Genomic DNA, 230,686 nt, shown 5'->3' with positions numbered 1-230,686 from the left:
TTCATCAAATTGCTCTTACCATTTTATTAGTTTTTGTATTCGTTCATAAAACAAATTATTATGTCTCTGATCGAATAAGAGACACGATCATAGGAGCCCTTGTCGCTATTATGATCCATATCATAATTGTTCCTCCAAATTATGTAAAAGACGCTCGTAGAACCTTAACCCAATTTGGAATAGACCTTGGACAATTATTTAAAAAGGTGGCTTATTGGGTAAACAATAACTGCGAATTCGTTGAGGGAGAAAATTTAATAGATGATACAACTAACCTGCTTCAGGAACTTCATCAGGTCGAAAAGGAATTCGAAAAAGCAGAAAAGAGTTTAAGGTTGAACCCATTTGGTAGAAATAAAAAGCAGCAGTTAAAACAAAACGAACAATTCCTTTTTCAACTGAAGCATGGGTACACCTATATTTCGGGTGTACTCACTACATTTAATGACTGGTCCGAAACGAATTCTCTACCCACAGTTGATCGGCAAAAGTGGGCTGTTCAACTACAAGTATTAGGAGAATACATCACCAAACAAGCTAATCAAAACTTAGAAAATCGGGCTATAAACAAATCGTCTTTGGATTTACTGAACCTGTCTGCGATTCCTTTACAAATCCTTATCCCACCTGAATTAGAGTCCCGTCGACATCAATTAAGTCTATATAATGATACGCTTAAATTAATTGATAAATTAAAAGCAAAATGATACTAATTCAAGTGATATAGATATCCCTTGTATAAATGAGGTGATAACTTCAGTATCCAGTTGTAGAACTATACATGCATAGTAGAAGAGGAAAAGAAGTTACCAGGGTGTGACTTCTGTTTTTATTCAATAAATAATACAATTTAGCTTTTATATTTTCCGTTCCCACGCTCATATCCATATAAAATCATGAATATGTTTTTAATACGTCGTTAAGCGTTTCAACTAGCTACAAAAAAATATAAAAATTTATATTGACAGTGGAACCATATGATTTTATAATTATCCTTAATTCAATATATTTTAATTCGAGATTTTAAATTGATGAAAAAATAGGAGGAATAAAAAATGGTGAGCATTGGTTTATTGTTAATACGTTTGGTCATTGGATTATCTTTTATGGCACATGGAACTCAGAAGTTGTTTGGCTGGTTTGGCGGCCACGGGTTAAAAGGAACGGGAGGCTGGTTTGAATCCATCGGAATGAAGCCAGGTGTTAGAATGGCTTTAATGGCTGGATTATCCGAGCTAGTAGGAGGAGCTTTATTTGCTGCAGGACTTCTTACACCGCTAGGAGCGCTTTTGATTGCAGGAACAATGGTCATGGCGATTGTGAAAGTACACGGTCCGAATGGATACTGGGCAACACAAAATGGGTATGAATACAACCTTACGCTTTTAGTTGTAGCGATCGGTATAGCAATTGCAGGACCAGGTTATTATGCGATAGACACTTTTATTTTCTAAAAGAGAAAATGGGTTGGAATAAGAAAGACGCTTTTATTTTTTAATTAATATCTCGAATTCGAGATATTTACGATAAATAGTTGTAATTATAAGAGGGATAACGAAACATATGACGAAAAATGTATCGAAGGAGATGGTAGTAATGATTAAAAAAACAGCGGGTATTCATCATATCACGGCGATTGTAGGTCATCCTCAAGAAAATGTTGATTTCTATGCGGGCGTGTTAGGATTACGCTTGGTCAAACAAACGGTAAACTTTGATGATCCAGGAACGTATCACCTTTACTTTGGGAACGAAGGCGGAAAACCTGGAACGATTATCACATTCTTCCCGTGGGCAAATGCACGACAAGGACAGATTGGTGACGGGCAAGTTGGCGTAACTTCATATGCAGTTCCAAAAGGTGCGATGGACTTTTGGGAACAGCGATTAGCTAAGTTTGGAGTTCCTGTTACAAAGATGGAGCGATTCGGAGAACAGTATTTAGAGTTTGACGACCCTCATGGTTTACATCTAGAGATTGTGGAAAGAGAAGAAGGAGAAAAGAATACGTGGCAAGCTGGTGAAATTAAACCTGATGTTGCTATTAAAGGATTCGGAGGCGCTACATTATTATCTGTTAAGCCTCATGAAACAGCCCAGTTATTAGAAAATGTAATGGGGCTAAAAAAAGTGGGGCAAGAAGGAGATTTTATACGTTTTCAATCATCAGCTGACATTGGTAATATCATTGATTTAAAATTAACAACCATTGGACGCGGGCAAATGGGCGTTGGAACGGTTCACCATATTGCATGGAGAGCGAAAGATGATGAAGATCAATTAGAATGGCAGAAATACGTAGCCGATAGCGAATACGGAGTGACGGCTGTTCGAGATCGAAATTACTTTAATGCAATTTACTTTAAAGAGCACGGAGAAATTCTATTTGAAATTGCAACAGACCCTCCAGGTTTTGCACATGATGAATCACTTGAAACCATGGGAGAAAAGCTCATGCTGCCTGAACAGTACGAAACCCATCGAGATCAAATTGAAAGAGCTTTGATTCCTTTTGAAGTGAGAGAATTAGACTAACTCTTGACGAAAGAATTCTTTTAGTAATAGTAAAGCGCTAGTTCAATCCTATATTAGGTACAAAGAAGGAATTAATTTATCTATATATAAAACTAATATCTATATTTGAAACACCATGGTAATATGAAATTAATTCCAAGTAAGGAGGTGAATAGATGGCGAAAACCATTGGTCTTATTTGTGGAAGTTTACGAAAGAATTCGTATAATAGAATGATTGCTGAGTCATTAACTACATTAGATGACTCGGCTCAATATCGCTGGATTGAAATAAGCAGCCTGCCTTTTTTTAATGAAGACTTAGAAGCTGACGGATCACCAGAGTCTGTCGCATCTTTTAGAGCTGCGATTCAAGATGTTGACGGCGTTATTATAGTTAGTCCAGAGTACAATTCAGGAATTCCAGGGGTATTAAAAAATGCCTTGGACTGGGCATCAAGACCTCGGACTTCTTCTGTTTTAAACAGAAAGCCGGTTGGTCTCATTGGAGCAACTCCAGGAGGCTTCGGTACGGCTTTTGCTCAAATGCAAACGAGAGAAGTACTGGAAGCTATGCAAGTCAACGTTTTACCATTTCAAAAAATGCTGATTTCGCAAGTTCATGAAAAAATTGATTCGCAACAAAAAGTACTAACCGATGAATCAACAAAACGTTATCTTCAGCGCTACCTACAGCAGTTCATTCATTGGATTGATCAAGCACCTGTTCCTGTTCTAGATTAAGAAAGAGAACACACCTCACGAACATTCACCTCAGAAATAGCTTTTCTTTCTATACATGTTTTACCTAACAGATCATAAATGAAATCCAAAAAACCGTTCAAATTATAGACCGCTTGTAAGTAATGGAAGAGGTACGTGTATCCTTACTTGCCTTAATTTAAGGAGGATTATAAAATGTCTGATCTTTACTCTCGCCTTTCAAAAGATGATGCTGCCGTGCTTTTAGTTGACCACCAAACGGGGCTTATTTCCGGCCTTGTACGTGACTATGGTGTTGATGAATTTAAAAACAACGTCTTGGCTCTTGGCGATACGGCTAAATTTTTTGATTTACCGGTTATTTTAACAACTAGTTTTGAAAATGGTCCCAACGGCCCGCTCATGCAAGAACTTGTTGATCTGTTTCCTGATGCGCCAAAAATAGCTCGTCCTGGACAAATTAACGCGTGGGACAACGAAGAGTTTGTTAAAGCCATTAAAGCGACTGGGAAAAAACAGCTGATTATCGCCGGGGTAGTGACAGATGTCTGCGTTGCTTTTCCTGCACTTTCTGCCATTAAAGCAGGCTACGAAGTGTTTGTTGTGACAGATGCTTCAGGGACGTTCAATAAGCAAGTAGCGGATGCAGCATTAACGCGTATGGCTCACGGGGGCGCACAGCTTATGAACTGGTTTAGCGTAGCGTGCGAGCTTCAGCGCGACTGGCGCAACGACGTTGAAGGTTTTGGCAATTTAATTTCTAGTCATCTTCCTGGTTATCAAAACTTAATGGGCAGCTATAGAGGAGCTCAGCGCGATTTCAGCAAGCAGAGTGTCTAACATAGCGGAGCTTCATTTTGCTATAGGTCGTTCTCTTTACATATAAGACATGAAAGTAGAATGGCATCTGTGGATCATTTATGTGACGGAGAAAACGTAACGACATAAGAGAAATTGTTAGATAGGTGAGCCGACTGATGAACAGCTGGCTCACCTATCTTTTACTACGCTACCTGTCATGAAGTATGCATCTCTTGTATATAAAATAAAGTACATTAACGACAGCTTGATAAATGATAGGAAGGGATGCGGAGTAGTGGAAGAAAAAAAAGTTACGTGGCTGGAGCTTTTTTATGATTTGTTGTTTGTGGCAGCCGTTGCGACTGCTACGCATGTTTTGCTTCACGTTGAACAAGGGTATATTCATGGAGAGTATTTGTTAAAGTTTGTACTGATCTTTATTCCGATATGGTGGGCGTGGACGGGACAAACGATGTTTATCAATCGATTTGGACAAGATTTTTTGCATCAGCGCATCTTTATGATTCTTCAAATGCTGTTTGTTCTTATCATGATCTCAAGCTTGTCCGTAGATTTTGACCAATATTACGTCTCTTTTCTAATTGGTTATATCGGACTAAGAGCGTTAACCGCTCTTCAGTATCTTATTGTTCAAAAATTTGAACAGAGTGAGAGAAAAAAAGTTGCTGTGTTTTTAGGAACATGTTTTGGAATTGGGATTTTCATCTCACTTCTTTCGCTCTTTTTTGATTCATGGGTCCGCTACGCCGTGTTATATACAGGAATTGCAGTGGATATGATTTTACCTATTTTAGGGCATAAGCGACTGGCGAAATTACCAACCAACACGGCTCATTTGTTAGAACGCTTTGCGTTACTAACATTAATTCTGTTTGGAGAATCCGTTGTCAGCATTCTTGCTGTGATACAGCCACAAAAAGGGGACTGGAATACCATTTTATTTTCGGTTATTTCATTTGTCCTGATCATCGCCATGTGGTGGCAGTACTTTGAGAATGTAGAAAAGAAAGTGAACAAGTCCATTCAAAGAGCGGGACAAACGATTATTTACGGACACTTACTTATCCTCATGTCTCTAAGCATGATTGCAGCATCGATCAAACTTATGTTTTTACACGAAGTTCAGTACACATTCAGCTTATATTTTGTATTCGGATCCGTGCTGCTTTACTTCATGGCAACCACTCTTGTTTTTCACCAGTATAGATTCGAAGAACATCGTTTGAAAGTGTATCATTTAGGCTTGTTTTTAGGAATTTTAGCTGTGTTTTTTATTATTAACTTACTTTTAGTCGTCCCGAGCACCCTCATCATAGGAGAGTTAGCCATCTTTTTTATTATCTACGCTAGGTTTACGACCACTTAACCAAATAAAGAACGACTATATAATGGAGGTAGCGAAATGGCAAAAATTAATGTAGGAACAGAAAATGAAGCACCTATTGAACTATACTATGAGGATCATGGGACAGGAAAGCCGGTTGTCTTAATTCACGGCTGGCCACTAAGCGGACGGTCTTGGGAATATCAAGTTCCGGCTCTTGTTGAGGCTGGATACAGAGTCATAACGTATGACCGCCGAGGATTCGGAAAGTCTTCTCAGCCATGGGACGGCTATGATTATGAAACATTCGCTGCTGATTTACATCAGTTGCTAGAACATTTGGATTTAACAAATGTGACACTAGTCGGGTTTTCAATGGGCGGCGGAGAAGTAGCTCGCTATGTAGGAACTTACGGAACTGATAGAGTAGAAAAAGCTGTATTTGCAGGAGCTGTACCACCATTTCTTTATAAGTCAGAAGATCATCCTGAAGGAGCATTAGATGATGCAGGAATTCAAGAATTTGAAAACGGCGTAAAAAATGATCGCTTAGCTTTTCTTGATAATTTTACAAAGACATTTTTTGGAGTTGAAGACGGAAATGACTTAGTCAGCGAACCATTTCGACTTTACAACCGGGATATTGCAGCAGCCGCATCGCCTAAAGGGACACTAGACTGCATAGCTGCTTTCAGCAAAACGGATTTCAGAGACGACCTAGCCAAGTTTACAATACCTACTCTTATTATTCACGGTGATGCAGACGAGATTGTTCCATTCGAATATAGCGGAAAGCGAACGCATGAAGCCATTTCTGATTCCAAGTTAGCCTTAATAAAAGGCGGTCCACACGGCTTAAATGCAACGCATGCACACGAATTTAACGAAGCGCTGCTGTCGTTTTTAAAAGACTAAGTATAAATGATTATTTTGTAGGTGAACATCTGACGTATGAATAGGAAAAAAGAAGTTACCAATATGGTTACTTCTTTTTTTGTTTTACGTGGTTAGGTATAGTAAGTGGAATTGCTTAACATCACTTTCTTTTCTTGATAGAAGATTTACCAATGTTTCTAGTATCTTTGGAAGTCTCAAAAATATATAGAATAATGACAGCTAAAAAGAACGTAATAAAAAGTCCAATATAGTGTTTTGCAGGTCCTCGTGAAACTCCTTGCGATTAAAGTCTTCCGGATCCTGAGAGGGAAGGAAGGTAGGAGATTTCATAAAGTCGGGAAATGGACTGAGAAATGAAAAATGCCCTCCATTTTCTACAACTATATGCTGAACTTTTTCCGCATCAGAAACGCTATTTAACACAAATTCCCCGTGAAAAGAAGGAGTAATCGTATCCTTTTCGCCTGTAATCATTAAAATAGGTATATTCACGTCTTCAAGGGCTCCTCTTTCCCTGAACCATCCGGTGGCTGGCGCTAAAAGAATAAGTGATTGAACACGCTTATCATGATCAACAGATAAACAATAAGGCTTTTGATCAAGAGATTCAGAAGGAAAAGAAGTGGGAACTCCACCTGCTACAGCAAGAGCCGTATATCCTCCCATTGAATGGCCAATAAGAGAAATATTATTTGATTTAATGTAGGAAGAAAATGAATGTTCCTTTAAAAACCAGTCGATTACAGTACGTATATGGGTAGGACGATTTTTTAGGTTATCTATTGTTCCAGACAGCGTATTATTCTCTCGATTATTAAACGGATGTTGAAGTACCCCTACAATAAAACCATTACGTGCTAAAAACTGAGCAATGGTTCGATAAGCAAGAGGCGTACTTCCATCGCCATGAGAAATAATGACTAAAGGAAATGGTCCATTTGAAAGTGGAGCATTTTGCGCAGCGCTTACCGTGTAAGGTCCCATCTTTTCAACTTGTTCTTCTTTATATGTAGGATACATAATAAGGAGAGGCAAGGCGTGTTCATTTGCTTGATCTTCTATATCTACGAATTGACATCCGGCATAAAATGACTGTCTTTCATGTTTTCTTATGTGCACTTATACTCCTCCTTGCTTTTAACAATCTTTATTATAACAAACTTATATATAAAATTTTTTTGATTTAGCTCTCCTGAAAAAGAGTAATTAACCTTTATTTTAACTATTCGTCGGGCTGTTTTTGTATCGATAAAGCACTTTATGATAACTAAATTTGTGCATGCACTTATATAATTAAGACAGTGATATTTATTAAGGGGGAAATAAAATGCATTGTTTAGAACCAAAAGATTATTACAAGATAAATAACATGTTAAAAGCGTCATTTAAGACTCCTACATTTGCTTTTTCTGTCGTTAATCATGTTATTCAAGGAGCTGTGTACGTAAATGATATGATGAGGCCATCATCAGGATTTCTTAGAATACGTGCAGGTGACTATTATGTATTTGGACAAGGCAATGACATGGTATTTAATAACTTTCTCTATCGTTATTTTGTTGAGAACGTGTATGGTAAGGAGAAGCGGTTTACGGTTTTTACTCCATCCACTGACTGGGAAACTTTCTTTGACGAAACTTTCAAAACGTATGTAAAGAAAATGACGCGTTCTAAGTATAGGTTTCTTCCTTCAAAAGTGCATTCTACGTACAGCCTGTCCAATCTTTATGAGTTAAAAGACTTTAACGCTGATTCTTTAATGGAAAGTGAGAATTTCAATGAATCATATATAGTGGAGTACTGGGGATCAGAGAATAATTTTCTGAAAAACGGATTAGGAGTTTGTCTTATCCATAAAGAAAATATCATCGCTGAATGTGTATCTATTTTTCATAGTGGAACAATAGCTGAAATCGATATTGTGACTAATCCTAACTATAGAGGACAAGGATTAGGAAAGATAGTTGGTCAGGCGTTTATAAATAAATGTTTAGAAAAGAATGTTATGGCTGCTTGGGATTGCGATAATAACAATAAAGCATCGAAAGTATTAGCCAATAAACTTGGGTTTTCTAATGAAGAGGATTACGCTTTATATGTATTAAAATGAAAAGAGAATGAGACATAAATGAATCAATACAATCTACAGATGAACGAATGGAATAGATGAGAGAATAGCTTGTTACACCGCGGTTGATTTCCGTGGGCTGGCGGTTACACTTCCGCTACTGCAGGTTCTCATCCATTCCATTCCTTTAGAGAGACCAAATCATTAATGATCATCCATCTATGTAACTACCTTTTAATAAAGCCATTTTTAAATAAATCGTACCATTCTTCTAGTTCTTTACCTTTTAAAACTTCTAATTTATTTAATATGTCTCTCGAAAATTCCAGTGCACCACTTCCATTAGCTGTGATTAAACAGCCATCACTAACAGATTGTTCCTCTATATAGTTTTTATCCCCCCGATAATTAGGTGCTCCTTCTTTTAGATAAGGTAACGAATTTCCTGTATGTTTATGCTGATCCAGAAATCCGTAATTCCCTAAAAAGGTAGTTGCATCACAAATTGCCGCAACGGGAATGTTATTTTCAAGACAAAAACTCACGAGTTTCTTTACCTGATGATTCTTTTCTTCTCTCCATCCAGTTCCCCCAGGAAGAAGTAACATTACAAATTCCAAGTTAAAAGAAAAGTCTTGTAAGCTGTAATCCGGAATCACAGTTAATCCTCCCATTGAAACTTTAGGATTTTTATCAATTGCAATTGTCTGAACTTGAAATCCTGTTTCTGGTTTATTTAACTCGGCGGTTACATAACTGGCTTCCCAATCAGCAAAACCATCTGTAATAAAGACCAATACTTTTTTCATTTATATGTCCTCTCTAAACCCTCATTAGAAATATAACCAAGTACATTATCAATATTCTAACTTAATGTATCATATTTTATATATTATATAAAATATAACATTATATGGATTTTTTAAATATACGTTTAAGGATATTTCTGATGACAGATAACATTTGATAAAATGTAACTATAAGGGAATAAGGGGCTTTTAAATGAAAAAAATTAAAGATTATATTATAGAAAATCCTCCATTGTATCCGGGACTATCATTCTTTATGATATTTGGAGGTCAATTTATTATTGGGTACATAAGAGAGAACGTTATTTCTCAAGCTCTTGCTTTAGTAGATAGAAGGTTAGGGAAAAGAACGCTGGAAGCTCTAAAGTACAATTCGGACGTGCACCCTTTAGTTATGCAATTTTATGAACTAAGATGTGAGGTTGAAAATATTAAGCCTAGTTAACAAAGGAAGGAGGCTACACTATGAAACCCGTAAATTTCTTTATTAAAGATATCAAAGAATTTCAATCCGCTAATAACAATCTAAAAAATATCTTCAACACAAATAAGGAATTGCCCCATCAAGTATTTAACCAAAGGTGTGATTATTACTTATTTGAAGAGTTCTACTGGGGCATGTGTGAGGAGTTTTGGCCTACTGTACAATATTTAACAAAAATCTTTAATGAAAAAGAAGTTACAGTTGCTATCTTAGATTCACATCCAACAGATTATTTTTATAAAGAGTTTGGCTATTTTAATTATTTGCAGCTTCCTACTTCTTTATCAAGTGAAGAGTATAGGAATGTCCTAGAAATTGGACCGGCGGACAGCCCTGCCGATGCTCCATACTATCATTCAGAGAAAGTTGTATGGTTTTCTTCTTCTAAGAAGTGGGCGATATGGGGAGAGCGGAGCTTAGATATATATGTCATAGGTTTTAATGAATCTGTTTTGTTAGACCATTTAATGAAATCACCATCTAAATGGTCGCATTTAAATGAAGATGTTGAAGATTTAATTGGCTTAAATTTTAGAAATATGACGCTTCCTCAAGATTTTAAAGACAGTTTATCAAAAAACTATGCTCATGATAGAGATAGTGGATCAGTACTATATTAATCTGTAAAAGGGATCAAACTCTCTATAACTATAAAAAATCCTTTGCTTCCAGAGCAGAGGTTTTTTTTAGGTGAATACGTTATTCTACGTGAGTGTTGATCTACGATAACGAAGATTTAATTACCTCTATAACATTCTTTTTTGTCTGACTCAAGTAACTTCTTTTTTCAGAAGAAATTAACAGCCCTATAGGCATCTCAGGGTCAAACCCTTGTACTTTAAACGGGATATTAGTTGGTTTTAAGCTGGTTCCTCTAGGGATAATCCCAACTGTATCTCCAAACATCATTTCTGGAATGAGGTGCAGGGCACTGCAGTTGTAGACTTGTTTAAAGGCTAAATTATTCTCGGATAAAAAGTGGTTGACGGATTGATAGTAATAGCAGCTATTTTCTCCTATTAAAATGGGATAGTGAATAATATCGGCTATTTCAACTGATTTTTGCTGTAGCAGCGGATGGTTAGGCGTATTCACAATAAATTCGATTTGTTCTTTACCAAGCGGAGTAAAAGTAAAGCCGGAAAGGTTCGTATTCTGTCCGCAAACAGCCAAATCCAGCTTATCTTGACGTAATAGTTCTGATAAAAGTGCCGTGTTTCCAATGGTAAAATCGCAGTGTATGTAAGGCTTTTCGTCATTTAAATAGCTTAATACAGCAGACATCAGATTTTGAGCAATCGATTCTGATAATCCGATTTTGATTATTCCTTTTTCCTCTTTGCTTATACGCTGCGCTTGAGAGATTGAATACTCCCAGTGCTTCAACAAGCTATCTACTTCTTCTACAAATAGTGTACCTTCCTTTGTTAATTTTGCTTCCCAGCCTCGTTCAAATAAAAGAAATCCAAGATCTTTTTCTAACTTTTTAATATGAACGGTGACGGTAGATTGAGCGTAGTTTAGTTTTTTTGCTGCAAGCGAAAACGTTCCTTCTGTCACAATTGCTTTAAACGTCGTTAATTCTTTAATTTCCACTTTCTAACCCCATCTCTATCGGTTTTTCCGATAATTATTAGACTTATTTTCAATTATACAAATGAAGAGTATGGAAGTACACTGAATATAGAAAGGAAGATGATAGATGCCATTTGTTAACGTTTATTATCCAGAATGTCAATTAAACGATAAGGAACTAAAAGAAGTAAGCAATTGTATTCATCAGTCTTTAATCCAACATTTTTACATCCCAAAAGACGATTATTTTCAACTGTTTTTACCATATCCATCTCAGCATTTTTTCTATGACTCACAGTACCTCTTAGAAAATGGAGAAAAAAGAACAAATCAAATGCTTTATATCTCCATTACATGTGGGCAGGGGAGAACGATTCAGCAGAAAAAGAAGCTGTATCAATCTATTGCAGAGGAGCTTTCCACTCACTTGAATATTTCTACAAACAATATTTTTATTACATTAAACGAGACACCTCTTGAAAACTGGTCATTTGGGCAAGGAATTGCACAAATGGTGAATCCAAAGGAGGAAAAATAAACATGAATAACCGTATTGAGTCCAAGCTGCTGGAAGAAATGAGAGATCTGGCTCCTGAATTTGTGAAGTATGGAGAAAATATCTTATTTGGAGAAGTGTGGAGAGACCCGACTTTAACATCAAAAGAAAGAAGTTTGAGTACACTTTCTGCTTTGATCAGCATTGGAAACACCGAACAGATGCCTTTTCATATGCAGTTGGCAAAAAAGAATGGAGTGACTGAAAAAGAAATGATTGCACTAATAACCCATATGGCTTTTTACGTGGGGTGGCCAAAGGCATCTGCAGCATTAAATTTAGCAGCAAAGCAATAATAAAAAATCAAAATTACGTTGAAAAATAAGGTAGGACGGTTAACCAGTAGCGGCATAGAAAGTGGAAAGACTACTTCCTATGATTCTTAGATTTTTGTATTATTTAGGTGTTTATGCTAAGTTATGGACATCCTTCTGTTATGTTAGAAAGGAGTGAATTCATATCTTAAAAATAGCAATTGCTTCAATCATTGCAGGTGTTTTGTTTAGTCTTTGTACAAAATTAGTGATGTATATAAGATGGTCAAAGCTGTTTGTAAAGACTAATGAAGATACTCATAAACCAATTAACTTTGTTCTTCAGGGGGCTTTATTTGCCGTTATTATGTTCATTATGTTTTTAATCGTAAAGCCTTTTACATAGGAATAATGCTATAGCTGGAGTAATCAATTACTAATCTTTCATATTTAGGAATAGGTTTTGTAGCTATTTTTCTATCTGCATTTTTGGTGAAGACGTTTGTTGCCAATGATACGCTATCTACTATTTTTTCAGTTTTGATTGCTGGTGTAGGAGCAGCAGCTATTTCTCACTTTCGCAGAAAATATAAGGAAAAATGAATTTAAACAGGGGCTGCAGTTAGTGTGGGGCTTAAAGCAACAATGCTTCATTTCATGTGACGGACTGGTAAAGAAATAGAAAAAGCTCCCTTTCATAAGGGAGCTTTAAAAGATTTTACTTAATCCATTGAAATTCTTTTAAAGGCCAATAAGCTAATTTGGCTTTTCCTACGATTTTGTCTACGGAGATTGTTCCTACTTTAGGTGATCTGCTATCTAAGCTGTACATTCTATTATCTCCCATGACAAATAATTGACCCTTTGGAACGGTTTTGCTGCCTGTATAATCTTTAAGTTTAAAATCCTCAGTTAATGGGCCTGTTGCTATTTCTTTTTTATATTGGTCTAGATAAGGCTCTTCATATTTTTTACCGTTTATATATAGCGTGTCATTGCGATATTCTATATGATCACCAGGTAAACCAATTACTCTTTTAATATAGTCTTTTTCCTTTGTAGCATGAAAAACGATAATATCAAATCTTTTTATATTATTTACTTTATTTTTACCTACTTCATTAAGAATAATGTGTTCACTGTCTTTTAAAGTCGGCATCATCGATTCACCGTCTACTACTATAGGTGTGAATAGGTACTCTCTTACCACAAAAGCAAGAATACAGGCAATAATAATGGATTTAATCCACGAAAAAATCTCTTTCTGTTTCAATTTAAAACTCCTCTACAACCGTAATACATGTTTAAAATTATAACACAATATATAGAAATGAACCTTTAATTTAACAATTGAAGATTTTATATGCTAGTTACGATAATTAACGTTTTCGGAAAACACCCAAAAAACGAGCTCGTATGGAAAAAGAGTTTAGAGTAGAGCCGATTTTCTAAGATTTGGAGTTTTCTGTACATCGCTGATAGATTAAAATTTTAATCGGTAGAATCAGCTAACAAAATGTATAACTTAGGTTTTAGGGATGTGTTCTTGCAGGAAAATATAGTTTTTGTCGGAAGAATATACTATAATTCATAATGAAACAAATCTATATTAAATTCCTCTTAAAAGCTACCTTCTCTGACAATCTGAGGTGGCTTTTACGTTTGTTTTTTTTACATAAAGGGCTTTACTAATCCTAGATGTAAAATTAAGTTTGCTATTTAAAAGGAGTATGACTATGAGCAAGTATGATGAAAAAGATTTTGAAAAAATTGCGCTCCAAATGCAGAAGCAAGTCAAAGAAGATCCAAACAACGTACAGCTAAGAAATGAGCTAGCTATCGTTTTTATGGAAATAAATCAGTATGAGGATGCTTTTTTTCAACTACAAACTGCTGCTGAAATAAAACCTTCTGTTCAAACCCTTTATAATTTAGGCTATTTTTATTTTGCAGAAGGCAAACCAATTATAGAAGACATAGGATCAGGAAGTTTTGAAGAAGATGCAGAAGAGGAAGAAATGTCTTATACATGGGAAATAGCAGATAAAGAAGCATTTGATATAGTAGAAGATTTATTGAAAAACAAACCAAGGCATTATTTTCCCTATAACGTAATGGGTGAAATGTATATTAAAAAAGAAAAGTATGAAGAAGCGATAGGCATATTAGAAGAAGCTATAGGCATATTAGAAGAAGCTATCACTTTAACCCCGTCACTAGAAAATCTAAATAATCTTGGGTTATGTTACTACAAAAAAGGAAGGTTACCTGAAGCAGCGGAATGTTTTCGTAAAGCGCACTTACTGCGATCTTCTAACAACTATAGTTTGTTTCCGTTCCTTAGCTACGGAATTTGTCTAGCGAATTTGGGAAGGAAATCAGAAGCAAAAGAAGCTGCAAAAGAATTACTGCTGCTGAGTGAAAAAGAGGAAGAGGAATTAGAAGCTGATATAGCAGAGATATATTATATTCTAGAGGATTACGAAGAGGTTATTAAAATCTACTCAAAGCTAGATTGGAGATTTTATTCAGAAGAATTCTTTCTGACTTATTTTTATTCGTTATGGAAGCTTTCAAAAACACAAGAAATTGAAGAACTTGCTTCTAAGACTATTCAAAGAAAAGAAAAAGACATGAAAGAAGTTCTTCAAGATCCAGAAGAGGAAGAAGAGTTTAAGATAGAATGCGAAGAAGTAACAAAAGAAGATATTGCTTTCATTAAAAATACGGTTAAAGAAGTGTATTGGGGAAAAGCTCCTGTTGTAAGGTATGAACCTACGTTGGAAACTCGCTGTTATTTGTATGGCTGCTTTAGACATACAGATGTAAACCCCAGCTATTTTTCTATATAAAATGGTACAAATTACAAATTTTTTAGAATGAATACACAAAATGATTAAGTGAAGAAGGTTTTATATGAATGAAGTTTGGATTGAAGAAGAACATTTGAACGATGATTTTTATAAAATGGTAGAGTTTAAAATAAAGCAGATGTTATAATGCGGCTATCGTTCGTACTCGAATATGCACGAATGAACCCTTATAAAAAGCAATATCAGACAAACGAGGTTGCTTTTTTATTTTCTGATACTTGTCATACAAATTTTACTTTTTATCTTCACACACAGAAAAGTTTGTGATACAATTCACATGTGAAGATATCCATAAGGATCTAACACACTCTTGAATGTAAAGTAGAAAAAGCTATTTCACTCCGATGCCAATACGATTGAAATAGCTTTTTTTGCGTTCAAATGATAGATGCGAAAAAATTGTTAGCATCATAATAGGGGAAGTTTATTTCTCGATTCTAACTAATGTTTTTTCAGGCATTTCAATAGCATCTATATCAAAATAATGGATGTTTAAAGTTAGTTCTCCTTCTCGCTCTTCATTTTCTTCTCCTATCCAACAACTATACAATTCAAAAAAATCTCCTGATTTAAGATAGTGATCCATCAATTGACACAGTGCAAGTAGTTTCTCTTTTGATTCTTTCAGTCTGCTTTTATTCATATATTCCGTAATTTCAATTCCCCAGTCACTTGATACTTCAGAAACATAAGGAGTAGTAAAATGATTTTTTTTTATGTTTAATCGATGCATTTCATCTGAAAAGCAGCTTCCAATAGTAACTACATCATCCAGTTCATCATTAATAGGTAATTCTACATTCGAACCTATATAGGTGGCTAAACTCATTTGTATGCACTCCTTTTCCCATCTGAATAATCTATTACATTTCATAGAATTAACCTGATAAAAACCTACCTAGTATGAGCAAAAAGGTTTTCCATAAATTTTATTATAGATGATCAGGTTTTATTCAAGCTTGACTATTATTCTATTTAATATAAATAGAATTTTTATTATTATTATTCAGCCTATTTTAAATAAAATAAAAAAAACACTTGATAATTTGTATGCGTTTTCATATTATAAGTAAAAAGGTAGTAACTTTTTTAAAAACGTTGTGATGTTATGAAGAGGGAGGTGATTTTAGTATCAACCTAGAGGAGATTATAAGTTTGGAAGTGAATCAAAATTGTAATCTCCTATGTGATGCATCTTTAATGTGAAGTCTTAAAATGTGTTAAACAAAGGGGGAGAACTTATGGAACAGCCATTGGTTCAAAATGTAGAACATTCAATTAATACACCTAAGAAACTAAGACTTAAAGAGAAGGTTGCTTATGGGTTAGGAGATGTAGGAAATAACTTTTTGTTAGACTTGGGTCAAATTTATTTGCTGAAGTTTTATACCGACGCGTTAGGCTTGCCTTCTGCAACAGCAGGTTTAGTGTTTTTGATTACAAAAATTTGGGATGCGTTCGCTGATATTACAGTAGGTACTTGGATTGATAATCGTAAGAAAATAGGCCCTAAAGGCAAATTTAGACCATTCTTTCTTTATGCTGCGATACCACTTGCTTTGATAACGATAGTCAGCTTTACTAATCCCGATTTTTCACTAACCGGAAAAATTATATGGGCATATGTAACGTATATGGCATTTGGAACTATTTATAGCATTTCAAATATTCCTTATGGATCAATGGTACCTGCGATGACAAAAGATCCTGTTGAAAGAGCAGAAATGGCATCATTTAGACAAGCAGGCTCAAATTTAGGCCTTCTTATTACAACTGTAGGGTTTATGCCTATTGTCTTAATGTTTAATAATGAATCTACTGGTTATTTGGTAGCTGTATCTATTTTTGCCTTTTTGGGCGTTTTATTACAAGTCTATTGTTATGCGAATGTAAAAGAAAGATATGTGCATGAAAAACCAAAAGATACAAATATAAAGCTGACTGACAGCTACAAAGGGCTTTTTAAGAATACACCTTTACTAATTCTTTGTTTAGTTAATTTGTTTACCTTTTCAGCTTTTAACGTCAAGCTTGCTGTACAAGTCTATTTTTGTCAGTATGTATTAAAAAACGTAGCAATCGTTCCTTATATGGGCTTTTTCAGTATTGGTTGTGTATTTATCGGCGTAGCAATGGTTCCTTTCATGGTCAAAAGGATTGGAAAGAAGTCTACGTACATATTAGGCTGCGCAATTTGGGCTGTAGGAGATATTTTAGCTTATGTTTTTGCAGATAATGCAGTGATTTTTATTACATTAGCCTGCTTTGCTTTCTTCGGAAGCTCATTTGTAAATAGTTTGAACTGGGCATTAGTTTCTGATGCTGTAGAATACGGTGAATGGAAAACTGGCAATAGATCGGAAGGTGTCGTGTATTCTTTCTTTACTTTCTTCCGTAAACTTTCTCAAGCGCTTGCAGGCTTTATTCCTGGTGTTGTGTTAGGGATAGTGGGTTACGTTCCAAATGCGGTGCAGAATGCAAATGTGCTACAAGGAATTAGAGGGTTAATGTTTATTTATCCAAGTACATTAGCTATTGCAACGATTATTGTAATGTTTTTCTTTTATAAACTTTCAGATGATAAATACAATAAAATCGTATTAGATCTTGCTAAGGGAAAAAATAAAATACCAATGTAAAAGATAGGTAAAATGAACGAAATGCAAAATTAATTTAACAATCTAGCAAAAAGTACTTGAAATATTGGTGGCGTTTTCATATTATGAATGCAAAGGTTATTACAAATAATAAAAAGGTTATTATCTTTCAGAGATAATAGTCACTTAACTGGAGGTATAAAGATGAAGTATTTTTTAGATAGTGCCATTTTAGAGGAAATTCGTTACGCATATGAAAATTGGGCAATTGATGGGGTTACAACAAACCCTCGTCACATTATGAATAGTGGTAAACCATTCTTAACGGTTTTAGATGAATTTGCAAGTGAGTTTAAAGGAGTCGAAAATTTCCCAATTTCAGTGGAAATTAATCCTCACTTGGATAATGCCAAGGATATGGTAGAAGAAGGGACAAAGATTGCTAAGTTATCGTCAAACTTTGTTATTAAAATTCCATGCACAGAACCTGGTTTAATTGCAGCAAAGGAATTTGAAAAAGAAGGTATTTCTACTAACGTCACTCTTGTCTTCTCGCCATCACAAGCACTTCAGCCTGCAAGAATTGGTGCTAAATTTGTATCTCCATTTGTAGGTTGGAAAGAAAATAGCGGGGACGATACAACTCAATATATTCAGGATATTGTGAATATCTATAAAAACTACGATTACAACACAGAAATCATTGTTGCTGCTTTACGTAATGGTAAACAAATTGTAGATGCGGCAAAAGCTGGTGCGCATATTGTGACTTGCGGATTTGATGTATATAAAGAAAGTTTCCAGCATGCGTTCACAGACTATGGATTAAACAAATTCCGTAATGCTTGGGATAATACAGTCACAGAAGCTCCTGTTTTAAAATAAACATATGTATTTTATAAAAGGCGCCTCTTAGAATCTTATTATCTTCTTGGAGGGGCTTTTTATATAGCAAAAGGAGAGAAGAAAACGTTGAGCAGCTTTCAATACATGAAAGACTTAAATAAACATATACCTTTTTATCATATAGAGGATAGCAAATTTAAACATTATGGAAAGGTAATAAACGAGTATGATTTCAATGAACTAGAAACATATATGGATAGTTTAACTATTCCTCAAGATCAGAATATATATGTAGCATCCATCACGGAGATGGAAAATACCATTATTAAGAACCAACTTCAAGAAGCTTTTTATGGTGATATGCCTATTCAAATTGGATATTGTAATGGTCCTAATTCAACCTTAAATGGCCTTGAGTATCATAAAAGCAGTGAAATCAACATCGCTATAACAGATATGGTTCTTTTATTAGGCAAGGTACAAGAAGTTGAAGATAACTTTTTTAATTCAAACGATGTAATCGCTTTCTTTATACCTAAAGGAACAGCAGTTGAGTTATATAGTACGACATTACATTTTGCTCCTTGCAAAGTAAATAATGAAGGATTTAAAGCAATCGTCATTTTACCTAAAGGAACAAATGATCCTTTATCAACCAATATTCAAAAAAGAACAAAAGAAGATGAGCTGTTGTTTATGAAAAATAAATGGTTAATTGCTCATTCTGAAAGAGAGCAATTAATCAATAAAGGTGCACATCCAGGTATAAAAGGAGAAAATATTAAAGTTTATCAATAGAGCGCATGAATGTTAGACAAAAGACTAAGCTCTATTAATTGATGGGAGAGATAAAAATGTCAGGTACCTTAAACGTAACTAAAGGGGTAAATGTGGAGATCTTACAAGATGGATTTGAAGTTGCTCTTAACGGCGTAGCTCTACTTCAGCATACAATACAAAAACCAATGTTATTTATTGGTTATGGAGAAGAAACGATTGAAATGTACAGAGGGAACTTTGATATTAAAGATTATGTTACTGAACGTACAGCTCTTCGGTACGCAAATGTGGAAGAAATAGAAGGCGCATATAAAATAGATTTCTCTAACTTTAAAAATGGAGATCATATGCTCTCTCTTATAGTTAAAGAAGAAGAGAATCGGCTAAAAGTAGAATACCAAAAACACGATGCGAACATTAACCGCTTTTGGTTACGAGTAGCTGCAGATAAACAAGAGAAAGTCTATGGATGCGGAGAACAACTTTCTCATTTTAATATGAGAGGGAAAAACTTTCCTTTATGGACATCTGAGCCGGGTGTAGGAAGAAACAAACAGACATATGTAACATGGCAAGCTGATGTAATTGATAAGGCTGGAGGAGACTACTATAATACCAACTTTCCTCAGCCTACATATGTATCTAGTAAAAAGTACTATTGTCATGTTGAAACAACTGCATACGCGGACTTTGACTTTCGTAATGAGACATTCCATGAACTGCAGGTTTGGGAAGTACCTAAATATATGCTGTTTGAAACGGCGGATACGTACCTTGAATTAGTTGAAAAAATTACAGGGTTATTCGGAAGACAGCCCGAGCTACCAGACTGGGTATATAACGGTGTGGTTTTAGGCATTCAAGGTGGTACAGATGTTGTTGAGCAAAAATTAGAAAAAGTTTTAGCAAAAGGTATGAAAGTATCTGGAGTATGGTGCCAAGACTGGCAGGGCAAACGTATTACCTCTTTCGGCAAACGTTTAATGTGGAATTGGAAATGGAACGAGAGTGAATATCCGGAGTTAGATAAAAAAATTGCAGAGTGGAAAGAAAATGATATTCGTTTTCTAGGTTACATTAATCCATATGTAGCCATTGAAGGTGATTTATATAAGGAAGCTGAAGATAAAGGATACTTAGCATTAAATACGGAAGGAAATACGTATTTAGTGGATTTCGGTGAATTTTATTGCGGAGTTGTTGATTTTACCAACGAAGAGGCTACTGAATGGTATAAACAAGTTATTAAAGAGAACATGATTAATTTTGGATTAGATGGATGGATGGCTGACTTTGGCGAATACTTGCCAACTGACGTTGTGCTCAAAAATGGAGTCGACGCTAAGATTATGCACAATGCTTGGCCGACAATGTGGGCAAAAGCGAACTATGAAGCAGTATCAGAAGCAGGGAAACTTGGTGAGGTTGTATACTTTATGCGTGCCGGATATACGGGCATACAAAAATACTGTACGCTTCTTTGGGGCGGAGATCAAAGTGTAGATTGGTCGCTGGATGATGGTTTAGCTTCCGTTATTCCTGCAGCTTTATCATCAGGAATGATTGGTTGCGGCTTACACCATAGTGATATTGGAGGCTATACAAGCTTACATGGCAATAAACGTTCGAAAGAGCTGCTGATGAGATGGGCAGAAATGGGAGCCTTCACGCCTATGATGAGAACACATGAAGGAAATCGTCCGGATGATTGTTTCCAGTTTGACGGTGATGAAGAAACATTAGAACATTTAGCAAGAATTTCTAATGTTTATGTAACGATGGCACCTTATATTAAATCGCTTGTAGAAGAGAATGCTCGACGAGGAATTCCTGTTCAGCGACCTTTGTTTATGCACTATGAAGAAGATGAAAAAACATATGATATTCAATACCAATATTTATTTGGTGAAGATGTACTTGTTGCGCCGGTTCATCAAGAAAACCAAACAGAGTGGGAAGTATATTTACCAGAAGATCAGTGGGTCCATGTATGGAGTGGTGAAGAGTACACAGGAGGATCGGTTACTGTTCAGGCGCCATTAGGTTATCCACCTGTATTTTACCGTAAAAAATCTATTTGGAGTGAGTTGTTTTCTAAACTAATTCACATCTAATTTAAAAGCTATTTATATAAGAAATGTAGTCAAACGGAAAAATAGTGTTGATAAAGGTAATTATGTATTTTAAAATGGTTATAACAAATAGTTTTATGACAAGGGGAACTCTATATGCAAAATACAACAGTTTTATATGTGCCTATAGGTAGAAAAACATTTGATATTGAAGCAGCTGAAATTTATCGTCAAAAAAGTATGGAGTGGCTGAAAGGTAACTGCAGTACTGTGATTGCGCCGGAGCAAATTATAACTTCAGTTGAAGAACTACAGGGGTTTCTTGATTCAGTTAAAGGGGATAAGATTGATACCGTTTTATACCAAAGCGTTACATTTGCCGATGGTGAATTTATGGTTAAGATATTGGAGTATTTTAAACAGCCTGTAATTGTTTGGTCAGTACGTGAGCCAAGTGTAGGTGGACGTTTACGTTTAAACTCGCTAACAGGTGGAAATAGCACCAGTAATGTGCTGCGCAACCACCAGCATCCGTTTGCGTTTGTATTCGGAAATCCAGATGAGAAAGCTTTGCAGGATCGTCTATCAAGACAAATTAACGTTATGCGCGTGCTAAAAGCATTAAATGAGTTAAAAATTGGGGTAGTGGGAGATTATCCACCAGGATTCTTTTTTCAGCAGCTAACGAAGAAGAATTAAAAAGCGCACTTGGCGTAACTCTTCATAAGATGGATTTACAAGAAGCGTTTAAAGAGTGTGTAAAGCTTCCAGAACAAGAATGGATAGGTGAAGTTGAGCGGGCAGAAAAGCAGGTGATTGGTCTAAATCGAAATGATGAAACCGTTACTAAATTTGCTCAATTTTCCACATATATTAAAAAGCACATTCAACGTGAAGAGTTAGATGCACTAGCTATGCGATGCTGGCCAGATTTCTTTAATGATTTAGGAGCTGCTCCGTGCTCAACGCTATCTCAGTTTACTGAGGATGGAATGGTAACATCCTGTGAGTCGGATATTCACGGATCAATCTCAATGTTTATCCTGCGTGAGTTAGCGGGTGGAAATGCACCTTACCTTGGAGATTTAGTTCACATAGACGAAGAAAAAAACTCCGTTGTTTTTTGGCACTGCGGTGCAGGGGCATATTCACTTGCCAACCCTTCTACTGGAGCAACAGCAGGGGTGCATCCTAACAGAAAAATCGGTTTTGCGATGGATTTTGGATTAAAAGCAGGAGAAGTAACGATCTTCAGGGTAAGTCATACACCTGACGGGTATCGTCTTCTAGTGATGAAAGGAAATGCATTAGATGTAGAGCAGCCTTTTACAGGTACTTCTGTAGAAGTTGAGTTAGCGACAAATGCATCAGACACACTTTATGAACTTATGCACGCGGGGTATGAACCTCATTTTGCACTAGTTTATGGTGATGTGACAGAACACCTAATTGAACTAGGACGTATGCTTAACTTAGAAACAAAGGTCTATGTATAAGAAGATTGTATTTCTCTGCTACAGTAAAAGTTAGCCAATACTATATAATAATACCAAACGCTAACTTAAAAGGAGTTTGAGAACATGAAAGATACAATAGGTTCTAATAAAAATATCGCGCTTTATCTTCAAGTAAAAGATGTCTTAATTAAACGTATACAAGAGAAAATTTGGAAACCCAATACGTTAATTCCAACAGAACAAGAATTAATGCAAGAATTTGATGTAAGCCGTACTACATTAAGACAAGCTATTTCTATGTTAGTACAGGATGGACTGTTAGAAAAAAAACAAGGCAGGGGAACAATTGTAAAGCCTCAGCCTCTGATTGGCGGCAGCTTAGGCAAGCTCAAAGGACTAGCAGAAGAAGTAGCAGAAAAAGGACTAACGCCGAACTCAAAACTCATTCGGACTGATTTTAAAAAAGATTTATATCATGAAACTTCCATGCTGGAATTGGACGCTGGAGAAGAGGTTTTAGTCATTGAACGAATTCGTTTTGCCGATGAGGTACCTATTGCGATTGAACGTTCTTGCTGGCCTATGCATATTGGGAAAATACTAGTTGAACAAGATTTAAATAGTGCAAAATTTTATGAAGTACTAGAAGAGAATGAAATCTTCTTAAAACGAGCTAAAGAGAAGGTATCTGCTATTAATGCAACGATTTATGAAGCAGATCTGTTAGGCATACGGGGCGGAGAAGCTTTACTTGAAATGACAAGAGTAAGTTACGGTTTTGATGATAAGCCACTTGAATTTACGGTAACAAAATATCGCAGTGACAAATATCATTACAATATTGAACTTACAAGATAAAATGCTAATACAATTGGGGATGTGGAGATAATGACGAGTTTAACTCAAGTCAAACAATATGGTTTATATGTAAATGGGGAATGGGAAACAACAGCAGAAAAAATGGAAGTCTTAAATAAATATACACAGCAGCCTGCAGCTGAAATCTCAGTAGCAACAAAAGACGATGTAAATAAAGCTGTGGCCAGCGCGAAAGATGCATTAAAAAACACTTTTTCACCATATGAACGCTACGAGGTATTAATGAAAGCAGCTGAGTTATTACTAAGTCGTCAAGAAGAATTTGCTGAAATTTTGGCTACTGAAGTTGGAAAGTCTATTCGTGAATCTCGCGGAGAAGTTGAGCGTGCGGCTACAACTTTACAAATTTCAGCGGAAGAGGCAAAGCGTATTCATGGAGAAGGTGTACCTGTTGAATCGGCTCAAGGCTCGGAGAATCGTATGGCTTTTACAGTAAAAGTCCCAGTTGGAGTTGTTGCAGCTATCACACCGTTTAATGTACCTATCAATCTAGTTTGTCATAAACTCGGACCTGCACTTGCAGCTGGGAATAGTGTAGTATTAAAACCTGCTGAAGTCACTCCAATTTGTGCTCTCAAGCTCGCTGAATTAATGGAAGAAGCAGGGCTGCCAAAGGGGTGCCTTCAAGTATTGACTGGAGATGGGGCAGAAATTGGTGAATGGTTATTAGAAAACCAGGATGTTAATATGTTTACTTTTACAGGAAGCCCAAGAGTAGGAGAGCTCATTCGATCTAAGGCAGGTTTGCGTAAAGTTTCACTTGAACTAGGAAATAATTCGGCTACTATCGTACATAAAGACGCTGATTTAGAAAAAGCTGCATCTTTAATTTCTCAAAAAAGCTTTAATAATGCGGGACAAGTTTGTATTTCAGTTCAACGAATTTATGTTCATACGAATATTTATACTGCATTTGTTAATAAGCTAAAAGAAAAAACAGAAAAGTTAGTAGTCGGTAATCCAATGGATGAGCAAACGGATATTGGACCTATGATTCGTCTCAAAGAAGCAGAGCGAGTGGAAGAATGGGTAAAAGAAGCGGTGGAAGAAGGGGCAAAAATTGAACTAGGAGGAAAGCGTGATGGTGCTTTCTATCTTCCTACAATTTTGACCAATGTAAATGATGATATGAAAGTTTGTCGTCAAGAAGTATTCGGGCCAGTAGTAGCTATTGATCAATATAATGAGATTGATGAAGTGATTTCAAAGGTAAATGATTCTGACTATGGGTTGCAGGCAGGCCTTTTTACGAACGACTTACAGTTTGCTATGAAGGCAGCTCGTGAAATCGAAGTAGGCGGATTAATTGTAAATGATGCTTCAGCGTATCGTGTCGATCATATGCCATATGGCGGTGTGAAAAAGAGCGGTAACGGAAAAGAAGGGCCGAAATATGCAATTGAAGAAATGACTGAAGAACGTATCATTGTTTTAAATTTATAATTTATCAGTTTAAATGAAAGACCTAGATTTTTAATTTTCTAGGTCTTTCATTTGGAAAATAACAAAGAAAAAATGACGAAGGTGAACAAACATGGAGTTCTTAACAATCCTTCTTCCTATTTTCGGGATTTTTGCACTTGGATTTATTGGACAAAAGAAAATAGGATTTGATACAAAAACGATTTCAACAATGGCACTTTATTTGATGTCTCCAGTTCTAGTGTTCAAAACATTTTACACAACCAAATTTACTATTGATTACTTATATCTTACGTTATACACATTTGCACTTTGCTTTGCATTAATTGCTGTCGTCTATATTATTGCTTATTTCCAGCGATATTCTACTTCAGAAACCTGTGGGATGATATTAGCGTCCTCATTTATGAATAATGGAAACTACGGTACTCCTGTTGTTTTATTACTCTTTGGCGTTACAGGCTTAGACTCTGCCATTATTCTAATGGTCATACAGCAACTGGTCATGTGTACAGTAGGAGTTTATTATGCCGCTAAAGGGAGTTCGCAAGGAAACGGTATAAAATCAGCCATTGACGCAGTGCGACGGATACCAATTGTATATGGGGGACTTTTAGGAGCTATATTTCAGTTTCTTCATATTCCATTAAGCAACTCTGTAAAAGAAGCGGTTGATTTAGTAGCCGGTGCAGCTATTCCTACCATCATGATCGTACTTGGAATGCAGCTAGCTAAAATATCAATTAGAAATTTAGCCAAAGCAAAAGTTTCATGGTCATTAGCTATCAAGCTTGTGATCTCACCATTTATCGCTTATATACTAACACTTCTGTTACCTGTTGATGAGATGGTTAAACAAATTATGATTATTATGGCTGCTATGCCCACAGCTGCTAATACAACTATGTACGCGCTTCAATTTAATACAGAGCCGGAGTTTGTATCAAGTGCAACGTTAATTAGTACCTCTCTAAGCCTTGCTACATTACCTATCATTTTTCTAATTGTTTTATAAAATGACACAGAAAAACGTTCCAATATATGTTGAAAAATAACTTTATTATATGACTTTAAAAGGAGTAGTCAACGTGAATTCTCCTCATAACTTAGTTTTAAAAAGATATTTAAAATTTATTTTCTATTTTAGTTTTGTGTTCTTTTTATACTTCTACTTCACCTATAGCTTTCAACACTACCTGACTAAATATTTGTTTCTTAATTGTTTATTGACAGGGATATCTTTTTTAATTCGAAATTCAAGAGGTTATACGGAAAAACTATAAAAGCATCTGTATCTGTAAAGAAAAAAGCTTATTAAAAGGATTTGTGGGTCCTTTTAGTAAGCTTTTTTATATTGCTATTTATTAACCATTTTTTCAGGAACTGTCATAAATATTTTTATTTAATTTGTAAAAATATTTTGAATTAATTATCTGTCTATGATAATATTTAAATCAGTAAATCATATATAAAATTTAAAATCACATATGTGATTCGGAAAGGGTTTCTTCATGTCAGTAAAATCAGCAGAACGTGTATTAAGAGTATTTGAATTGATTGCTCAACATCCCGAGGGATTAACAGTAAAAGAGGTTAGCGATTTACTTTCGCTTCCGCAAAGCAGTACGTTTAATCTTGTGGGAACACTTCACAATGAAGGGTATTTGAATCAGGACTCATTAAAGAGGTATAAGCTAGGGCCAAAGCTAATTCAAATTGGAACAGCGGCTATGGAATCATTAGATATTTCTTCTGAGGGAAAGCCGTATTTAAAGAAACTGATGGAGGATGTTCAGGAAACGGTTTTTATGGCCTTGCTGTCAGATGGAGAATTAGTCTATGTTGTTAAGATTGACAATAATCGCTCTATTAGAACAACAGCTCAGCCTGGTAACCGTAAGCCGCTCTATTGTACAGGATTAGGAAAAACCTTTTTAGCTTTTCTTCCTAAAGATCAGCGAGAACAGCTGCTTGAACATATAGAACTACTGCCTATTACGGATTATACAATTACAGATAAAAAAGTTCTTAATGACAATCTAGACTCTTTTATTCAAATGGGCTATGCAATTGATGATGAAGAAAATGAGGAAGGGTTATTTTGCCTTGCTGCACCTGTATTTGGAGCAAAGGGAAGCATTCAAGCTGCTATTAGTGTAGCTGGGCCTAAGGAAAGAATGCTGAAGCATAAAGACTTTATTGTAGAAAGGCTGCTTCAAACGTCAAAAAACATATCTTTTATTGCTGGATATGAAGAGGCGAAGAGATAAATGAAAAGAGGGGTAAAATGGATGTGATAAGCATGGGGGAAACAATGATTCTGTTTACCCCACACTCGAATGGAAAGATGAGATATGCTAAAGATTTTTCTTCGAAAATTGCTGGAGCAGAAAGTAATACATTAATCGCTCTGTCAAAACTAGGTTATCAAACGGGATGGGTTAGCCGATTAGGAAAAGATGAGCTAGGAGAGCGTATTCTTTCAAGTATAAAAGGAGAAGGAATAGATGTAAGACATGTGATATTTGATGATAATGCTCCTACAGGTCTTTTTTTAAAGCAAAAAACAAATGAAATGAACAGTAAAGTGTTTTATTACAGACAAGGTTCAGCAGCAAGCTTTATGAATCCGCATGATATGAATGAAGAATATATCTCGTCTGCAAAATACCTATACGTGACAGGAATTACACCTGCGCTGAGCGACTCCTGCCACGAAGCTGTTTTTCAAGCGATGAAAGCTGCTAAAAAAAATGGTGTAAAAATAGTGTTTGATCCAAATTTACGCAAGACGCTTTGGGATGAAACAGCTGCGCGTCAAACACTAACTAAAATGGCTACATATGCGGATATTGTCTTACCAGGAATGAACGAAGGTCAGTTTTTATTTGAGAAGGATAATCCTGAAGATGTTGCATCAGCGTTTCATCAATTAGGTGCAGAACTAGTTGTTATTAAGCTAGGTGAGAAAGGAGCTTATTATTCGACTAAAAATGAATCCGCTTACGTGGAAGGTTTTAAAGTTGCTAGAGTGATAGATCCAGTAGGAGCTGGTGATGGGTTCGCCGCTGGGATACTATCGGGGTTAATAGATAAATCTTCTTTAAAAGAAACGGTTAAAAGAGGGTGTGCTATAGGAGCTATGGTCGTAACCGTAGAGGGTGATATTGAAGGCTTGCCTGATAAAAAAGAGCTTTACGAATTTATGAATGCGATTACAAAAGAAGACGTTATACGATAAAAGAAAGGGGCTTACCAATGACGGATATTTTATCACATCTATTAGAGCATAAAATCGTTGCGATTATTAGAGGAGCTAAACCGCAGGATGTAGTGAAAATTGCCTCTGCGCTTAATGACGGCGGTGTAAAAAACATAGAGATTACTCTAAATTCGCCTGACGCACTTTCAGCCATTAAAGAGGTTTCTACAGAGCTGGGTGATCAAGTGTTAGTAGGAGCGGGTACAGTGCTTGACCCTGAAACAGCACGTTCAGCTATTTTAGCAGGTGCAAAGTTTATCCTTTCTCCAACTGTTAACACGGAAACGATTAAACTAACAAAAAGATACGGTGCGGTTAGTATTCCAGGTGCTTTTTCACCTACTGAAATTTTAACGGCATATGAAAATGGGGGAGATATTATAAAAGTATTCCCTGCTAGGCTGGGGGCTAGCTATATTAAAGATATTCGAGGGCCGCTTCCACATATTCCACTTCTTCCAACAGGAGGAGTGAGCTTAGACAATATTCAAGAATTTGAAGAAGCAGGTGCTGTAGGGTTTGGTATTGGAAGTTCTTTAGTTGATACAAATCGTGAAATTACTCATGCATATCTGCAGGAGCTAACACAAAAGGCTAAAGCATACGTAGCCGCAGTGAATCGTATAACGAAAGGGGAAAAAGTACATGAAAATTACTAATTATGAATTGTTCCAAGTGCCGCCACGCTGGTTATTTTTAAAAATAGAAACAGACGAAGGAATTGTCGGATGGGGAGAACCTGTTATTGAAGGAAGAGCCTCTACCGTTAAAGCTGCAGTAGATGAGCTAATGGAGTATCTTATTGGCAAAGATCCATTAAATATTGAAGATCATTGGAACGTTATGTACCGAGGCGGTTTCTATCGAGGCGGACCTATTTTAATGAGTGCCATATCAGGGATTGACCAAGCTCTGTGGGACATAAAAGGAAAATATTACGATGCTCCTGTACATCAACTATTAGGCGGAAAAGCAAGAGAGTCCATCAAAGTGTATTCGTGGATTGGGGGAGACCGGCCTTCGGATGTAGGCGAAGCAGTAAGAGAAGTTGTTTCAAAGGGATTTACAGCAGTAAAAATGAATGGAACAGAAGAGCTTCAATATGTGGATTCATATGAAAAAATTGATCAAGTAGTAGAACGTATTGCTGCTGTCAGAGAAGCAGTGGGACCTTATGTAGGAATAGGTATTGATTTTCACGGACGAGTACATAAGCCAATGGCAAAGATTTTAGCTAAAGAATTAGAGGTCTATCGTCCAATGTTTATCGAGGAGCCGGTTTTGCCCGAAAACAATGAGGCGTTAAGAGAAATTGCCAATCACGTATCCATCCCTATTGCGACAGGAGAAAGAATGTTTTCAAAATGGGAGTTTAAAAAGCTCTTAACAGACGGATACGTTGATATTATTCAGCCCGATCTATCACATGCAGGGGGAATTACAGAATGTAAGAAAATTATTTCAATGGCTGAAGCCTTTGATGTAGCAGCTGCGCCTCATTGCCCGTTAGGACCAATCGCATTAGCCGCTTGTCTTCAAGTAGATGCAACATGTCACAACGCATTTATTCAAGAGCAAAGCTTAGGCATTCACTATAACCAAGGCAGTGATTTACTAGATTATATTGTGGATAACCACGTATTTAAATACGAAGAAGGCTTCGTAAAAATTCCTGATGGACCTGGTTTAGGTATTGAGATTAACGAAGACCATGTTAGAAAAATGGCTGATATCGGCCATAATTGGCGTAATCCAGTATGGCGTCATAGAGATGGTTCTGTAGCGGAATGGTAAAGGGGAAACCATTTTAGTACGGGAGATCTGATTGACAAATGACCGTCAGTCAGATCTTTTCTTAAACTAGTCATATACAGGGGGATAAGGGAATGAAGGGGTATAGCGAAAAGCCGACTCGCGTTAGATTTCGTGTTTTAGCATTTATTTTCATAAGCGTTGTCATCAACTATATGGATCGAAGTAATATTTCTGTAGCCGCCACGGCCATGTCCAAAGATTTAAAGCTATCATCAGTAGAACTGGGTCTTATATTTTCAGCCTTTGGATGGGCTTATGCTGCTCTGCAAATACCAGGAGGGGTAATGGCTGACCGTTTTGGCGCTCGTGTCACGTATGCCTTTAGTTTAATTACTTGGTCTATTGTTACGCTGCTGCAAGGGTTTACTAAGGGATTTGTGAGTCTTTTTGGTCTGCGTTTAGCCACAGGAGCATTCGAAGCACCGGCTTTTCCTACCAATAATAAAGTAGTCACCAGCTGGTTTCCCAATCAGGAAAGAGCATCAGCTATTGCTTTTTATACTTCAGGACAGTTTGCGGGGCTAGCATTTTTAACCCCTACATTGGTGACCATTCAGCACTTTTTAGGGTGGAGAGGTCTGTTTATTACTACCGGGATTATCGGTATAGCGTGGGGCATTATATGGTATATCTTTTATCGCGATCCTTCTCAGCATAGTAAAGTAAATAAAGCAGAGCTACAGCATATTGAAGAAGGTGGAGGCTTAGTTAAAGCTGGTGATAAGAAAGGAGAAAGAGCAAAATTCGAATGGGGAAATCTTAAAGAAGCCTTTTCTCACCGGAAGCTATGGGGCATCTATTTAGGTCAGTTTGCCGTAAACTCTACTTTATGGTTCTTCCTTACCTGGTTTCCAACGTACCTTGTGGAATACAGAGGGTTAGATTTCTTAAAATCAGGCTTCCTAGCATCTGCTCCGTTTTTAGCAGCATTTGTAGGGGTATTATTAGCTGGCTTTGTATCTGACGCCTTAGTGAAAAAAGGAGTATCTTTAGGTATTGCAAGAAAAACACCTATTATCGTAGGTCTACTTTTATCAACTTCAATTATCGGAGCCAATTATGTAGATAGCACATCTCTCATTATCATGTTTATGGCTATTGCGTTTTTTGGAAATGGCCTAGCTTCTATTACATGGGTCTTTGTCTCAACGCTAGCACCTAAACATTTAGTCGGTTTGACAGGCGGAGTTTTTAACTTTATCGGAGGTTTAGCTTCTATCATCGTTCCAATTGTTATTGGTTTCTTAGCAAAAGGAGGAAACTTTGCTCCAGCGCTAGTATTCATAGCGGCATTGGCTCTCTTAGGGGCACTTTCTTATATCTTCCTTGTAGGAAAAGTGGAAAGAATTAAAGTGATTAAAGATAAATCGTTGAATCGAGATATTGTGTAAGGTTGTTTATAGCCTTATAGTTTTTACAGAAATCATTTGTGACTGGATTAAAAGAGAATTCGTAAAAGTCTTATTAAAGATAGAGCATAAATTTTGTTGGAGACCAACGAGTTTATGCTTTTTTGTTACCTATAAAGAAGAACTTCAGTCCGTACAAGAATAAGATCATTTGATTAGGTAGTAGTGATATTCATGAATACAAAAAACATGATAAAATATACAAAGTTTCTATCTTTTATTAACAGTAGTCAAAGAATAATAAGTAGAAAATGATTATTAGAGAATTGAAGGTGTATTTATGAAAAAGGTTTTAATTAGAATGCAAATCTAATACAGACGCCAAATAGCACCAACCATCTCTTACCGTAGGGATATACGTAATATCTACCACCCGTTTCTCGTTAATCGTCTGTGTAGAGAAATCTCGTTTTAACGGATTATCTAGCTGTATAACCTTTTCTAATGTAGAAACTAATGTGTTGAGAGGAGATTTGAGATTACATGTTAAGAGGAAAACTTGTTTCTAAATTAGTAGATAAAATATTGAGTTTAAAAGCAAGCCATCCCATTCGAGTAGGGATCAGTGGAATTACAGCTTCCGAAAAGACAACGCTTGCTAATGAACTCGCTGTGGAACTTCAAACTAGAAAAAAGAATGTTATTAGAACAAGCATAGATCATTTTCATAATCCCAAATGTATTCGTTACAGACAGGGAAAGGAGTCGGCTCTTGGCTATTATCAAGATGCTCATGATTATGAATCCTTTAAGCAAAAGCTTTTAATTCCTTTAGGACCAGGAGGAACCTTTCATTATCAAACAGCTTCTTTAGAGTTAGCAACAGATCAGTATGTTAAACCCGATATGCAAGTGGCGAGTAAGGACATGATTTTAATTGTAGATGGGACCTTTTTATTCAAGAAACAATTATGTGACCTATATGATTTTAAAATATTCGTTGATACTGACTTTGAGTTAGCTAGACAAAGAGGTGCTAAACGAGAAGAACAGGCTTTTGGAAGTTATGAAAAATCTGAAGCAATGTTTATTAAAAGATATCATGCAGCATCAAAAATCTATATAGATGAACATAAACCACAATTTAGAGCAGATGTGGTTATTAATAATAATAATTTAAATGATCCAAATTTTAGTTAATTAAATTCTTAAATTATTCAAATGTTTTTGGTTTTTACTTACCGTAATGTAAGTTATCGGAAATTATTTAAGGAATTAATAAGATAAATAAAAGGCAGTTAGAAATAGTTCTTAGCTACCTTTTATCTATTTGAAAATTCTGGTTGAATTATCATTATCCCTAAAAAAACAATAGAATATATTTTTTTAATAGTTTATGTCTATATACTATGTGGAAAAACCGGCAATACATATTTCTCTTTATAAACTTCTTGTTACCGAGTTTGCCCGTTCCCGTAAATAATGTATTTCGTAGTTGTTAATTCTTTTAACCCCATTGGGCCTCTAGCATGTATTTTTTGAGTACTAATACCGATCTCAGCTCCAAACCCGAACTCTTCTCCATCAGTAAAACGAGTTGATGCATTAACATACACAGCTGATGAATTCACAAGTTTTAGAAAGTGTTGAGCATGATTATAATCGTTTGTGATAATCGCTTCTGAATGGCTTGAGCTATAGTTATTAATATGTGAAATAGCTTCATCAATATCTTCTACCACTTTAATAGCTAAGATGTAGTCTAAGAATTCTTGTTTCCAGTCCTCTTCTGTTGCCAATTTTATATTTGGACAGATTTCAGCAACCCTTTCATCTCCACGTATCTCAACATTTTCTTCAATTAATGCTTGAAAGATGATTGGCAAGAATTTCTCAGCTGTATTTTTATGTATAAGCACTTTTTCAACTGCATTGCATGCAGAAGGACGAGACGTTTTTGCATTAATAATAATTGATTTCGCCATTTCAATATTACAAGATTCATCTACATAAATGTGACAGTTACCAGTACCAGTTTCGATTACTGGTACTGTTGCATTCTTCACGACGTTCTGAATTAACCCTGAACCTCCACGAGGAATAAGCACATCTACATATTCATTAAGTTGCATTAATGCTATGGCGGTTTCACGTCGAGTATCTTCAATTATTAGTTGAAGAGCGCCTGACGGTAAATTTGCATCAGAAATAGCTTTTGATAATATATTTACAATAGCTATATTAGAGTATATTGCTTCACTTCCACCTCGTAATATAGCTGCATTACCAGATTTTAAACACAATCCGGCTGCATCACAAGTTACATTTGGACGAGCTTCATAAATGATTCCTACAACTCCTAATGGCACGCTTTGCTGTCCAATTTGTAAACCATTTGGACGTACAGACATATTCTTTATTTCACCAATAGGATCTGGTAAAGTAGCGACTCGTCGTAAACCGTTTGCCATTTCCTCAATACGATTTTCATTTAGCAATAGACGATCTAACATTGTTTTTGATGTTCCATTTTCCAAAGCATTGTTTAAATCTATTTGATTTGCCTTTAAGATATCTTCCTTATATGTAAGTAAATAATCAGCCATTTTAAATAGAGCATCTTGTTTACATTTACTACTTATATTTGCTAGGATGTGGGATGCCTGTTTTGCTTGTTTTCCCTTTATCTGTAATTCAGTCAATGTGATATAGTCCCCTTTAACCAAAAATTTTTAATTTTATAATATTTATGCATGTATTCATATAAATTAAGCTTATTGTAAGAGTATATATAACTAAAATCAGTCTTACTTATTAGGATTGCTAATATAAAATTACCTATTTCCATAGGATATGAAGTAGTACATATTGGACAGGTATTAAACTCTAAAAAGAAGTTTGGGTTTATTAACTTGCTTCACTCCTTGTAAAACTTTTCCTAGAGAAAATGAATACAGATATCGTATATCGTAGTTTTTAATGAATGCCTCACCATCTTTAGCTGTGATTTTTTGATTAGAAAAAATATAACATATTCAAAATATTTTGCATACAAGTGATTTTGTAGAATCATTAGAAGCTTAGCATGTTTTCTTTTATGTATTAATTAGTACCTGTTCCTTTAATGTTACCGCGTTCAGATAGACTTGCTGCCTTTTTATATGCCTATTATTTTTTGTACTTTACAAAGATACTACCTAATTGTACAATAAAAAAAGACCAAACGGTCTTAAAATTTTCGTAAACCTTTTTTTAAACGGAGGCAAATAGATTCATGGTTAATCGCAAGGGAGAACAGACTAAAGCCCTAATCTTAGAAAAAGCATCGAAACTTTTTAATAGCCAAGGATATAGGGCATCTTCTATATCAGACATCATGCACGAGACTGGTCTTCGAAAAGGAGGGATTTATAACCATTTCGAAAATAAAGAGGAAATAATGCTGAGCGCTTTTTCCTTTTCCATTGACACGATGAGGCATCTTTTTTCTGAAGCAATGACAGGCAAACAAGGATGCATGGAACGTCTTTTTTCCATTGTTTCCGTATTCGAGGGGATTGCTGAAAAGGAATTGTTCCCTGGAGGTTGCCCGATTATGAATGCTGCCATTGAGGCGGATGACGCAGACCCATTACTTCAAGAAAAAGTCCGTGAAGCAATGGATAGCTTACTCGGAATGGTTCGTAATCTTGTTCAGGAAGGCATAAATAAGGGTGAGATTAAACAGGGAGTGGATCCCGAGTTTGTGGCGACTGTGTTTATCTCCACGTTGGAGGGGGCGCTAGCACTTAGCAAACTTTACAAGAACCAAGAGTACATGAAAAGAGCTGTGCATCATCTTAGATCGTTTCTTGATCAGACCTGTTCCTAACAGTCTAAAAAAGAAGCCGACTATGGCTTTTTTTTACCTTAAAAAAGACCGTTCGGTCTCTTTTTCTACCTATAATACTTAGAACGATTCTACGAACTCTGATAAGGGTGATGTCATAGTTGATATCACCTGATCATTGATGATCAAGAGGAAAGAAACTTTAAGTCTTGACCGTTCCGATAAGCTTTCCGTACAAGCTCTGTTAGCCTTGGTAGAAAGTTTCACAACGCTAGAACTAAAAATCAATTTTACGAATTCAGTATGGAATGCACGACTTCAAATGATTGGGCAGGGCATCAAACAGAGTAGTACTGACAGATGAGCGTTAAATTGAATGACTAAGGAGTTGAGTGCTATGAAAAAGGTGACAATAAATGATCACCCTTCTGTAAAACAATATTATGAGAAAAAGGAAACTATGCAGGGAACCGAAGGCAGGCGCATAGATACACAATGGTTGCGGAATTTATGTCTACATGCAGGAGCCGACGATGTTGGGTTCGTCTCTATTGACCGAAACGAACTTGGGGACCAACGAGAAGAGATTTTGAATTTGTTTCCTGAAGCTAGGACGCTTATTAGTTTCGTCTGCAAAATGAACCGCGAGCCCTTGCGTTCGACGGCTCGATCCATTGCAAATACGGAATTTCATCATGTTGTCGATAACGTAACGCATATCGGACATGAAATCGTGAAAAAGCTTGAAGAGCAAGGCATAAAAGCGTTGAATCCGCCAGCAGGATTCCCGATGGAACAGGAAAGCACGGGAAAAGCATGGGTCATTTCACATAAACCAATTGCGGTTGCGGCTGGACTCGGACAAATCGGCATCCATAGAAATGTCATCCATCCCAAGTTCGGCAACTTTATTTTGTTAGGTACGATCCTTACAAATGCAGATATGACTTCGGAAAGTCAGCCCATTGATTATAATCCGTGTTTAGAGTGTAAATTGTGCGTAGCTGCCTGTCCGGTAGGAGCTATTGGCGCTGATGGTCATTTTAATTTCTCCGCCTGTTATACGCATAATTATAGAGAATTTTCCGGCGGCTTCACCGACTGGGTGGAGAAGATTACCGACAGCAAAAATTCTAAAGCATACAAGGACAAAGTAAATGATACAGAAACAGCATCTATGTGGCAGAGCCTTTCTTTTGGGGCTAGCTATAAAGCAGCCTACTGTTTGTCTGTTTGTCCTGCTGGAGAAGATGTAATTGGTGAGTTTCTTGAAGATCGTAAGAAATTTTTGAAAGACGTTGTTAAACCACTGCAGGATAAAAGCGAAATGGTGTATGTAGTACCGAATTCCGACGCTGAGGATCATGTGAAAAAGCGTTTTCCACATAAACAAGTTCGACCGGTGAGCAACGGTTTACGATCGAAATCAATCAAAGCGTTTTTACAAGTGCTTCCTCATATGTTTCAGAGAAATCAAGCAAAAGATTTAGCTGCTACCTATCATTTTACATTTACTGGGGAAGAAAATGCTCAAGCAACGGTTATCATTCAGAACAAGACTCTTACTGTGGAAAAGGGACATATAGGGGATGCGGATTTCCAACTTATTGCAGACAGTCAAACATGGATTCGGCTGATGGCCAAAGAAACAGGGGTGTTATCGGCAGTCATGTCAGGTAAAATTCGCACAAAAGGACAATTAAAGCTGTTCAAGGCTTTCAGCAAGTGCTTTCCTTCATAAAAGAGGAGAAGATTTTAATAAAAAGTGGAAAATAACCTAATCATTTTGTTAGGTTCGATACATTATTTCTTTACCGATACGGTTCATAGAAAAATCTCTTAAAAAACTGCCCTCCGTGCAAAAGGAGGTAGTTTTATTAGGGTCATATAATGTATGAAATCCATATTAACAATGTCAATATACACAATGTTAATATGGATTAAAAAAAAGCATAAGTAAATGTAAGGGGAATTACTGAAATGAAAAATTTATATTTATCCTTATTAAAAACAAGGAGTGTCATTATTGGTTTAATAACTGCAATTATATTTCAAGTATTATTTAGCATTATCTGGAATACAGGATATGATCATGTTACTGACCGCATCGATCAATTTAAAATTATTATTGTAAATGAAGACTCTAAAATAGGAGCACAAATAGCAAATAATTTAGAAGAAAACTTAAAATTTAAAATTACTCAGTCTTCAGTCTTAAAAAGTGCAATGGATAAGCTAGATGATCGTAAAGTTCAAATGGTAATCTATATCCCAGAAGATTTTAGTTCTACGCTTCAAAATAATGAAAAAAAGGCGAAAATTATTTACTCTTTAAACGAATCAAATCCAAGTATGTTAAAAAGTGTAATGCAAACAGTTGAGCAAAAAGTAACTAGTACGATTAATAAAGAGTCGGTGAAGTCGGGCTTACAATTTACTTTTGAGCAAATGCATGTACCTTCTAATCAAGCTATTGGATTGTCTCAAGGACTATCAGAACGTATACATCCCGTTATTAACAATATTAATCAAGTTTCAAATTTTTCAAGATTGATGGTTCCTATGATGTTAGTAATGGCATCCTTTACAGGTTCAATGCTATTTATTATGGAAATGAACAAAGCTGCTAAAGCTTTCAAGACTTTATACAATCGTTGGCAAAGGTTTGGGGCAAGAGTTCTTTTAATTATTACGGCTACCATCCTAATTTCTACCATTGGATCTATTATGGTTTACGTAATGGGCGTACATTCTCATCAAGGGTTTATAACAATGTGGTATTTTCAAATGATATATGTACTAACATTTCTATTCCTTGCCCAGGTTCCATTTTTTATTGTGGGTGATGCAGGTGGATGGGTAAATATTGCTATGCTATCTATTCAACTGTTATCATCTGGTTCAACTATACCAAGGGAGTTATTGTCAAATTTTTACCAAACCGTAAGTAACTTTCTACCAGCAACCTATGCAGTTGACGGGATCATGAAACTGGTTACTGGAGGTCCATCCATTTCTCATGAGATAATTATGCTTTTTAGAATTTTAATGGGAATTATCATCATTACATTCATACTAGTGGCTCTACAACGGGAAAATAAAAAAGAAAAAAGTTTGAACTTAACAAATGTATAAAAATGGTTTTTATAAACTTTTAAAAACGGAAAAATATCAAAAAAGAGGTATAAACAATGAACATCCAAGTTGAACAAACTAATTTCCAGGGTGAAAAACTTGGAGTACTTGGAGTTATCGAACTTTCGTGAAGAGTGAACTATGCTTAAGCGAATGACTGATTTAAAAATAATAGTAGAGGTGGGTTACAAGATGAGCAAAACTGTATTTATTACTGGAGCATCGGGCGGGATTGGCAAAGAGTTGGCGAATCGTTTCGCCAAGGATGGATACAATATGGTGCTGGTAGCGCGAAGTGAGGGCAAACTTGCGGAACTCGCGAAGGAATATCGGGAAGCATACGATGTGCAAGTGACGGTCTATGCCAAGGATGTCTCGTTACCTGGCGTGGCAGAAGAAATTGCCTCGGATCTTAAGAAGAAAGAGATTACTGTCGACTATCTCGTCAATAATGCGGGATTTGGTTTGTATGGGGAATTTTTGGAGACGCAGTTGGAACAAGAAATGAATATGATTGATGTCAATATCAAAGCTTTAACTATTATGACGAAGTTGTTCTTGCCAGATATGGTTAAACGACGCCGAGGGGGTGTGATGAATGTGGCTTCGGTAGGAGCTTTTTATCCGGGACCTCTAATGTCAGTTTACTTCGCGACGAAGGCGTACGTGCTTTCGTTCACCGAAGCTCTGGAGAACGAACTAAGTGGCACAGGCGTTACTGTGACAGCCCTTTGTCCGGGTCCGACAGCAACCGGCTTCACTGGTCGTGCAGAATTGGGGTCTTCGAAGCTGTACAAAAGTGGCGTCATGGAGGTCGGGGAGGTGGCGGACGAAGCGTATCGCGATTTCTTACGCGGAAAGACGTTAATTATTCCAGGAGCTGTCCACCGGTTCATAACATCCCTGCCGAGATTGCTACCTCGCAAAGCGATGACTCGTTCGATTAGAGAACGTACAGCGCGAGTCGAGCGATGACCAAATGGAGGTACTAGAAAAACTAGCCACGGTCCTTCCTCGAATTATGTATAGAATCGCACGGTTTATCTAGGCTAGGTTATTCGATGCCTTCTTATTGTCAAGACATTACTACATTCAATACGTTTAGGGCATTGTTTACTAAGTTAAGATATCCAGTATTTAAAGTAGCTTTTAATTATTTTTTCTTCTTTGAATACTTTAAATCTTTCCGATTTTTATGGTAAAGGTAACTAACTGCATTCTCCTGACCACCTCAAGGAGACCAAGTCCAAACTTGTAGATAATCTTACAAAAGCAATGTTCGAAGCTACGGGTGCATGGGGTAGGAGATAACCATTATTATCAGAGAAAACAATATTCATAACGTAGGAGTAGGTACAAAATTTCTCAACGAGGCAATGCCAGCAATACTTGTAAGTAGAGATTGAATTGTATGTAAAAAAGAAGGTTAGAGGAGGAGTGTTTTTGATGTCACGAAGAGTTGTAGTCACAGGATATGGAGTCGTTTCCCCGTTAGGAAATACGGTTCAAGCGTTCTGGGAGAATATTAAAGAAGGTAAGTCAGGTATCAAAAAAATTAAGTCTGATGACTTTAATAATATTAACACCCAAATTGCAGGTTATATTACCGACTTTGATGGAGAGCAATATCTCGATAAAAAAGAAGTGGGGAAATATGACTTATTCGTACAATATGCGGTTGCTGCTGCTCAACAAGCTTTAGAACAGGCGAATCTAGATTTACAAAGTTTGAATAAGGAGCGATTAGGGGTTTATATTGGTTCCGGTATTGGGGGAATTAATACTACATTAGATAATCATAAGGCTTTAATTGAAAAAGGACCAAGAAAAATTTCTCCATTTATGGTTCCTATGATGATTAGTAATATGGCCTCGGGAATTATTTCTATAAAAACGGGTTTTAAGGGACCTAGCTTTTCACCTGTTTCTGCTTGTGCAACAGGAAATCAAGCAATTGGTGAGGCTTTTCTAAATATTCGACATGGATATTCTGATGGCATATTAGCTGGAGGGGCTGAGGCTCCTATTAATCCACTGGCTTTTGCTGGGTTCTCAAGAATGAGAGCAATGTCCACTTTTAATGATTTTCCAGAAAAGGCAAGTCGCCCATTTGACAGAGGTCGTGATGGCTTTGTCATGTCTGAAGGAGCAGGTGTTTTATTCTTGGAAGAGTATGAACACGCAAGAGAACGAGGAGCAACAATTTTAGGAGAAATCGTAGGCTATGGTTCCACAACAGATGCCTATCATATAACTTCCCCTGATTATACCGGAGCCGCAAATGCCATGAGATTGGCTTTAGACATGGGGAATATAAAATCCACTGAAGTGGATTATATAAATGCGCATGGGACAAGCACCCCTGAAGGAGATAAATCAGAGACTAAAGCAATTAAAAGTGTTTTTGGTGCTCATGCTTATAACTTAAAGGTAAGTTCCACGAAATCAATGACTGGACATCTTTTTGGGGCAGCTGGTGGGATTGAGGCTGTAATAACCCTCAGAAGTATTATGGAAGATATAGTTCCTCCTACTATTAATTATGAAACACCCGATGAGGATTGTGATTTAGATTATTCGCCAAATCATGCAACTAAGACAAAGATCAACTATGCTATTTCTAATGGTTTTGGTTTTGGCGGACATAATGCTGTGTTGCTATTTAAAAAGTTGTCGATATAGATAAAAATGTAGTAAAAGGACTAATTGATAGGTTAAATATTATTTTAACGTTTAATTCTTAACTATCTCGGGATTTATTCAAATAAAAGGAGCAGTACATTAACAATACTGCTCCTTTTGATTTAATTTATTGTCGACAAAGTTTTTGGATTTCTTCTTTTTCAATAAGAACTTATCTTTTAATCAGTACCGACAACTCACCTTCAAATACTTTTTGCTCTTTATTATAAGTAGATAATAAGACAGTAAGGATTCCCGTTTCACTTTTTTTCGTTTTTTTATCAATAACTTTGACAATAGTACGCAATTCATCGCCTGGATAAACGGGTTTTATAAATTTAATATTATTCATCTCTGTTCCAGCAATAACATCTTCCTCGTACATACCTTGTTCAATCCAAAGCTTAAATGAAAGCGCCATTGTATGTATTCCAGAAGCAATAATTCCATTAAATCTCCCTTGTTTCGCTTTTTCCTCATCTAAATGCATATATTGAGGGTCAAATTCCTTTGCAAATCTCATAATATCTTCTTTTGTTAATTTAAGGGACTTAGTTTCAAATACTTGTCCAATTGTAAACTCATCTAGCTTCATTGATACACCTCTTATTTAAAAATCAATTGTTGTACCTGTCAATATTAGTGTAGTATTACTTCCTTAGCAAGTTAAAAGAAAGATGAGCGATTTAAATACTCTATTATAATTAAAGGAGTATAACAAAGCATTAAAATAATTTCATTAGCTCAAAGAAAACCCTTAACTTTATTTCATTGAAATTTTTAGGTATGGCTATTGTGGGTATAATGGAATCTTATGTATTAGGAGAATTAACAGGAGATACTGAAACAGTAGCAAAACAAGTAGGCCAATTAGTAAAAAAAATATTTAGTCAATGACTATGTCAACATTTATATATGGTTTTGATTAAACTTTTTTAGAATTGTGGAAGTTGAGACACCTTTCCTTCTCTTGTTCTAAAAAGAGACAAGTCACCCCCAGCCTATAAAAAAGCGCATGTTCCAAGGCCATTTACATCTTACCTACTGCAGTATTAAGTGCCCAAAATGGTGATGTACGATTGTGTTTGACACACCTTTGTTAACCACGCTGTAAATTGGTCGATCATGTTAATTAACTCACGAATGTACTTGTTTTTGTGACGATCAAACTGTTTGTACGTTTCCTCCACTTTGCTAAAATCAATCCATTTCTTTAGTTTAATCATAGGAGGATTGCTACTCAAAAAATGCGCTAGTTCTTGTAGCTGATTACTGATGCGCAGCCATGTTTCTGCTTTGATTTCTGTCACTTCGGTAGGTTGATACTGTGGCACATAATTGCAAATCGTGGTGTAGAAATAAGAAAAAGCTTCATCGGCAAAATAGACCGATTCTTTATTCCAATACTTTGCATTGTACTCACCAGGCTTTACTTCTACATAATAAGCATTTTCGACTTTGTCCAGATCTGTTATCATTTCAAAAGGAGATTCCATAGCGACACCTCTTTCTTTCAGATAACGTTAGTATGCCCTTTTTAACAAAAATCTCACACGCTCTTTTAAACAAGACATGTTAGGTTTTTATTTTGTATTTTAAAAGCGTTTTACGCTCAATAAAATCAGTAATTTCTAATGGTTCTAATTTACGTGTGTGTCCATTAAATCTTGTCAAAATGTGAAACTTAATTTGTTTCGTGAAGAAGAATTAGTTAATGCAACAATAAAAAGGTGTCCTTCAGTAAGTTAGGACACCTTTTTTATATTCTGAAAACATTCATTACGTTAATTAAATAATAAAATATTTCGTAAACATCATTATTTTACTGTCTACACTTACTAACGATAAATAAGCAATTTTCCCACCAAATATTACACTTCTAAATCACAGAATATGAATTATTATTTAACAGTTCCTTCTTTTACTGCGACTTTCGTGTTTCTAAAGAAGTATACTTTTATGGACATTGTACTTGGTTCGTTAGATAGCCATAATGTAAAAGGTCAGTAATTAATCCTTTAGTTCTTCGTAAAGACTTCACGCATAAATTCATTCATAACATGCAGACATCCATAATCAACATTATATAGAAGGATTAATCATGTTTTCGGGTCTTACGATGTTATCAAACTGTTCTTCTGTTAACAAGTTCAGCTTGAGTGCTGATTCTTTTAATGTTAATTCTTCTTGATGGGCATATTTTGCTATTTTAGCTGCATTCTCATAACCAATATGAGGATTTAGAGCTGTTACAAGCATGAGAGAGTTTTCTACATTTTGTTGAATCTTTTCGATGTTTGGTTCAATTCCTACAGCACATTTATCGTGGAACGCTTGCATTGAATCGGCAAGAAGTCTTACTGATTGAAGAAAGTTGTAAATAATGACAGGCTTAAATACGTTAAGTTCAAAGTTTCCTTGACTCGCTGCGAAACCAATTGCTGCATCATTTCCCATTACTTGTGCTGCTACCATCGTCATCGCTTCACTTTGGGTAGGATTCACTTTACCTGGCATAATAGAGCTTCCAGGTTCATTTGCTGGAATAGTAATTTCTCCAATCCCACAACGAGGACCACTGGATAACCATCGAACGTCATTGGCAATTTTCATTAAATCTGCTGCAAGGGCCTTTAAAGCTCCATGTGTATAAACCATCTCATCGTGGCTCGTTAATGCATGGAATTTATTTAATGAACTTTTAAACAGTTGTCCTGTAAAATTCGTTATTTCTTCTGACACAACCTCTCCAAATTGAGGATGAGCGTTAATCCCAGTTCCTACAGCAGTACCCCCGATTGCTAAATCGCGCATCTTTTCTGTTGCTTCTATAATCATTTCTTTTGAGCGATCAAGCATATGAACCCAACCACTCATTTCTTGACCAAGGGTTAGTGGTGTTGCATCTTGAAGATGAGTGCGCCCAATTTTTATAATGTCTTGGTATTGCTTGGCTTTTTTCTCTAATGTGTTTCTAAGTTGATTAAGTGGGGGAAGCAATTGTTCATAAACAGCTAAAACACTCGCTACATGCATAGCCGTAGGAAACGTATCATTCGAGCTTTGACTACGATTAACATCGTCGTTTGGATGAATTGTAGCTTTTGCTCCCATCTCTTTCAATAAGGCTGTGGCCAAATTCGCTATAACTTCATTCATATTCATGTTACTTTGCGTTCCACTTCCTGTTTGCCACACAACAAGTGGGAAATTATCGCTGTATGCACCTTTAATTAACTCGTCACAAATCATTACAATCGCTTCAGCTTTTTCACTTTCTAAATTTCCAAGGCGATGATTTGCCTTGGCTGCACTACGTTTGAGTATGGCAAAGGCCTTTATCATACGTTCTGGTATCTTTTCAGTGCCTATCTTAAAGTTTTCTTTACTACGTTGGGTCTGCGCTCCCCAAAACTTATCTGCAGGAACCTTAATTTCACCCAGAGTATCTTTTTCTAATCTATATTCCATCTCAACTTCTCCTTTTAAACACATTAAATTTTGTTCGATTTTTATAAAAACAAAAAAATAGTTTAAATTTTTACTGACAAAGTAATACTAGCATTGATGTTTTATAATGTATAATGCATAATAAGTATATTTTTAATGTTTACATGTAATGATTATACTGAAGGAGATGAAATTTTAATGGAATGGGAACAACTTGAGTATTTTCAAACTCTTGCGCGCGTTCAACACGTAACGAAAGCTGCTGAAATTTTATCGATTAGTCAACCTGCTCTTTCACGATCTATTGTGCGACTAGAAGGCCATTTGGGAGTCCCTCTTTTCGATAGGCAAAAGCGCTCTATTAAGTTAAATAAATACGGAGAAATTTTTCTCAAGAAAGTGGATTCTATTATGAAAGACTATGAAGAAGGAAAGGAAGAGATTAATTCACTTTTAAAACCAGACCAAGGTGAAATTTCACTTGGATTCTTACATACTTTAGGAGTCACAATAGTCCCTAGTTTAATTGCAGGGTTCAAGAAACAATACCCTAACGTTCATTTTCAGTTACACCAAAACCATTCTAACTGGCTGCAGGAGAAGCTGACATCTGGTGAATTAGATCTGTGTTTACTGGCCTCTTTTCCTGTAGAATCTCCTGTGAAATGGATTGCTTTATGGGATGAAGAGCTATTTTTGTTTGTGCCTAAGGGACATAGGTTATCTACACGAGAACATGTTACGGTAGAGGAGATTGCTGAGGAGTCCTTTATTTTAATGAGAGAAGGATATGCTCTTCGGGTAACAATCGACGATATTTTTGAACAGGCAAATATCAATCCTACTATTGTATTTGAAGGTGAAGAAGCTGCTACTATTGCAGGGTTCGTCGCAGCTGGTTTAGGAGTATCTATACTCCCTGATCTTAAAGGGTTGGATCAAACTAACCTCGCAAAAATACGCATTTGTTCATCGAGTTTTCAACGTACGATTGGGGTTTCGTGGGTTGAAGGAAAATATCTATCTCCTGTTGTTGAAAACTTCAAACAGTATATTATCCAACATTTTCATCAAATCAGGTCTATAGAAGAATAAGGATTCTGGTGCGAAAATTTCAATGCACTTACAAGTAAGCTCTCAATCTTGGACACACTGATACTATTATTTTAAAAAAGGTGTGTGATCAGTATGGAAGAGAAAAACTTGTTCAAATAGAAACATTATCGGCCTGATGTTATTTTAGTAACAGTAAGGTAGTACCTACAGTACAACCTGAGTTTTCGTGATTTAGTGGAAATGCTGGAAGAGCAATGGTTATCAATCGCTCACACTACTATTATGCGCTTGGTTCATCAATATGGACCTCAATTAGAGAAAAGAGTACGGCATCATCTTAAATCAACCAATAACTCATGAAGAGTCGATGAAACCTACATCAAAATAAAAGGGCAAATAAACATTATGGTAAATAGAAATAACGAGAAATCAAAAAGACCACCCATAAAGATGGATAGGCTTTTTGAAATTTTTATTTATATTGATAAGAAATTTTCAAGTCATATGAAGTTTGTCATTTTGAGTTCAAAAAACTTAGTTAAAGGGATTTAGCCTAATTTCTTAACCATTCCTGTACGTGAAGATGTTTCAAGTGTATCAAGAAGCTTGTGACGAGCACTAACATGAGCGAAATCAAGGGTAAACAAGGAGGTCTTCAAAAGATAGTCCTGTTCTTTACTCCAATAAGCTAACAAACTTTGTTACTGATGTCTCCTGTAGATTAAAGTTAACAAATAATAATCCCACAAGAAGTATGATGTGAGCAATCAGTATCTTAGTCTTTGTTTTACAACCATTTTACCTATAACTAAAATAGGTTAGAATAAATGTATGAGGTGTTAAGAGAAAAGAGGGAAAGGAAATGAAACCAACAATATATGATGTAGCAAAGGAAGCTGGAGTATCCATTTCAACCGTTTCTAAAGTATTAAATAATACGGGGAGTATTGCAGAGAAAACCAGAAAAAAGGTTAGAGATACCATGCATGAGTTAAACTATCAACCTAGTGTCGTAGCATCTGTTAAAAAGCGTATTCAAACTATTGGGCTTCTGATACCTAATATTGCGAACCCTTTTATGGCAGAAATAGCAAGGGGTATTGAAAACCATGTTAAGAAATTTGGTTTTAGTTTGATGATTTGTAGTACGGACAATGATTTAAAAAATGAAATCGAGTATATTTCTATATTAAAGCAAAAATACATAGATGGTATTATAATTGCTACAGGATTAAAAGAGGATAAGGCTATTAAGGAGCTGCTTAAGGCCGAGATCCCGGTTGCGTTACTTTCTAGAGACGTATCTTCTCTTGCTGTGGATGCAGTATTAGTAGATGATTTTTTAGGAGGGTATGAGGCTACAGAATACCTGATAAGCTTAGGGCATAAAAGAATCGCAATGATTACTGAAGACATTAAGTTTCCGACGATAAGAGCAAGATTTGAGGGATATAAACAAGCCCTTGAGAAAGCAGGATTGTCATATGATGAAAGTTTAGTATCTCTCAATAATACTTCACTTGATGAGGGGAGACAGTCTACACGTGAACTTCTACATTTGCCTGTTCCCCCGACGGCTATCTTTGCCTCAACCGAATTTCTTGCGATTGGGGCAATACAAGGTGCGCGTGAACTTAAAATAAAAGTTCCGCATGATCTATCGATTATTGGATTTGACGACACGGTTCTTTCGACAATTTGTGATCCTCCTTTAACTACGATAGCTCAGCCTATTCGTGAAATGAGTAAGAAGGTTGTTGAACTATTGATAGAGGAGATTGAAGATTCAAAGGAGACGAAGCAACGAATTGTTTTATCTCCAAAATTAGTGGTTCGTGCATCTACTTCTCACAATAAAACGAATACATGAATGGAAATAAAATAATTAAACCTTATAGTAACTAATACCCTTATTAAAGTTTAAAGTTAGATATTTTGGTGTATAATCAATTTTCAGAAGTAAAAAAGGTTACATAGCTTCAAAGGAAGCTATGTAGCCTTTTTTTGCTATCTTCTTTTAAAAGAAGATAAACAATAATTCTTAACTCGTAAGAACATTCATATATCTTATACGATATTTATAGTAGCTCTATCTGATTCTAAATATTTTTATGTTTTGTTGTCTCAGCTAGAGATATACTAAACTACACACTACAGATCTTTACTCTTCTCTATGATCTTCATTTGACATAGGTAGAATATTGCTGTTTATTCTATATAATAAAATCCACTTTGCAAAAAGATATAGCTATTTATAGGCAATCCATTTAGCGCTTTCCTATTAACTTTATTAATTTATCGTGGTAACTACTTATTGCTTTTAAGGAAATTTTATAAGGAAAGAACTTTCCTTAATTTAAAAAATGTATGAATTTAGTTTACTAATAATTATAAAAAATACAGAACGGTTTTACTGTTTCTAATACCTTTAGGAAGAGTTTTTGGTCTAAAATTGCGTTATAAGGCATAATTTTATGTCATTGTTTAAATTTTTAAAAAATTATTGACAATAAAAAAACTAGGGGATAAACTAAATATTAAGGAAAGAGCTTTCCTTAATTGTTAGCTTACAAAGCATAAAAGGGTTGGTTGAACCCAAAATATGAAAGCGCTACAAAAAAGAAATAACAAGAAGATGGTAACTTTATTTACTCTTAAGGGGGAAGAAAGATGAAAGAAGTTAGAATTGGTCTGGTTGGTGCAGGACGCATGGGAAGTTTTCATGGAAGAACAGTGGCTCGTAAAATCTATGGGGCAAAGCTTAACGCGATTGCTGATCCAGTTTCAGGAGCTGCTGAAAGACTTGCGAAAGAACTCGGAGTGTCAAAGGCATATACAGATCCAAAGGAAATGTTTCAAGATCCACATATTGACGCAGTAGTTATTGCAGCTCCTGCCCGTTCACATGCAGATCTGGTTGTTGCTGCTGCTCATGCGGGGAAAGCAGTTTTTTGTGAAAAGCCAATGGCTATTACCCTAGAAGAAGCAGATAAAGCCATCTTGGCAGCTCAGAACGCAAACGTTCCCTTACAAGTCGGATTTAACCGTCGTTTTGCTTCAGATTTTAGAGCTGCTCATAACGATATTGCGGAAGGTAGAATCGGAACTCCACAGTTATTGAGATCTTTGACGCGTGATCCTGGATTAGGGGATCCAACTCCAATTCCAGAATGGACTATTTTTTTAGAAACGCTAATCCATGATTTTGATACATTACTCTATTTAAATCCAGGTGCAGAACCAGTTGAAGTTTATGCAGTAGCCGATGCACTTGTACGTCCAGATTTTAAAGATAAAGGTCTCCTTGACACTGCGGTTGTTAACATCCGTTTTGATAACGGAGCAATTGCGACAGCTGAAGCAAATTTCCAAGCAGTTTATGGATATGATGTTCGCGGTGAAGTATTTGGTTCAGCTGGAATGGTGACAGCTGGGGGTGTTCAACAAACAAATATGATTCGCTACACGGCAGAAGGAATAAGTAGGGATACATATCGAAGAGACACTGAATTATTACATGATGCTTACATCGCAGAACTCACTTCTTTTGTAGAATGTGTGCGTAATCAGAGTACTCCATATGTAACAGGTAACGATGCTCGCAGAGCTCTGTCAATTGCACTTGCTTGTATTGAATCTGTTAAGACAAATGCACCTGTGAAAATTAAGGAAAGTGTACAGTTGATTTAATTAAACTATCTCAATTACAAAATTATTATTTTATCCGACCTAAAAAGAAAGCGGTATCATTATGGGTTAATTCTTCTTTTTAGGCTTAGATTCCTGAAATGCAGCACTTCTAAAACAAATTAAATGTGTAAAAGGAGAATGGAAATGAAATTTTCAATTTGCAGTTGGACTTTTGGAGATATACCTTTAGAGAAGACAATGGAATTTGTTGCAAAAACCGGGTATGATGCAATAGAAATTAGAGCTGCAGTAAATGACTATAACTGGCGCGTTGTTAAACAATTAGCGAAAAATTTAGATCTAGAAATAAGCGGCTTGACAGGCGATACTGGTTGGCCAAACGAAGAACAAGATTTAGCTAATCGAAGCGAAGATAATCGAAAAAAAGCAGTCGCATACTTTGAAAGGCAAATTGAAGCTGTTAAAGAGGTAGGAGCAGAATATTTAGTTGTTTGTCCTTCGGCGGTTGGAAAAACAGCTCCAATGGGTGACGGGGGAGAGGACTGGAAATGGGCGATTGACTCTGTACAGAGACTAACGAAAAAAGCAGAGGAATTAAATATTACTCTTGTAATAGAACCTTTGAACAGATATGAGAGTTGCATTGTTAACACAGGAGCTGATGCTACAAAGTTTGTTAAAGAAGTTAATCATCCTAAAGTGAAAATGTTGCTAGATTCCTATCATATGAATATTGAAGAGCGAGATCTTGAATTTCCCTTTTTTGATGCACAGGACAACCTGCATATTCTTCATGTAGCTGATAGTAATCGAAGAGGTATGGGGCGTGGACATATCGACTTTAAACCATTTATCTCTGGAATACAGAAGATAAACTTCGATGGATATGTTGTAGTAGAAGCAACAGCCCCTGGGCCAAACCCTTTTCAAGCGAATAAGGGAGAAAATATGAATATGATTTATACGTTTGCGGAAGAAAGTTTATCGTTTTTACAAAATAACTTTAAGCCTGTGAAACAACTCTAAATAGTATTTCTTTGCTAAAAAAGATTCAACTAAAGGGGCGGATGGGTGGACCATGAATAAACAAAAAGTGTATAGGTGGGTAATTTATTGTTTTGGTGCTTTAGGTGGGCTTTTATTTGGTTATGATACAGGGGTTATTTCAGGAGCTCTTCTGTTTATAAAAAAAGACATGGGGCTAACACCTTTTCTTGAAGGGTTAGTTGTAAGTGGAGTTTTAATTGGTGCCCTTATCGGCGCAGCATTTAGTGGGCCTGTAGCCGATAAATATGGAAGAAAGAAAACCATTATTATGTTAGGTGCACTATTTACAATTGGCGCAATTGGCACAGCTATTTCTTCTAATGTACATACTTTAATTGCGTTTCGTATTGAACTGGGCATAGCAGTTGGAGGAGCTTCAGGTATTGTCCCTCTCTATTTAGCTGAAATGGCTCCAGCAAATATTCGTGGTAAGGTCTCTTCATTAAACACGATTATGAATGCTCTTGGTATTTTTATGGCCTATCTTGTAAATTACATGTTTGCAGCTTCGGAAAATTGGCATTGGATGCTCGGATTAGCTGTGATTCCTTCTGTTTTACTAATGTTAGGGATGTTCTTTATGCCTGAAAGTCCAAGGTGGCTTTGGCAGAATGTAAGTGAAAATGAAGCACGCAGAGTATTATCTCTGACAAGGTATTCACATCAAGTAGAAGAAGAAATAAGAAGTATAATGCAGATAAAGACTGAAAAAAAGGTCAATTTAAAACTACTTTTTGCACCTGGCTTACGTTCTATTTTATTTATTGGAATCGGTATTGCTGTATTTCAACAGATCATTGGAACCAATACAATTATTTACTATACACCAACGATTCTAAGTACAGCTGGATTTGGTTCCACAGCAGCGATTGCTGGAACAATAGGTATTGGAGTTTTTAACATTTTGTTTACGATTCTTGGAATGCTCCTTATTGATAAAATTGGCCGCAAGAAGCTATTGTTAATTGGAAACATCGGTATGACAATTGCGCTTGGTACACTGGGAGTTGGTATGACATGGGTTGAAGTGCCGGTGTGGCTATTACTAACCTGCCTTTCTTTGTTTATTGTTGCGTATTCAGCAAGTTGGGGTATGGTCGTATGGGTCATTCTTGGTGAAATCTTCCCTATGAATGTGCGTGGTGTAGCAATGGGGGTAGCAAGTACAGCTTTATGGCTTTCAAACATCGTCATCTCGATGTCATTCCCAGTCCTTGTAGAGGCTGTTGGGGTAGGAGTCCTATTCTTAACATATGCAGTTATTGGCGTCTTCGCTTTCCTTTTTGTCATGAAATATGTTCCCGAGACCAAAGGTCGAACACTAGAAGAAATTGAATTAGAGATAGCATTTAAAAATAAACAAGCTGTTAGCTAATATAGGTTGATTACCTACCAGAAATAGATTCAAAAATTAATAAGAGAATTTAAATTCTGAGTAAAAATAAGTCACGCTTTTTTATAAGATGTGACTTATTTTTGTATTTATATAATGTCTCTTAAAAGAAGTAGACAAAAGAAGCCATACTGAAGGCCTTTAACAAAAGCTCTTTTGCTGGTGTATGAAACTTTTTATACACCCTTGATTTTTCAACCTTTCTGAGATACCAAGCTTAAAACCCCTGGGGAAAAGTAGTTATTTTAATCACTCTAAATTAAGGATAAATGGCTTCCAGGTCTTTAAAGAGAAAACTTTTTCCTATGTAAATGTTATGAATTTATTTAAGTAGTTCCATCTTCTAAAAGCTTAACAGGCAGATATGTTTCAAGTTCTATATTGGTGAATTCGCCCTCAATCTGTTTAGATAAAATGTCAATTGCTACCTTTGCAATAGAATCAATAGGTTGTTGTATGGTCGTTAATTCGGGTAATATAGCTTTTACTGTTTCTGTTCCATCGTAACCAATCACTTTCAATTGATCAGGTATATCTTTTCCTCTTTTTCTAGATTCTGTTATAACAGCAGCCGCAATTAAATCATCACTTGCAAAAATACCGTCTACTTCTGGATGTTCATCAAAAAGCTTAGCGATTACCTCCTCTCGGCTCTTTTGAGGAGAGACTTCATATGTAATTGGTAATTTTCCGTATTCCTTCATAACATCCTCATACGCTTTTCTTCTGAAGTTTGCTGGTGTTTCCAGATCAAGTGGGCCATTAATATGAATAATATTTTCACACTGTTTATTTATTAACAATTCTGTAGCTTTTTTCCCTCCATCATAATTATCAGATCCTACAACAGGAATCTTTTCAGACAAATAATGATCAATTGCTACGATAGGCAAATTTTGTTTATGATAATCTAGAACTCCTCGGTTGTATGTTACCACAATGACCCCATCTACCTGATTTCGTATAAGCATTTCTAAGTATTTTTCCTCTTTATCCATACGGTTTAAACTGTTACAAAGCAACAATTTATAGCCTAGTGAAGTACAAATACTTTCAATATAAAAGGCTAGCTCACCGAAAAACGGGTTACTTGAATTGGGTATAATTAACCCTATTAAATTTGTTTTTTTATGAAATAAGGAACGTGCTAAATCGTTTGGAAAATAATTAATTTCCTCCATCGCTTTATAAACTTTATTCTTTGTTTTTTCACTTATGTAACCTCGATTATTTAAAACACGTGAAACTGTTGTTGATGAAACTCCTGCAACCTTTGCTACGTCATGGATATTAGGTTTCATTATCTTTCCTCCTATCCCACTAAATATCATTTGTTAATATTATATTAGGATTTTTTCTTTATTATTTAAACAAGCTTTTATATTTTTTAGTCAAATAATAATTTTTTAATTAGGTTAGGGAAATAGCTAAACATTAGATAAATACTTTATAACAATTAAAATTAATTCCTCCTTTGACAGCTTTATAATTTCCTGATTAATAAAAGTTCTGTATTTTGAAATACTTTATTGTGAGGAATGTTTTAATTAATTAAAGTTTATTGGTTACGGAATTATTGTAGAAAATATCTCTAATATGTGCAAGAATTAGGGATTAATTATTATTAGCTTACATCGAACAAACATTAACTTTTATTATGAATGAGATATTAATAATACATATATTCTAATATATTATACCTCCGTTTTAAGGTTAGGGGAGAGAAGTTTGATATTTCAAAAAAACATGTCAACCGATTGACATATGTAAACGGTTGACATAAAATACTTCTTGAAAGCGCTTTTATATATTTGTTGTGAATAAGGAGAAATAAGGGGGACTGGAACGTATGAAGAAATGGTTTTTAGTAGGTATATCTGTATTACTAATTTTTGCTGCAGCAGGTTGTGGTAAGGACAAAAGCGTAAGTAGTGACGGTAAACAAATGGTTACAATGTGGGTACATGTATCAGACGATAGTGAAGAAGGTAAGGTGTATAAAAAACGAGTAGATGCTTTTAACAAGAAGTATGCATCTAAAAATGTTAAAGCTAAAATTGAATTTATTCCACGTAGTGGGAACGGCGGAGGGTATGAGGATAAAGTGAACGCAGCGTTGACAACTGATACATTACCAGATGTTATTACGTTGGATGGTCCAAATACAGCTGCTTATGCAAAATCTGGCATCATTGCTCCACTAGATGATTACGTGAAAGATCAAGATGATTTACTACCAAGTATCAAGCAACAAGGAACATACAAAGACAAATTGTATGCGATTGGTGCGAGTGAATCGTCCGTGGGAATTTACTACAATAAAAAAATGCTAAAAGAGGCAGGCGTTGATTTAAATACGTTACCGACAGTTGATAATCCTTGGACATGGGATCAGTTCATGGCCTTATGTAAAACGTTGAAAGAAAAATATAATAAACCAGCTATTGATATGCAATTACAATCAAAAGATGAAATGTTAACGTACGCATTAACACCATTTGTATGGTCTGCAGGTGGAGAAATTATCTCAAAAGATGGTACTAAAGCAGAAGGTGTGTTTAATAAAAAGCCTAGTGTTGAGGCCATGACTTTTATTCAAACGATGTTAAAAGAAGGCTATACAACGCGTACTCCAGTTAAGCAGGCTTTCGAAACGGAAAAGTACCCAATGAAGTTTAGTGGTGTATGGACAGTAACAGATATGAAAACAAACTTCCAAAAAGTTGATTATGGTGTTATGCCTTATCCAGTATCACCAAAGACAAAGAAACTAGTTTCACCTTCAGGAAGTTGGCAGTTTGCAATGACACAGAAATCTGAAAATAAAGAATGGTCTGCTAAACTAGTAGATTGGATGACAAATAAAGATTCAAATTTAGAATTAAGTCGTACAATTGCAGCACTACCGGTTCGTTACTCTTCTGAAAAAGTACTTACAAAAGAATTTTCTGATCAAATGAATGTGTTTATGAAGCAATTAAAGAAATCAGGACACGCACGACCAGTAACACCAGCGTATCCACAAGTAACACGTGCTTTCCAACAAACAATTGATGATATCAGTTTCTATGATCAAAACAAAAACATTAAAAAAGTCTTAGATACACGTGCTACAGAAATGCAAGCAGCTATCGATAAGGCTAATCGATAAAAGCAGCTAGAAGGAGGCATTATGATTAAAACTGGATTAAAAGGAAATAAGACTGTTTACACATTCCCAGGAACAGAAAAAGAGACCAAAAATAGAGTTAAGTGGAAAGAAAATGTAGTAGCTTATACATTTTTAGGACCAGCATTATTACTTTTATTGCTGTTTCTTATTATTCCAGCTATTATGTCCGTCTACTATGCATTTACAGATTATTATCTTTTAACACCCGATATGCGTAAATTTGTAGGATTAGATAACTTTATCAATTTATTTAAGGATCCTATTTTCTTGAAAAGCCTGGCAAATACACTGAAATTTGTCGTTTGGGTAATTCCTTTACAGATAGGGGCAGCTCTTGGGCTGGCCCTCCTATTAAACAAACAACGTAAAGCTAACACATTTTTTAAAGTAGCTTACTTTAGTCCTGTGGTAATGTCGCTCGTTGTTATCTCAGTTCTTTGGCTTTATTTGTTAAATCCAAATGAAGGAATTATTAACAATGTACTCACTTATTTTGGTGTTTCAGCTCAACCGTTCTTAACGAGCCCTAAACAGGCTATGTTTACAATTGTTTTTGTTTCAGCATGGCAGGGAGCTGGGTTTCAAATGTTAATTTTTCTAGCGGGTTTGCAAAATATACCCGGAGATGTCTACGAAGCCGCACAGTTAGATGGAATGAATAAATGGCAACGGTTTATTTATATTACATTACCATTATTAAAGCCAACCTCTATTTTTATATTTATTACGACATTAATTGGTGCGTTTAAGCTATTAGTCCAACCAATGGTTATGACACAAGGGGGGCCAGTAAACTCTACGATGACGGTTGTATATTACATTTATCAAACTGGCTTTACGGATCGAATGGTTGGATATGCTAGTTCGATTGCTCTTCTATTTGGAACAATTATCGGATTAGTTACGCTAGCGCAACGGAAATTAGTGAAGGAGGAAGATGACTAATGAGACGGAAATTCGGACCTTTAACAATCTTAGAATACATTTGTTTAGTTTTGCTGGCGATATTATTTATATTTCCGTTGTTTTGGATGATTGCATCTTCAATGAAACCTGAAGCAGAAGTTTATAATAATATGGACAGTATTAAGGCTTTCCTACCTTCCTTTCATCCGTCAGATTGGTTTATATCCTATAAGCAAGTTCTGTCACGTTTTCACCTGATTGGTTATATAATAAACAGCCTGTTTTATGGTTTATGCGTAGCAGCAGGTTCTGTTATTATCAACGGGATGGCAGGTTATGCTTTCGCTAAATTGAATTTTAATGGAAAAAGAGTGCTGTTTGGTCTTTTATTGGCGCTTTTAATCGTACCACTAGAAACAATCTTAATCTCACAATTTACTATAGTTCACAAACTGGGATTAGTAGACACTCGTCTTGCTGTAATTCTGCCAGCCTTAGCAGGGGCATTCAATATCTATCTATTCCGAAACTTTTTTATGGCTATTCCAGCAGAAATTATTGAGTCAGCCAAATTGGATGGAGCAAATACCTGGCAAATATTCTTGAGAATTATGCTCCCGATGTCTAAACCGGCTGTTGCTACAGTTGGAACTTTAGCCTTTATTGGAAGTTGGAATGATTATATTTGGCCTTTAATGGTTTTAACAGACAAGTCAAAATTTCCGATTCAAGTGGCAATTACAGCCATCAATAGTACGGAGCCAGTTTACACGAATCAAGTTATGGCAGTTTTAACAATATCCACCATCCCATTAATTCTTATCTATATAGTGGCTCAGCGTTATATTTTAGAAGGGATTGGTGGTTCAGGAACAGGTATCAAATAAGAAAAAACTAGGTTATTGTGTCGAAAACAATATCTATGTATGGGTAATTTTTTTGAAAAATGTCAACCGGTTGACATAAACATATTGACTTGTGGAACCGGTTGACATAAAATGAATATGAAAGTGCTTTCAGTTTTTGTTTCAAGGATTCTATCTATCTAGTTAAAGGAGCAACAAACATGAAAAGTTCAAAAGTTCTCTATTGGAAGTTAAGTGCTTATTTTTTCTTTTTCTTTTTTACTTGGTCTTCTAGCGCCTCTTTATTTCCTATTTGGTTAAAGCAAGAATTAAATTTAAGTGGATCAGCCACAGGTTTGATTTTCTCTGTAAACGCTATCTTCGCATTGTGTATACAGCCTGTATATGGTTATATCTCCGACAAGATAGGTCTAAAGAAAAATATATTGTCTTTTATTAGTTTACTGCTTGTATTTGTAGGACCATTTTATATTTATATATATGGACCACTATTAAAATATAATGTGATTTTAGGTGCAGCTGTGGGAGCTATTTATTTAGGCGTTGGTATTTCGGCAGGTATTGGCGCTATTGAAACCTATGTTGAAAAAGTTAGCCGCAAATATAATTTCGAATACGGAAAGTCTAGAATGTGGGGTTCGTTAGGTTGGGCGTCAGCAACTTTCTTTGCAGGTCAGCTATTTAATATTAATCCAAATATCAACTTTTGGGTTGCATCTGTTTCAGCAATTATCTTAGTTGCAATTATTTTATCAGTGAAAATAGAAGTCACAAACTATGAATTGGAAAAAGCTGGATCCGTTAAATTAAAGGACGTTGGACAACTTTTTCTTTTAAAGAAGTTTTGGTTTTTGATAATGTATGTGATTGGAGTAACGTGTGTATATAGTGTGTACGATCAGCAATTTCCAATTTATTATACGTCTTTATTCGCTACTGAAGCCACGGGGAATCAGGTGTTTGGATATTTAAGTTCTTTTCAAGTATTTTTAGAGGCTGGGATGATGTTTGTTGCGCCTTTCATTGTAAACAAAATTGGACCAAAAAACGGACTATTATTAGCCGGTCTTCTAATGGCACTTCGTATTATTGGTTCGGGGCTTGTTGTAGGACCAATCGGTATTTCTTCAATGAAATTAATACATGCATTAGAATTACCCATTATGTTGATTGCTATTTTTAAATATTTTGCAGCTAACTTTGATACACGACTATCTTCCGTTTTGTATTTAGTTGGATTTCAAGCAGCCTCTCAAATAGGTGCATCTTTGTTATCGCCTTTTGCAGGTAAATTATACGACATAATAGGCTTCCGTCATACTTACCTTATTCTAGGAATAATGGTCCTTTGTTTTACGATTATTTCAATGTTCACTTTATTAAGTTCTAATAAAAGTAAAGGTTTAGAAGGAAATATAACGGACATAAAACAAGTTATATAAGGAGATGTTTGAATGTTCACAATAAACAAACTTCAACAAGCGCAAGATGCATTGGATACTGCAAAAGAAAAAGTAAATAACCGTTATAGGTTAGGTTATCATATTATGGCACCTGCCAACTGGATTAATGATCCAAATGGTTTGGTACAGTATAAAGGAGAATATCATGTATTTTATCAACATCACCCTTACGATGAAAACTGGGGTCCAATGCATTGGGGGCATGTAAAAAGTAAAGATCTTGTTCATTGGGAACACTTGCCCATTGCTCTAGCGCCTGGAGATACTTGTGATACAGATGGATGCTTTTCTGGAAGTGCAGTAGATAATGATGGGGAATTAACGTTGATCTATACAGGTCATCACTATGTAGATAAAGAAAAAGACCTATTTTATCAAAATCAAAATCTTGCTGTTAGTACCGATGGCATCACATTTCATAAGATTACAGAAAATCCAGTAATTCCTAAACCACCTACGGATAGTAGTCATCATTTCCGTGACCCTAAAGTATGGAAATACAAAGATAGTTGGTATATGGTAGTAGGAAATTCGACTAAGGAGAATGTAGGGAGAGTAATTTTATACCGTTCTCCTGATTTATGTAAGTGGTCATACGTCGGTGTATTAGCACAAGGAAACGAAAAACTTGGATTTATGTGGGAATGTCCAGATTTCTTTGAATTAGATGGAAAATACGTTCTCATGATTTCTCCACAAGGTATTGAAAAAGATGGGGATTTATACAACAATCTATTCCAGACGGGATATTTAATTGGAGATTACAATTACGAAACAAACGAGTTTATGCACGGTTCATTTAATGAGTTAGATAATGGACATGATTTTTATGCAGTTCAAACGTTATTAGATGAAAAAGGACGTCGGATTGCTATTGGTTGGATGGATATGTGGGAGTCAGATATGCCAACAAAAGAAGATGGATGGTGTGGAGCACTTACATTACCGCGTGAGGTTACCTTAGGAGAAAATGATAAAGTTCTAATGAATCCTGTGGAAGAATTAAAGTTATTGCGTGAAATTGAACATAATATACTTACCAATGCGATTTCTAATAATTATTTAATAGAGACAAGCGAAGATTTACTTGAAATAAAAGCTGTGTTTGACTTAAGCAATTGTAACGCTCAATCGGTTGGGATAAGAATTCGTGGAATTAATCAGGAAGAGACTGCATTAAAGTATTATTTAGACACACAAACACTAAAACTCGATTGTTCTAAGTCTGGTAAAGTTGAAGACGGTGTGAGAAAGACCATTCTTAGAGCAGATCAAGAGCTTTCCTTACGCATATTTATTGACCGATCCTCTATTGAAGTATTTGCAAATGAGGGACAAGCAACTATGACAAGTCGTATTTATCCAACTGAGGATAGATTAGGAATTGAGGTATTTGCAGATGTTGAGGATGTAAGGATTAAGGAATTAACATATTGGAAGTTAAAAGATATCTGGAAATAAATTATGAATGAACAAGTGTTTATACACTTGTTCATTGTTTTGGGGTGAAGATGTTGAAAAGAGTTTTTTGTATTGGTGAAACATTAATTGATTTTATTCCTGTTCAAAAAGAGAAATCTTTAAAAGAAGTTACTAGTTTTGAACGTGTGGCTGGGGGAGCTCCTATGAACGTTGCAATTGCGATTGCAAAGTACGGAGGGAATTCTGTTATGCTAACCAAAATAGCTAATGATAGCTTCGGTGATTATTTAGTAGATGTGCTTGAAGAAAATGGGGTAGATACTTCTTACATTATTCGATGTGGTGAAGGAGAGACCGGTTTGGCATTCGTATCTGTAGATAAATTGGGAGATAGGGACTTCAGTTTTTACAGAAAGAATTCAGCTGACTTATTACTCTTACCAAACGAGGTGAAAGTAGAGTGGTTTGATAAGGGAGACCTTCTTCATTTTTGTTCTGTAGATTTAGTCGAAAGTCCAATGAAACAAACTCATATAAAAGTAATAGATAGTTTTCAAAAAATCGGGGGGATTGTCAGTTTTGATCCCAATGTTCGTCTTCCCTTATGGCCTGATAAAGAAAGCTGTCGTCGAACAATTCTAGACTTTGTGCCCTTAGCAGATATCCTGAAAGTATCGGATGAAGAATTATTTTTTATAACCAATATTAAGGGAGAAAGAGAAGCTATTAACTCTCTTTTTGTTGGTAATGTAAAAGTAGTCGTTTATACAAAAGGAAAAGATGGAGCTATTATTTATTTAAAAAATGGAGAACAATTTGAGGATAAAGGATTTAAAGTAACTGTTTCAGATACAACCGGAGCAGGTGATGCATTTATAGGTGGTTTCTTATCTGAATTGCTTTCAATTGATATATCGAGCGACAATCTATGTCAAAAAGTGAGTGAACACCATCAACAATTGCTTACCTTTGCTAATGCAAGTGGGGCACTTACTGCTTCAGTAAAAGGAGCGATACACGCAGCACCTGGAAAACAACATATAATGAATTTTATTGCTACTCAAAGAGGCAGATTAGCTTAAGACAATAATTATAGATGAATTTCATATTTGTCGTCACTTAGAGTAAATAGCGAAACCTTAAAAATATATAAAATAATTTGGTGTTTACTTAACTGAACGCGAAAAGCAGGTGAAAGAAGAGGGTTAATTATTCTAAGTAAAGTCGATTAAAATATTTATTTTCAAAGTTATACGTATATGAATCTACAAATCTGGCCAAACTAATAACGTATTCCCCCTATTCCAATAAATATGAAAAACCTTTGTCTATCTATATGGACAAAGGTTTCTTTTGTATTAATCATTCAGTGGCAAAATTCATACCACTATAGTAATTTTTTCTTTTTGGTTGAATAATCAATTGAATTAGCTATTTCAATAAGAGATTGGATCGATACTTGTTTTGAAACTCTCTTATCAATACTAAGCATATACTGCCAATTATCTTTTTCGAAAACAATCATCTCGGACCCTGAATTTTCTATATAATGGGCGGGTTGTCCATCTTTAAGAAGATAGGATTTTTTTATGTGCTTATTCGTAAACTGTATTTTATGCTTACTAGGCCTAATTTCAATTGTGTAATGATTTTCCGGAATTTGATCATGAACAGATTCTAAATCAAATGAGTCGTTAATCGTACCTTTTAATCACCTACATAATATTGATTTAGATATATTGTATGAGCATGTATTAAACTAAACGATTCCTTTCAAGTAGTAAGATGTTTAGCTTAGTTACAAGATGAAAGGGCACTTTGTAAGACTGGTGATCTTAATTTTTCTGTTTTAGAATTTGAAGGGCGCACCTGTATCTTGACATTTTTCATCTCTTCCGTAATCCAATCGAACTTTCCAGCCCACGTAACGCCATCTTCTTCAGGTGTAGAATATAGTTTGAAACGCCAACTAATGTAACCTGGAATGGTTGCAAACCCTTCATATTGATCATACTCACCATAAGTAGAAGGGTGAGGAAGGTGAACAGCCATAATACTAATGTTTGTTCGAGCAAAACTGGGTGGATTCAATTGTACTTTGTAAATTAGAGCTGTTCCTTTTGCATTTTTTAAATGTTTGTCTACAGGCTCTAATATCGAACTACAAGGCATTTTACTGGCATTAGTTTGACTTGGATAAACAAGTACTACAAAAGACAAGATTATAACTAAAATAAGCTTTTTCATGTTATTTCCTCCCATTTTTTAGTTGCTATCTCCTATTAAATACATATTTATTAGGATGAAATCAAAGCGGTATTTACTTCAGGAAAACAGAAGGATAGTAACAACGTAACTGGGCAAAAATACAACAAAATATGAATATAGGGTGAGCTATATGAATAAAAGGGCAGTTCTTTTACTTCTGATACTTGGTATTTTCGCTTATGGTACAAATTACGGAACTGTATTTGCCAATTCAACAGAAGAAAGAAATCGACCTGAGAAAGCTTGTAGCGAGGAATTTGAAAAGTACCATAAAAAACTTAATGATAGGGTGCTAAAAGATATTGTTAAAAGTTATAGCTTAGATTTATCTGGGTTTCAGGAATTCACGCACAGAGAATTAGATTTAAAAGTAGGAGATAACATCAATGACCATTCTGACCAGGTCTCATTGCCCCACTAATTTGTCTTTTTTAGTTTCCATAAAACGTATTCTAGGCACCAAAAAAAGCCTTATAAATAACTATAAGACTTTTAATACTAAAGTGTTTCTAATAACTCAAGGGCCACTAAATAAAAAAGGAGCAATAACTACAGGAAATATAACAACCAAACATAAAAACAGAAGGTTTCCTGTTATTCCTATAACCCTTAACAATCCTTTTTTACCTAAAATAGTTAAAACCAATCCTAATATAGATCCACCTATCCAAATTGGGAATGCTACTTCATCAGGAACGAGATCAACACCATTTATAAAGAAAAGAATTAAAATGACGTTAATAATAAACAAAATCAATCCAATGGTACTAAAGCTCTTTTTAGTCATTATCATATCTCCTCTCTATAGAAGATATTACCATATACTTAATCTTATTTAACACTGTATACTCCATACATATTTAGTTAACATAATGTCTCTTTCCGGAACACATACAAAAAGAGAACCCTTGCGGCAGTAGGGGGGACTGACCCCCTATAGTGAGACAAATAAAAAACACCTTTAAGTTAAAAAACGGGTATATACTACCTAACAATCACTTGGAGGTGTTTTTTCTATGGGGACAAGAGTTAGTTATCCAGCAGAGGTAAAGATAAAAGCTATTGAGATGAGATTAGCTGGTGTACCTGTCAAAGAAGTGCTTTCCCAATTAAATATTCGCAGTTACACCCAATTAAAAAGGTGGATGAGATGGTATAAAAATGGAGAAATGCATCGATTTGAACAGCCTGTAGGCAAGCAATATTCATATGGAAAGGGACCTGGCTTTAAAGACGAAATATCCAAATTGAAAGCAGAAAACCGGTATTTAACACAACAGATTGAGGTCTTAAAAAAGTACAAGGAATTGGAGAGGAAGTGGTCCCAGAAATCGTAGTGAACGTAGTGGAAGAGTTAAAAGATAAGATACCAGTCTATCAAATCTGTCAGTACCTTGATATCCCTCGATCGACTTATTATCGCTGGAGGCAACAGGAACAATCAGAACGGACAAAGAAAAAGAAATGGATGGAACAACAGATTGGTAAGCAGTGTCGTAAACACAAGTTCCGATATGGCTATCGAAAAATTACAGCATTACTCAATCGAACGATGAAGATTAACCATAAATTTGTACAACGTGTCATGCAGAAATACGGTTGGCAATGTCGCGTAAAACGAAAAAAACGAAAGCAAACAGGGCAACCTTATCAGGTTACAGAGAATGTATTAAATCGTGAGTTTCAAGCTGATCGTCCTCTTCAGAAATTAGTAACTGATATAACCTACTTGCCTTTTGGACCTAAACAGTTGTATCTTTCAAGTATTCAAGATTTATTTAATGGGGAAATCATTGCGTATTCGATTGGTGATTATCAAAACGTAGAATTTGTCTTAGATACGTTAAGCCAACTTCCTTCTTTACCTAAAGGATTTACGTTGCATAGTGACCAAGGCTCTGTGTACACATCGCATCTCTATCAACAAAAAATCAAAGAAAGAGGCATTACTATGAGTATGTCCCGTAAAGGGACACCCGCAGATAATGCCTCCATTGAATCGTTTCATTCCTCGCTAAAGTCTGAAACGTTCTACCTCGACGAGTTAACATATACGACGACCACCATCGTCGAACAAATCGTCGAAAACTATATTACCTATTACAACAATGCCCGTATTCAAACGAAACTAAACAACCAGTCACCAGTACAATACCGGCAGATGGTTGTTTAAAAGGTGCTTTGATTCCTGTCTCACAAACAGGGTGCAGTCCCCTTTTTCCGGAGTATGCAGCTTTTTATACATCCTTGGTGTCACAAGGTTTCTCTTAGCGATGAAAGTCAGAAAAATGTATAAAAAGCTCACCTTTTATACATATGGTTGCACGGAAGAATATAGTATTTTTAGAAAAAATGTGCTATAATCTTTTTGAACTTGATTTAATACGTTTTATACGTGTAAACCCTGACGAAGAGCTGCCTCGCTTGCCAATGCCGAGGTAGCTTTTTCTTTTGTTAACGATAATAATTACTTTAACATCTTGCAATAGATTTGAATAATATTTTATGTTAACTACGGATGTACATCCTATGCAGCTTAAAAATAGAAAAAACTACCTAATCCTCAGAGACCAGTAGCTTTTCTGTCTTGCGTCCTATTATTTTTAAGGCGATGCATTTTTGAAAACGTCTTTAGTAGTTTGCCCTTGCTAATTTAATTTAAAAAGTGGCTGTCTTTCTTTGTATATGCGAACTGAGTAGATACCAACATAAGGTCATTTATTTAAGTACTATTTTATAACTTTCTCTCTTAAAAGATATCGAGTGACATTTAAGCATCTTCTTTAGTAAAAAGAGTACGAGCCGTTTGGATAAAGGCATCTGTTGCTTTTGATGTATCTTTAATATCTAGCAATGCTATATTAATTTCTCTGAACGTGTTCGGCTTCAACTCTCGAAAAACGACTTGTTCTGGCAGTGACAAGATATTTTTTTTCGTTGTAATGGTAATTCCTAATCCTTCTTGTACCATACTTAAGGCTGTGTCGATATAATCAACTTCAAATCGTACTTGAGGCTTCAAGTTAAATTCTTTAAATAAGTCATGGACTTGTACTTCATAACCGCCTCTTCCAAGTATGATATCTTCACCTTGTAAGTCGGGAATACCTATTGTGTCTTTCTCGTATAAAGGATGACTTGAGTGCATAATGACAATCAATTGATCTTTCATTAAGGGTACGATATCAAAATCTTTATCAGGAGGAATAATCATTCCTACATCGATGGATTTAGAACGTAACCACTCTTTCACTTGATCTACACTTCCTTCTGAAAGCTTGATTTCTAGACCGGGATACTTATCTTCCATTGTACGTATAATTTTGGGGATAAACCTCGTACAAGCAGTTGGGTAAGCTCCAATATGAACCTTTCCAATTTCTAATCCTTTTTCAGCCGCAATTAATTCATCTAATTTTTGAAATTCACACAGGATATTTCTAAAAATAACTAATATACGCTCTCCTACATCCGTAAAAAATAATCCATTCTTCTTATTTCTCTTAATTAACGTCGTTCCTAATTCTGATTCAATAGCTGCTACGGCACGACTTACCGCAGGCTGTGTCATATGTAGTTCTTCACCAGCTTTTGTAAAGCTTCCCGTTTCCGATATCTGAACAATAAGTTGAATTTGTGATTTATTCATATCAATTTTGTTATCTCCCATATAATTAATATGCATTTTATTTATGTTAAAACCTAATGTACCATAAAAGAGAATTAAACTTCAAGAAATCAACCGGAGGTAATTAGTATGATTAATCGTAATATATTGTTTCTATTTGCACTTATACTAGCTGCATTTAATCTTAGACCGGGTATAACGTCAGTTAGCCCAGTTTTACATGGAATAACGAAGGAACTAGGCATGAGTTCTACTTCAGCTAGTTTACTCACTTCTATTCCATTATTATGTTTTGGTTTTTGTTCGTTATTTGCTGGACGCTTAGCAAATCGCTATCAATCAGAGAAAGTTATCACTTTCTTTATAGCTTGTATAGGTATTGCAACGTTTCTACGTGTTTTTACAAATTCATCACTATACCTATTAGTAACGGCTTTATTAATTGGGGCAGGAATTGGTGTTGTAAGTCCTTTACTCTCTGGTTTCATCAAAAGTTACTTTCCAGAGAAGGCAGCATCGATGATAGGGATATATTCTACTTCAATGGTAGTGGGTGCATCTATTTCTATCGGGCTAACGACACCACTTCAACACTGGCTCAATCATTCATGGAAAAATGGATTAGCATTCTGGAGTATTTTTGCTTTATTCGCTATTCCTCTTTGGTTGATGGTAACAAAACAATCTCATACTCCTACAAGTAAATTTTCACAAAAGAAGAAGGCTTCCTTGCCATTGAAAAATAAAGAGGCCTGGTTATTAACTTCGTTTGTAGGACTTGTAACTCTGTTATTTTATTGTTTTGCAGCATGGCTACCAGCCATTGTAGAGGAAAAAGGGTGGACGCCAGCATTTGGTGGTCTTGCAGGTACAATAGCTATGATTGCACAGCTGCCAGCTACTCTTTTATTACCTAGTCTCCTGAGAGTACTACCCAATAAAAGATTTTGGATTACATTCTTTACCCTCACTGTAATTGTTGGTTTATCTCTTTTATGTTTTACAAACGTAACACCGATTATTGCAAGTATATGTTTAGGAATTGGTGGCGGCGGTCTTGTCTCGCTAACTTTATTGTTACCAATAGATAAGACAGCTTCACCTATAGAAGCAAGTAATTGGTCAGCAATGACTCAAGCCATTGGATATATGATTGGTGCAGTGGGTCCGTTTATAATTGGATTTCTTCATGATTATCTAGGAAGTTTCGTTCCCACATTATATCTTCTTATAATTATGGGTTTCATTGTTATCCTACTAGGTTGGAAAATCACGAAACCAGCTAAGGTTAAAGTAGAGGGGATACCTGCGAAATAAAAACTACGATTTACTTCGTGGTTTTTATTTTAGCTGTTGAAAAAGATCATCTAACAACTTTTAACGTATAGAGTACTATTTGTATGGGGAAGGGGAGGTTCGTTCTCATGAATATTTTAATCTTAGGTGCAACTGGACGAGTTGGAAGTCAAATAGTCAATCATGCCCTTCATGACGGACATCATGTTACTGTATTAGTTCGCACTCCAGAAAAGATCCAAATAACTAATGAAAAGTTAACGATTATTCAAGGGAATGGTTTAAATAAAGACGGAAATCAAAGGGCAGGTCAGTCCGTGCAGCAAAAGAACATCATAAAGTTTACACTATGCTAAAACATTCCGGCCTCGAATGGACGATTGTCTGTCCTACGTATTTGCCGGATGGAGAAAGCATAGGGAAATATCGCATAGACGATGATTTTTTGCCAGAGGGCGGAACTGAAATATCCGTATCAGATACAGCAGAATTTACATTTAGCCAGATAAAAAGTAGCGATTACATAGGATCACGTGTAGGTATCGCCTACTAATAAAGCCTTATATTTTACTATTTTTCAGAGGTGACGTTATGGACTTACATGATTTAACAGGTTATCTTATTCACCGTACAGATGTAAAACTAATGAATTATTTTAAGCAAAAGCTCAAGCCTTATGGCATGACTCCAGTGCGATGGAGCATTATTAGCGTTCTAGACACTCAAAAAGGGATAACTCAAAAAGAACTAGCAGAAGCGATTGATAAGAAACAAACAACTATCGTAGAAATGATTTATGCAATGGAGGAAAAAGGACTCATAAAAAGAACGTTCAGTGAACAGGATCGTCGCTCACATTATCTGTTTCTTACAGAAAAAGGGGAAGAACTAAAGAAGAACCTTTCGCCTTTAGTTAAAGACGCTCATCTCTTTGTTACGCGTCAATTAAGTGATGAAGAGATTGATCAACTCAAAACATTGTTAAATAAGGTATATAATACTCCTTGTTAATCAATGTTTCTTATAGATATAAACTTTTTTATTTTGATTAAAATTCCTGTATTGATATGCAGGAATTTTTTATGGTGAAATACGATTTAGAATGACTGTCGCGTGAATTGTTTCAAGTTAAAAGAAAGATAAACATGCTGGAAATTCCACTATAATCCAGAAAATCTAACGAACATTAAAATCGATTTAACAATTATAACCGCTCGTAAAAGTTAAAAAACATTTTTCGGACGTTCTATTAATCACACACATATTTAAGAACGTTTTTTCTGTATTATGGAATTAAAAACGAATATAGAAATCAGATAATTGACAATCTGCCTTACGATTTTTATTAGCTACATTAAGTGATTAATTGAGACGTTTATTATCTTTAACTTCTTTACCCAATAGATAGTCATAAAAAATTGATATTGTGTAATGTAGCAAAAGTCATTTTTTCAAATATGGATAATTGTGTAAAATGAATTACGTTTAAGACCACCTTATATACTAAGATGGTCTTTGCTATAATTATTCTTTATTTAATCAATTGCAAGTTCTTCTGCATGTTGCAGTCCTACACTATCGCTAGCAGTAGTAATGTTGTTCATGTAATTTCTCATTTCTGCTTCTGTTCTAAAGATAAAGGTAGATTGAAACATTCTTTTTTCTTTCAATGGTTCCACAAATAATTGATACTTGGATTTTTCGGGGTTTAGTGGTGTCATATGTGTTATTCTAAAATCAAAATAACCTTTTATATTATAAAGATCTAATTCTACCTCTAAAACTTTTACATGTGCACGGTTTGAATATTGAATTGTCATTCCGTCCTCTTTTAATAATTCATGGCCATTAAATTCAACGTTAAAGAATTTACAACGGAAATAAACAAACTAAATCAAATTCTAAGTAATGAGGTGAATCCCGTACAAGCACGCTTAGATGCGCTAGAAGAAGTAAGCGTTGCGATTAAGCAATATCCAAATAGGTTTGTAGGGTTTGGTTCCGTTCCGCTTTCTTATTCTCCTGGTGATGTCACCTTAAACGACTGGGTAGAGAAACTTGTCAAAGAGCAAAAGATGAAAGGTCTCGGAGAATTTACTCTTGGTACAGGTCAAATTCCATTGTTAGAACCTATATTTAAAGCAGCAAGTGACTATACACCTTTGCCTATCTGGGTACATACTTTTCATCCTTTGAACTTAAAGGATATTCAGGAGTTATTTCTTCTCACTCAAAAATATGAAAATGTGCCGGTGATATACGGGCATATGGGCGGAATTCATTGGCTACAAACGATAGAACTGATAAAAAATGCTAAAAATGCTTACTTAGATATATCTGCATTTTATACAACATACGCCTTGTCTTTGGCTATAAAAGAAATACCTGAGAGAACGTTATTTAGTTCGGACTTTCCATATGGAGATCCATATTTAAATCTACAGGCTGTTAAACGTCATACATCTAGTGGAGAAGTTGCAGACAGAGTGTTAGGTGGGAATATCTCGAATCTGCTACATCTATAAATTCAGCGTTTTTTGTTTGATGTTGTGTTGTATGGGATAACTAGAAGTGAATTTTAAAATTATTTTCTTCCTTGAAATAAAAGAGGCAGCCAAACAGAGGGCTGCCTTTTAAACAAAATTGAACAACTAGAATTACGTTTTATCATCACATATGATGAATTCCATTTGAGATATATCATATTCTGTAGTCCTTCAGTTCCTTAATTCTACTCTCGGAGATAACTTTAAAGACTCACATTATAAAATCTACTTACTTAATTTTGTTTATTGCTAACAAGAGTGACATGCGGAATTTTCCCTTTTGATTTCCTAGATGAAAGATAAACGCCAGCAAAGATAATAAGTAGTCCAACGATTACGTTTGGAGTAATTGTCTCTCCCAGTAGTAAATAACCCCATACCATGGCCGAACTGTCGCTGCTAATTCAGGGCCACCATTTTTATTGATATAAAAATAGATTAACTGACCCAATCCCGAGCCAAAACAGCCGAGACCCACAATTGCCAGAATCGGAAGTGGATGAATCAACAAATCGGATTTGAATGGTTGAGTAATCAGCATCCCAACTAAACCGATGATAGCACCTGTTAGTAAGGTAAAGGTTGTTATAGTTAGTACACTCACCTCAGACAGAAAACGTTTTGTTAACTGCCCAGCAAGCCCATAGCAGATACAAGCAACAAGCATTGTTCCAATCCCAACAAACCCTTTCCCAAAAATCTGACCAAATTGAAAATCCATAAGGACGAGTATCCCGAAAAAACCGATAAGAATACCGATCCACTGACGTCCGGTAAGTCGATAAGAAAAAAGAATAAATCCGATAAGACCTGTCCAGATTGGAGTGGTCGCATTCAGAATGGAGGCAGTCGTACTGTTTATCTCAGTTTCGCTTAAGGAAATTAATCCCCAGGCTAAACCGCAGTTAAATATACCAACAACAATCAACGCCTTCCAGGGTAGTTTCTCTTTAACTTTTCTACGCTTCCACCATAGAAAGGGGAGCAAGATGATTGCACCTGCTAGACAACGAAAAAATACAATTCCCCATATACCAGCTGAGGGAAGCAGCCACTTCATAAATACAAAAGATAAACCCCAAATTAAACTAAGCCCAATTAAGGCTCCATACAATCGAAACATAATACACCTCCTTACTTCACTTATTATGGCAAATTTTGTTGATTATTTCATTCCGAAATTTTGCTTTGTAGAACATTTTCTCATAGTTTTTTATTTTCATTATCTCAATATCTTTCTTTAGGTATATAAAGTATTTCTTTTTTAATAATAAATTCGAGATAAAATAAATCCTAACTTCCTGCCTATAATTTTCTAAATTTTAGACAATCTTGCCGCGAACCAATAACGCGTCATCTTTTTGCTCGTTCGTTTAAAGTTAGAAACAACAGCTCGAATAATTTACTGCTTATTTTTTCAGATGTATACGTTTTGTAACCATAGTAAGCAGCTAAGCCAATTATAAGTTTTATTATTTATAAGACCTTTAGTGCACATCTTTTTCTTTTTGAAAAATTCATCAACATAGTTCATTCTAATGTTCATATTCAAAGTTAGAGGTTTTTGAATAGATGCAATCCAAGAATGAACGCTTTTTTATTTGTTATTGAACTCACTCGATGTTTTAGTTTAAAAAAGGAGGGCTTTATGAATTACTCTAAACTGCTTCAATATCAAGGCTATATTTATTTAAACTCTATATTTGAACCTGAGGATAACGCGTTAATAGTAGATATTAAACGTTGCAAAATTAGTGGAAATGTAGCTGAAGAGAAAACAGGAGGAAGTACTTCTTCTTCTTATGCCTCTATTGATGTGGATTACGCACTTCCTATAATTCGACTTACATTTGATTGGTACATTGCATACTCTGTTAGAAACGAAAGTTTTACCGTAATAGAAGAGTATGAAATGTATAAAGGAAGCGCTTTTGCAGTTTATTCAAAGTCCAGGTATCTAGATTTTATTGAAGTTGGTACCATAGCTGACGATATACATCCTGGTCCGTTTAAAAATTATGGAATACATGCTTTAAATCATATAATTGATATGGTTTCAACTGAACCTCCAAGTATTTCAGTAATACAAAGAGATCGCGAACCAAAGTAAAAAAATGAGGTTAATATGTAGCATATTAACTATATTAAGAGGGTAGCAACGCTTAAGGGATCAAGAGGTGTTATAAGGCGAGGATAGCTTTGCTATATCATTTGGAATATTTAAGATATTTAGACGCGATTTAGAGGAAAGAAATACAAACCACGTATTATTAATTGAAGAGGTCTATAAACATAAGGGGTAAAAACAATGGAATTTTATGAGGCGTTAACATATGTAAATGAGAACTTTTATAAACCCAATCACTTCGTTATAGAAGCTATTCGAGAAGAAGCTCAGAATTCAGATTATGGCGCTGGTATCTTTCAGTTAAATTCAAAATCTATAAGGTTTAGGGTGGCGAAAACTACCCCTAATAAGGTAGGGCAGTTTGTATCTTTTTGGGAAAAAGATGCGGCTCGTAAAAACCAGGCCTTTTCGTATGAAAAAGCTACCGATTTATTGGTTATTAATACCTTCATTAGTACAAATAGATTTGGACAATTCATTTTTTCCAAAAGAAGTTCTTTTAAAACAAAAAATCCTTAAAACGGCTACCACAAAAGGTAAAATGGCTATTAGAGTGTATCCGATATGGGATAAACCAACTAGCAAACAAGCTATTGAGACACAAAAATGGCAATTAGAATATTTTGTTGAGACAAATGATGCGAACAATTTGCCCCGCCAAAAATTATTAAAGCTATACACCTAGAGTGGCAAGGGTTGAAGCCTTACATATGAATTAGCAAGTGCACTTTACATAGTATAAGAAGGGTCAATGCGTAACAGAGACAGAATTCATTCAGTTTTTTGATTCCTTAGGTGAACTGTTTGTTTTTATTGATGACGCGTTTGGTTTAAAGAACAAAATGAGATTAAGTGAGCTAATCGATGTTTAATTCGTGTAAAGTTAAAGTATAAAGAATGATTGTAATGTAAGAAATGTTTTTTGGAAAGAGGGATTGTATGGAACAGATAGGTTATGTATCTTTATGGATCGGTAAGTTTTCAACTAGCGAAGAGCTAGAAAAATATCTGTTGGTTGCTTATACGGAAGATGGAGATGCTATACCCTCACAATTTGAAAAGGACTTTAAAGTTGATTACTATGACGAAGATTTTAGCGAAGCTCATTATGCAAATCAGGACATGCGTAAGCTTTCGTGCTTATTGGAAGGCTGTTCGTATGATGATGTAGTAATTCCTAACTTTGTTGAAAAATATGGAGAATATTTGCCTGATGGTTTTAACAGTATGATTTTAATTTATGATTTTCAGCACAATAAAAAGAGTGATAACGAAATTAATGGTGTTAAATATTTAGGAAGTATTAGGTATGAATAGTTATGATTAAGGTGGTATTCATGTCCATTTTGCTTTACATATAAAAACAGAGAACTTTGATTCTACCATTAAAGTATTAAACGATGCTAGTATCGACCATAAGGTTATAGAAGAGGTTAATATTAATATGCAAAAAGAGAAGCGGTTGTATTTTAAGGATACTGAAGATAACGTTGTAGAATTCTACACGTTGGATATGAGGGAAGATTATAAAGAGCGAATCAAACATTGATTTGCTCTTTTTTATAAATGGCTGCTAAGAATACGCTTTATGTAAAGCGAAAAAATCCTTCACTGTACCTATATAAAAAACAATGATAGCCAAGAAATCACAAAAAAGGTTACAGGAAAAACTGTAACCTCAATATTAAACTTCTACTCTTCTAAAAGTGTCCCCAAGGAAGTTATTCAATTCAATAAACTGTTTTTCGATAGGGGTAAATTCATAATTTAGCCGGGAAATGAGATAAAAGTCAGTGTACCGATAAGGTGGTGGAACTTCTAAATAATTATGGATGTTATAACGGTTTGCTATACGCTTAGATACTAAGGAAATTCCCATGCCCATTAACGCAAATTGTACTAATGTTTCTGGATCGCCGACTTCGATCATGTCACCTTGTTCAATATGTAAGCTGGCATAAATAGTATGTAATATTGTCATGTACAAGCACTTATCTGAAAGTACCAGTACATTTTTTTGCCTTACATAGTCATCAAATGTCGTGTGTTGATCAATATCGCGACCAATGACAACCATTTCTTCTACGCCTACTTTTTTATATTTTATCTTTTGGTTGTTTAATGATCCAATTGTATAAGCTACATCGATTTGTCCAAGTAGAATTTGATTTTCGATATATTCGGTTGAGCCCGTTTTTAATGTTACTGCTAGATGTGGATAGGTGTTGTAAAGTTTGTTTAAAGCGCTTGAGAATTGAGTGCCCCCAACTGATATCATGGTGCCAATACGGAGTTTTTCATCTTGTTTCTTCATTTTATTTTCAGTTTCTTCCCAAAGAAGCAATATTTTTTTAAATTGGTGATACAATTTTTCTCCTTGCTTGGTTAATTTAACGCCTTTAGAGTTTCTAATAAACAGTTCTTGATTATAATAGCTTTCTATTTTCTTTATTTTGGCGGTCATATTAGATTGAAGATGGTTTAATTTTATTGCAGCCGCAGATATATTTCTTAATTCGGCCACTGAAACAAAAGCTTTCATATTTTCAATATCCATTCATATTCACCCTCCATCAAAAAAAGTGATATAGCCATCATATTTTAACATTTAAAATGATGATTCATTTTAATTATACTTGATTAAAAGGTAATATTTTCTACAAAATGTTGGAGGAATGTCTAATGAAGGAGAAATTGATAAAAGTAGGAATTATAGGGGGATCTTTAAATAATCAATGGGCGAGCAAAACACATATTCCAGTGCTTAAAGAAAGCCCTTTTTATCGAATAACCGCAATTGGAACATCAAAAGCAGAAACCGCCAAGGAAAGTGCGAGGGTACTTGATGCTTCCCATAGCTTTACAGACTATAAGGGATTAGCGCAATCTAAAGATGTTGATTTAGTAGTAGTTAGTGTAAAAGTTCCGTTTCATTACGAAGCTTCAATTGCTGCCATAGAGGAAAAGAAACATATTTATTGCGAGTGGCCTTTAGGTGTAGATACTAAGCAGGCTGTTAAACTGGCAAAGTTAGCGGATAAGGAGGACATTCACCATGCGATTGGGTTACAAGCAAGACAATCTCCCGAGGTGAATTATGTAAAGCAGGCTATTAACCAAGGGGAAATTGGAAGAATTATTTCCTGCACCATGCAGGTAGCGACACAAGGAAAGGGTGGAATAACAGATGAAGCAAACAGCTATATCTTAAAAAAAGAAAATGGAGCGAACCTTCTTACAATCAACGGTGGACACTCGCTTGATGTTCTGTGCTACATCTTAGGTGATTTTAAAGAGTTATCGTCAATAATCAATACGCATTATACAGAAGCTCTCATACAAGGAACAGAAGTTACGGTGCCAAAGGATACAGCGGACCAAATCTTAATACAGGGAACACTCAACGATGATATCTCGGCTTCTGTTCATATTCAAGGCGGAGTTTATCCTGCTTTTCAATTAGAGATTAGAGGAGAAAAAGGTGTCTTTCGCTTAACCCAGAATTCTTCATCCGGTCACGTACAATTTGGTAATCTCAAATTAGAGAAGGTTAAGTATCCTACTTATTTATTAAGTACTGAAAGTGTGTATGTTGAAGAGATAAATGTATTTTCAGCAAAAGATAATCACCCAAAAGATTACGTTGAAAAGGCTTATCATGTGTTAGCAAAAGATATTTTTGAACACAAAAGTCAAATTCCAAACTTCCACGATGCTGTTAAACTTCATCAACTATTAGATGCGGTTCGAACATCTGCAGAGACTGGTGAAAGGGTAGCGCTTGATAAGTAAACGAAGGCCTCTTTCTTATAAAGTTAAAATATTTATAATTTTAATAACTATCAAGTCAATTGAAGAAGGGCATTTCCTACATTTGAAGAATAGTAACACCATTAAATGAATTGAAGGTTGACTGTATGATTGCTAGAGCGACAGATTAAAAAATTGAATAGGAGTGTTCCTTGATGACAAATAGTAACATGAATCCTAAGGTTGATGAATTTTTAAGTAAAGCTAAAAAGTGGAAAGAAGAATATGAGACGTTGAGAAAGATTGTTCTTGACTGCGAGTTGACCGAAGATTTTAAATGGATGAACCCTTGTTACACGTTTGAGAAAAAAAACATTGTTTTAATACATGGATTTAAGGAATACTGTGCGCTCCTGTTTCCTAAAGGTGCTCTGTTACAAGATTCTCATGGTATTTTAATCCAACAAACGGAGAATGTACAAGGGGCGCGACAAATTCGGTTTACCAATGTGCAAGAAATAGTTGAAAAGGAAGCCATCTTGAAAGCGTATATTTATAAGGCTATTGAGGTGGAAAAAGCCGGATTAAAAGTCAAAGCTAAAAAGCCTGAAGAACTCATTATTCCTGAAGAGCTACAGCATAAATTTGATGAAATACCTGCTCTAAAAGCTGCTTTTACTACATTGACTCCAGGACGACAAAGAGCATATATTCTTTATTTTTCTGCGGCCAAACAATCTAAGACTCGAGAATCAAGGGTTGAAAAATGCATTCCGAACATTCTCAATGGAAAAGGATTAAATGATTAGTACATTTTATTTAAAACATGGCTAATATAAATTGTTAATGTATTTGAGTTGAAAATGAAATAAGGTGAAGTGAACTGACTGATTTTCCATTTGTATAAAAGTAGAGTAGATTAAAAAAATTTTCATTTGAGGAGAAAATGCTATGGAAGTTTTTGCAGAATATTTAGCGCGTATAGATAGCCCTGACCACCGTGACCGAATAGAGGAGGTTTTGGATTGGATTGCTAATACTTTCCCGAATTTGGAACCACAAATCAAATGGAATACGCCAATGTTTACTGATCATGGCACATTTATCGTCGGCTTTTCCTCAGCGAAACATCATTTGAGCGTTTCACCTGAAGAAATAGGCATTGCGCACTTTAATCATGACATTGCCCAGGCTGGATACAGCGCTACCAAAGGCCTGTTTCGAATTCTATGGACTGAGCCAGTAAACTATGAATTACTTAAAAAAATAATCGAGTTTAATATTTTAGATAAGAAAGACTGTTCAACTTTTTGGCGAAAATAAAAAGCTGATTATAAAAGGTGAGCTGATCCCCAAGTAGCTTAGAAATTACAGGATAAATTGGAAGCTGAATTAAAAAGAAAAGATGATCCAGCTTATGAATGGAGAAGAAGGAGGGTACAGAACGATGGATTTTGAAATGGTTATGAAAGAACTCGAAGCACTTGGTACGGAACGAATTAAAAAGACTTACATAAACAATGGTGCACACGATCCACTTTTTGGAGTGGCAACAGGAAAAATGAAGCCGATTGCAAAGAAAATCAAGAAAAATCAGGCTTTGGCTGAGCAGCTTTACGCTTCTGGCAATTACGATGCTATGTATTTTGCTGGTATCATTGCAGACCCAACAGAGATGACTGCGGAGGATTTTGAGCGTTGGATCGATAAAGCGTATTTTTACATGCTATCCGATTATGTAGTTGCAGTAACTTTGTCAGAAACCGATTTTGGGCAAAGTGTTGCTGATAGATGGGTGGCTAGCGATGAAGAACTTAAAATGTCGGCAGGTTGGAGTTGTTACTGCTGGCTTTTGGGTAATCGTCCTGACGATGAATTTAGCACAAGCAAGATTGCCGATATGCTTAATCAAGTGGAAAATACGATTCACGATTCTCCAGATCGAACAAAATCGGCTATGAATAATTTTGTCTATACAGTCGGTGTTTCATATTTGCCACTTCATGAGAAGGCGCTTGAAACTGCAAAGGCAGTAGGTCCAGTTGAAGTTAAGAAGGATAAGAAAAAAAGTAGTATTCTTCTTGCTTCCGAAAACATTCAAAAGGATATAGATAGAGGACGGCTTGGTTTCAAACGCAAACATGTAAGGTGTTAGCATTATTTGTAATGGAGCTACACTATCTGAAACGAGACTAACAAGCATTTAATGATAATTAGTTTACTATACGTAGGATGTTTTGTTCCTTCATAAACCATCTGTTGAAGAAGTGGCAGGGGATAAAAGCTAAAAAAATTCTTGAGAAAAGGAGAGATTAAAAATGAAAACCAAAAAGGGAAATCTAAGAATCTGTCATAAAGGACACAAATATTATAAAAGCAGTAACTGTCCGACCTGCCTAACCTGCGAGCAAGAACGCAAACCTGACAATGGATTTCTTTCAATGCTATCAGCACCAGCAAGACGAGCATTGGAAAATAACGGGATAACTTCTTTGCAGCAGGTATCAAAATTTAGTGAAAAAGAGATATTACAATTTCACGGTATGGGGCCGGCTTCTTTACCTAAACTTAGAACAGCTTTGCAGGCCAATGGGTTAGCCTTTAAAAATTAAACATTAAGGATAGTTAAAGCAAGAAATAGATCTCGATAAAGTGTACGAATACCCTGAATTTCCGGATATGGAAGGATGTTAAGAGATAAATAAGTAGTGGGAAAAAGAAGGATTGGAGATTTAAGTAATGAATAACAAACTAGATAAAGCATTAGCGTTACGAAAGAATGGAAATCACAAAGAATCTAATGAATTGCTAAGTGAATTAGTTAAGGAATTTCCAGCCGATGCTTTATATAACTATCAATGTGCTTGGAGCTTTGACATATTAGGAGAAGAAGAAAAGGCAGTGCCCTTTTACGAAAATGCCATAAAGATAGGATTACCTTCTAAGGATATGGAAGGTGCAGTATTGGGATTGGGCAGCACATATAGAGCCTTGGGGGGATATGAAAAGTCAAAAGATATATTTTTAAAAGGAATGGAATTATTCCCAGATAATCATGTAATTAAAGTGTTTTATTCCATGACTTTATACAATCTAAAAGAACATAGTAAAGCGATGGAACTGATACTGAAATGCTTAATAAATACGACAAATGACAATGAAATACTAAGTTATAAAAGAGCCTTAAATTTCTATTCAGATAAACTGGATCAGACTTGGAAGTAGCTTATAAAATTCACTGAATTTAAGTTCTTTTCCTGAAACGAGGAGAGGACTTTTTTTGTAACAATACTGGCAGACTTCCTGTGATAAAATGACTTTTAAAATTATAGATTGTGAAGAAGTACACTTAAACTATAGGGGGCGTTTGTTGAATAAGAGAGTCCTTACATATTATATATGTCTAATATGTAAGGAGCCTTATAAGAATTATATTTGAAATATGAGATCCTTTCTTTTAATCATGCGGTTTTTGTTTTGTTGAAGTACTTATGTTTGTACCACTCTTTCTTTACTAAACTCTTGTTCAATTAGCTTATCCATTAGAAAATTGTAAAAAACTTGATAATTTGTTTTAGTTAGTTTGTCCAGTTCCTGGTGAGTGATAATGTTATGTTGGATAAGTAAACCTATAGCAGCTGATATACAATTTACTTTTAAATCTTCTTCCCCAAACATATAAATCACCTTCCCTTATTTACTAAGTAACCCATTCTATATAATAGGCATACTTAAGACACGGACTTATATAAGCTCTTTTCTCAAATTATTGCTCTCGTGCTGATAGAAAATGATAATAAAATGTTCTCAACACTTTTTGATGTATACTGTTATCTTTATATACTGCGCTTTCTTTTCCTGCAAAAAAACTAAACGATTTAAATTTTCCCTTATTATGGAATGTTAAATTTATTTTTAACACTTGGGGAGGCTTTTGAACGCTCAGTATGTATTTGAATGTCAACACCAAGAACTTATGAATGCCGTCCATAAAAACGGCTTATCATGCGTTAGCAAACGATATATTTGAACATAAAAGTCAAATCCCAAACTTCCACGATGCCGTTGAATTTCATCAGCCATTGGATGCGGTTCGAACATCTGCAGAGACCAGTGAAAAAATAGTGCTTGATAAGTAAGCTGTATTTATAACAATATATATAACGTATACAATTAAAGATAAAAGAAAGCAGGACTTAAATGGCAGTTGCTATTATTTGTTGCATGATTTTAGTAGGGTTTATCTTTATCTATGGGGGATGGAAGCGTTCGTATGATGAAATTAGTTCCGCTCCTGATATATGGATAGCAGAAATCTTCTTTGATATCATCGGAAAAATATTTAAGGTTTCAGCAGAGAAACTTTTGCGTATCTCGCTTATGGTTTTCGGGACTGTTTGGTCCTTATTTTTCCTTTTTATCTTAATTACACATGCATACTAAGAGGCTGAAATAGGCTGGAAAAAAAGTATTTTAGCTCAAGTGAAAAACGAACTATTAATCAAAATATTTGATTCGTGGTTCGTTTTTTTGTTATGGGGAATATCGTTTCTTCTAGCAGTTGGTTGGAGGGCAAGGCGAAGACTCCTGCGGGAAAAGCGGAACAGATGAGACCCCGCAGGAGCGTAAGCGACGAGGAGGCTCAGCGGCCGCCCGCGGAAAGCGAAGCCTTGCATGGAAATCAACTGCGGTCTCATAAGCGATTCAGCTCATGTATCCCATTTGTTCGTCTTTAGGTTGGATTCCTTTCGTTATGTCTCAACCTCTTGTGTTATTCAATTATATTTTCACTTGCCCTGTATTTCCCTCCATACCTTCTATGTGCGAAGCACCATCACAAGTGTATTTATAATCCCATTAATGGCAGCATTAGCATATCTAAATCTCCTATATTTTTGCTGTTTTGATCTCTTATTTCTTTAAGTTTACTGCTGTTTTTAATATAGATATTTTGATTAGACAGCTCAATCCATTTTTCTTTACTCCATTTTTGAATAATTTTATTCACAGTAATACGGGAAGTCCCAACGTAGCGGGCAAAGGATGTTTGATTAAAGGGAAATTCCTCATTTTCTTTTACGAGCTTTAATAAATAATGAGCCATCTGTTGTTCAATGGGGAGGTTAAGAAACGTAATAATTTCTGCTAGCAGTCTAAATTTATAGAGAAGAGAATTTGTAAAGAGAATGACTGCTTTCGGTTCCTCCTCATATATTTTTAACGTTGCTTCATTAGTAAAATAATATAAAACGGATGGAGCTGTGGTTACGGCGGTTGTTAAATAAGGCTCTTTATTAATACCGTTTTCACCTAATAACATGCCTTCAGGTACATAATTAACCGTACGTTCTGCTCCTTTCTCAGTTAAGAGAGTAATCTTTACACTGCCTTTATCTAAATAATAAAATCCTTTACCAACTTCTCCTTGATGATAGATCGTGGTGTTTTCTTCTAATTTTATCATCTGTCCATACTTTAAAAAGGGACGCCATATGTATCGAAGGTTTACCATTTAATCACCTTTCTATAAACGTGTAGTTTGAACGTATAGAAATATTTTATATATGAAGCATTATTTCTTACTTTGATAACATGACCAAAGTGTTTATCAATGAAAGAGGTAATTTTTTAACAGATCCGGGTTCTTAATTAGAAATCTTTTATTTTTACTATCTATTAGTTTTTTTTCTTTCCATTTTTTTAACGTTTTATAAACCGTAATCCTTGTTAAACCGGTACACGTTGCTAAGTCCTTTTGTGTTAAAGGAATTTCATAGTTTTTAAAGTCATGATAGATATTTAAAAGCACAGCGGCGATTTGCTGTTCGGTAGTTAATGTATGTAAATTAATTTGTTCAGCTAAGATATGCATTTTTTGAATGATGCTTTTTGTAATAAGGTTTAGTATAGGCGGGTGATGAGTTATAAGCGTTTTGAAATCGTCATAACTAAAATAATATAGTACGGAATCTTTTACTGTAGTAGCAGTAGTGAAATGAGCTTGTTGGTCCATTGATTGGACTCCCAACAATTGACCTGGCAATACAATGTTTAACACGCGCTCTTTCCCTAATGGGGTAGAGGTATGGACTTTAATTAATCCACTCTCCAAGTAATAAAATCCTTCTCCTATGTCTCCTTGTTCATATACCACATTTTTTTGTTTCATATATTGCCTTTTTCCGTACATTAAGTAGTTTTTAAAATTATTTTCATGATTGAAGAGAATAGCCATCATACTCACTCCTTAACCAAAATATAAGATACGCCTAAAAAATTGAAAAGACAATTGTAAGATCAAGTAACACACTATAGGGTAGGGGATTTTATTTACTTTACTATAAAAAAATAAGTAAGCGCTTACAATAATGTGCGCTTTATTTGCTCTCTTTTTTAATAAGCCAGTATTTTTATAAAAACGTTAAGCTCTCTACAATATCTTAAAGCGAAAAATGCGTAAATGCAATAATATAAATTTCTTATTTAAGCTACTCCGTCTATTTCAAAAATAAAAAACTTCAAAAAAGTGTTAACGAGACTACACCCCTGAAAAAAATTAAATACTATAATTCAATTAATTACTACTAAACCTTAAGGGGATGAACAAATATGGGGATTCGTACAGGTGCTCAATATATTGATGCATTAAAATCACGCCAGCCAGAAATTTGGTTAGGGGGCAGAAAAATTACAAATGTATTTGAAGAAAAGGTGTTTCAACAGCCTATTTTAGAAATTGCGAAGTTGTACGATATGCAGCATGACCCAGCTTACCAAGAGAAAATTACTCATATTTGCGAAGAAACAGGAGAGAGAATATCAAATGCCTTCTTAATTCCTAAAAGTTACGAAGACTTAGTAGCTCGCCGAGAAGTGTTTGAAGCATTTGCAAAAGCTACCTTTGGACTGATGGGACGAACACCGGATTTCTTAAATGTTGTGGTCACTTCTTTATTTCATAATGCTAGTTTCCTAGATCATTACAATGAGCAGTGGGGCGAGAATATAAGAGATTATTACCGTTATATTCGTGATAATGACTTGTTTTTAACTCATGCTATTATCAACCCGCAGAATGACCGAAGTAAAGCCTCACATGAACAGCAAGATCTCTTTACTCATTTAGGTGCTGTAAAAGAAACACCAGATGGACTTGTTGTAAAGGGAGCTAAAATGCTAGCTACACTTTCACCTATTACCGATGAAGTTATTGTTTATTCATTCCCAGGATTTAAACCTGGAGATGAACGATACGCACTTGCTTTTGCGCTGCCAATTGATACACCGGGACTTCGAATTCTTTGCCGAGAAGCTATGCAAGACGGAACAAGATCAGTGTTTGATCATCCGCTAGCCTCTCGATTTGAAGAGATGGATGCAGTATTGATTTTTAATGATGTCTTGATTCCTTGGAACCGAGTGTTTTTATATAACAATATTGAAGCTGCCAATCTTCTTTATCCTAAAACAGGAATCGCTCAACAACCTGCACATCAATCTGGCGTAAGAGGATTAATCAAACTCCAATTTGCAACGGAAGTAGCTTGTAAAGTAGCTGATGCAATCGGTGTAGACGGATATCTAAACGTTCAAGAAAGCTTAGGGGAATTGGTACAGTCAGTAGAATCTATTAGAGCTTTGCTTCGAACATCAGAGTATGAGTATACGATTAATGAAAAAGGAGAAGCTCTTCCAAATGAAACAGCTTTAGAAACAATTCGTGGATTGCTTCCTAAAATGTACCCTCGCTCTATTGAAATCATGCAAACAATTGGTGCAGGCGGTTTGCTTATGTCTCCTACAGGAGCAGATTTTGAAAATCTTGAATTAAGAGAGGATTTAAATCGTTATTATGGAGGCCGAGAAGGAGTACCTGCTGTAGACCGTGTTCACTTATTTAAATTAGCGTGGGATCTATGTGGAGAAGCATTTGGCCAAAGGTTACTACAATACGAGCGATACTATACAGGAGATCCAATCCGTAAAAGAGCTATTTTCTACAATAGTTATAAGCGCAGCCATTCATTTGCCATGGTAGATGCTGCTTTAAATACAGAAGTTAAAAAGAAAGAAGTAACAAACAGCTGATACCCATACTCCTTTTATCTAAAAATAAACTTTGTTAATAGATACAGAGTCTAGGTTTATTACGTTCTTAATAAGGGAGGTGTAAAGATGCAAAGGTATGAGGACGGAATACTAACTTTACCAGCATCAGTAATAGCTATAGGTGCATTTGATGGCGTGCATCAAGGACATCAAGCAGTGATTAAGCAAGCTGTAACTCGAAGCAAAGCGTTAAAGGTACCTAGTATTGTTTATACATTTGATCCTCCTCCTCGCTTTCATTTTCAACAAGATCAAGTGTTAACGCCCATTGATCAAAAGGTACACCTGATAGCTGAGTTAGGAGTAGACTACGCAGTTATTATCCATTTTGATGAGTTATACGCTAAGCGCCCATCAATCGATTTTATCAGTAACTTAAAAAAGCTTAATCCATCGGAGATCATAGTAGGCAACGATTTTCGTTTCGGCCGAAATAGAGAAGGAGATATCAAACTGCTGGCAAAGCACTTTCTAGTAGATATCATCCCGCCTGTCTGTTGTTCAGAAGGAACAAGAATCTCTTCTACTAGAATTCGTCAGCTAATCCAGCAAGGTGCAATTGACCAATCAAATGATTTATTAGGCTGGTCTTTACAACAGGAATATGTATAAAAAAATGAGTGTTTGAAGCTAAGTATAAAACTTCTTTAAAAGGAGGAAAGTGAAAATGAAATTATTAGGCATATCAGGCACGATTATAGGTTCTAAAACAGGCGCTGTGGTTCAACAAGTATTGGAAGAAGCTAAATTGCAGCATCCAGACATCGAAATTGAATTTTTAGATTTACGAGATTACACTATCAAATTTTGCGATGGCCGCGATCCCTCTGCTTATTCAGAAGATACTAAAAAAGTCATTGAAATTATTTCTAGCGCTGATTTTTATGTAATTGGTTCACCTATCTTCCAAGGGTCAATAACCGGTGCTCTTAAGAATGTGTTTGATTTAATACATCCTCAGGTTTTCCGAAATAAAGTAATGGGGTTCATCGCCACAGGCGGTACTTATCAGCATTATCTGGTTATTGAAAATCAGTTAAAGCCTATTGCGGGTTACTTTCGTGCTTTTGTGGCACCGAGTTATGTATACGCTCATACCACTCACTTTAATCAAAAGAATGAGGTAGCCGATCCGGAAGTGTTAGATCGTATTAAGAATTTAGCAAATGAAGTCGTCTACATGCAGAAAAAACTAAAAGTAAGCGAGCTGGAAATCCTTAATTAATCACATTTTAAGATTTTAATATTTTCAAGTGTAATCAAACTAACTTTTATTTTTTGAAAATTAAAATTTATTAAAAGGAGATTATCTCAATGACAAATACTATTCAATCATCTAAACCATTAAATCTTTGGAAGTTTATCGAAGAGCATAAAGACCAATTAAAACCACCTGTAAACAATAAAGTGGTATGGAAAGACTCAGAATTGATGTTTATGGTTTTGGGCGGACCCAATAAACGCCGTGACTTCCACGTAGATCCTTCTGAAGAGATCTTTTATCAATTAAAAGGCGATTGCTATGTTGAAATCATTAATGAAGAAGGCAAGCGCGAAGTTGTAACGGTGAAAGAAGGCGAAGTATATTTACTTCCTCCAAACGTTCCGCATTCTCCACACCGTGTAGCGGATACAATTGGTATTGTTATCGAGCGAAACAGAAGTGAAGGAGAGTTAGAAGACTTTGTATGGTTCTGTGATGAATGTGATGCGGAGATGCATCGTGTGAAAGTTCAGCTAACCAATATTGAAATTCAAGTAAAAGAAGCCATTCAGGAGTTCAACAGCAGCTTAGAATTACGCACATGTAAAAAGTGTAATCATGTTATGGCACCGGAAGCGAGTGAATGGAAATGCGAATAGATTTTCATACACATATCATTCCGGAAAGTTTCCCTGATTTTGCTCAAAAATATGGCGGTGAACGCTGGCCCGTGCTAGAACGTACATGTACATGCGGCGCATCGATTATGGTCGGAGGGAAAAATTTCAGAGACGTAACGGACCAAGTATGGAGCCCTGAAAAACGTATAGCTGACATGGATAAAGAAGGAGTAGATATTCAAGTGTTATCTCCTATCCCTGTTACTTTCTCTTATTGGGCTCAGCCCGAACATGCATTAGAAATGGCTAAAATCCAAAATGATTTTATTGCAGAAACAGTTGCTAAGTATCCTGACCGCTTTGTTGGGTTAGGGACGGTTCCTATGCAAGACGGACCTACGGCTGTTAAAGAAATGGAACGATGCATGAATGAATTAAAACTGCATGGAATTGAAATTGGGACAAACGTCAATGGTCAAAATTTAGATCATCCATCTTTCATTGAGTTTTTTCAAATGGCTGAAAGGTGGGAAGTGCCCATTTTCATTCACCCGTGGGAAACGTTAGGCCGCGATCGAATGCCAAACCATAACTTTATGTATACCGTAGGAATGCCAAGTGAAACAGCACTAGCAGCTGCAACTCTTCTATGGAGCGGCATTATGGAGAAATTCCCTAAATTAAAAGTCTGTTTTGCACATGGAGGAGGATCTTTCCCTTATATTCTTCCTAGATTAGATAAAGGGTGGGAAGTATGGCCGCACCTTAGACTGACAACACATCCTCCTAGTTACTATGCAAAGCAATTTTATTTTGATTCGTTAAACTACGATCCGCTAAATATAAAGTACATGATTGAACGGTTTGGACATGAAAAAATCTTTATGGGGTCGGATTATCCATTTTTACTGCGTGAAGTTGTTCCGGGAAAAGTTCTGGATGAAACGCTGGATTTAACTGAACAACAAAGAGTAGATATGTTAGGTGGAAATGCCGCGAAGTTTTTAAACATTGGGCAAGAGAAAAGGGGTGACATTTATGCCAACAGTACAAACACCAGAGAATAGATTACAAGAACTTGGCTTAACGCTGTCAAAGGTTCGTCCTTCAGTAGGAAACTACGTCAGCTGTGTACGAACAGGTAATTTATTGTTTACTGCTGGCCAAGGTGTAGATCAATGTCACGGCAAGTTAGGCAAGGATTTAACAATTGAAGAGGGATATAAGGCGGCTCAGCAATCCATGCTGAATGTATTGAGTGCGGTAAGTTACGAGTTAGACGGGTTAAGCAAAGTGAAGCGTGTCGTTAAAATTCTTGGTTTTGTAAATAGTACAGAGGACTTTACAGACCAGCCTAAAGTAATGGATGGCGCTTCAGACTTACTTGTAAAAGTATTTGGGGATAAAGGGAAACACGGCCGTTCAGCTGTAGGAATGGCCCAGCTCCCGAATAACACAGCTGTAGAAATTGAAATGATTTTAGAGATTGAGGATGAGGAGGATATCCGATGAGTAAAGAGGCAGTTATTGAAAAAATGACGGTAAAAGATGCAAAGCTTTTTATTAATGGAGAATACGTAGACGCTCTATCCGGTCAAACCTTTGATACCTTTAATCCAGCAACGAATGAGAAATTAGCTTCTGTAGCTAATGGCGGCACAGAAGATGCAAAGCGCGCTATCGACGCAGCTCAACGTGCATTTGAAAGCGGTATTTGGAGCAAGATGCCTGTTGAAGAGCGCTCTGCCATCCTTTGTAAAATGGCTGACTTAATTATGGAGAAAGTAGATGAACTTGCTTATTTAGAAACGCTAGATGTAGGAAAACCTATTAAAGAAAGTCGAGAGTTTGATATTCCACGAGCAGCTCAAAACTTCCGTTTTTTTGCTGAGATGGCTAAATATATGGTGCATGAACATTACGAAAAGCATAATGTCATGTCCTATGCCAAGTATTCACCAGCGGGAGTTACAAGCCTCATTATCCCTTGGAATCTACCATTTATGCAGATGACATGGAAAGCTTCAGCCGCTTTGGCATCTGGTAATACAGTGGTTATTAAGCCCGCTTCTTATACACCGTTAAGTGCAGTAATGCTTGGTGAAATCGCTAATGAAGCTGGATTGCCTCCTGGTGTGTTGAACATTATTACGGGTCCTGGGAATACGGTAGGAACTACTATGTCTACTCACCCGCCCGTTCGGCGTATTTCATTTGTAGGGGAAAGTAATACAGGAAAAACGGTCATGCGAAATGCAGCAGAAAACCTGATTCCTGTTTCGCTAGAGCTTGGAGGCAAATCAGCCAATATTGTATTTGAAGATGCGGATTTGGATGAAGCAGTAAAAGGATCTATCGAAGCAATCTATCGAAATCAAGGAGAGATATGCTTAGCAGGTTCTCGTTTACTTGTACAAGAAAGCATTTATAAGCAGTTTCTTGAAAAGTTCACGGCGGAGGTAAGAAATATTAAAGTAGGCGATCCTCTGAGTGAAGAGACAAACATGGGAGCACTTGTATCACAAAGTCACTTAGAAACGGTCGATGGATATGTCCGAATTGGTTTGGCGGAAGGAGCTAAGCTGGCATGCGGAGGAAAAAGAGTAGAAGGTTTGGAAAAAGGAAATTTTTATGAGCCGACTGTTCTTTACGACGTAGATAACAAAATGCGTGTAGCTCAAGAAGAAATTTTTGGTCCTGTACTTGTTGTTATTCCATTTAAAACAGAAGAGGAAGCAATTCAAATTGCCAATGATTCTATTTATGGATTAGCAGGAGTCGTTTGGACAAACGATTTACGAAGAGCACAACGCGTTGCTTCTCAAGTTACTGCTGGATTACTTTGGATCAACTGCTGGTATATTCGTGATTTAAGAACGCCATTTGGTGGAGCAAAAGCAAGTGGAATTGGTCGTGAAGGCGGCCGGCACAGCTTTGAATTTTATACCGAAGCCAAAACAATTACGATGAAACTTTAACTCTATAAAAGAGGTGATTAATGGATGCGTACACTTATTAGTGAGCTTGCAGAAGAACTTTTAGAAGCAGAAAAGACGAATCAGCCAATTTCTCCTATTACAGAACGACATGCTGCTTTATCAGTAGCTGATTCTTACCATATTCAATTAGAGATTGTAAAAAGAAAGCTGGAAGAAGGAAAAAAGATTATTGGTAAAAAAGTTGGTCTAACCAGTAAAGCCATGCAAGATATGTTAGGAGTTAGTGAGCCTGATTATGGACACTTATTTGATGATATGAAAGTAACGGATAATGAAATAATCAACATTCATTCAATGGTGGCTCCAAAAATTGAAGCGGAAATTGGATTTATTCTAGAAGAAGATTTAAAAGGGCCAAACGTTACCTATTTAGATGTCTTAATGGCAACGAAATACGTGGTGCCGACCATCGAAGTCATTGATAGTCGTATTGCCGATTGGAAAATCAAATTGGTCGATACGGTTGCAGACAATGGCTCTTCTGCCAAAGTAGTGGTAGGAAATAAATATTCCACAATTGAACAATCCGATTTACGTACGACTAGTATGCTTCTCTATAAAAACAAAGAGCTCGTCGCAACAGGAGCTGGAGCAGCTGCCCTTGGACATCCGGCACATGCGGTTGCATGGCTGGCAAATAAGCTATCTGATTTCGATATTTGTTTAAAAGCCGGCGAATTAATCTTACCAGGGGCTCTATCTGCAGCAGTACCAGTTGCGAGCGGGGATACAGTAAAAGCAGAATTCGGTTCTCTTGGTTCAGTATCCGTACGTTTTGAATAATACTGGAAAGAAGGTGAAGAGTAGTGGAAAAAGTAAAAGCCGCAATTATTGGCTCAGGAAATATTGGGACCGATTTGATGTATAAGCTTCAGCGCAGCGAATTTATCGAGTTAACAGCTGTTCTTGGAATTGATCCGGATTCAGATGGTCTAAAAAGAGCGAGAGAAGCAGGATATCAAACATACAGCAATGGAATAAAAGCTCTTGCTGAAAATCCAGACCTGGCAGAGATTGTGTTTGATGCTACATCGGCTAAGGCTCACGTTAGACATGCAAAGATTTTAAAAGACTTAGGAAAAACGGTTATCGACTTAACTCCTGCTGCCAAAGGACCTTTCGTGTGTCCTCCAGTTAATCTTGGAGAAAATCTTGAATCAGAAAATGTAAATATGATTACGTGCGGCGGCCAAGCAACTATTCCTATCATTTATGCAATCAACCAAGTTGCAGATGTAACATATGGAGAAATTGTAGCTACTATTTCTAGCCTAAGTGCTGGACCAGGAACACGGGCAAATATTGATGAGTTTACTGTTACCACAAGAAAAGCTATTGAAAAAGTAGGAGGTGCAGACTGCGGAAAAGCTATTATTCTCTTAAATCCGGCTGATCCACCTATTTTAATGCGCGATACAATTTATTGTAAAGTGAAAAATATGAATAAGGAAGCTATTCAAAAGGCTATCAAGGATATGGTCAAAAAAGTACAAGAATATGCACCAGGCTATAATTTAAAGCAAGAACCGTTATTTGATAGTGATCAAGTAACAGTCTTTTTAGAGGTAACTGGAGCCGGAGATTATTTTCCTTCTTATGCTGGTAACTTAGATATTATGACGGCTGCTGCAGCGAAGGTTGCGGAAGATTATGCGCGCTATAAACTCGAAGAGAGCTTATATGGAGGAATAAAGAAAGAGAGGGCTATGACAAATGAAACGTAACAGTGATAAGCCTATTAAGATTACAGAGGTCAGCCTCCGAGATGGAAGTCACGCAGTCAAACATCAATTCACAGAAGCACAAGTAAAAAGTGTAACGAGAGCGCTGGACGATGCAGGGATGCACTATATCGAGGTTAGTCATGGAGACGGATTAGGAGGCTCGACTCTGCAATACGGAAAGTCCCTCGTTGACGAAATGAAATTAATTGAGGCTGCGGTAGAAGAAGCGAAACAAGCCACCGTTGCTGTTCTTTTAATTCCGGGAATTGGAACGGTACATGAGCTGAAGCAAGCAAATAGCCTTGGGGCAGGCTTAGTCCGAGTAGCTACCCATGTGACGGAAGCAGATGTTTCTGCTCAGCACATTGAATATGCTCGGAAACTAGGGATGGAAACTTTCGGTTTTCTGATGATGGCCCATTCAGCACCCGTAGAAAAGCTTGTGGAGCAAGCAAAGCTAATGGAAAGCTATGGGGCACAAGGAGTTTACATAACTGATTCAGCAGGAGCTCTTTTGCCTCATGAAGTTCGTGAACGTGTTAGAGCACTTCGTCAATCCCTTCAAGTTGAAGTAGGTTTTCACGCTCATAACAATCTTTCGTTAGCTGTTGCAAATACGCTTGCTGCTATTGAAGAAGGCGCCACGAGAATAGACGGAAGTGTTCGTTGTTTAGGAGCTGGAGCAGGTAATACTCAAACTGAAGCACTAATAGCCGTGTTAAACCGTTTAGGAATAGATGTCGGTATTGATCTATATAAAATAATGGATCTGGCTGAAGAAGTAGTAGGACCTATCCTGCCAGGCTCTCAAGAAATTCGAAAAGGCAGCCTCGCAATGGGTTATGCAGGCGTGTATTCTAGTTTCTTGCTTCATGCAGAGCGTGCTGCAAAGCGTTTTAATTTGGATTCACGTGATATTCTACTTGAACTTGGTAAAAGAAAAGCAGTCGGCGGGCAAGAAGATATGATTCTAGACGTGGCTGCTGAGTTAGCTCAAAGAAAGGTGGAAATGTGATAATGCCTTTAACGAAAAGTGGAAACTTAGAAATCGTTGACTATCTTTTATCTGCAGAAAGAGAAGGGTATGAAGTAACAAAAGTGACGGAACGCTACCCTGATTTGACAATTGATGAAGCTTACAGCTTGCAAAAACAATTGATTGAACGAAAAGTACAAGACGGTGTAAAACGAGTAGGTGTAAAGCTTGGTTTAACAAGTAAGGCTAAGCAGGAAATGATGGGGGTACATGAAGCGATTTATGGATACTTAACAAGCGACATGCTGGGACTTGAATGGGAACCTATAGTATTTAATCAGCTGATCCACCCAAAAGCTGAGCCTGAAATTGCTTTTTTAATGGGGGAAGACCTCTGTGGAACCAACTTAACTGAAGAAGATGTTTTAAAAGCAGTAAAATATGTTGCGCCAGCTCTTGAAATTATAGACAGCCGCTACTTGGATTTTAAATTTACTCTTCCTGATGTAGTAGCTGACAACTGTTCGTCTTCACGTTTTATTGTAGGAAGCAATTGGATAAAGCCTGACCAAGTGAATCTAGCTAATATCGGAATGGTGATGTCTAAAAACGGAGAGGTTGCTACGGTAGGCGCGGGTGCTGCCGTATTAGGACACCCTGCTAAAGCTGTCGCCTGGGCTGTTAATAAACTAGGTGAGCATAAAGAAGGGTTGGAAAAAGGGGATATCGTATTAACTGGAGCGGTATCTGAAGCAATTTCTTTTAGATCAGGTGATAGTATCCATGCACAGTTCGCTGATTTAGGCAGCGTATCATTCAGCTGCAGCTAACTAGAACTTTTTAATAATTATTTCATCTGAAACTGAAAATAAAAATAGAGACCCTTTGTTGTATAGAAAACTTTAAGGGAAGTCGATAGTATGCCGATTGTACAAGTTCACCTTTTGGAAGGAAGAGAAGAAAAAGACATTAAAAACATGTTAGTAGAAGTAACCGAAGCAATTTCTAACAGCCTTCACGTTGAAAAGGAAAGAGTAAGGATCATTGTCAACGAGGTTCCATCTTCGCACTGGGGAATTGCAGGAGTATCAAGGAAAGAAATAGATATGAATAAGAAGAAATAAGTTAAAAAATTTGATTAGCTATAATAAAAGAGCGGTATATTTATATACCGCTCTTTTTTGTATACATCGGAAACTATCTAAGGAAAAAGAATCGTTCTTTTAATAGTCGCTTTAAGTTAGTTGATTTTTTTCAGCAGCGCCCGCACAGGACTTCCATCAGCTTCAGCTAAAGGAAGGGGAGCTGCGATTAGTTCATAGTCTCCTGAAGGGATTTTATCTAGGACAACACCTTCTAAAATATGAATTTTGTGGTATGCAAGTTCATGGTGAGCCGCTAGTTCTTTACTATCGAGTGGATCTACTGAAGGCAGATCAATGCCTAGCAGGCGAATGCCAAGCTTAGCTAGGTAAGAAGCTAAGCTTGGTTCAATGTAAGGAATGGTTTCAGGGAAAACACTTCGGTCTTGCCACGCGTCTGTTCGAATCAATAAGCGTGTAACACCTTTTAAATTAACATCTGACAATTCATTTATTCCAATGCTTTTATTAGCTGGAATATGGACAACTTTTGTACGTCCAATATATAAATCTAAGTCCAAATCTATAACCTTTTTTCCATTATTGTCGAAATGAAAAGGTGCATCGATATGAGTGCCGGTATGGATACTCATTGTTATTTTTCCAACATTTACAGAACCGGTCTCTTCTTTACTCCAATTCACTTCATAAGAAAAGGGAGTATCACCAGGCCATCCTGCTGTTTTTTTGTCTAGAGGCTGTGAAATATCAATCCATTTGCTCATTCTTACTACCTCTCTATCTTTTTATAGAATATTTATAGCTTCGTTCGCAGGCTCCATAGTTCTGGGAAGAAGTGCTGATCAAGAGCTCTCTTTAAGTAATTCACTCCAGAAGATCCTCCTGTACCTTGTTTGTTTCCAATAATTCTTTCTACTGTACTCATATGACTAAATCGCCACATTTGCTGTTGATTTCCGATATCAACTAATTTTTCTGCTAATTCGTATAAGTCCCAATACTGATCAACGTTACGGTATACGGTAAGCCACGCATCCTCTACGCTGGCATTCGGTTCGTAAGGCTGTGAACAATCTCTTTGCAAGACTTCTTGATCTACCTGCAATCCGCGTTTCATAAGAGCATGAATAGCAGCATCATAGATACTAGGCTCATGAAGAGCCGTTTGCATTTTTTGATATAAATCCGCATCATGCTGGTAAACAGATAGTGTATGGACATTTTTATTTCCTAAAGCAAATTCTATTAGGCGATTTTGATAAGATTGAAAGCCGGAAGATTGACCTAATTTATCTCTAAATTCCATGTACTCTGCTGGTGTTAGAGTAGAGAGAACACTCCAAGATTGAATTAGCTGCTGCTGAATTTTTGAAACGCGTGATAACATTTTAAATGAAGGTTCCAGGTTATTAGCACGGATGCACTGAACAGCAGCTGTTACCTCATGTAGAATTAGTTTCATCCATAGTTCACTAGCTTGATGGATGACAATAAACAGCATTTCATCATGGTGATTAGAAAGTCTATGCTGACTAGATAATATTTTATCAAGGTGCAGGTAATCTCCATACGACATGGCTTTCTGAAAGTCGGTTTGAAGTTCTTTCTCTAGTTCAACTGCATTTGGTGCCTTGTTATTTGTCGTTTTCATTTTGTATCCCCCTTGTTTTTATGTAAAATAACTTGAACGTTAACGTAATTCCTCTAATTCTTCTTTTAAGCTGCTATTAGCCATATCTTCTACAAAATGATGGTTAACTTTTCTTTTCTTAGAGATAAAATAAGCAATGGATAAGAATGCTAACCAAGGAATTCCAAACTGAAGCATAATTTTAAAATCTGTAAACCAAGTGGTAATCATCAAACCGAGTAATAAGATGATTCCTAAAATCGTAAAATAGGGGAAACCAAGCATTCTTACCGGTAATTTTCTTCCGCCAGATTTCTCCCATTTTTTTCGGAAGTAGAGGTGAGAAACAAATATCATAAGCCATGTGAACATAGCTCCGAACATTGAAATACCCATCATAAAGGCATATGAAGAGCTTGGGAGCAGTCCATTAACTGCTGCCGCAAGAAAAATGCCCAGGGTTGATACAGCAAGGGCCCATAGCGGTACACCTTTTTTACTTAGTCTCCCTAAAAAAGCTGGTGCATGTTTACTTTGAGAGAGAGAGAACATCATACGTGTGGAAGCATATAACTGACTGTTCATAGCTGATAAAGCAGCCGTTAAAATAATAAAATTCATGATTCCAGAGGCAGCGGGGATATTCAGAATTTCCATTACTTTTACAAAGGGACTTTTATCAACTTGAGCTGACTTCCATGGAACAATCATTAGCATGATGCCTATAGTCAAAACGTAAAAAGTAGTTAAACGAAACACAGTTGCTTTTAAAGCCTTCGGAACGGCTATATCAGGCTCTTTTGCTTCTCCAGCTGTAACTGCAATCATTTCGGTTCCTAAGAAACTAAAGAGGGAAATAAAGACAGCTACCCACATTCCCCACCACCCGAAAGGAAGGAATCCACCATCATTTACAAAATTACCTGTACCCATATTAGGGCGTGCATCTGTTCCAAACAGAACATAGGACCCTAAAAGAATAAAGCCCACAATTGCACTAATTTTTATCATAGAAAACCAATACTCAAAAGTAGCAAACGTATTAACACTAGTTGCGTTTACATAGATTAGTATAGTAGCAAACACTAAAATCCAGACAATACCCGGAACGCTTGGAAACCAGTACTTCATATACACGGCTATTGCACTTACTTCTACTCCCACGGCGAGAACGTTGGCTATCCAATATGAATAGCGAACCAAAAATCCTGCCAGGGGATGTACATATTTTTCAGAAATTGTTCCAAACGACCCGGAAGTAGGGTGGGCCACTGTCATTTCTGCCAAACACCCCATTAAAAGTAATACAACAAAAGCTCCTAAAGCATAACTAACCAATACACTAGGTCCAGCTGTTTGAATCGCAAGTCCACTGCCTAAGAACAGTCCAGTTCCAATTGCACAGCCCATCGAAATCATCGTCAATTGACTTGTTTTTAGATTTCGTTTTAATCCCTTTTCTGCGTCATCTTTGTTTGGCAATTGAGTATTGTGGGTTTTCATATTTCATCTCCCTCATAGTTTCAAAATAATGGTTGGCTGCATATCTACGTCAAATAGCTTCCTTAAGATTTAGAAAGCGCTTACTTTTCTCGTTAAAAAAACAAGTAGTTTAGGTTTTACGCCACTACTTCACGTTCATTTTTAAATTTTTCATATTCTTTATCGTTCATAATTTTTTTCAAAGTTTGTACTACTTCCCAGACTTCTGTATAAGAAGTATAAAGAGCAACAGGAGCAAGACGAATAATATTCGGAGCGCGGAAATCTGGAATGATACCATTCTCTTTTAATGCTTTACAAATGCGCGCTGCTTCCTTATGTTCAAGACTTACATGCCCTCCGCGCTTTTTATCTTCTCTAGGGCTTCCAAGGATAAAATTGAAGTCACTCAGCTCTTTTTCCAATAAATACATTAAATAATGATTGATTTTAAGAGATTTAGCTCGAATATTATCTATACCAGCCTCAGTGAAAATTTCTAGCGATCCAATTAAAGGAGCAAGACTTAAAACGTGGGGTGTTCCAATTTGATAAGCACCGGCTGAATCAGCAGGTGTTAATGTGTGCTCCATATCAAACTGCTTTTCTTTTTTTGAACTAAACCAGCCTGCTAAACCAGGTGCTGTTCCAAAATGTTTTTTATTTACATATAAGCCCCCTACACAGCCAGGTCCACCGTTTAAGTGCTTATAATTACACCAATATGCAAAATCAACATCCCATTTACTAAATGAGTGAGGAATCGCACCGATAGAGTGGCAGCCATCAAATCCGATCAAAATTCCACGCTTGTGTGCTTCAGCCGTCAATCGTTCCATATCTAATATTTGGCCGCTGCGATAGAGTACAGTTGGTAAGATAATTAAAGCAATCTCATCGGTCATAGCCTCAATAATGTCATCTTCTTCTAAAAAACGGCCATCGCGGCTTTTTACACGTATAAGGTGAGTATCTGGACTGTATCCGTGGGTTCGCAGCTGACTTTGAAGCGCATAAATATCAGATGGGAAGGTCAATTCATCAGCTAAAATCTTTGTGCGCGTTCCTTTTGGGTTGTAGAAAGTAGCTACAAGCTGATGAAGGTTAACTGTTGTCGAACCAGTTACAATGACTTCTTCGCTGGAAGCCCCAACTAACGGCGCACTCATTTCACCTAATTTTTCGGACAAAGAGAACCATGGGTGTTTCCCTTGAGTCCATCCATCAATTCCTTGTTCTTTCCAATTATTTAACACTTCTATAAGTCTGCGTTCAGCTCTTTTAGAAAGAAGCCCCAATGAGTTTCCATCCATATATATGGAATCAGGCTTTAAATAAAATTCGTCACGAAAACTTGAAAGTGAGTCTTCTTGATCCAACTGTTTTGCATACTCTAATGTGGGTTTAAAGGTATTTAATTTCATAATTTTCCTCCTCTGCATTACTTAATATGTATCCTAGAAGAATCGTAACAAAGAATATGACACAGTGTCAATAATATAATTTTGAAAATTTAAAAAATAATTTTTGTAATAAATTCTCTTTATTTCTTTTCGTTTTGTGAAAACTTCTATATCCTAGAGAGTAAAACGGATAGGGAGGAAGGAGCCTTAATGAATGAAAATAACATTGAAGATAAACGGCATTTACGTTCAATAAAGACTCGACAAAAATTATTAGAAGCTGCAAGAGAAGTATTTATAAAAGAAGGTTTTCATAAAGCAACTATCACTCAAATAATAAAAAAGGCAAGGGTTGGGTATGGTACTGCATACGTTCATTTTGAAGGAAAAGAAGACTTTTTAGTTGTATTAATGGAGAATGTTATGGAGAAATTTTATGAAATTGCCGAGGCTGAATTTTTACCGGCATCTATAAATGAAGCAGAAGAAATGATTCATAAACAAACGAACGAGTTTTTAAAAATGGCTGAGGATGAACGAAAAATGCTGCAAGTGTTTGAGCAGGCTATTGGCATTTCTCCTCTCGTTTCAGAGAAATGGAAGAACATTCGGGAAAAGTTTATTCAACGAATTTCACAAGACATAGCCTATGCGCAGCACAATGGATTAGCACGTAAAGATGTACATAACGAGTTAGTAGCAAGAGGGTGGTTTTTCACTAATGAAATGTACCTTTGGGAAATTGTTCGTAATGAATATGAGCATCCTGTAGAACAAATTGCTAAGAACATCGCATCAATTTATATTAAAGGACTCTATTTATAATTTTGGTGCGTAAATTGAATTTGTTTGAAACAAGTATATAGTATCCCATTAATGTTCAACTTTATAAAGCTAATCCAAATAGTTGATGAATGAATTTGACTTGATTTTGGACAGAGAGTTCCAAAAAAATATTTCCTCATTACTTAACGGTTAACTAATATGAGATACTTTCTTTTTTATTTGAATTTTGTTTTCATAATAGAATTCAAATTCTCTTTAGCTTGGTGCCTCTTTTGCACATAAGTCTTCTGCACTCTATAAAAGAAACCTCAGTTCAAATTTATGACTTGAACTGAGGTTTCTTATTATCCTCGAAAGGTTAAATTTCTTTTTTATTTACTTGACGGCCACTTTTTTTCTGGCTCTGGGAACTTGTGTTGCCAGTTTGAAATTCATTACCTAATTCGACATCATTTCTTTTATCTTGCTTCTCTACTTGCTCTCTTGTCTGATTCTTTTTCTGTATCCCTTGTTTTGACATTACTTATCTCATCTCGCTTTCATCTGGTATTATTTTTAATATGTGCAACTATAAGAAAAAAACATATAAATTAAATAAATAATTTGTTAGTTGCTTCTGAATCAAATTTAGGGTGGACGGACAAGCTTTATGGGATTAATTTGATTTTGGAATAAGTGAGAATAGTATCGTAAAAAGGACGCATAATTAGTAAAACAATTACTGTTGTTTAATATGTCAGGAAATGAAGATTTTACTCATTTTTGGAGGAAGTTGTAATGGAGAAAGATCAAACTTTGAAAAATGCGATGAACGAATGGGCACGTGTAACTGAGGATCCACAAATGTTAATGACTTATGAAGTAAACCAGGAATTCCAAGTAGATGAAAAATTGACATTAAAAAAAGCTGAAAAACAAGGGGAAAAAAGAGCTATTAAGAGAGTAGCGTTAAGAATGTTACAAAAAGGTATGGATAATCAAACAATATCTGAATTAACTGAGCTTACAGAAGAAGAGATTGAACAGATTCGTAAATAACGAATGTAAACCGAGGGTAGGAAGAAATATATCCAAAACAAAATTTTATTTTATCACGATAAAAAAAGGGCTACCCCAAAATAGGAAAGAGGTAGCTTGCTCTACTCAAGCTAAAAATTGAATACATTGGTTGAGTTAAAACAACTACATTATTTTAACATGTATAAAATTTTTAGTAAAACGCTATCATTTCCAGTTTTATTAACTAATTTCCTCTGCTAAAATGGAATCATAGGGATGAAGAGAGAAGGGTAGATGAGGCATATGAGTACGAGTCTATTGCTAACTTTAGGGGTTATATTTTTGGCAACAATAGCTATAGCCATTTTAATTAAGATTCCAGAAGAAGATTAAACTGAATAATAAAATGAAAAGCTATCTCAAATTATGAACGAGATAGCTTCTTTACTACTTAATGTCTCATTTGAAAAATTAAAATTGATTTTATATAGAGGAATTAGATGCATAAAAATTAATTAAAAACAAATACTTTCACTGTCATAAATAAAAAGGAGGCTAGATAAAGGTGGATGCACAGAGAGCACAAGAAATTGCCGATTCAGTGGACATGGCCAATGTAATATATAATGGGAAAAGTATTTACATTGAGCATGTAGACCAACAAAATGGGGTAGCTACAATTCATAACCTGGATGAACCAAATAATAAGCAAAGTGTTTCTATATCTGAATTAGCAGAACAATAATTTATTCTTAAAATAAAAAAGCCGCTTTATTTAGGCTTTTTTATTTTTCTCTTATTTTTATCGATAGAGGATGAGAAGAAAAAAATCACCACATCAGAAAAGTGTTGTTAGATCAAGGATGTATAAAAATCTAACTATAATGAACTTCACTTTTAAGTGGAGGACTCAATATAATGAAACACGACTCCTTATAACTTCCATCTTTCAAAGAAATCCCTTCCCAACAACAGTAAATCAAGCAAATAAGAAAATATTGTATGAGGATTAGGAGCTTTTTTTTTTCGCTTATGTTGACTTCTGCGAAATTTTATTATAGGATAATCTATATCATCAATAAACACGTTAAATACTTATCCTACGATGTACGTTATGCCCTATTTGTTTTGAACCGTACTGTTTATTTGGGATTCCTACATTTGTTGACTGATGCCATGCCTGTCTTTGACACAGGATCGCTGGAACGTTAATATGCGGAAACCCACCTGCGAGATCGCGGGTTCACAAAACAGATTGGGAGGACGACATAGGTGGGAATCCCTTAACTATACATACCGTGCTAGACGGGGAGATGGCGGTGCCCTGTAACCTGCAATCCGCCTTAGCAGGGTTTAATTCCTAACAGAGGTATGAGTCGGGTAAGGTCTGACTTGGACAAGTGGTGTTGACAACTAGGTCCTGCACAACAGAAACCTATGAACATGGTCAGGTCCGGAAGGAAGCAGCCATAAGTAGATTCTTCTGTGTGTTGCAGCACAACCCGGTCGAGCTAACTGTACAAGTAACGCTTATTTGATCATGTCAATGACGGGTGCACGGTGTTTTTACTTAGCAATTGTTATTTAGTGTTGAGAAAACTATCTTTAATAGGTCTGGTGGCGATAGCAGAGAGGTCACACCCGTTCCCATACCGAACACGGAAGTTAAGTTCTCTAGCGCCAATGGTAGTGGGGACTTTGTCCTTGTGAGAGTAGGACGTTGTCAGGCAAAAAAAACAGCACATCATTCAATGATATGCTGTTTTTTTTGTATATTAATTTCGTTTAAATTGATTTCTACGAAATTAAATGTTATGTTTTACGTAATTCATTAGTACATGTAGGAGGATTTAGAGTGAAAAAAAATAGCCTAGAAGTTATTCCGTTGATTGATGACTTTAGCCAATGGTTAATAGAATCAGGCAAATCTGATAATACGATTAAAACCTATCGAGCAGTGCTAAACCAATTTCATGAATGGCTTCTAAGTGAAGGTAGACATTTAAATCAAATAACAAGAAATAATGTCCAAACTTATATGCTTAACCTTGAATCTAATAATAAAAGTGCGTCGACTATAGAAAAAGCTTTTGTAACAATTAGCGTTTTTGCACGCTTTCTTGAAAAACCACAAATTGTTCAAAATATTGAACGTAAACAAAAAGAGAAAAATAACGAGGTTGTACCAGAGTCATTAGAAGCAAGTGAGCGTGACCGCCTTTTATCTGAAGTAAAGCAACAGGGAAACCTTCGTGATATTGCTATTGTATATACTTTATTACATACAGGGATTCGAGTATCAGAGATTTGTGCTTTGAATCGTAAAGACGTAGAGAATAATAAATCTGACGGTTTTTTAATTATCCGTAATGCTAAAGGGTGTAAAAAGCGATTTGTTCCTCTTTCTACAGAAGCAAGGAATAGTTTAAAGAAATATATTGATTCATTTGATTCTAATCATGAAGCTTTATTTGTCTCTAATTTTAATAGAAGAATGTCTGCACGTACGGTTCAGTACATGTTAAAAAAATATAATGTAAATCCTCATAAATTACGCCACACTTTCTGTCATGAGTTAGTTAAGAAAGGGATAGATATTGCAACAGTTGCCGAATTAGCAGGCCATTCTGATGTGAATGTTACAAAACGATACCTAAAATCTTCTAAAAGAGATTTAGAAAATGCGATTACTCAAACCTTTCTATAAAAAGAGCTCTGTAACAAGAATCATGATTCTTGTTACAGAGCTTTTTTTATTTAGGTGTATGTTTCTAATTAATAATTGCAAAATTAAATATTAAAACATAAATTACATAGATGTTGAATTCTACGAAATTATAAGGTAGAATAATTTTTGTTGGTAGCGAAACAGATATGAATTATTAAATTACTAGTCCAGGTTTCATATAAAGGGGTAGTATACGAATAAACGCGACTCACTGTAAATTATTTCTATATTTATTGGTGGCATAGCTAAGTGGTAAGGTCAAAGTCTGTAATACCTTTATCACCGGTTCAAATCCGGTTGGCGCAACCATTTTTCACATGCGGATGTGGCGGAATTGGCAGACGCGCTAGACTTAGGATCTAGTGTCTTATGACGTGGGGGTTCAAGTCCCTTCATCCGCACCATTTTAGGAAGCGCCCGTAGCTCAATTGGATAGAGCGTTTGACTACGGATCAAAAGGTTAGGGGTTCGACTCCTCTCGGGCGCGCCATAAACGGGAAGCAGATCAGTTTTATAGAGCCCAAGTCTTATAAGCGTGAGGTCAGTGTCAAGCCCACTTAGGCCTACCATTATTCCACAATATTTCAGTGGGAGATCCATACAGAGAAGTACCCAAGTGGCTCAAGGGGCTCCCCTGCTAAGGGAGTAGATCGTTAACGCGATGCGAGGGTTCGAATCCCTTCTTCTCTGCCATTTTATAATTTTATCTGGTCCGTTGGCCGAGTGGTCGAGAAATTGTCCTTTTAAAAAGGTAACACGGGTTCGAATCCCGGACGGGTCATTACAAAAAAGGCAGTTTGCTGATAAAGCAAGCTGTCTTTTTATTGGATAAGAGATATTGCTTTAATCCATTATGTAAAACTAATTTAAATGTTATTAGAATGAAGATAAGAAAAGCATTTGATAATAGTGCCGATAACTAAGAGTATGTCAACAGAGATATTTAATAAATTTCAACATTGTAGAAACGCTCTAGCTATAATCCCAAATGAACCAGCCCCAACAAAAAAGCACTCACCAAAGTGAGTGCTTTTTCATTAAATAAACAATCCAACCATAATACCTGTTAAAATCGATCCCATTGTAGCCACTAACAGCATCTTCAAGCCAAATTTGGCAACGCGTGAAGCTTGTTCGCCGTTGATTGCTTGGATGGTACCAAGAACGATACCAATTGAGCTGAAGTTTGCAAATGAGATTAAGTAAGCTGATACGATACCGACCGTTTTTTCAGAAAGGTGAGGCATCATTTTTTGGAAGTCAAGCATGGCAACGAATTCGTTTGCTACTACTTTTGTTCCCATTACGCCGCCGGCTCTCATTAGTTCATCTGCCGGAATACCCATGATAAAGGCAATTGGGTAGAAGATATAGCCTAAAATGTCTTGAACAGTTAATCCGATTACGCCGTTTAATACGTAGTTCACTAATGCTAAAAGACCAACGTACGTTACAAGCATCGCTGCTACGATTAACGCAACGCGTCCGCCGTCTAGTGCTCCGTCACCGATTGCTTCAAACAGTGTGCCTTGCTTAGCAGGCGCTTTGATATCGACTTCATTTTCATCTTCCACTTTTACAGGTGCGACGATAGAAGAAACAATTAAACCAGAGAATACGTTTAGCGGAAGGGCAATTAATACGTATTCCGCCGGTATCATCTGCATGTATGCGCCTAGAATCGAACAAGAAACGGATACTAAAGATGTTGTTGTGACGATAAATAAACGGTTTGGTGTTAAACCTCCGATGTGGTTTTTTACCGCAATTAGCGCCGTTGTATCACCAAAAATCATTGCGTTCACGGCTGTGAAGCTTTCAATTTGGGGAAGTCCGGTAATTTTTGAAACAAGTCCTCCAATATATTTGATCCCAAAGGGTAAAATACGAGAGTAGTTTAAAATACTTAATAATGCTGAAACGAATACAATCATAACTAACGTTTGGATAAAGAAAATGCCTTTTCCTGCAAGATCTCCAAACACGAACGAAATTCCGTCGTTACCAAATGATAAGATCTTTGTAAATACACTCGTAATAAAGTCAAGCACCTTGCGACCAATCGATGTATTCATCATAAAAGCAGAGATAGCGAGCTGAATAACCAGCATAACTGCGATGCCTTTGTAGTTGATAAGTTTCTTGTCGTTTGACATGAGGAACGCAACTGCTAAGACAATTAAAATTCCGATAATTCCCATTAAAATTGACATTTACTTTTCTCCTTACATGTACTCTATATTTATAAAAGAGGGACGTGCATAGAAATGACTATGTAAATCGGCCTCTATTTTATATAAAAATCAGGACTTTCACGCTAGTTTTAGTAAAAATGGGCAAAATTTTTTAGGCCATTAAAAAAAATGACGTAATTGTAAAATAATATTTACTATGTGCTAATATGTAAAAAAACATGCAGAACTGACATAATAACTTATATTTCGACAGCCTCTACTATCTTAAATCATTTTGAACAAAAGAAAAAGAGGAAATGAAGATATTTTTAATATAATTGTGAAATATTTTTAAAAATTTATGATACTTCCGATTCTTGGAATTTCAGCATAAGAAGCGAAAAAGAGACAAAGTCACTTATAATACGGTATTTAAGAGAAATTTTTCCTTTTTAATGGTAGAATATTCATGAGGAATTATAAAGCAATTGTATAAAGGAGTTAACGATGAATACTATTCAAACATTTTTTTCAAAGCATCCAAAATGGTCGTATACCGGAAATTTTGTGGTAACACTAGCTTGCGTAGCGGTACTTCCATCTTTATTTATACCGACCGTTTCAGGCGTGGTACTTGGATTTATCGCAGTTACCGCTATTAATTATGCATTGGGGCTAAAGTGGAAAACGCTAAGAGAGCTAACTAGCACATCACGCAAATAAGGCTATGATTGTGGTAAACTAGTAAAAATGATAAAAGAGGTGTAAACATAATGACAGCACCCGAGAGAAAGCTGATTCATTTAGCAACCGGCATGCCTGAACAAATGGCATACAGTCCTGATAAAGAAATGCGTACAGGCATATGCAAGAAGCAAGTAGACGAAACGTTTTTAGCAAAAGAAGGGTTTCAAGGCGACGGCGTAGCGAACTTAAAGTATCACGGCGGACCGGATCGTGCGGTATGCGTGTATCCGTATGAACACTACAAAAAATGGAACGCAGAGTTTGATACGGAGCTGCCGATGTCTGCGTTTGGAGAAAATCTTGTTGTTGCAGGCATGGTTGAAAAAGACGTATGCATTGGAGACGTTTATCAAGTAGGAGACGCTGTTATTCAAGTGACGCAAGGGCGAAATCCATGTGACACGATTACAAAGCGAACGGGCGTTAAAGGGATTTTAAAACGAATGATCGAGACAAGCTATACGGGCTATCTTTGCCGCGTGCTGAAAGAAGGTACGATTACGCAAGATGCGGAAGTGAAATTGGTTGAAGCTCATCCCAACCAAGTATCCGTTTTGTTTACGCTTGATTTATATTTCCATCGTCCAAAAGATGTAGAAGGGATGAAGCGGGCTTTAGAAGTGGCTGAGCTAGCTGAAGACTGGAAGCATAAATTTCAAACGCGTATTGAAAAGGCGCTTTCCGTCGCGCAGCGATAAAAGTAAATGCCCTCTAATCGTTAGAACGTATCTAACGATTAGAGGGCATTTTTTTCTTAGAAGCGTCCGTATCCTAAGAAATGATCTTGGTAGTAAGAAACATCTAGGTCAGCTACAGCTACACCGTGTGAACCAGCATGAATCATTTGGCCGTTTCCGATGTAGATTCCCATGTGAGATGGGCCGCTTGTGTATGTGTTTTGGAAGAATACTAGATCTCCTGGTTGTGGAGACGAAATTTTTGTCGCCATGTTCCAGTAGTTTGCTACGCTTGTACGTGAAATGCTGTGACCGCTATGGTTGAACACGTATGCGATAAAGCCTGAGCAGTCAAATCCGCTTGGTGTGTTTCCTGCCCATTGGTAAGGTGATCCTACTAAACTACGTGCAACATTTACTGTGCTTCCAGAAGCCGTGCTTGTAGTTGGAGCAGGTGCTGGTGTGCTTGTTTCTTGTGCTGCAGATGCAGATGCAGATGCTGTAGAAGTAGAAGGAGTTGATGTGCTTACACCTTTTACTTGGCTTGCGCTTGGTTTACCTGATGCAATTGTTACGTAGCTTGAGCTTTTTGAAATCCATTTGTTTGGTGCAATTTCAACTAAGCCGTTTGCTTCTTTTAAAATAGCAAACTCTTGACCTTGTGTTGCAGTTCCAACGACTGGAGATGAAAAGCTAGCTCCTTGACGAATATTTAACGCACTCACGTTTACGATGACTTTTTGATTAGTAGTAGTAGTTGCTTGTTGTTGAGGTACGCTTGGCGTTACCTTTTCTTGTACGGGTGCTGGTGCAGCGCCTCCGTCATTTGCACTTGCTGAAGTTGTGCTAAATGTTAGGGCAGCGGGAACAAGTAATGCTGCTAACCCCATATTCATAACTGTACGATTTGCTTTCTTTAGCATGTTCTTTCTCCCTTTCCATAACTTGTTTTATTCACAACTGTGAGTCTATCAATCCTGACAGGAAAAGTAAACATCTAATTCCAAATTACGACATTTTGTAACATAGTTTTAATATTAAAGAGCGATATAAGTAGAATTGTCACCTTCTCTGTAATAATTCTGACAATTTATCTAGGTAGAAATGTTTAGGGAATTCATAGATTTATTAGAAAATATGTAAAGGGTATGGAATTTTTCTATTTTTATGTTAAAAAAGAGGGGGAATTAAGGAGACGGCGGCTGTTTAGCTCCTGTTTCTAGGAGATATAGTTCGATGTTAATATAGTTTACTAGCTCATTTAGTGAATAACAGGTTACAAATTTCAGCTAATGTATATAGAGAATACCAAAACTAAATAAAAAAACCGTATTCGCAACTCGAATACGGTTTTTCGTTTATTCAGCGACTTCAGTTTCATTTGCCTTTAGCTTTTCATAAAATACGCCAAGCGAAGTCGTTACATACGGAACGAGCCATAATAACCCAATGCCAAGCGTGATGATACTTAAAATTCCCCAGCCGATAAAGCTTAAAACAAGTAAAAAGTAGGTCCACTTGTAGCCGTTCATTAACCGTCTGCTTTCAGTAATAGACTGGTTGACTGAATAATCTGGGTTATCGCGGAATACGTAGTAAGCCTGTGAATAGGCAAGGCTTTTGATGATGCCAGGAATGATTAATAAAATGCTCCATAGCACGGTATAAATAATCGTTAGCAAGTAAAGTCCGAGTGTTCTAAAGTATAATCCCGCAGATGAAAACGAATCAAACACGTTTCCTACACGTACACTTTCTCCTCGCACGAGACGCAATAGTACCCAGTAGTAAGAGAAAAAGAGCGGTACGAGCAGCAGGGATACAATATTAGCTAAGGTAGACTGAGAGTATTCGGTTTCGGACCCGTTTGGAAATCCGTTGATTAAAAAGTCAATAAGTCCTGGAATACCGGCAGCAATTAGATACGTAACGAACGTAAGCAGTACGGCAAATCCCCAGCGATTTTTCAGCGCTGCGAGTGCACCTTGCTTCACTTCTTTTATTCTCATAACTTGATGTCCCCCTCTAGGTGAGTTTATACAGAGAATTTAACCTGTACATTAGTCAATATATTAGCGATTTTTGAATATATGAATGCTTGCACTAATAAGTTGTGTAAAGATTTTTTAGACGCTTGAAATTTATGGAAGTTCTTTAAAATGGAATTATAAGGATATTTTCGGTTGGAAGGAGGAATGAAAATGACGCTTGTGTATTTGCTGATTCTGGCAGTTGTCTATATCTTTCTGGATTTTTGCCTGCGAAAAAAGCTGCATACAAAGATGACAAAAAGCTATTGGAGAAGCTTTAAAGGAAGGCGTCCGCTGGTTGTCACAATTGAAATGGTGATGCTTGCTGCGTTTTTAGTGCTGATCTTTGTTATACCTCCAGCCTACACCTCCGTTTTTATGTTTCTTTTCTTTTTCCTCCTATACGTAATTTGAGGTTTCGAAGAATGGAAGTTTGAAAGAAAGCAAAAAGAGCACTACCACTCGTGGTTTGGTGCAACTTTTTTCTTATTAGGGACGTTTATATTACTGATGACAGATATGTAAAACAAAATTGAAACATAACGAAATGAAGCGCGGTTGATTTTCGTGCAAGACTTCGCTTTCCGCGGGCGGCCGGTGAGCCTCCTCGTCGCGTGCGCTCCTGCGGGGTCTCACCTGTTCCGCTTTTCCCGCAGGAGTCTTCGTCTTGCCCTTCAATCAACCATTAGAAGCACCTACTTATATGAAACAAGCCTACGTTCACCGTACCCATAAAAAAAACCGAACGAGTTTGATTCTCCATCAGAATTCAAGCTCGTTCGGATCTGCCTTCAATTAAACTACTTTTCTCACGTCCTTATTATTTTACGTAAAGTATTGAACGACCGTGCTTTTCTTCTTCTCTACTTTAACACGAGCATACGCGCCGTTAATAAGCGTGAGCTGAGGAGGGAGGTGGCCGCAGTCGATGTCATAGATAACTGGAATATGTAAGTCAGAGGCAAGGTCACGATACACATCTTCAGCGGTGTAGGAATCAACGGGTTGATTAGCGGTGCTTCTGCCAAATAAAATACCTGAGCAGTTGTCAAACCAACCCGCTAGCTTAAGCTGAAGAAGTGAACGGCGAAGGTCAGCGGTCGTCAGTTCACAGTTGTCAAAGTACCAAATGACCGGCTCAGCAGGAATGTATTTTTCTCGAAACGTTTTTACGTCTCCAAAAGGAGTTCCTACTAAGTGTCTGATTACGTCAATACATCCTCCGAGAAGACGCCCTTCGATGTGCACGTCGCTTAACTCTGTATGCTTCCAAGCGGTTTGCTCGGTTAAATGAAACACGCACGGTGACGGGTTGTCGTGCTGCCATTCTTTTTGATAGCGATCAGAAGAAACTTGAGCCACGCTTTCTCCTTTTTTAGTCGTCAGCACCTGCTGCCACATCGCAGTCGTTGGATCCCAGTACTCTCCTCGCAAGTCCACAAAGTTGGTTCCATGAGCCGTTGCAATCCCGGTATTAAGTGTAATAGCCAGCAAAAGAACGCTGGTGTCAGAATAGCCAAGCACCCATTTTGCTGTCCATTTTGTAAAGTCGAGATGTTCAAGAATTTCAATCAGCAGTTCGCCTCCCCAAGGAGGAATAATGATATCAATGTTTTCATCTTCTATCATGGCTTGAAGCTCATTCGCACGTTTTTTAGGAGAAGCGGACTTTGCTTTGTGCTGCGTCCAAACGGTTTCTCCCGGTATAACAGAAAAGCCTTTTTCCTTCATTCGTTCACACGATAAAGAAAACATGGAATGAAGAGCTTGAGGTACACCAGAAGAAGGTGCGGTTACGCCGATGGTAGGGTTAGATGTAAGAAAAGGATAGGTAATCATAGCGGCCTCCTTCAAAGGTTTTAGCTTATTTTACCAGCGAGGGAAATACGGAACAAGCTTATTTTTTATTTAAATTAGGAAGATTGATAGGTTTTGTAAAAAGAATCCGTATTAATAGATGTAAAAGCAAGCGGAAAGGAGCAATGTCATGGAAGATGACTGGATTGTTGCATGTATAACGCGAAAAAAAGAAAAAAGGATTAGAGCTGTTAATCGATCAGTACGGAGGATTAATTACCTCTATTGTTCGCAAGCATTTAGGCACGTTAAAAAGCTATGAAGAAGAATGTATAAACGACGTATTATTAGCGGTATGGCATCATATTCACCGCTTTGATTCGGAGAAAAATACGTTTGAAAATTGGGTTGCGGCTGTTGCAAAGTACAAAGCCATTGACTATCAGCGCAAATACATAAAAACGCAGCACGAAGCGCTTGGCGAAGCAGAATTTGGTGAATCACCAGAAGTTCATAACGTTCAAACAAACGATGTGGAAGAACTTTTAGGTCACTTAAATGAAGGAGACCGCGAGCTGTTCAAAGCGTATTACTTACAGGAAGTCGAGCTGAAACAAATTGCGAAAAAGCAAGAGACCACCATCAGCAATTTATATAACCGGCTGTCGCGCGGACGAAAAAAATTAAAAGCGATTTTCAAATAAGAAATAAGGAGGGACAAAGATGAAAAATCAATATGACTTATTAAATGGATCTTCTGTAGATTTTGATAAATATGAAGAAATCGAGCTAACGGCAAGCGAGAAAAAACGAATGAAAAAACGCTTAAAGCGTGACATAAAGCCGACTCGAAAAAAAGCACGTCCGCTGATCGCCGCTGCGGTACTGCTGCTTGCTGTGACGCCTGTGATGATGCAAAACGAAACGGTATGGGCATCGGCTGTGCGAATCAGTCAGCAAATTGGCCAGCAAATCGAGCTGCTTATGAACAAGCCTGAAGGCAGTTTGAGCAGCTATAAAAAAACGGTAAATGAAACGGCAACGGACCAAGGCATTCAAGTAAAAGTAAATGAACTGATGCTTGATGACGGACAGGTGCTGCTTGGGTTGACGATTAGCGCAGATGAATTTAGAAGAACTGCACTAGGGCTTAACCGAGACGCGTCAATTCGACCGGGAGAGCTGCGTGTAAAAATTGGCAATATGTTGTTTTTTAACTCCGCTTCAAGTATTAGAGAGGAACCAATCAAAAACAAAGACGGAAGCTGGAACTACTTGTACGCTTTAAAACTAACGCAAGCGGACACGAACGGAGACGGGAAAATCGATGTAGAAGGCTACAATGTGCTAGATCATATTGAACCAAATAAAAACTATCAAATCAGTGCGCAGTTCACAAGTCTAGAATTTGAAAAGAATCCTGCTCAGACGAAAAGCGGTGACCATCGAGATTCCTATGGAGAAATTAAAGGGAATTGGACCGTATACACAAGCATAAACGGCTCAAAAATTATTGCTGACACAAAAGTATATCCGTTAAATAAAGAAATTCCGATTAATGAAAAAGGAATAGAAGGCGTATTGTCTATTAAAGAAATTCGCGTATCGCCTGTTTCGATTAAAATGAACTATACGTTTACAGCTTCAAAAAGAAGCATCCGAGGCGGAACGGACGTCGGTGTCAAAATAAAAGACCAAAATGGAAGAAACCTGTCTGAAAGCGCAAGCGGAGAAGCGACAGACACCGTGATGGAAATGGACGAAGAGTACCGAAATGATAAAGACGTGACTATGCTTCGGTTTATTCCGTATGTAAGTGATAACGAAAAAGACTGGGCAAAAGACTTAACTTCAGACGCCTTTAATTTGAAGGTGAATAACAAATAACAAAATAAAAACCAGATGCCTGCTTAGCGGGCATCTGGTTTTTTATTAGATATCCATTTTATTTAACAAGCGAAGAAACGTCTGTAATTCTTCATCCGTAAAATGGCTAAGCTTTTCACCATATTCTTTAGTGAGTACTTTTTCCATTTCTTCTGCAAACGCTTTTCCTTTATCCGTAATCGATAAGTAGACAACGCGGCGGTCTTTTTGACTGCGTACGCGCGTAACAAATTCTCTTTCCATTAATCGGTCGCTGATGCACGTCATGCTGCTGTTTGAGATGTGCATATGCTCGGCAATCTCAGAAACGATATGATTCCCTTCTTTATACAGCATGTGAAGCGCTAAAAATTCATTTAAAGGAATATATGACTTTAAAGTGGGGATAACCGATAGCTGCATTTTTTTCGTTTGGTTTCGCATCGTTGAAACCACATTTTGGATAAGTTCATCTCGTGTATTCATTGAGGTTGTGTGCTCCTTTTTCCGTTCAAACAATTTCTTTTCTTTTCTATTGTACCATATTGTACATAAAGAGAAGCGGCAGGTTTTTTAGAGGGAAAAAGAGAAGTAGTACATATCTGTTGCGATAGAAAGGGGCTTGAGTGATGGAAAAGGTAATTGAGTTTAAAACAACATTGCTTCCTTTTGATGGAGCAAAGAAGCTTGTGAACGCAAATAATTCTGAAAGTGACTTATTATACAAAGAATATTATGATCTAGGAGACGGCAAGCAGATGTGCACGCTTGTGTTTGAACGCTATTTTTTCCGCACCGGCGGCAGAGGATCATTAACTATTATTTTAGAAAATGTGTCGGGGCCAAACAAAGTTAAGTGTATTCCTTCAGGAAGCGCAGAAGGGATATTGAATATTGACTGGGGAGCAAGCAAAGATTTTGTACGATGGGTAGAAAATGCACTGTCATCGTACACGTTAGAAGAACCGCAGAGATAAAGGCAAAGCTGGAGAAGGCAATAAGCTTCTTCAGCTTTGTTTTGAAGGAAATGACGATTAGAGAAATGAAAAGATGCAAAAGCTACTGTAGAAATAAGAACTTTATGTGGACAATAAGCATTTTTTCTCTTTTTACCGGATAAACGGGTATAATATGAAATTGCAGGAAGACTTCACATTTACATAACAAAGGAGAACAACATAATGAAAAAACTCAGCATCGTATTATTCGTTTTAATGATAGCTATAGTAGGCTGTTCAAAAGGAAATGATTCAAGTTCAAAAGAAGTAAAAGGAACGATTGAAGTACCGGAATCAATTCAAGCAAATGAACAAGTCAAGCTTAAAGTCCTTGTGACGCAAGGAGATAAAAAAGTGGAAAACGCAGATGACGTACAGTTTCAAGTTGAAAAAGAAGGCTATATCAATCAAGAAATGACAAAAGCACCGCACGAAGGAAAAGGTGTATACAGCACGGACTATACGTTTAAAGAAGACGGCGAATACATGATTACCGCTCACGTTACGGTAGACGGTGACATGAAAATGTTTACGAAAAAAGTAGAGGTAGGCAAGTCTAAAGAGTAAAAATTATAGTTGAAGAAGGGGCTTTAATCTAAGTAGTTCGATAGCTCAATCAAATTGTAATCAGGATCTCTAATATAAACAGAAACAATAGGGCCTACAGCACCTGTTCGTTTGACGGGTCCTTCTTCAATCTCTACATCATGTTTTTGTAAATGACTAATTACGCTCTCGATTTTTTCTTTTGTGATAAAACATAAATCAGCAGAGCCGGGAAGAGGATGCTTTGCTTTTGGCTCAAATTCATGGCCCGCTTGATGTAAGTTTATTTTTCGTTCACCAAAACGAAGGGCTATTCTTCCTTCTCCGAACGTTTCTTTTTGCATGCCTAAAATAACCGTATAAAAGTGAGTAGTTTTTTCAATGTCTTTTACCGTTAGCACAAAATGGTCTAACTTTTTAATCGTTTCCTTTCCTCCTAACAGTGTGAACTTTCTTCCTCTGAAAATAGAGTAAGTATTTGATGAGGTCTGAGAGGTTTTTCTATAAATAAGTATATCATTTGTAAAGTGGAGAATAGCCAAAGACAGCTGTATGTCTATTTTTAGTTCAAAAGAGTGTTTTATAAATAGCCTGTTTTTTAAAATATTGTGGTTTTTACATAATACATTAAAGGGTTATGGAATTTTATGTTAATATTAAGATAAAGATTGTGTTTAAATGGCAGTTATACAGAATAAGAGGTTGTTAAATTTGGTACACGAAAGTGCCATCTATTTGAGTATCTTGGGTGGGAAAGGTTGTTGATTAGATATGCTGAAAATTTAAATACATATAAGAAAGGAGACGCTCATATGTCTATGGGGATTATTTCCTTAATCACTTTTGTTATCTGGTTTGTAGCAATTCAAGAGTTTTTAACACCTGAAAAGAATCAGAGTAACCGAAAAATAATGGTGTTAACATCCGCAGGCTCCTTGCTGACGTTAGTTCTGACCATTTCACTTTTTCAAACACTATAAAAATACCTCAACCAGCAATTTTTCCTCGGCTATCAGAAGCGTAATGTAGGTAGTCCTGGGTTCTTCTGTGGGTGTATAATTTGATTTTCTGAAAAACGATGGTAGAGGGGGAGTGAGATTGTGAAGAAGAAGAAAAACTACACATTACTGTTTTATTTTCTGTTTTTATTATCAATGATAGGCGGACTAGCGTTGAAAGATACGTTTTCCTATTCAATGATGGTTGGAAGCGGAATAGGGCTCATCTTTCTTTTTTGCTCCGCTTATTCTGCAGAAAAAAAGAAAAAGAAGCTTGTGAACTGATGGTTCGCAGGCTTCTTTTTTTCATGCAGTAGGCTAGTTTTATACGACTGACTATCTTATTTATAAACGCTGGACGGGATTTTAAACGTCTGAATGCCGTTAGAATACGGGCCGTACTCATACTCACCAAATATAATGGCAATGCCGCTATTTGTGTAATAAAACTGATCTTCTTTTAAATTTACAGACTTAAATTCATTAACCCAGAACTGAGCACCTTTTTTATTACGAGCAATCATTTCATTGCGAATGTAGTTATTAACTTTATTTAGCTTATTGTTATTGTTAATAATATCTTTTAAGCTAATTTGTCGAGCTTTCAACAAATCGTAATTGTACGTATCAATCCAAGCGTTGCCGTGAGCGCCGCCAGCGTATGCATCATTCGTAATAGCAACACTTAAAATATTATCTTGGTTGTAAGGTACAGAGTATGTCATATTACGAGAATAAGGACCTGGTGCCCAGCCGTTTTTGCGGTCTTCCTTTTCTTGTTCTTTTAGCTTGTTGTGTTCTTTTTGTGCTTCTTTCGCAATGTTTAAAAACTTTCGATTATAGCTAGCTTCAAATGGTTTATTGATAAGGCCGGATACCTGGGGATAGCTAATGTTGCTTGCTAAAGATTTCTTCGTAACCGTTACTCCTAGTGCTTGAATTTTGTCACTAGGCGCTTTTTCATACTTAATACTTGATGACTTTTGAGCATAGGTACCCTTTGATACCCCATAAAGACCACCAAATTTGCTAGACTCAGAATACACGCGGAATACTTGCCCTTTTGTCACTTTTCTAGCCGCTACTAACTTGTTGTTTTTAATGTTGTAAAGATTAGTGTTCTTTAAAACGGTAACGCGTCCTATTTGCCCTTTAACCAGTTCCTGATTCCCCCACACTACTTTTGCTTCTGCAACTGTTTGCGGAGCAAGCGGTGAGAATAACAAAGCCAAACCTAAAACAACTGCGCTAACTCTTTTGAACCTTTTCATAAAAGCCCCCTAAAGTGATTTTTGTAGGTTTTAAAGCTAATCGATACTTTATTTTCAAAAAAAACCCATTCACTAGTATAGCATATTTTTACAGTTTTTTTACTTTTATCAATTCGTTTTTACTAAATTATTTTTCGACTTGATTCCTCTTATTAAATAATTAAATAAAATAGACCGGCGCACTTTATGCCTTTAGTAGAAATAAGAAAAAACACAGTGTTTTACCCTAGACTAAAAAAGTTTCCTGTGGTAAACTTTCGGTATCATGATAAGTAAAAACTGAAAATTTTAAATAAATTATGCTGACATGTTCATTTTTCTGCACCAGCAGAATACCCTATTAAAAATCAACGAGCATGTTTTTTACCTTAAAAGTTGGTCTAACGAAAAAAATATAACCTTAAGTAAAAAATGAGAAGGGACGAAAAATAGATGGCTAGTGTAAATAATTATCCATTGTCTACATTTACGACAGGTGAAACGGTGCAGCTAGAGCGAATCGAAATCGAAGGTGCCTTAAAGCGACGCTTGTTAGATTTAGGGTTTATTCCAGGAGCAATTATCAAAGTGCTTCAAAAAAGCCCCTTAGGAGATCCTGTTGCCTATCAAGTAAGTCATACAACGATTGGTCTCAGAAAAGAAGAGAGCTCAAAAATTTATGTGAAAAAAGTAGGTGACGACGGTGAGTAAGTATCATATTGCATTAGCAGGAAATCCGAATACAGGAAAAAGTACGTTGTTTAACGGGTTAACCGGTCTCAAGCAGCATACGGGAAATTGGACGGGAAAAACCGTAGCAAAAGCAGAAGGGACGTTTGAACATCACCAGCAGCTCTACACAATCGTCGATTTGCCTGGAACGTATTCACTTTATTCAAACTCAGCAGACGAAGAAGTAGCGCGTGACTATATTTTATTTGAAAGACCTGACGTTACGATTGTGGTGGTGGATGCAACTGCGATGGAACGAAATCTTAATTTAGCTCTTCAGGTAATGGAGATGACTGAAAACGTCGTGATCTGTGTGAACTTAATGGACGAAGCAAAGAAAAAAGGAATTGTGATTAACGAAAAAAAGCTGGCTGAATCGTTAGGCGTACCGGTTGTGCCTATATCAGCTCGTAATAAAAAAGGAATTACGAATTTGTTGGATGCGATTGAACAAGTCGTGCGCGGGCAGGTAAAGCTTAATCCTTACCAGGTGCAGTATACAAAAGAAATAGAAGCGTCATTAAAGGAGCTAGAACCTCAAGCCGCTTCTATTGTGGGAAATCAATTTCCTCTGCGCTGGATTGCTTTACGGGTTCTTGATGGAGACACGTCATTTTTAGAAACGATTCAGCAGCGTCAGCAGCAAGATATCAGTCACACAGAAAGGAGGAACAGCGCATATGGGAAATCCGTTAACTCCTGAAAACTCATTAGCGATGGAACAATTAACTCGCTATGCCCAGCAGGCAAAAGAAAAAGATCATCGTTCAAATATGGTCGCAAGCATTTATCAGTCGTCACAGCAAATATGTAAAAAATCAGTTGTGTACGAAGACCGCTCAAAGCTTCAGCGCACAGAAAAGCTAGATAAAGTCTTTACCTCGCCAATTTGGGGCTTTCCGATTATGCTTGGTATTTTATCGGTTATCTTTTATATCACCATAGCCGGCGCAAATGTTCCTTCTGGATTAATCGCACAAGGATTTGGCTGGGCCGAAGGGTATTTAACAGCTTTCTTTCAAGCGATGCATGCGCCAGAATGGCTGCATGGAATTCTTGTATTAGGGCTGTTTCGAGGTACAGGATGGGTCATTAGCGTGATGCTGCCTCCGATGGCCATCTTTTTCCCGGTGTTCGCGCTTTTAGAAAACTACGGCTACTTGCCTCGCGTAGCGTTTAATATGGATCGTCTGTTCAAACGGGCAGGCGCCCACGGCAAGCAGTCGCTAACGATGGCGATGGGATTTGGGTGCAACGCCGCAGCGATTATGTCGACTCGTATTATTGAATCGCCACGTGAACGTATGATGGCGATTTTAACAAATAATTTTGTTCCGTGTAACGGCAGATGGCCTACGCTGATTTTGTTAGCTTCTTTATTTATGGCAACAGGCTTTACAGGTACCGCTAAAACATTCGTAACAGCGCTTGTTGTAGTCGGAACGGTGTTATTTGGAATCGTGGTGACGCTGTTCGTATCATGGGCACTGTCTAAAACAGCGCTGCGCGGAGTTCCAACCCACTATACGCTAGAGCTTCCGCCTTACCGCAAGCCAAAATTTGTAGATACAATTGTGCGCGCGACGCTTGATAAATCGCTGTACGTGTTAAAACGCGCGATTATTGTAGCCGCACCCGCAGCGGTGTTAACGTGGGTACTGGCCAACATCTATATCGGTGATACGAGTATTTTAATGCATTTTGTTCAGTTTCTTGATCCATTTGCTAAATCGCTAGGACTAGACGGTTATATATTAGCTGCTTTTATTATTGGCTTACCGGCTAATGAAATTGTCGTACCAGTTTTACTGATGGCGTATTTATCAACGGGTTCATTAATTGAAATTGAAGATGCGACTCGACTCAAACAAATCTTCCTTGATCACCACTGGACGTGGCTAACGGCCCTTAACATGATGTTGTTTTCGCTTCTGCATTTTCCGTGCGGAACGACGCTTGTGAACATTTATAAAGAAACCAAAAATGCAAAGTGGACGTTTCTTGCTTTTGCTATTCCAACAGTGATTGCGATTGGCGTTACGTTTACGGTTGCTCAAGTGGTAAAAGCGTTTAACCTTATTTAAATATGAAATAAAAGTGCAGGGCTTTGAAAAGAGCTCTGTATTTTTTATGAGTAGTCAATGAGATAGTATAATAGGGTGAACTTGATTGCTATTTGTTAGGTTAAATGGTAATTTGTATGATGTAGATTCATTTCATGTATAAGAGAAATTAATAGACAAAACGTACAGATAGATTGCTAAAAGGGGACTGACTGTGGGGTTATTTTTCAGCAAAACAAATTCAAAAAAAGCTAATAAGTATCAAACAAGGCTATATTCTTGCTTCACCATTCTCATCATAGTGAATGTGATCAACAGCTGGTTTCTCGATTGGTTTTGGCTTTATATGACCACAAGCAGTGTTCTTATTATATTAGTGGTATTCTTGCTTAAAGCACCTAAACGCGATTCTAATGAAGAGTGGAAGCAGCAAGAAATAGACAAAGACGAGGCTTTTGAAAACAAAGTCAATCTTTTGATTCGAAATGGCCGAAGAGACGTTGATGTTATTAAATACATACGGAAAGAAAAAAATCTTGGTTTGCTTCCTGCGAAGCAGTATTTTGATCGTATTAAAGCGTCAAGTGAATAATAAAAACGACCTCTGGTAAGACGAGGTCGTTTTTAGTTACAGGAAAATGGAACCCTGCGATGTCTCATGTAAGATTAAAATAAGTCCAAAATAGCTAGGAAAAGGAGAGAAGGATATGCTCATACTTTATGATGAGCTGTACGGGAAATTTGAAGCAGACGGCGTTCTTTTAGAACTCATTCAAAGTGATCCCGTACAGCGTTTAAAAGGAATTTACCAAGGCGGGGCGAGCCGGTTTGTAAATGAAAACTGGAATACTACTCGATACGATCATTCCGTTGGTGCGCTGATGCTTGTCAACAGATTAGGAGGCTCTTTGGAAGAGCAAATAGCGGCTTTATTACATGACGTTTCACATACGGCATTTTCTCATGTGATTGACTATGTTTTGGAACAAAAAGAAGAAAATTATCATGAAATGATTTACGAACAAATTGTGACCCAGTCGTCTATTCCTCATATTTTAAAAAGCGCCGGTTTAAACTGGCGAGATATCTTACTTGATGAAAGCCAGTGGACGCTGCTCGAACAGCAAGCTCCGCACTTATGTGCTGACCGCGTGGATTATACGCTGCGGGATTTGTACGTATGTGGGGAGATTACTTTACAAGAAGTGCATGCGTTTTTGGATCAGCTTGTCGTATTCAATGGGCAAATGGCATGCAGTAATTTATCAGCGGCAGAGTGGTTTGTGGATGCTTACTACAAAGAAGTGATTGGCTTTTTTATGAATCCGCTTAATATGTTTGGAAATTATCAGCTGACGAAAATTATCAAGCTCGCTTTGCAAAAAGATATTTTATCTATAGAAGATTTTTTAAAGCAGGATGACGATGTGGTTCGGTTGCTGAAAAACGCTCGAGATAGCAGCATTGAAGGGATGTTATCTGCTCTTTTTAACAGCAAAGTACAAACAGGTACTGCTTCTTGTCACGATGTTCACCAAACGACAAAAATGCGCTGGGTTGATCCTCTTGTTGTCGTTTCAGAACAAGTCGTTCCTGTATCCAAACTATCTATTACTGCTCAAAGACTAATAGAACAATCAAAACAAAGGATAGAAAAAGGTGTATATCTCAACATTCAGGTTCCGTTATAAAGGGAATCAGTACATAAAGAAAGGGATGCATAATAATGTGCATCCCTTTCTCTCATAAGAAGTTTTATAGACCTCTAAGGAAGCCTTCTCTTTAACGAACTTCATCACGCTTCGCATTTAACTCTTTAATCGTTTCTCCTTCAACTAACACCGGCTGATAGTAGGTTTCATTTGGCAAATCTTTTTTGCCCTGCAGCTTTTTAATAATCCAATCCGCCGCGTCGTGTCCCATTTGTTCCTGCGGATGGGTTAACGTTGTTAAATTAATCGTCGCATTTTTAGCGATGTACGAATTGTCTTGACCAATAATTGACAACTTGTCCGGAATGGAAATGCCAAGCTGTCTGCATACATTTACTACTTCTAATCCGACTTCATCGTTATAGCAGACAAGAGCGGTCATTTCGTCTTGATTTTCAGTAAGAAATTCTTTTAAATTAGCATACAAATCAAGCTTTGTTTCGGTATTAAAAGACAAAATATGCTCAGGCTGAAAGCGGAGCTTTGCTTCACCAAGCGCTTTTATGTAGCCTTTCATTCGGTACTTTCCTTGAAGATCATCCATTTTTGCGATGAGCCCAATTTGCGTATGTCCTTTTGAAATTAATTCATTTGTGGCAAGGTAGCTTGACTGAACGTCGTCTAGACAAAAAAACGGAACGTCCAATTCTTCGTAATAGGCGTTAATCATTGTAAACGGAACGTCTTGTTCTTTGAATGATAAATAATACGAGATGTTTGGATTGTACAAATTGCTTTTTGTAGGCTCAACAATTAAGCCGTCTACTCCGTAGGAAAGCATCATTTCCAGCGCTTTTTTTCTTGTTCCACATCATTATTCGTGCTTGCCAGCAGCAGCGAATAATTATCTTTATTTAACCTGCTTTCAATTCCGCGAATAATAGAAGGGAAAATATAGTCGGAAATATACGTGGTAATAACGCCAATTGTTTTGTTGGTAGAAGCTCCGCTAGATTTGGATTGATACTGATTGCTCACATAGGTGCCAGATCCTTTTTCGCTTCTTAAAAATCCTTCATTCGACAGCTCTAAAATGGCTTTTCGAACCGTATGTCTGCTGACACCATACGTTTCTTGCATGACCGATTCAGTAGGGATTTGTTCGCCGATGCTGTAATCTCCTGAAAGAATTTTGCTTTTTATATCCTCAATAATCACCTGATATTTTGGCTTCATGTTTTCACTTCTTTCGTAGTTGTATACATTCAACTTTTTTTATGCGTAAAATTTGTATGGACATATTTTATCATGAACGTGAATAAATGAAAAGATTTCCTTTCTTTTTAATAAAAAGTAGAAATATTTAACAACTGGATAAGGATTTTTTAAAAGTTTAAAAAAGAAAAGATAGGATGTTTTTATTATTTGTGTGCATATATAATTTTTATATTGACAAATGTACGTACAAATAAATATACTTAAGTTGTTAACAAATTCAAACAGCGTTACATAAAACGGAAAGCGCTTCCTTGCTGCTATAGGTATTGTTATAGCTATCAGAAAGGAGATTAAACGTGAAAACAACTCAAGAAAGCATAAAACAAGCAATTGCTAAAGGGAAAACGTCCCTTGGAATTGAACTTGGATCTACTCGTATTAAAGCGGTGCTGATTGATGAAAACTTTGAAACGACCGCATCGGGCAGTTATGAATGGGAAAATCTCTTAGAAGACGGTTTTTGGACGTACAACTTACTCGATATTATTACAGGTCTGCAAAGTGCTTACCGTGAAATGAAGCAAGAAGTGGAACGAAGCTACGGGATCACCATCAGAACAGTTGGCTCCATCGGTGTTTCAGCTATGATGCACGGATATATGGCGTTTGATAAAACGGGTGAGCTGTTAGTTCCGTTTCGAACGTGGCGTAACGCGACAACAAGTACAGCAGCAAAAGAATTAACTGAACATTTCCAATTTAATATTCCTGAACGATGGAGCATTGCGCATCTTTATCAAGCAATCATCAATCAAGAAAAACATCTGCCGCGCATTGATTACATGACAACGCTAGCCGGCTATATTCACTGGCTGCTGACGGGCAGTAAGTCGCTTGGCATTGGAGATGCTTCGGGGATGTTTCCGATTGATGAACGCACGCAAAATTACAGTGAAGATATGATGAAGCAGTTTGATGACCTCATTTATCACAAAGGGTATCCGTGGCAACTATCAGATATTCTGCCTGCAGTTCATACCTCAGGCGAGCAAGCAGGTACATTAACAGCCATTGGGGCTAGCATTTTAGATCAATCAAAAAATTTGCAGCCGGGCATTCCCTTTTGTCCTCCAGAAGGAGATGCAGGGACGGGAATGGTGGCGACAAACAGCGTAAGAAAACGCACGGGAAATGTTTCAGTAGGAACGTCCGTTTTTGCGATGATTGTATTAGATAAAAAGCTTTCAAACGTTTATCCGGAAATTGATTTGGTTACCACGCCAAACGGCAGTCCAGTTGGAATGGTTCATGCGAATAACTGCTCAAGCGACTTAAATGCATGGCTCGGATTGTTTCGTGAATTTTCGGAGGCGATGGGACAAAAAGTAGAGTCGGATAAATTATTCGAAGTGATGTTAAATAAAGCGTTAGAAGCTGATCCTGATGGAGGGGGCTTGCTTAGCTACGGCTATTTCTCAGGTGAAAATATTACCGGAGTAGAAAGCGGACGTCCGTTATTTGTCCGTTCAGCAAAAAGCAATTTTAATCTAGCAAACTTTATGCGTACACATCTTTTTACAGCTTTTGGTGCTTTAAAAATAGGAATGGATCTTTTAGTCAAAGAAGAAAATGTAAAGATTCATAGCATTTTAGCGCACGGAGGATTATTTAAAACGCCGGTAGTTGGCCAGAAAATGATGGCAGCGGCAATCAACACGCCTGTTTCTGTCATGGACACAGCAGGAGAAGGAGGCGCGTGGGGAATGGCTATTCTTTCTTCTTATATGCTCAATAAAAGTGAGAATGAAAGTTTAGAAGATTTCTTGGATGATAAAGTCTTTAAAGAAGTGACCGCACAAGAAATTTATCCTGACGAACTCGATGTAAAAGGATTTGAAGCATTTATTAAAAGATATAAAAAAGGGCTAGTGATTGAAAAAGCAGCTGCAGAGCACCACAGCGAAGAACGGGAGGAGTTAGTGTGCTAGATAAATTAAAAGAAGAAGTATTTCAAGCAAACGTCGATTTGCCAAAACACGGACTGGTTAAGTACACGTGGGGAAATGTAAGTGCAGTTGACCGAGACACCGGTTTGTTTGTGATTAAACCAAGCGGCGTTACGTATGAAAAAATGACAGCCAAAGATATGGTAGTCGTTGATTTAGATGGCCGCGTGGTAGAAGGTGAGCTTAATCCGTCATCCGATACGCTGACGCATGCCGTACTCTATAAACACTACCCGCAAATCGGCGGTATTGCCCATACGCATTCAACGTGGGCGACCATTTGGGCTCAAGCAGGACTTGATGTGCAACCAATGGGAACGACTCATGCCGATACCTTCTATGGTTCCATACCGTGCGCGCGCTTTTTGACAGAAAAAGAAGTGAATGACGGATATGAAGTGGAAACGGGCAAGGTGATTATCGAAACGTTTGAAGAGCGCGGCTTAGATGTGCTAGCGGTTCCTGGTATTTTACTTCAAGGGCACGGGCCGTTTACGTGGGGAAAAGATGCCAAATCGGCGGTAATGAACAGCGTCGTACTAGATGAAGTATCCAAAATGAATTTTTTTACACAAAAATTAAACGGACTGGCTGAAGAGCTGCCGCAGCGTATATTAGACAAACATTATTTACGAAAACACGGACAAAACGCGTATTACGGGCAAGGACAGTAAAAGACTTGCATACAGAAAAGGGGATTATCATGTTAAAAACAGCTCAAAAAGAATTTTGGTTTATTGTTGGTTCACAGCATCTTTACGGAAAAGAAGCGCTAGCAGAAGTAAAAGCACACGCGCAAAGCATGACTGATGCTTTAAATGAAAGCGGTGTCTTACCTTATCCGATTGTTCTGCAAGATTTAGCTGTGAGTGCTGATACGATTACAAAGATGATGAAAGAAGTGAATTACCGAGATGAAGTTGCCGGTGTAATCACGTGGATGCATACGTTCTCGCCTGCAAAAATGTGGATTCTCGGCACCAAGCTACTACAAAAACCGCTGCTTCATTTGGCGACACAATTTAACGAAAGCATTCCTTGGGAAACGATTGATATGGACTTTATGAACTTGAATCAGTCCGCTCACGGTGATCGTGAATACGGTTTCATCAACGCGCGTTTAAACAAGCAAAATAAAATCGTAGTAGGCTACTGGGAGCGCCCCGAAGTACAGCAGCAAATTGCACAATGGATGGATGTAGCCGCTGCTTATAACGAAAGCTTCAACATTAAAGTTGCGCGTTTCGGCGACAATATGCGCAACGTCGGAGTAACGGAAGGAGACAAAATTGAAGCGCAAATTCAATTTGGCTGGACGGTTGACTACTTTGGAATCGGTGACCTTGTTCGATATGTAAATGCTGTGACCGAAGAAGAAATCAATGATTTGTTTGCTGAATATGCCGACGCGTACGAATTTGTTTACGGTGATTATTCTGTAGAAGACTGGGAGTCTAGCGTAAAAGTACAGGCAAGCTATGAAATTGCGATTAAACGTTTTCTAGATGAAGGCGGCTACAGCGCTTTTACGACTAACTTTGAAGATCTATACGGTATGAAACAGCTTCCAGGTCTAGCCGTACAGCGCTTGATGGCACAGGGCTACGGCTTTGCTGGTGAAGGAGACTGGAAGACAGCGGCGCTTGACCGCCTGCTCAAAGTAATGAGCCATAATCAGTCAACGGGCTTTATGGAAGACTACACGTATGAATTGGCTCCCGGACGTGAGTCAGTGCTTCAATCACACATGCTTGAAGTAGACCCGACGCTAGCGGTAAACAAGCCAAAACTAATCGTTTCTCCGCTAGGTATCGGTAACCGCGAAGATCCGGCTCGCTTAGTGTTTGACGGTAAACAAGGAGAAGGCGTAGTGGTTTCCATGGCTGACTTTGGCACGCATTACAAGCTGTTAATTAACGAAGTATCGGCATTTGAGCCGGAAGTTCCAGCTCCACATCTTCCGGTAGCGCGCGTGCTTTGGAACATTAAGCCGAACTTCCAAGACGGCGTTAAAGCGTGGATTGAAAACGGAGGAGGTCATCATACGGTTCTTTCATTAAATTTAACGACCGATCAAATCGTGAGCTATGCAAAGCTTGTTGATCTAGAGTACGTCATTATTAAGTAAGCATCACTACTTCCGAGGGAGCGCTGCTTCCTGGGAAGTAAAAATATAGCGCAACTTAGTAAAAGAACGCCGTTTTTAGAAATAAATGAAAGCGTTTTAAGTTTGTGTGATAGGAAGCAAAACTAAGACAATACAAAGGGGATATATAATCATGAGTAAAGTATCAAGTAAGTTTATCTTCTTCTTCGGCTCATTTGCCGGTATTTTATTCGGTTATGATATTGGGATTATTGCTGGTGCAGAAGGTCATATTCGTGAAGCGTTTCATTTAAGTCCGCTCTGGCTGGGAATTGTGGTTTCGTCGCTAATGGGTGGGGCAATTATCGGTTCTATTTTAAGCGGATTATTAGGCGATAAGTTTGGGCGAAGAAAGTTAATTTTAATTTCGTCTATCATCTTTCTTTTAGGCTCCATTGGTTCAGCGATTGCACCAGAGGAAATTACGTTAACGATTGCGCGCGTCTTTTTAGGTACAGCAGTAGGAACGGCATCTTCGTTAGTTCCTGCCTATATGTCAGAAATCGCACCTGCTAATATTCGCGGGAAGCTTTCAGGTTTAAATCAGCTAATGATTGTAATTGGATTATTATTAAGCTATATCGTAGCCTTTATTTTTGAGCCGGTTCCAAACAGCTGGCGATTAATGCTTGGCAGCGCCGGTATTTTTGCAATTGTATTATGCATCGGTATGATCAAGCTTCCAGAGTCGCCTCGTTATTTAATTAAAAATGGAATGGCAGATAAAGCGCGTGAAGTGCTGCGCACGCTTCGCCGCTCAACAGCTGAAGTGGAAGCTGAAGTGTCTGAAATTGAAAGCGTAGCTGTTCATGAACAATCAGGCATTAAACAGTTGTTTCATAAAAAGTTTCGTTTAGCATTAATAATCGGTGTCGGAATGGCAACTTTTCAGCAGATTCAAGGCTCAAACTCAATTGTTTATTATGCAACAAGCATTGCTCGTCAAGTTGGTTTAGCCCCGCAGGTAGCTGCTGGTTTTACGGTCATCGTTGGGGTAATCTTTGTCGTGACAACACTTATTTTTCTGCAGTTTGTTGATAAATTCAACCGCCGTACCATTCTTACGATTGGCGGCGCGGGTATGGCTCTTTCATTTTTTACACCGGCTATTCTAGGAGCATTAGGCGTTAATGAAGTCGTCGTGAACTGGGTTACGTTAATTGCTCTTTGCTGCTTTATCCTTTGCTATGCGTTTTCTTGGGCACCGCTTACGTGGATCATTGTAGGAGAAATTTTCCCGCTTTCTGTACGCGGAATCGGTGCTGGGATTTCATCTGCTTTTAACTGGACGGGATCGCTGGCAGTAGGGCTTGTGTTCCCAATTTTAGCTGATCAGTTTAGTTTGGGCGTTATCTTTTCAACGTTCGGGATCATTTGTATTCTTGGATTATTCTTCATACGCTTTGTAGTTGTCGAAACAAAAGGACGTAGCCTAGAGCAAATTGAAACGGACATGGCAGCTCGCTCTGGAAGAAATTCTGTAAGTCCAGTTGAGCGTAATAAATATGTTTAATTGTCGTAAATGTTTTAAATGTAAGGTGCTGAGATAAAAGTATTTTAGCTGAAGTGAAAAACGAACCACTAATCAAAGTGTTTGATTAGTGGTTCGTTTTTTTTGTTAGGGTAAACGTAGGTTTCATGTGTATAGGTCTTTCTAGCAGGTAATTGGAGGACAATACGAAGACTCCCGGGGAAAGCGAAGTCTTGTACGGAAATCAACTGCGGTGTCACAAGCGATTCAGCTCATGTATCCCATTTGCCTTTAGATTGGATTCACTTCGTTATGTCTCAACCTCTTTTGGAAAACCGTACATAACTCTTAACGAAACCTTGTAGCAGAAGGCTCAGTCAAACGTTATAATAGATAATGAATGATGGTATATTCTCTACATTTGTCATATATTTGTATTACATATGTAATTGAAGAAAAACATTCACTTGATATACTGTTTAATGACTTAACTTTATCTTAAAATTCACAGTGAAATGCCTGTTTGTACAGGCTTAGAACATACACAGCAAATGGAGGAGCAATCATGGCAAACGAAAAGATGCAAGAAGGACTTGATCGTTTTATCAAGGAAGATTTAAATGACCTTTTAGGTAGACTGTTCCCCTTAATGGACCGGGAGTGTGCCGAAGAAAAAAGAAAGCTCATCGAAACAGCGGTAGAGTACATTTATTCGTCAGGATATCACCAAGGAGCAAAAGATTTAATCGAAACACATCGAAAAGATGATTACAAATTGTTAAGGCAAAAATTAGCGTCAACGCCTCCTAAAAACTAATTTTTTTGAAATTTCTTTTGACAACATAAATTTAAGGTGTTAAGATGACTCTACATTCGAAATATTATAAATAATTAAAACTCTTATTGAGAGAGGCGGAGGGACTGGCCCTGTGAAGCCCGGCAACCATTTAACATTCTTGTTGAAAAGGTGCTACATCCTGCAAAGCGTACAGCTTTGAAAAATAAGAGAGGATTTCATAGATACTATGCCTCTCTATTCGTGATAGAGAGGCTTTTTATTTTATGTGAATATATTTTGAATGAACAATTTTATAAAAATGCATCAGGTGCTGTGTAACGAATGTACGCAGCTTAAAAGGGAAGACCGGTGAAAAGCCGGCGCGGTCCCGCCACTGTAATGGGGAGCAACTTATTAACCACTGTTTCATGTTGAAATGGGAAGGGATAAGAAGCGATGAACCTAAGTCAGGAGACCTGCCTGTTGTATGCACTTAAGCTCTACGGGATATAGAGAGGAGTGAGAAATACGTGTTGAGAAAAACAGGCTATCTCAACTTTAGTTAAGTATGCGTATCATCTCTCTTTTTATTTCGAAAAGAGAGATTTTTTAGTTTATCGATAAAAAAATATACAGGGAGTGGAAAAAATGAGCAGTGTAAAAAGTTCAAACTTAGGTTATCCAAGAATTGGTGAAAAACGAGAATGGAAAAAAGCGCTTGAGCAGTTTTGGGCAGGAAAGCTAGAGAAAGATATCTTTCTGCAGGAAATTGAAGCTCTTCATCTAGGGCATCTCAAAAAACAGCGTGATGCAGGAATTGAATTGATTCCAGTCGGCGATTTTAGCTTATACGATCACGTGTTAGATACAGCCGCTATGTTTGGTTTAGTGCCAAAGCGCTTTGAGTACGACGGAGGACCGGTATCGCTTGAAACGTATTTTGACATCGCGCGAGGAACAAAAGGTGCGGTAGCCTCTACGATGACAAAATGGTTTAACACAAATTATCACTACATCGTACCCGAGCTTGAGGAATGTACTCCTGTGCTTGTAGAAAATCGCCCGCTTCAATTTTACAAAGAAGCAAAAGAAAAGCTGAATATCAACGGCAAGCCCGTTATTCTAGGTCCAGTAACATTTGTGAAGCTGTCAAAAGGATATAAAAAAAGTGAGTTTAAAGAAGTAGTTGAACAATTTGTTCCGCTTTATGCAACTATCTTAGCGGAGCTGCAGGCAGAAGGCGTCGAGTGGGTACAGATAGATGAGCCGGTTTTATCTACAACGCTATCAAAAGAAGACCTGGCGCTTTACACAGAAGTCTATCAAGCTTTGAAAAAAGCGGCACCAAATGTAAAAGTCATTTTGCAAACGTATTTTGACAGCGTTGATCACTACAAAGAAGTTGTGTCTCTTCCTGTTGAAGGAATCGGTTTAGACTTTGTGCATGACCGAGGAGAAAATCTCACTGCGCTTAATAAATATGGTTTTCCGACTAATAAAGTGCTGGCAGCAGGAGTGATTGACGGACGAAACATTTGGCGTGAAAATTTGGACGAACAGCTTTTAACGATCAGTGAAATTGAAGAAGCCGTATCAAAAGACCGTCTAATTCTGCAGCCTTCATCAAGTTTATTACATGTTCCCGTCACGGTGAAAAATGAAGAAACGATTGATCCAGTATTGAAAAATGCCCTCTCTTTTGCAGATGAAAAGCTAAAGGAAATCACGCTTTTAACAAAAGCAGTGCAGCAAGGAAAAGCAGCAATAGAAGAAGAAATAAGCGTAAGCAAACAGGCAATTCAAGCATTAAATGGATCATCTTTTCGAAATCATCAAGACGTGCAAAAAGAGCTGAAGCAGCTGCACAGCTATAAAGCAGAGCGACAAGCGTCATTTGACGTACGTCAGCGCGTTCAACAAGAAGCTTTTCAACTGCCGCTTCTTCCAACGACAACGATTGGAAGCTTTCCGCAAACAAAAGAAGTGCGAAAAGAGCGTCTAAAATGGCGTAAAGGCGAGTTAAACGATGAAGCATATGAAGCGTACATTAACGAGGAAATAAAAAAATGGATTGAAATTCAAGAAGACATCGGCTTAGATGTACTTGTGCACGGAGAGTTTGAGCGTACGGACATGGTCGAATACTTCGGTGAGAAATTAGGAGGCTTTCAGTTTACGAAGTTTGGCTGGGTGCAATCTTACGGTTCTCGCTGCGTGAAGCCGCCGCTTATTTACGGAGATGTATCGTACGAGCAGGCGATGACGATCAAAGAAACGGTCTACGCACAGTCTCTAACAAATAAGCCGGTTAAAGGAATGCTGACGGGTCCGATTACGATTTTAAACTGGTCGTTTGTGCGTTGTGACATCCCGCGCTACGACGTGGCAAATCAAATTGCGCTTGCCCTTAGAAAAGAAGTAGAAGCACTTGAAAGTCAGGGCATTTCAATGATTCAAGTAGATGAACCGGCACTGCGTGAAGGACTGCCGTTAAAACGAGAAAACTGGGACAGCTACTTGAACGCTGCGGTGTATGCGTTCAAGCTAGCTACGGTATCGGTGCAAAACAAGACGCAAATTCACACGCATATGTGCTATTCGGAATTCGAAGAAATTATTGATGCGATTAAAGCGCTTGATGCCGACGTAATTTCTATTGAAACATCTAAAAGCCACGGTGAATTAATTTATGCATTTGAAAAACATACGTACAATCAAGGAATTGGACTTGGCGTGTATGATATTCACAGCCCGCGCGTACCGAAGCTTGAAGAGCTTCAGCGAAACATTGACCGCGCTCTGCAGGTACTTGATCCTGCATTATTTTGGATTAATCCCGACTGCGGCCTTAAAACAAGAGGAATCAACGAGACGGTTGAAGCTTTAAAAGTGATGGTTGAGTCTGCAAAACAAACCAGACAAAATTTATTACAAAACGTTTAATGATAAGAAATTAAAGACCAAGCAGTGTAACCGCTACACTGCTTGGTCTTATGGGATTTTAAAAGGCCAAAAATATCCATTGACACTTCCCGTACATTTTTGTATCTTTTTAAAGGTGTTTTTAAAATCAGGGAGGTACAACATGAGTAACAACAGCACGCAGCACGTTAAAATTGTAACAGCGGATCCATCAGCGCTAGGTCTATTCGGACTTGCCATGGTGACACTTGTTGCATCGTTTCAAAAGCTTGGGGTAACCGATGGTGTTTCATTGGTATTGCCATGGGCGATTTTTTTAGGCGGAATAGGACAGTTAATCGCGTCTATGCAAGATTTCAAACATAATAATACCTTCGGCGCAACTGCTTTTGGTGCCTTCGGGTTATTTTGGCTAGGTGTAGCTATGACATGGCTTATTCAGCTTGGAGCATTTGGGGAAGCGCTCGCAAAAGAAGCGGATCCAAAGCAGCTCGCATTTGCTTTTGTCGGCTACTTGATTTTCAGCGTCTTTATGACAGTTGGAGCAATGGGCACTCATAAAGTATTATTTATTATTTTTGTGTTAATTGATTTCTTATTCATTGGATTATCGCTAAGTACATTTGGTGTGGCATATGAATACACGCACTTACTAGCAGCAGTGTCAGAGCTATTGATTGCTCTGTTTTCATTCTATGGATCTGCAGCGGCTGTATTAAATACTCACTACGGTCGAGTTGTGCTTCCGGTGGGCAAGCCATTTGGTGCATTTATTAAATAATCAAGACGTTAATTAAAAAGCGAAGTAGGATTGAATTCTGTATGATGCAGAGGTCAATCCTTTTTTGTTTGGGCATTTTTATATATAGTAGAAAGAGAGATATATAATAGTAGCTTTTAATGAAAGGAAACGTTCCAATGATTATAAGACAAGTGGATGAAAAAGATTTAAACCAATTAATTACGTTAGAAAACAAAGGCTTTACACCTGAAGAAGCTGCCTCAAAAGATGCATTTATCACGCGGATCAAAACCATTCCTGATACGTTTATCATTGCCCAAGAAAATGAAGAAATAATCGGATATGTGAACGGTCCCGTCATTTCAGCTCCGTTTATTACGGATGATTTGTTTGAAAAAACGATTTCGAACCCTGAGACAGGCGGTTATCAAAGTATTTTGGGTATCGTTGTAAATCCCAAGCATCATCACAAAGGAATTGCCAGTATGCTGCTAAGAGAGTTTGAAAAACAAGCGCGGAACAAACAGCGCTTAACGGTTACTTTAACATGTAAAGAAGAATTGATTCCTTTTTACGAAAAAAACGGATATGTGAATCAAGGAGTAGCGGAGTCTCAGCATGCAGGCGTGCAGTGGTTTAATATGAGTAAGGAGCTTTAATGTTACTACTATGAATCGCTTGTTACACCGCTAATGATTTCCGTGCAAGGCTTCGCTTTCCGCGGGCGGCCGCTGAGCCTCCTCGTCGCTTGCGCTCCTGCGGGGTCTCACCTGTTCCGCTTTTTCCCGCAGGAGTCTTCGCCTTGCCCTCCAATCATCAGCTAGAAGCACCTACATACACGAAACCTACGTTCACCATACCCATAAAAAATTAGCACGAGGTGGATTCTTAATCAAACTCGTTCGCATTGTCCTTCAACTAACCTACTTTTGTTCCAATCTCTATTTCAGTTATGTAAAAGACTCTACTTTGTCAAACATATTTGACAGTAACAAGGAGGATAATATAAGATATGGATGTAAAAAGTTTTTTACATTTTAGAGATGAGTGATGAATGGTGGAAAATCGAATTAAAGAACTGCGTAAAATCAAACGGATGTCTCAAGACGAACTGGCAAAAGTATGCGGCGTATCGAGACAAACGATTAATGCAATTGAAAACAATAAGTATGATCCAAGCTTAACGCTGGCTTTTCAGCTGGCTGAGGAGCTGGGAGCAACAGTAGATGAGCTGTTTTTATTTCATCAATCATGATGAGTTAGTTAAAAAGAGAAGGTAATGTGAAGTAGTGATCTTACTAGTAGAAGTTTTGACATTTCTGTACTATAAGCTAAAAGCACATAAGTAAATAGTAGATCAATATTACTTCTATCACTTTATAAAAAGAGATTTACAGAGCAACGGTGGTGAAATGAATGAAAAATCGAGCTGCCGGAGTAGCTCTTACAAGTACGGGCATGTTACTGTTGATGGTAACGTTAGTACTTCCTGTTCCGGGATTAACGTATAGTTTACTTGTAGGAAGCAGCATTGTCCTAAAGGGCTGCGGAACAGGAGGAATAAAAAGGTGTATCACGTGAATGCAGCGTGATGTAGAAAAGGAGGTTCCTTTTGAAAAAAAGAACGATTATTATAGCTGCACTTTTATTTATCGTCGTATTTTATTTTACATATACCGGGAAAGCCTATCAGTTAAAAGAGGTCATAAAAGTAGATGAAGCAAACGTTACGCGTATTGAAATAGATACAGACGAAGGAAAACATGTAGTAGATGATAAAAAAGAGATAAAGCAAATCGTACATTCTTTGGCAAAAATAGAAGTAAAAAAAGCAAGGAGCTCGACCCAAAGTTTGACCAAGCTTACTGGGTAAAAATCGTCGAAAACGGAAAAGATGCGTACGGCTTAACGATTTACGATAATGACTACATAAAAGCGTTTAGCTTTGAAGATAAAAAACAGGAGACATATACGATTGTTAAAGATCAAAAAGTAGATGTTAAAAAGCTGTTTTCAACTAAATAAGCCTAAAAAGTACCGTAGGCTTTTTCAAACCTACTAAAAAAGACAGCCTGCGCTGTCTTTTTTATCGAAATAATAGATTGAAAATTACGACTATTTAAAGTGGAATTAATCCTTGCCTATATAATTAATAAATGATTGAATTAGGTCAATATCAGGGTTAACCAATAGTGCTGGAAGAAGGCCGAATGTTAATAATACAAGGACGTTTGATCCAATAAAGATGCGAAGTGCTTTTTTGATTTTCATGATATTTCCTCCCTTTTTTATATTTTCGTATAAAAAGAGAAAAAAATCAATAGAAATGTGACGAAAATGTGAACTTTTTGTCTGATAGTCCCTGATAGATTATAAAAATCCCCTCTCTATACTAGATAAAGAGGGGATATAGCAAGTCATAAAATATGTAGAAACATTAAAAGTACATGCGCAGATTCCCAATAAATCGGTAGAGGAAATAGCATGAAAAACCGATTAAGATACATCCTGCCGCAATAGAAACCCATTTAATATAAAGCTGATTCAGCACTTTTCTAGTTCCAGAGACAATCGTCATTAAGCCTAGGTCATGAATTAAAATCCCTGTTAATATTCCGGCAGCAATCAGCAGGAAATGAAAAGAATGAGAGGATTGAAGCGAATTTGTAAGCACCGTTCCAAACACGCTCAGCCAAAAAATGAGATTGCTAGGAGAAATCGCAACAAAGATCCCGTTCACATAAGAAGAGGCAAACGACTTTTTTACGTGTTCCCCAGGAGCCGTTATATCATGGTCGGCATGTCTAATGCTGTCATAGCCAATATAAAGTAAAAAAAGCGCCCCTATAAGCCACATCATAAGCTGTATAAAAGGAGCCGATAAAACAGAAGCCAGTCCAGAATAAAGAAGCACAATTAGTAATAAATCAACCGTCATTCCTCCGAGTCCAACAACCCATCCGTGAAGAAACCCGTTTTTTAAACCTTGCTTTGTCATTTCAATTGTCACCGTACCAACGGGAAGGGCAATCGAAAGACCGAGCAGCACATTTGTTAAAAATAACGTCACCAAAAACAAAACCTCTTTCAATCTCGTATCTACTATCGTTTTCCGTTTAAGTGGTCTTTCATTATATAAAAATATGTAATAAAATTCAATATTATGTATAAAAAAACATATGGTGAATATAAGAGGAGGAAAAAAGTAAATGAAATTAATTTGTGAATCGTTGAAAAAAGAAGACTATACGCAAGAACTTCCAGAAGTGAACTTTATACATCCTTTGATTCAACAATTTGATTCAACAAAAGGTACGTGAACTCAAAAGCGGCTTGCCTCATTCTTCACTAGCGTACATAAAAAAAGCATATGAGTTTGTGAGAGATGGAGTATCTCATTCCTGGGATATTCAAAGCAGAATCATCACGAAAACCGCTTCAGAGGCTTTAAAAGAAAAGGAAGGAATTTGTTACAGCAAGTGTAATCTATTAGCTGCTTTGCTGCGTGCAGAAGGGATTCCTGCAGGCTTTTGTTATCAAAGGCTGATACTCGGAGATACGTTAGACACAGGCTACTGTATTCATGCCTTAAATGCTGTCTACATCAAAAGTGAAGAGAGATGGATCCGATTAGACGCAAGAGGAAATAAACAAGGAGTGCAGGCCGACTTTTCGCTAAAAAAAGAAAAACTGGCTTTTCCGGCGAATTCTATACGGGGTGAAATTGAGTATCCGGTTATTTATACAAAACCTCATAAAAAAACAATGGACGTGTTGTCTCAGTACGAAGACTGCTTAGATATGTATTTGCACTACTTGCCTACCGAGCTATAAAAAGAGGTTGGGACAAAAGTATGTTAGTTGAAGCAAGATCAGAACGATGTACTGGTTTTTTGATAGAGAATGAAATTCGTTGGGATTTTTTATTGATAGGATAAATGTGGGTATGTATGCGGCTGCTTCTAGCTGATGATTGGAGAGCAAGACGAAGACTCCTGCGGGAAAAGCGGAAGGGGTGAGACCCCGCAGGAGCGGAAGCGACGAGGAGGCTCACCGCCCGCCCCCGGAAAGCGAAGTCTTGCATAGAAATCAACAGCGATGTCACAAGCGGTTCAGCTCGTCTCTCCAATTTGTTCGCCTTTAGATGGAATGGACATAGTTATGTCTCAACCTCTTCACCATTTTAAACGCTTTCCTGCACGGTGGCTGACGGTCTTTTAAACGCAGCAACAAACCACACAATATTCGTAATCAGCAAACCTAAACAAGAAATCATTATTCCTATAATTGAAGATAAGTTTCCTGAGAAATCTTCTAATCCGAACAAAAACAGAGCCGGCATCAGTAATAGAGTACTAGCAGCGATTAAAAGTCCGATGCTGCAAAAAGCAGCCATGACAAATTTTAAGAAATTGATTCCAAACATATAAAAAGCTAAAGGCAATAGGTATAAAAATAGAACCATGCCAAGAGATAACCACAGCCCTGTTGAGCCGAACGTATTAACGTTGGGGCCTGAATCTGCTAGAGGAGAAAGCGAACCAAGAACCAAAATGAAGCAGAAAAATAGTGCAGAAAGCAAAGTGGTGACTATCACACTATTTTTTGCTGTAGAATTACGCACTGTTTTTTAACCTCCTTTCCAATAAATAAGCATATGGATTAATTTTACAATAAAAGCTCAATTGAAACACCATTTTTTCACAAAAACCTTTGATAGGTTGGATAATAATGAAGAGAAGCCGGGTTAAGATAATACACGTGTACATATTTTTTGTGCGGACCTGGATAGTGGGTTTCGTGCCAGTATTGCGCCAGTATTGTTTGAATAGGGTGCGAATGAGGGGCTTCGCCGTAATGTCCGTAGTAGAGGCCGCTGCCTGAATAAGGAGAATACATAAAATCACCTGCCTGTTTAAATGAATGTGTTACACGGTATGTTTTTGTATTGAATAACGTTCTTGTAGAATGTAAAAAGGGCACAAATAGGTCGTTTGCTGTATAAATGCCTCATTCCAGTAAAAAAGACCTCTAAAAGCAAGAGGTTATAAGCTAAGCATCTGTATGTTCTTCACTTGGATTTCTTTGAAAATCCAAAAAACGAGTTCCTTGAAACGTCAGCATTCCTTCGTCTCCTTCTGCAAGCATGCCGTATTCGCGGCCTGAAACGACAAATTCAGAGCGGTCGGTGCTTTCAAACTGAAAGGTTACGTAGTAAGTTGTAGACGTGTGAGAGTGATGATGATCGTGAGCGTGACTGTTGTGGCGGTGGACGTTTGTCCGTTTGTCCGTAATTTTTGCTTTTACGGAGAGACGGGGAGACTGCTCATTTTTACTCCACGTGCCAATTCCTTTAAAAATAGAAAATAGAAAAATACCAATAACAATAACAAAAAATAGCATCACAAACGTAGGCATTCCGTTAAATAACGCATCGTCTGGAAAAAAAGCGCCTCCGCTTAGGTCAGCATCACCTTCAAAAACAATGTCATCTCCGGACGGATCACCTTCAAATATCATTTCATCTTCAAACATTCATATTCCCCCTTGTCTATAAATACGATTCCTGAATGGAAAAAGTTTCATCTTTGTAGTAGGCTTATGATAGGATAGCTAGTTACTATTCATACATATGAGTGAACAAGGAAAAGGAGAGATACACATGGGGAAATACAAAGTTGTTATGTCTGGAAAAACGTGGCCAAACGCTTACGAGAAGCTAGCGGAGCACTGCGATATTCAAATGTGGGAAGGAGAAGGAAAGATTCCACAGAAAACGCTGCGCGACTGGCTTCGTGATGCCGACGGCTTTTTTAATATCGGCCACATCACAGTGGACGAAGAGCTGTTAGAAGCAGCGCCGAATCTGCGCGTTATTTCTCAATCGGGAGTCGGGTATGACAGTGTAGATGTCGAAGCATGCACCAAAAAAGGGGTGCCGTTTAGTAATACGCCAGGCGTGTTAGTAGAAGCAACGGCAGACTTAACGTTTGGTCTCTTGCTGTCAGCAGCTCGCCGCATTCATGAAGGCTATGAAAAAGTGAAGCAAGGAAACTGGGAAACGGTATTTGGCGTTGATTTATTTGGAAAAACGCTTGGTATTGTCGGAATGGGCGATATCGGAAGCGCCGTTGCCAGACGAGCAAAGGCATCGGGCATGAACATCGTTTACCACAACCGAAGCCGCAAGCATGAAGCCGAAAAAGAGCTTGATGCTGTATACCTTTTATTTGAAGAGCTGCTTCACACAGCTGACTGTATCGTATGCTTAGTGCCGCTTTCAAATGAAAGCAAAGGCATGTTCGGAGAAGCGGAATTTAAAGCAATGAAAAACAGCGCGTATTTTGTGAACGCAGCGCGCGGGGGATTAGTGGATACGGAGGCACTGTACGAAGCGCTGAAAAATGAAGAAATTGCGTATGCCGCACTGGACGTAACAGACCCAGAGCCGCTTCCGGCAGATCACAAGCTGCTGAAGCTTTCAAATGTGCTAGTGACACCGCATATTGGAAGTGCTACGTACGAAACGCGCAATCGCATGGCGGATTTAGCCGTCCAGAACCTGCTTTTAGGTCTTGAAAAAAAGCCTTTAGTGACGTGTGTGAATGAAGAAGTGAATTACAAGTAAGGAGAGATTTTTTGTTAAAAGCATTACAGCTTGTTCTTTCAATTATTACTGTTGGACTGGCTCTTTACATCATGCTTACTCACAGCTACCAGCTCCTTTCGTTTTTAAATATACTTCTAGGCTTAACGATGCTAGTTTTAGGAGCAATTGAGTGGCAAAAAAGAAAGAAAACCAGCGCGTGGCTGTTGTTTTTAGTTGCGCTATTCAGCTGGTTTGTCGGTATTTACCGCCTGACTATTTAAAAACGCTTGGCATACGCCAAGCGTTTTTTTAATGTGCTTCCAGCTGTGCTTCTAACACTTTTTCAATAACGGAAGCTACTCCGTTTTCATCGTTCGTTAATGTGACGTCATCAGCGAGTGCCTTAATTTCTGCGTGTGCATTTGCCATGGCAATACCTTTTCCAGCCCTTTGCAGCATTGATACGTCGTTAAAGCTGTCTCCAATAGCAATGGCATCATGAAGAGAGCCGCCAAGCTCTTTTACCACGTATGTTAATGCGTTTCCTTTTGACGCGTCTTTATGTTCAAGTTCAAAGTTATGATCAGCCGAAGATACAAGCGTCATGTCATGCTGCTTGCTAAAATGATTCCAGCCTTTTTTTCGTTTTTCATCATCAAATGAAAAAGCTAGTATGTTATAAAGCTCAGCATTTGTATTTAAAATATCTTCATACGATGCAACAAAGGCAAATCCAGTTTGGCTGTACTGCTTAGCCGCCGCGTGATGAAGTCTTTCTTCATCCACGTTTTTATTGGCGCTTTTTACCCGGTCAATTTCAATAGCCAGCAACTCACGGCCTGAGTTTGGCGTATAAATCGCATGTTCGGCAAACACTTCATAGTAAAATTCGTTTGCATCCAGCCACTGAAGCGCTTCTTTTACGTGATGGACATCGATCGGAACTGAATGTCTGAGCTGTCCGTTCGGGTCATGAATAGTCGCTCCGTTTGCGGCAATCACCCAAAGATTTGAAAGCTCAGCTTTTTTTAAAATTTCCTGCACGTCGAAATAAGCGCGCCCTGTAGCAACCACGACTTCAACTCCGTGTTTTTGCGCTTTTTTAATGGCTTGTGCATTCATTGCGCTAATTTCGCTATTGCTATTTAAAAGAGTTCCATCTAAGTCCGTAAAAATCATCTTCATATAAAATCTCCCCCTTGACTGTATTTACTTGTTTTTGCGTGTTTTATCTTGATTATCTTACAATAAACGAAAAAACAATGATAATCAAGTGTTTTTACATTGTTTTTACAAAAGAAACAAGTATAATAAAGTAAAAAGCAGAAAGAAAACAGGTGAACCAGCAATGTTAAAACAAGAAAGACGCAAACAAATTATGAATTTGCTTGAAAAAGAAGGCCGAATTGTGGCTACGACGCTTAGCCAAACGCTGAATGTTTCAGAAGATACAATCCGCAGAGATCTGCGGGAAATGGACGCGCTTGGTCTGCTGCAGCGCGTACACGGAGGAGCACTTCCGCGCTCAACGTCTGCGGTTGATTACAAAGAGCGAAAACGTGAATTGATGGATGTTAAACATTCACTTGCCGTAGCGGCGCTTCCGTTAATTAAAGACGGGCAGGTGCTCTTGATGGACGGAAGTACAACAAATATTCAGCTCGTCAAAGCTTTTCCAAAGAATTTAAACGTTACGGTTATTACAAACAGTCCGTTAATTACCGTTGCATTAGCGGAGCATGCTTTTGTAGAAGTTGTTTCTCTTGGAGGAACGTTTCGAAAAGAATCAATGGTCACGGTAGGACAAAGCGTGGTTGATACGCTTAAACAAATTCGAGCAGATCTTTGTTTTTTAGGCGTATACGCCATTGATCCTAAAATTGGTATGAGCATTCCTTTGCTTGAAGAAATGCACATTAAAAGCCAAATGATTAAAAGTGCGAGTGAAGTAGCGGCTATTGTAACAGCTAAAAAACTCAATACATCGTCAACGTACACGTTCAGCTCAGCAAACTCCCTAGATTGGCTCATTACAGAAGAACATGTGAACGAAACCGTGTTAAATGCTTACCGCGAAATCGGCATTGAAGTAATCACAAATAAATAGTAGTTTTAGTAAGGAAGTATATGGTAATGTAGAGTAAAAAGGAGCTTGAGCGATGAGCGAACAAATAGATGTTACGCAGGAATTAGCGAAGCTTCAGCAAAGAGTCGAACACCTAGAGGAAAGAGTGGAAAAAGCAGAGTCTAAGCAAGATCCTTTGCGGTCATTATGGGAAGCCATACGATCCATTTTAATTGGACTATTCATTGTAGGACCTGTAGCGGCAATTATTCTTGGCGTTTTAGCGGCGCTAGCGGGAAAATGAAAAAGGTTGAGACCTAACTAAATCAATATAACCTACAGGCGAACATATTGGATAAATGATCTAGTATGTTCGCTTGTTACACCGCTGTTGATTTCCGTGCAATACTTCGCTTTCCGCTTCCGCGGACTAGGTGAGCCGTGCCCTCCAATCAACAGCTAGAAGCCACTACATATATGAACGTTCCCTATACTAATAAAAATCCGAACAAATTTGATTCTCAATCAAGAATCAAACTTATTCGGATTTTCCTTTGACTAAAATACTTTTGTCCCAGCCTTTTTTATTATTATTTTTCTGAATCAGAACGAAACTTCGTGCTGACAAAAATGATAATGGCTAATAAAATCACAATGGGCAGCCAAATAATTTCAAATTTATAAGCAGGCTCTGCAAGTGCGGCGATAACAGCGCCAAAGCAGTAAAGTACAAGAGGCAGCGCGCGAAGAATAGCATCGGTTGTAAACGTTTTGCGGTAGCGAGGGCTGCGCAAACGTGCCGTTACGTCTTCAAAGAAGTTAGCAAGCGTTCCCGTTAATACGGTTGTTGAAATTCCGGCTACGCCAAGCTTTCGAGCAGCCGTTGTTTGAAGTCCCATTGCTGAGCTTAATAAGAAAATAAACAAGTAAGTTAAGTGTAAAAAAGGAGAAAACGAAGATAAAAGTGCAAAAACAAGTAAAAGTAATCCTTCTATTCCAAGCGCGATCGTTACGGCTTTAGGCCAAAACGTTTTTTCTTTGTTTCCAACAAGGATTGCAGCGCCTACAACTCCTCCAATAAAACCTCCTAAAGCTGTGAGGGAATGAAAAACAGTTGTTTCAAGAGAGTTTCCGATTGCTAGCCCAAGCAGCACGATGTTTCCGGTCATGTTTGCGGTAAAGATATGGCCAAGGCTTAAGTAGCCAATCACATCGACGATACCCGCTGTGACACAAAGAACCAGCAAAATAATGTTTCGATAAATAGAATTCGTCACGGTAAGTCATCCTTTCTTTTTATACCAACCAAACAGTTTACCGTGAAGAAAAAAATCTGTCCAGAGAGTTGTCTTACAAATTTTTAAGCGTGTCCCACCCAAAAGCCACTTCAGATAGAGATGTACCCTCAATAACAACCTCAGCACGATCGATTCTTTTTCCGCCAAGCGCTTCGTAAAACTGACAGGCGCCGTTTTGTTCAAAAGCCCATGTGAGCATCGTATGTATATGTTGGTTTGCCAGCTCTTGCGCTATTTTATGCAAAAGCGCTTTTCCAATTCCTTTTCGCTGATGCTCTGCGAGTAAATACATGGCATACAGTTCTCCGGTATAGTTAGGATGCTTGCTGGTTCTTTCTTTACCATAAGAAGCGAAGCCTACGATTTGACCGTTTTCTTCTGCAACGAAAATAGAATTTGACTCCAGCTGCTTTTTCCAAAGAGGTTTTCGCTTTTCAGCGCCCAAAGAATCTAAAAAAGAATCCGGAACAAGTCCTTTATAAGTCGATTTCCAGCTCTCTACGTGTACATTCGCGATGCCTGCTTCATCGCCGATTCTGCCTTGACGTATCATATGCTCACCTCATTTTTTCTATATTTTAACATAATTTTAAAGACGTATCCCCATTTTTCCGTTTTCTTTGTATATATATAGTAGCTATTTTACATAACAAAGGAGATGATATAATGAGTAAATTATTATTAAAAGATCAGCCGTTAATCGTACTGCCGGCGCTTGCAGTTAAAGTAGGAGTAAACGGAGCGCTGTTCCTTCAGCAGCTTCACTACTGGCTTGAAAAAAGCGTAAATGTGCAGGACGGATATACGTGGGTTTATAATACAAATCAGCAGTGGCTGCAGCAGTTTCCGTTTTGGTCGCTTTCAACGATTCAACGCATCATTTCAAAACTTGAAAAAGAAGGTTTGATTATAAAAGGAAAGTACAATCGCTCTAAATTTAACAACACGGTCTGGTACCGGATTGATTATAAGAAACTAGAAGAGCTTATGCCAAGCGATGAATTTGAAGAGCTCGAAGATGTCAATTTGACAGAAGGAGAAAGTCAAATTGAAGCAGCGGAGCCAGTCACAGTGAAGGCGTCATTAACAGAGACTACAGCAGAAAATACAAATCAAATAAAAAGAGAAGAAGCCGCTCATGACGCTTATGTACAAACGTTAGAAGCCGCTTTTATTGCTAGAAGAAACCGAGGAGTGTATCCTTCAGCCAGCGATTTAAAGCATATGTACGAAGTCGCAAAAAGCGAAATACCTGTAGAAGATGCGCTCTCTGGACTGCATGAAGCATTTGATCTCTACAAGCCTAAATACAGCGGCGATACCATTCGGGCATTTGCCTATATCAAACAGCATCTTTTTCATAAGCATTATGTAACATCACAGCGTACGCTAGCGAGCCAACAGACTGGAAAGCCGCTTCCCTACGCTAATAAAAAGCGCGTTCTTCGCAAGGAATTGACGCCGGATTGGCTAAAAGAAAATGAAGAGACAGCGCCTTCAGCTCCTGCTTTTAAAGACAATGCTCACTTTGAAGAAGAAAAGAAAAAGCTTGCTGAAAGTCTTCGTGAGCTGGAGAGGGAATTAAAAAATAATTGAAAATACCCCCGGACTTTTATAAGATAAAAGATAGTAAACCTTTTGAATACGAAAGGTTTACTAGGTAAAAGAAAAGCTGGTCTTAAAGAAGGTGCGCCATAAACATGATAAAATTTTTGTTTTTGCTGTTTATGCCAACAATCTTTGTTTTTTTCGGTTTGTGGCTTATCCAAAATGTGTTGGTAACATTTGTTTGCTTTTACGGCTGGATGTTTATGATTTTATATGCGAATAATAAAATTAACTTGAAGGTAGCGCTTACAAAAAAATCTCTGTATGTGGGAACTCTGAGCGGAGTTCTATGTGCCGCTGTGATAATTGGAAGCAGCCTGTTTTTTTCTGGTAAAATCTTTCATGCAGAAGATATGCAAGCGGTTTTGCAAATATGGGGATTTAGCGGATGGAAAGTTATCATTTTAGCCGTCATTTTGATTTTTATTAACCCTTATTTAGAAGAAATGTATTGGCGAGTATATATACAGAATAAAGTGAAGAAGGATTTGTCCTTACCTGCTTCAACCATTGTTACATCAAGCTTTTATACGCTTTATCACCTGTTTATTATTCTGCCCGCTTTTGCGTTTCCTTTTAATTGGATCTCGGCTGCAGGCGTTTTTTTAGCAGGTATAATGTGGGCGTGTATAAGGGAGCGATATGGTGCCGAAGCGGCAATTATTAGTCATGCGTTGGCGGACGCGGCGATTATGATTGTATACGGATTATATGTAAGATAGTGATATTATGTCAAAAAAACATGAATCGTTATTCATTTATAACTTGTTTTCATGGTATAATAACAATAATAGTAAAATTTTATCAACACATTTGAATTGAAATAATGTATACTTGTAATACAAAGATTGAAGCGTTTACATAAATCGGAATACACATAGTTAATCTGGGTCCGATGAAAACTAAAAAAAGAGAGAGATAATTACTTGGAGGAGGAATAGAAGTATGTTTGTACCTATTGAGCGTAAAAAAGTATCTAGTCAAGTGCTTGATCAATTAAAAAAGATGATTAAAGAGAAAACGTTCCCGCCAGAGTCTCGTTTGCCGTCGGAACATGAGTTATCCAAAATGTTTGGAGTGAGCCGCGCACCAATTCGTGAAGCGCTAAGCGTTCTTTCTGCCAGCGGATTAATTGAATCACGACAAGGCGGAGGAAGCTACGTAAAACGTGTAAACTTAGTTGGCATGCTTGATCCAATGACGTTTGAAATGGTTGAAGCAGATCAAGTTCTTGAATTAATTGAAATGCGTATTATCATCGAGTCGCAGGCAGCAAGCTTAGCCGCGCTGCGCCGTACGGATGAAGAGCTGATTGAAATTAAAGAATCGTTAGAAGCGTTTAAAAAGACGGTTCATAACAGTGAAGAAATTGGACATGAAGCGGACTATCGTTTCCATCATGATATTGTAAAAGCTGCTCATAACTCATTCCTTCTTCATGCTGTAGAAGATTTAGGTCATTTGTATCGAAAAGCGCTTGCTTATTCGTTAAATAAAAGCCAAAAAGAAAATCGCAAGCAAACGGATGCCGACCATGAGCGTATTTTTGAAGCGATTAAAAATGGAGAGCCAGAAGAAGCAGCAGAAGCGGTTCGTGATCACTTAGAGCACGTTCGCCAAAAAGTAATGGTGTCTCAATAATAAAAAAACGATAGCCTCAAGGGCTATCGTTTTTTTTATTATTTCGTTCATGTGAGAAAAAAAAGATGTTGAAAACGAAAATTTACGCTTAAGCCGGTGCAAATGTGCCGGCTTAAGCGTGTAAAAGGAGAAAACATCTAATTATACTCTTTAATAATCAGAAAATACAGTATTGTTAATAATTTTACGACGTGGTATTTTATTAACAAATGTTACTTTTATTTACATATTAGTGTTAGTAAATCTAACATTAAGAGGAAGAGGAGGGATAAGATGCTTTCATCAAGCGTCGGGTATTTGATTTTACTGATTTTTGGAGGAGGCTTTACGGCCGTTACAATTATGATGCAGCGCCGTCAAGGAAAGGAAATGACGGCTGAGCAGTATAGTACAGCCGGAAGAAATGTAGGCGTTGGGCTGGCGAGTGCATCCATTATTGCTGCATGGACATGGGCCGCTACGTTAATGATGTCTTCTTCCACAGGGTATCAGTACGGCATTAGCGGACCGTATTGGTACGCAGCGGGAGCAAGTATTCAAATTTTGCTGTTTGCCATTGTCGCGATTAACCTGAAGAAAAAAGCGCCGAACGCTCATACGTTTTTAGAATTTATTGCACAGCGCTTCGACGTGAAAAATCATCGTTTAATGCTTGGCTTTGCTCTTATGACAAATATTATTGTGACCGCCATGGTTATTTTAGGAGGAGCCATTGCTTTAAACTCTCTTACCGGGATGAATATTTTTGTTGCCGCTTTTTTAATTCCTCTTACGTTTACCATCTACACCATGATTGGCGGTTTAAAAGCCTCATTTGTTGCTGATTATTTTAACACCGTTTTTATTTTCATTATTTTATTTATTTTTGCTGCTGCCGTCTATTATAAGTTCGGCGTAACAAGCGTGTACGAAGGGCTGAAAAATCTGCCTCAGTCACAGCATATGCTTACGATGGCATCGGTGCCGGGCCTTTTGTTTGGGATGATTAATATTATCGGGAACTTTGGTACGGTCTTTGTGGATCAAGCATACTGGCAGCGTGCCATCGCAAGTAAAAACAGCGCTGCTTCAAAAGCATATATTTACGGCGGAATTGCCTGGTTTTCGATTCCGTTTGCCGTTGCCACTTTCCTAGGTGTAAGTGCGGCTGGGCTTGGAATTGCTGTAGATTCACCGAATTCTATCGCGCCCGTTATGGCGTCACACGTGCTTGGAAATCTAGGTTCTATTTTGTTTTTAACAATGCTGTTTATGGCGGTAATGTCGACAGGAGCGGCTGAATTAACGGCGATCACAAATATTATCGTAACGGACATTTACCTGCGTTCTATCAACCCGAAAGCAAGCAGTAAAAAAATCTTGAGCACGTCGCGAAAAGTGACGCTTGGATTCGGGCTGGCGATGGGCGTGTTTTCCATTTTACTGTTTTACTTAGGAATTAGCCTTGGGTTTGTGTATATGGCCATGGGTATTTTCGTCAGCGGAGCCGTTATTCCCGTTACGCTTGGACTGATGTGGAAAAAAGCGACGAACACAGGTGCATTTTACGGGGCGCTTTTAGGAATGATTGGCGGCGTTGTCGCATGGAACACGTCTGCTTACTTGATTAAAGGTCACATTGATGTAGAAGCCCTTGGCGGACTGTATCCAATGCTTATTGGAAATTCTACCGTTTTTATTATCAGCGGAGTTATATCAATCGGACACGGTCTGCTTGCTAAAAAAGAATTTGACTTTGATGAACTAAAAGACAAATTCAAAAGCTTTGATGGACATGGAGATGAACCATTAAGGGAGGAAGTGGCGTATGGATCCACAACAACAGTTAAATAAAGACGCAAAGCTTTGTACGCGCTGGGCGCTGGGACTTACATTTTTGTTTGTCCTCTTGTTTCCAGGCGTGATGTTTTTAACGGGCTATCAATACACGCTTTCCTTTTTTAAAGGCTGGACGTATCTTGCGTTTGGCTGGCTGATTATCGCAGGGATTTGTATTATTGTGGGGCCTGTGGTGGAGTTTGTGAGGGAGAAGAAGGATAGAGATACAGTTTAATTTGTCAAAACGCTACGAATTTCAAATGTGTTAGTTATAAAAAAAATCACAAATCATATTCTAGTGAATATGGTTTGTGATTTTTTTGTAAAGATATTTAAAATTAGGTTAAGTTTTAGAAAAATAGACGTAGTTGTATAAAACTATATAATGGTTTTTAATGGAATTTACCTATTTGATTGCCTTTTGATATAAATGAAAGGAGGTGAAGTGATTGCACATCGTCTCTTTAGAAAAAGCATGTTATGCAGAACTTCAAGCAGTAGGTTCAAAAGCTTACAATCTCTCAAAAATGATTCAGCACGTTTCTTATATCCCTAAAGGATTTGTTTTAACATCTCACGCATTACATTCCTTTTTAACGTTTAACCAAATAGAGATAAAAGCAGAAGATAGCAGCGTCATAGAAAAGAAGATTCAAAGCGGCACGTTTCCTTTAGCTCTGCAAAAAGAAATTGTTTCTTCGTATGCTAATATTCAAGGTGCTGGTGTAAAAGCCGTAGCCGTGAGATCTTCTTCCGCACTTGAAGATTTGGAGAATGCATCTTTTGCCGGACAGTATGAAACGATATTAAACGTAAGAAACAGAGAAGAACTTTTGACAAGTATAAAAAAATGCTGGGCTTCTTATTTTTCATCCGTTGTTCAAGCGTACGCCGAAGATAAAGAAATTTCGCTTTCTAATCCCCAGATTGGTGTCCTTGTACAAGGAATGGTTGATGCCGATGTATCCGGAGTGATTTTCAGCGTAAATCCTATTACAGAAAGTGAAGATGAAGTAGTCATTAACGTGGCGTACGGCTTAGGAGAGGGAATTGTATCAGGTGGTGTTACGCCGGATTTATTTATTATTCATAAACAGACAAAAAATATAATGAAAGAACTAGGATTAAAAGAGTATAAGCTAGTGTCAGGCTTTACAGGAATAACAAAAGCTGTGACAACAGATAAAGAAAAAAATAAATTTTCTATATCAGATGAAACAGCACTACAGCTGCTTCGTTTAACGAATCAAGTAGAGCAGTATTGTCAGTACGCTGTAGACATTGAATTTGCCATAAAGAATGAACATATTTATTTGCTTCAAGTGAGACCTGTTACTACATAATGAAAAGGAAAGGGGAAATCAAATGAACGTATTACCTGCATTTCAAAATGATCTATTTTTAAGTGAGGAAGAAAAACAAACGGGCTTTTGGGTACAAGACAACCTACATATCGCACATGCACTAAGTCCTTTATACGCTTCCTTTCAGCTTCCGGCAATGACGTATGGAACTAAGCAAGGTTTTGAAACGTTAAAACTGCCTATCTATCAATTTGTAGTGAAATTAGCTGATGGAAAAATGTATCAGCAAAATATCCCGTTTCCCGGTGACGTAAATGATCGCTTAAAGGAGCACCAAGAAGCAGTAAAACCGCTGTTACCTCGACTTAAACCTAGATTATACGAGTACGTTAATGAGGTATTTTTACCTTTTTATACGGAAGTAAAAAGAAATGCAGAACGTCCTTTATCTTTAAAAGAAGCAGAAGAAAAAATAAAAGAACTGCATGATTTTTATAAAAAAGCTTGGCAGCTTCACTTTGAAATTGTCATGCCAAGAAGTGATTTAGGAATGATTTTAGAAGAGCTATATGGAGCATTGACCGGAGACGTGAATACCGCTTACGTATATGATCTGCTGGAAGGCGTAATGAACAAGTCACTTGAAACGGATCAAGCACTGTGGGAACTCACTGACAAAGTCAAAGATTCTAATCAATTAAAACAAGCTTTTGCGGCACAGAAGTCAGAAGACATAGAAGCAAATCTATTAGGCACAGCTGAAGGAAGAGAATTTTTAAAGAATCTGCAAAGCTTTTTGAATGAGTATGGCTATCGTTCTGCAAATTCGCACGAGTTTATTGATGAGACGTGGGTAGAGAATCCTTTACATGCGCTATCAATTATTGCTGGCTATGTGCGTAAAGATTACGACTTCAAGAAAAATTATGAAGAAGTCGTAAAAAAGAGAGAAGAAAGCTATCGTGACGTACTCGCAAAAATGCCGGAGTGCGAAGAAAAAGAGCAGTTTAAGCTGTTTTACGGCTGGGCATTAGATGCATGGGGGTTAGATGAAGATCATCATTTTTATATCGATGCGATGCTGCCTGCTACAGCAAGAATGTTTTTGCTGAATGTAGGAACTCTTTTAGCTGATCACCAAGTGATTCATCAGCCTCAAGATATTTTTCATTTTTATTATGATGAATTGCTGGAAGTATTAAAAACGCCCGTGGCATCTCATGAACTTATCGTCAATAGAAAGCAGGAGTTTGAAGAGAATCGTCATAAAAAAACGCCGCCTGCTTATGGCACGCCTCCTCAAACAGGAGAAGATCCTTTATTAGAGCGAGTATTCGGAAAAATGGGGTCTCCAGAAGTAGATGAAGCGCAAAAAATCTTTAAAGGAAGTGCCGCTTCAAGAGGTGTTTATACGGGAGTGGTAAAAATCATTTCAGATCCAAGTCAATTTTCTAAACTTGAACAAGGAGATGTTCTTGTGTGTGAAACCACAGCACCCGCTTGGACCACGTTATTTTCGCTTGCTGGCGCAATTGTAACCAATGCAGGAGGAATCTTATCTCATGCAGGAACAGTGGCTCGTGAATATAAACTTCCAGCGGTTCTTGGCACAAAAGTAGCTATGGATCTACTAAAAGACGGAGATGTTGTTACCGTAGACGGAACTAACGGAGTGGTGACGATTGAACAGCAGTAAGCCGTCTTTGATTATCTTTTCTATTTTAACGGGAGCTTTTTTAATTCCCGTTAATTCCACTATGATTGCGGTAGGCTTACCGTCTATTGCCAAAGCGCTTCATCTTTCCATCGTACATGTATCGGTAGTGGTAACTATTTATTTAATTGTGATGGCAGTTGCTCAACCTATTGCGGGGAAACTTGGGGATTTATATGGAAATAAAACTATGTTTGTAGCTGGAATAAGTATTTTTCTAGTGGGATCTGCCGCCTGTGTGTTTTCATATAACTTACTTTCACTCACGGTCTTTCGAATGCTGCAAGCATTAGGAGGCGCACTAGCTACGCCTAACGCAACAGCCATTATGAGACACAGTTTACCAAAAGAAAAGCTTGGAAGAACGCTCGGGTTATTTGGATTATCAATGGGGCTAGGAGCAGCTGTAGGGCCTGTATTAGGTGCCTTTTTAATTAAGTATCTTGGGTGGACGTCGATTTTTTGGTTTAACGTTCCTTTTGCTGTTCTATCGTTAACTTGTTCATTTATATACGTGCCGTCTACCGTAAAACAAAAAGCAAAAATGCTGGATATAGGGGGCGCTTTTTTACTTGGAATAAGCATGACGAGCTTTACGCTAATGCTGACGCACCGTGATTTGTTTAATGCTTGGACTATTTTTATATGCATAGCGTCTATCGTTCTTTTCATTGTGCAAGAACGCAAGGTCCAAGAGCCGCTGATTGATTTTAAGCTTTTTAAGGTTCGGCCCTTTTTTTCTTCAAATCTTTCCATTCTATGCAGTAATTTTATGATGTATAGTACCATTTTGTTTGTTCCGCTTTTGCTAGAGAAGCAGTATGATATTCGTTTAATTGGTTTGCTTCTTTTCTTTTTTTCATTAGCCATGTCTATTTCTTCTTGGGTGGGAGGATTGTTAGCAGAAAAGGTAGGGAAAGAACATCCGATACGATTATCGTTTCTTATTTCATTGCTTGCGGCGATGCTTTATTTCCACTTAGCGAATGCCTCCATTTCTTATACCATTGTATCTTTATTAGTAGGAGGAGTGGGAGCAGGGATCGGTGTTTCATCTATGCAGGCTATGAATATTCAATCTGTCAAAAAAGAGCAATCAGGCACTGCATCGGGCATTTATTCCACTTTTCGTTATATTGGAGGAATGTTAGCGTCAGCTGCGGTGAGCTTGTTAGTAGGTACTACTGGTCTATTGGTGGTTCTATGTATAGCTGGAATAGCAGGATTCCTTGTTTCGTTAGTTGGAAAAGAAAAAGAAAAGCAAGTTTCCTTGTCCAAAGACGTTTTTTAACAGAAAAAGAATAGCCAGCGGAGAAGAGACATTCGTTTTATTGCACGTGCTGAAAATGATGATGTGCTTGTCCCGCAGCTATTCTATTTTTAAGTTATTGCTTTTTTTTCGATTTTACACACCCACCGGTAATACTGTACCATCATCCAAAAAAGCACGGGGTTTAAGAAAAGTGAATACCACCACGTCCACCATCCATAGTGAAAATACCCCCAAGGAGCAGGGAGAAGGGCAACTACTTCGTAAAGTAAAACAGCAACCGACCAAACGAAGATATAGGCGGCTTTTTTTGTGAGTTTTCCGCCAAAAGGATAGTAGGTAAGAAAAAGCATGTTCACCGGCGGAATGAGAACAGTATAGGCAAAAATACCTTGCCAGTCTGTATCAGGTGTAAAATACCAGTAGCCGTGAAATTTAAAATTAATAAAAATGTCAAAGATATGCTGAGCAGCAATGGTGAACATCCAAATGTGAACAATTTGATTTGCTGTTAAGCGCTTGTTCATTTTAAAGGCAAGAACGTTAAATACTAAAATAGAAAGAATTAATCCAATCATAGTGCTTCTCCTTTTGGGTTCTTGACTATATTGTATAATTTTAGGAGATTAAAACCAATAGAGAAATGGACATACTACGAATTTTCTGCGATATTTTTCACAGTGACGGACTGTATTTTTTTCGATTTCTTAAAAATGCGATCACGAGTAAAAGAGCAGGAATGACAATTTGAAACGGAAGATGTAAAGTGAACGGAATGATTTTTAACCCTTCATATACGTGTTCGAAATAGTTTTGAGCAAGAGACAATGAATAAAGCAAAACGACTAAGCCGATTGGAAATACAAGCGGTGACGGGTTTTTTAGTTTAAACACGTGTGAAAGGCCCAGCACAGTGGCATAGAAAAACAAACCGATTTTAAAGAAGCCGCCAGTGATTAAAGCCAGCATAAAAAACACATCAAGCCGTTCTAAAAAACCTGCGAATTGAATGCTTTGAACCGTGCTTAAAAGTGGAAAAGCAGACCTCGATGTTAAGGCAACGCCCAGCGCACCTATATTCACCATCATTGTAATCATAAGGTTAATACCGTTTAACGTAATTGCGCTGAATACAATCAGAGCGGTCTTTTTCACATTTTTTGTGTATGGAAAGATCATTGCAAATACAATCACTTCGCCAAAAGAAAAATAGAGCGTTTGGCTGTACGCAATGCGCAGCACCGGAGCGATGCCTTTTTCAAGAATCGGCCTTAGACTTGTAAAATCAATAAGGCCGGAAACAAAGATAAGAATAAAGCCAGCAACGGCGAGTATATGCATCATGTAAGTAAAGAGTTGGAAAGGGAATAGGGATATTGTGTTAAAAATTAAGTGCGCTAGCCGAAGATATAAGAGAGAAGTACGTAAAAGGAGAGAGCGCGTTGGATTTATTTGCAGTTATATTAAGTATACATATTGGACTCGGCATGATTTGTTTGCTTTCAGGAATGGTGTCTATGCTAGCGGCTAAGAAAAAAGGACGGCATACCAAATGGGGAGAAGTGTATCACGGTGCTTATGCAGCACTAGCTGCCACAGCTATCATTTTAGCGATTTGGAAATGGAATGAAATCGCTTATTTATTTTATATTGCCGTGTTTTCATATGGATTAGCGATCTACGGCTATGTAGCACGCAAGCAAAAATGGAAGAACTGGCTTCAACATCATATTCGCGGTATGCTGGGGTCTTATATCGGAGCCGTTACCGCGCTGCTTGTGAATATTGGAGACAGTATTCCGCTGTTAAACAAGCTTCCCGACCTTTCATATTGGTTTTTGCCGACGATTATTGGCAGTCCGCTTATTTACATAGTCGCAAGACGCTATAGAAAAACTTCTTCCGTTTCTAAAAAAATATCATATTAACCAAAAAAGCCTTTTAACGCAAAAGGCTTTTTTCTGTTACGAACATTTGTGCTATGATAGAGAAGCAAGGAGGATACAGCATGAAAGAAAAGCAGCAGTTTACCATACATACGAATAAAGAAAAGCTTGATATAGATGTCATCTACTCATACCTTCATCATGAATCTTACTGGGCAAAAGGAATTCCGCTTCACCTTGTTCAAACGTCTATTGAACATTCCGTTTGTTTTGGCGTGTATGATGAGTGCGATAAACAAGTAGGGTTTGGACGAATTATTTCTGATTTTGCGACCTTTGCTTATTTGGCGGATGTATTTATTCTTCCGCACGCGCGAGGCAACGGGCTTGGAAAAGCGTTGGTACAAGAAATGATTCGCTATGAGCCAACTCAACACGTACGAAAAATTTTATTGGCAACAAAAGATGCTCACGGTTTGTACAGTCAGTACGGATTTAAAGAAGTTAAAAATAAGCAGCTGTTCATGCAAATTTTTAAAAAAGGGATGTACGAGCGGGCGATTTATTCAAAAGAAAATAAAATACTGCCTGGAAGAGAGGGATAAGTATGGCTGAAGAATTACGTAAAAGCGTATTTAATGAAGAGTTGATTACGCACTTGAGCGACGTTTTTTCACGTGAAATGAGTTCATTTGATAAAAAAGCGTTTCATGCGCTGGTTTTTCAACAAGATTGGGAAGACTTAGGGCTGAAAGAGCGCATGAGAAGAATTACGCTTTCCATGCATGAAGTGCTGCCGGCGGATTATGAAGAAGAGCTTCATATCCTCTATAAAGTGGCTCCAACGGTAGGAGGACTTCAAGGCACGATTTTTCCAGACTATGTTGAACTGTACGGACTGAACGATTGGGAAGCTTCAATAAACGCACTTGCTTTTTTTACGCCATTTTCCACGTCAGAATTTGCGGTGCGTCCGTTTTTAATTCAAGATAAAGATCGAATGCTTGGGCAAATGATTGAGTGGGCAGGGGACAAAAATCATCATATTCGCAGATTAGCAAGCGAAGGGAGCCGTCCTAGACTTCCATGGGGACAATCAGTACCTGCGTTAAAGCAAGATCCGAAACAAACGCTGCCGATTTTGGAACAGTTAAAACGAGATGAATCGCTTTATGTTCGCAAAAGCGTAGCCAATCATTTAAATGATATTTCTTATATAGAAAAAGACTGGATGCTTGATGTGATGAAAAGGTGGCACGGTGAGGACGCCAAAACTGACTGGATCGTCAAACATGCGTGTCGTTCACTGCTGAAAAAAGGAGACAGAGAAGCTCTTTCTCTTTTTGGCTATGGAGATGACCCTGGTGTGAATGTCACAGGGCTTAGCTTACAGCCACATACCATTACAATCGGTGACAGCATTGATTTTTCCTTCCAATTATCAGTAGAAAAAAACATGCCGCTTCGCATAGAGTACGGAATTCATTACGTAAAAGCAAAAGGAAATCGCAGTCAAAAAGTGTTTATGCTAAAAAATGTTCAAGCAAAAGCAGGCCAAACGCTGACAGTCACAAAAAAGCATGCGTTTAAAGATTTAAGTACAAGAAAACATTACAGTGGTACGCATACGCTTTCTGTTATTGTAAACGGAGTAGTAAAAGCAGAAGCGGACTTTGTGATAGAGTAGAGACTGAAAAAATTATTGTAGGTGAATTTAAACACGAACTATCTATCAAAAATTGATTAATAGTTCGTGTTTTTTTATTAAGGTGGTGAACGTAGGTCTCATGTATGTAGCTGCTTCTAGCTGTTGATTGAAGGGTAAGGCGAAGACTTGCACGGAAATCAACTGCGGTGGGAAAAGCGGTTTAGATCATTTATCCTGATTGGTCGTCTTCATATGGAGTTGGTTTTGTTATGTCCCAATCTATAAAACCGAATTCGTCTCCTACATTAAAATAGTCAAAAAGATTCAGCTCCCTTATCTTGAAGTTATTTCCTTAAACGGTATAATTATTTATGTAACATTTTAAAAATTTTAAAAATTTAAAATGTCTAATCAAGGGGATGGGGAGGATTAAATGAATGAAAAAAACTGTAAAACGAACGGCCGTGCCGGCTCTTTTGTCGATTGGATTATTGCTGTCGCCGCTTGCGGTACAAGCTGAGATGCCTTATTACGGAAAAGACTATAGCCAGCCGGAAAAAATTAAAGCGCTTTATCCGGAAATAAAGGTGAATGAAGCAACGCCGGCATTTATAAAAGGACAAGACGCATTTACGACTCAAGAAGAAATGATGAGCTATGTCCAAAAGCTTGCTCATAAAAGTCCGTACGTAAAGCTGAAGATTATCGGAAAGTCACAGCAAGGACGAGACATTCCAGCTCTATATTTTTCAAAGGAAAAGAAATTTGCGGATGGAAAGACATCCAAAAAGCCAACGATTTGGCTTCAAAGTCAAATTCATGGTAATGAACCGGCAAGCGGTGAATCCGTACTCGCTGTTGCAACGCGTTTGACAGAAGACTTTGGAAAAGATGTGCTAAATAAAGTGAACATTGTCATTGTGCCGCGCATTAATCCAGACGGATCTTATGCATTTAAACGTCAGCTAGCAAATAATTTAGATGGAAACCGCGACTACATAAAGCTTGAAAGCCCAGAAGTACAGAGCGTACGAGCTGAATTTAACCGCTTTTCACCAGAAGTCGTCATTGACGCTCATGAATATACGCCTTACAGCAGCGGATTTAAAAATATTGGTAAAGAAGGCGTGTGGAAGTATCACGATATTTTACTGCAGTCCGGTCGAAACTTAAATATTCCGCAGAACATTCGCGGCGTGTCTGATGAGCTGTTTGTGAACAGTACGCTTACAGCAATTGAAAAGCAAGGATATTCAGGAGAAGTATACTATACGTCTCAAGTGAATAAACAAGGGCAGCTTGAAGTGGAAGAAGGCTCAGTTGAACCGCGAATTGGCCGAAACTCATTAGGCTTGTATCCATCGTTTTCGTTTTTAGTTGAAAGCAGAGGAATCGGCATTGGCCGAGAAGATTTTCCGCGGCGAGTGAGTGCACAAATTGCTACGCAAGAAAAGCTCATTACGCAAACAGCCGCTCATGCCAAACAAATTAAAGCGCTGATTTCCAAAGAAAAAGCGGCGCTTGTCAAAAAAGGAAAAAATGCAAATGACCATGACCCAATTGTTGTAAACAGTGAAAATAAAAAAATACCAAATTCCACGTTAGAAATGGTTGATGTGGAAAGTGCGTCTGTTAAAAAAATTCCTGTGACGTACTACAGTGCAAAGAAAGCAACGCCGACGCTTGTCCGCGAACGTCCGACTGCCTATATTTTAAAACCAGGACATGAAGAGTTAGCAGAAAAACTGCAGGGACAAGGAGTAAAAGGCTTCAAGTTAACGAAAGAAACGGCTCTTTCAGTAGAAGCGTATAATGTCAGCAGCCGCATTGAAAATGAAGCCTACGAAAACAAACCAAATGTAGACGTGCAAACAATCGTGAAGCAAAAAACGGTGACGTTCCCAAAAGGAAGCTACGTCTTTTTAACATCTCAGCCGCAAAACAATTTATTGTCTCTATCGCTTGAGCCGGAATCTGTGGACAGCTTCACAACGTTTGGGTATTTGCCTTCAGAAGTAGGACAAGAGCTTGATGTTTACCGGTTTACGCGTTCCATTGAAAAATCACCTTTGCAAAAAGAATCCCGTAAATAATGAAAAAGCGTGGAGCTTGGCTTCACGCTTTTTATATTGAGATTTTTATGAAGAAACCCACTCTCCGCCGTTTACATGCAGCGTTTGCCCCGTGACAAACCGTGAGTCGTCGCTTGCGAGATACACGTAGGTCGGAGCAAGTTCAAACGGCTGCCCTTGGCGCTCCATCGGATTGTCCACTTGCGTTACTTGATCAGCTGAAAAGCTTGCTGGAATGAGCGGCGTCCAAATGCGCCCCGGCGCTACGGCGTTTACGCGAATGCCGTCTTTAATCACGCTATTGGAAAGCGCACGAGTGAAACCAACAATGGCTCCTTTTGTTGCCGTATAGTCAATTAACTGTTCATAGCCTTTATACGTCACAATTGAAGCAGTATTAATAATTGAGCTGCCGGCTTTTAAATGAGGCAGAGCGGCACGCGTCGTGTAAAAGTGCGAGTAGATATTCACTTTAAACGTATGATCAAACTGCTCATCGGTGATGTCTAAAAGACTCATCTGCTGAAACTGAACGCCTACGTTATTGCACAAAATATCAAGCTGGCCGAACGTTTCTACCGTTCTTTCGACGATGTCTTTACAGTGGTGTTTGTCCCGCACATCGCCGGGAAGCAGCACACATTTTTGACTCAGTTCTTCAATGCGCGCTTTCGTACGGTTCGCGTCTTCATATTCATCTAAATAAGCAATCGCAACATTTGCTCCTTCTTTAGCGAAGGCAATGGCAGCGGCTGCTCCGATTCCGCTGTCACCGCCTGTAATGAGAGCAACTTTTCCTTTTAGCTTGCCGCTTCCTTTGTAATGCGGATTTTCGATAATGGGACGCGGAACCATCAAACTTTCTAACCCGGGCTGGCGAAGCTGGCGCTGTTCAGGAACCGTAATCGGAACATCTTCATAGCGCGTAATTTTTCCATAATTCGGCTGCATCGGATACCCTTGCTTGTCCTGATAAAATTCATTGCTTGGACACATAAAACAACCTCCTCAAAAAGCATCACTCTTTCACTCTATGACATAGATCGATCTCTCATGCATACGTATAAAGAGTGTAGAATGCGAGAAAGAAGGTGGGTTCATGCGATATTACTACAGTGAAGAAGTGAAGCTATTACTAATGGATGGGTCAAATAAGACGGTAGAAGTAATCTATAACTCTGACTCTCAGCCTTTTCTGCTGCCGCTTTTAGGACCTCGTCCGCCTTTTTACGTAAACCCGCGCTATGAGAAGTATCTGCCTGTTTTATAGTACAAAAAGCCCTTCTGCATGAAGGGCTTTTAAATTGACATTCTCTTTTATTTTCCTCGTGATTGCTCACGTGATTCATGGCGGTTTTTTCTCTTTCTAGAGAGGAAATAAATAAAAAAGCCGATTAATACAAGAAACGTGATAAGCAAAATACTAGTAGGAAAGTAAAGAGAGCCTATCTGAATTCCCAAATAATTTAACATCGTTATAACTTCCTTTCTTGATAGACAATGGTTTATTTTACTAAATACCCTTATTAGCTGATAAAAAACGTTTCCGCTGTTTTAGTAGGGAATTGATTGACTCTGTGCGCCAATAACCACGATATGTCCTTGTTTCATTTCTTCTTTATACCGGTTTGCTTCTTGATTGGATAAGCCCAGCGAAGCCATCTTTGAAAGAAGCTCATCTTCTCTTGAAAGAAGTTTATTTACCGCCGTTTCAAAAATACCTTGCTCTGCCATTCTGTACTTTTTTGTATGTGTTGCCTCCGTTAAATTCTGAGCCCATTCTTTATCGTAGGCCAGCAGATAAATATCTTTGCTTGTAAATCCTTTCTTTAAAAAAGAACGGATGACGCAGACTGCCTCCTCTTGGTTTTCTGCTACTTGAATGTGTTTCATACACCAACCAAACCTCCTGATAAAAGATATTTCTGAAATACATCTTCTACTCATTCTGTAGCCTTTGTTTCCAACTTTAAACTTGTTTTCTATGAATTTTCTAAGATAGTAAAAGAGAATAGAAACATCATAATTTTTTAAAAAAAGATGTTTGAACTTCAAAACAGAAGGCTAAACCTAGACTATACTAAAAAGTTCCATCAAAAATAGGAGGAGATTAAAATGAATTTACAAGATCAACAAACACAAGGTCAGCCCCAACAAACGCAAGACCGCCAGCCGGGTATCGAAAGCGAGATGAATCCTCTCCCTATTTATGAGGATGACAATTACATTGGTACAGGAAAATTAAAAGGAAAAGTAGCGCTAGTTACCGGGGGAGACAGCGGAATTGGACGAGCTGTATCCATTGCTTATGCGAAAGAAGGAGCGGACGTAGCCATCGTTTACTTAAACGAACATAGCGACGCCGAGGAAACAAAAGCCCGCATTGAAGAAGAAGGTGTAAGATGCTTGCTGATTGCAGGAGACGTAGGAGACGAATCGTTCTGTAACGAAGCGGTAGAAAAAACGGTGAGTGAGCTCGGAAAGCTTGATATTCTTGTGAACAATGCAGGAGAGCAGCATCCAAAAGAAAGCATTAAAGACATTACGAGTGAACAGCTTGAACGAACGTTCAAAACGAACTTTTATTCATACTTTTATTTTACGAAAAAAGCGCTTGATTACTTAGGAAAAGGCAGTGCGATCATTAATACAACGTCGATTAATCCTTACCGCGGAAATCCTCAGCTGATCGATTATACGGCAACAAAAGGAGCAATTAACGGCTTTACCCGCAGTATGGCGCAAGCGCTTGTCAAAGACGGGATTCGCGTTAATGCTGTAGCGCCAGGCCCAATCTGGACACCGCTTATCCCGTCTACTTTCTCAAGTGATAAAGTAGGAGAATTCGGTACAGATACGCCGATGGGCAGACCTGGGCATCCTGTGGAGCACGTGGGCTGCTATGTGCTGCTAGCTTCAAATGATTCATCTTATATGACGGGTCAAACGCTTCATGTCAACGGCGGAGATTTCATGAACACATAATTGCTTCACCTATAGTAAAGGAGGAGAAAAAGATGGGAGAACGCCAGAAAAGATCTATTTCAAATACACCAAAAAAAAGAGATGAAACGGAACAGCGTGTAACAGATCAAGACGAAACGTTATTTGAACGTTTCAAAGAAGAAGAAACGGTTGATCCTATGCCGTTGGAAGATATAAGACTTGAACAAAAAGAGGATAAAAATAAAACGAAAACGAAAGATGAATCAGGTTCTGAAAACATTCATCATAGAAAATAAAAAACAGCCTTCTCGGGCTGTTTTTTGTTTGTATCCCTATATTAATGAGTGCTAGAAGCAATTACAATTTTTGAATCATCTTCTAGTGCTTGAGCAAGATTAGATTTAATTCGTATATGGTCAAAACTTAAACCAAGCTGCATCGCAGTAGTAGCTAATTCAGGACGAATGCCCGATAAAATCGATTTAACGCCGATTAAATCAAGCGCATTTATCAGCTGGAACAGCTCGTGCGCGACCATTGTATCGATCATCACAACTCCTGACAAATCAATATACAAATGAGCGATTTGCTTCTCTGCACACTGTTTTAACGTGCTTTCTAGGATCATTTTGGCTCTTGCCGTATCAATATCGCCGACTAACGGTAAAAGAGCAACGTCTTTTTTAATCACAATAACAGGTGAGCTTAATTCATGAATCATTTCCTGCTGAGAGCGGAGGCGGTTTGAGGCATATTCCTGCGCTTCTGTAATGAATTTCAAAATAATAATATCAAATACCCTTATTACTTTTTCATTCCACACATCGAGGTGCTGCTGAGCGATGTCATCGTGAAGTTCTGCAAATCGGCGAATATACTCACAGTATTGTTTGCGGACGTTCATAAATTCCTTAATAATACTTTGAATGGGGGTTCTGAGATGCTGCTGGTCTTTGGCAACTTTATTTAGCCACGTGTTAAAAGATTCAAAAAAGCTTTTTTCATCTTCTATAAAGATGTTGCTAATATATAAATGAAATTCATAGTTTTGCGCTTTTAAGCGTTGAATGACGTCAGGGTCATTAGAGGTATATACGCCTTCAGAAGATTTTTTGTCCAAAGATTCATACCATTCTTCCGTCATAGTTGGTGCACTTTCTAGCAGATAAGAACGTAAAGCGATATCTTTCTTCACTGTTATTCTCCTCTCAAACTGATAAAGCATCGCGCAGGTGCGCAACGTATTTATTATAGCACCTTTTTTATAAAGATGGATATGAAATGTATGTTTATTTTGCGTGTGAGGTTTTAAATGATTGTATATAGGGAAAAATTTTAATAAAAGGGGAAAGAGGGAAAGTATGAATACCGTGACGAGCGATCAGTGGAAATGGTATCAGTTTGATTTAGAAGAAGCAGACGGAATAGCTGATATAATCAAAGACTATCAGTATCCAAGAGATGAATGGTTTTGTCAGCAGCTTCAAAAGAAAAATTCTAATCATATTCAAGTAGATGTAATAGGAGAAAGTGAGCTCATTTATGGTTCACTGATTTATCATAAGGAGTCGTTTGACCAAAAAAATTACGATTCGTTTCATTTTTATATTACCGAGGAGTTTATTATAACGGCAGGAATCGATTTAAAAATCCTCGAGAACACCAATCATGAACGAATGATTGAACGCATGAAGCAGTCTGCTAACACGGCGGAAAGTTTTTTTATTCTTTTAGGCGAAATTATGAAAAAACACTTAAATGGGTTTGATCAGTTTGAAAGTCATTTCAGAGAGCTTCTGTGGGAAGTTCGCCATAATAATAACATCGACGTGTTAGATGAAATTCACAAAGCGCGGTATGACCTGCTTATATGGACAAATTTAATCAGTTCTGTTCAAGAAGTCACCATGGGAATAGAAGAAGCGTTTCATAAAAAAATTAACCAAACGGTCGAATATCAGCGGATGTGTAAAAAAATTGAAATTGGCTTAACGCTGATTGAACAATATCAAAAAGAATTTGACGCGTTAATTAAATTAGAAGAAGTTGTGTCTACTCATCGAGGAAATGAGATTATGAAAGCTTTAACGCTGCTGACAGCAATCAGCACGCCTTTAACGGCTTTTGGAGCTCTTTGGGGAATGAACTTTAAAGAGATGCCGGAGCTTGATTTGAAGTTTGGCTATATTTATGCGCTCATTTTAATTGTTCTTTCGACCGTTGCCATTTATCTCTATCTACGAATGAAAGGGTGGACGGGCGATCTGTTAAAAGGAAGAAAAAAGAATTCATTTTTTAAATAAGCTTTTAATAAAAGCAGCCGCTTAATAAGCGGCTGCTTTGTTGTCTGTTATCCGCGCCTCCACGTCGTAGGCTCACCTGAACGAAGGCATCTTGGAAATAAATCGTTTTCTTTTAGCTTTACATGATTGCCGTTTTCGTCGGTATAGCGACCGGTTTGCGGAACCAATTCTCCGGTTGAAAAGGCGTCATCTACAGGCTTCCACGTCGTTGATTCACGTGTGTGTGGGCAAGGTGTAAAAAGATCATCTTTTTGAAAGAGTTTAATTTCACCTTCCGCACAAACGTAAGCGCCCGATTCTGGTACAGCTTCACTCGTTCGATAAATGTTCTGTACGGTCTTCACACGTATCCAACCTTTCTTTTTGATTAGTTGTATTTTAGTGTTCCGGTCGTGGCGTCCATGTACGTACGGTCTTCTATAATATCCGAGTCGTCTAGCTTTCTAAAAGGAGCGCAGTAGCATACAACACCCGTCTCGATTTCAATTTCTTGAAATCCGTACGCACGGCAAAGGTATTCGCCGACATCGCTTGGAGCTGGATGCGTATCCAACTCATCTAATGCTTCATTAAACATCTCTAAAAATTCTTTTTTCGAAAATTTCTTCTCATGGTGCAGTGTTACTGGGTCTCCAGAATCTGTTCCTTGTGCTAACGCGTAAAAATACATCGTCCTCACTCCTTGCATATATATAGTCGTGCTTTTTCTGAAATGTAGAAACATTGATTGTTAGTAAGTAAATTCCCTTAAATAAAAGAAATAAACGCATTTGGAAGAAAACGGTTTCTTTATGATTATTATCTTAACGATAATTCAGTGCTATCAGCGTTTGATAGCAAGCTGCCACAGGGTGATAATCGGCTTTAGGCGCCGGGCTTTTTTTCGAGCTGTAGCGTTCGTTTTGCTGATTTAACAGCTGATACCAGCCTCCATATGTGTGATCGATAAAGTGTTTCTGACAGTAGGAGAACAGGGCATCGTATGCTTTCCAATATCCGCTGTCTCCGGTTTTTACCCCGAGCAGTGAAGCCGCAGAAATGGCTTCGGCCATCACCCAGTAGTTTTTATCTCGATCAATGACCTCTTCTTGAGGAGACAGCGCAAAGTAAAGACCTCCGTACTTAGCATCCCAGCCTCGGTTCCAGCCCTTATCAAACAAATCTTTTGCACGTTCTGTCATCCAGTTTTCCGAACGGTGCCGATCAAGCCATAAAAGCAGCTTGCTCCATTCAAATTGATGTCCTGGTATAAAGCCGTACGGACGAAATTCATCTTTTGTATTGTTTTTATTGTAGTCCCAATCTGGCTGCCAGTCTGTATCATAGTGCTCCCAAATCATGCCGCCAGATCGTTCAGCAAGCTGCTGAGTAAAGCCTTTTGCAAGCGTGTACGCTCGGTCTAAGTATTTTTTATCTCTTGTTGCTTCAAAGGCAGAAAGCATCGCTTCACACATATGCATATTTGCATTTTGGCCACGATATAAAGAAGAAGCCGACCACGATGCGTCCCATTCGTCTCGGTAAAAGCTGTGCGCATCTTCCCAAAAGTACTTTTCCATCACGTCATATATCTGTTCAATTGTTTCTTTTGCTTCTTGAATGCCGGCTTGATATGCGATGGAAGAAGCTAAAAGAGCAAAAGCGTGGCCATATGCTTGTTTGGAATCATCTTTTACTTCTCCGTCATCGGCTATTTCAAAAAAATATCCGCCGTGCTCTCTGTCATAATGGCTGTTTTGTAGAAAACGAATGCCGTGCTGAGCTGCTTCTTTGCACCAATCCGGCCCGTCTAAAAGAGCCCCTACACTGAAGATATAAATAAAGCGCGCCGTACTTACCAAGTGCTTTGAATGCGTGTTTTTGACGGTGCCGTCGTCGTAGTATTCATGGATATACCCGCCGTTTTTTTGGTCAATACAAGCGGGATAGTAGAAATGAAGCGTATCAAAAATATGCTGTTTTAATGTGTGAGGTTCTCGAAACGCAGTTGAGGAAAAATCCGCTGCCGTGTTCATTTTATCACCATCTCAATCTTTGTTTTTAGTTATTTTTTTACCCTAAGCAATTGTGAGAGTAAACGTAAGGGTTTTTTTGCTGTTTCTGCTCTATTATTCTATTTTTGTTGAAAATGTATCAGTTTGGAAACAAGTTTGAAATATTTTGATATACTTTTGACACGATTATCCGGTATTCTAAAAGTACGTGCTAGCTGGAACGAAGTAATGGTAAGCCTCTAGACGTCGAATAATTTTACTTAATGTTGTTTAGTTAAGGTTGAGCTTAAACATCGGATCCTGTTTTCACTTAACCTATTAAACTAGCAGCATATATTTCTATTATATTTTGCAAATGAGGTATAAAAAATGACAGAAGTGAACAAACAAAGATTTTACAAAAAATTAGCGGTAACAGGTCTTGCTTTTACCCTTGTAGGGGCAGGAACTCTAGGTCTTCATTCTTTAAATTTTACGGGTGAGCCAACTGTAGCAAGCGCAGCGGCAGAAACGTACACAACAACGGCGAATTTAAATATTCGAAGCGGCCCATCAACGTCTAACGCGATTATTGCGACAGTTAAACAAAGCACGCAGCTAACGGTAGTTGGACAAGCAGCAAGCGGCTGGCTGAAAGTAAGCTATCAAGGCAAAACGGGCTACGTAATCAGCCAGTATGTGGAAAAATATGTAAGATAAACGACAAAAACCTATGTAACAACGGCAAATTTAAATATTCGAAGCGGCCCATCGACGTCAAGCACGATTGTTGTAACGGTCAAACAAGGCACGCAGCTAACGTCGATAGAACAAGCAGCGAACGGCTGGCTAAAAGTGAGCTATCAAGGCAAAACGGGCTATGTGAGCACGCAGTACGTAAAGGAATCAACGGGTTCTTCTGAACCGGCTCCAGCTCCGGCGGCTTCTGTCTATGTGGCAACGGCGAATTTAAATGTTCGAACAACTGCTTCAACTTCTGGTGCTGTCATGGCAACACTTAAAGCGGGCACACAGCTAGACGTAACGGCTAAAGCAGCAAACGGCTGGCTGAAAATTACGTATCAAGGTAAAGTTGGCTATGTAAGCGGTCAATACGTACGAGCATTAGCTGGCATGAAAGTGGTTTCGAACCCTGAAAGCATCCAAGTTGTTGTGAATAAACAAAACAAGCTTCCGGAAAACTACGTTCCGAAAGATTTAGTATATACAACGATTCCATTTACATTCAAAGAACAAACGGAAAAGAAAAAAATGCGCAGTGAAGCAGCAGCAATTGCACAGTTATTTGCGGGTGCGAAAAAACAAGGCGTTACGCTTCTTGGCGTATCGGCTTACCGTTCACATGCAACACAAAGTGCGCTTTTTAGTTCGTATGTTCAAAGAGACGGCTATGATAAAGCGGCAACTTATAGCGCATTGCCAGGCACGAGTGAACATGAAACGGGTCTTGGAATTGATGTAACAAAAGGAGACGGTACATGTGCTGCTCAAGACTGCTTTGGCGGAACTAAAGAAGCAACTTGGCTTGATGCCCACGCAGCAGAATACGGATTTATCATTCGTTATCCAAAAGGGAAAGACGCGGTAACCGGCTATAAATATGAGCCGTGGCATTTGCGATATGTAGGAAAACCAGTGGCGCAGGCGATTAAGAGTAAAGGAATTACGCTTGAAGAATATTACGGAATTAAGTAGTTTAAAAAACAGGCTAGAATAAAAGTATCTTAGTTGAAGGAAGATCCGAACGCGTTTGATTCTTGATGGAGAATCAAACGTATTCGGATTTTTTTATTGGCAGGGTGAAGGTAGGTTTCATATATGCAGCGGCTTCTAAGTGCTGACTGGAGGGCAAGGCTCATCGGCCTCCCCGCAGAAAGCGAAGTCTTGCAGAGAAATTAACAGCGTTGGAACAAGTAAGTGATTCATACTAGCTGCTTTATCCCATTTGTTCGTGTTTAGATTGGATGGATTTAGTTATGCCTCAATTTGAATGTAGAATTATTTGCATCATATAAAAAACACCTCTTTCGAACAAAAGTCGAAGAGGTGTTTTTTGATTCGAAAAGTATTTGATTCGACAGTCTACCCATAACCTGTATGTAAATGTCACTCTATCAGTCAACTGGGTGTACTTTTATAGCGCTGGGTCCTTTAGCTCCTTCTTGGATTTCAAACTCTACTTTTTGTCCTTCTGCCAGGTTTTTATATTCCTCACGGTCGATCGCATTGGAGTGAACGAACACTTCTTTTGATCCGTCTTCGGGTGTGATAAATCCAGATCCTTTTGATTCGTTGAATGATTTAACGGTTCCTTTATGTTTGCTCATTGAAAAATCCCCCTTATAAGTATAGAAATAAATTCATAGTAGCTTTTTACCCAAACGCTGAAATTTCAATCATTTTACGGTAGGTATACCGATTAGAAGAGTAGGGATAAAAGTAAATAGGGAGGGCTTAACAATTTTTTTATTTCGGTTATATTTTTATATTGTATGTGATATAACTATTGTTATAAAATGTAATCGTTAATTCTGTTAACTAAAGGAGATAAAGAAAAAAATGAGGGATGAGTTGTTATATATAGGGAAGAAAATTATCGATAATAAACAGGAATTAGCGATACAATTTTCTGATCTAATGGACTCTGAATATAAGCGGAAGCTTGTTTACCACGAAGAAAGCGAAGTTTTAAAATGGAGAGCAGAACTCATTGAGTATTTAGGCGAGTCGTTATTCGAAGAGCACTCGGTCGTTTTAAAGAAAATCGTTCAGTGGGGTACAGATATAGGAAAAGTGGCTGTGGAAAACGGACTTTCTTTGAGTCAAACGTTAAAATCGCTCGCGCTGTTTCGCACAGTGATATGGGGTGTTTTTACAGAAGAGCTGCAGCAGAAGCAGTTTGCTCCTATTACGATGCTTGATGTAAGTAAAAAAATTGACCCGATGCTTGATCAGCTTAATCATATATTTGTTGAAATCTATGAAGAACATAATACGGACACCATAAAACGCGCTTATGCAGTGCTAGAAGAATTATCAGTTCCCATCGTTCCTCTTTCTGAAGGAATCGCTGTGATGCCAATCGTTGGACAAATTGATACGCATCGTTCGCAGCTTATTATGGAAACGGCTTTAGAAAAAAGCGCTCAGCTGCAGCTGAGTTATTTAATATTTGATATTTCAGGTGTTCTTATCGTCGATACGATGGTAGCGGACAATATTTTTCAAATTGTAAAAGCCTTACAGCTTATCGGCACTAAAACGATGATTACCGGAATACGTCCGGAAATCGCGCAAACCGTTGTGGATTTAGGCGTCGATTTTGGAACCATCAAAACAAGAGCGACGTTAGAAAAAGGTCTTGAAGAAATAGGCTTTAGTAAACTGTCAGAAAATCCACAAAGAAAAAAAGACAAATGGCGTTATTAATAAATTTAAAAAACCAGAGGCTGGGACAAAAATATTTTAGTTGACGTTAAATCCGAACTATTAATCTGATTGATGGTTTGGGTTTTTTTGTTGTTATGGTGGACGTAGGTTTCATGTATGTGGCTGCTTCGAGCTGGTGATTGGAAGGCTTATATTGCAAAAAATTTATGGGGAAGTCACAGCGTGCCATGTTACATTCCTTGTAAAAATGGGTACTGGTAAAAAGAAGCATTTCAAGTGCTTTTCAATTACATTAACCGTCTAAAATTAATTAATTGTCAATTTCGAATAACAGAAATTATTTAAATACTTAGACAAACAAATGAGGAAAATATATACTTATTAGTGTTGTCACGAAAAGATAAAGGGGAGAAACAAGGATGGATATCAAACGTCAAAACGTTGATTTTGGTAACTCAATTTTTCAAACGCTAGTGGATGGTTATTACTATGAAATTCCTACAAACGTAGTAGAAATCACAAAAGATCAGGCAGAGGGTCATTTTCCTTCAAGTGTAAATGAATCGGAATTACTTCTTCAAAATTTACTGATTTCTACAACAATTGAAGGAGTAGAAAAGTATTATTTAGTAGGAGACGCAGCAGAGAAACACGTGCTAGGCAATATCCATATTAATAAGTTACATAATAAAACTGAATCTGATATTCCTTATGTGATGTTTTTAGCTTCAGTTGCTTATTACAACATACTTAAAGGAAAAGACAAAGAGGATAATCATGTGACGATTAATTATTTCTCGACTATGCTTCCGATTTGGCTGCTTAAGAAAACAAATAAATTCAGTGAAATGCAGCAGAAGATGGCCGAACGTTTTCAAGGAGAGCATACGGTGACGGTATTGACTCCTGGATTAGAAAAAACGGTCACTGTGAACATTGAAACGAGCAAATGCCGTATTGAAAGCGAAGTTGCTCGCTGGGCAATCAAAAAAGATTTTGAATTACAAGATAGAGAAGAAGCAAATGCATTCAAACATTTTGAAACACTAATTGTAGATTTGGGCGGAGGCACGGTTGACCTAGCACTGCTTCCTGCAGGACTTCAAGCTCCTAAAAGCAGAAATTCGCTGAAGTGTCTTACGGATATTTCATATTTGAAGCATATTGAAAAGCTAAGAAATGAAAAGCTGCTGGAGTATTTTGATGATGTTCGTTTATTAGAAGAATTTATTATTGCCAATATCCATAAAGCAAAAATGGAGCAAAGAGACGGCAATAGCGGGAAAAAAGTAGATCTCACGGAGCCTATTCACGCTTCGCTTAGAGAATACACGCAAATTTTATTAACGAAAGTTGAAAATCTATTTCCATCGCCAAAAGATAAAGTCTATAAATATATTTATATTGGAGGACTGGCTCCTATCCTTCAACAGTTTATTGCAGAGCAGATTGATAATATGTACGGGGAAGAAATCAGAGAAGAAAATCATCTTTTCTTGCCGGAGACGCGCAAATTAAATTTATACGGTCTTGAAATTTTAAGCAGACATGAAACAAACGCAGTTCACGTTTAAAAAGGGGGAGCATATATGAGTCATCAAAACACTCGCCTTAAGGAAGCACTAGATGATTGGTACGGTCAGCTAAGCTCCCAAATGGCTGCACCATTTTACTTACTATCAAATGCGTTTCTGACAGCTGGCAATCTATCAGCAGATATGATGGGAGCAAGGGAAAAGACCGTAAGTAATAGAGATGAACGTGCAAATTTCACAATCGACACTGCTGACATTCCGTCAGAAATGACTTCATTTCTGAAAGAAAAACAGCAGGCAAACGAGCTGCAGGACTATATAGTAAGACTAATACAGCAAGACTTGCAAAAAATGAGTAAAGAAAATGAAGTGGAGACGCTCGTTCATTCACTTCGAAAAGAGCTGTTGGGCGAAATTGACTTACTAAAAAAAGAAATGAATTCACGTCTTGCTGCAAATCGTGAGGAGTATGAGTCCAAACAGGCAAATGAACTGCAGGATTATGTAGCGAAGCTTGTGGAACAAAACGGGCAGAAAGACAGCCGGGAAGAAGATTTTCAATCGTTAGTTCATTCATTAAGAGCCGAGCTGTTAGGCGAAATTCATTTGCTTAAAAAAGAGCTGGGCTCTGCGTCAGCTCCTTCTTATAAGCAGCTGAAACCCGTTAGGAATGAGGAAGAAGAAACATTTAAAGAAGGTCAATTAATTAAAAGTGAAAAAGTGACCGGAACCATTCAAGAAGATATCGATGTAGATTTCTAAACAGAAAGTAGAGGCGTAATATGCCTCTACTTTTATTATTTTTCTATTTAACATGAGGCTGGGGCAAAAGTATGTTAGGTAAAGGAAGGTCCGAACGAGTTTGATTCTTGATTGTGAATCCAACTTGTTCGGTTTTTTTTATTAGTATGGTGACTGTGGATTTATATATCTAAAAACTTTAGCATATGAATCACAAAGCTCTTTTGTTTCTTTTTAGCTTTTTTCGAAAGTATAAGCAAAGATCAAATGTAGCGATGGTACAGATACTGCATTTTATCATAAACCAAAATAACGATTCGTTTATGCCAAATCCGCCAATCGAAGCTTTTAGTTCATTTAACTGCCCAAGAATTAAATTTATGTCATTTTCATAGGCCACAGTAAAAGATTTAATCACAAGCATGGTCATAATGACTGCTTCTACAGAGATATATAGAATTTTTCTTGCTAGTTTAAGAGAAGGATTTACGTTTGATTTGGGAATTTTATAAAAAAATTTCATCGCCTGTTTGCCTTTCAGTTATTTTAAACTGTTTAAAAAGATTATTTTATTCTATAATTCTTTCCTTTGCTAGAAAATCCTTTATGTATAGCAAGTTTAAAAAAAGCCCGCTAGAAAAGGTCATACACCGATTTTCTAGCGAGCTTCTTTAGTCAACATCCATCTATTTACTTAGTATGGATCCTGAAAAAGCGTTCCAATTCTGCATAACGCTCTGCTCATCTTTAATGTTCTTCAGCCAGGGCGTTTGCTTTTGTCACATGAACCGTGCCAAATGGGTGATTTGGAGGAGAGTATATGGAGTAAAGCTTTAGCGGAGTGGTACCCGTATTGGTGACATCATGCCACGTTCCGGCAGGGATAAATATCGCATCATCATCGTAGACTTTTCGTTTAAAGGTTAGATTGTTTTTACTTTTGCCCATTTGAACAATGCCTTGCCCTTGTTCAATACGCAGGAATTGATCAACGTTAGGGTGGATTTCTAAGCCGATATCTTCACCGGGCTTAAGACTCATTAACGTCACTTGTAAATGTGTTCCCGTCCATAAAGCAGTGCGGTACGTATTGTTTTGCTTTGACGCTTCATTAATGTTAATAACAAATGGTCTTGGTCCGTAGTCCTTTAATTTACCGTTTCTTTGCTGAAACTGTTCGCTGGTGTGATAGTGATTCGGCACATAATAACTATATGGCTGCCAGCTGTAGTACACTGGGGTCTGCCACTGATGATAATAAGGTGTATAGTGCATACTCATTCTCCTTTTCTCGTTTAATTTTTCTTTTCATCCTATGCTTTTGTTAAAACGGTTGATACCATTTGCCTTTTTGGCCGCGGTCTTTATCCACTTATTTTTTGCTGAAATCATGTGATTAATGATTTATCTGAGCTCTTTGATTGTGTTGCGGTGGTTAAAAAATACTTTCATCACTTTAATACGATAATTCATTAAAAAAATATATCGTATGAAAACGTTTTATTTGATATAATTTTAGGAGATGAAAATTATTTTAAAGGGTGACGTTCATTGAAAGAAAAAAAACTTCAAGAATTAACTGAACATCTTAATAATTTATTCAACAATTTAATTCATGGATCTATCACAGAAGGTGAATTTAATGAGCTGTCCGAAGAGCTTTACAGAAAGCAAACTAGGCTGCGCTATGAGATAGAGTGTGAGAAAGGTTCGTATTATAGAGAATATTTTAGAGGCTAAGGCTTTGTATTAGACTGCTTTATAAGAAATAAGAAAAGGCCTCCATTTAGGAGGCCTTTTCTTAACTTCTAACAGAAAGTGGAGTGATACTTTCTAGTTCAATAAGTATATTAGTATATTTACTTTATAAAAAATAAAACTGTTTAAGCTCTAAAACTCGCTATTCACCCCCAAAAACCTGTATGATAGGTTTAAGATTACCGCATATGAGATATATGTATAGTAAAAAGGGGTGATGAGCTGTGAAGTGGTATAAAGGAGTTGTCATGCAAGTCTTAATGACAGAAATCGAAACAGCAAGAGAGCACATGGTTATGTTAGGACTTACAGAAGGTCTTACAAGTCGTAATACAGTTCGAATCAGTCAAACCCTTGATTATTTGTTAAATGAACTAAGTAAAGTGATGGTCGCAGATTAATTGTATTTTATATAAAAATGAAAAGAGCTGCTGACTTCACGGCAGCTCTTTATAAGTTGCCTTAACGTTTACTTTAATGTTTATGATACTATTTATACAGTTACCTCATATCATAGCAAAGAAAATAGAGGAATCTATTATATATATCGTATAGTAGAAACCTAGAAAATGAGTTGAAAGCACCCGTGAAAAGGGAACCTTAGATACATAAAGCAAACGCCGTACTAAGAATGGCGATGGAGGGTATAGTGGAATGGAATATCATATTAAAGAGGCCGCTGCAAAGGTAGGGCTGCCTACGCATACGCTTCGATACTACGAACAGCAAGGGCTTTTACCTTTTATAAAAAGAGATGAGAACGGAAATCGTATTTTTAGCGAGTCCGATATCGAGTGGCTAGAATTTATTATTTGCTTACGAAAAACGGATATCGCTCTTTTAGAATTACGTAAAATTGTTGAATTAACACAAGAAGGCGATGATACAATCGGTTTGCGCAAGCAGATATTTGAAAAGCATAGAGAGAAAATGATGGAAAAACAAAGAGAGCTGGACGCAGCTTTTAGAAAAGTGGAAACGAAAATTGACTACTATGATAAATTAGAACAAAAGTATCAGGAAGAGCTTTCATCTAAAGCCTAATTTACCGTTTGTTTTCTTATTTTATAAAGGAATAAAAAGCGGGCAGCTAATCCAATTAGCTGCCCGCTTTTCTCTAAATTTACAGTGTAGAAATGTCAATAACAAATCGATAGCGAACATCGCTGCGAAGAACGCGCTCGTACGCTTCATCTACTTGCTTAGCATCGATGACTTCAATCATAGGAGCAACTCCGTGTTCAGCCGCAAAATCAAGCATTTCTTGTGTTTCACGAATGCCGCCTACAAGTGAACCAGCAATGCTGCGACGTCCCATGATAAGTGAGAATACGCTGTATTGATCTGGGTTAGCCGGTGCGCCAACGTTAACAAGCGTTCCATCTACACGAAGTAAGGATAAGTATTGATCCACGTTCAGGTTAGCCGATACCGTGTTTAAGATAAGGTCAAAGCGACCCGCTAATTCAGTAAATGTCGCTTCATCACTTGTTGCAAAATAATGATCTGCGCCAAAGCTTAGAGCTTCTTCTTTTTTATTGTTAGAACGGCTCAATACCGTCACTTCAGCACCCATTGCATGCGCAAATTGAATCGCTACATGTCCAAGACCGCCCATTCCTACGATCGCCACTTTTTTGCCAGGACCAGCATTCCAGTGCTTTAACGGAGAAAATGTCGTAATTCCTGCACATAGAAGCGGACTTGCTGCATCCATACTTAAGTTATCAGGAATACGAACAACGAATCCTTCTTTTACGACGATTTTTTGGCTGTAGCCGCCGTATGTAGGGTTTCCGTCGTAATCCAACGAATTATACGTTTGAACAACGCCTTTTGTACAGTATTGCTCGTCCCCGTTCACACAGTACTCGCACTCTCCGCAAGAGTCAACGAAACATCCAACTCCTACGCGATCGCCAACTGCGTATTTTGTTACGTTTTCTCCAACCGCTTCAACTACTCCCGCGATTTCGTGGCCAGGAACCATCGGGAACATCCCGCCGCCCCATTCATCAAATGCACTATGAATATCAGAGTGACAGATACCGCTAAACTTAATGTCAATTAAAACGTCGTCTGCTCGCAGTTCTCTGCGTTCAATTGTCGTGTTCTCGAATTTTGCCTTTGCATAAGGCGCACTTAGAACACGTGATGTTGTTGTATGTTGATTACACATAAGTAAAAACACAATCCTTTCGTCATAAACATAACCAGTTTGTTAACACAGTTAGACTCACTGCCTATATTCGATATATTTAAAAGCTACAACACTAGCTTAAACGTTAAAGTCGACTTTAAAGCAAGCCCTTTTTTGAAAAAAATTTTTACTTTCTATGATTTTATGAAAAAGGAGAGTAAGGGATAGTGTAGCAGCTTTTTATCTATGTTTAGTTAAAAGAAATTCTTCGAGGGTGCGAGCGGCGGCGTGTTCATCCACTCCATTTGTCAGTAACGTTATTTCATCTCCTTTTTTAACAGCTAAAGCCATGATCTTCATGATGCTTTTTCCACTTACACATTTTCCATCTTTCGCAATAAAAATGTCACTTTGAAATGAACAAGCTTCACGTGCAAATAAAGCTGTATGTCTAGCTTGAAGTCCTCCAGAAAGCTGCACCGTCATTCTTTTAATCAGCATTGTATTTCCCCTTTTTTGTATTTTAAAAACTATAAAACTAGCTTAAACGTTAAAGTTAACTTTAAGGCAAGAGGTAATTTGGATAAAAAGTGGAAAGGGAAGAAAAGGTAAGCCTAATGTTAATGCACATAGTGATCCTGCTGTTAGTACGAGGGAATGTGAACGAAGTGTAAAGCCGCTTTTAAAGGAAAGTTCTCCTAAATCCTTTTGTTGGATGAGCAAAACACGTAAGAAGAGACCCTAAGAAACAAAGAAAAATGATGAAATACTAAGCAAATGAGAAGATTTTCCTCTTTTAACAGGTATGTGTACGTTTTCATGCGGAATGTTTCCGTTTCCACTGACTTTGTCAAACAGCAGACAATTGTTGATAATAGAGCTATAGAAGAGGCAAAGGGGACGATGAAATGAAAAAATCTATTTCAAAAATAGAACAGTTCATAACTGAATTTAAAACGTCAATGACAAGCTACGGAGAAGCTATTATAAAAGTAAAAGGAAACTGACTATAAAAGATGCAGGTCATTTTTTTATAAATCTATTCCATAAATTCATACTAAATAATAATGCTATTAAAATAAGAAATATAAATTTGCTGATAAAAGCTTTATCTATTGTTGGAATAACAGTAGGTAAAGTTTTTTTGTGTGGTTATATAAGTGGATATGATAACCTTTTATAACTAGCATTTTTAGAAGGAATAAGCTTTTAGGCAGATGCCGTGTATAAAAAATTCTGAAATTTTATTATTGACTGAAAGCGTTTTTAATATTAATATTAATTCAAACTTAACCAATATTTAACCAACACATAACAAAAGGGTTTTTTTACCTACAAATGAAATCGATTTCATTTGTAGAGTTATAAGATTGGTAAGTTTTATCACTATCTATGGCTAGTGAGGCAGCATTACACAATAAGGGGAAATGAGGAATCAAAATGGGAAACGAAAATATTCTGTGGGGAATTGCTCCAATCGGCTGGAGAAATGATGATATTCCTGAAATTGGTGCAGGAAACACATTGCAGCATCTGTTAAGCGATATCGTCGTAGCAGGCTTTCAAGGAACGGAAGTGGGAGGTTTTTTTCCTGAACCCAGCATATTAAACAAAGAGCTTGAGCTTCGAAATTTAAGAATCGCAGGGCAGTGGTTTAGCAGTTTTATCATTCGTGACGGCATAGAGGAGACGTCAAATTTATTTCACAAACATTGTCAGTATCTGCAGGAAGTGCATGCTGATGTGGCGGTCGTATCTGAGCAAACTTACAGTGTTCAAGGGATTGAAAGAAATGTTTTTGCTGAAAAACCTTATTTCAGTGATCAAGAATGGGAAGCTTTATGTGCAGGATTAAATGAGCTGGGGAAAATCGCAGCAGAATACGGTTTACGTCTTGTCTATCATCACCATATGGGGACAGGTGTACAAACATTAGCTGAAATTGATCGGTTAATGGAAGGAACCGACGCAAATCATGTTCATCTTTTATATGATACGGGACATATTTACGTTTCTGACGGAGACTATATGGAGCTATTACATAAACATATAGATCGTATTAAACACGTTCATTTTAAGGATGCAAGAAGAAACGTGCTGGAGCAGTGCAAAAAAGAAGGAAAGTCATTTTTGCAGTCGTTTCTAGCCGGTATGTTTACCGTGCCGGGTGATGGATGTGTAGATTTTACAAGCGTGTATAAAGCGTTAGTTGATTACAATTACAAAGGATGGATTGTAGTGGAGGCGGAACAGGACCCTTCTATTGCGCATCCATTGGAATATGCTTTAATGGCCCGAAAGTACATTAACGAAAAGTTAGTTATTCATTCTTAAAATAAGACGGGGGAATTAGCATGGGTAAACAGGGAAATCAACATTCATTTTTACGTACGATCATTTTAGTTTCTACGTTTGGTGGACTGCTTTTTGGATATGACACGGGAGTTATTAACGGGGCACTGCCTTATATGTCTGAATCTGATCAATTGAATCTCAACTCTTTTACTCAAGGTCTTGTAACGAGCGCTCTGTTGTTTGGTGCTGCATTTGGTGCAGTGGTAGGCGGCAGGCTAGCAGATTATAACGGGCGGCGTAAAACGATTCTGTATCTCGCCATTCTATTTTTTGTTTCCACAATTGGATGTACAATTTCGCCAAACGCAGCTGTTATGATTCTTTGCCGTTTCCTATTAGGCCTTGCTGTAGGGGGCGCATCTGTTACCGTACCGACATATTTAGCTGAAATGTCACCAGCTGAAAGCCGAGGAAAAATGGTAACTCAAAATGAACTTATGATTGTTACTGGTCAACTTCTTGCCTTTACGTTTAACGCGATTATCGGAAATATGCTAGGAGAAAACCCTCACGTTTGGCGATATATGCTGCCAATCGCTGCCATTCCAGCTGTCTTTTTATTCTTTGGCATGCTTAGAGTACCAGAAAGTCCGCGCTGGCTTGTGTCAAAAGGGAAAAATGACGAAGCGCTAACGGTTCTTCAAAAGATACGAGAAAATAAAAGAGCTAAATCAGAGCTGCAGGAGATTGAGAGCGCTTACGAGAAAGAAGCGAAAATGGAAAAAGCAACGTTTAAAGACTTAACAACTCCATGGGTTCGAAGAGTCGTTTTTCTTGGTATTGGAATTGCTGTCGTACAGCAAATTACCGGCGTAAACTCCATTATGTATTACGGTACTGAAATTTTAAAAGACGCGGGTTTTCAAACGGAAGCTGCTCTTATTGGAAATATCGGAAATGGAGTCATCTCCGTTTTAGCCACTTTTGTAGGGATTTGGCTGCTGGGTAAAGTTGGACGCAGACCAATGCTTATAACGGGATTGGTAGGAACGACTACTGCCCTGCTGCTGATTGGTATATTTTCTCTTGTATTTGAAGGGTCTGCGGCTCTTCCATATATCGTATTAGCACTGACGATTACGTTTCTTGCGTTTCAGCAAGGAGCTATATCTCCGGTAACCTGGCTAATGCTTTCAGAAATTTTCCCTTTACGTTTAAGAGGCTTAGGGATGGGTGTTACCGTATTTTGTCTATGGGGAATTAACTTCCTTGTAGGGTTAACGTTTCCTGTTTTACTGGCCAGCATTGGCTTATCCACTACGTTTTTTGTCTTTGTTGTACTCGGAATCGGAGCGATTCTATTTGTTAAAAAATTTTTACCGGAAACAAAAGGGCTTACGCTTGAAGAATTGGAACAAAGCTTCCGCAAATATGATAATGAAAGCTCTGACGTAATCAATGACAATAAAATTATTTAAGTAAAGAATGGAGAGAATGAAAATGAAACTATGTTTTAACGAAGCAACAACTTTAGAAAATTCAAATCTTAAAAAAGACCTGGAGTATTGCAACAAGCACGGATATGACTATATTGAAATTCGTACAATGGATAAACTGCCTGAGTATTTGGAAAGTCACTCAATGGATGATTTAGCGCAGTTTTTTAATACAAATCATATTAAACCGCTCGCGTTGAACGCTTTAGTTTTCTTTAATAACCGCAGTGAAACAGAGTACAAGGAAGTTATAGAAGAGTTTAAGGGTATGCTAGAAACCGCCCAAAAGATAGGTGCTCCCTATATCGTAGCCGTTCCTTTAGTAACGGAACAAAAAATCATAAAAGCAGAGATTAAGAATAGCTGCGTACAAGTGCTGAATGAATTATCGGAATTGGCTGAACCTTACGGAGTTAAAATCGCCGTTGAGTTTGTAGGTCATCCTCAGTGTACGGTTAATACGTTTGGTCAAGCTTATGATATTGTTCAAGCTGTGAACCGAGATAACGTAGGGTTAGTACTTGACTGCTTCCACTTCCATGCGATGGGGTCAAAATTAGAAGACTTAAAACAAGCGGATATTTCCAAAATATTTATCGTTCATATCGATGACACGGAAGATTTTCCTATTGGCTTCTTAACAGATGAAGATCGAGTATGGCCAGGTCTAGGAGCGATTGATTTAGACGCTATTTTCTCAACATTAAAAGAAAAAGGCTACAAAGACGCGGTATCTGTGGAGCTATTCCGACCTGAATATTATCAATTAAGTGCGGAAGAAGCAATTAAGACAGCTAAAGAGACAACTATTAAGGCTATCTCAGAATACTACAGCTTTGAAACAACAAAATCATATTCATGATAAGGAGTGTTAGTCAGTGACGTTAGTATCTTCAAAACTAGTATCAATGAAAGATATGCTTCATGCCGCTAAAAAAGGAAACTATGCGGTTGGTCAGTATAATATTAACAGCCTGCAGTGGGCACAGGCTATTTTACAAGCTGCCGAAGAGGAAAAAGCGCCTGTCATTGCAGCCGTTTCAGACAGGCTTGTCGACTATTTAGGCGGATTTAAAACCATTGTAGGCATGATCGAAGGTTTGTTAGAGGAAATGAATATTACTGTTCCTGTCGCGCTTCACTTAGATCACGGTATGAGTGTAGAAAGATGTAAAAAAGCTATCGACGCTGGATTTAGCTCGGTCATGTTTGACGGTTCTCATTACCCAATTGATGAAAATATTTCCATGACTAAGCAAGTAGTAGACTATGCTGGTGCTCAATATGTCTCAGTTGAAGCTGAAGTCGGAACAGTCGGAGGGATGGAAGATGGGCTTGTTGGCAACATCGTGTACGCTGATCCCGCTGAATGTCTGCGTCTTGTAAAAGAAACGGGAGTCGATGCTTTGGCAGCTGCTTTAGGTTCAGTTCACGGACAGTACCAAGGCGAACCGCAGCTGGGCTTTGATGAAATGAAAGAAATAGCTGACTTAACAGATGTGCCGCTGGTGTTACACGGAGGTTCTGGTATACCAAACTACCAAATTCAAAAAGCAATAGCTCTTGGACATGCGAAAATTAATGTGAACACCGAGTGCCTTCAGGCCTGGACGCGCGCTGTCCGTCACACGTTGGAAAGCGACAGTGACGTGTATGATCCGCGAACCATTCTTACACCGGGAAAAGAAGCGGTTATGGCGACTGTAAAAGAGAAAATGAGAGAGTTTCATACAAGTCATAAAGCTTAATAAAAAAGAGGCTGAGACAAAAGCATTACAGTTGAAGCAAGATCCGAACGATGAATGGAGATTCTTGATAGAAAATCCAGCTCGTTCGGATTTTTTCTTTGATAGGGTCTCAATCTCTCTTTGTTTTAGCAGTTACTCTTCTAGAAAATGCCTTTTGTAAAGGTTATAATAGTAAGTAACAAAAAAGCGAAAAGAAAGATAAACGGAGGAGGTAGAAATGTTAAAAACGAAGCGAATTCAACAAATTCAAGAGTATGTTTTTGAACATGAATCTGTCTCATTAGATGATTTGGTTTCGGTGTTTGAAGTCTCCAAAAACACGATTCGACGCGACGTTCAAAAGTTAGTGGATGAAGGGCATATTAAAAAAGTATATGGCGGAGTAGCCGTTAATCATGTGAAGCTTGAATCATTTAATGAAAGACAAACAAGAAACCAGTTTCAAAAGCGTTTAATTGCCAAAACGGCAGCTCAGTACGTAGAAAGCGGAGACGTCATCTTTATTGATTCAGGAACCACCACGTTAGAGATGATTGAGTTTCTAAAAGACAAATCGATAACGATTGTTACCAATAGTTTAGATGTTATAGTAAAAGCTTTGCCTTTTGATGCGTTAAAAGTAATTTCTACGGGCGGCTATCTCGAGCGTGAAACTCAATCTTTTTCAAGCTTTAACCACGCCAATCCTGTAAAGAACTACAACTTTGATAAAGTATTTATGGCTTCTACGGGTATTTCCATATCAAATGGCGTTACCAATTCATCGCCCGTTGAAAGTGAAATCAAAGAAACGGTTATAAAAAGAAGTACAAAAGTGTTTTTATTAGCAGATCATACAAAATTTGATAAGTATGCAATGATTACGTATTGTCAGCTGCATGAAGTGGATTATTTAATTACAGATAAAGTGGACGTCAGCTATCAGCACTATGCAAAAGAAAATGAGATTACGCTTATCCTTGCGGAAGAATAAGTGTTTTTGAGTTATTATACATATGCTTAGATCTAGAGCCAGTAGGCATACATAGAAGTATGCCTTTTCTTTTTTCTTCACATCGTGCTCCTCTATAAAGCGGTTACAGTGAATAAAAAGATAAACTAACAAAATTTTAAAAAAAGTGTTTACAAAGTAAACTGAATATTATAAACTAGGTTCATAGATAAGAAAGCGCTTTTAAAACTAAATGAAATCGATTTCATCAAACAGATCTACATGTATAATAAAATTGGTTTTACAGGTAAGACAGAGCATGGAAAATTGATGGGGAAGTTAAGGATGAAGTTTGAAAAATATTTTTTTAACACCAAATGAAATCGATTTCATTTGAAAGTGGAATTTATGATGGATTTTCGAGCTTTTCTCCATCTTCAAGCGTTAAAAAGTGCAGGGGCTGAAAGTATTTGTCTCATCGCTAAATAGCAGCTGAAACAAAGGAAAGAGCTAGGAAGTAAAAGGATAGAACCTCATTTATTATATTGAATGAAATCGATTTCATATAAAATGTGAAAAAAGGGTAGAAAAATCAATTTGATGGTGATTAATTTCAGAAGATAAGGTAGGAAGGTATATGAAAACGATAAGGTTAACAACGAGTCAAGCTTTAGTAAAATTTTTAAATCAGCAATATGTAGAATTTGATGGAAAAAAAGAACGCTTCATCAAAGGAGTATTCACCATTTTTGGACATGGAAATGTGGTGGGGATCGGGCAAGCGCTGCAGGAAAACCCAGGGGAGCTTGAAGTGTATCAAGGCAGAAACGAGCAGGGAATGGCTCATGCTGCAGTAGCTTTTGCAAAACAAAAACATCGAAAGCAAATCATGGCCTGCTCTTCTTCCGTTGGTCCAGGCTCAGCGAATATGGTTACATCGGCTGCTACAGCTACTGCAAACAATATTCCGGTTTTGCTTTTGCCAAGCGATGTGTTTGCAACTCGCCAGCCGGACCCGGTTCTTCAACAAATTGAACAAACACATGATTTATCTCTTTCTACAAATGATGCTTTCCGGTCCGTCAGCAAGTACTGGGATCGAGTCAGCCGTCCGGAACAGCTGATGTCAGCTATGATCAATGCGATGCGTGTATTAACAGATCCCGCAGATACAGGGGCCGTTACAATCGCGCTTCCGCAGGATGTACAAGGGGAAGCGTGGGATTTTCCAGAAAGTTTCTTCCGTGAGCGTACCCACCTGATTGAACGCCGCGAGCCTTCGCAAGAAAGTATCAGAAATGCAGTGGAGCTGATTAAATCAAAGAAAAAGCCTCTTCTTATTTTAGGCGGCGGCGTTCGTTATTCAGAGGCTGCGGATACATTTGCTGCATTTGCTGAAAAGTTTCATATTCCTTTTAGCGAAACGCAAGCTGGAAAAAGCGGTCTTGAAAGCAATCATCCTTTAAATCTAGGAGGAGTTGGCGTAACGGGTAACAGCGCTGCTAATAAAATAGCGCAATCTGCGGATTTAATTATTGGTGTTGGCACACGCTTCACAGATTTTACGACTTCTTCAAAACTGTTTTACGCTGAGACGGATGTATTAACCATTAACATTTCTGAATTTCACGCATCAAAACTGGAGGCTACTAAAATTGTCGCGGATGCCAAAGTGGGTCTTGAAGCTCTTTCGTCTGCGTTAGAAGGCTATAAATCAGGCTATGAAACTGAAATTGAAGAAGCTAAATCAGAATGGAATCAAGAGCTGACTCGTTTAAAAAATATTGCATACACAGGCGAAGAATTTATTCCGGAAATTAAAGGACATTTTGATCAAAACCTGTCGGAGTATAAAGATAGCCTAAGCACCGAACTTGTCCAAACGACTGTGCTTGGTAAAGTAAATGAACTAATTGCACCTGATTCTATTATTACATGTGCAGCGGGAAGCCTCCCGGGTGACCTTCAGCGCATGTGGATCTCAAATGAACGTAATACGTATCACCTTGAATACGGATATTCATGTATGGGCTATGAAATTGCTTCTGCCTTGGGCGCTAAGATGGCTGAGCCGGATAAAGAAGTGTATGCGATGGTAGGAGACGGAAGCTACTTAATGCTTCATAGTGAGCTGGTAACGAGCATTCAAGAAGGAATTAAAATAAATATTGTTCTTTTTGATAATTCCGGCTTTGGCTGTATCAATAACTTGCAGATGGATAATGGAATTGAAAGCTTCGGCACAGAATTCCGCGTTCGTAATCCACGGACGGGGCAGCTTGATGGAGATATTATGCGCATCAACTTTGCTCAATCTGGAGCTGCGTACGGAGCAAAAACATATGAAGTGTATACGATGGAAGAGCTTGAATATGCCATTGAAGATTCAAAAAAACAAAGTGTTAGTACACTGATTGACATTAAAGTTCTTCCAAAAACAATGACGGACGGCTACGATTCTTGGTGGCACGTAGGAGTAGCAGCCGTATCTGAAAGCTCAGACGTTCAAAAGGCGTTTGAAGGCAAAGAAAGTCAGTTGCAAAAAGCAAGAAAATATTAATCTTTTAAAAAGCTAGAATATCCAGTTTGCTTGATTAAAGAGTGTCCCTAGCATAAATACGTTAAAAAATAAGAAATAGAAAGGTGTGGAAAGGAATGGCTGATTTAATTGTACCGACAAAAACAGCTGACAGCGATGGAAACGTACTAAGCATCACGCCGGAATCTGCAGGATGGGAGTACATTGGCTTTGACGTTTACTCATTAAAAAAAGGTCAGAAGCTTAAAAAGAACACGGAAAATCAAGAGGTTTGTATTGTGATTTTAACCGGTAAGTCCAACGTTTCGACAAAGGAAGAAAAATGGGAAAGCATCGGACAGCGAATGGATATCTTTGAAAAAATTCCTCCCTATTCCGTATATATATCAAATGATGATCATTATGAAGTAGAAGCTGTAACCGACTTGGAAATCGCGGTGTGCGCAGCACCTGGAAAAGGTACATACCCTGCTCGTTTAATTACGCCGCAGGATGTGGGCGTAGAACATCGCGGAGCAGGAAATATCGCAAGACAAGTCCATAATATTCTTCCTGAACAAAAGCCGGCTGATAGTCTGCTAGTAGTGGAAGTGTTTACGCCGGAAGGAAACTGGTCAAGCTATCCACCTCATAAGCACGATCAAGATAACTTGCCGCATGAATCGTATTTAGAGGAAACGTACTATCATAAAGTCAACCCAGGACATGGATTTGCGATTCAGCGAGTATATACGGACGATCAATCTCTAGATGAAACAATGATCATTAAAGATGGAGATGCAGTCTTGGTTCCTAAAGGCTATCACCCGGTATCAGCGCCTCCAGGTTATGAAGTTTATTATTTAAACGTCATGGCTGGTCCTGTGCGAACATGGAAATTTAACAATAGCAAAGACCATGAATGGATTATGGAAGAAAAATTAGCATTAAAGTAAGGAGACGACGTGACTATGAGTTATTTAACATTCGATTCGCAAAAGCGATTTGACCTTCTTGCAGTAGGAAGGCTTTGCATCGACTTAAATGCAAATGAATTTAATCGCCCGATGGAAGACACGATGACGTTTACAAAATACGTAGGAGGATCTCCTGCTAACATCGCTATCGGTCTTTCAAGGCTTGGAATGAAGACAGGCTTTATTGGAAAAGTGTCAGACGACCAAATGGGCCGCTTCAGCACCCGGTATTTAAATCAACATAACATTAACACGGAAGGCATTGTAGTTGATCAAACAGGAGCCGTAACGGGACTGGCCTTTACTGAAATTAAAAGTCCTGAAGAGTGCAGCATCCTGATGTACCGTGATAATGTGGCAGACTTAAAGCTTGATCCAACAGAGGTTTCTGAAGAGTATATCAAGCAATCAAAAGCGCTCCTTATCTCTGGAACGGCTCTTGCTAAAAGTCCTTCAAGAGAAGCCGTGTTTCTTGCTCTTGAATATGCGCGAAAACATAGCGTAGTTGTATTTTTTGACGTTGACTACCGTCCGTACACGTGGGAGTCAGAAGCTGAGACTGCCGTCTACTATAATTTAGCGGCAGAAAAATCAGACGTGATTATCGGTACGCGAGAAGAATTCGATATGATGGAAAAGCTTTTAAATTATGAAGAATCAAATGACCAAGTTACAGCTGAACGATGGTTTTCTCATCATGCTAAGATTGTTGTCATCAAGCACGGAGGAGAAGGATCGATTGCTTATACAAAAGACGGCCAGTCTCATCGAGGCGGCATCTTTAAAACGAAAGTGCTCAAAACATTTGGAGCTGGCGACTCCTACGCATCTGCCTTTATCTACGGGTTAATGCAAGGGTTTACAATTCCTGAAGCGATGAGATTTGGCGGTGCTTCTGCTTCCATCGTTATTTCAAAACACAGTTCTTCAGATGCAATGCCAACGGTAGAAGAAATTAAGCAGTTTATGGAGACAGCTGAAGAAGTTCTGCAACAAGCGTAATCAAAAATTGAGAGGAGAATGAACATGACACAAACAACAGTAAAAACAGTAAAAAACTATATTGGCGGCGAATGGGTGGATTCAACTACAAGTCTAACAGAACCAGTTTATAACCCTGCAACGGGTGAAGTCATTGCAGAGGTGCCTCTTTCAACAAAAGAAGATGTAGATCAAGCGGTACAAGCTGCGAATGAAGCATTCAAAGGATGGGCAAAAACTGCGGTGCCAAAACGTGCGCGTATTCTATTTAAATATCAGCAGCTATTAGTAGATAACTGGGACGAATTAGCGAAACTTGTGACGCTTGAAAACGGAAAGAGCTTTAATGAAGCGCGCGGAGAAGTGCAGCGCGGAATTGAATGCGTAGAATTTGCAGCAGGTGCTCCTACGTTAATGATGGGAAAACAGCTTCCTGATATCGCTACGGGCATTGAGTCTGGCATGTATCGCTATCCAATCGGTGTTATTGGCGGAATTACGCCGTTCAACTTCCCGATGATGGTTCCTTGCTGGATGTTCCCTCTTGCGATTGCTTGCGGTAATACGTTTGTATTAAAGCCGTCTGAGCGCACGCCGCTTTTAGCAGCAAGATTAGTAGAATTATTTGAAGAAGCTGGATTGCCAAAAGGCGTATTAAACATTGTAAACGGCGCGCATGATGTGGTAAATGGCCTTCTTGAACATAAATTAGTGAAAGCAATTTCGTTTGTAGGTTCACAGCCAGTAGCTGAGTATGTGTATAAAAAAGGTACAGAAAACTTAAAGCGTGTTCAAGCATTAGCGGGTGCTAAAAACCACTCAATCGTATTAAACGATGCGGACTTAAACGTAGCAACAAAACAAATTATCGGAGCTGCTTTCGGCTCAGCAGGTGAACGCTGCATGGCAGCATCTGTCGTAACGGTGCAAGAAGGCGTGGCAGATGAATTAATTTCACGACTCGTTCAAGAGTCAAACAACATCGTCATTGGAAACGGATTAGAAGAAGATGTTTTCTTAGGACCGGTTATTCGTGAAAACCATAAAGAACGTACGCTTAGCTATATTGAATCTGGCGTAGAAGAAGGAGCTCGCTTAGTTCGTGACGGCCGTGAAGATCATGCGGTAAAAGATAACGGCTATTTTGTTGGACCAACTATTTTTGATAACGTTACACAAGAAATGAAAATCTGGCAAGACGAAATCTTTGCACCGGTGCTTTCTATCGTGCGTGTAAAAACGTTAGAAGAAGCAATTGACGTTGCCAATAACTCTCGATTCGCAAACGGAGCTTGTATCTATACAGACAGCGGCGCAAGCGTACGTGAGTTCCGTGAAAATATTGAGTCAGGCATGCTAGGAGTGAACGTAGGGGTGCCGGCACCTATGGCGTTCTTCCCATTCTCAGGCTGGAAAGACTCTTTCTACGGCGATCTACATGCCAACGGTACAGACGGCGTAGAGTTCTATACAAGAAAGAAAATGGTTACGGCACGCTACTAAGAATTTACTTATCGTACTATGGGATACTACCGGCATTTGCTAGTACCCTGTAGTACAATCGTATAAAAAAATAAAAGTCGGTTTTTTCACAGTAACAAAATGGAAGTGATTAGTTGAGTGCTATAAGTAGCGTCAAAGATAAGTATCTTTTTGCAGTCGTTTCATTTATCTTTTGGTTCTCGCAGTTTATTTACGTACCTATTTTGTCTCCTTATATGGAAGGGCTGGGAGGCAAGTATGCCTTTATTGGTTTAGTGTTAAGCAGCTATGGACTCATGCAGCTATTATGTCGCCTTCCGCTCGGTATCTTTTCAGACTTTGTGAAAATGAGAAAACCGTTTGTTATCTTCGGCATGATAGCCAGCATGTCAAGCTGCCTGCTGTTTTCGTTGACCGATAGCTTAATAGGCGTGTTTATATCACGCTGCTTGGCTGGATTGGCAGCGGCAACGTGGGTTGCCTTTACGATTTTATATTCAAGCTACTTTGAACGTGAAAAAACTACTCGTGCTATGAATATCATTTCGTTTATAGTGGTTTTGGCTCAGCTTTTGGGAATGAGTTTAAGCGGTTACATTGTAAGTGAGTGGGGATGGCAGGCTCCGTTTTGGATAGGAACAATCTTGAGTGTAATAGGCGCTATTCTTTCTCTTTTCATTTACGAGCCCAAAGAGAACGTAAAGAGATCGCCTATAAAGCTTAAAGAACTAATGAGCGTAATAAAAGAGCCGTCGCTATTAAAAATTTCGCTGCTGTCTATTTTAGCACACAGCATTATTTTTACGACCATGTTTGGTTTTACTCCTGCGTACGCATTAAGCGCAGGATTTAAAGAGAGCGAGCTGAGTTTGATTGTCTTTTCCTTTATGATCCCTCATGCAGCTGCTCCTCTTATTATGGAAAAGCTATTTGTTTGGCGCTTTGGAAAATGGACGATCTTGAAGGCTGCATTTTTTCTAGCTGCATTCTTTACTTGCATGATTCCTATAACAGAAAATAAAATCTTGCTTTGTTTCATTCAAAGCGTGAACGGGTTTTCATTAGGATTAGTGTTTCCTCTTATGTTAGGAATGTCTATTGAAAAAATAGCTGTAGAAAAAAGAGCTACAGCGATGGGAGGCTACCAAGCGCTGTATGCGTTAGGAATATTCGGAGGTCCTTTTGCTGCAGGAATATTAAATTCTTGGATGGGACTTAAAGCAGGCTTCTTTTTTGCAGCAGCCTTAGGGTTAACCGCTACTGCTTTTGCAGCGGCATGGGATAAGAAAGAAGCGTCATATAAAGTTTTTAAAGCAAAATAAAACGTATGGAAGCAAGCATTTATTTCTATTTTTAAAGCTCACATATTAAAGGAGGCCATAGATTATGGTGTTAAAAATTGGTGTTATTGGAACAGGAGCAATCGGACAAGATCATATTAGAAGAATTACAAATACGTTATCAGGCGGAAAAATTGTTGCGGTTACGGATGTAAATCAAGAACAAGCAAAAGCTGTTGTAAAAAATCAAAGCTTGGATGCCGTTATTTACGATGATGGACATGAGTTAATTAAATCAGAAGAAGTAGATGCAGTTGTTGTGACTTCTTGGGGACCGACGCACGAGGAGTTTGTGCTAGCGGCAATTGAATCTGGAAAACCTGTATTTTGCGAAAAGCCGCTTGCTACAACGGCAGAAGGCTGCAAAAGAATCGTTGACGCTGAAATTACACACGCCAAGCCATTGGTGCAAGTTGGCTATATGCGCCGCTACGATACAGGGTATCGCGCTTTAAAGAAAGTGATTGAAAGCGGGCAAATTGGTGAAGCATTAATGGTTCACTGCGCACACAGAAACCCTACGGTACCTGATACATATACAGGCGATATGTCAATCGTTGATACATTCATCCATGAAATTGACGTTTTGCGCTGGTTATTAAATGACGATTATGTATCGGTTCAAATCGTGGCACCGCGAAAAACGAGCAAGGCACTTGAACATTTGCAAGATCCAATCATGGTGCTGCTTGAAACAAAGCAAGGCGTTCGAATTGATGCGGAGGTTTTTGTAAACTGCCAGTACGGCTATGATATTCAATGTCAAGTAGTAGGAGAAACAGGAATCGCTAATTTACCTGAGCCTTCAAGCGTTGTGTTGCGCAGTGAAGCAAAAAAATCTACTGAAATTTTAGTAGATTGGAAAGATCGATTCATTGACTCTTATGATACAGAGCTTCAAGACTGGATTAATTCAACGCTTAAAGGCGAAGTGAATGGACCAACAGCTTGGGATGGTTATGTGGCTGCCGTTACTTCAGATGCTTGCTTAGAAGCGAAAAAATCAGGAAATATTGTTCCTATTTCGTTAGGCGAACGTCCTGACTTCTATCATAAAACGTTAACCGCAGCAGGCAAAATGTAAGCGTAAGAACGTTCTGATTATGAAACAGCTTACTCATAGATCACATTAAAATACTGGGGGATGGGCACGTCTGGTGCGCATAAAAGAAAGGGGAGCTTTAAATTGCGTTTAGCATATGATCCGTCACATTACCGTGATAATACAAGTTTAAAAGATACGATTGATACAGTTGCAAGATTAGGTTATGAATACGTAGAGTTATCTCCGCGCAAAGATTTTATTTGGTTTTATGAATACCCAAAGGTTGATAAACAGCGTATAAAAGACTTAAAAAGATACTGTGCCGATGCTGGGGTAAAGATTTCTTCTGTGCTTCCGGTGCAGCAGTGGTCTTCACCAAATGAGCAGGAACGTGAAGCGGCAGTAAGGAACTGGAAGCGTACAATCGAAATTACTTCTGAGTTGGAAGTAGATTTAATGAACAGTGAATTCAGCGGTGACAAGAGCCGGCCTGTTGAAAGTGAAGCGGCTTTTGTTAAATCGATGGAAGAGCTGATGCCGATTTTTGAAAAAGAAGGAATTAAGCTTAACCTTCAATCGCATCCAAATGATTTTATTGAGTTAAATACAGAAGCTATTGCAATGATTCGTGCGCTGGACAAAGACTGGATTAAATTAGTCTATTCTGTCCCTCATGCTTTCTTTTATGACGATGGCATTGGCGATGTAGCAAAGCACATTGATGAAGCGGGTGATTTGCTCGCACATGTTCTAATCGCTGATACGCTTAACCATAAAGCAGCGTTTGGACTGCGCTATATTGTAAATCCGCCTGATGCGAAGGTAACGATTCACCAGCATTTAAATCCTGGTGAAGGAGAAATTGATTTTGACGCACTGTATCGCAAATTAAGAGAAATTAAATTTGACGGCATCGTAACAAACTCTGTATTTGCCTACCCTGATCGACCAGAATGGTCAAACGAAGTAACGTTAAAGTCGATCAGAGAAGGATTAAATATTAAAGAAGGCCTAAACATTTAACGTGATCGACTGAAGTGATGCGAAACATAAAAAGATATGTTTTGCATCACTTTTCATGGTTTATGCTTGAAAGAAGATCAGAACTTGTGGGCATAGCTAGTTTAAAATAGTCTTAATTGTTCTATTCGGCCTCCATCATGATGATAAAGAGAGGCTTTATTATGCTGGTAAGGTATAATAGAGATGGATGCAAAACCGATAGAACTTTTTATTATAAAATGTTAATTACTACAGATAAAGGTGAGTGAACGTATGTCAGTTAAAATGAGTGATGTGGCCAAACTAGCTAATGTAGCTCCAGCTACTGTCTCGCGAGTTCTTAGTCAGCCCCACCTAGTAAGCAAAGAAACGCAGGAAAAAGTCTTAAAAGCCATTGAAGAATTAAATTATCAGCCCCATATTATCGCAAGACAGTTCAGGAAAAAAGAAACAAAAACCATTTTAGTAGTTGTTCCTGATATTACCCACCCGTTTTTTTCTGAAGTTCTTAAAGGAATTCAGCATACGGCCATTAAAAGCGGCTACCGAGTAATTTTAGGAGATACAGAAAATGACATTGAGCGAGAAGGAGAGTTTGTTGATTTATTATTCCAAAAGCAAGCGGACGGCATGATCCTTCTAACAGCCCGCATGGATAAAGACAGAATTGAACAAGTCTCCAGACAGTTCCCTACGGTTCTTGCGTGCGAGTATATAGATGGCTTAGATATCTCTACCGTATCTATTGATAATATTAGCGGGGCGCGAAAAATAACGGAGCATTTAATAAGCCTTGGGCATACCAAAATCGCGCATATCACTGGTCCTATGAATGTTATCTTAAGCCGTGATCGATTAAAAGGGTACCGCCAAGCGATGATTAGTCACGATTTACCCGTGGATTCCGCTTTTATTCAAGAAGGAGATTTCAGCTTAGAGTCCGGTTATCATCAAATGATTCGCTTATTATCGTTAGAACAACGGCCAACTTCCGTATTTGTTTTTAACGATGAAATGGCGATAGGAGCGATAAAAGCCGCAAAAGACAGCGGTTTAAAGGTGCCTGAAGATATAGCTGTAGTCGGGTTTGATAATTCTAAAATGTCGGATATCATTGAACCTCATATTACAACGATTGAGCAGCCTAAATATGAAATTGGAAAAAAAGCGATGGAATTACTGCTTGGATTAATGAGCGGAAAAGCGTTAGAACAAAAAAAGTTTGTATTAAAAGATGAACTAATCGTACGCGAGTCTTGCGGAAGTAACACTACAGTGAAAAATTTTATTCAGCTTGAAGGCTCAGCTAAGAAAATTAACTAGTGCTGTTTAAATGCTATGATGTTTTTTGCTGAGAAGTAAACAGGAGAGACTATCATCTTTGTCTTCTCTTGTTTACAGCAAAGCGGAAGGAATAATCTGATAAAAAAGAGAAGGTGACTTTAGTGAGGATTAAGGGAACAGTATTCAAAAAAAGAACATATCCAAAGCATCACTATAAAAGGATGGATCGCCTTTCTTTTTTAGAGGTGAAAGATAACATCTCCTTTGATGGCGATGTGCTGAAAATCCTTCCTGTTCTTAGTCAAAAATCAATGGAATGCTGGAATATCGGAGATGAAATTGATGTGGAAGGTGAAGTGAAGTATATTCGCATCATTACTTCATTAGGAAAACTCAGCCTTCTGCCTGTCCCTGTGTTTATCGTCAAAACAATTAAGGAAATAACACCTTCTTCTGTAACTAGTTAACCTGTCAGACATAAAACGGCTGGTCATTGTCATCAATCATGGTCACATTTTAACGGGAGTTGAATTCTGAAATTTCTTATAAATTACAGGTTCCTTCAGATAAGAAGGAGGTGGAGTATGTGACAGCTAATCTTATCGCAGGGAAAATTTCTTTAAATGAACGTGTCCATCGTACACAAGGCAATGGAGTGTCTTTTCATGTTCACTACTGGGGAGTTATGCCCAAGCACTATGATAATGTCACTCATAAGCATTCTTTCTTTGAAGTGTGTTACGTGCTTGAAGGGAAAGGAACTTATATAGACGACGGGCGTCCCTATCCGGTAAAAGAAAATACAATATTCCTTTCAAGGCCCGGGGTATTACACCACATAAAAAGCGATACTGGGCTTTTTCTCTTGTATGTAGGCTTTGAACTGGTTGAATCAGAATCAACTGAAAAGTGGATCACACTAATAGAAGAAGCTAAACGGTGTTCTGAAGTAGTGATAGATGTAAAAGAGGATGGAACTGCTCCGTTAATTTGGAAGTCTCTTTTGAACCATGCAACAAAAAGTGAAGATACCTTTTTTGAAGAAATACTGACAAATTTAGCTCATTCTCTTATACTTTCGCTCATAAATACTTTTGTTTTTCCTTTAAATTACCATCATCGGAAAGCTGTTCAAAAGACATCTTCTTTAACCCTTAATCTTGCAAAATTATATATTAAAGATAATTTATCTAATTCTATTAAACTTACGGATACAGCGACTCATTTACATCTATCTAGCCGGCATCTGTCTCGTCTATTTAAAACTGAATTAGGTGTCAGCTACTCGGAATATGTACAAAATGAAAGAATTCAAAGAGCTGCAATACTGCTTAAAACAACTGATTTATCGATTAGAGATATTGCTCAAGAAACGGGGTTTCCGGACGTTCACTACTTTACGCGTGTTTTTACTGCTTCGATGCGCAGTTCACCAGGGCGTTTTCGTACTCTATATACCAAATTAAAAACAACTGCATATAAAGATTAGTCAACTCTTCTCTACCTAATGTTGTGTATTACAAGTAGAGGAGAGTTATTTTTATGGAATAAAATTAATGAGGATTCAAACATGTCCTCAAAAGATAAAAAGCAGTCTTTTTAAAACAAAGACGAGTAAGATCCAAGGTTATATAATAACAGCTATACTTTATTAAAGTTAAATAAAAGCGTTTACAATCAGTGTTTTTAGCTTGTTGAGATTAAAAGCTGCAGACGAATTTATTAGGAGGAGAAGACAATGAAATTATCTTATGTAACAGACAGTTTAGGACATTTGCCTTTTGAAGAAATGTTAGATGTAATCACAGAGATGGGAATCAATACGATCGAAATGACCACAGGCGGGTGGTCGCCGGCACCACATTTGAAACTAAATGAATTAGTAGAAAATGATGATAAGAGAAGTGAATTTTTACATGCATTAGAAAAGCGTAATATTAAACTTTGTGCGTTAAACTGTTCTGGAAATCCTTTAGATCCAGGTGAACTAGGGAAAGAACATCGAGAAGTGACGGATAAAACATTTGAACTTGCGAAATTATTAGGTGTAAAGAAAGTGATCGTGATGAGCGGATTACCAGCTGGAAGTCCTGAAGACAAGATTCCAAACTGGATTACGTATACGGTGAGCTGGCCTCCAGTGTTAAAAGATATCTTAGATTATCAGTGGAATGAAGTAGCCATCCCCTACTGGAAAGAACTCGTTAAGAAAGCTGAAGCCTGCGGTATCGAAAAAATCGCCCTTGAAAACTTCAGCTCTCAACTAGTCTATAACCCTGAAACGTTATTTAAACTTCGTGATGCGGTGGGGCCTATTGTAGGATTAAATTTAGACCCAAGCCACTTGATCTGGATGGGCGCAGATCCTATTTTGTCAGCTAGAGAACTAGGAGCAGCCATTCACCATGTTCATGGAAAAGACGTGCGCCTTGAAAGACATCTATCAGGAGTGAACGGAGTGATGGAAACAAAAGAAGTGACGGATGTAGCAAATAGAGCCTGGAATTACGTGGCCGTAGGCTGTGGTCAAGATTTACAGTGGTGGAAAGAGTTTTTCTCCGTTGTTAAGATGATGGGCTATGATGAAGAAGTTTCTTTAGAAATGGAAGATTTAACGATGTCAGTTGAAGCAGGGTTTCGAACTTCAGTTGAGGCATTAAAACAAACGCTTAGCTTTTAATTTAAAGGAATTTCCACGTTCTAACCAGAAAAACAATATATATCATTTTCTGCAGGAATACGATGAAAGAGCTAAAAAGGTTAGAACCGCTGCAAGAAGCTACACAATTCATTTTTAAACATTTTTTATTGCCAATACGCTCGCTTACATAACGCACGAATTTGTTTTAAGAACAAACGGTCATTGGATCGGTGATTCTAAATGGATTGTACGGTCTTTGAATAATTACAATAAAAGCTTTAGTAAAGAGTTTGTGGAGGCATTCGAAATCTTTTATAAAACAGGGAGTAAAGATAAAGTGATTCAACTAGTTGATAAAGTGTTAGCACCATATGGAGGCCGGCTGTTTGAAGGGTTTTCACTGGGGAAAGAGAGGTTGAATCAGTAGCCTTGTTAGAACCCCACTACTATTTCTTGCTAGTAGTGGGGTTTGTTTTTTAGGAATATTCACGTATGTTTAAAGAGTTTGCCCGTTATCAATCGTAAACACTTGGCCCGTTACAGACTCTTGCTTTAACTGAAACAAGATGGCATCTGCGATATCTTCTGGAGAAGAAATGCGCTTAAGAGGTAAATTTCCTGCAAGCTGATACATTTTATCTTCGTTGCCAGCCCACCATCTTGTGTCGACTGCACCAGGAGAGATGCAGTTTACTCGAATATGTGGTGCGAGTGCAATGGCTAACGACTTAGTCATCGTATGAATCGCTGCTTTTGTCGCTGCATAGGGAATAGATGACCCGATTCCAGTTGTACCCGCAACACTTCCTACATTAACAATCGCCCCTGACTTTTGCTTTTTCATATTTGGAACGGCTGCTTTTACACAGTGAAACATGCCTTTTACGTTTACATCATATAAGGCGTCCCATACGTCATCAGTTACAGACTCTAAGTCATTCATGTGGATTTGAGCTGTAATACTAGCATTATTCACTAAACCATCTAACCGTCCGAATTGTGCAATGGTTTGATCAATCATATTATTAACTTCATGCTCACTGGCTACATTCGCTTTAAAAGCAAACGCAATTCCTCCTTTTTCAGCAATCTCCTCCACAACTTTTTTGGCTTCTTTTTCTGAGTTGCTGTAATTTATAACAAGTTTCGCGCCCATGTCAGCTAACTTTAAAGCCGTTGCTTTGCCTATACCAGTGCCGCCGCCCGTAATAATAAATACTTTATTTTTAAAATTGTTCATTTCTATAAACCTTCCTTTCTCTTAACATCTTTTATTATATCTTCGATGGGAAAAAGGATATAATAGGTAATACTAAGAGAGGTATCATTTAAAATGATATCAACGGAGGAATTGAGATTGGAAAGCCAAGACTTACGAATTTTCAAATGTGTGGCAGAAGCGAAGTCACTATCAAAAGCTGCGGAGGTATTAGGATATGTGCAGCCGCATATCAGCCAGCGGATTAAAAATCTAGAGGAAGAATTAGACACCAAATTATTGATACGTACGAATCGAGGAGTTACGTTAACAAACGAAGGGGAAGCTTTGTTTGACTACGCCCAGCGTATTTTACGTTTAATGGAGGAAGCTAAAGCAGAAGTTAATCCTAACAAGTTTAGAAAATCTTTAATCATCGGTGCTTCGCAGACGGTTTCTGCTATTAAAATTCCTTCTTTATTCTCATCTTTTCTGAAAGAACATCAAAATATTGAAGTTAAAATAAAAACAGATAGAAAACAAGTTTTGCAAGAAATGCTTTCGTACGGGGAAATTGATGGACTTTTTCTTAGCGGTACCTATAATGAGGCTCTGTTTGAAACAGTTTATCACTATGCAGAAAAAATGGTGCTTATCTCACCTCTATATGAAGCTAGAGAAGAAAAAGACCAACCAACGTTACTCATCAATAGTGATGTAAACTGCATCTATAGAAACAGACTATTAGAGTTTTCAAAAGAACATCATATACATAAAGCCAATATTATGGAATTTGATTCATTAGAAGCTATTTTACAAGGCGTCCGTGATGGACTTGGAATGAGTGTAGTCCCGGCTAGCGTAGTAAATTCTCGTGGTGATATGAAAAGCATTGAATATCAAGAGCTTTCAGAAGACGTTCATATTGATTTTGTAGTAAAGAAAGGGAAGCAGCGCTCTCAAAGTCTTGAAAAGTTTATTCATTTTTTAGGGAGTCTATAGATTCTGTCTTGAGGTGGCGTGATGTCTTCTCTTTTCCAGTACATTAAAAAGAACCCTTAATGCCTGAAAGGGACTGCACCCTGTTTGTGAGACAGGAATCAAAGCACCTTTTAAACAACCATTTGCCGGTATTGTACTGGTGACTGGTTGTTTAGTTTCGTTTGAATACGGGCATTGTTGTAATAGGTAATATAGTTTTCGACGATTTGTTCGACGATGGTGGTCGTCGTATATGTTAACTCGTCGAGGTAGAACGTTTCAGACTTTAGCGAGGAATGAAACGATTCAATGGAGGCATTATCTGCGGGTGTCCCTTTACGGGACATACTCATAGTAATGCCTCTTTCTTTGATTTTTTGTTGATAGAGATGCGATGTGTACACAGAGCCTTGGTCACTATGCAACGTACATCCTTTAGGTAAAGAAGGAAGTTGGCTTAACGTATCTAAGACAAATTCTACGTTTTGATAATCACCAATCGAATACGCAATGATTTCCCCATTAAATAAATCTTGAATACTTGAAAGATACAACTGTTTAGGTCCAAAAGGCAAGTAGGTTATATCAGTTACTAATTTCTGAAGAGGACGATCAGCTTGAAACTCACGATTTAATACATTCTCTGCAACCTGATAAGGTTGCCCTGTTTGCTTTCGTTTTTTTCGTTTTACGCGACATTGCCAACCGTATTTCTGCATGACACGTTGTACAAATTTATGGTTAATCTTCATCGTTCGATTGAGTAATGCTGTAATTTTTCGATAGCCATATCGGAACTTGTGTTTACGACACTGCTTACCAATCTGTTGTTCCATCCATTTCTTTTTCTTTGTCCGTTCTGATTGTTCCTGTTGCCTCCAGCGATAATAAGTCGATCGAGGGATATCAAGGTACTGACAGATTTGATAGACTGGTATCTTATCTTTTAACTCTTCCACTACGTTCACTACGATTTCTGGGACCACTTCCTCTCCAATTCCTTGTACTTTTTTAAGACCTCAATCTGTTGTGTTAAATACCGGTTTTCTGCTTTCAATTTGGATATTTCGTCTTTAAAGCCAGGTCCCTTTCCATATGAATATTGCTTGCCTACAGGCTGTTCAAATCGATGCATTTCTCCATTTTTATACCATCTCATCCACCTTTTTAATTGGGTGTAACTGCGAATATTTAATTGGGAAAGCACTTCTTTGACAGGTACACCAGCTAATCTCATCTCAATAGCTTTTATCTTTACCTCTGCTGGATAACTAACTCTTGTCCCCATAGAAAAAACACCTCCAAGTGATTGTTAGGTAGTATATACCCGTTTTTTAACTTAAAGGTGTTTTTTATTTGTCTCACTATAGGGGGTCAGTCCCAAATGCGCTTCAAGGGTTCTAGCTTTCTTATGTTCCAAAGATCATGCAGCTAATTTTCTACACTCATCCGCGCATTTCAAGCAGGCTTCCGCACATTTTTGACAGTGATCATGATTATGTTTTTTACACTCATTTTAATTTCAATACCTAATCCTCATGGTTGAAGAAATTTGCTGTCTTTTATTATGGATTGTCTTCGTCGCTTTTGTACTCCAAAATATCGCCTGGCTGACAATCCAAAGTCTTACATATCGCTTCTAATGTTGAAAAACGAACCGCTTTTGCTTTCCCATTTTTCAGGATGGAAAGATTCGCCATAGTAATTCCAACCCTCTCTGAAAGCTCCGTCACGCTCATTTTTCGTTTTGCTAACATCACATCAATATTAATAATAATTGCCATATCCTCCACCTCAGACCGTTAAATCATTTTCTGATTTTATGTTAATCGCTTCTTGCAAAAGCCTTTGGAGAACAGCAGCAAAAACTGCGATAACCAACGAAGCAAAAGGAATGACCATTCCAACAAATATGAGACCTGGGGCATCGTCTTTATCTGCCACGAGATAATAGACGGGCAAACCTAAGACATGCAAACTACAGATAGAAATGGCGCAGTATTTGATGCTCATTAAAATTCGAACAGACAATTCAGAGAAAGCAATGTTCTTGTCAATATAACTCAACAGTTTAACAGCTTGATAAAGGGCGAAGTAAAAAGGTAATGTTCCTCCATATAAAAGAATGAAAATGATATATTTTATGGAATGAATACCTAAGAAATCTGCTACGGCATCTGCCAGTTCAGGGACTAGAAATATGCACAAAGTGAGAACCAGAATTCCAATGAGAATAACTGCTATCTTCAAAAATAATGTGGTTGCTATTTTCATAAAAAACACCTCTCCTATATTTTGAAATGTTAATTGTTTTTTGGCAGTGAATCCATGACATTCTTTATAGGTTTTTGAAACACGTCCACAATGGCTGCGATGATACTTGTTGCCAAGATGCCCATTAGACCTAGAGATATTGGACCTGCTGCATCATCACCAGTGAATTGAGCATGCACCCTTAAATAAACTATTGCTAACAAAACAAAGAAAATGACAGTAAAAGTGCATTTTTTTATTACCTTCAAAGATTGAAGAGATAACTCAGAAAAAGCATTATTCTTTTCGATATAGGTTAAAAGTTTAAAAGTTTGATACAACGCCAAAGAAAATGTGATACATATTCCATATGTACATACCAAAAGTGGATATAGCGAATAATCACCAGGACGCTCTACAGCATCTCTTCTGGCTGCTTCAGGCAACAAAAATATACATGCGGCAAGCACTGCAATTCCAATCAGAAAAATTATTACCTTTAAGAAAGTGGTAGAACCTCGTTTAACATTCATAAAAACACCTCACTTATTTAATAATAATACAAATTTAACATATGATTTATCGTTTTACAATAAAATATTATCGTTTTTTATTATAATATTATTGTTATTATTGAAATATCCTTTTAATTTTAAACAAAATAAAAAGCATTTCTCATTACAAAGAAATGCTCTTACTTTAAAATGTTAAATTTACAACTTGTTCAACAAAACTTCCAAACACTTTAATAAAGTAAATCAACAACGAAAGATATCAGAACCTACTTAAAATAAATAATATCCTTAAAACTCACTAAATAATTCACGGTTAAATTCAAATAATTATTTCCATATTGGAGAATTTTTATGCGAATTCCTGCTTGAATTTAAGGGAAAATAGCAAATATAGAAGTAATACCAAGCAAATAAAAAACGTGAATTCATGTGTGAAGTCACGCTAAAAATGCATTATGAAATTAAATTTTGCACCTCAGAAAAGAACCCGTTAATAAAAATCTATGTCCTTTTTTCTTTTTGATTTTAAGACTTTGTAAGCTAACTATTTTAACTTAGTAATATATGGTATTATTTTCTTTGGTTAGGAGGTATTTGAAATGAGTATTCCAAGGGAAAATAAGCCGATTTTACTAACAGTTATTTTGATGGCGGCTGCGTTTGTTGTATTTTTTGCAAATTGGCTGTTTCCACAAAATTCAATTTTCCCAAGTGAAACCGGTGACTTGACTATTCCGCTGTGGTTGTTTTTCGCGATAGACGTTGGCTTTATTGTGGCATTAGTTTTAGGAGTCCGAACGAAAAAACCGAGCGTTGTGTGGTTTAGCATTATCGCAAACAGTATCTTTTTTGTATTGCTTTCTGGTTTAATTTTTTTATTAGCAATTGCAAATGGAATTTCCGAGCCGTAAGTCTTTGGTTAACTAAAAATTTCATGGATTGTGATAGTAAAAGCTTTCTTAATTAGGAGAGCTTTTTTATTTTTGTAAATAAAAACCACAACTTTTTTTTCTAGATTACGTCTAAGTAACGAATATTAGTTAAAAGGATGGTCAGAACATTGGAAAATGCGAAAAAAGCAGAGATTGAGCGTTGGTATGACGAACATAGTGACGCCTTATTAAAATTTATTTTGATGCTCGTAAAAGATTATCAGCAAGCTGAAGATTTGACCCATGAAACATTTGTAAAAGCTTATCTTTCCTATGATTTATTTCAGCAAAACGCTAGTGAAAAGACGTGGTTATTTCGTATTGCCCATAATGTAACGATTGATTATTTTCGAAAACAAAAGCCTACTAGTCTTTTAAAAGACTTTCTTCTTTCGAAAAAGGATCATGCTCGTTTACCTCAAGAAATGATTGAGCTTAAAGAAACTTCCCTAGAACTATATCAAGCGCTAGGAAAGCTCAAAGATTCACATCGTAAAGTTATTTTACTGCGCAAAGTTCAAGGTTTTTCCGTTAAAGATACAGCGACTATTTTAGGCTGGTCTGAAAGTAAAGTAAAATCAGCGCAGTTCAGGGCAATTCCTGCTTTAAAAAAGAAGTTAGTAAAGGATGGATACGTATATGAAGAAACCGTTTAATTCTTATATAGATGACAATTCGCTAGAAAAATTGAACGAGGGATTGATTTGGAAACCAACGAGGAAGCAAAAACATAAACAAAGGCTTTTAGAAACAATTAATCAATTAGAATCTTCACCACCTGTAAAGTCTAAAAGAAACCTATTTTCTATAAAACAAAATCGTCTTGTAAGAAATATTGTATATTGTGGTATTGCCCTCTTTCTTTTGAGCGGTGCATTCATTAGTTCAGCTTTTGTTTCTCCAGCAATGGCCCAAGTGGCTGCTAAAATCCCTTATGTAGGACAGCTTTTTAAGCAAAAGCCTGTATCCGATGTATTGTATCAAGAACTTGAAAAAAAGGGATATAAAACGGCTAGCGTGGGGCAGACCTATTATGGAGGAAAAAAAAGAATTAGTTGTATCAGTAGAAGGATCAGAGAAGTATTTTAATAAGGTACGAGGAGATATCACTGAGATTGCAACTGAAATCTTATCCAACAGGAATTATGATGCCTATACTTTTAAAATTGAAAGAATGGAGCCGTATGTCTATACGGAACCGAATGCACAAGAGAAAAAAATTGAAAAGATTCAAACTGATATTTCTACAGAATTAGAGAAGCATCATTATGACTTTTTAATAGCTAACGTTAGTTTTAATTCTCCGCCAAGAGTAGAGCTGGAAATTCCTAATACAGAAAAGAGAGTAGAAGAAATAAAAGCCCTCATTCATGCTGTTCTGGCTGAAAATAAAGCAGAGAATGCTTCAATAAAAATAAAGAAAATAAATCTTAAGAAACGTGATCAAGATAATCGATGGGGAAATATTGTTACAGATGTGGGAGAAGATTTATTAGGGAAAGAAAAGTATCATGTAAAGATGGTGGGCTATTCTGTTCACCCTGAACCACAAGTGCTTATCTACACTTCATTAGGCATTTCCGAAGGTCACAGGAAATTTGCGAGTGAACTTGAAGAAATTATCGCTGAATTTCTTGAAACAAAAGAAATGAAAAATAAAGTGAAAGGTGATTCTTACAAAGTTGTGATTTATGGGAAAGGGAATAAAAAACTAAATTAAACACAATACTTAAATATTTTTCTACATCTACTCATCAATAACAGATATCTTGAAAGGTTGATAAATTATGATGATAGGCGGTCCTTTACTTATTGCATTGCTGCCAGGTGTGCTTTTACTCCTTGTAACCTGGCTGTTCAGAAAGATGAAGTGGAACAAAGTCGTTAGAATGATTCCTTCAATGCTAACCGTTATGGCTGCCGCTGTTCTTTTTTATATTGGCTATGTAGAGGTAAGAGGCTTTGAAGGCACTGGCTATTTGTTTTTATCTGTATTTTTGCTTTTATTCGCAGTGGTATCCTATATCGTAGTTAAAAAACCTGTACGATAATTTTGATAAACTTTATAAATTCTTTATAATTCCCTCCTATACTACGTGTAGGGGGGATTTAATATGAAAAATATTATTTTAGAGGTAAAGAGCGTTTCAAAAAAAGTAAGGCGTCGCCACTTAGTAAAAGAAGTATCGTTTCAAATTAACGAAGGGGAAATATGTGGACTGTTAGGACCTAACGGTGCTGGTAAAACGACCTTAATTCGTTTATTGACGGGGTTAATTAAACCAACCGGGGGAGAAGTTTTTATTAATAACAAAACCATTCTTTCACAAAGAAAAGAAGCGCTGCAAAGCGTTGGTGCAATTGTGGAGTCGCCCATCTTTTTTCCTTATATGACGGGAAAAGAAAACCTGACAAATTTAGCTCGATTGCATTCATTTTCGACAAAACAAAAAAGGCAACAAAGAGTAAAAGAAGTGCTTGATATTGTGGGATTAACCGGCAGAGAAAATGATAAAGTTCGAACGTATTCTCTTGGGATGAAGCAAAGGCTTGGCATTGCTCAAGCGCTTTTAGGCGACCCGGACTTGTTGATACTGGATGAGCCAGCCAACGGCTTAGATCCAATGGGCGTACGTGAACTGCGCGAGCTGCTTTTTACTTTAAAACGCGACTATAACAAAACGATTTTGATTTCTAGTCATTTGCTGGATGAATTACAGCGAGTATGTGATCAAATTGTCGTGATGAGAGAAGGAGAGTTAATGTGGGACGGCGCTCTAGACCAGTTAGCATCCGGTAAAAATCTTGAAGATGCGTTTGTAGAGCTGGTGTCGCAATGAAGGAGCTGTTAGTAGCGGAGTGGGAAAGACTTTGGAAAAGAAAAGTGGCGTGGCTTACCTTTCTATTAGTGCCGGTGGTGCTGTTAGTCGCTTCTTCCTATCTCCAAAAAGAAAATGGAGTACTCACAGTCGATTTACCACAGTATACGTTTGCGGGAAACTTTCCTGTACTGAGCTTAGCTGAAATCTTATTCACCGTTTTTAATGCCATGTTCTTAGTTTTTATTACGCTCGTTGTTACTGGAGAGTATCGGTCAGGACAGCTGCGAATGGTCATGATACGATCGTATTCGTTTAAAGAAATCATCATAGCGAAAGCCGCGGTGCTTCTGCTGTTTAATTTACTGTTTTTTATTACGTATTTTTGCATGAGCTATGCGATAGGCTTTCTGATGTTTGAACATCCGCAAACCTACTTTGTGTTTTATCACAGTCATGCTTTCAACATAAAAGAAGCGCTATTATATAATCTTTCGTTTTATGGATATGCCTATTTAACGACTGTTGCGACATGCTGTGTGCTGTTTTTTATCTCTGTCATCAGCAAAACGACCACTACGGCTGTTGGCGTTGGGGTTGCTTTTATACTGATTTCCTTTTCGTACCCGACTTTATTAACAGGGTTTAAGCAGTGGATGAGTGAAGAGCTCTTTGGACAGCTGTTTTTTACATCCGTACCGATGATTCAATGGCAGGGGATCACAGTCATGATGGCAGAAAAACCGCAGTTCGTAGGCTGGAATCTCGGCGTGTTAGGTTTTTATATTTTATTCTTTAGTGGTTTAACGTATGTAGCTATTCGAAAAAAAGAATCATTTCTATAAAAAGGAGAGAAGACATTATGACAGGACTTTTTATCAGTGAATTAGAGCGAACGTTTAAACGAAGAAAGACAGCGGCTGTATTAGCCGTGTACGCAGGGTTACTTGCTTTTATTTGGTTCTTTTTATTTCGAATGGGAGGCACTTCGTTTTTCGATGCAGACCATGACGTGAAAATTGATTCTTTAAATTCCGCGCCTTTGTTTCTTCGAGAGCTGTCGTTTGTTATTACGTTTATTATCATTCCAATGTTTGTTGCAGATAGTTTTAACGGCGAGTACACGTCCGGAGCTTTTCGCATGGTATTGATTCGACCGCATCATCGTGTAAAGCTGTTTTTTGTAAAATGGGCCGTTCAATGTTTGTTAGTTTTTCTTATTCTTTGTATTACTTGGGTAGTGGGCACGTGTGTTGGTAAGCTAGCTATGCCTCACGTGAATGAAACAACGTTTTTAGGCGGACATACGCTAGGGACTTTAGGGGCGTTACTATATTCGCTAAAATTTTATGGCATTTGTTTTTGTATCTTTATAGCGATTATTAGTATCGCCAGCATTATGAGTGTCCTAATGCCTAACTCTATTTTATCTTACGTGGCAACCATTGGTGCTTTAATTGGAAGTGTTTATGTTTCGGATAAACTAAGCTTCTTTTTCTCCGTAACCGATTCTGTTTTCCATGAATTAAGCAGCTCGAACTCTGAATTTTTAGTAAACCTATTATTTCCAATTTTAATCATTAGCCTTATAATAAACCTATTCGTATGGAAAAAGAAAGAATGGGTAGGGTGAGCTGAAGATGAACCAAACAATTTTACTAGTGGACGATGAAAAAGACATTATTTCATTTATGAAAGATGCACTGCAAGATGAAGGATATGAGGTGGTGTTTGCTTACGAAGGTCAAGAAGCGTTAAAAAAGCTAAAGATAAATCCAGATTTAATTGTGCTGGATGTAATGATGCCAGGCATGGACGGCTTTGCACTTTGTGAACTGATCCGAAAAAGCATATCATGCCCCATCATCTTTTTAAGCGCAAAGCAAACGGAGCAGGACAGAGTAAGAGGACTATTGGTCGGTGGAGATGATTATTTAGTTAAACCTTTCAGTATGAAAGAACTAAAAGCCCGCATTTATGCTCATCTGCGCCGAGAACAGAGGATTAGCAATAACTCCTATAACAGGCTTCACTTTGGAGAGTTGACCATCGATTTAAATGGCTATCAAATTTCACATAACAATGAAGTGATTCCGTTTACTTCAAGAGAATTCGAGATTATTCATTTCCTCGCTCTTCATCCAGGTCAGGTTTTTACACGTGAGCAGCTGTATGAAAAAGTTTGGGGCTACGACGCGGAAGGGGATTCGTCTACGATTACGGAACACGTGAAAAAAATTAGAGCAAAACTATTAAAATATGACGAAACATCTTACATCTCGACCGTTTGGGGCATTGGCTACAAATGGGTAAAATAAAAAAATGGATGCACCGAGCAACGTTAAAGGCTCAGTTTGTTTTATCTTTTCATTTGATTTTGCTGTATAGCCTGTTTGCTACGCTTTTAACGTGGGGAATTGTCATCTCAGTGAACTGGTTTTTTATGCCCGGAGCACTGAATCCGGCGAATTATTATGAAAAGAAAATCCCAGAAATTGTCCAGTTCGTGAACGAAAAGGAAGATGCTCTTCTTTCTAAAACTGCTAAAAAACAAGTAGAATCGGTTATTCCGCTAGAAGGAATGGATTATCAAATTATAAATAAAGAAGGGCAAATCGTGTATGGATCCATGTCCACTTCATACATAAAAAATAAACGGGATCTTTATTCTCAGGTCAATACAAATATCCATTCAGGTAAATATATTATAAAAGTTTATCCGCTTTTAAATTCAAAAGACGAAGTAAACGGGGCCATTGCGCTAAGATATCAATTAAATATGGCTTCTACTAATCCAAATATTAAATGGATGGTTGTGCTTGTAACGTTTTTATCTCTAGCCAGTCCGTTTCTTTACTTTTACTTGTTTGCTTATTTGTTTGGAAGACGATTTAGTAAAAAAATTGAACGGCCCTTTAACGAGCTGATGACAGCCGCGAAAAACATTCAGCATAATAATTTGGATTTTTCGCTGTCCGTGACTCAAGACGCAAAAGAATTAAGTCAGCTCTTACATGCCTTTGAAGAAATGCGAAAAGAATTAAAGCAATCGCTATCTAAACAGTGGCAGCTAGAAGAAGACCGCAAAGATATGACGGCTGCGATCGCACATGATTTACGCACGCCTCTTACAATTATTCACGGTCACACCGAAATTTTAGTTGAAGGAAGCAAAAAGGACCCGGAGAGGCTTAATAGATATTTACATACGATCTACACGAATACACTTCGTTCTATTCAACTATTAAATCAGCTGCAAGAAGTATCAGTCATAGAAAATCCAGGCTTTGCCGTAAAGAGTGAGCCTATTGATATCAACACATTTGTTCATGAGAAAGCAAACGAATTTCAGCTTTTATGTCAAAAAAAGAGATTACATTTATATCTTCGATTAGTGAAGCAGAAGCATCAAACCAATTTTACGGAGATCCTCAGCGCATTTCTCAAGTATTAGATAATGTCATCACAAACTGTATTCGCTATACGCCTGAACGAGGGGAGATAGCTTGGAATACCGTGATTCATCACAACGAAGTAATCTTTGAAATACATGATACGGGTCCTGGGTTTACACTATCCAACAAAGAACAGCTGTTTAAAAAGTTTTACAGAGAAGATGCGTCGAGAACAAGCGGTCACGGAAATTTGGGGCTAGGCCTTTATATTGCTCATTCCATTGTGAAAAACCACGGAGGAAGCATCACGGCCGATAATAAAGAGACGGGAGGAGCATTGATTAAGATTGTTCTTCCGATGGGAAAGAAGTAAAACCATAAAAAAGAACCCTCCAAAAGGAGAGCTCAAAAAAGGGTAAGTAAGAAAGAAATGTACATGTTCCTTTGGGGGACTGCATCTGTACGGTAAAATTTATACCCGGTGTACACCTGTTGAAACGTTGAAAAATAATCTAATAATAGAAATGAATAGTTGATAATATGCTTCATGATCTATAAAAAAGACTGCAAAGGGGCTGTATCCTGTACTTTGCAGTCTTTTTCTAGTTTATTTGTTTAAGAAGTCTCGCATAAATTCATTCACTTTTTCTGGCTGCTCATGTTGAGGTGCATGTCCCACACCGTCTAAGCGGTGGATCGTTACATTTGGAACGTACTCTTCAATGCCATCTAAATTACTGTTTTCAAACGCTTCGTCCGCATTTCCCCATACAATTAAAGTCGGAGATTGAAATACTTTATGCGGCAGGGCTACAGGTTTATGAACGCGCTCTTCAAATGGGTAAAGGGAAGACGCACGATAGTAGTTAAGCATGGATTTCATTGCATTTGGCTGATTCCACGCCTCTACATATTTAGCTTCTTCTTCTTTAGTTAAATAGCCTTTTTTAATTCCGGGCTCCGTCAGCATATTTCTTAGCTTTTCACTATTATTTGCGAGTAGATCATCTTGAGAATTTGGCTGTTGGAAAAAGCTCATATAGCTGCTTGCTTCGCGTTGAACAGGATTTTCAGCAAGTTCTCTTATAAATGTATAAGGGTGCGGTGCATCAAACATCACTAACTTTTTGACATACTGCGGATATGTATAAGCAAATGCCCATGCAACAGCGCCGCCCCAATCGTGTGCCACTAACACACATTCTTTTTCACCAAACGCTTCAATTAACTGTTTTGCATCTTCTATTAAAAGGGGCATGCTGTAAGAAGAAATTTCTTCTGGCTTATCTGATAAGTTATAGCCTCGCATATCTACAGCTACCACGCGATAATCTTTCGAAAACTCTTCTAACTGATGGTGCCACGTGTACCAAAAGTAAGGGAATCCGTGTAAAAACAGCATAAGCTCGCCTTCACCTTTTGTCACGTAATGGAGGTTTACATCATTCACTTTTACATAACCGTCTTTAAACATGTTACTCATCCTTTCGCTTTTAATCTTTATTATAGAAAAATTTTACTCTTTATTAGTTGATGTATCAAATAATAAGGTTTTTTGCGCGATAAATGAGCTATAAAGCTCTTTTAAAACCCTTATTTTGGTTATTATTTGTGAAATATAACCTCAGTCTTATTTTAAATAATCGTAATCTATTAGAAAAACTTGGAATTTTAAAGGTTATATAATAAGATAGTATATGATAAACATTTCCATATATAGGAGGGGACATATGCAAAAAAAAATTCTACATACGGTGCTTTCACTTGCGGTAGGAGCAGGAGTGTTTGCTGTTGGCGGAGTTCCTACTCAAGCTAAGAGTCAAGATCAAAAGATAAGTAACACATACGCAATTGCTTTTAAAAATGGATTACCAGACAACTATCAAGAGATTATTCAAAAAGCTGGTGGTAAAGTCACTAAAGCTCTGCCGGAAGTAGGAGGAATAGAAGCTCAATCTGAAAAGTCTTCTTTTCTTAACAATTTAAAAGAAAATTCTTCAATCGAAGCTGCTAACAGGGAAATTCCTCTAACCTTGGATAAAACAGCAGTTAGTCCTTATAACTATCAATCTAGTATTATCAGCTCACAGAATTCAGAGAATTATTGGAACTCTCAGTGGGATATTCAACGAGTGACAAATGAAGGAAAATCTTATGAGGTAGAAACAGGCGGGTATAAAAATAAAGATGGCAGTACAACTCATAAGGCAGTGGTAGGAGTTATTGATACAGGAATCGATGAATCTCATTCTGATTTAAAAAATAATATACTAGGTGGACGTAATCTTGTTCCTGCTGGAATGGATGAATCTGAAACAGGGAATCCTGCCGATATAAAAGATCGTAATGGACACGGTACGCATGTTGCCGGAATCATTGGAGCAAATGGAAAAGTAAAAGGAGTGGGACCGGAACTCGGAATACGCTCTTATCGCGTACTGTACTCAGAGCAAGCTCTTGGGCTGCCAGCTTGGATTATAGACGGAATTATCGCCGCAACAAATGATGAAGTTGATGTTATTAATATGTCTCTTCGTTTCTATAATAACAACAAGATGACTATTGAAGGAGAAAGCTATAAATCGATTGCTGAAACGCTGCTTTGGAAAAGAGCTATTCAGTATGCCGTGAAAAATGGTGTAACGGTCGTAGCCGGTAGCGGTAATGAAAGTTTGAATTTGGATAATAAAAAAGAAGTAAACGACTTTTTAAATAACATGTATGAACCATATGGAATAAGTGTCAAAGGGCCCGCAACTGTTGTACCGGCACAAATGCCAGGAGTGATTAATGTGTCGGCTTCCACAAAATGGTCAACTCAGCAGCTTGCTTTCTATTCTAATTATGGAAACAGTGCCATTGACGTAGCGGCTCCAGGAGGGGATTTTGGAGAGAAATATGCTAAAACCAGTGATCCTGCAGCGTCTGATCCAAGCAATTTAATCCTAAGTACATGGCCCACCTATTTAGGGACTTCCTACGAGCTGAACGCCGGTACTTCTATGGCCACTCCTCAAGTAGCTGGAATTGCAGGAGTTCTTAAAGCGGCTCACCCTGAATACAAACCTGCTCAAGTAACAGCACGTATTAAGCAAACAGCTTTTGACTATGGGAAAAAAGGACACGACGCTTTATTTGGTTCAGGAGAAGCAAATGCTTATCGAGCGTTAAAAGATATAAAGAACTAGGGATTGTAATGAATACAGCAAAAAAGCCTCTCTAAAAGCAATTTTTAGAGAGGCTTTTTTTTAAAAATCACCGGCTTTGGCAATTCCTAAATTGGATTCGAAATCTGTAATGTAAATACAGGCATTTGTATACTTTTCAGATGCTTTATAGCTAAAGTCTCTACTTACACTATAATCTTCACCTATAGGTTTATAAGCTTGAATAGACTTAATTTGGTTGTCTAAAGACAAATTAAAATTATGAGTGGCTTTTTTTAACTGTTGGAGCTGCAGTTTTGTAAAACTGTCGCGATGTTTTTGAATTTCGTCTTGCATGAGTTCTATTTTATATTTAGACAGGGTGTTAATATGATCGATTGCAGGACCCATATCTTTTTTTATGTGTGCTTCAGAAGAACGCATATGTATATTATCAAATAAGGCCAATTCGTTATTGACTTCATCCCAATCTTTTGTTGCATTTATCATGTCATGCATATTGTTCATTAGCGTAACTTCATAGATGGTCTTGCTTGAATTAAATCTTTTATAGGATTTTACATACTCTTTTTCGGTTAAAGCATCTACATCTTTTTCTAATTGCGATATGTTTTTTTTTAGCTCGTTATTACTTTGTGTTTTTATTTTTGATGTACTATTAATAGACGCAGACAGCAGGTTAAAATCATTTTTATAGCTTTGAAACGTTTTATCTTCTATCTTTCCGTCTTTATTGATTAAGCGTTTGGACTCGTTTTGCAGAAATTTCAGCTCTATGGCTAACTCTTTTTTTGCCTCACTTCCATCTATGCTTTCATTGCTTGAACGCGCGGCACTGCACCCCATTAATCCAAGCGCCAAGGCGATTGTAATAGTTCCTGTTGTTACCTTGCTTATGTTCCTCATGTTGAAACTCCATTTCTACTTGTTTATTACTTACATATAAAAGACTATATCATAAAAATGTAATATTTATCCCTATATACTATTAAATGTTACATTTTGTGTGGGTAAACTAAAAAAGTATTATAATGGAATTTATAAAAGTAATGCTAAAGATAATAGAAAATATACTTTTTTCATTATTAAGTTGACTTATAAAGGAGGAAATCAATATGACTGGAATTGCCAAAACCCCCGAACCGCCTTATTATGCCGTTATTTTTGCTTCTGAAAGAACAGAAGGTGAGAAGGGATATGGAATAATGGCAGATAAAATGGTAGAGCTTGCATCTAAACAAAAAGGCTTTTTAGGAATAGAAAGTGCCAGAGATAAAGATTTAGGTATTACCGTTTCATACTGGGATTCTTTAGAATCAATAAAGATGTGGAAACAAAACTCAGCCCACCGCGCAGCACAGCATAAAGGGAAAACAGAATGGTATCAAAAGTTTTCGCTTAGAGTGTGCAAAGTGGAGAGGCATAGCTTTTTTGAGATGTAGGGAGTGATATATTGATAAGCATTTTCTATCGGTGGCTGTTGGGGAAGATTTGACTTAGGAAGTTACACGTCGGAGCAATTAAAGAAAAAGAGCAGAATCTTTTGGACTACGTTTATTTTTAAACGAAGCGAAGGGCTAAAGAAAATAGTAGATGCTGCTTATCAAAGAAAACTGTTATAACATTCCATATTAGAGTGGATGGGGTCGTATATAGTTGATTGTTTTAAAAAAGGGGAGAAGCCGTTATGTTTTTAGCTATTATAGAATTTATAGCCGTTTTTATCACTTTGTGTTCATTAGAAGCAAAGCTAAGAACGATCGTCAAACAAAATGAAAGAAGCAGTGCATTCAAAATGAAGTTTGCGATTTTTTCTTGCAGTGTTTAAAAACAGACTTAAAATAAATACTTCAAGATGTTTTTAAACAGAGAGATTTTAAAGAGAAAGGAGGCTAATTGAAGTAGCACGCATCATCAACTTCTGGTCATTTACGTTTGCATTACTGTGCGGGAGGGGGGGGTTCTCGCTTTTAATCACCCTTCATTATTGTACATGAATTTTTGTTTAGCAATTATTCTATTTTTTATCGGTATCGCAGGGTTCTTTAGAATAAACAATTGGGCATCGGCTCTAAGAAGTATTTTGACAGTGGTAATTAGTGGTATATTAATTCTAGTTACAAGATTTATTATCTTTATCCAAACGTTAAAAACAAGCAGATCCTTAGCAAGGATCCGGTTGTTTAACAATGAATTTAAAGTTAGCAGTACATACCTGACGTAGAAATCATGATACCTTATGCAAGATTATTACCTTCTTACATTTCTTTTTGCTACTTATGATAAAAAACCAAGTCTTTCTACTCCATCGTGGTTCCCGCAAATACAAACGTAATAATTCCTAACACAAAGAGTAGCTGAGAAACCACTCCTACTATACTGCAGATAAGTCCGGAAATAGCGAGCCCTTTACCGCCTTGATTGGTAGCGGCTATTTCATTTGATGCTTTCTTATAGAGAAAAATGCCAATAATACCTGTAATAAAACCGATGATAGGAATAAAAATGGACAGGACACCTAGAGTTAGAGAAACAATAGAGGTGGTATTTACTTGAGGTTTTGTATTAGTCTCCAATGTATTCACTCCCTATGAATTTTATTTTTTAATTATACCATAAAAAGGAATATATTCCTTTTATTTAGGATATGTAGGAATTTTAGATATACACGAACCCGTCTATAATTCTATGCGTCGTTTCATCAAACGTATGAAGGTATGTACAAAAGAAACTTAGCTTTTTGACGTTCTCCTATAAGTAAACCAGCTTTATAGAGTATATTCATTCAAACAAAGTAATAAAAGGTAGCCTATTTAGGATGCCTTTTTATGATGTAGTTTCTAGTAAACACTATGTGTGTTTTTTTAGTTGTTGCACTGTCTATTTAACCAGGGCTACAAAACTGTTACCTCATTACACAGTCATCCGCTTCTTATAAATGTTCAGTGAGTGAACCATAAAAAGAAAATAGCGCTTTTAAAATAATAAAACCCTTTATAATTGTATTAAATGTGTAAAAATGTTATGTATTGTAATTTATTTTTTATGGATAGAAAAGGACGTAGTATGTTAAGACAATTTGTTTTAAGCTTGAGTAGCGGGCTTCTTGCATGTGGACTTACCGCATGCCAAAGTAATAATGAGACAGTAAAACTAAAAAGGAACCAAAAACCATCTCTATTTCTCAATCGAAAGGATACAATGGTTTTTATGATGACTATTTCTACTCTTCACAAGATCAAAAGGTGACAGAAACGATAGAAAGAGCTATTGAATCGGCTGCTCCAACTAATAAAGATGTGATGATTCTAAGACCTATGTACGATATTTATATTGAATACAAAGATTCTTCCCATAAAGAAATGCATTTAACCTTAACAGACAGGGGAGAACAGGGCTATTTATCAACAAATAACTTAAACAAAGAAACACCAACAAAATTTTATAAACTGAGCAAACAAGATCTCAAAAATATAGCCGATATTATTGGTGATCAAGCTTAACTTATTACGGTTTTCACAAAAGTTAATTGTGTCCTCTAGACACATGTATTATAGTAAAAGATGCAGTTTTAAAATGAGAAAGGAGATTATATGGGGAATTTGTTTAAACAGGCTTCAAACGTATCAAAAACCGCTTTTATTGCTACACTGATTTTGTATATCATTATTGTAGCATCTTTTATTCCGTCAATTGTATTTGCGGGGAATGTATTTGCTACACTAATCAAAATAGCAGCGGTACTTTTAATCTTAGTAACAATCCTAGGAATGATTTATTCGCTCTTCATTAAAGGCGGCCAAAAATTTCTTTTTTTACTGTTACATGCCGCTTCTTTATTCATTGTCTTGTTTAGTATCTCTGCTTTTATGATAGCTAAAAGCGCTGAGTTGACATAGTGAAGAGGAATTACATATGCAAAAAGGCAGGAGGAATCCTGCTTTTTTATTTTTAGCTATATACGTGCAATCGCTCTGCTTTTATACTACCTGACCTCAATGTTTATTACTCTATCTTCCTGTTCTTCTCACGGAAGAGAAGAGAAAGTTTCATAGCTAATTTGCTTATCAGATGCCTAAAAGTACTACTTTCAAGGCTGTTTTATAGAGTTGTCTTGCTTGCTATATTTATAAATAGGCAATACAGGTTTTACCTAGATCCATCTAAAAAATAACTAAAAGAATAAATAGTAAGAATTTTTAAGAAAATTTTAATAACTTGCTAAGAAACTTCTAATTTCCTCTTTATTTTTTTGTAAGTTGTCTCCTTTAAGATAGAAGTAATCGAGTAGCCCACCTTATTTTGAACGAATGAAAGTTAAATAAGGTTGTATGACCAAAATACGAATGGGTAACCTCACTACTTAAAATGGAGGCTGATGTACACTTATGAATCTAGAGGTTTTTCGAAATTACTCCTTGCAGCATTTGAAGAAAGATATACTATCGGGTATTGTGGTTGGCATTATAGCTATACCTTTAGGATTAGGATTTGCGATAGCTTCTGGAATATCGCCTGTTACAGGACTTTATACAACGATTGTAGCGGGCTTGCTAATTGCTATTTTAGGTGGATGTAGGTTTCAAATTGCTGGACCTACCGGTGCGTTTGTTCCTGTTTTATTAGGGATTGTGTTGCAATATGGCTATGAAAACTTATTAATTGCCGGCTTTATGTCCGGAATTCTCCTCATTATCTTTGCGCTATGTAAAGTAGGGGCTTTAATCAAGTATTTTCCGTCCTCTATTATTGTAGGATTTCAGTCGGGAATCGCGCTGATTATCTTTAGCGGGCAGATTCCAAACTTCCTTGGATTACACGCTATTGAAAAATATCAGTATTTTCATTTAAATATAAAAGAGATCTTTGGTAATTTACACTTCATCAACATCTATAGTATCGCTACAGCAGGATTGTGCCTAGCTACGATTTTAATTGTTCTTTACTTTTCACCTAAGTCGCTGGGAATGTCCTATTTACTTGGAATTATTGTATCAACGGGCTTGGCATCTTTTTTCTTTGCAAATCAGTTTGAAACCATTGGTTCCATTTACGGAGAGATACCTCGTCATTTCCCGGCGCCAGCGTTTCCAGATATAACAGTGGAGAGGGTGGTCACTCTTTTACCTTCTGCATTTGTCATTGCTGTACTTGTAGGGTTACAATCTTTACTGACAGCTCGCGTTGCAGATGAAATGACAAAATCAAAGCACAGCAGCAAAAAAGAACTGATTGGCCAGGGAATCGTAAACATGGTAACGCCGATGTTTTCAGGTATTCCCGCGGCAGGAGAGATTGCAAGAACTGTTACCAATATTAAAAACGGCGCTTCATCTCCAATTGCAGGAATCACGCACGCTATCTTTGTGTTGATTGTGCTGCTAGTGCTCGCTCCGTACGCTTCATACGTGGCGCTTGCCAGTCTCGCGCCGGTTTTGATGGTCGTAGCGTGGAATATAAGTAAAAAAGAACAGTTTGCAAAGGTAGTAAAAGAAAAGTCGTTTCATTCACTGGTTCTACTCACGACCTTTTCATTAACTGTGTTTACAAACTTAACAATAGGAATAGCCGTTGGATTATGCTTGTCTGGTGCACACTTTATGATAAGAAAGAGCAAAGAGAAACAAAAATTATTAAGAAAAACGGGCTAACGAACGTATAACATGCTTCATCGACGCCAAAAAAACTCCTACTTAGCAGGCTTAAAGTGGGGGTTTTTAATCGTAACGAAAACTAGATCTAAATTACTTTCCTTCAAACCAACAGCGAGCGTTATCAAAAAGCATATGTTGAATCTGCTGTTCGGTTACGCCTTTTCTTTTTAATTCCGGTACGACTTCTTCTAACACAAAGCTCATTGACCATTTTGGAAAACGTTCTTCAATTACGCCTTCTGGAAACCAATCCATTGTACAGCAGTAGTCTTGTGATAGAAACATGCGGTTTGAGTATCCTTGTCTGGCTAACTCAATGACCGTGTTATTTCTATTTTCAGTTGAACATTCTCTTGTCAAACCGTAGCGGTCCATTCCAATAAAAGCCCCTTGTTTTAAGATGTTTGAAATATACTCAAGATTATCCGTATCTCCCGTATGTCCAATCAGAATTTGATTTGGATTAGCACCTTCTTCAAGTAAGATATCAAGCTGCTTTAAGCCTGTGCCGCTTGCAGGATGTGAATGGGTCATAATTGGCACGCCCGTTTTTTTATGAGCTCGTGCTACAGCGCGCATTACTTTTTCTACATCCGCGGTTACGCCAGGTGCATCTGTAGCGCATTTTAGAAATCCTGCTTTAATCGACGTGTTTTGAATGCCGACTTCGATGTCACGAACAAACAGATCCGCCATATAATCAATGCTACGAGTTTGAAAGTGGGTAGGGATGTAGTTATACGTATAAATTCCTGTAGCTGCAATGATTTGAGTGTCCGTTTCACGGGCAATTTTTTCAATAAAACGAATATCGCGCCCTTGTTCCATCACCGTAGGATCACAGATTGTTTTGACTCCGAGTTTCTTCGCGCGATTTACTTGTTCTACTGCTTTCGCGATTTCTTGTTTCTTATCATATAAATGAGGAAACTGTGCGTGAACAGATTCAGAACGAACGCGCATATGCTCATGGATTAACGTTAGCCCTAGTTCGGACGCGTTGACTGGGCCTGTTACAGAATTGATAAATGTCATAGTATAATTCCTTTCATAATATACCTGTAAATTAAAAAGCGGGTGATTAGGTACAGTTTTAATTTCATCTGGTTTGTTTCTATATATAGACTTTCTATTATAAAAAATACATATTGCATTATACAACATATATACGGTCTTACACAACACAAGGGCCTTTTACTTACTATGACAAAAGATCCTTCTTTCTAAGCAGAAAGAAGGACCATTCATATTGATGATTACCCAGCATTTACGCTGTAATTATCACCGTTTAATTTACGAAATTTTAGATAGCTGCCAACTCTCCAAATAACAATATATATAAAGGCTAGCGTCATCGTTAAGGCCGCGAAGTCTATCGAATCTAATCCTTTAAAGTACTGGCTCAAAGCCATTCTTATGAAGATAATAGCGATAATCACATATTTAAAATTTTTATTTGGCTTTGAATAAATGAAGCCGTCTTCTCTTACTTCATAGTCTGTTTGGCTAAGCATAATGAGTCCGAATATAACACCTAATACACCAGCAATCATCATTTCCCAGTAGGGAGGTAAGTGAAATGGCTGGCCTGGTATGTGCATCATCTGACTTAGACTAAGTGAAAATGCAATTAATATGAACAAAATAGGAGCTAATATACCAAGTCCATTCCTTTTAATGGGTCTATGTCTCCTTTTAATCCTTCTCCAAATAATGAATCCAATAAGAGCAATAACAAATATATAAATAAGCAGCATTTCCATCATCATTTTTCCTCCTTTTTTATTTCGATGTTCGTACAATCCACTATTTAGTATAAACAATAAAAGGATGGAGATAAAAGTGCATTCTTTCATTTTTTACACATGAGAATTCTCATTATTTTTTATGACTGCCGTTTTAGTTTTTTGTATATGCCTCATTAACTGTTTATCTCTTTTTTACCACAATATGTTAGGATTGTAGAAAACGAGAAAACGTAGTGCAAGCAAATTTTGTTTACACGCTGCCATGGTTACAGAGGTGAATGAGTTGAGGTTAGGAAATCAGTTACAAAAGTTAAGAGAAGAACAAAAAATGTCTCAAAAAGAGGTTGCTAAGCAGCTAAATGTATCGGTACAACACATACATAAGTGGGAACATAATCAGAGCTACCCTGAAATTCAGCATCTTTTAAAGCTAGGGGACATCTATGGAACAACCATTGATGAATTTATTAAAAAGGATGCTGCGTTACAGAACAAAATAAATATTAGCGAAGAAGAAAAAGAAGACGATGATGAGCTGCTTCACCCAGGTTTTTATATTGGAATTGGTATTATGTTTCTTGGTACTTTTCTTAGCCTGATTATCGGCAATCTTATGATTATGATGGTAACCAACATCGCTGGAATGTTAATTACTTGTTTTTATAAAGATATCTTAAAACTTTTAAAAGACGTCAAAAAAGATTTTTATGAACAAGGGTAAAAGGGTAAGCAGCGTAAGCCATCCGATGAAATAGCAGAAAAATAATGAGGTGTACCGGGTGAAAGAATTAAATGTGAGTGTTATGACCATATCTTTTTTATGTTTAGTAAGCTATTACTTATTTCGAGTGGGAGCATACGCTTTAGCCAGCAGATATATACACAAAACGCCTGAAGGAAGTGTTTCCAATTGGGCGCTTAGTGTACTTGTTAGAGGCGGTAAAAAAATGGAGTTTAGTGATTATGTCACGTGGGCAGGGTTTTGTGTATTTTTGTACCTTGTGTAGTTACATTAAAAAAGTAAGGAACTATCTTCTTATTTTAAAGGGAAGAAGCGTTGTCTCACATGGTCTTTGAGCTCAAATGATAAAAGGATGAAAACATATAAAATCCTTAAAACGAATAGTATAGGTTATCAATGAAACCTAAAGCAGAAAAGTGGTGTAGTGATGATCAAGTCAAAGCTTTTGTGGAAAGTTATTGGCCTAGAAATCTTAGTTATCTTTTGGTTTTTGGTAAACGGTGCATACGTGAGCATGACGCATCCTACTACACATTATCTTCAGTTTTTAGGAATCGTCCCTTTGGCGATTGGAATAGTATTTTATCTAACAAAAACAAAAAAGTGGCCGCATTTTTTCTTCTTTCAACAAAACATGTCGTTTAGAACGAGAATCCTGTTTCTTTCTCCGCTTCTTTTGTATTTGCTTATTATCCTCATTGGGAACAAAGGTGTACACGGAAGTTCCATTGTTGATCTTGTTCTTATTTTGCTTACCCAAACTCTAGTCATAGCATTTGTAGAAGAGATGGTATTTAGAGGATTTATCCTTAATCTGCTGTTATCAAAAAGCTATAAAGTGGCCGTTCTTCTATCATCGTTTCTATTTGCCTTTACGCACAGTTTGAATATGCTAAGCGGTCAATCGGTAGCAAATACAATTTTTCAAATTCTATTTGCATTTGTTATTGGGTTAGTACTGGCTTTGCTGATCGTTAACGGTCAATCAATTGGCGTTACGATTGTATTTCACGGCTTAAATAATTTTCTTCAGTTTACAAGCCCTGTTAAAGCTAACGATTCTTTACTTATTAATTACGCGCTGCTTTTATTTTTAAGCGGATATGCCTTCTATTTATGGAATCGAAAATCTACTTTATCTGTTTCTCATAATCAAGTTAGTGGCTAATCCAAAAGAGCACCTAATACCTTTATTAGGTGTTTTTTAGTGTTTCGAAGCAGGTATTAATCTATCCAAAGCTAAATAACTCTTATGACTAATGCTACTAAATTTAATTTGTTGTGATCTTATTGAACGCAAAAGGGGAGAAAGATATGTTTGAAGAAAAGGTAGGTATTATTACGGGTGGAACGTCGGGGATTGGTTTAGCAACAGCGGAATTACTCGCAAAAGAGGGCATGCATGTTGTGATCGCTTCTAGAAATAGTGAAAAAGGAGAAGAAGCTCTTTCTATATTAAGAAAGTGGTCTCCTCGATCTCTTTTTATCAAAACCGATGTAACGAATAGTCAAGATGTTAAAAACCTTGTTAGCCAAACATACTCTACATTTGGAAAAATTGACGTGGGCTTTAACAATGCGGCTAACACTGAGGCTTCCTCTAGTGCTACCCATGAATTCAAAGAAGAGGACTTTGACCATTTGATCAACGTTACGTTAAAAAGTGTATGGCTTTGTATGAAGTATCAGCTGCAGGTAATGACCAAACAAAACAGCGGTGTTATTGTGAATACATCGTCAATGGACGCTATTTTATGTTCGGCAGGGACTGGCGTATATATCCTGGTAACTAATTAATAGTGTACAAAATACTTTAAAGGGAAATTACTCATAATTAATAGAAATAACCTTTTCTCAGACCAAATTCGCCGGTAATTATGTTCATAGAGACAATAAAAAGCAGACTGTCTATAACAGTCTGCTTCTTGTATATTACTATATTACACGTGCATTAACACAGAAAATATTGTAGCAAAGACTTTCTTTATAACCAACTAAGCCAATAATCTATTATTCTTCTGATTTTGAAGATAGCACTTCTTTTTTTAGAAAGAAGCATAAAACAAATGCAATGATTGTAAGCACAAATGCGTAAGTATAGATATGCTGAAATGATTCAATAAATAATATTTTAATTTTCATAAATAACTCTGGAGTAAGGCCATTTGGAATTCCTCCTGCTTCTAGGCTATTCATATTATCTGCCATACTTTTCGGCAATTCATCGCCTAAGCTACTTAGCTTTGAAGTAAGTGTGGAGGATAATAGCGTACCAAACATACTTACTCCCACAGTTGCACCGATAGACTGAAACAATGGAACCGTTGCTAATGCAATCCCTTTGTGTTCCTTTTCTACAGATTCTTGAACAATTAAATTATCTCCGCCAAACATGACCCCTAAGCCAAGTCCCGTGATGAAAAAGAAAATGATAACCTGTAGGGTAGTGGTGCTAATATTTAGTTTGGAGAATAAATAAAAACCAATAACAGGCATAATGAAAGAAATCACGAATAATTCGCGATACCGCACTTTTGTTAATAGAAACCCAGAAACGATTGAGGTTGCAACAGCACCTACCATCATGGGCAAAGTTAAATACCCAGATTCCGTAGGGGTAAGGCCTAATACATTTTGTGCAAAGTAAGGGAAAGATGAGAATGAGCCCATTAATCCGCAGCCTACAGTAAAAACAAGCAGTGATAATACTAAAATATTACGATTTCTAAATAGATGCAGCGGTACGATAGGCTCAACTACTTTTGATTCTACCCAAATAAAAAGACCGATTAAAAGTACGCCTGCACATAGTAGCGAAATGATGAATGGAGAGCTCCACGTATACCCTTCGTTTTCGACTAAAACAGGCGTAATTAATAATGAAATGATCGCAGCTACTAGAAGAATGGCTCCAGCCCAATCAATTGTTACTTTTTTCTTTCATGTGTTTCTTTTAACCCACTTGCTAAAAAAATGACTGCTATTAATCCCACTGGAATATTCACGAAGAAAATCCAATGCCAGCTTGCTTGATCTACAAAAAAGCCTCCCATTAACGGACCTAAAAGCATAGGGATAAACATAACTGGACCCATAAACGCTTGAACTTTTGCTCGTTGTTCAATAGGGAACAAGTCACTCGAAATCGTCATGGCTAGCGGCATCAGGCCACCCGCGCCAAGTCCTTGAATTCCTCGTCCAATTAAAAGCATAATCATTGAATGAGAAAGCCCGCATATAATGGAGCCACCAATAAAGAAGCCCATAGAAGCGAAGTAGACTTTTTTTCGACTAAATAAATCGGCTAATTTTCCTAGGATAGGCATGAAAGCAGATAGCGCTAGCATATAGATTCCTGCAACCCAGCCGTACATAGATAATCCGCCAAGATCACGTATAATCGTTGGCATGGCTGTATTTACGACCGTTTCATCAAGCTCAGAAAAAATAATTCCAATCATTAATCCAGTCATTACTAATATTTTATTGTTTTTATTATTTAAAACTTGTTCTCCAACATTTGAGATGTTTTCCATATTGCGTTTCCTCTCATGAAATTATTAGAAATAATCACTAAACAGCATGTGAATCATTTCTCATTATTATCTCTATTAGTTTCTCGGGGGTTTCGATTTCTGAATCTCGGTGTTCTAGATTCAGCACCGTCTCCCCAAGGTCCGCGCCCAAAGCCCCTTGGCCCGTGCTCTGGATCACCACCAAAGAATCTATGGTGAGGTCCAAATCCCCGTAGGTCATTATGGCGTCGAAATTCTTGGTTTTCATCATGACCTTGTTTTAACATTTCTTCGTCTAAATAAGTATTTAACTTCTGCATTAGATGTGAAAGAGTATCTTGCTCTTCTTCTGAGAGAACATCAAAGATGCCCGAGTTATTGTTTTGTTCCTCCGTAGCCTCGATAGCCTCTAGTCCGGCTTCTGTTAGCTCAACGGAAAGTACTCGCCGATCTTTCTCAGATGGTGTACGAACAATATAACCTTTTCTTTCTAACTTACTAAGTAATTCACCTATTGACTGAGGTCTCATGTCCAGTAAGTACGACAGCTCTTTTTGTGTAGTTTTAGGCTGCAGTTTTAATAATTTTAATATCCGTCCTTGCCCTCGGTGCTGATCGCCTAATGCTCCAGCATCTCTTCTGTTGATAAAGTAGTGTCGCTGATATCTTGCCAGCTGTCTCTGGAACCTGAAAAATTGATCAATTAAATCTTGATCGTGTAAATATTCGTTATCTCTTTCATTCATGATAAAAGCCTCCTTGCTAATTTAACGTTAGACTTATCTGTACAAAAAATTTTATCCTCTTAATAAGATAGGAATGACCTATTTTTTTAAAAAAGATAAGGTACCTTATCAAATAATAAAGGTACCTTACTAAAATGTCAACATCTTATAAAAAAGATACTTTGACAAAGTTAAACATATGTATAAAAGCTAGATAGAGTTCTGTAAGTAGACGCATTGCCGAATAGTTTAAGAGAGGTTTTGCTAAGTAAATTTCGTTCTGAATAATAGTAAAGTTTTCGGTGTTGAAATTCGAAGGGCAGTCACTGCTTCTTATATAAGTGCATTTGCTAAAAGGTCTAAAATAATTATTCCTATAATTAAAGTATGAATTGTGTTTGATTTTCACGTTTTTATTTAAAATTACTGAAATTAATCCTAGAAAAGTAATATAACTAACGTAGAAAGAAGCATAAAAACCCTAATTTAATAGGGTTTTTTATGCTTTTTTAATATTCAATAAAATGATGGGTGAATTATACCTTACAATTCTGATAAAAATAATATAAATTATAATTTATGTAGGATATTATGTTTGCCGAATTTAAAGGAGTGTGTATGATGCCGTTTAGTTACGTTTCTCACTTATATTGTCCTAAATGTAAAAAAGAATATAGTACAAAAGAAAAACATCAATTATGTGAATGTGGCTCGCCGCTATTGGTAGCGTATGATTTAGAGAAGCTGAAAGCTAATCTAACTCCAGAAACTGTTCAAAACAGAGAACCAAATCTATGGAGATATCATGAATTGCTTCCAGTAGAAGATCCTAAAAACGTCGTTTCCTTAGGAGAAGGGATGACTCCGCTTATAAAAATGCCTAAGCTAGGTAAAGAAATGGACATTCCAAACTTATATATGAAAGATGAAGGTATTATTCCAACGGGATCATTTAAAGCTAGAGGCGCCGCTGTAGGGGTGTCAAAAGCAAAAGAACTGGGCGTTGAACAATTAGCGATGCCTACAAATGGGAATGCCGGAGCCGCTTGGTCGCTTTATTCGTCACGCGCTGACATAAAAGCAACCGTTGTAATGCCAAAAGATGCGCCTGTTATTACACGAAATGAGTGTGCTGTCGCTGGAGCTGACCTTTACTTAGTAGATGGACTCATCAGCGATGCGGGTAAAATTGTCGGTGAGGCTATTAAAGCCTGGGGTCTTTATGATGCTTCTACGCTTAAAGAGCCGTACCGAATCGAAGGTAAAAAAACAATGGGCCTGGAAATTGCTGAACAGTTTTCTTGGAATCTCCCTGATGTGATTTTATATCCAACAGGAGGAGGGGTAGGTTTAATCGGCATCTATAAAGCGTTAAATGAATTAAAAGAGCTTGGCTGGATTAAAGGTGATCTTCCTCGTTTAGTTGCGGTACAAGCTGAAAACTGTGCGCCTATTGTAAAAGCATGGAATGAAAGAAAACAAGAATCTGAATTTTGGCCGGATTCTTCAACCATTGCCTTTGGTATCAACGTACCAAAAGCAATCGGAGACTTTCTTGTTTTAGAAGCCGTATATAATACAAATGGATGTGCGATTGCGGTGGACGAAGATAAGATTGTGGAGGAACAAAAAAAGGTTGCACAGCTTGAAGGTTCGTTCATTTGTCCGGAAGGTGCGGCTACATTCTTAGCTGCGCGCCGTTTGCGAGAAGAAGGATGGATCAAAGAAAACGAAACGGTTGTTGCTTTAAATACAGGACTTGGAGTTAAATATCCAAACACGGTAGACATCGAAGTCCCTGTTTTAGAGCGAAATGGCAGCCTTACTAAAAAATAAAGCAAGTAAAAAAATAGATCTTCTTCTAAGCGGAGATCTATTTTTTTATTTTATCGCAGATTCACACTTATCACATGTAAAAAATTGTAATAAGTGTGAATCTTTATGTTCAAAACTATACGGGTGTATTTAGGTTTAAAGTTCGTCTTATGGGGTATCTAAGAGAAGAAAGAGGGTATCTTTCTATCTGGAAAAACAGTTTGGTGAGGGAGTGGAGCTGGCATGTTACGCAAGTCGAAGAATATGACAAAAGTAGCATTGTAAACCAGCTTGCTTTTACAGTAGAAGACCTACATGAAGCCACGAGCGATTATAAGGAGAAAGGAGTTGAATTTTTATCTCTAGAACCCCAGCCAACTCTTAAAGTTTTATTCTAGGGACCGAATCATCCATTGCTGCACTTGTTAGAACGAGCTTTATATTTATTTTTAAGACTACATAATTGTTGTAATAGAAACAGTGTATCTATTGCAACGATAAAGCTTATATCTAATGGGATGTAACAATAATTGTCAGATAACCTGAGCGGAAATTGCTACCAAGCACATTGTAAACCAGATGCGCTATCTTTAACGAAAAGTTACTATTTCAGCGGCTGTAATTCCATCGAAAACGGTCCCTATTTTAGGCGAAAAGCGTTTTTTTAATAGCGATTAATTGTACGTTGAAATAAAAAAGTTTATTTTGGTTTTAATTAATTTATTTGTTAGCGTTCCTTCCTCAGCTTTTTTTGGCTTCAATCCCTTTAGCCATAACCTTTTTTAATATTTAACATCACATGAATAGTTTTCGTTTTTTACTTAAAAATAAGGAGTGTTCCAACACATTTAAGTGTGAAATACAGTAAGTCAAATTTGACTTTACTACTCAGTCTTGTATAATCGTATACCGCGGAGGTGACGTAATGAAATGAAGTTTAATAAGAAAAAAATTAACGTCGTAGATATTGACAAAGCTAAAAAAAGCGTCTTTGCTACAGGGGTAGGAAACGCGATGGAATGGTTTGACTTTGGCTTGTATTCATATTTAGCCGTTATTATTAGTCAAAACTTTTTTAGCGCAGTTGAAAATGATCAGCTCAAATTAGTGTTCACATTTGCTACATTTGCGATTGCCTTTTTAATGCGTCCATTAGGCGGTATTATATTCGGTAAAATTGGAGACAAGTTAGGAAGGAAAGTCGTTTTAACCACCACCATTATTTTAATGGCCTTCTCCACATTGCTCATTGGTTTATTACCTACATATGACCAAATCGGTGTATGGGCACCTATTCTTTTATTAATTGCACGAATCATTCAAGGTTTTTCAACTGGTGGTGAATATGCTGGTGCGATGGTGTATATTGCAGAGTCGTCTCCAGATAATAAGCGTAATATGCTTGGAAGTGGATTAGAAATCGGTACACTTGTTGGCTATATTCTTGCTTCACTGCTAGCTAGCTTGCTGTTTGTTCTTCTGTCGGATAAACAAATGGCCTCATGGGGATGGAGAATTCCCTTCTTATTAGGATTACCTTTAGGACTTATTGGTTTTTATTTACGAAGAAGTTTAGGGGAAACACCTATTTTTGAAAATGAACTTTCCAGTGAAGATGAAGTTGAAGAAGAAAGCTTCCTCTCTATTTTAAAAAACCACAAAAAAGACGTGTTTGTTTGTTTTGTAGCCGTGGCTTTCTTTAACATTACAAACTACATGCTATTATCGTACATGCCTTCTTATTTAAATGAAATTATTGGTTTATCAAACACAGTTGGTACGGTATTAATTACGGCAGTTATGATTTTAATGGTGCCGCTTGCTCTTATGTTTGGAAAACTGAGCGACAAAATCGGAAACAAGAAAGTTTTCTTAATCGGCTTAGGCGGATTGAGCTTACTGTCAGCCTTTTCGTTCTATTTAATCAACTTAAATGGTTTAGTCTTTGTTTCAATCGGTATCCTTATTCTAGGTGTTTTACTTGCTACGTATGAAGGAACAATGCCAGGGACGCTGCCAACAATGTTCTACACAGATATTCGCTACCGAACATTAGCGATCACGTTTAATGTTTCAGTGTCTATCTTTGGAGGAACGACGCCATTAGTTGCGACATGGTTAGTTCACGCAACAGGCAATCACTTGGCTCCAGCGTTCTATTTAACCATTGTGAGCATCATCGGATTTTTCGTGATTTTATTCTTGTTTGCGAACACGGCAGGAAAATCACTCAAAGGTTCATACCCAACGGTTGCTTCTAAATCTGAATACAATGAAGCGGTTGAAAATCCAAAAGATTCATTATGGTGGAACACAGAGCAAACAGAAAAATAAAGTAAATAAAAAGCAGCTGCTACATTAACTGCTGTGCAAAATATGAACACTTAAAAAGAGCCTTCTCCTTGTATCGCATAGAGAAGGCTCTTTTTTACCATCCAAAGACTTATCTCATTCCCTGTATTTGCTATCTTTGATTCTTTATGGTACGATTAAGTTAATTATTTTTGTTCGGTATAAGATTGAGAGAAGAGAAATCTCTTCCATAGAATTTTTTATCTTAAGATAGTATGGTTGGACAAGGGTAGTAATACAAGCGTGGAGTATTCCACACCAGGAGGCACTATTATGGAACAAGGTACAGTGAAATGGTTTAATGCAGACAAAGGCTTCGGCTTTATCGAAATTGAAGGCGGAGACGATGTATTCGTACATTTCAGCTCTATTCAAGGTGAAGGCTTTAAATCGCTAGAAGAAGGTCAAAAAGTGACGTTTGATATCGAACAGGGCCAACGTGGAGCACAAGCTGCTAACGTTCATAAAGTAGCATAATTAAAACTAAAAAAGACTCCACATAGGGGTCTTTTTGCTTTGGATTTTAATAATTTTAAAAGATTACTTAAAAAATAAGTAGAGACATTTGTGACAGAATGCTATTAACGAAGAGCTACCTATATGTACAATCCCGTGTCGCAAAAAAATAGAAAAACCCCCTTATGGTTATAGAACTGTATGCTTTAGGAGTACATATACGCCTGAAGGTATCAAAAATAACTAACCTTCGCTGAATTAGCCTTGAGAGATGTACATTATATTTCCCGATAAATAAAGTTAAAAATTTGATTATTTTTGATAGGAGAGAGGATGAGGGATATGAGTATAAGCTTATTTTCTAATGGAGAAATTGTAAATATAAAAGCATCTAATGAAAGAGTGATCATCTTAAAAAGCCATTATGTAAAAAACATGAAAAGATACTCTTATACAGTGGATAAATATCCAAGTACGTTTTTCTTTGAAGAAGAATTAATGAAACATGAATAAATATTGATTTATAGTTTGGATTTTGTCTATACTATGCTATACTGAATTTACCATTTGTATTACCGATTACTATTTTTGTATTAATAAGCCCTATTCCTCAGTGGATAGGGTTTTATTGTGACATTTTCAAGGAAATGAAAAAGACAGACTCCATGGAGTCTGTCTTTTTCTATTTATGATGGATTACGCTTTTTGAACGTTAGAAGCTTGAGGGCCGCGTTGACCTTGTTCTACGTCAAATGTAACTGCTTGACCTTCGTCTAGAGATTTGAAGCCTTCGCTTTGGATTGCTGAGAAATGTACAAATACATCGTCTCCGTTTTCGCGTTCGATGAATCCAAAACCTTTTTCTGCGTTAAACCATTTTACTTTACCTTGTTCCATAATTGTTGCCTCCTAGTGTGACACGCACACATTGTGTTACTATCCTTGCCCAAATCTACAGACGAAAGTTATTTAACTTATCAATCTTTACCGAACAAAAATAATTCTTCTTAAACTTAACAGAAATAGGGACTTATTGCAAGGATAGAGTCTGTACAGCTAGAATTTCTCTTTTATCTATGTTTGCACTATGTGAGCTAAAAAACGATACGTAAGCCTCCTTAGTTCAAATAAAGAGAATGTTTGTGGTACACTTAAATAGTAAAAAACATTTAAAAGTGAGGAATTATATGAACACAACTAAAAAACATCACAGGCCTAAGCGGCTAAAAATTGCTTTCCGAGCATTAATGGTCATTATCGGAGGAATTATTGCAGCTTACGGCTTAGAAACTGTCTTAATTCCAAACCATGTTTCAGATGGAGGGGTAACAGGCATTAGCATCGTTGCTTCAAACCTATTTGGCTTGCCACTTGGGGTTCTCATCGCCGTTATCAACATTCCTTTTGTATGGTTAGGATATCAACAAATTGGGAAAAGCTTTGCCATATTTTCAATCCTCGGAATTGTCTCATTAGCTGTCGGTACTAGCCTCATGCATCACACTCCAGCAATTATTGAAGGAGATACACTACTCGTAACCGTTGTCGGCGGTATTATCCTTGGGTTTGGAATGGGAATTGCACTTCGTAACGGCGGGGCCTTAGATGGCATCGATATGCTGGCCGTGCTGCTTTCTCGAAAATTACCGTTTGGAACAAGTGATCTTATTTTGTTCTTAAATGCGTTTGTCTTTATTTTTGTTTCATTAGTATTTGGTCTGCAAGGCGCGATTCTTTCTGCGATTGCATACTTTATTGCATCCAAAGTTATTCACATCGTAGAAGTAGGGCTAAGCGGCTCGAAAACCTTCCAGATTATCACTTCTCAGCCTGCGTTAATGGTAGAGACAATACGTGATCGTTTAGGTCGAAGCGCTACATACAAAGAAGCTTACGGCGGTTATTCTCATGAAAAATTCAAGGAAATCACATGTGTAATCAACCGTTTGGAAGAAAGCAAAATGAAAGAAATTATCAACGAAATTGACCCGACGGCTTTTGTTACAGTATATGACGTAGCGGAAGTTAAAGGCGGTAATTTCAGAAAGAATAATATTCACTAAGTTCATAAATTACTACATTTGTACGAACACTCTACAATAATCTACTTTTAGGCTGGGGTGTAGAGATAAGAAAAGCAGCGTGATGTTTTACATCCGCTGCTTTTTTATATCATAAAATCCATTTGGTACAAGGCGCCCGTTGTATAGCTAACTTGCTTAGCTAGCAGAGGGTTTTAAAACCGGATATGATAAAAAAGTGAAACGGTCAGAATTAAGGTGGATAAGGTAACAGCGGACATTAATGTGATGATTTTTCTCTTCATCTAACAAATCCAACAGAAAAAATCTCTGAACATAAAAGAACAGAGATTCAACAGAATGATGGTTCTTATATAATACAAAGGATGACTTTTCCTGTCTCAGAAAGGTCATCTTTATCGTACCATCAGCAATGACTTGGCGCTGTGCGTTTTCTCACAGCGGGGGAAGAAAAAATCTGTTATTGTATAGAGGTCGGAGTAAACTTTCTTAATTATGTGCGCTTCTTTCATATGTATCGAACCTGCTGACTGAGATCTGCAGGTTTTTTTATGTTACCAGCTAGCTGTCATCTTCAAGGGGACAAGATTGGTTAATCTTTATAGACAAATAGACTTTATACCATTTTACCTATACGTAAAATAGGTTAAAATAAAGAGGTGAGGCATGGAGAGAAAAGAGTTAAATAAGAGGTGCGTAACATTATAATCACAATTTATCTTACAGGGTTATAACGGTGATTATACTAAATGGTGAACGTTGAAAGGGGATACATAGTTTTGAACACAAAATATCTAGATTTACTTGCACAAAAGTATGATACGGAAGAAAAAGTGGTAACCGAAATTATTAACCTTGAAGCTATTCTTCATCTGCCAAAGGGGACTGAACATTTTGTCAGTGATTTACACGGCGAGTATCAAGCTTTTCAGCACGTGCTGCGAAACGGTTCAGGAAATGTAAAAGAGAAAATCAAAGACCTTTTTAAAAATGTATTATCAGACAAAGAAATCAATGAATTTGCGACATTAGTGTATTATCCTGAAGAAAAATTACCGTTGATTAAAGCGCAGTTTCGAAACAAAAAAGAACTATATGAATGGTATACAGAAATCATCGATCGCATGCTCAATCTCATTTCGTACGCTTCTTCTAAATACACGCGCTCTAAACTGCGTAAAGCATTGCCAGATCAATTTGTGTACATTATTGAAGAGCTGCTATATAAAACGGATGAATTTACAAATAAAGAACAGTACTATACAAAAATTGTTCAGCAGATTATTTCTCTGGGGCAAGCCGATAAGCTTATTATAGGGCTTGCTTATACGACGCAAAGATTGGTTGTGGACCATCTGCACGTAGTAGGGGATATTTATGACCGTGGACCTGAGCCGGATAAAATTATGGATACGCTGATTAACTATCACTCCGTTGATATTCAGTGGGGAAATCATGATGTGCTATGGTTAGGCGCTTTTGCGGGTTCGAAAGTGTGTCTTGCCAATATTATTCGTATCTGCGCGAGATACGACAATCTAGATATTATTGAAGACGTATATGGCATTAACCTGAGACCGCTGCTTAACTTGGCGGAGAAATATTATGATGATAATCCTGCTTTTAGACCAAAAGTAAGCTCGAGTGACAAACTATCCGATCACGAGCGACTGCAAATTACGAAAATTCATCAGGCCATTGCGATGATTCAGTTCAAGCTTGAAAGTCCGATTATAAAAAGACGTCCTTTCTTTAATATGTCAGAAAGGCTGTTGCTTGAAAAAATTGATTATGATAAAAATGAAATTACGATATACGGACAAACGTATCCACTAGAAAACAGCTGCTTTGCAACGGTTAATCCGGCGCAACCTGATCAGCTATTAGAAGAAGAAGAGCAGGTAATGGAAAGACTGCTGCTTTCTGTGCAGCATTCGGAAAAGCTGGCGAGACATATGAAGTTTCTTATGAAAAAAGGCAGCCTTTATTTGAAATACAACGGAAACTTATTAATACACGGCTGCATTCCTTTAGATGAGGAAGGAAACATGGAAAAAATGACGATAGAAGATAAAACGTATGCGGGCCGCAACTTACTTGATGTGTTTGAACATTATTTACAAGAGGCTTTTGCACATCCTGAAGAAACGGATGATTTGGCAACAGATATGGTCTGGTACCTATGGACAGGAGAATATTCATCACTCTTTGGGAAACGTGCAATGACCACGTTTGAAAGATATTTTATCAGTGATAAAACAACGCATAAAGAGAAGAAGAATCCGTATTATTACTTACGGGAAAATGAGGAAGTCTGCCGAAACATCCTGGAAGAATTTAAATTAAATCCTGATCATGGTCATATTATCAATGGGCATACGCCTGTTAAAGAAATTGAAGGAGAAAACCCGGTCAAAGCAAATGGAAAGATGATTGTTATTGATGGCGGTTTTTCAAAAGCGTATCAGTCCACAACAGGGATTGCTGGATACACGTTATTATATAACTCTTACGGCATGCAGCTAGTCGCTCATAAACACTTTAATTCAAAAGAAGAGATTTTATTAGAAGGAACGGACGTCTTATCCGTAAAGCGATTGGTTGACAAAGAACTAGAAAGAAAAATGGTTTTAGAAACAAACGTCGGAGAAGAATTATTAAAAGAAATTTCTATTTTAAAAGATTTAAGAAAATATCGCTATAGTTAAAGATAAAAAAAGAGCAGTATGCCTCTGGGGCTTCTGCTCTTTTTTATTTAGCGGTACTACACCGTCATTTCCCAGCTCGACATTTCCAGCCAGTTCTCTTGTTCACGATAATTGGGCATGATTTTCCCGACAAGACGCCAAAAGGACCGGTCGTGATTCATATGAACCATGTGGCACATTTCATGAACGACTACGTAATCAATGACGTGCTGCGGTGCCATTGCCAGCCGCCAGTTAAAGGTTAGCTGACGCTTGGAATCACACGTGCCCCACGCTTTTTTGCTATCGGAAATCGAAATGGAGCGCGGCTTTGTTTTAAAATGTTTTTGATAGGAGGAGATACTCTTGGTTACTAGCGCTTTACATTGTTGATAGTAAAAGCGTTTGAGCGCTTGTTTTATCGCTTCATTGTCGTGCTGATTGACATAAATCTGAAGCGTGTTCGCTTCAAACAATACAGAATCCTTTGTAATGGTCGAATCGTGATGAATCTGTATCGGATAGTTTTTTCCTGCATACAAAAAGCGTTCTCCGTGTTCATAGACTTTTTTCTTTGGTCCATGCGTTCTATCTTTCATTTCGTTTATTTTTTGCTGAATCAATGCCCAGTTGTTCTCTAATAACATACGTACTTGTTCAGTAGACGTTCCTTTAGGAGCAAGGACTTCGACCGTTCCGTATCCGTCTACTTTAATTGCAAAAGAACTTCGGTTTTTATATCGTATTTCATAATGGATACTCTGATTTGAAAAATTGTGTATCATTTTATCCTCTATATTGTACGGTTAAGCCTCTTAGGAATTTTCGAGCAAAATTCTCTTTGCACGCTTTATAATTTTTATGGCCTTTTTTTCTTAATAATGCACCTAATTCTGCTTTAGATACACGTATTCCACCGTCGTCGAATATTTCTAACATCTCTTCACTTGTTAGGGATAAAGCAATTTTTACTTTCTTTAATAAGACGTTATACATATTTTGATTGCTCTGAACCGGCGCTGGAGGTGCTTGCCCTGGTTTAGGGTCTTGTTTTCCTCTTTTAAAGGTAATAAAACCGTTTAAAAAAGAATCTAACATACTGTTACTGCACGAGATGTGTTCGTCTGCATGAACTGCATCCTCGTCCTCTTCGTCCGGTGTTCTCGTAAGGATCTTTAATACGTCTTCTTTTGTTACGTCTACTCCGCCAAGATTAAAGATCTCTACCATTTCTGTATTTTTTAAATCCAAGGCATATCGTAATCTAATTAAAATATCGTTATTATCCATTCTTGCTCCTCCTATAACTTGCTTGCTATATGTAAAAATCATGACTGCCACAATCTGAACGGACTTGGTCAATATCAGTACAATTACAGTAACAGGTTCCGCTGGAATTCTAGGTTATTCCATTCATTTCTACAAACATCTAACTTCTCATATTTATCAGCCTTCGTCAACTCTTGAAAAAGAACGATTTGCTCATATTATGCCCGAACAGACTCTTTACCATAACAAAAATTAGGCGCCGCAGTCTGCTAAAGGAAGCTGAGGCAGCTTTATTTTTTTAAGAACGGATAGGACAATTTTTGAAGTTGGAGGATCCCTGTTTGCTGCTAGAATGATATACCTTACTAAATAAATAGTTTTACGTATTTATTAAGTATGTAATTAGGAGTATGATAGTAGTAAAAAAAGAAAGAGGTCAACAGATGAATTCAACATACTCACGAAGAGAATCAACCAAAATCAAAGCTTTATCCATGCATGCGCTTTTTATCGCACTGACGTTTGTAGCGACAATGTTTATCAACATAAAGCTTCCAATCATGGGTAACGGAGGCCTCATCCATTTAGGCAACGTTCCTCTTTTTATAGCAGCCTTTATTTACGGCAAAAAAACAGGAGCCATCGCAGGGGCTTTTGGAATGGGGTTATTCGATCTGATCTCCGGCTGGACAGCATGGGCGCCGTTTACGTTTATTATCGTAGGGGCCATGGGCTTTTTAGCAGGTCTTATATCTGAAAAAGCACCTGGTAAAAGAGCACTTGTGAACACACTGGCAGTTGTTGCTGCGCTGATTGTGAAAATCGTAGGCTACTATTTTGCCGAAGTGATTCTTTACGGTAACTGGATCCTCCCGCTTGGCTCTATACCGGGAAATGTTATGCAAGTGGTTATAGCGGGTATCATCGTCGTTCCGCTTGTAGCACGCTTAAAGAACAGAGCGGTAAAGATTTAATCGCTCAATTGTAAGTCGTTTTACCATTATCCTATCCTTAAGTGATATACTTGATAGATATTCATCAAGTGAAAGGAGCGGAAGACACCATGAAATATTTAAAATCACAGATGAAGCAGCTCATTAAAGACAATCAGGAACTGCAAGGTAAGCTGAATGGACTGATGAAAGAGCACAGCCTTGAAAAAAACTTTGCTCTTAAAGCTCTGTACCATGCAGAAGTGGCTGAAGGCGGGAAATATCAGCTTGCCTATCAAGCATTAGACGCACCGAAAAAGTAATGGCCTTGTTGCTCATTCGTATATTTCTTCATTATAAAAATGGCAGCCGAATCGCGTATTTGGCT

General features: G+C 37.5%; 242 protein-coding genes, 3 tRNA genes, 1 rRNA gene, 2 other RNA genes, 11 pseudogenes and 2 riboswitches (1 of these 261 only partly in view). Of the genes and pseudogenes, 186 read left to right on the top strand and 73 right to left on the bottom strand.

The window, feature by feature from the left end; all coding sequences use genetic code 11:
* The 7 genes from Q5794_RS18875 to Q5794_RS18845 form a co-directional block, all read left to right on the top strand.
* Positions 1-707 carry the 3' portion of an aromatic acid exporter family protein gene (locus Q5794_RS18875; protein WP_214987258.1) on the top strand. The gene continues 334 nt to the left of window position 1, outside the view, so the window shows 707 of its 1,041 coding nt (coding positions 335-1,041); its start codon lies beyond the left edge, outside the window; its stop codon occupies positions 705-707.
* 348 nt (positions 708-1,055) lie between these two features.
* Entirely contained in the window at positions 1,056-1,454 is a 399-nt protein-coding gene (locus Q5794_RS18870) for a DoxX family protein (RefSeq protein ID WP_214987257.1), read from the top strand.
* A gap of 142 nt (positions 1,455-1,596) precedes the next feature.
* Positions 1,597-2,535 carry a ring-cleaving dioxygenase gene (locus Q5794_RS18865; protein ID WP_214987256.1) on the top strand — a complete coding sequence of 313 codons (939 nt, stop codon included), beginning with the start codon at positions 1,597-1,599 and terminating at the stop codon, positions 2,533-2,535.
* A gap of 155 nt (positions 2,536-2,690) precedes the next feature.
* A complete protein-coding gene (locus Q5794_RS18860; RefSeq protein ID WP_374988301.1) occupies positions 2,691-3,257 on the top strand; it encodes an NADPH-dependent FMN reductase in 567 nt (188 codons plus the stop codon).
* A gap of 174 nt (positions 3,258-3,431) precedes the next feature.
* Positions 3,432-4,076, top strand: coding sequence for an isochorismate family cysteine hydrolase YcaC (gene ycaC, locus Q5794_RS18855; RefSeq protein ID WP_098621311.1), 645 nt, complete (start codon positions 3,432-3,434; stop codon positions 4,074-4,076).
* A 256-nt stretch (positions 4,077-4,332) separates the two neighbouring features.
* Positions 4,333-5,424: a low temperature requirement protein A gene (locus Q5794_RS18850; RefSeq protein WP_193421800.1), complete on the top strand. Its 1,092-nt coding sequence runs from the start codon at positions 4,333-4,335 to the stop codon at positions 5,422-5,424.
* Between the two features lie 36 nt (positions 5,425-5,460).
* On the top strand, positions 5,461-6,297 hold the full coding sequence (locus Q5794_RS18845) for an alpha/beta fold hydrolase (RefSeq protein ID WP_192994966.1): 837 nt from the start codon (positions 5,461-5,463) through the stop codon (positions 6,295-6,297).
* 201 nt (positions 6,298-6,498) lie between these two features.
* Here Q5794_RS18845 and Q5794_RS18840 read toward each other — a convergent pair whose 3' ends face one another.
* The gene (locus Q5794_RS18840; RefSeq protein ID WP_328246495.1) at positions 6,499-7,398 is read right to left on the bottom strand and encodes an alpha/beta hydrolase; all 900 of its coding nucleotides are present in this window, start codon (positions 7,396-7,398) and stop codon (positions 6,499-6,501) included.
* A gap of 208 nt (positions 7,399-7,606) precedes the next feature.
* On the opposite strand from Q5794_RS18840, the gene Q5794_RS18835 reads away from it, so the two are divergent.
* Positions 7,607-8,389, top strand: coding sequence for a GNAT family N-acetyltransferase (locus Q5794_RS18835; RefSeq protein ID WP_374988300.1), 783 nt, complete (start codon positions 7,607-7,609; stop codon positions 8,387-8,389).
* A gap of 185 nt (positions 8,390-8,574) precedes the next feature.
* Here the strand turns inward: Q5794_RS18835 and Q5794_RS18830 are convergent, their stop codons facing one another.
* Positions 8,575-9,156, bottom strand: coding sequence for a type 1 glutamine amidotransferase family protein (locus tag Q5794_RS18830; RefSeq protein WP_214987252.1), 582 nt, complete (start codon positions 9,154-9,156; stop codon positions 8,575-8,577).
* 193 nt (positions 9,157-9,349) lie between these two features.
* Here Q5794_RS18830 and Q5794_RS18825 point away from each other — a divergent pair, with 193 nt between their 5' ends.
* Complete coding sequence (locus tag Q5794_RS18825) at positions 9,350-9,601, top strand: hypothetical protein (protein ID WP_192995475.1); 252 nt, start codon at positions 9,350-9,352, stop codon at positions 9,599-9,601.
* Between the two features lie 20 nt (positions 9,602-9,621).
* The gene (locus tag Q5794_RS18820; RefSeq protein WP_214987251.1) at positions 9,622-10,260 is read left to right on the top strand and encodes a hypothetical protein; all 639 of its coding nucleotides are present in this window, start codon (positions 9,622-9,624) and stop codon (positions 10,258-10,260) included.
* 100 nt (positions 10,261-10,360) lie between these two features.
* On the opposite strand, the gene Q5794_RS18815 is transcribed toward Q5794_RS18820, so the two are convergent.
* Entirely contained in the window at positions 10,361-11,236 is an 876-nt protein-coding gene (locus Q5794_RS18815; protein ID WP_374988299.1) for a LysR substrate-binding domain-containing protein, read from the bottom strand.
* Between the two features lie 106 nt (positions 11,237-11,342).
* On the opposite strand from Q5794_RS18815, the gene Q5794_RS18810 reads away from it, so the two are divergent.
* On the top strand, positions 11,343-11,753 hold the full coding sequence (locus Q5794_RS18810) for a tautomerase family protein (RefSeq protein ID WP_057234427.1): 411 nt from the start codon (positions 11,343-11,345) through the stop codon (positions 11,751-11,753).
* Positions 11,754-11,755: 2 nt separating this feature from the next.
* Positions 11,756-12,067: a carboxymuconolactone decarboxylase family protein gene (locus Q5794_RS18805; protein WP_374988298.1), complete on the top strand. Its 312-nt coding sequence runs from the start codon at positions 11,756-11,758 to the stop codon at positions 12,065-12,067.
* A gap of 676 nt (positions 12,068-12,743) precedes the next feature.
* Here the strand turns inward: Q5794_RS18805 and lepB are convergent.
* The gene (gene lepB / locus Q5794_RS18800; protein ID WP_374988297.1) at positions 12,744-13,298 is read right to left on the bottom strand and encodes a signal peptidase I; all 555 of its coding nucleotides are present in this window, start codon (positions 13,296-13,298) and stop codon (positions 12,744-12,746) included.
* 463 nt (positions 13,299-13,761) lie between these two features.
* Between lepB and Q5794_RS18795 the strand changes: the two genes are divergently transcribed.
* Entirely contained in the window at positions 13,762-14,877 is a 1,116-nt protein-coding gene (locus Q5794_RS18795; protein ID WP_374988296.1) for a tetratricopeptide repeat protein, read from the top strand.
* 445 nt (positions 14,878-15,322) lie between these two features.
* Here Q5794_RS18795 and Q5794_RS18790 read toward each other — a convergent pair whose 3' ends face one another.
* Positions 15,323-15,727: a hypothetical protein gene (locus Q5794_RS18790; RefSeq protein ID WP_214987247.1), complete on the bottom strand. Its 405-nt coding sequence runs from the start codon at positions 15,725-15,727 to the stop codon at positions 15,323-15,325.
* A 412-nt stretch (positions 15,728-16,139) separates the two neighbouring features.
* Here Q5794_RS18790 and Q5794_RS18785 point away from each other — a divergent pair, with 412 nt between their 5' ends.
* The 14 genes from Q5794_RS18785 to Q5794_RS18720 all read left to right on the top strand — a co-directional run bounded on the left by Q5794_RS18785 (position 16,140) and on the right by Q5794_RS18720 (position 31,419).
* Positions 16,140-17,537: an MFS transporter gene (locus tag Q5794_RS18785; RefSeq protein ID WP_215054710.1), complete on the top strand. Its 1,398-nt coding sequence runs from the start codon at positions 16,140-16,142 to the stop codon at positions 17,535-17,537.
* A 162-nt stretch (positions 17,538-17,699) separates the two neighbouring features.
* Complete coding sequence (locus Q5794_RS18780; RefSeq protein WP_016766295.1) at positions 17,700-18,380, top strand: transaldolase family protein; 681 nt, start codon at positions 17,700-17,702, stop codon at positions 18,378-18,380.
* A gap of 87 nt (positions 18,381-18,467) precedes the next feature.
* Positions 18,468-19,139, top strand: a complete 672-nt coding sequence (locus tag Q5794_RS18775) for a DUF4867 family protein (RefSeq protein WP_214987245.1) — start codon at positions 18,468-18,470, stop codon at positions 19,137-19,139.
* A gap of 56 nt (positions 19,140-19,195) precedes the next feature.
* Positions 19,196-21,235: an alpha-glucosidase gene (locus Q5794_RS18770; RefSeq protein WP_374988295.1), complete on the top strand. Its 2,040-nt coding sequence runs from the start codon at positions 19,196-19,198 to the stop codon at positions 21,233-21,235.
* Between the two features lie 114 nt (positions 21,236-21,349).
* Positions 21,350-21,892 carry a hypothetical protein gene (locus Q5794_RS18765; protein WP_374988294.1) on the top strand — a complete coding sequence of 181 codons (543 nt, stop codon included), beginning with the start codon at positions 21,350-21,352 and terminating at the stop codon, positions 21,890-21,892.
* A gap of 29 nt (positions 21,893-21,921) precedes the next feature.
* A complete protein-coding gene (locus Q5794_RS18760; RefSeq protein ID WP_374988293.1) occupies positions 21,922-22,689 on the top strand; it encodes a hypothetical protein in 768 nt (255 codons plus the stop codon).
* A gap of 84 nt (positions 22,690-22,773) precedes the next feature.
* On the top strand, positions 22,774-23,508 hold the full coding sequence (locus tag Q5794_RS18755; protein WP_057234450.1) for a GntR family transcriptional regulator: 735 nt from the start codon (positions 22,774-22,776) through the stop codon (positions 23,506-23,508).
* 30 nt (positions 23,509-23,538) lie between these two features.
* Entirely contained in the window at positions 23,539-24,972 is a 1,434-nt protein-coding gene (locus Q5794_RS18750) for an aldehyde dehydrogenase family protein (protein ID WP_374988292.1), read from the top strand.
* Positions 24,973-25,063: 91 nt separating this feature from the next.
* Positions 25,064-25,966: an AEC family transporter gene (locus Q5794_RS18745; protein ID WP_095378488.1), complete on the top strand. Its 903-nt coding sequence runs from the start codon at positions 25,064-25,066 to the stop codon at positions 25,964-25,966.
* 496 nt (positions 25,967-26,462) lie between these two features.
* Positions 26,463-27,221 carry an IclR family transcriptional regulator gene (locus Q5794_RS18740; RefSeq protein WP_144635258.1) on the top strand — a complete coding sequence of 253 codons (759 nt, stop codon included), beginning with the start codon at positions 26,463-26,465 and terminating at the stop codon, positions 27,219-27,221.
* A gap of 17 nt (positions 27,222-27,238) precedes the next feature.
* On the top strand, positions 27,239-28,192 hold the full coding sequence (locus Q5794_RS18735) for a sugar kinase (RefSeq protein WP_374988291.1): 954 nt from the start codon (positions 27,239-27,241) through the stop codon (positions 28,190-28,192).
* Between the two features lie 17 nt (positions 28,193-28,209).
* On the top strand, positions 28,210-28,872 hold the full coding sequence (locus Q5794_RS18730) for a bifunctional 4-hydroxy-2-oxoglutarate aldolase/2-dehydro-3-deoxy-phosphogluconate aldolase (protein WP_214987238.1): 663 nt from the start codon (positions 28,210-28,212) through the stop codon (positions 28,870-28,872).
* Complete coding sequence (gene dgoD / locus Q5794_RS18725; RefSeq protein ID WP_374988290.1) at positions 28,859-30,007, top strand: galactonate dehydratase; 1,149 nt, start codon at positions 28,859-28,861, stop codon at positions 30,005-30,007. The genes Q5794_RS18730 and dgoD overlap by 14 nt, the downstream gene beginning before the upstream one ends.
* 92 nt (positions 30,008-30,099) lie before the next feature.
* Positions 30,100-31,419: an MFS transporter gene (locus Q5794_RS18720; RefSeq protein ID WP_374988289.1), complete on the top strand. Its 1,320-nt coding sequence runs from the start codon at positions 30,100-30,102 to the stop codon at positions 31,417-31,419.
* Positions 31,420-31,735: 316 nt separating this feature from the next.
* Here the strand turns inward: Q5794_RS18720 and Q5794_RS18715 are convergent.
* Positions 31,736-31,888: pseudogene (locus Q5794_RS18715) on the bottom strand (IS3 family transposase); the annotation flags it as partial.
* Between the two features lie 32 nt (positions 31,889-31,920).
* On the opposite strand from Q5794_RS18715, the gene Q5794_RS18710 reads away from it, so the two are divergent.
* Positions 31,921-32,577 (top strand): hypothetical protein, encoded by a 657-nt coding sequence (locus tag Q5794_RS18710; protein ID WP_374988288.1) that lies wholly within the window; start codon positions 31,921-31,923, stop codon positions 32,575-32,577.
* Positions 32,578-32,831: 254 nt separating this feature from the next.
* On the opposite strand, the gene Q5794_RS18705 is transcribed toward Q5794_RS18710, so the two are convergent.
* Positions 32,832-34,079, bottom strand: a complete 1,248-nt coding sequence (locus tag Q5794_RS18705) for a glutamate-5-semialdehyde dehydrogenase (protein ID WP_214987235.1) — start codon at positions 34,077-34,079, stop codon at positions 32,832-32,834.
* Between the two features lie 572 nt (positions 34,080-34,651).
* Here Q5794_RS18705 and Q5794_RS18700 point away from each other — a divergent pair.
* The 5 genes from Q5794_RS18700 to fabF all read left to right on the top strand — a co-directional run bounded on the left by Q5794_RS18700 (position 34,652) and on the right by fabF (position 41,023).
* Entirely contained in the window at positions 34,652-35,248 is a 597-nt protein-coding gene (locus tag Q5794_RS18700) for a TetR/AcrR family transcriptional regulator (protein WP_075421860.1), read from the top strand.
* Between the two features lie 418 nt (positions 35,249-35,666).
* On the top strand, positions 35,667-36,947 hold the full coding sequence (locus Q5794_RS18695) for an SCP2 sterol-binding domain-containing protein (RefSeq protein ID WP_251445505.1): 1,281 nt from the start codon (positions 35,667-35,669) through the stop codon (positions 36,945-36,947).
* A 239-nt stretch (positions 36,948-37,186) separates the two neighbouring features.
* On the top strand, positions 37,187-38,341 hold the full coding sequence (locus Q5794_RS18690) for a YhgE/Pip domain-containing protein (RefSeq protein ID WP_374988287.1): 1,155 nt from the start codon (positions 37,187-37,189) through the stop codon (positions 38,339-38,341).
* A 192-nt stretch (positions 38,342-38,533) separates the two neighbouring features.
* Positions 38,534-39,316: an SDR family oxidoreductase gene (locus Q5794_RS18685; RefSeq protein ID WP_214987233.1), complete on the top strand. Its 783-nt coding sequence runs from the start codon at positions 38,534-38,536 to the stop codon at positions 39,314-39,316.
* Positions 39,317-39,787: 471 nt separating this feature from the next.
* On the top strand, positions 39,788-41,023 hold the full coding sequence (gene fabF / locus Q5794_RS18680) for a beta-ketoacyl-ACP synthase II (protein WP_214987232.1): 1,236 nt from the start codon (positions 39,788-39,790) through the stop codon (positions 41,021-41,023).
* Positions 41,024-41,195: 172 nt separating this feature from the next.
* Here fabF and Q5794_RS18675 read toward each other — a convergent pair whose 3' ends face one another.
* The 3 genes from Q5794_RS18675 to fumC form a co-directional block, all read right to left on the bottom strand.
* A complete protein-coding gene (locus Q5794_RS18675; RefSeq protein ID WP_075421865.1) occupies positions 41,196-41,618 on the bottom strand; it encodes a MaoC family dehydratase in 423 nt (140 codons plus the stop codon).
* Between the two features lie 457 nt (positions 41,619-42,075).
* Positions 42,076-42,519, bottom strand: coding sequence for a hypothetical protein (locus Q5794_RS18670; RefSeq protein ID WP_214987231.1), 444 nt, complete (start codon positions 42,517-42,519; stop codon positions 42,076-42,078).
* 586 nt (positions 42,520-43,105) lie between these two features.
* Positions 43,106-44,494 (bottom strand): class II fumarate hydratase, encoded by a 1,389-nt coding sequence (gene fumC, locus Q5794_RS18665; RefSeq protein WP_374988286.1) that lies wholly within the window; start codon positions 44,492-44,494, stop codon positions 43,106-43,108.
* Positions 44,495-44,671: 177 nt separating this feature from the next.
* Between fumC and Q5794_RS18660 the strand changes: the two genes are divergently transcribed.
* From Q5794_RS18660 to Q5794_RS18635, 6 genes and pseudogenes are all read left to right on the top strand, one after another.
* The gene (locus Q5794_RS18660; RefSeq protein ID WP_214987230.1) at positions 44,672-45,568 is read left to right on the top strand and encodes a LysR family transcriptional regulator; all 897 of its coding nucleotides are present in this window, start codon (positions 44,672-44,674) and stop codon (positions 45,566-45,568) included.
* A 141-nt stretch (positions 45,569-45,709) separates the two neighbouring features.
* Positions 45,710-45,886 (top strand): annotated as a pseudogene (locus Q5794_RS18655) (IS6 family transposase); the annotation flags it as partial.
* A gap of 505 nt (positions 45,887-46,391) precedes the next feature.
* Positions 46,392-47,399 carry a LacI family DNA-binding transcriptional regulator gene (locus Q5794_RS18650; RefSeq protein WP_075421869.1) on the top strand — a complete coding sequence of 336 codons (1,008 nt, stop codon included), beginning with the start codon at positions 46,392-46,394 and terminating at the stop codon, positions 47,397-47,399.
* 800 nt (positions 47,400-48,199) lie between these two features.
* Positions 48,200-49,219: a Gfo/Idh/MocA family oxidoreductase gene (locus tag Q5794_RS18645; RefSeq protein ID WP_075421870.1), complete on the top strand. Its 1,020-nt coding sequence runs from the start codon at positions 48,200-48,202 to the stop codon at positions 49,217-49,219.
* A gap of 144 nt (positions 49,220-49,363) precedes the next feature.
* A complete protein-coding gene (locus Q5794_RS18640; protein ID WP_214987228.1) occupies positions 49,364-50,206 on the top strand; it encodes a sugar phosphate isomerase/epimerase in 843 nt (280 codons plus the stop codon).
* A gap of 52 nt (positions 50,207-50,258) precedes the next feature.
* Positions 50,259-51,602 (top strand): sugar porter family MFS transporter, encoded by a 1,344-nt coding sequence (locus Q5794_RS18635; RefSeq protein ID WP_075421872.1) that lies wholly within the window; start codon positions 50,259-50,261, stop codon positions 51,600-51,602.
* Positions 51,603-51,946: 344 nt separating this feature from the next.
* Here Q5794_RS18635 and Q5794_RS18630 read toward each other — a convergent pair whose 3' ends face one another.
* Positions 51,947-52,921, bottom strand: a complete 975-nt coding sequence (locus Q5794_RS18630) for a LacI family DNA-binding transcriptional regulator (RefSeq protein ID WP_192994898.1) — start codon at positions 52,919-52,921, stop codon at positions 51,947-51,949.
* 548 nt (positions 52,922-53,469) lie between these two features.
* Here Q5794_RS18630 and Q5794_RS18625 point away from each other — a divergent pair.
* The 6 genes from Q5794_RS18625 (at position 53,470) to Q5794_RS18600 (ending at position 60,531) form a co-directional block, all read left to right on the top strand.
* The gene (locus tag Q5794_RS18625; protein ID WP_214987227.1) at positions 53,470-54,771 is read left to right on the top strand and encodes an ABC transporter substrate-binding protein; all 1,302 of its coding nucleotides are present in this window, start codon (positions 53,470-53,472) and stop codon (positions 54,769-54,771) included.
* A 21-nt stretch (positions 54,772-54,792) separates the two neighbouring features.
* Positions 54,793-55,737 (top strand): carbohydrate ABC transporter permease, encoded by a 945-nt coding sequence (locus Q5794_RS18620; RefSeq protein WP_057243429.1) that lies wholly within the window; start codon positions 54,793-54,795, stop codon positions 55,735-55,737.
* Positions 55,737-56,585 carry a carbohydrate ABC transporter permease gene (locus Q5794_RS18615; protein ID WP_214987226.1) on the top strand — a complete coding sequence of 283 codons (849 nt, stop codon included), beginning with the start codon at positions 55,737-55,739 and terminating at the stop codon, positions 56,583-56,585. The genes Q5794_RS18620 and Q5794_RS18615 overlap by 1 nt, the downstream gene beginning before the upstream one ends.
* A gap of 179 nt (positions 56,586-56,764) precedes the next feature.
* A complete protein-coding gene (locus Q5794_RS18610) occupies positions 56,765-58,006 on the top strand; it encodes an MFS transporter (protein ID WP_374988285.1) in 1,242 nt (413 codons plus the stop codon).
* A 21-nt stretch (positions 58,007-58,027) separates the two neighbouring features.
* Positions 58,028-59,488: a glycoside hydrolase family 32 protein gene (locus Q5794_RS18605; protein ID WP_374989235.1), complete on the top strand. Its 1,461-nt coding sequence runs from the start codon at positions 58,028-58,030 to the stop codon at positions 59,486-59,488.
* A 53-nt stretch (positions 59,489-59,541) separates the two neighbouring features.
* Positions 59,542-60,531 carry a carbohydrate kinase gene (locus Q5794_RS18600; RefSeq protein ID WP_214987362.1) on the top strand — a complete coding sequence of 330 codons (990 nt, stop codon included), beginning with the start codon at positions 59,542-59,544 and terminating at the stop codon, positions 60,529-60,531.
* A 305-nt stretch (positions 60,532-60,836) separates the two neighbouring features.
* Here Q5794_RS18600 and Q5794_RS18595 read toward each other — a convergent pair whose 3' ends face one another.
* Together Q5794_RS18595 and Q5794_RS18590 are read right to left on the bottom strand one after the other, a co-directional pair.
* Positions 60,837-61,082 carry a DUF4367 domain-containing protein gene (locus tag Q5794_RS18595; RefSeq protein ID WP_372586337.1) on the bottom strand — a complete coding sequence of 82 codons (246 nt, stop codon included), beginning with the start codon at positions 61,080-61,082 and terminating at the stop codon, positions 60,837-60,839.
* A 161-nt stretch (positions 61,083-61,243) separates the two neighbouring features.
* Entirely contained in the window at positions 61,244-61,696 is a 453-nt protein-coding gene (locus Q5794_RS18590) for a hypothetical protein (RefSeq protein WP_214987224.1), read from the bottom strand.
* Between the two features lie 151 nt (positions 61,697-61,847).
* Between Q5794_RS18590 and Q5794_RS18585 the strand changes: the two genes are divergently transcribed.
* Complete coding sequence (locus Q5794_RS18585) at positions 61,848-62,138, top strand: hypothetical protein (protein WP_192994891.1); 291 nt, start codon at positions 61,848-61,850, stop codon at positions 62,136-62,138.
* 96 nt (positions 62,139-62,234) lie between these two features.
* Here Q5794_RS18585 and Q5794_RS18580 read toward each other — a convergent pair whose 3' ends face one another.
* Entirely contained in the window at positions 62,235-62,504 is a 270-nt protein-coding gene (locus tag Q5794_RS18580) for a hypothetical protein (protein WP_214987223.1), read from the bottom strand.
* A 229-nt stretch (positions 62,505-62,733) separates the two neighbouring features.
* Between Q5794_RS18580 and Q5794_RS18575 the strand changes: the two genes are divergently transcribed.
* A protein-coding gene (locus tag Q5794_RS18575) for an IS3 family transposase (protein WP_374988284.1) occupies positions 62,734-63,890 on the top strand; the annotation gives its coding sequence in 2 pieces (ribosomal slippage) (positions 62,734-63,004 and positions 63,004-63,890; 1,158 coding nt in all).
* Between the two features lie 597 nt (positions 63,891-64,487).
* On the opposite strand, the gene Q5794_RS18570 is transcribed toward Q5794_RS18575, so the two are convergent.
* Positions 64,488-65,366: a LysR family transcriptional regulator gene (locus Q5794_RS18570; protein WP_374988283.1), complete on the bottom strand. Its 879-nt coding sequence runs from the start codon at positions 65,364-65,366 to the stop codon at positions 64,488-64,490.
* A gap of 108 nt (positions 65,367-65,474) precedes the next feature.
* Here Q5794_RS18570 and Q5794_RS18565 point away from each other — a divergent pair, with 108 nt between their 5' ends.
* From Q5794_RS18565 to Q5794_RS18555, 3 genes and pseudogenes are all read left to right on the top strand, one after another.
* Positions 65,475-66,662, top strand: coding sequence for a CynX/NimT family MFS transporter (locus Q5794_RS18565; protein ID WP_374988282.1), 1,188 nt, complete (start codon positions 65,475-65,477; stop codon positions 66,660-66,662).
* A gap of 107 nt (positions 66,663-66,769) precedes the next feature.
* Positions 66,770-67,194 (top strand): annotated as a pseudogene (locus Q5794_RS18560) (NAD(P)-dependent oxidoreductase).
* A gap of 38 nt (positions 67,195-67,232) precedes the next feature.
* Complete coding sequence (locus tag Q5794_RS18555) at positions 67,233-67,652, top strand: MarR family winged helix-turn-helix transcriptional regulator (RefSeq protein WP_192994844.1); 420 nt, start codon at positions 67,233-67,235, stop codon at positions 67,650-67,652.
* Between the two features lie 524 nt (positions 67,653-68,176).
* Here the strand turns inward: Q5794_RS18555 and Q5794_RS18550 are convergent.
* Positions 68,177-68,482, bottom strand: a pseudogene (locus Q5794_RS18550) (abortive infection system toxin AbiGii family protein); the annotation flags it as partial.
* A 72-nt stretch (positions 68,483-68,554) separates the two neighbouring features.
* Here Q5794_RS18550 and Q5794_RS18545 point away from each other — a divergent pair.
* Complete coding sequence (locus Q5794_RS18545) at positions 68,555-69,166, top strand: amidohydrolase family protein (protein WP_311592292.1); 612 nt, start codon at positions 68,555-68,557, stop codon at positions 69,164-69,166.
* Between the two features lie 355 nt (positions 69,167-69,521).
* On the opposite strand, the gene Q5794_RS18540 is transcribed toward Q5794_RS18545, so the two are convergent.
* Positions 69,522-70,310, bottom strand: a complete 789-nt coding sequence (locus Q5794_RS18540; protein ID WP_374988281.1) for a DMT family transporter — start codon at positions 70,308-70,310, stop codon at positions 69,522-69,524.
* A gap of 525 nt (positions 70,311-70,835) precedes the next feature.
* Here Q5794_RS18540 and Q5794_RS18535 point away from each other — a divergent pair.
* The 3 genes and pseudogenes from Q5794_RS18535 to Q5794_RS18525 all read left to right on the top strand — a co-directional run bounded on the left by Q5794_RS18535 (position 70,836) and on the right by Q5794_RS18525 (position 72,632).
* The gene (locus Q5794_RS18535; protein WP_374988280.1) at positions 70,836-71,297 is read left to right on the top strand and encodes a hypothetical protein; all 462 of its coding nucleotides are present in this window, start codon (positions 70,836-70,838) and stop codon (positions 71,295-71,297) included.
* Between the two features lie 198 nt (positions 71,298-71,495).
* A pseudogene (locus Q5794_RS18530) lies at positions 71,496-72,000 on the top strand (MepB family protein).
* A gap of 254 nt (positions 72,001-72,254) precedes the next feature.
* The gene (locus tag Q5794_RS18525; protein ID WP_192994838.1) at positions 72,255-72,632 is read left to right on the top strand and encodes an immunity 22 family protein; all 378 of its coding nucleotides are present in this window, start codon (positions 72,255-72,257) and stop codon (positions 72,630-72,632) included.
* Between the two features lie 367 nt (positions 72,633-72,999).
* On the opposite strand, the gene Q5794_RS18520 is transcribed toward Q5794_RS18525, so the two are convergent.
* Positions 73,000-73,872 (bottom strand): LysR family transcriptional regulator, encoded by an 873-nt coding sequence (locus tag Q5794_RS18520; protein ID WP_214987507.1) that lies wholly within the window; start codon positions 73,870-73,872, stop codon positions 73,000-73,002.
* 125 nt (positions 73,873-73,997) lie between these two features.
* Between Q5794_RS18520 and Q5794_RS18515 the strand changes: the two genes are divergently transcribed.
* The 6 genes from Q5794_RS18515 (at position 73,998) to Q5794_RS18490 (ending at position 78,290) form a co-directional block, all read left to right on the top strand.
* Complete coding sequence (locus Q5794_RS18515) at positions 73,998-75,107, top strand: Gfo/Idh/MocA family protein (RefSeq protein WP_214987506.1); 1,110 nt, start codon at positions 73,998-74,000, stop codon at positions 75,105-75,107.
* 173 nt (positions 75,108-75,280) lie between these two features.
* Positions 75,281-75,874: a YdeI family protein gene (locus Q5794_RS18510; RefSeq protein WP_214987505.1), complete on the top strand. Its 594-nt coding sequence runs from the start codon at positions 75,281-75,283 to the stop codon at positions 75,872-75,874.
* 142 nt (positions 75,875-76,016) lie between these two features.
* Entirely contained in the window at positions 76,017-76,388 is a 372-nt protein-coding gene (locus tag Q5794_RS18505) for an iron chaperone (RefSeq protein WP_374988279.1), read from the top strand.
* A 124-nt stretch (positions 76,389-76,512) separates the two neighbouring features.
* A complete protein-coding gene (locus Q5794_RS18500) occupies positions 76,513-77,220 on the top strand; it encodes a DNA alkylation repair protein (protein ID WP_214987503.1) in 708 nt (235 codons plus the stop codon).
* Between the two features lie 163 nt (positions 77,221-77,383).
* The gene (locus tag Q5794_RS18495; RefSeq protein WP_374988278.1) at positions 77,384-77,677 is read left to right on the top strand and encodes an RNA polymerase alpha subunit C-terminal domain-containing protein; all 294 of its coding nucleotides are present in this window, start codon (positions 77,384-77,386) and stop codon (positions 77,675-77,677) included.
* A gap of 127 nt (positions 77,678-77,804) precedes the next feature.
* The gene (locus Q5794_RS18490; RefSeq protein WP_374988277.1) at positions 77,805-78,290 is read left to right on the top strand and encodes a tetratricopeptide repeat protein; all 486 of its coding nucleotides are present in this window, start codon (positions 77,805-77,807) and stop codon (positions 78,288-78,290) included.
* Positions 78,291-78,554: 264 nt separating this feature from the next.
* Here the strand turns inward: Q5794_RS18490 and Q5794_RS18485 are convergent, their stop codons facing one another.
* Complete coding sequence (locus Q5794_RS18485; RefSeq protein ID WP_057234531.1) at positions 78,555-78,743, bottom strand: hypothetical protein; 189 nt, start codon at positions 78,741-78,743, stop codon at positions 78,555-78,557.
* A 302-nt stretch (positions 78,744-79,045) separates the two neighbouring features.
* Between Q5794_RS18485 and Q5794_RS18480 the strand changes: the two genes are divergently transcribed.
* The 3 genes from Q5794_RS18480 (at position 79,046) to Q5794_RS18470 (ending at position 79,764) form a co-directional block, all read left to right on the top strand.
* A complete protein-coding gene (locus Q5794_RS18480) occupies positions 79,046-79,204 on the top strand; it encodes a hypothetical protein (RefSeq protein WP_156405030.1) in 159 nt (52 codons plus the stop codon).
* Positions 79,205-79,265: 61 nt separating this feature from the next.
* On the top strand, positions 79,266-79,508 hold the full coding sequence (locus Q5794_RS18475; protein ID WP_328245719.1) for a hypothetical protein: 243 nt from the start codon (positions 79,266-79,268) through the stop codon (positions 79,506-79,508).
* A gap of 118 nt (positions 79,509-79,626) precedes the next feature.
* Positions 79,627-79,764, top strand: coding sequence for a hypothetical protein (locus tag Q5794_RS18470; protein WP_214987501.1), 138 nt, complete (start codon positions 79,627-79,629; stop codon positions 79,762-79,764).
* A 147-nt stretch (positions 79,765-79,911) separates the two neighbouring features.
* On the opposite strand, the gene Q5794_RS18465 is transcribed toward Q5794_RS18470, so the two are convergent.
* Entirely contained in the window at positions 79,912-80,577 is a 666-nt protein-coding gene (locus Q5794_RS18465) for a Crp/Fnr family transcriptional regulator (RefSeq protein ID WP_214987500.1), read from the bottom strand.
* Positions 80,578-80,673: 96 nt separating this feature from the next.
* Positions 80,674-81,303, bottom strand: coding sequence for a Crp/Fnr family transcriptional regulator (locus Q5794_RS18460; RefSeq protein WP_328245717.1), 630 nt, complete (start codon positions 81,301-81,303; stop codon positions 80,674-80,676).
* 371 nt (positions 81,304-81,674) lie between these two features.
* Between Q5794_RS18460 and Q5794_RS18455 the strand changes: the two genes are divergently transcribed.
* From Q5794_RS18455 to Q5794_RS18400, 12 genes are all read left to right on the top strand, one after another.
* Entirely contained in the window at positions 81,675-83,153 is a 1,479-nt protein-coding gene (locus Q5794_RS18455) for a 4-hydroxyphenylacetate 3-hydroxylase family protein (protein ID WP_374988276.1), read from the top strand.
* Positions 83,154-83,240: 87 nt separating this feature from the next.
* Positions 83,241-83,786: an FAD synthetase family protein gene (locus tag Q5794_RS18450; RefSeq protein WP_214987497.1), complete on the top strand. Its 546-nt coding sequence runs from the start codon at positions 83,241-83,243 to the stop codon at positions 83,784-83,786.
* A 55-nt stretch (positions 83,787-83,841) separates the two neighbouring features.
* The gene (locus Q5794_RS18445) at positions 83,842-84,399 is read left to right on the top strand and encodes an NADPH-dependent FMN reductase (protein ID WP_374988275.1); all 558 of its coding nucleotides are present in this window, start codon (positions 83,842-83,844) and stop codon (positions 84,397-84,399) included.
* 89 nt (positions 84,400-84,488) lie between these two features.
* A complete protein-coding gene (locus Q5794_RS18440) occupies positions 84,489-85,037 on the top strand; it encodes a 3-hydroxyanthranilate 3,4-dioxygenase (RefSeq protein WP_192994807.1) in 549 nt (182 codons plus the stop codon).
* Positions 85,022-86,065 (top strand): amidohydrolase family protein, encoded by a 1,044-nt coding sequence (locus tag Q5794_RS18435; RefSeq protein WP_268576102.1) that lies wholly within the window; start codon positions 85,022-85,024, stop codon positions 86,063-86,065. Before Q5794_RS18440 ends, Q5794_RS18435 begins: the two co-directional genes overlap by 16 nt.
* On the top strand, positions 86,037-86,510 hold the full coding sequence (locus Q5794_RS18430) for a RidA family protein (RefSeq protein ID WP_214987495.1): 474 nt from the start codon (positions 86,037-86,039) through the stop codon (positions 86,508-86,510). The genes Q5794_RS18435 and Q5794_RS18430 overlap by 29 nt, the downstream gene beginning before the upstream one ends.
* On the top strand, positions 86,507-87,976 hold the full coding sequence (locus Q5794_RS18425; protein ID WP_374988274.1) for an aldehyde dehydrogenase: 1,470 nt from the start codon (positions 86,507-86,509) through the stop codon (positions 87,974-87,976). Before Q5794_RS18430 ends, Q5794_RS18425 begins: the two co-directional genes overlap by 4 nt.
* Before the next feature lie 24 nt (positions 87,977-88,000).
* Entirely contained in the window at positions 88,001-88,780 is a 780-nt protein-coding gene (locus Q5794_RS18420) for a 2-keto-4-pentenoate hydratase (RefSeq protein WP_214987493.1), read from the top strand.
* 23 nt (positions 88,781-88,803) lie between these two features.
* Positions 88,804-89,721, top strand: coding sequence for an acetaldehyde dehydrogenase (acetylating) (locus tag Q5794_RS18415; protein WP_374988273.1), 918 nt, complete (start codon positions 88,804-88,806; stop codon positions 89,719-89,721).
* A complete protein-coding gene (dmpG, locus tag Q5794_RS18410) occupies positions 89,711-90,736 on the top strand; it encodes a 4-hydroxy-2-oxovalerate aldolase (protein WP_192994791.1) in 1,026 nt (341 codons plus the stop codon). The genes Q5794_RS18415 and dmpG overlap by 11 nt, the downstream gene beginning before the upstream one ends.
* A gap of 2 nt (positions 90,737-90,738) precedes the next feature.
* Positions 90,739-91,527 (top strand): 2-keto-4-pentenoate hydratase, encoded by a 789-nt coding sequence (locus tag Q5794_RS18405; RefSeq protein ID WP_374988272.1) that lies wholly within the window; start codon positions 90,739-90,741, stop codon positions 91,525-91,527.
* Positions 91,528-91,617: 90 nt separating this feature from the next.
* Complete coding sequence (locus tag Q5794_RS18400; protein ID WP_013058272.1) at positions 91,618-91,821, top strand: 4-oxalocrotonate tautomerase; 204 nt, start codon at positions 91,618-91,620, stop codon at positions 91,819-91,821.
* A 116-nt stretch (positions 91,822-91,937) separates the two neighbouring features.
* Here Q5794_RS18400 and kynB read toward each other — a convergent pair whose 3' ends face one another.
* From kynB to kynU, 4 genes are all read right to left on the bottom strand, one after another.
* Complete coding sequence (kynB, locus tag Q5794_RS18395; protein ID WP_214987490.1) at positions 91,938-92,564, bottom strand: arylformamidase; 627 nt, start codon at positions 92,562-92,564, stop codon at positions 91,938-91,940.
* Positions 92,565-92,596: 32 nt separating this feature from the next.
* Positions 92,597-93,451: a tryptophan 2,3-dioxygenase gene (gene kynA / locus Q5794_RS18390; RefSeq protein WP_192994777.1), complete on the bottom strand. Its 855-nt coding sequence runs from the start codon at positions 93,449-93,451 to the stop codon at positions 92,597-92,599.
* A gap of 39 nt (positions 93,452-93,490) precedes the next feature.
* Positions 93,491-94,933 (bottom strand): amino acid permease, encoded by a 1,443-nt coding sequence (locus tag Q5794_RS18385; RefSeq protein ID WP_374988271.1) that lies wholly within the window; start codon positions 94,931-94,933, stop codon positions 93,491-93,493.
* 116 nt (positions 94,934-95,049) lie between these two features.
* Entirely contained in the window at positions 95,050-96,336 is a 1,287-nt protein-coding gene (kynU, locus tag Q5794_RS18380) for a kynureninase (RefSeq protein WP_214987487.1), read from the bottom strand.
* Positions 96,337-96,525: 189 nt separating this feature from the next.
* On the opposite strand from kynU, the gene Q5794_RS18375 reads away from it, so the two are divergent.
* The gene (locus Q5794_RS18375; RefSeq protein WP_192994773.1) at positions 96,526-97,140 is read left to right on the top strand and encodes a TetR/AcrR family transcriptional regulator; all 615 of its coding nucleotides are present in this window, start codon (positions 96,526-96,528) and stop codon (positions 97,138-97,140) included.
* A 319-nt stretch (positions 97,141-97,459) separates the two neighbouring features.
* On the opposite strand, the gene Q5794_RS18370 is transcribed toward Q5794_RS18375, so the two are convergent.
* Entirely contained in the window at positions 97,460-97,621 is a 162-nt protein-coding gene (locus Q5794_RS18370) for a hypothetical protein (protein ID WP_214987485.1), read from the bottom strand.
* A 257-nt stretch (positions 97,622-97,878) separates the two neighbouring features.
* Between Q5794_RS18370 and Q5794_RS18365 the strand changes: the two genes are divergently transcribed.
* The 9 genes from Q5794_RS18365 (at position 97,879) to Q5794_RS18325 (ending at position 101,521) form a co-directional block, all read left to right on the top strand.
* A complete protein-coding gene (locus Q5794_RS18365; protein WP_144634894.1) occupies positions 97,879-98,139 on the top strand; it encodes a hypothetical protein in 261 nt (86 codons plus the stop codon).
* A 526-nt stretch (positions 98,140-98,665) separates the two neighbouring features.
* Entirely contained in the window at positions 98,666-98,845 is a 180-nt protein-coding gene (locus Q5794_RS18360) for a small acid-soluble spore protein H (RefSeq protein WP_013084255.1), read from the top strand.
* 349 nt (positions 98,846-99,194) lie between these two features.
* A non-coding RNA gene (gene ssrS / locus Q5794_RS18355) (6S RNA) lies at positions 99,195-99,383 on the top strand.
* A 13-nt stretch (positions 99,384-99,396) separates the two neighbouring features.
* An RNA gene (gene ffs / locus Q5794_RS18350) (signal recognition particle sRNA large type) lies at positions 99,397-99,661 on the top strand.
* 52 nt (positions 99,662-99,713) lie between these two features.
* Positions 99,714-99,829 (top strand): 5S ribosomal RNA (gene rrf, locus Q5794_RS18345).
* Between the two features lie 126 nt (positions 99,830-99,955).
* Positions 99,956-100,807, top strand: coding sequence for a tyrosine-type recombinase/integrase (locus tag Q5794_RS18340; protein ID WP_214987484.1), 852 nt, complete (start codon positions 99,956-99,958; stop codon positions 100,805-100,807).
* 340 nt (positions 100,808-101,147) lie between these two features.
* A tRNA-Leu gene (locus Q5794_RS18335) sits at positions 101,148-101,232 on the top strand.
* 9 nt (positions 101,233-101,241) lie between these two features.
* Positions 101,242-101,318, top strand: a tRNA-Arg gene (locus Q5794_RS18330).
* A 112-nt stretch (positions 101,319-101,430) separates the two neighbouring features.
* A tRNA-Ser gene (locus tag Q5794_RS18325) sits at positions 101,431-101,521 on the top strand.
* A gap of 344 nt (positions 101,522-101,865) precedes the next feature.
* Here the strand turns inward: Q5794_RS18325 and Q5794_RS18320 are convergent.
* Complete coding sequence (locus Q5794_RS18320) at positions 101,866-103,041, bottom strand: NupC/NupG family nucleoside CNT transporter (protein WP_192994763.1); 1,176 nt, start codon at positions 103,039-103,041, stop codon at positions 101,866-101,868.
* Positions 103,042-103,509: 468 nt separating this feature from the next.
* On the opposite strand from Q5794_RS18320, the gene Q5794_RS18315 reads away from it, so the two are divergent.
* On the top strand, positions 103,510-103,725 hold the full coding sequence (locus Q5794_RS18315) for a hypothetical protein (RefSeq protein WP_374988270.1): 216 nt from the start codon (positions 103,510-103,512) through the stop codon (positions 103,723-103,725).
* Between the two features lie 50 nt (positions 103,726-103,775).
* Positions 103,776-104,447 carry an MOSC domain-containing protein gene (locus Q5794_RS18310; protein ID WP_374988269.1) on the top strand — a complete coding sequence of 224 codons (672 nt, stop codon included), beginning with the start codon at positions 103,776-103,778 and terminating at the stop codon, positions 104,445-104,447.
* A 56-nt stretch (positions 104,448-104,503) separates the two neighbouring features.
* Here Q5794_RS18310 and Q5794_RS18305 read toward each other — a convergent pair whose 3' ends face one another.
* A complete protein-coding gene (locus tag Q5794_RS18305; protein ID WP_374988268.1) occupies positions 104,504-105,349 on the bottom strand; it encodes an NlpC/P60 family protein in 846 nt (281 codons plus the stop codon).
* 435 nt (positions 105,350-105,784) lie between these two features.
* Positions 105,785-106,435 carry a DUF975 family protein gene (locus Q5794_RS18300; RefSeq protein WP_164796057.1) on the bottom strand — a complete coding sequence of 217 codons (651 nt, stop codon included), beginning with the start codon at positions 106,433-106,435 and terminating at the stop codon, positions 105,785-105,787.
* Positions 106,436-106,627: 192 nt separating this feature from the next.
* On the opposite strand from Q5794_RS18300, the gene Q5794_RS18295 reads away from it, so the two are divergent.
* A complete protein-coding gene (locus Q5794_RS18295) occupies positions 106,628-106,870 on the top strand; it encodes a hypothetical protein (protein ID WP_251034174.1) in 243 nt (80 codons plus the stop codon).
* 45 nt (positions 106,871-106,915) lie between these two features.
* Positions 106,916-106,981: pseudogene (locus tag Q5794_RS18290) on the top strand (hypothetical protein); the annotation flags it as partial.
* Here Q5794_RS18290 and Q5794_RS18285 read toward each other — a convergent pair.
* Both Q5794_RS18285 and Q5794_RS18280 read right to left on the bottom strand, forming a co-directional pair.
* Positions 106,956-107,138 carry a hypothetical protein gene (locus tag Q5794_RS18285; protein ID WP_374988267.1) on the bottom strand — a complete coding sequence of 61 codons (183 nt, stop codon included), beginning with the start codon at positions 107,136-107,138 and terminating at the stop codon, positions 106,956-106,958. The pseudogene Q5794_RS18290 and the gene Q5794_RS18285 sit on opposite strands and share 26 nt — an antisense overlap.
* Positions 107,139-107,281: 143 nt before the next feature.
* Positions 107,282-108,295, bottom strand: coding sequence for a S66 peptidase family protein (locus Q5794_RS18280; protein ID WP_214987479.1), 1,014 nt, complete (start codon positions 108,293-108,295; stop codon positions 107,282-107,284).
* A 206-nt stretch (positions 108,296-108,501) separates the two neighbouring features.
* On the opposite strand from Q5794_RS18280, the gene Q5794_RS18275 reads away from it, so the two are divergent.
* Both Q5794_RS18275 and Q5794_RS18270 read left to right on the top strand, forming a co-directional pair.
* Positions 108,502-108,957 (top strand): sigma-70 family RNA polymerase sigma factor, encoded by a 456-nt coding sequence (locus Q5794_RS18275; protein WP_374989234.1) that lies wholly within the window; start codon positions 108,502-108,504, stop codon positions 108,955-108,957.
* A 19-nt stretch (positions 108,958-108,976) separates the two neighbouring features.
* Positions 108,977-110,140 (top strand): DUF4179 domain-containing protein, encoded by a 1,164-nt coding sequence (locus tag Q5794_RS18270; RefSeq protein ID WP_214987477.1) that lies wholly within the window; start codon positions 108,977-108,979, stop codon positions 110,138-110,140.
* A gap of 45 nt (positions 110,141-110,185) precedes the next feature.
* Here the strand turns inward: Q5794_RS18270 and Q5794_RS18265 are convergent, their stop codons facing one another.
* Positions 110,186-110,605, bottom strand: a complete 420-nt coding sequence (locus Q5794_RS18265; RefSeq protein WP_063247511.1) for a MarR family winged helix-turn-helix transcriptional regulator — start codon at positions 110,603-110,605, stop codon at positions 110,186-110,188.
* Positions 110,606-110,748: 143 nt separating this feature from the next.
* Between Q5794_RS18265 and Q5794_RS18260 the strand changes: the two genes are divergently transcribed.
* Together Q5794_RS18260 and Q5794_RS18255 are read left to right on the top strand one after the other, a co-directional pair.
* Positions 110,749-111,096 carry a DUF6054 family protein gene (locus Q5794_RS18260; RefSeq protein ID WP_028409537.1) on the top strand — a complete coding sequence of 116 codons (348 nt, stop codon included), beginning with the start codon at positions 110,749-110,751 and terminating at the stop codon, positions 111,094-111,096.
* 204 nt (positions 111,097-111,300) lie between these two features.
* Positions 111,301-111,684 (top strand): FixH family protein, encoded by a 384-nt coding sequence (locus Q5794_RS18255; RefSeq protein ID WP_013058250.1) that lies wholly within the window; start codon positions 111,301-111,303, stop codon positions 111,682-111,684.
* A 23-nt stretch (positions 111,685-111,707) separates the two neighbouring features.
* Here the strand turns inward: Q5794_RS18255 and Q5794_RS18250 are convergent, their stop codons facing one another.
* On the bottom strand, positions 111,708-112,085 hold the full coding sequence (locus Q5794_RS18250) for a VOC family protein (RefSeq protein WP_214987514.1): 378 nt from the start codon (positions 112,083-112,085) through the stop codon (positions 111,708-111,710).
* Between the two features lie 390 nt (positions 112,086-112,475).
* On the opposite strand from Q5794_RS18250, the gene Q5794_RS18245 reads away from it, so the two are divergent.
* Positions 112,476-112,643: a hypothetical protein gene (locus Q5794_RS18245; protein WP_214987476.1), complete on the top strand. Its 168-nt coding sequence runs from the start codon at positions 112,476-112,478 to the stop codon at positions 112,641-112,643.
* Between the two features lie 120 nt (positions 112,644-112,763).
* Positions 112,764-112,946, top strand: a complete 183-nt coding sequence (locus Q5794_RS18240; RefSeq protein ID WP_192994743.1) for a hypothetical protein — start codon at positions 112,764-112,766, stop codon at positions 112,944-112,946.
* Positions 112,947-113,002: 56 nt separating this feature from the next.
* Here Q5794_RS18240 and Q5794_RS18235 read toward each other — a convergent pair whose 3' ends face one another.
* Positions 113,003-113,932 (bottom strand): DUF3298 and DUF4163 domain-containing protein, encoded by a 930-nt coding sequence (locus Q5794_RS18235; RefSeq protein ID WP_214987475.1) that lies wholly within the window; start codon positions 113,930-113,932, stop codon positions 113,003-113,005.
* Positions 113,933-114,364: 432 nt separating this feature from the next.
* On the opposite strand from Q5794_RS18235, the gene Q5794_RS18230 reads away from it, so the two are divergent.
* From Q5794_RS18230 to Q5794_RS18210, 5 genes are all read left to right on the top strand, one after another.
* Positions 114,365-114,622 carry a FeoA family protein gene (locus tag Q5794_RS18230; protein ID WP_013058246.1) on the top strand — a complete coding sequence of 86 codons (258 nt, stop codon included), beginning with the start codon at positions 114,365-114,367 and terminating at the stop codon, positions 114,620-114,622.
* Positions 114,615-115,346 (top strand): FeoB small GTPase domain-containing protein, encoded by a 732-nt coding sequence (locus Q5794_RS18225; RefSeq protein ID WP_374988266.1) that lies wholly within the window; start codon positions 114,615-114,617, stop codon positions 115,344-115,346. Before Q5794_RS18230 ends, Q5794_RS18225 begins: the two co-directional genes overlap by 8 nt.
* Before the next feature lie 13 nt (positions 115,347-115,359).
* Positions 115,360-116,727 (top strand): nucleoside recognition domain-containing protein, encoded by a 1,368-nt coding sequence (locus Q5794_RS18220; RefSeq protein WP_374989233.1) that lies wholly within the window; start codon positions 115,360-115,362, stop codon positions 116,725-116,727.
* Between the two features lie 193 nt (positions 116,728-116,920).
* Complete coding sequence (locus Q5794_RS18215) at positions 116,921-117,298, top strand: hypothetical protein (RefSeq protein ID WP_192995443.1); 378 nt, start codon at positions 116,921-116,923, stop codon at positions 117,296-117,298.
* A gap of 115 nt (positions 117,299-117,413) precedes the next feature.
* A complete protein-coding gene (locus Q5794_RS18210; RefSeq protein WP_214987472.1) occupies positions 117,414-118,397 on the top strand; it encodes an HD domain-containing protein in 984 nt (327 codons plus the stop codon).
* A 91-nt stretch (positions 118,398-118,488) separates the two neighbouring features.
* Here Q5794_RS18210 and Q5794_RS18205 read toward each other — a convergent pair.
* Positions 118,489-119,594 (bottom strand): annotated as a pseudogene (locus Q5794_RS18205) (GntR family transcriptional regulator).
* Positions 119,595-119,932: 338 nt separating this feature from the next.
* Here Q5794_RS18205 and Q5794_RS18200 point away from each other — a divergent pair.
* The 8 genes from Q5794_RS18200 to Q5794_RS18165 all read left to right on the top strand — a co-directional run bounded on the left by Q5794_RS18200 (position 119,933) and on the right by Q5794_RS18165 (position 130,300).
* Positions 119,933-121,564 carry a xylulokinase gene (locus Q5794_RS18200; RefSeq protein ID WP_214987471.1) on the top strand — a complete coding sequence of 544 codons (1,632 nt, stop codon included), beginning with the start codon at positions 119,933-119,935 and terminating at the stop codon, positions 121,562-121,564.
* Positions 121,558-122,256: an L-ribulose-5-phosphate 4-epimerase gene (locus Q5794_RS18195; protein ID WP_192994729.1), complete on the top strand. Its 699-nt coding sequence runs from the start codon at positions 121,558-121,560 to the stop codon at positions 122,254-122,256. Before Q5794_RS18200 ends, Q5794_RS18195 begins: the two co-directional genes overlap by 7 nt.
* Positions 122,257-122,285: 29 nt before the next feature.
* A complete protein-coding gene (gene araA, locus Q5794_RS18190; protein WP_214987470.1) occupies positions 122,286-123,710 on the top strand; it encodes an L-arabinose isomerase in 1,425 nt (474 codons plus the stop codon).
* A 151-nt stretch (positions 123,711-123,861) separates the two neighbouring features.
* Positions 123,862-125,241: a sugar porter family MFS transporter gene (locus tag Q5794_RS18185; RefSeq protein WP_192994725.1), complete on the top strand. Its 1,380-nt coding sequence runs from the start codon at positions 123,862-123,864 to the stop codon at positions 125,239-125,241.
* Positions 125,242-125,764: 523 nt separating this feature from the next.
* Entirely contained in the window at positions 125,765-126,016 is a 252-nt protein-coding gene (locus Q5794_RS18180; RefSeq protein WP_057273687.1) for a hypothetical protein, read from the top strand.
* An 80-nt stretch (positions 126,017-126,096) separates the two neighbouring features.
* A riboswitch (SAM riboswitch) is annotated at positions 126,097-126,207 on the top strand.
* Positions 126,208-126,286: 79 nt separating this feature from the next.
* A riboswitch (cobalamin riboswitch) is annotated at positions 126,287-126,476 on the top strand.
* Positions 126,477-126,625: 149 nt separating this feature from the next.
* Entirely contained in the window at positions 126,626-128,920 is a 2,295-nt protein-coding gene (metE, locus tag Q5794_RS18175) for a 5-methyltetrahydropteroyltriglutamate--homocysteine S-methyltransferase (RefSeq protein WP_214987469.1), read from the top strand.
* Between the two features lie 142 nt (positions 128,921-129,062).
* Positions 129,063-129,680, top strand: coding sequence for an acetate uptake transporter family protein (locus Q5794_RS18170; RefSeq protein ID WP_013058231.1), 618 nt, complete (start codon positions 129,063-129,065; stop codon positions 129,678-129,680).
* Between the two features lie 119 nt (positions 129,681-129,799).
* Positions 129,800-130,300 (top strand): GNAT family N-acetyltransferase, encoded by a 501-nt coding sequence (locus Q5794_RS18165; RefSeq protein WP_192994719.1) that lies wholly within the window; start codon positions 129,800-129,802, stop codon positions 130,298-130,300.
* Between the two features lie 22 nt (positions 130,301-130,322).
* Here the strand turns inward: Q5794_RS18165 and Q5794_RS18160 are convergent, their stop codons facing one another.
* Positions 130,323-130,454, bottom strand: coding sequence for a hypothetical protein (locus Q5794_RS18160; protein ID WP_259345520.1), 132 nt, complete (start codon positions 130,452-130,454; stop codon positions 130,323-130,325).
* A gap of 241 nt (positions 130,455-130,695) precedes the next feature.
* Here Q5794_RS18160 and Q5794_RS18155 point away from each other — a divergent pair, with 241 nt between their 5' ends.
* The 3 genes and pseudogenes from Q5794_RS18155 (at position 130,696) to Q5794_RS18145 (ending at position 131,666) form a co-directional block, all read left to right on the top strand.
* Positions 130,696-130,896 carry a helix-turn-helix transcriptional regulator gene (locus Q5794_RS18155; protein WP_214987468.1) on the top strand — a complete coding sequence of 67 codons (201 nt, stop codon included), beginning with the start codon at positions 130,696-130,698 and terminating at the stop codon, positions 130,894-130,896.
* A gap of 161 nt (positions 130,897-131,057) precedes the next feature.
* Entirely contained in the window at positions 131,058-131,222 is a 165-nt protein-coding gene (locus tag Q5794_RS18150) for a hypothetical protein (RefSeq protein WP_013058228.1), read from the top strand.
* Positions 131,223-131,253: 31 nt separating this feature from the next.
* Positions 131,254-131,666: pseudogene (locus Q5794_RS18145) on the top strand (DUF5301 domain-containing protein).
* A 105-nt stretch (positions 131,667-131,771) separates the two neighbouring features.
* Here the strand turns inward: Q5794_RS18145 and Q5794_RS18140 are convergent.
* Together Q5794_RS18140 and Q5794_RS18135 are read right to left on the bottom strand one after the other, a co-directional pair.
* Positions 131,772-131,912, bottom strand: coding sequence for a hypothetical protein (locus Q5794_RS18140; protein WP_013058226.1), 141 nt, complete (start codon positions 131,910-131,912; stop codon positions 131,772-131,774).
* A 166-nt stretch (positions 131,913-132,078) separates the two neighbouring features.
* A complete protein-coding gene (locus Q5794_RS18135) occupies positions 132,079-132,711 on the bottom strand; it encodes a LysE family translocator (RefSeq protein ID WP_192995441.1) in 633 nt (210 codons plus the stop codon).
* A gap of 139 nt (positions 132,712-132,850) precedes the next feature.
* On the opposite strand from Q5794_RS18135, the pseudogene Q5794_RS18130 reads away from it, so the two are divergent.
* Positions 132,851-133,475 (top strand): annotated as a pseudogene (locus tag Q5794_RS18130) (transglutaminase family protein).
* Between the two features lie 349 nt (positions 133,476-133,824).
* Here Q5794_RS18130 and Q5794_RS18125 read toward each other — a convergent pair.
* Both Q5794_RS18125 and Q5794_RS18120 read right to left on the bottom strand, forming a co-directional pair.
* Positions 133,825-134,265 (bottom strand): DUF5391 family protein, encoded by a 441-nt coding sequence (locus Q5794_RS18125; RefSeq protein ID WP_214987466.1) that lies wholly within the window; start codon positions 134,263-134,265, stop codon positions 133,825-133,827.
* Between the two features lie 428 nt (positions 134,266-134,693).
* On the bottom strand, positions 134,694-135,176 hold the full coding sequence (locus Q5794_RS18120) for a DUF2500 domain-containing protein (RefSeq protein WP_214987465.1): 483 nt from the start codon (positions 135,174-135,176) through the stop codon (positions 134,694-134,696).
* A 127-nt stretch (positions 135,177-135,303) separates the two neighbouring features.
* Between Q5794_RS18120 and Q5794_RS18115 the strand changes: the two genes are divergently transcribed.
* Positions 135,304-136,269: a D-glycerate dehydrogenase gene (locus Q5794_RS18115; RefSeq protein WP_214987464.1), complete on the top strand. Its 966-nt coding sequence runs from the start codon at positions 135,304-135,306 to the stop codon at positions 136,267-136,269.
* Positions 136,270-136,280: 11 nt separating this feature from the next.
* Positions 136,281-136,511 (top strand): YczI family protein, encoded by a 231-nt coding sequence (locus tag Q5794_RS18110; RefSeq protein WP_214987463.1) that lies wholly within the window; start codon positions 136,281-136,283, stop codon positions 136,509-136,511.
* Positions 136,512-136,539: 28 nt separating this feature from the next.
* Here Q5794_RS18110 and Q5794_RS18105 read toward each other — a convergent pair whose 3' ends face one another.
* Entirely contained in the window at positions 136,540-137,415 is an 876-nt protein-coding gene (locus Q5794_RS18105) for a Cof-type HAD-IIB family hydrolase (protein ID WP_214987462.1), read from the bottom strand.
* A gap of 163 nt (positions 137,416-137,578) precedes the next feature.
* Here Q5794_RS18105 and Q5794_RS18100 point away from each other — a divergent pair, with 163 nt between their 5' ends.
* Together Q5794_RS18100 and Q5794_RS18095 are read left to right on the top strand one after the other, a co-directional pair.
* The gene (locus Q5794_RS18100; protein ID WP_214987461.1) at positions 137,579-138,337 is read left to right on the top strand and encodes a DeoR/GlpR family DNA-binding transcription regulator; all 759 of its coding nucleotides are present in this window, start codon (positions 137,579-137,581) and stop codon (positions 138,335-138,337) included.
* Positions 138,338-138,389: 52 nt separating this feature from the next.
* The gene (locus Q5794_RS18095; protein WP_214987460.1) at positions 138,390-138,599 is read left to right on the top strand and encodes a hypothetical protein; all 210 of its coding nucleotides are present in this window, start codon (positions 138,390-138,392) and stop codon (positions 138,597-138,599) included.
* A 286-nt stretch (positions 138,600-138,885) separates the two neighbouring features.
* Here Q5794_RS18095 and Q5794_RS18090 read toward each other — a convergent pair whose 3' ends face one another.
* Together Q5794_RS18090 and Q5794_RS18085 are read right to left on the bottom strand one after the other, a co-directional pair.
* On the bottom strand, positions 138,886-139,572 hold the full coding sequence (locus tag Q5794_RS18090; RefSeq protein WP_374988265.1) for a YoaK family protein: 687 nt from the start codon (positions 139,570-139,572) through the stop codon (positions 138,886-138,888).
* 73 nt (positions 139,573-139,645) lie between these two features.
* Positions 139,646-140,146 carry a GNAT family N-acetyltransferase gene (locus tag Q5794_RS18085; protein WP_214987458.1) on the bottom strand — a complete coding sequence of 167 codons (501 nt, stop codon included), beginning with the start codon at positions 140,144-140,146 and terminating at the stop codon, positions 139,646-139,648.
* A gap of 113 nt (positions 140,147-140,259) precedes the next feature.
* On the opposite strand from Q5794_RS18085, the gene Q5794_RS18080 reads away from it, so the two are divergent.
* From Q5794_RS18080 to Q5794_RS18045, 8 genes are all read left to right on the top strand, one after another.
* Complete coding sequence (locus Q5794_RS18080) at positions 140,260-141,189, top strand: hypothetical protein (RefSeq protein WP_214987457.1); 930 nt, start codon at positions 140,260-140,262, stop codon at positions 141,187-141,189.
* A 104-nt stretch (positions 141,190-141,293) separates the two neighbouring features.
* Positions 141,294-141,923, top strand: coding sequence for a CPBP family intramembrane glutamic endopeptidase (locus tag Q5794_RS18075; protein ID WP_214987456.1), 630 nt, complete (start codon positions 141,294-141,296; stop codon positions 141,921-141,923).
* 223 nt (positions 141,924-142,146) lie between these two features.
* Entirely contained in the window at positions 142,147-142,842 is a 696-nt protein-coding gene (locus Q5794_RS18070; RefSeq protein ID WP_013058211.1) for a FadR/GntR family transcriptional regulator, read from the top strand.
* A gap of 273 nt (positions 142,843-143,115) precedes the next feature.
* Positions 143,116-144,675: a sodium:solute symporter family protein gene (locus Q5794_RS18065; protein WP_374988264.1), complete on the top strand. Its 1,560-nt coding sequence runs from the start codon at positions 143,116-143,118 to the stop codon at positions 144,673-144,675.
* On the top strand, positions 144,650-144,895 hold the full coding sequence (locus Q5794_RS18060) for a hypothetical protein (RefSeq protein WP_034264415.1): 246 nt from the start codon (positions 144,650-144,652) through the stop codon (positions 144,893-144,895). The genes Q5794_RS18065 and Q5794_RS18060 overlap by 26 nt, the downstream gene beginning before the upstream one ends.
* 214 nt (positions 144,896-145,109) lie before the next feature.
* A complete protein-coding gene (locus Q5794_RS18055) occupies positions 145,110-146,003 on the top strand; it encodes a PEP/pyruvate-binding domain-containing protein (RefSeq protein WP_374988263.1) in 894 nt (297 codons plus the stop codon).
* Positions 146,004-146,025: 22 nt separating this feature from the next.
* Positions 146,026-147,660, top strand: coding sequence for a PEP-utilizing enzyme (locus tag Q5794_RS18050; protein ID WP_214987453.1), 1,635 nt, complete (start codon positions 146,026-146,028; stop codon positions 147,658-147,660).
* Positions 147,647-148,969 (top strand): MFS transporter, encoded by a 1,323-nt coding sequence (locus Q5794_RS18045; RefSeq protein WP_374988262.1) that lies wholly within the window; start codon positions 147,647-147,649, stop codon positions 148,967-148,969. Before Q5794_RS18050 ends, Q5794_RS18045 begins: the two co-directional genes overlap by 14 nt.
* Before the next feature lie 89 nt (positions 148,970-149,058).
* Here Q5794_RS18045 and Q5794_RS18040 read toward each other — a convergent pair whose 3' ends face one another.
* Together Q5794_RS18040 and Q5794_RS18035 are read right to left on the bottom strand one after the other, a co-directional pair.
* On the bottom strand, positions 149,059-149,526 hold the full coding sequence (locus Q5794_RS18040; protein ID WP_374988261.1) for a hypothetical protein: 468 nt from the start codon (positions 149,524-149,526) through the stop codon (positions 149,059-149,061).
* A 97-nt stretch (positions 149,527-149,623) separates the two neighbouring features.
* Complete coding sequence (locus Q5794_RS18035; RefSeq protein WP_214987451.1) at positions 149,624-150,292, bottom strand: GerAB/ArcD/ProY family transporter; 669 nt, start codon at positions 150,290-150,292, stop codon at positions 149,624-149,626.
* A gap of 98 nt (positions 150,293-150,390) precedes the next feature.
* Here Q5794_RS18035 and Q5794_RS18030 point away from each other — a divergent pair, with 98 nt between their 5' ends.
* The 4 genes from Q5794_RS18030 to Q5794_RS18015 all read left to right on the top strand — a co-directional run bounded on the left by Q5794_RS18030 (position 150,391) and on the right by Q5794_RS18015 (position 154,575).
* Positions 150,391-150,876, top strand: coding sequence for a DUF2306 domain-containing protein (locus Q5794_RS18030; RefSeq protein WP_192994684.1), 486 nt, complete (start codon positions 150,391-150,393; stop codon positions 150,874-150,876).
* An 80-nt stretch (positions 150,877-150,956) separates the two neighbouring features.
* Positions 150,957-151,439, top strand: coding sequence for a GNAT family N-acetyltransferase (locus tag Q5794_RS18025; RefSeq protein WP_214987450.1), 483 nt, complete (start codon positions 150,957-150,959; stop codon positions 151,437-151,439).
* Between the two features lie 2 nt (positions 151,440-151,441).
* Entirely contained in the window at positions 151,442-152,521 is a 1,080-nt protein-coding gene (locus Q5794_RS18020) for a DNA alkylation repair protein (protein ID WP_214987449.1), read from the top strand.
* 398 nt (positions 152,522-152,919) lie between these two features.
* Entirely contained in the window at positions 152,920-154,575 is a 1,656-nt protein-coding gene (locus Q5794_RS18015) for a M14 family metallopeptidase (protein ID WP_374988260.1), read from the top strand.
* 45 nt (positions 154,576-154,620) lie between these two features.
* Here Q5794_RS18015 and Q5794_RS18010 read toward each other — a convergent pair whose 3' ends face one another.
* Complete coding sequence (locus tag Q5794_RS18010; protein WP_268576852.1) at positions 154,621-155,550, bottom strand: SDR family oxidoreductase; 930 nt, start codon at positions 155,548-155,550, stop codon at positions 154,621-154,623.
* 103 nt (positions 155,551-155,653) lie between these two features.
* Between Q5794_RS18010 and Q5794_RS18005 the strand changes: the two genes are divergently transcribed.
* The gene (locus tag Q5794_RS18005) at positions 155,654-155,824 is read left to right on the top strand and encodes a hypothetical protein (protein WP_216888309.1); all 171 of its coding nucleotides are present in this window, start codon (positions 155,654-155,656) and stop codon (positions 155,822-155,824) included.
* Positions 155,825-156,108: 284 nt separating this feature from the next.
* Here Q5794_RS18005 and Q5794_RS18000 read toward each other — a convergent pair whose 3' ends face one another.
* On the bottom strand, positions 156,109-156,447 hold the full coding sequence (locus tag Q5794_RS18000; RefSeq protein ID WP_268576849.1) for a general stress protein: 339 nt from the start codon (positions 156,445-156,447) through the stop codon (positions 156,109-156,111).
* Positions 156,448-156,669: 222 nt separating this feature from the next.
* Between Q5794_RS18000 and Q5794_RS17995 the strand changes: the two genes are divergently transcribed.
* Together Q5794_RS17995 and Q5794_RS17990 are read left to right on the top strand one after the other, a co-directional pair.
* Positions 156,670-157,539, top strand: coding sequence for an SDR family oxidoreductase (locus Q5794_RS17995; protein WP_057234655.1), 870 nt, complete (start codon positions 156,670-156,672; stop codon positions 157,537-157,539).
* 32 nt (positions 157,540-157,571) lie between these two features.
* Positions 157,572-157,796, top strand: coding sequence for a hypothetical protein (locus Q5794_RS17990; protein WP_374988259.1), 225 nt, complete (start codon positions 157,572-157,574; stop codon positions 157,794-157,796).
* A 41-nt stretch (positions 157,797-157,837) separates the two neighbouring features.
* Here the strand turns inward: Q5794_RS17990 and Q5794_RS17985 are convergent, their stop codons facing one another.
* Positions 157,838-158,695, bottom strand: a complete 858-nt coding sequence (locus Q5794_RS17985) for an STAS domain-containing protein (RefSeq protein ID WP_268576846.1) — start codon at positions 158,693-158,695, stop codon at positions 157,838-157,840.
* A 166-nt stretch (positions 158,696-158,861) separates the two neighbouring features.
* Between Q5794_RS17985 and Q5794_RS17980 the strand changes: the two genes are divergently transcribed.
* A complete protein-coding gene (locus Q5794_RS17980; protein WP_192994667.1) occupies positions 158,862-159,803 on the top strand; it encodes a magnesium transporter CorA family protein in 942 nt (313 codons plus the stop codon).
* 47 nt (positions 159,804-159,850) lie between these two features.
* Here Q5794_RS17980 and Q5794_RS17975 read toward each other — a convergent pair whose 3' ends face one another.
* From Q5794_RS17975 to Q5794_RS17965, 3 genes are all read right to left on the bottom strand, one after another.
* Positions 159,851-160,147, bottom strand: coding sequence for a hypothetical protein (locus Q5794_RS17975; protein ID WP_374988258.1), 297 nt, complete (start codon positions 160,145-160,147; stop codon positions 159,851-159,853).
* A gap of 23 nt (positions 160,148-160,170) precedes the next feature.
* The gene (locus Q5794_RS17970; protein ID WP_013084193.1) at positions 160,171-160,473 is read right to left on the bottom strand and encodes a hypothetical protein; all 303 of its coding nucleotides are present in this window, start codon (positions 160,471-160,473) and stop codon (positions 160,171-160,173) included.
* Positions 160,474-160,606: 133 nt separating this feature from the next.
* Complete coding sequence (locus Q5794_RS17965; protein WP_374988257.1) at positions 160,607-161,818, bottom strand: AGE family epimerase/isomerase; 1,212 nt, start codon at positions 161,816-161,818, stop codon at positions 160,607-160,609.
* 348 nt (positions 161,819-162,166) lie between these two features.
* Between Q5794_RS17965 and Q5794_RS17960 the strand changes: the two genes are divergently transcribed.
* On the top strand, positions 162,167-162,496 hold the full coding sequence (locus Q5794_RS17960; RefSeq protein ID WP_374988256.1) for an SH3 domain-containing protein: 330 nt from the start codon (positions 162,167-162,169) through the stop codon (positions 162,494-162,496).
* Between the two features lie 36 nt (positions 162,497-162,532).
* On the top strand, positions 162,533-163,492 hold the full coding sequence (locus tag Q5794_RS17955) for a D-alanyl-D-alanine carboxypeptidase family protein (RefSeq protein ID WP_374989232.1): 960 nt from the start codon (positions 162,533-162,535) through the stop codon (positions 163,490-163,492).
* A 419-nt stretch (positions 163,493-163,911) separates the two neighbouring features.
* Here the strand turns inward: Q5794_RS17955 and Q5794_RS17950 are convergent, their stop codons facing one another.
* Entirely contained in the window at positions 163,912-164,124 is a 213-nt protein-coding gene (locus Q5794_RS17950) for a cold-shock protein (protein ID WP_016764987.1), read from the bottom strand.
* 232 nt (positions 164,125-164,356) lie between these two features.
* On the opposite strand from Q5794_RS17950, the gene Q5794_RS17945 reads away from it, so the two are divergent.
* The 3 genes from Q5794_RS17945 (at position 164,357) to Q5794_RS17935 (ending at position 167,484) form a co-directional block, all read left to right on the top strand.
* Positions 164,357-165,226, top strand: a complete 870-nt coding sequence (locus Q5794_RS17945) for an STAS domain-containing protein (RefSeq protein ID WP_374988255.1) — start codon at positions 164,357-164,359, stop codon at positions 165,224-165,226.
* 380 nt (positions 165,227-165,606) lie between these two features.
* The gene (locus tag Q5794_RS17940; RefSeq protein WP_214987440.1) at positions 165,607-166,761 is read left to right on the top strand and encodes a ParM/StbA family protein; all 1,155 of its coding nucleotides are present in this window, start codon (positions 165,607-165,609) and stop codon (positions 166,759-166,761) included.
* A gap of 15 nt (positions 166,762-166,776) precedes the next feature.
* Entirely contained in the window at positions 166,777-167,484 is a 708-nt protein-coding gene (locus tag Q5794_RS17935; RefSeq protein ID WP_374988254.1) for a hypothetical protein, read from the top strand.
* A 190-nt stretch (positions 167,485-167,674) separates the two neighbouring features.
* On the opposite strand, the gene Q5794_RS17930 is transcribed toward Q5794_RS17935, so the two are convergent.
* Positions 167,675-167,986 (bottom strand): hypothetical protein, encoded by a 312-nt coding sequence (locus Q5794_RS17930; protein ID WP_374988253.1) that lies wholly within the window; start codon positions 167,984-167,986, stop codon positions 167,675-167,677.
* Between the two features lie 224 nt (positions 167,987-168,210).
* The gene (locus Q5794_RS17925; protein WP_374988252.1) at positions 168,211-168,738 is read right to left on the bottom strand and encodes a cupin domain-containing protein; all 528 of its coding nucleotides are present in this window, start codon (positions 168,736-168,738) and stop codon (positions 168,211-168,213) included.
* A gap of 276 nt (positions 168,739-169,014) precedes the next feature.
* Between Q5794_RS17925 and Q5794_RS17920 the strand changes: the two genes are divergently transcribed.
* The 3 genes from Q5794_RS17920 (at position 169,015) to Q5794_RS17910 (ending at position 170,265) form a co-directional block, all read left to right on the top strand.
* A complete protein-coding gene (locus tag Q5794_RS17920) occupies positions 169,015-169,203 on the top strand; it encodes a hypothetical protein (RefSeq protein WP_013058178.1) in 189 nt (62 codons plus the stop codon).
* 242 nt (positions 169,204-169,445) lie between these two features.
* The gene (locus Q5794_RS17915; protein ID WP_235569042.1) at positions 169,446-169,622 is read left to right on the top strand and encodes an aspartyl-phosphate phosphatase Spo0E family protein; all 177 of its coding nucleotides are present in this window, start codon (positions 169,446-169,448) and stop codon (positions 169,620-169,622) included.
* Between the two features lie 253 nt (positions 169,623-169,875).
* Complete coding sequence (locus Q5794_RS17910) at positions 169,876-170,265, top strand: MerR family transcriptional regulator (protein ID WP_025750854.1); 390 nt, start codon at positions 169,876-169,878, stop codon at positions 170,263-170,265.
* A gap of 79 nt (positions 170,266-170,344) precedes the next feature.
* Here the strand turns inward: Q5794_RS17910 and Q5794_RS17905 are convergent, their stop codons facing one another.
* Positions 170,345-171,400 carry an NAD(P)-dependent alcohol dehydrogenase gene (locus Q5794_RS17905; protein ID WP_214987437.1) on the bottom strand — a complete coding sequence of 352 codons (1,056 nt, stop codon included), beginning with the start codon at positions 171,398-171,400 and terminating at the stop codon, positions 170,345-170,347.
* A 201-nt stretch (positions 171,401-171,601) separates the two neighbouring features.
* On the bottom strand, positions 171,602-171,862 hold the full coding sequence (locus Q5794_RS17900) for an HPr family phosphocarrier protein (RefSeq protein ID WP_214987436.1): 261 nt from the start codon (positions 171,860-171,862) through the stop codon (positions 171,602-171,604).
* 939 nt (positions 171,863-172,801) lie between these two features.
* Between Q5794_RS17900 and iolE the strand changes: the two genes are divergently transcribed.
* The 17 genes and pseudogenes from iolE to Q5794_RS17815 form a co-directional block, all read left to right on the top strand.
* Positions 172,802-173,695, top strand: coding sequence for a myo-inosose-2 dehydratase (gene iolE, locus Q5794_RS17895; protein ID WP_374988251.1), 894 nt, complete (start codon positions 172,802-172,804; stop codon positions 173,693-173,695).
* Between the two features lie 20 nt (positions 173,696-173,715).
* Positions 173,716-175,134 carry a sugar porter family MFS transporter gene (locus tag Q5794_RS17890; protein WP_164796004.1) on the top strand — a complete coding sequence of 473 codons (1,419 nt, stop codon included), beginning with the start codon at positions 173,716-173,718 and terminating at the stop codon, positions 175,132-175,134.
* A 22-nt stretch (positions 175,135-175,156) separates the two neighbouring features.
* Entirely contained in the window at positions 175,157-176,014 is an 858-nt protein-coding gene (gene iolI / locus Q5794_RS17885; RefSeq protein WP_192994655.1) for a 2-keto-myo-inositol isomerase, read from the top strand.
* Between the two features lie 46 nt (positions 176,015-176,060).
* Positions 176,061-176,900: a class II fructose-1,6-bisphosphate aldolase gene (gene fba, locus Q5794_RS17880; RefSeq protein ID WP_374989231.1), complete on the top strand. Its 840-nt coding sequence runs from the start codon at positions 176,061-176,063 to the stop codon at positions 176,898-176,900.
* Positions 176,901-177,117: 217 nt separating this feature from the next.
* Positions 177,118-177,873: a DeoR/GlpR family DNA-binding transcription regulator gene (locus tag Q5794_RS17875; RefSeq protein WP_374988250.1), complete on the top strand. Its 756-nt coding sequence runs from the start codon at positions 177,118-177,120 to the stop codon at positions 177,871-177,873.
* 595 nt (positions 177,874-178,468) lie between these two features.
* Positions 178,469-180,391 (top strand): 3D-(3,5/4)-trihydroxycyclohexane-1,2-dione acylhydrolase (decyclizing), encoded by a 1,923-nt coding sequence (gene iolD / locus Q5794_RS17870; protein WP_374988249.1) that lies wholly within the window; start codon positions 178,469-178,471, stop codon positions 180,389-180,391.
* A gap of 95 nt (positions 180,392-180,486) precedes the next feature.
* Positions 180,487-181,305: a 5-deoxy-glucuronate isomerase gene (gene iolB, locus Q5794_RS17865; protein WP_215055087.1), complete on the top strand. Its 819-nt coding sequence runs from the start codon at positions 180,487-180,489 to the stop codon at positions 181,303-181,305.
* A gap of 15 nt (positions 181,306-181,320) precedes the next feature.
* Positions 181,321-182,328 (top strand): 5-dehydro-2-deoxygluconokinase, encoded by a 1,008-nt coding sequence (gene iolC, locus Q5794_RS17860; RefSeq protein ID WP_064471920.1) that lies wholly within the window; start codon positions 181,321-181,323, stop codon positions 182,326-182,328.
* A 24-nt stretch (positions 182,329-182,352) separates the two neighbouring features.
* Complete coding sequence (locus Q5794_RS17855) at positions 182,353-183,810, top strand: CoA-acylating methylmalonate-semialdehyde dehydrogenase (protein WP_374988248.1); 1,458 nt, start codon at positions 182,353-182,355, stop codon at positions 183,808-183,810.
* A 113-nt stretch (positions 183,811-183,923) separates the two neighbouring features.
* Positions 183,924-185,111, top strand: coding sequence for an MFS transporter (locus tag Q5794_RS17850; RefSeq protein ID WP_374988247.1), 1,188 nt, complete (start codon positions 183,924-183,926; stop codon positions 185,109-185,111).
* A 64-nt stretch (positions 185,112-185,175) separates the two neighbouring features.
* A complete protein-coding gene (locus Q5794_RS17845; protein WP_374988246.1) occupies positions 185,176-186,213 on the top strand; it encodes a Gfo/Idh/MocA family protein in 1,038 nt (345 codons plus the stop codon).
* A gap of 102 nt (positions 186,214-186,315) precedes the next feature.
* Entirely contained in the window at positions 186,316-187,197 is an 882-nt protein-coding gene (locus tag Q5794_RS17840; RefSeq protein WP_025750868.1) for a sugar phosphate isomerase/epimerase family protein, read from the top strand.
* Between the two features lie 252 nt (positions 187,198-187,449).
* Complete coding sequence (locus Q5794_RS17835; protein ID WP_374988245.1) at positions 187,450-188,499, top strand: LacI family DNA-binding transcriptional regulator; 1,050 nt, start codon at positions 187,450-187,452, stop codon at positions 188,497-188,499.
* Between the two features lie 122 nt (positions 188,500-188,621).
* Positions 188,622-188,927, top strand: a complete 306-nt coding sequence (locus tag Q5794_RS17830) for a hypothetical protein (RefSeq protein ID WP_374988244.1) — start codon at positions 188,622-188,624, stop codon at positions 188,925-188,927.
* A gap of 119 nt (positions 188,928-189,046) precedes the next feature.
* Complete coding sequence (locus Q5794_RS17825) at positions 189,047-189,949, top strand: AraC family transcriptional regulator (RefSeq protein WP_216888284.1); 903 nt, start codon at positions 189,047-189,049, stop codon at positions 189,947-189,949.
* Between the two features lie 249 nt (positions 189,950-190,198).
* The gene (locus tag Q5794_RS17820) at positions 190,199-191,140 is read left to right on the top strand and encodes a sugar phosphate isomerase/epimerase family protein (RefSeq protein WP_374988243.1); all 942 of its coding nucleotides are present in this window, start codon (positions 190,199-190,201) and stop codon (positions 191,138-191,140) included.
* 118 nt (positions 191,141-191,258) lie between these two features.
* Positions 191,259-191,528, top strand: a pseudogene (locus tag Q5794_RS17815) (nucleotidyltransferase domain-containing protein); the annotation flags it as partial.
* A gap of 69 nt (positions 191,529-191,597) precedes the next feature.
* Here the strand turns inward: Q5794_RS17815 and Q5794_RS17810 are convergent.
* Complete coding sequence (locus Q5794_RS17810; RefSeq protein WP_374988242.1) at positions 191,598-192,341, bottom strand: SDR family NAD(P)-dependent oxidoreductase; 744 nt, start codon at positions 192,339-192,341, stop codon at positions 191,598-191,600.
* Positions 192,342-192,458: 117 nt separating this feature from the next.
* Here Q5794_RS17810 and Q5794_RS17805 point away from each other — a divergent pair, with 117 nt between their 5' ends.
* A complete protein-coding gene (locus Q5794_RS17805) occupies positions 192,459-193,301 on the top strand; it encodes a LysR family transcriptional regulator (RefSeq protein ID WP_214987426.1) in 843 nt (280 codons plus the stop codon).
* Between the two features lie 110 nt (positions 193,302-193,411).
* Here Q5794_RS17805 and Q5794_RS17800 read toward each other — a convergent pair.
* From Q5794_RS17800 to Q5794_RS17780, 5 genes and pseudogenes are all read right to left on the bottom strand, one after another.
* Positions 193,412-194,568, bottom strand: a protein-coding gene (locus Q5794_RS17800) for an IS3 family transposase (protein ID WP_374988241.1) whose coding sequence is annotated in 2 segments (ribosomal slippage) — positions 193,412-194,298 and positions 194,298-194,568 — 1,158 coding nt in all. Because the reading frame shifts where the segments join, the coding sequence is not laid out codon by codon here.
* Positions 194,569-194,703: 135 nt separating this feature from the next.
* Positions 194,704-194,796 (bottom strand): annotated as a pseudogene (locus Q5794_RS17795) (four-helix bundle copper-binding protein); the annotation flags it as partial.
* Between the two features lie 49 nt (positions 194,797-194,845).
* Positions 194,846-195,064, bottom strand: coding sequence for a helix-turn-helix transcriptional regulator (locus Q5794_RS17790; protein WP_214987424.1), 219 nt, complete (start codon positions 195,062-195,064; stop codon positions 194,846-194,848).
* A 10-nt stretch (positions 195,065-195,074) separates the two neighbouring features.
* The gene (locus Q5794_RS17785) at positions 195,075-195,554 is read right to left on the bottom strand and encodes a DUF2975 domain-containing protein (protein ID WP_116075195.1); all 480 of its coding nucleotides are present in this window, start codon (positions 195,552-195,554) and stop codon (positions 195,075-195,077) included.
* 29 nt (positions 195,555-195,583) lie between these two features.
* On the bottom strand, positions 195,584-196,066 hold the full coding sequence (locus tag Q5794_RS17780) for a DUF2975 domain-containing protein (RefSeq protein ID WP_268576799.1): 483 nt from the start codon (positions 196,064-196,066) through the stop codon (positions 195,584-195,586).
* A 581-nt stretch (positions 196,067-196,647) separates the two neighbouring features.
* Between Q5794_RS17780 and Q5794_RS17775 the strand changes: the two genes are divergently transcribed.
* The 11 genes from Q5794_RS17775 to Q5794_RS17725 all read left to right on the top strand — a co-directional run bounded on the left by Q5794_RS17775 (position 196,648) and on the right by Q5794_RS17725 (position 203,567).
* Positions 196,648-196,959: a hypothetical protein gene (locus tag Q5794_RS17775; RefSeq protein ID WP_214987422.1), complete on the top strand. Its 312-nt coding sequence runs from the start codon at positions 196,648-196,650 to the stop codon at positions 196,957-196,959.
* 149 nt (positions 196,960-197,108) lie between these two features.
* A complete protein-coding gene (locus tag Q5794_RS17770; RefSeq protein ID WP_374988240.1) occupies positions 197,109-197,636 on the top strand; it encodes an RNA polymerase sigma factor in 528 nt (175 codons plus the stop codon).
* The gene (locus Q5794_RS17765) at positions 197,620-198,069 is read left to right on the top strand and encodes a hypothetical protein (protein WP_374988239.1); all 450 of its coding nucleotides are present in this window, start codon (positions 197,620-197,622) and stop codon (positions 198,067-198,069) included. The genes Q5794_RS17770 and Q5794_RS17765 overlap by 17 nt, the downstream gene beginning before the upstream one ends.
* A complete protein-coding gene (locus tag Q5794_RS17760; RefSeq protein WP_374988238.1) occupies positions 198,014-198,700 on the top strand; it encodes a DUF4030 domain-containing protein in 687 nt (228 codons plus the stop codon). The genes Q5794_RS17765 and Q5794_RS17760 overlap by 56 nt, the downstream gene beginning before the upstream one ends.
* Before the next feature lie 67 nt (positions 198,701-198,767).
* Complete coding sequence (locus Q5794_RS17755) at positions 198,768-199,031, top strand: YesK family protein (protein ID WP_214987419.1); 264 nt, start codon at positions 198,768-198,770, stop codon at positions 199,029-199,031.
* 63 nt (positions 199,032-199,094) lie between these two features.
* Positions 199,095-199,820: an ATP-binding cassette domain-containing protein gene (locus tag Q5794_RS17750; RefSeq protein ID WP_328245299.1), complete on the top strand. Its 726-nt coding sequence runs from the start codon at positions 199,095-199,097 to the stop codon at positions 199,818-199,820.
* Positions 199,817-200,644, top strand: coding sequence for an ABC transporter permease (locus tag Q5794_RS17745; protein WP_214987417.1), 828 nt, complete (start codon positions 199,817-199,819; stop codon positions 200,642-200,644). Before Q5794_RS17750 ends, Q5794_RS17745 begins: the two co-directional genes overlap by 4 nt.
* A gap of 17 nt (positions 200,645-200,661) precedes the next feature.
* Complete coding sequence (locus Q5794_RS17740; RefSeq protein WP_057234730.1) at positions 200,662-201,432, top strand: ABC transporter permease; 771 nt, start codon at positions 200,662-200,664, stop codon at positions 201,430-201,432.
* A gap of 7 nt (positions 201,433-201,439) precedes the next feature.
* On the top strand, positions 201,440-202,117 hold the full coding sequence (locus tag Q5794_RS17735) for a response regulator transcription factor (RefSeq protein WP_214987416.1): 678 nt from the start codon (positions 201,440-201,442) through the stop codon (positions 202,115-202,117).
* Positions 202,105-203,253 carry a histidine kinase dimerization/phospho-acceptor domain-containing protein gene (locus tag Q5794_RS17730; RefSeq protein ID WP_374988237.1) on the top strand — a complete coding sequence of 383 codons (1,149 nt, stop codon included), beginning with the start codon at positions 202,105-202,107 and terminating at the stop codon, positions 203,251-203,253. The genes Q5794_RS17735 and Q5794_RS17730 overlap by 13 nt, the downstream gene beginning before the upstream one ends.
* Complete coding sequence (locus Q5794_RS17725; RefSeq protein ID WP_374988236.1) at positions 203,157-203,567, top strand: sensor histidine kinase; 411 nt, start codon at positions 203,157-203,159, stop codon at positions 203,565-203,567. Before Q5794_RS17730 ends, Q5794_RS17725 begins: the two co-directional genes overlap by 97 nt.
* 234 nt (positions 203,568-203,801) lie before the next feature.
* On the opposite strand, the gene Q5794_RS17720 is transcribed toward Q5794_RS17725, so the two are convergent.
* On the bottom strand, positions 203,802-204,668 hold the full coding sequence (locus Q5794_RS17720) for an alpha/beta fold hydrolase (RefSeq protein WP_374988235.1): 867 nt from the start codon (positions 204,666-204,668) through the stop codon (positions 203,802-203,804).
* 256 nt (positions 204,669-204,924) lie between these two features.
* On the opposite strand from Q5794_RS17720, the gene Q5794_RS17715 reads away from it, so the two are divergent.
* Positions 204,925-206,382, top strand: coding sequence for a S8 family serine peptidase (locus tag Q5794_RS17715; protein WP_374988234.1), 1,458 nt, complete (start codon positions 204,925-204,927; stop codon positions 206,380-206,382).
* Between the two features lie 60 nt (positions 206,383-206,442).
* Here Q5794_RS17715 and Q5794_RS17710 read toward each other — a convergent pair whose 3' ends face one another.
* Complete coding sequence (locus Q5794_RS17710) at positions 206,443-207,267, bottom strand: hypothetical protein (RefSeq protein WP_214987412.1); 825 nt, start codon at positions 207,265-207,267, stop codon at positions 206,443-206,445.
* A 209-nt stretch (positions 207,268-207,476) separates the two neighbouring features.
* On the opposite strand from Q5794_RS17710, the gene Q5794_RS17705 reads away from it, so the two are divergent.
* Positions 207,477-207,803 (top strand): antibiotic biosynthesis monooxygenase, encoded by a 327-nt coding sequence (locus Q5794_RS17705; RefSeq protein WP_214986170.1) that lies wholly within the window; start codon positions 207,477-207,479, stop codon positions 207,801-207,803.
* 858 nt (positions 207,804-208,661) lie between these two features.
* Here Q5794_RS17705 and Q5794_RS17700 read toward each other — a convergent pair.
* Positions 208,662-208,937 (bottom strand): DUF4190 domain-containing protein, encoded by a 276-nt coding sequence (locus Q5794_RS17700; RefSeq protein ID WP_214986168.1) that lies wholly within the window; start codon positions 208,935-208,937, stop codon positions 208,662-208,664.
* 669 nt (positions 208,938-209,606) lie between these two features.
* Here Q5794_RS17700 and Q5794_RS17695 point away from each other — a divergent pair.
* From Q5794_RS17695 to Q5794_RS17685, 3 genes are all read left to right on the top strand, one after another.
* On the top strand, positions 209,607-209,864 hold the full coding sequence (locus Q5794_RS17695; RefSeq protein ID WP_374988233.1) for a hypothetical protein: 258 nt from the start codon (positions 209,607-209,609) through the stop codon (positions 209,862-209,864).
* Positions 209,865-209,954: 90 nt separating this feature from the next.
* Entirely contained in the window at positions 209,955-210,260 is a 306-nt protein-coding gene (locus Q5794_RS17690) for a hypothetical protein (protein ID WP_374988232.1), read from the top strand.
* Positions 210,261-210,749: 489 nt separating this feature from the next.
* Positions 210,750-212,012, top strand: coding sequence for a SulP family inorganic anion transporter (locus tag Q5794_RS17685; RefSeq protein WP_374988231.1), 1,263 nt, complete (start codon positions 210,750-210,752; stop codon positions 212,010-212,012).
* 93 nt (positions 212,013-212,105) lie between these two features.
* Here the strand turns inward: Q5794_RS17685 and Q5794_RS17680 are convergent, their stop codons facing one another.
* The gene (locus Q5794_RS17680; RefSeq protein ID WP_192994580.1) at positions 212,106-213,050 is read right to left on the bottom strand and encodes a phosphotriesterase; all 945 of its coding nucleotides are present in this window, start codon (positions 213,048-213,050) and stop codon (positions 212,106-212,108) included.
* A 221-nt stretch (positions 213,051-213,271) separates the two neighbouring features.
* Complete coding sequence (locus Q5794_RS17675; protein WP_374989230.1) at positions 213,272-213,778, bottom strand: CcdC protein domain-containing protein; 507 nt, start codon at positions 213,776-213,778, stop codon at positions 213,272-213,274.
* Between the two features lie 247 nt (positions 213,779-214,025).
* Between Q5794_RS17675 and Q5794_RS17670 the strand changes: the two genes are divergently transcribed.
* The 4 genes from Q5794_RS17670 (at position 214,026) to Q5794_RS17655 (ending at position 216,302) form a co-directional block, all read left to right on the top strand.
* Entirely contained in the window at positions 214,026-214,484 is a 459-nt protein-coding gene (locus tag Q5794_RS17670; protein ID WP_285229677.1) for a helix-turn-helix domain-containing protein, read from the top strand.
* 58 nt (positions 214,485-214,542) lie between these two features.
* Positions 214,543-214,770, top strand: a complete 228-nt coding sequence (locus Q5794_RS17665; protein ID WP_214986156.1) for a hypothetical protein — start codon at positions 214,543-214,545, stop codon at positions 214,768-214,770.
* A gap of 162 nt (positions 214,771-214,932) precedes the next feature.
* Positions 214,933-215,673, top strand: a complete 741-nt coding sequence (locus Q5794_RS17660) for a CPBP family intramembrane glutamic endopeptidase (RefSeq protein WP_214986154.1) — start codon at positions 214,933-214,935, stop codon at positions 215,671-215,673.
* Between the two features lie 146 nt (positions 215,674-215,819).
* Positions 215,820-216,302, top strand: coding sequence for an SDR family NAD(P)-dependent oxidoreductase (locus tag Q5794_RS17655; RefSeq protein ID WP_374988230.1), 483 nt, complete (start codon positions 215,820-215,822; stop codon positions 216,300-216,302).
* A 213-nt stretch (positions 216,303-216,515) separates the two neighbouring features.
* Here the strand turns inward: Q5794_RS17655 and Q5794_RS17650 are convergent, their stop codons facing one another.
* The 3 genes from Q5794_RS17650 to Q5794_RS17640 are packed head-to-tail and all read right to left on the bottom strand — an operon-like array spanning position 216,516 to position 218,766.
* A complete protein-coding gene (locus Q5794_RS17650; protein WP_374989229.1) occupies positions 216,516-217,379 on the bottom strand; it encodes an MFS transporter in 864 nt (287 codons plus the stop codon).
* A 53-nt stretch (positions 217,380-217,432) separates the two neighbouring features.
* Positions 217,433-218,041 (bottom strand): MFS transporter, encoded by a 609-nt coding sequence (locus Q5794_RS17645; RefSeq protein WP_374988229.1) that lies wholly within the window; start codon positions 218,039-218,041, stop codon positions 217,433-217,435.
* 53 nt (positions 218,042-218,094) lie between these two features.
* A complete protein-coding gene (locus tag Q5794_RS17640) occupies positions 218,095-218,766 on the bottom strand; it encodes a MarR family winged helix-turn-helix transcriptional regulator (protein WP_214986150.1) in 672 nt (223 codons plus the stop codon).
* Between the two features lie 600 nt (positions 218,767-219,366).
* Between Q5794_RS17640 and Q5794_RS17635 the strand changes: the two genes are divergently transcribed.
* The 4 genes from Q5794_RS17635 (at position 219,367) to Q5794_RS17620 (ending at position 223,881) form a co-directional block, all read left to right on the top strand.
* Positions 219,367-220,581, top strand: a complete 1,215-nt coding sequence (locus Q5794_RS17635) for a threonine synthase (RefSeq protein ID WP_374989228.1) — start codon at positions 219,367-219,369, stop codon at positions 220,579-220,581.
* Positions 220,582-221,490: 909 nt separating this feature from the next.
* Entirely contained in the window at positions 221,491-222,894 is a 1,404-nt protein-coding gene (locus Q5794_RS17630; protein ID WP_374988228.1) for an MFS transporter, read from the top strand.
* Between the two features lie 291 nt (positions 222,895-223,185).
* Complete coding sequence (locus tag Q5794_RS17625; protein WP_013056405.1) at positions 223,186-223,389, top strand: cold-shock protein; 204 nt, start codon at positions 223,186-223,188, stop codon at positions 223,387-223,389.
* A 321-nt stretch (positions 223,390-223,710) separates the two neighbouring features.
* Positions 223,711-223,881, top strand: coding sequence for a hypothetical protein (locus tag Q5794_RS17620; RefSeq protein ID WP_013058097.1), 171 nt, complete (start codon positions 223,711-223,713; stop codon positions 223,879-223,881).
* A 183-nt stretch (positions 223,882-224,064) separates the two neighbouring features.
* Here the strand turns inward: Q5794_RS17620 and Q5794_RS17615 are convergent, their stop codons facing one another.
* A complete protein-coding gene (locus tag Q5794_RS17615; RefSeq protein WP_013058096.1) occupies positions 224,065-224,265 on the bottom strand; it encodes a cold-shock protein in 201 nt (66 codons plus the stop codon).
* A gap of 290 nt (positions 224,266-224,555) precedes the next feature.
* Between Q5794_RS17615 and Q5794_RS17610 the strand changes: the two genes are divergently transcribed.
* A complete protein-coding gene (locus Q5794_RS17610) occupies positions 224,556-225,431 on the top strand; it encodes a YitT family protein (protein WP_013058095.1) in 876 nt (291 codons plus the stop codon).
* 758 nt (positions 225,432-226,189) lie between these two features.
* On the top strand, positions 226,190-228,118 hold the full coding sequence (gene fbp, locus Q5794_RS17605; protein WP_214986146.1) for a fructose-1,6-bisphosphatase: 1,929 nt from the start codon (positions 226,190-226,192) through the stop codon (positions 228,116-228,118).
* A gap of 56 nt (positions 228,119-228,174) precedes the next feature.
* Here the strand turns inward: fbp and Q5794_RS17600 are convergent, their stop codons facing one another.
* Both Q5794_RS17600 and Q5794_RS17595 read right to left on the bottom strand, forming a co-directional pair.
* Positions 228,175-228,882, bottom strand: a complete 708-nt coding sequence (locus tag Q5794_RS17600; protein ID WP_374988227.1) for a M48 family metallopeptidase — start codon at positions 228,880-228,882, stop codon at positions 228,175-228,177.
* Position 228,883: 1 nt separating this feature from the next.
* Entirely contained in the window at positions 228,884-229,387 is a 504-nt protein-coding gene (locus tag Q5794_RS17595) for a DUF1456 family protein (protein WP_214986142.1), read from the bottom strand.
* A 422-nt stretch (positions 229,388-229,809) separates the two neighbouring features.
* Here Q5794_RS17595 and Q5794_RS17590 point away from each other — a divergent pair, with 422 nt between their 5' ends.
* The gene (locus tag Q5794_RS17590; protein WP_214986140.1) at positions 229,810-230,340 is read left to right on the top strand and encodes an ECF transporter S component; all 531 of its coding nucleotides are present in this window, start codon (positions 229,810-229,812) and stop codon (positions 230,338-230,340) included.
* Between the two features lie 89 nt (positions 230,341-230,429).
* A complete protein-coding gene (locus Q5794_RS17585; RefSeq protein ID WP_013058089.1) occupies positions 230,430-230,621 on the top strand; it encodes a hypothetical protein in 192 nt (63 codons plus the stop codon).
* The last annotated feature ends 65 nt before the right edge of the window (positions 230,622-230,686 follow it).

It is taken from the genome of Priestia megaterium (assembly GCF_041941685.1).
GTDB lineage: Bacteria > Bacillota > Bacilli > Bacillales > Bacillaceae_H > Priestia > Priestia megaterium_C.
The sequence above is the reverse complement of the archived record's forward strand: the minus strand, read 5'-3'. Positions and strand labels throughout refer to the sequence as shown.

What these genes read in the sequence shown, in the direction of transcription:
- Q5794_RS18870 (WP_214987257.1), top strand. Translation starts at nt 1,056, where the DNA reads ATGGTGAGCATTGGTTTATTGTTAATACGTTTGGTCATTGGATTATCT.
- Q5794_RS18865 (WP_214987256.1), top strand. Translation starts at nt 1,597, where the DNA reads ATGATTAAAAAAACAGCGGGTATTCATCATATCACGGCGATTGTAGGT.
- Q5794_RS18860 (WP_374988301.1), top strand. Translation starts at nt 2,691, where the DNA reads ATGGCGAAAACCATTGGTCTTATTTGTGGAAGTTTACGAAAGAATTCG.
- ycaC (WP_098621311.1), top strand. Translation starts at nt 3,432, where the DNA reads ATGTCTGATCTTTACTCTCGCCTTTCAAAAGATGATGCTGCCGTGCTT.
- Q5794_RS18845 (WP_192994966.1), top strand. Translation starts at nt 5,461, where the DNA reads ATGGCAAAAATTAATGTAGGAACAGAAAATGAAGCACCTATTGAACTA.
- Q5794_RS18835 (WP_374988300.1), top strand. Translation starts at nt 7,607, where the DNA reads ATGCATTGTTTAGAACCAAAAGATTATTACAAGATAAATAACATGTTA.
- Q5794_RS18830 (WP_214987252.1), bottom strand. Translation starts at nt 9,156, where the DNA reads ATGAAAAAAGTATTGGTCTTTATTACAGATGGTTTTGCTGATTGGGAA.
- Q5794_RS18825 (WP_192995475.1), top strand. Translation starts at nt 9,350, where the DNA reads ATGAAAAAAATTAAAGATTATATTATAGAAAATCCTCCATTGTATCCG.
- Q5794_RS18820 (WP_214987251.1), top strand. Translation starts at nt 9,622, where the DNA reads ATGAAACCCGTAAATTTCTTTATTAAAGATATCAAAGAATTTCAATCC.
- Q5794_RS18810 (WP_057234427.1), top strand. Translation starts at nt 11,343, where the DNA reads ATGCCATTTGTTAACGTTTATTATCCAGAATGTCAATTAAACGATAAG.
- Q5794_RS18805 (WP_374988298.1), top strand. Translation starts at nt 11,756, where the DNA reads ATGAATAACCGTATTGAGTCCAAGCTGCTGGAAGAAATGAGAGATCTG.
- Q5794_RS18795 (WP_374988296.1), top strand. Translation starts at nt 13,762, where the DNA reads ATGAGCAAGTATGATGAAAAAGATTTTGAAAAAATTGCGCTCCAAATG.
- Q5794_RS18790 (WP_214987247.1), bottom strand. Translation starts at nt 15,727, where the DNA reads ATGAGTTTAGCCACCTATATAGGTTCGAATGTAGAATTACCTATTAAT.
- Q5794_RS18785 (WP_215054710.1), top strand. Translation starts at nt 16,140, where the DNA reads ATGGAACAGCCATTGGTTCAAAATGTAGAACATTCAATTAATACACCT.
- Q5794_RS18780 (WP_016766295.1), top strand. Translation starts at nt 17,700, where the DNA reads ATGAAGTATTTTTTAGATAGTGCCATTTTAGAGGAAATTCGTTACGCA.
- Q5794_RS18770 (WP_374988295.1), top strand. Translation starts at nt 19,196, where the DNA reads ATGTCAGGTACCTTAAACGTAACTAAAGGGGTAAATGTGGAGATCTTA.
- Q5794_RS18765 (WP_374988294.1), top strand. Translation starts at nt 21,350, where the DNA reads ATGCAAAATACAACAGTTTTATATGTGCCTATAGGTAGAAAAACATTT.
- Q5794_RS18760 (WP_374988293.1), top strand. Translation starts at nt 21,922, where the DNA reads ATGGATTTACAAGAAGCGTTTAAAGAGTGTGTAAAGCTTCCAGAACAA.
- Q5794_RS18755 (WP_057234450.1), top strand. Translation starts at nt 22,774, where the DNA reads ATGAAAGATACAATAGGTTCTAATAAAAATATCGCGCTTTATCTTCAA.
- Q5794_RS18750 (WP_374988292.1), top strand. Translation starts at nt 23,539, where the DNA reads ATGACGAGTTTAACTCAAGTCAAACAATATGGTTTATATGTAAATGGG.
- Q5794_RS18745 (WP_095378488.1), top strand. Translation starts at nt 25,064, where the DNA reads ATGGAGTTCTTAACAATCCTTCTTCCTATTTTCGGGATTTTTGCACTT.
- Q5794_RS18740 (WP_144635258.1), top strand. Translation starts at nt 26,463, where the DNA reads ATGTCAGTAAAATCAGCAGAACGTGTATTAAGAGTATTTGAATTGATT.
- Q5794_RS18735 (WP_374988291.1), top strand. Translation starts at nt 27,239, where the DNA reads ATGGATGTGATAAGCATGGGGGAAACAATGATTCTGTTTACCCCACAC.
- Q5794_RS18730 (WP_214987238.1), top strand. Translation starts at nt 28,210, where the DNA reads ATGACGGATATTTTATCACATCTATTAGAGCATAAAATCGTTGCGATT.
- dgoD (WP_374988290.1), top strand. Translation starts at nt 28,859, where the DNA reads ATGAAAATTACTAATTATGAATTGTTCCAAGTGCCGCCACGCTGGTTA.
- Q5794_RS18720 (WP_374988289.1), top strand. Translation starts at nt 30,100, where the DNA reads ATGAAGGGGTATAGCGAAAAGCCGACTCGCGTTAGATTTCGTGTTTTA.
- Q5794_RS18710 (WP_374988288.1), top strand. Translation starts at nt 31,921, where the DNA reads ATGTTAAGAGGAAAACTTGTTTCTAAATTAGTAGATAAAATATTGAGT.
- Q5794_RS18700 (WP_075421860.1), top strand. Translation starts at nt 34,652, where the DNA reads ATGGTTAATCGCAAGGGAGAACAGACTAAAGCCCTAATCTTAGAAAAA.
- Q5794_RS18695 (WP_251445505.1), top strand. Translation starts at nt 35,667, where the DNA reads ATGCAGGGAACCGAAGGCAGGCGCATAGATACACAATGGTTGCGGAAT.
- Q5794_RS18690 (WP_374988287.1), top strand. Translation starts at nt 37,187, where the DNA reads ATGAAAAATTTATATTTATCCTTATTAAAAACAAGGAGTGTCATTATT.
- Q5794_RS18685 (WP_214987233.1), top strand. Translation starts at nt 38,534, where the DNA reads ATGAGCAAAACTGTATTTATTACTGGAGCATCGGGCGGGATTGGCAAA.
- fabF (WP_214987232.1), top strand. Translation starts at nt 39,788, where the DNA reads ATGTCACGAAGAGTTGTAGTCACAGGATATGGAGTCGTTTCCCCGTTA.
- Q5794_RS18675 (WP_075421865.1), bottom strand. Translation starts at nt 41,618, where the DNA reads ATGAAGCTAGATGAGTTTACAATTGGACAAGTATTTGAAACTAAGTCC.
- Q5794_RS18670 (WP_214987231.1), bottom strand. Translation starts at nt 42,519, where the DNA reads ATGGAATCTCCTTTTGAAATGATAACAGATCTGGACAAAGTCGAAAAT.
- fumC (WP_374988286.1), bottom strand. Translation starts at nt 44,494, where the DNA reads ATGGAATATAGATTAGAAAAAGATACTCTGGGTGAAATTAAGGTTCCT.
- Q5794_RS18660 (WP_214987230.1), top strand. Translation starts at nt 44,672, where the DNA reads ATGGAATGGGAACAACTTGAGTATTTTCAAACTCTTGCGCGCGTTCAA.
- Q5794_RS18650 (WP_075421869.1), top strand. Translation starts at nt 46,392, where the DNA reads ATGAAACCAACAATATATGATGTAGCAAAGGAAGCTGGAGTATCCATT.
- Q5794_RS18645 (WP_075421870.1), top strand. Translation starts at nt 48,200, where the DNA reads ATGAAAGAAGTTAGAATTGGTCTGGTTGGTGCAGGACGCATGGGAAGT.
- Q5794_RS18640 (WP_214987228.1), top strand. Translation starts at nt 49,364, where the DNA reads ATGAAATTTTCAATTTGCAGTTGGACTTTTGGAGATATACCTTTAGAG.
- Q5794_RS18635 (WP_075421872.1), top strand. Translation starts at nt 50,259, where the DNA reads ATGAATAAACAAAAAGTGTATAGGTGGGTAATTTATTGTTTTGGTGCT.
- Q5794_RS18630 (WP_192994898.1), bottom strand. Translation starts at nt 52,921, where the DNA reads ATGAAACCTAATATCCATGACGTAGCAAAGGTTGCAGGAGTTTCATCA.
- Q5794_RS18625 (WP_214987227.1), top strand. Translation starts at nt 53,470, where the DNA reads ATGAAGAAATGGTTTTTAGTAGGTATATCTGTATTACTAATTTTTGCT.
- Q5794_RS18620 (WP_057243429.1), top strand. Translation starts at nt 54,793, where the DNA reads ATGATTAAAACTGGATTAAAAGGAAATAAGACTGTTTACACATTCCCA.
- Q5794_RS18615 (WP_214987226.1), top strand. Translation starts at nt 55,737, where the DNA reads ATGAGACGGAAATTCGGACCTTTAACAATCTTAGAATACATTTGTTTA.
- Q5794_RS18610 (WP_374988285.1), top strand. Translation starts at nt 56,765, where the DNA reads ATGAAAAGTTCAAAAGTTCTCTATTGGAAGTTAAGTGCTTATTTTTTC.
- Q5794_RS18590 (WP_214987224.1), bottom strand. Translation starts at nt 61,696, where the DNA reads ATGAAAAAGCTTATTTTAGTTATAATCTTGTCTTTTGTAGTACTTGTT.
- Q5794_RS18585 (WP_192994891.1), top strand. Translation starts at nt 61,848, where the DNA reads ATGAATAAAAGGGCAGTTCTTTTACTTCTGATACTTGGTATTTTCGCT.
- Q5794_RS18580 (WP_214987223.1), bottom strand. Translation starts at nt 62,504, where the DNA reads ATGACTAAAAAGAGCTTTAGTACCATTGGATTGATTTTGTTTATTATT.
- Q5794_RS18570 (WP_374988283.1), bottom strand. Translation starts at nt 65,366, where the DNA reads ATGAATAAATCACAAATTCAACTTATTGTTCAGATATCGGAAACGGGA.
- Q5794_RS18565 (WP_374988282.1), top strand. Translation starts at nt 65,475, where the DNA reads ATGATTAATCGTAATATATTGTTTCTATTTGCACTTATACTAGCTGCA.
- Q5794_RS18555 (WP_192994844.1), top strand. Translation starts at nt 67,233, where the DNA reads ATGGACTTACATGATTTAACAGGTTATCTTATTCACCGTACAGATGTA.
- Q5794_RS18540 (WP_374988281.1), bottom strand. Translation starts at nt 70,310, where the DNA reads ATGTTTCGATTGTATGGAGCCTTAATTGGGCTTAGTTTAATTTGGGGT.
- Q5794_RS18535 (WP_374988280.1), top strand. Translation starts at nt 70,836, where the DNA reads ATGAATTACTCTAAACTGCTTCAATATCAAGGCTATATTTATTTAAAC.
- Q5794_RS18525 (WP_192994838.1), top strand. Translation starts at nt 72,255, where the DNA reads ATGGAACAGATAGGTTATGTATCTTTATGGATCGGTAAGTTTTCAACT.
- Q5794_RS18520 (WP_214987507.1), bottom strand. Translation starts at nt 73,872, where the DNA reads ATGGATATTGAAAATATGAAAGCTTTTGTTTCAGTGGCCGAATTAAGA.
- Q5794_RS18515 (WP_214987506.1), top strand. Translation starts at nt 73,998, where the DNA reads ATGAAGGAGAAATTGATAAAAGTAGGAATTATAGGGGGATCTTTAAAT.
- Q5794_RS18510 (WP_214987505.1), top strand. Translation starts at nt 75,281, where the DNA reads ATGACAAATAGTAACATGAATCCTAAGGTTGATGAATTTTTAAGTAAA.
- Q5794_RS18505 (WP_374988279.1), top strand. Translation starts at nt 76,017, where the DNA reads ATGGAAGTTTTTGCAGAATATTTAGCGCGTATAGATAGCCCTGACCAC.
- Q5794_RS18500 (WP_214987503.1), top strand. Translation starts at nt 76,513, where the DNA reads ATGGATTTTGAAATGGTTATGAAAGAACTCGAAGCACTTGGTACGGAA.
- Q5794_RS18495 (WP_374988278.1), top strand. Translation starts at nt 77,384, where the DNA reads ATGAAAACCAAAAAGGGAAATCTAAGAATCTGTCATAAAGGACACAAA.
- Q5794_RS18490 (WP_374988277.1), top strand. Translation starts at nt 77,805, where the DNA reads ATGAATAACAAACTAGATAAAGCATTAGCGTTACGAAAGAATGGAAAT.
- Q5794_RS18485 (WP_057234531.1), bottom strand. Translation starts at nt 78,743, where the DNA reads ATGTTTGGGGAAGAAGATTTAAAAGTAAATTGTATATCAGCTGCTATA.
- Q5794_RS18480 (WP_156405030.1), top strand. Translation starts at nt 79,046, where the DNA reads ATGCCGTCCATAAAAACGGCTTATCATGCGTTAGCAAACGATATATTT.
- Q5794_RS18475 (WP_328245719.1), top strand. Translation starts at nt 79,266, where the DNA reads ATGGCAGTTGCTATTATTTGTTGCATGATTTTAGTAGGGTTTATCTTT.
- Q5794_RS18465 (WP_214987500.1), bottom strand. Translation starts at nt 80,577, where the DNA reads ATGGTAAACCTTCGATACATATGGCGTCCCTTTTTAAAGTATGGACAG.
- Q5794_RS18460 (WP_328245717.1), bottom strand. Translation starts at nt 81,303, where the DNA reads ATGATGGCTATTCTCTTCAATCATGAAAATAATTTTAAAAACTACTTA.
- Q5794_RS18455 (WP_374988276.1), top strand. Translation starts at nt 81,675, where the DNA reads ATGGGGATTCGTACAGGTGCTCAATATATTGATGCATTAAAATCACGC.
- Q5794_RS18450 (WP_214987497.1), top strand. Translation starts at nt 83,241, where the DNA reads ATGCAAAGGTATGAGGACGGAATACTAACTTTACCAGCATCAGTAATA.
- Q5794_RS18445 (WP_374988275.1), top strand. Translation starts at nt 83,842, where the DNA reads ATGAAATTATTAGGCATATCAGGCACGATTATAGGTTCTAAAACAGGC.
- Q5794_RS18440 (WP_192994807.1), top strand. Translation starts at nt 84,489, where the DNA reads ATGACAAATACTATTCAATCATCTAAACCATTAAATCTTTGGAAGTTT.
- Q5794_RS18435 (WP_268576102.1), top strand. Translation starts at nt 85,022, where the DNA reads ATGGAAATGCGAATAGATTTTCATACACATATCATTCCGGAAAGTTTC.
- Q5794_RS18430 (WP_214987495.1), top strand. Translation starts at nt 86,037, where the DNA reads ATGCCAACAGTACAAACACCAGAGAATAGATTACAAGAACTTGGCTTA.
- Q5794_RS18425 (WP_374988274.1), top strand. Translation starts at nt 86,507, where the DNA reads ATGAGTAAAGAGGCAGTTATTGAAAAAATGACGGTAAAAGATGCAAAG.
- Q5794_RS18420 (WP_214987493.1), top strand. Translation starts at nt 88,001, where the DNA reads ATGCGTACACTTATTAGTGAGCTTGCAGAAGAACTTTTAGAAGCAGAA.
- dmpG (WP_192994791.1), top strand. Translation starts at nt 89,711, where the DNA reads ATGAAACGTAACAGTGATAAGCCTATTAAGATTACAGAGGTCAGCCTC.
- Q5794_RS18405 (WP_374988272.1), top strand. Translation starts at nt 90,739, where the DNA reads ATGCCTTTAACGAAAAGTGGAAACTTAGAAATCGTTGACTATCTTTTA.
- Q5794_RS18400 (WP_013058272.1), top strand. Translation starts at nt 91,618, where the DNA reads ATGCCGATTGTACAAGTTCACCTTTTGGAAGGAAGAGAAGAAAAAGAC.
- kynB (WP_214987490.1), bottom strand. Translation starts at nt 92,564, where the DNA reads ATGAGCAAATGGATTGATATTTCACAGCCTCTAGACAAAAAAACAGCA.
- kynA (WP_192994777.1), bottom strand. Translation starts at nt 93,451, where the DNA reads ATGAAAACGACAAATAACAAGGCACCAAATGCAGTTGAACTAGAGAAA.
- Q5794_RS18385 (WP_374988271.1), bottom strand. Translation starts at nt 94,933, where the DNA reads ATGAAAACCCACAATACTCAATTGCCAAACAAAGATGACGCAGAAAAG.
- kynU (WP_214987487.1), bottom strand. Translation starts at nt 96,336, where the DNA reads ATGAAATTAAATACCTTTAAACCCACATTAGAGTATGCAAAACAGTTG.
- Q5794_RS18375 (WP_192994773.1), top strand. Translation starts at nt 96,526, where the DNA reads ATGAATGAAAATAACATTGAAGATAAACGGCATTTACGTTCAATAAAG.
- Q5794_RS18370 (WP_214987485.1), bottom strand. Translation starts at nt 97,621, where the DNA reads ATGTCAAAACAAGGGATACAGAAAAAGAATCAGACAAGAGAGCAAGTA.
- Q5794_RS18365 (WP_144634894.1), top strand. Translation starts at nt 97,879, where the DNA reads ATGGAGAAAGATCAAACTTTGAAAAATGCGATGAACGAATGGGCACGT.
- Q5794_RS18320 (WP_192994763.1), bottom strand. Translation starts at nt 103,041, where the DNA reads ATGTCAATTTTAATGGGAATTATCGGAATTTTAATTGTCTTAGCAGTT.
- Q5794_RS18315 (WP_374988270.1), top strand. Translation starts at nt 103,510, where the DNA reads ATGAATACTATTCAAACATTTTTTTCAAAGCATCCAAAATGGTCGTAT.
- Q5794_RS18310 (WP_374988269.1), top strand. Translation starts at nt 103,776, where the DNA reads ATGACAGCACCCGAGAGAAAGCTGATTCATTTAGCAACCGGCATGCCT.
- Q5794_RS18305 (WP_374988268.1), bottom strand. Translation starts at nt 105,349, where the DNA reads ATGCTAAAGAAAGCAAATCGTACAGTTATGAATATGGGGTTAGCAGCA.
- Q5794_RS18300 (WP_164796057.1), bottom strand. Translation starts at nt 106,435, where the DNA reads ATGAGAATAAAAGAAGTGAAGCAAGGTGCACTCGCAGCGCTGAAAAAT.
- Q5794_RS18295 (WP_251034174.1), top strand. Translation starts at nt 106,628, where the DNA reads ATGACGCTTGTGTATTTGCTGATTCTGGCAGTTGTCTATATCTTTCTG.
- Q5794_RS18280 (WP_214987479.1), bottom strand. Translation starts at nt 108,295, where the DNA reads ATGATTACCTATCCTTTTCTTACATCTAACCCTACCATCGGCGTAACC.
- Q5794_RS18270 (WP_214987477.1), top strand. Translation starts at nt 108,977, where the DNA reads ATGAAAAATCAATATGACTTATTAAATGGATCTTCTGTAGATTTTGAT.
- Q5794_RS18265 (WP_063247511.1), bottom strand. Translation starts at nt 110,605, where the DNA reads ATGAATACACGAGATGAACTTATCCAAAATGTGGTTTCAACGATGCGA.
- Q5794_RS18260 (WP_028409537.1), top strand. Translation starts at nt 110,749, where the DNA reads ATGGAAAAGGTAATTGAGTTTAAAACAACATTGCTTCCTTTTGATGGA.
- Q5794_RS18255 (WP_013058250.1), top strand. Translation starts at nt 111,301, where the DNA reads ATGAAAAAACTCAGCATCGTATTATTCGTTTTAATGATAGCTATAGTA.
- Q5794_RS18245 (WP_214987476.1), top strand. Translation starts at nt 112,476, where the DNA reads ATGTCTATGGGGATTATTTCCTTAATCACTTTTGTTATCTGGTTTGTA.
- Q5794_RS18235 (WP_214987475.1), bottom strand. Translation starts at nt 113,932, where the DNA reads ATGAAAAGGTTCAAAAGAGTTAGCGCAGTTGTTTTAGGTTTGGCTTTG.
- Q5794_RS18230 (WP_013058246.1), top strand. Translation starts at nt 114,365, where the DNA reads ATGGCTAGTGTAAATAATTATCCATTGTCTACATTTACGACAGGTGAA.
- Q5794_RS18220 (WP_374989233.1), top strand. Translation starts at nt 115,360, where the DNA reads ATGGAACAATTAACTCGCTATGCCCAGCAGGCAAAAGAAAAAGATCAT.
- Q5794_RS18210 (WP_214987472.1), top strand. Translation starts at nt 117,414, where the DNA reads ATGCTCATACTTTATGATGAGCTGTACGGGAAATTTGAAGCAGACGGC.
- araA (WP_214987470.1), top strand. Translation starts at nt 122,286, where the DNA reads ATGTTAAAAACAGCTCAAAAAGAATTTTGGTTTATTGTTGGTTCACAG.
- Q5794_RS18185 (WP_192994725.1), top strand. Translation starts at nt 123,862, where the DNA reads ATGAGTAAAGTATCAAGTAAGTTTATCTTCTTCTTCGGCTCATTTGCC.
- Q5794_RS18180 (WP_057273687.1), top strand. Translation starts at nt 125,765, where the DNA reads ATGGCAAACGAAAAGATGCAAGAAGGACTTGATCGTTTTATCAAGGAA.
- metE (WP_214987469.1), top strand. Translation starts at nt 126,626, where the DNA reads ATGAGCAGTGTAAAAAGTTCAAACTTAGGTTATCCAAGAATTGGTGAA.
- Q5794_RS18170 (WP_013058231.1), top strand. Translation starts at nt 129,063, where the DNA reads ATGAGTAACAACAGCACGCAGCACGTTAAAATTGTAACAGCGGATCCA.
- Q5794_RS18165 (WP_192994719.1), top strand. Translation starts at nt 129,800, where the DNA reads ATGAAAGGAAACGTTCCAATGATTATAAGACAAGTGGATGAAAAAGAT.
- Q5794_RS18155 (WP_214987468.1), top strand. Translation starts at nt 130,696, where the DNA reads ATGGTGGAAAATCGAATTAAAGAACTGCGTAAAATCAAACGGATGTCT.
- Q5794_RS18150 (WP_013058228.1), top strand. Translation starts at nt 131,058, where the DNA reads ATGAAAAATCGAGCTGCCGGAGTAGCTCTTACAAGTACGGGCATGTTA.
- Q5794_RS18140 (WP_013058226.1), bottom strand. Translation starts at nt 131,912, where the DNA reads ATGAAAATCAAAAAAGCACTTCGCATCTTTATTGGATCAAACGTCCTT.
- Q5794_RS18120 (WP_214987465.1), bottom strand. Translation starts at nt 135,176, where the DNA reads ATGTTTGAAGATGAAATGATATTTGAAGGTGATCCGTCCGGAGATGAC.
- Q5794_RS18115 (WP_214987464.1), top strand. Translation starts at nt 135,304, where the DNA reads ATGGGGAAATACAAAGTTGTTATGTCTGGAAAAACGTGGCCAAACGCT.
- Q5794_RS18105 (WP_214987462.1), bottom strand. Translation starts at nt 137,415, where the DNA reads ATGAAGATGATTTTTACGGACTTAGATGGAACTCTTTTAAATAGCAAT.
- Q5794_RS18100 (WP_214987461.1), top strand. Translation starts at nt 137,579, where the DNA reads ATGTTAAAACAAGAAAGACGCAAACAAATTATGAATTTGCTTGAAAAA.
- Q5794_RS18095 (WP_214987460.1), top strand. Translation starts at nt 138,390, where the DNA reads ATGAGCGAACAAATAGATGTTACGCAGGAATTAGCGAAGCTTCAGCAA.
- Q5794_RS18085 (WP_214987458.1), bottom strand. Translation starts at nt 140,146, where the DNA reads ATGATACGTCAAGGCAGAATCGGCGATGAAGCAGGCATCGCGAATGTA.
- Q5794_RS18080 (WP_214987457.1), top strand. Translation starts at nt 140,260, where the DNA reads ATGAGTAAATTATTATTAAAAGATCAGCCGTTAATCGTACTGCCGGCG.
- Q5794_RS18075 (WP_214987456.1), top strand. Translation starts at nt 141,294, where the DNA reads ATGATAAAATTTTTGTTTTTGCTGTTTATGCCAACAATCTTTGTTTTT.
- Q5794_RS18070 (WP_013058211.1), top strand. Translation starts at nt 142,147, where the DNA reads ATGTTTGTACCTATTGAGCGTAAAAAAGTATCTAGTCAAGTGCTTGAT.
- Q5794_RS18065 (WP_374988264.1), top strand. Translation starts at nt 143,116, where the DNA reads ATGCTTTCATCAAGCGTCGGGTATTTGATTTTACTGATTTTTGGAGGA.
- Q5794_RS18060 (WP_034264415.1), top strand. Translation starts at nt 144,650, where the DNA reads ATGGATCCACAACAACAGTTAAATAAAGACGCAAAGCTTTGTACGCGC.
- Q5794_RS18050 (WP_214987453.1), top strand. Translation starts at nt 146,026, where the DNA reads ATGAACGTATTACCTGCATTTCAAAATGATCTATTTTTAAGTGAGGAA.
- Q5794_RS18040 (WP_374988261.1), bottom strand. Translation starts at nt 149,526, where the DNA reads ATGATTGGATTAATTCTTTCTATTTTAGTATTTAACGTTCTTGCCTTT.
- Q5794_RS18035 (WP_214987451.1), bottom strand. Translation starts at nt 150,292, where the DNA reads ATGATGCATATACTCGCCGTTGCTGGCTTTATTCTTATCTTTGTTTCC.
- Q5794_RS18025 (WP_214987450.1), top strand. Translation starts at nt 150,957, where the DNA reads ATGAAAGAAAAGCAGCAGTTTACCATACATACGAATAAAGAAAAGCTT.
- Q5794_RS18020 (WP_214987449.1), top strand. Translation starts at nt 151,442, where the DNA reads ATGGCTGAAGAATTACGTAAAAGCGTATTTAATGAAGAGTTGATTACG.
- Q5794_RS18015 (WP_374988260.1), top strand. Translation starts at nt 152,920, where the DNA reads ATGAAAAAAACTGTAAAACGAACGGCCGTGCCGGCTCTTTTGTCGATT.
- Q5794_RS18010 (WP_268576852.1), bottom strand. Translation starts at nt 155,550, where the DNA reads ATGTGTCCAAGCAATGAATTTTATCAGGACAAGCAAGGGTATCCGATG.
- Q5794_RS18005 (WP_216888309.1), top strand. Translation starts at nt 155,654, where the DNA reads ATGCGATATTACTACAGTGAAGAAGTGAAGCTATTACTAATGGATGGG.
- Q5794_RS18000 (WP_268576849.1), bottom strand. Translation starts at nt 156,447, where the DNA reads ATGAAACACATTCAAGTAGCAGAAAACCAAGAGGAGGCAGTCTGCGTC.
- Q5794_RS17995 (WP_057234655.1), top strand. Translation starts at nt 156,670, where the DNA reads ATGAATTTACAAGATCAACAAACACAAGGTCAGCCCCAACAAACGCAA.
- Q5794_RS17990 (WP_374988259.1), top strand. Translation starts at nt 157,572, where the DNA reads ATGGGAGAACGCCAGAAAAGATCTATTTCAAATACACCAAAAAAAAGA.
- Q5794_RS17980 (WP_192994667.1), top strand. Translation starts at nt 158,862, where the DNA reads ATGAATACCGTGACGAGCGATCAGTGGAAATGGTATCAGTTTGATTTA.
- Q5794_RS17970 (WP_013084193.1), bottom strand. Translation starts at nt 160,473, where the DNA reads ATGTATTTTTACGCGTTAGCACAAGGAACAGATTCTGGAGACCCAGTA.
- Q5794_RS17965 (WP_374988257.1), bottom strand. Translation starts at nt 161,818, where the DNA reads ATGAACACGGCAGCGGATTTTTCCTCAACTGCGTTTCGAGAACCTCAC.
- Q5794_RS17960 (WP_374988256.1), top strand. Translation starts at nt 162,167, where the DNA reads ATGACAGAAGTGAACAAACAAAGATTTTACAAAAAATTAGCGGTAACA.
- Q5794_RS17950 (WP_016764987.1), bottom strand. Translation starts at nt 164,124, where the DNA reads ATGAGCAAACATAAAGGAACCGTTAAATCATTCAACGAATCAAAAGGA.
- Q5794_RS17945 (WP_374988255.1), top strand. Translation starts at nt 164,357, where the DNA reads ATGAGGGATGAGTTGTTATATATAGGGAAGAAAATTATCGATAATAAA.
- Q5794_RS17940 (WP_214987440.1), top strand. Translation starts at nt 165,607, where the DNA reads ATGGATATCAAACGTCAAAACGTTGATTTTGGTAACTCAATTTTTCAA.
- Q5794_RS17935 (WP_374988254.1), top strand. Translation starts at nt 166,777, where the DNA reads ATGAGTCATCAAAACACTCGCCTTAAGGAAGCACTAGATGATTGGTAC.
- Q5794_RS17930 (WP_374988253.1), bottom strand. Translation starts at nt 167,986, where the DNA reads ATGAAATTTTTTTATAAAATTCCCAAATCAAACGTAAATCCTTCTCTT.
- Q5794_RS17925 (WP_374988252.1), bottom strand. Translation starts at nt 168,738, where the DNA reads ATGCACTATACACCTTATTATCATCAGTGGCAGACCCCAGTGTACTAC.
- Q5794_RS17910 (WP_025750854.1), top strand. Translation starts at nt 169,876, where the DNA reads ATGGAATATCATATTAAAGAGGCCGCTGCAAAGGTAGGGCTGCCTACG.
- Q5794_RS17905 (WP_214987437.1), bottom strand. Translation starts at nt 171,400, where the DNA reads ATGTGTAATCAACATACAACAACATCACGTGTTCTAAGTGCGCCTTAT.
- Q5794_RS17900 (WP_214987436.1), bottom strand. Translation starts at nt 171,862, where the DNA reads ATGCTGATTAAAAGAATGACGGTGCAGCTTTCTGGAGGACTTCAAGCT.
- iolE (WP_374988251.1), top strand. Translation starts at nt 172,802, where the DNA reads ATGGGAAACGAAAATATTCTGTGGGGAATTGCTCCAATCGGCTGGAGA.
- Q5794_RS17890 (WP_164796004.1), top strand. Translation starts at nt 173,716, where the DNA reads ATGGGTAAACAGGGAAATCAACATTCATTTTTACGTACGATCATTTTA.
- iolI (WP_192994655.1), top strand. Translation starts at nt 175,157, where the DNA reads ATGAAACTATGTTTTAACGAAGCAACAACTTTAGAAAATTCAAATCTT.
- fba (WP_374989231.1), top strand. Translation starts at nt 176,061, where the DNA reads ATGAAAGATATGCTTCATGCCGCTAAAAAAGGAAACTATGCGGTTGGT.
- Q5794_RS17875 (WP_374988250.1), top strand. Translation starts at nt 177,118, where the DNA reads ATGTTAAAAACGAAGCGAATTCAACAAATTCAAGAGTATGTTTTTGAA.
- iolD (WP_374988249.1), top strand. Translation starts at nt 178,469, where the DNA reads ATGAAAACGATAAGGTTAACAACGAGTCAAGCTTTAGTAAAATTTTTA.
- iolB (WP_215055087.1), top strand. Translation starts at nt 180,487, where the DNA reads ATGGCTGATTTAATTGTACCGACAAAAACAGCTGACAGCGATGGAAAC.
- iolC (WP_064471920.1), top strand. Translation starts at nt 181,321, where the DNA reads ATGAGTTATTTAACATTCGATTCGCAAAAGCGATTTGACCTTCTTGCA.
- Q5794_RS17855 (WP_374988248.1), top strand. Translation starts at nt 182,353, where the DNA reads ATGACACAAACAACAGTAAAAACAGTAAAAAACTATATTGGCGGCGAA.
- Q5794_RS17845 (WP_374988246.1), top strand. Translation starts at nt 185,176, where the DNA reads ATGGTGTTAAAAATTGGTGTTATTGGAACAGGAGCAATCGGACAAGAT.
- Q5794_RS17835 (WP_374988245.1), top strand. Translation starts at nt 187,450, where the DNA reads ATGTCAGTTAAAATGAGTGATGTGGCCAAACTAGCTAATGTAGCTCCA.
- Q5794_RS17820 (WP_374988243.1), top strand. Translation starts at nt 190,199, where the DNA reads ATGAAATTATCTTATGTAACAGACAGTTTAGGACATTTGCCTTTTGAA.
- Q5794_RS17810 (WP_374988242.1), bottom strand. Translation starts at nt 192,341, where the DNA reads ATGAACAATTTTAAAAATAAAGTATTTATTATTACGGGCGGCGGCACT.
- Q5794_RS17790 (WP_214987424.1), bottom strand. Translation starts at nt 195,064, where the DNA reads ATGGCAATTATTATTAATATTGATGTGATGTTAGCAAAACGAAAAATG.
- Q5794_RS17785 (WP_116075195.1), bottom strand. Translation starts at nt 195,554, where the DNA reads ATGAAAATAGCAACCACATTATTTTTGAAGATAGCAGTTATTCTCATT.
- Q5794_RS17780 (WP_268576799.1), bottom strand. Translation starts at nt 196,066, where the DNA reads ATGAATGTTAAACGAGGTTCTACCACTTTCTTAAAGGTAATAATTTTT.
- Q5794_RS17775 (WP_214987422.1), top strand. Translation starts at nt 196,648, where the DNA reads ATGAGTATTCCAAGGGAAAATAAGCCGATTTTACTAACAGTTATTTTG.
- Q5794_RS17765 (WP_374988239.1), top strand. Translation starts at nt 197,620, where the DNA reads ATGAAGAAACCGTTTAATTCTTATATAGATGACAATTCGCTAGAAAAA.
- Q5794_RS17760 (WP_374988238.1), top strand. Translation starts at nt 198,014, where the DNA reads ATGGAGGAAAAAAAAGAATTAGTTGTATCAGTAGAAGGATCAGAGAAG.
- Q5794_RS17755 (WP_214987419.1), top strand. Translation starts at nt 198,768, where the DNA reads ATGATGATAGGCGGTCCTTTACTTATTGCATTGCTGCCAGGTGTGCTT.
- Q5794_RS17750 (WP_328245299.1), top strand. Translation starts at nt 199,095, where the DNA reads ATGAAAAATATTATTTTAGAGGTAAAGAGCGTTTCAAAAAAAGTAAGG.
- Q5794_RS17745 (WP_214987417.1), top strand. Translation starts at nt 199,817, where the DNA reads ATGAAGGAGCTGTTAGTAGCGGAGTGGGAAAGACTTTGGAAAAGAAAA.
- Q5794_RS17740 (WP_057234730.1), top strand. Translation starts at nt 200,662, where the DNA reads ATGACAGGACTTTTTATCAGTGAATTAGAGCGAACGTTTAAACGAAGA.
- Q5794_RS17735 (WP_214987416.1), top strand. Translation starts at nt 201,440, where the DNA reads ATGAACCAAACAATTTTACTAGTGGACGATGAAAAAGACATTATTTCA.
- Q5794_RS17730 (WP_374988237.1), top strand. Translation starts at nt 202,105, where the DNA reads ATGGGTAAAATAAAAAAATGGATGCACCGAGCAACGTTAAAGGCTCAG.
- Q5794_RS17725 (WP_374988236.1), top strand. Translation starts at nt 203,157, where the DNA reads ATGTCAAAAAAAGAGATTACATTTATATCTTCGATTAGTGAAGCAGAA.
- Q5794_RS17720 (WP_374988235.1), bottom strand. Translation starts at nt 204,668, where the DNA reads ATGTTTAAAGACGGTTATGTAAAAGTGAATGATGTAAACCTCCATTAC.
- Q5794_RS17715 (WP_374988234.1), top strand. Translation starts at nt 204,925, where the DNA reads ATGCAAAAAAAAATTCTACATACGGTGCTTTCACTTGCGGTAGGAGCA.
- Q5794_RS17710 (WP_214987412.1), bottom strand. Translation starts at nt 207,267, where the DNA reads ATGAGGAACATAAGCAAGGTAACAACAGGAACTATTACAATCGCCTTG.
- Q5794_RS17705 (WP_214986170.1), top strand. Translation starts at nt 207,477, where the DNA reads ATGACTGGAATTGCCAAAACCCCCGAACCGCCTTATTATGCCGTTATT.
- Q5794_RS17690 (WP_374988232.1), top strand. Translation starts at nt 209,955, where the DNA reads ATGGGGAATTTGTTTAAACAGGCTTCAAACGTATCAAAAACCGCTTTT.
- Q5794_RS17685 (WP_374988231.1), top strand. Translation starts at nt 210,750, where the DNA reads ATGAATCTAGAGGTTTTTCGAAATTACTCCTTGCAGCATTTGAAGAAA.
- Q5794_RS17680 (WP_192994580.1), bottom strand. Translation starts at nt 213,050, where the DNA reads ATGACATTTATCAATTCTGTAACAGGCCCAGTCAACGCGTCCGAACTA.
- Q5794_RS17675 (WP_374989230.1), bottom strand. Translation starts at nt 213,778, where the DNA reads ATGGAAATGCTGCTTATTTATATATTTGTTATTGCTCTTATTGGATTC.
- Q5794_RS17670 (WP_285229677.1), top strand. Translation starts at nt 214,026, where the DNA reads ATGGTTACAGAGGTGAATGAGTTGAGGTTAGGAAATCAGTTACAAAAG.
- Q5794_RS17660 (WP_214986154.1), top strand. Translation starts at nt 214,933, where the DNA reads ATGATCAAGTCAAAGCTTTTGTGGAAAGTTATTGGCCTAGAAATCTTA.
- Q5794_RS17655 (WP_374988230.1), top strand. Translation starts at nt 215,820, where the DNA reads ATGTTTGAAGAAAAGGTAGGTATTATTACGGGTGGAACGTCGGGGATT.
- Q5794_RS17645 (WP_374988229.1), bottom strand. Translation starts at nt 218,041, where the DNA reads ATGGAAAACATCTCAAATGTTGGAGAACAAGTTTTAAATAATAAAAAC.
- Q5794_RS17640 (WP_214986150.1), bottom strand. Translation starts at nt 218,766, where the DNA reads ATGAATGAAAGAGATAACGAATATTTACACGATCAAGATTTAATTGAT.
- Q5794_RS17635 (WP_374989228.1), top strand. Translation starts at nt 219,367, where the DNA reads ATGCCGTTTAGTTACGTTTCTCACTTATATTGTCCTAAATGTAAAAAA.
- Q5794_RS17630 (WP_374988228.1), top strand. Translation starts at nt 221,491, where the DNA reads ATGAAGTTTAATAAGAAAAAAATTAACGTCGTAGATATTGACAAAGCT.
- Q5794_RS17625 (WP_013056405.1), top strand. Translation starts at nt 223,186, where the DNA reads ATGGAACAAGGTACAGTGAAATGGTTTAATGCAGACAAAGGCTTCGGC.
- Q5794_RS17620 (WP_013058097.1), top strand. Translation starts at nt 223,711, where the DNA reads ATGAGTATAAGCTTATTTTCTAATGGAGAAATTGTAAATATAAAAGCA.
- Q5794_RS17615 (WP_013058096.1), bottom strand. Translation starts at nt 224,265, where the DNA reads ATGGAACAAGGTAAAGTAAAATGGTTTAACGCAGAAAAAGGTTTTGGA.
- Q5794_RS17610 (WP_013058095.1), top strand. Translation starts at nt 224,556, where the DNA reads ATGAACACAACTAAAAAACATCACAGGCCTAAGCGGCTAAAAATTGCT.
- Q5794_RS17600 (WP_374988227.1), bottom strand. Translation starts at nt 228,882, where the DNA reads ATGATACACAATTTTTCAAATCAGAGTATCCATTATGAAATACGATAT.
- Q5794_RS17595 (WP_214986142.1), bottom strand. Translation starts at nt 229,387, where the DNA reads ATGGATAATAACGATATTTTAATTAGATTACGATATGCCTTGGATTTA.
- Q5794_RS17590 (WP_214986140.1), top strand. Translation starts at nt 229,810, where the DNA reads ATGAATTCAACATACTCACGAAGAGAATCAACCAAAATCAAAGCTTTA.
- Q5794_RS17585 (WP_013058089.1), top strand. Translation starts at nt 230,430, where the DNA reads ATGAAATATTTAAAATCACAGATGAAGCAGCTCATTAAAGACAATCAG.